Below are 230,686 nucleotides of genomic sequence, written 5' to 3'. Positions count from 1 at the left end.
CCGCACCTCAGGCGCCGCCCAGACACCGGTCGGCGTCGGGGCGGCGCCTCGCTCGGCAGCGCGGTGTGGTCCAGCCGGCCCCGCCGAGCGGCGGCCGGACCGCCGGGCTGTCTGGTGCTGCGGAGGCGAGGACCGCGTCGGTACGGCGGTCCGTGGTCAGGTCGAGACGATCGTCAGACGCCCGTGCGCGACCACTGCTGGTTGGTGCCGGTGTTGCAGGTGTACTGCTTGAGGACCACGCCGTCGGCGGTCGACGCGGCCGGCACGTCCACGCACTTGCTGCTGTGTCGTGCCCGGAGCTGGAAGTAGCTGCCGTTGGCGACCATCTGGAACTGCTGGTTGGTGCCGGTGCCACAGGTGTACTGGACGAGCTCGGCGCCGTCGGCGGTGGAGGCGCTCACCACGTCGAGGCACTTACCGCTGTGCCGGCTGACGAGGCGCCAGTAACCGCTGCCGGCGTCCTGGAACTGCCACTGCTGCCAGGCGTTGCCGTTGTAGGTGTACTGGCCCACACGCGCGCCGTTGTCGGTGTTCGGCGACTGGACGTCCATGGCCTTGCCGCTGTGCCGCACGGTGACCCGGTAGTACGACGCCGGCGGCGTGGGACCGCCGACGGTGTCGCCCCAGGCGTACCGGATGCGCTCGGCGCCGGAGGCGTTACGAATGGTGAGGTTGAGGTCGGTGCCGCTGCCGCTGAGCGAGAACATCGAGTAGCCGTCGTACCCGAGGTTTCCGGTCGGCTTGCCGCCGAGCGCGGGCCAGTAGGTGCCGCCCATCTGGTTGTCGCGCATGACCTGGGCCATGGCGCGGATGTGGCGTACGAAGTTGTCGGTGCTGTTCGCGTCGCCGTAGTTGAGGCCGGTGTGCATGGCCGCGCCGAACTCGGTGGCGACCGCGCGGGACGCGCAGTTGCCGAGGCGGGTCTGGATGTGGCTGCGGAAGGCGTCGTAGGTCATCGGGCTGTAGAAGAAGGCGTAGTGGTGGAAGGAGAGCAGCGTCGAGTTGAAGCGGGTGTCGTTGCAGACGTCGCGCAGGTCCTGGCTGTAGCCGGTGCCGCCGATGAGCACCCGGCCGGGCACCGCCGAGTAGTGGTGGCTGAGCCAGTCGGCCGCGACGTTGCGCCACTCCGCCGAGCTGTAGCCGTGTGGCTCGTTCATCGGCTCGAAGTAGACGTTGGTGTTCGAGCCGTACGTGTTGGTCACCGTGGACCACATCGTGTTCCACGCCGACAGGTTCGTGATCCTGCCGCCGGAGGCGGCGCCGTCCTCCCAGTAGGCGAGGATGACCTTGAAGCCGCGTTCGGCGGCGGCGTCGATGGCGCCCCGGTAGGCGTTCCACCACGCCGTCCCCACCGTGTGGGTGTTGATGGGCAGCCGGACGGTGTTCACCCCCATGGTGGACGCCATGTCGTCGTAGAGCGCGTTGGCCTTGGCGCGCACTGTCGCGTTGCTGTCGGACGAGCTCAGGCCCTGCACGACAAGTGGACCGGTGCTGAAGTTGTCACCCAGCACGGCCCAGTTCATGCCGCGGAACTGGCGGGTGGCGGCGGTGGCCGGCGACGACGTGACGACGACGCCGCCGACCATCGCTGTCACCGCGGCCACCAGGGCGATCAGCAGCCGACGAACCGGCCGGGTGCGCCACGACGGCCCTGATCCGTAACCGTCAGACGGCGTGGTCCGTGCCGTGAAGTGTCCCATCACTGGATCTGACCTCTCTGGGTTCGGACATCGGACTGATGTCGTCTCGGCTACATCGGTAACGGAACCGCCAACGGGACACCAGCATTCGAACCCACACGTTCAGGAACATTCGGATTCGAACACGGGGTCGGGATGTCAGGACGTCCGGCGGAACGTGGCGTCGGCGCGGTCGGTGTCGGTGCTGATCACGTCGATCCGTAGCGTGTAGTTGCTGTGCCTGACGTACCGGTCGGGGAAGTTGTACGACTGGAACGACGACCACGACGAGTTCGCCAGCCCGGCCACCTGACGAAAGGTGGCGTCCTGCCTGAACGTCGTCGAGCCGTTGTTCGGATCGAGTACCAGCACATAGTTGTTGTGCCGCAGGTAGTGGCCGGGGAAGTTCACCGACTCGAACGACACGTACCCGGATCCGCTGTTCGCCAGCCCGGCAACCACCCGGAACTGCCCGTCCAGCGCGGGGGCGACGTTCGGGTCGATCCGGACCGCGTGGTTCTGGTGCCGCACGTAACGGTCCTGGAAGTTGAACGACTGCAAGCGTTGGACGGGCACCGCGCCCGGGTTGTTGAGTTCGCCGGACGGACCGGCCAGGACCGTTGAGGTGGAGACGGGGACGCCGAGGTGGGGCGTGCCGTCCGGGTTCCAGGAGATTCGCTGCGCGCGGCTGGTGCGGGTGGTCCCGCAGCCTTGGGAGGACGAGGAGTTGGCGTGGTAGACGATCCAGTCCTCCGTGCCGTCGGGCGAGGTGAAGAAGGAGTGGTGGGCGGGACCGTACACGCCGTTGGTGTCGTTGCGTTGGAAGAGCGGGTTGGTGAGTTTGGTCCACGAGGTGCGGCTCAGCGGGTTGGAGCCGGTCAGTTCGAGTGCTCCGATCTTGTAGTCGGGTGTGCCGCAGTAGCTGGCCGAGTAGGTGAGGAATGTGCGGCCGGCGCGTTGCAACGGGTAGGGGCCTTCGTTGACGGGGTTGCCCTGGCGCTCCCATGAAAAAGTGGGCTCAGAGATCAGCGTCCCCAACGACGCGGGCGTCCACGGGTTGGTCAGCCGCGTGATGTACAGGCTCTGCAGGCCGCCGTTTTCGAACCCGGAGTTGTTGTTGAACGCGGAGAACACGAAGTAGTTCACTCCGCTGACCGTCATGACGCTGCCGTCGATCGACCAGCCGTTGTTCGGCATCAGAGTGAGCGGGCCCCGATAGGTGTAGGGACCCATCGGATCGGTTCCCGCGCTCTCCAGCACATGCTGACGCTGCCCGCCGCAGCACGCGCTCGGGCCGGCCGAGTAGTAGAGGTACCAACGCTGCCCGTTCGGGCCGTTGAGCAGGTGCATGCTCGGCGCCCACATGTTCGACGTCGCGTTCGGCTGCGACATCGTGAACACCCGGGTCTCCGGCGCGGTGCGCAGGCCACCAAGGGTCGGCGCCTTACGGATGTAGATGTTCCCTGTCCAGGTGGTGGCCGTGTAGTAGTAGTTGCCGTTGTAGTAGCCGAGCCACGGGTCGGCACTGTTGGGCGTACCGACGACGGGATTCTGGAAGGACGCGCCAGGGGCGGCGCTGCTCGGGGTGGATACGGCGCCCATGCCGACGCTGAGCAGGACGGCTGCGACCAATGCGATGACGGTGGATCGTGTACGTGCGAGCATGAGGCGAGTCCTTTCGACGGCCGTGTTTCCGACGTGACGAGGTGACGTCGCATCGAGCCATCTGGTGTATCGGCGCTTGCGAGCCGACGGATGACTCCGGACGAGTCAGTTCACATGGGGATCGCCGTGCCGTGGCGGCAGCCGGAGCAGCCCACCAGGCTCAAGCCGGTCCACGAGGTGAGGTTCGCGCTCGTCGCCGTCCAGATACCACCGTTTGTGTACCTGTCGACGTAGATCCGGTACTGCCCGTTGTCCAGCCGCACCAGTGACGGCCCCTCGTAGCCGGCGCTCCACAGGGTGCCTTGACGGGTCCAGCCGCTGGTCAGGCTGCTACTCGTCCATCGCTCGATGTACTTCGTGCTCTCGTTCTTCGTGAAGGCGTGGTAGGTGCTGCCGGACTTCACGACGTACGTGTCGATGTAGTTGTAGCCCAGGCCGCTCATCTGCTGCGGGCCACTCCACGACGTGAGGCCAGAGTTCTGCGCGGTGTAGACGTATGGCCGAAAGCCGCTCGGGTTCGTGGTCTGGCGGACACTCACGATGACCCGGACGGTGCCACCCTCGACGTAGAACTCCGGTGCCCACACGTTCTGAGTGCTGGAGATGCCCGACGGCACGGTGGCGATGTTCGTCCAGGTCCGCAGGTCTGTGCTGCGCGCGACGGCGAAGTAGGTCGAGTTCGTCGTCCAGGACTGCCACGTGTACGCGACGTAGTAGGTGCCATCGCGCTTGATGATGCTCGGGTCCCGGAGCACGCCGGTCGGGCCTCGGAAGTTCGTGTCGTGGAGGACGCTGTAACTCGTTCCCCCGTTGGTGGACTGATAGACCCACAACTCCTGGTCCGCCGCCCCGTCACCCTTGAAAGTCGTGTAGATCAGTGTGGTGGCCGCCGAGGCGGGCTGCGGGGCCGCCAGGCCACCGAGAATGAACGCGAGGACGCCGACCATCGCAACGAGCGGGCGGCATGCACCCTTCCGTTCCTTCCGAAATCTCATGTTGTCTCCTCACTCTCGGGCGAACGGGCGGGCCTTGATGTCGCCCTGCCGGAACTTCGTCCGGCGGAAGCTGCCCAGGGGCCGGGTTCAGCTGGTGACGCGGAAGGTGGCGTCGGTACGGCCCTGCGCGTCGGTGATCGGATCGAGTCGGAGCAGGTAGTTGGAGTGCCGGATGTAGCGGTCCGGGTGGCTGTGGGACCGGAACGACGTCCAGGAGGAGTTGGCGAGGCCGGCGACCTGCTGGAAGGTGGCGTCGGCGGCGAAGACGGCGGTGCCGTCGTTGGCTTCCAGGCGGAAGTCGAACCCGTAGTGGCGCAGGTAGTAGCCGGGGAAGTTGACCGACTGGATGGACACCGTGCCGGAGCCGGCCAGGCCGGGTACCAGCCGCCACTGGCCGTCCTGGGCGGGGCTGACGTTCGGGTCGATGCGGGCGTCGTAGTCGGCGTGCCGCACGTACCGGTCCGGGAAGTTGTACGACTGGATCCGGCTGGCCGCGGTGGTGCCCCAGCGGGCGAGCACGCGGCTCTGCTCAGCGGCGGTCAGGTTGAGGATCGAACCGTGCCGCTTCCTGGTGCCGCCCATGGCGTACGAGCCGGACGCCGGCAGCCGGAAGCCGCCGGGGTTCGACGGGTTGGTGGTCAGAACGGGCAGGTAGCCGCGCCCGGACGCGTACTGGTCAAGGTAGAGCACCCACTCGTCGCGGTTGTTGAACTTCAGCCACATCGGACCCTCGACCTGGGAGCCGGTCAGCCCGAGGCCGGACAAGTTCCCGAGGTTTGTCCAGGTGCCGAGGATGGAGTTGCTGCCTTCGACGGTGATCTGGCCGTCCCGGGAGGCCCGGACGTAGCGGTAGGCGCCGACGCCGGCCGGCACCTCGACGATCTGGGTGTCGATGATCTCCTGGCTGCCGGGCCGGTCGATGTAGATCTGCGGGGCCGTGATGCTGCGGAAGTTCGCCGTGCGCGCGGAGTAGACGCGATGCTTGGTCGTCCCGTTGAGCGGGACGTTCGTCGACCAGTAGAGGACGTAGTCGCCGGTGGTCGGGTTCCAGATCGCCTCCGGAGCCCAGGCGTTTCGTCCGTCCGGGATCGCTCCGGCGACGTTCAGCAGCCACGGCGCCGACCAGTTGACCAGGTCGGTGGACTCCCACACGACGAGGCTACGGCTGCCGTTGTTGATCGCGGTCGACCAGTCCTGGCCGCAACCGATGCACAGGTCCGTGGCGACGATCCAGTACCGGTCGCCGGCGGGCGAGCGGACCAGAGCGGGGTCGCGGACGCCACGGGTGCCGACGGTGGAACGCAGCACGAGCCCACCGTTGTTGAGGTCCGTCCAGCGCAGGCCGTCGGTGCTGTGGGCGAGATAGATCTGCTGTTCGGTCGACGACTCGCCGGTGAAGTGTGCCATCAGGTAGCCGACGGTCGGGTCGAGCGCGGCCGCCTCCTTCGGCGTCGCCACCGACCAGGTGGTGAACAGCAGGCACGCGGCGACCGACACCGCGCCCAGCCGGGCAAGGACTCTCGACATGGGTATCTCTCCTTCGCGGAGGGGCGTTCAAGTCAGCTAGAGGGTCGGTACGACGGGGCGGATGGTGCCGTCGGCGTCGAACTCCATCCGGTCGACGGCGGTCTCGCGGTTGGTGCCGTTGCCGGCCGGCACGGCGAACCGGTGGTAGGCGATGTACCAGGTGTCGCTGTCGGGTGCGCGGACCACGGAGTGGTGACCGGTGCCCTTGATGCCGACCTCGAGCCGTTTCTGTAGCACCACGCCGCGCCTGGTCCACGGCCCGAGGGGCGAGGAGCCGGTGGCGTACGCGACCCGGTAGTCCTCGCTGCGCGTGTCGTTCTCCGACCACATGAAGTAATATCGGCCGTTGCGCTTGAACACGAACGGCGCCTCGTTGTAGCCGGACGGCGTGATGACCCGCGCCTGCGCCGCGTCGAAGGAGACCATGTCGGTGTTCAGCGGCACCGCCCGCGCGACGCCCTGTCCCCAGTACAGGTAGGACCGGCCGTCGTCGTCGGTGAACACCATCGGGTCGATCGCCTGTCCACCGGAGAACTGGTCGCTACGGATGAGCGGTCGGCCCAGCGCGTCGCGGAACGGCCCGGCGGGGCTGTCGGCCACGGCCACGCCGAGCTGTTTGGCGGTGTTGCCGCTGGCCGCGCCGCCGCTGAAGTAGAGGTAGTAGCGGCCGTTGGCGCTGGCCACCGCCGGCGCCCAGGCCGAGTTGTCCGCCCAGGACACGTCCGGGCCGTGGTCGAGGGTGACGCCGTGGTCGGTCCAGTTGACCAGGTCGGTGGAGGAGAACGCCTTGTAGTAGGTGCCGGCCCAACTCGCGTAGCCGTCGGTGGTCGGGTACAGGTAATAGCGCCCGTCGAATGCGGTGATGTGCGGGTCGGCGAAGAGGCCCGGGATCACCGGACCCCTGGTCGTCCTGGGCGCCCACGGTGCGACGAGACGGAAGGAGCTGTCCGCCCGGAACGCGGCCGTGTCCTGGTAGGTGTCGAGCCAGAGCGCGAAGTCGCGGTGCCGGATCCGCCGGCTCGGGTAGTTGTACGAGGTGAGCGCCACTGATCCGGCGACCGAGCCGTCCACCGCGCAGAAGGTGGCGTCGGCCCGGAAGGTGGCGTCGCCGGTGTTGGAATCGACCCGGAGCCGGTAGTCGCGGTGCCGCAGGAACGAGCCGGTCTTGGTCTGGAACGAGTGGCAGGTCGGGGACGCCAGACCGTTGACCACGGTGAAGGTGGCATCCAGCTTGGTCTGGTTGGCGCTGCTGGAGGTGACCGGACCGAGCTGACCGAGATGGTCGACGTGCCGCATGTACCGTCCGGCCTGGTTGACCGATTCCAGCGAACGGGTGCCGGCCGGCAGCGTGGCGGCATGTGCCGGCCCGTCGACGACCACCACGAGAGCGGCGGTGGCCACGGCGGAGAGCACGAGGAGTGAACGTAAACGCATCATCGATGCTCCCGACAGTCGGCTGGAAGCGGTGCGGTCTAGTCGAAGCGCCACAGGTGGTCGTTGGTGTCGATGTCGCCCCGGCTGACGATCTGGGCGCGCCGTCCGCCGTGGACGCGCCGGTGACACCGAGGACCCGGCCACCGTCGCCCCGCCGGATGCGGTGGTGGCCGTTGGTCCCGTGGCCCGGCCACCACCGGTGGTCGGGCCTGCCGGTGTCCCCGAACTGCCGGGCCGCTGGATCGTTCGGCGGTGCGGCGGGTCCGGTGGGCATACCGGCGGCCGAAGCCGCTGCTATTCGCCGTGCGACCACGGTCACGATCTCCCCTCCGGCATGTCCCTGTCTATGAGAGCGTTAACAATCTTGAATCACGCGTAGCCCGACGGGATCACAGTTCTGTGGTGGGCGACGTGCCGCACCGGCAGCTCCGGCACGTCACGCTGGGGCAGGAACAGGTGTTCCGTTCGTTGTGATCGCGTTGCGGGCAAGTGTTAGCGATTCGCATCTTGAGTGTCAAGGAATCGAACATGCTCGTTCACTTGGGTCCCGCCCGCCACGGCCGGCAGGCCTGACCACCGTCGTCCCGCAGTAGCCGCACCAGACGTCCGCCGAGATGGGGGGTACCTGCAAGCGGCGGACCCGGCCGGCGCGAGCCCCCCACCCGCCAGGGGACTCGCGCCGGCCGGCCCGCTGTCTCCGACCTGTGCGCACGGGTGGCAGGGGAGAGCCGGTCTGGCGTTCGCCGCGGCAGCCGACGACGTGCGGCGATTGCCGATCGCGCGGTGGCTGCGGGCGGCAGGCGCTGTCGTTCGTGGAGCGTCAACGGTGCTCGAGGTGGCTGAGCGGGCTGGTCAGCGATCCCGAGCGGCCGGCGCGGACGGCGATCGGGTCCCGACGGCCCGGTTGCGATTCAGGCGGTTGATGCCGCACCCACCGCCTGACGTTGCTTGCCCGCCACGGGTCGAAGGCCGGGGGACCGGCCGCCCTTCGACCCCAGTTTGCGCCGGTTGGCGTCCTGGTCGGCCCTGGACGGGATGGCCGCGGCGATCCCGCGTCGACGCAGGTAGCGGCGGTTGGCCCGAGACGTGCACGCCTTGTCCGCCAAACCGGGTCCGGGCGGGTGCGGGGCCGATCGAGCCCGCTCACTCCTCACCGCGGACTCCGGCCACGCCCTACGCCGCGCCGGTCGGTCGCCGGTGGTCATCCGCCGCAACTCGGCCCACGGTGCTCTCCCGTGCCACGAGTCGGTGCGGCGCGCGCAGCTCCATGCCGGGCAGTGGCGTGCGGCTGGCGATACGTAGCAGCAGCCGCTCGACCGCGGTCGTCGCGATCACCTGCTTGTCGGGGGAGATCGTGCTCACCGGCGGGTTCGAGTAGGCGCCGTCCTCGATGTCGTCGTAGCCGATCACGGCGACGTCCTCGGGCACCCGCAAGCCGCGCGAGGCGAGTACGTGCATCGCGCCCAGCGCCACGAGGTCGCTGTAACAGAACACGGCGTCCGGCGGCTCCGGCAGGTCGAGCAGGTGCCGCATCGCTCCCGCGCCGTCGAACCGGTTGAACCTCGGGGTCGCGATGATGAGCTCCTCGTGCACGGCCAGGCCGCGGCGCTCGTGCGCCTCGCAGAACCCGCGCGTCCGCAGCTGCGCGGCCTCACCCGTGGGATAGGGCTGGTCCCCGATTGCGGCGAGGCGCATGCGGCCGAGGTCCAGCAGGTGCTCGGTGGCCTCCCGGGACGCCGCGACATCGTCGATGCCGACGTGGTCGAACGTCCCCTGGCTGACCCGCTCGCCGAGGATCACCAGCGGAAGGCTGGGATCGTGGTCGGCCAGCGCCTGCTGGTCGAGGCCGAGGGGACTGAAGATGACGCCGTCGAAGAGCAGCCGGCTGCGGCCGTGACGGATGAACATCCGCTCGTGGTCGGGGTCGCCGTCGGTCTGGTCGATGAGCACGTTGTACCCCTGCACCCGGGCGGCGCGGATGATTACCTGCAGCAGCTCCGAGAAGTATGGCGTGTCGAGGTACGGCACGACGACGGCGATCTGCCCGGAGCGGCCCTGCGCGAGGTTGCGGGCCAGGACGTTGGGCCGGTAACCGAGCTGCTCGACGGCCTGCATCACCCGTGCCCGCGTGCGCTCGGTGACGTTGGCGTAACCATTGACCACGTTGGACACCGTCCGGCTGGAGACCCCAGCCAGCTCAGCGACCTCCCGTAGGGTGACAACCCGCCGCATTCCGGCCTACCTTTCCGATGCCGAAGGCCGACGCGAGTTTCCGGCAGGTTACCTCTTGCCGTCCATCGATGGTCCGGGCATGCTGTCTTTGCAGCGCTGCAAAGACGATATCAGGACGTGCTGCGAGCGCGCGGGGGTGCGGGGGCGCGGGGCGTGCGGGTGTCAGTAGGACATGCGAAGCCGCGCCCCTCGCGGCCGGCCACGGTGTGCCAGCACCGCGACCGGCCTCTGTGACACACGCATCGGCTGCCGCAGCAGTCGATCTCCGATGGAGGAGTCCAGTGAGTGCCAGGAGTTTCAGTCTAGGACGCAGGCCGTTGGCCATGGCGGCGGCGGTCATCACCGCCCTGCTGCTGGCGGGGTGCAGTTCGGGCAGTGGTGACAAGCAGGAGGGCCCGGTCACGATCAAGGTGTGGGCGTGGTATCCGGCCTTCCAGGGCGTCGTCGACCTGTTCAACCGCACACACACCGACATCAAGATCGAGTGGACCAACGCGGGGACCGGTCAGGACCAGTACACGAAGCTGCAGACCGCGCTGAAGGCCGGCAAGGGCGCGCCCGACGTGGTGATGCTCGAGTTCCAGGAGCTGCCGACCTTCCAGCTCACCAAGCATCTCGTCGACATGAGCAAGTACGGGGCGAACGACCTCAAGGGCAACTACGTCGACTGGGCCTGGAAGCAGGTCAGCAACGGCGACGCCGTCCATGCGATCCCGGTCGACGCCGGACCGATGGCGATGCTGTACCGGCAGGACATCTTCGAGCAGTACGGGCTGACCGTGCCGAAGACCTGGGCGGACTTCAAGGAGCAGGCACAGAAACTGAAGACGGCGGCGCCGGACAAGTTCATGACCGACTTCGGGGCGAACGACGGCGGCTTCATGACTGGACTCATGTGGCAGGCCGGCGCGCGGCCGTTCAACTACGACATCGCGAATCCGCAGAATATTGGTGTTAGCGCTAACAGTGAGCCCGCGAAGAAGGTGATGGCCTATTGGGAGGGCATGGTCGACGCCGGCCTCGCCGACACCACCGCCTACGGAACGACGGACTTCTACAACGGGCTGGGCAGCGGGAAGTATGCCACCTACCTGGCCGCGGGATGGGGGCCTGGCTATCTGGCGAGTGTGGCCAAGACGACGGCCGGCAAATGGCGGGCGGCGCCGCTGCCCCAGTGGACCGCGGGAGAGGACGCCCAGGGCGACTGGGGCGGCTCATCGTTCGCGGTGACCGACCAGACGAAGCACCCCGAGCAGGCCACCAAGGTCGCCATGGAGATCTTCGGAGCGAACAAGGACGCCTGGAAGATCGGCATCGACGAAGCGTTCCTGTTCCCGACCGCCACGCCGATCCTGGACTGGGACTACTTCCGCAACAAGGAGTACGAGTTCTTTGGCGGCCAGAAGGTCAACGAGGTCTTCGTGCCGGCCTACAACGGCATTGAGGAGTTCGCGTGGAGCCCCTTCAACAGCTACAGCTTCAACCAACTGACCACTGCGGTGGGCCAGGCGGTGGAGAAGAAGACATCCTGGCCGGACGCGCTTGACACCGTCCAGCAGAACGTCGCCACGTACGCGTCGAACCAGGGCTTCAAGGTCTCGCCATGACCTGGACCCGACCTGTCCCCGCAGCCGCCACTCCGGCGGCCGCGGGGCCCGGCGCGCGCGACGGCGGTCGGCGGTCCGTGCCCGACCGCCGACGGTTCGACCGCCAGGCCGCTGTCGGATGGTTCTTCGTCGCGCCGTTCGCGGTCCTGCTCGTCGCGTTCCTGCTGCTGCCGATGGGGTACGCCCTCAAGCTCAGCCTGTACCGCTCCACCCTGGTGGAGGGCGAGGTGTTCGCGGCGTTCGACAACTACCGCCAGGCCTTCGGCGATCCCGAATTCCGCTCGGGTGCGGTGCGGGTGCTCGTCTTCGGACTCGTGCAGACGCCCTTGATGATCGGCATCGCCCTCGTGCTGGCCCTGCTGGTCGACGGTGTCGGCTCGCGTTTCGCGCGGACGCTGCGGCTGGCGGCCTTCGTCCCGTACGCGGTGCCGGTGGTCATCGGTACGCTGATGTGGGGTTTCCTGTACAGCGAGAACACCGGCCCGTTCCGATTCACCGGAATCGACTTCCTGGGCGGTGACACCGTCCTGGCCTCGTTGGGCAACCTCGTCACCTGGCAGTGGGCCGGCTACAACATGATCGTGCTGTACGCCGCGCTCCAGGGCGTACCGCGTGAGGTCTACGAGTCCGCCAAGATCGACGGCGCGGGGGCGGTGCAGATCGCGTTGCGGATCAAGACGCCGATGATCTCCGCGGCCCTGGTGTTGTGCACCGTCTTCACGATCGTCGGCACCCTCCAGTTCTTCACCGAGCCGCTCATCCTGCAGCCGCTCAACCCGGGAGCGATCACCAACAGCTACACACCCAACGTCTACGCCTACCAACAGGCGTTCTCCTACCAGCAGTACAACTACTCGGCGGCGATCTCCTTCCTGCTCGGCGCAGCGGTCTTCGTCGGTTCGTACGCCTTCCTGGTGGCCACGCGAAAGAGGAGCTCGCTGCGATGAGTACTCCGACTGCCGAGGCCACCCGGCCGGCGCGGCGCAGCGGCGGGGGCGGCATCGTCGCACACGCGGTGATGGCGCTGTTCGTCATCTACTTCCTGCTGCCGTTCTGGTGGCTGCTGGTGGCAGCGACCAAGGACAACGACGGGCTGTTCGGCTCGGACCCGCTCTGGTTCGCCGACCTGCACCTGTTCGGCAACCTCCGACTGCTGTTCACCCAGGACGACGGCCTCTACCTGCGGTGGCTGGGCAACTCGACCCTGTACGCCGTCACCAGCGGCATCGGAGCCACCGTGATCGCCGCCCTGGCCGGCTACGCCTTCGCCAAACTGCGCTTTCCCGGCCGCAACGCGCTGTTCGCGCTGCTGCTCGGCCTCATCATGGTGCCGGCGACGGCCCTGGTCCTGCCGACGTACCTGTTGATGGCCGAGGCCGGGCTCATCGACTCGGTGTGGGCGGTGATCCTGCCCTCGTTGCTCAATCCGTTCGGGGTGTACCTGCTGCGGGTCTACGTCTACGACTCGGTACCCGACGAGATGCTCGAGGCCGCCCGGATCGACGGCGCGGGGGAGTTCCGGGTCTTTCTCAGCGTCGCGCTGCCCGCCATGCGGCCGGCGCTGGTCACCGTTCTGCTGTTCAGCATGGTGGCCAGCTGGAACAACTTCTTCCTGCCGTTGGTGATGCTCAGCGACCAGAACCTCTATCCGCTCACCGTCGGCCTGCGGTCCTGGTACCAGTCGGCGACCATCGGCAACGGTGGCCCCGCCCTGTTCAACGTCATCGTCATCGGCTCGCTGGTGGCCATCGTCCCGCTGATCGTCGCGTTCCTGCTGCTGCAACGGTACTGGCGTGGCGGCCTGACCATCGGCGCCCTGAAGTGATCCCGTCGACTGCGGGCGCCGGCGGCACGACCACCAATCCGAGAGGGACAGCCATGCACATCGCTCACGTCACGCTTGACCCCGCCGCAGTGGTGGCCCCGGTCAACCGCCGCACCTTCGGCACCTTCGTCGAGCACATGGGGCGGTGCGTCTACACCGGCCTCTACGAACCCGGCCACCCGTCCGCCGACGAGGACGGGTTCCGCACCGACGTGCTGGCCCTGACCCGCGAACTCGGTGTCACGATGGTCCGCTACCCGGGCGGGAACTTCGTCTCCGGATACCGGTGGGAGGACGGCATCGGCCCGAGGGACCGGCGTCCGCGCCGTCGGGACCTCGCCTGGCGCAGCATAGAGACCAACGAGGTGGGCATCGACGAGTTCGCGCGATGGGCCGCCAAGGCCGACGTCGAGATCATGTACGCGGTGAACCTGGGCACCAGGGGCGTGCAGGAGGCCCTTGACGTCCACGAGTACGTCAACCAGAGCGCCGGCACCCACCTGGCGGATCTGCGCCGGGCAAACGGCGCGGAGAAACCCTACGGCATCCGGATGTGGTGCCTGGGCAACGAGCTCGACGGTCCATGGCAGCTCGGGCACAAGACCGCCGATGCGTACGGGCAACTCGCCTCGGCCACCGCCCGGGCTCTGCGCGCGGCCGAACCGGGCCTGGAACTGATCGCCTGTGGCAGTTCCAGCTCCAGCATGCCGACGTTCGGCGCCTGGGAAGCCACCGTCCTGGAACACACCTACGACCTGGTGGACTACGTCTCCTGCCACGCCTACTACGAGGAACACGACGGCGACATCGGGTCCTTTCTCGCCTGCGCCACCGACATGGACCACTTCGTCGACAGCATCGTCGCCACCGCCGACAGCATCGGTGCCCGGCTGCGTAGCAAGAAGAAGATCCAGCTCTCCTTCGACGAGTGGAACGTCTGGTACCTCTCCCGCTACCAGAACCAGCCGCACACCTACGACTGGCAGGTCGCCCCACCGGTGATCGAGGATGAGTACAACGTCGTCGATGCCGTCGTCGTCGGCAACCTGCTCATCTCCCTGCTGCGCCACAGCGACCGGGTCACCGCGGCATGCCAGGCTCAGTTGGTCAACGTGATCGCCCCGATCCGCACCGAACCGGATGGGCCCGCCTGGCGGCAGACCATCTTCCATCCGTTCGCCCGCACGGCGGCGCTGGCCCGGGGCGACGTGCTGCGGACGGTGGTCGACGGCCCGACATACCAGACGACCCGCTACGGAGAAGCGCCGGTGGTCGACGCGGTCGCGACCCACGACGCGGCGACAGGCGAGGTGGCGGTCTTCGTCGTCAACCGCGACCAGACCGTACCGGTCGAGCTGACCATCGATCTGAGTCGCTTCGGCCTCGTGGTGCGGACCGTGGAGGCGTCGACTCTGTCCGACGACGACGTTCGTGCGACCAACACTGTGGATCACCAGGAGCGGGTCGTCCTGCGACCCAATCGGCAGCTCTCGGCCGACGCCAGCGGCGTTCAGGTCGTGTTGCCGCCGGTGTCGTGGACGGCCGTGCGGCTGTCCGTGGAACCGACCCACTGACCGCTCCCCGGCACGGCTGAGACTTCGCTTCGGTCGGCGTGGCCGCCGAGGCGAAGTCCAGTCGGGTGTGCACCGATGGTGCCGAAGAGTGTCCCGCCCTCTCGACGAGCCGTGCACAACCCTCCAGGAAACGCTTTAACGGTGGCCGGGCGGTGCCGCGCTACGCAATTCCACGCTCGCTCAAAGTAGTCGATGTGGATCAACTTTGCTTACTTGACAGCCATCGATGTTAACGCGAACATTGAGTTTGTAACGCGGATGTAATGCCGCTGTCACGTCCCTCGGCAAGTGCCTGCTTCGCGTACGAGACGGTCGCTGTGGTGGGCGCCGTCGTCGAAATGTCGACGACCGCCCGCGCGTCGTCATGGCGACGTCCTTCGCCGGGAGCGAGGGCTCGGCGTCCGGGCGGTCCAGACAATCGAAGGAGTTTTCGATGGTGAGTGTGGATCTAGTGCCGCGGGTGGGTGCGCGGCGGCGTGGGTGGCGGGTGGGGTTGGCCGCGGGTGCGGCGGTGTTGGTGGCGGGTGCGGGGGTGGTGTTCGGGGTGCCGTCGGCGTCGGCGGCGACGGTGGATACGTCGGCGTCGTACGTGTTCGTGAACCGGCACAGTGGTAAGGCGATGGATGTCTATGACTGGTCGACGGCGGAGAACGCGCCGGTGAACCAGTGGACACGTAACGATCTTGCGGTGCAGCAGTGGCAGTTCGTCGATGCCGGTGGTGGGTACTACAAGGTGCGGTCGCGGCACAGCGGGAAGGTGCTGGAGTTGCCGAGTGCCACGGATGGCACTCAGTTGGTGCAGACCAGCGACCGGGGGTCGGCCACGCAGCAGTTCCGGTTGCTGGACTCCGCGGGTGGGTTCGTGCGGTTCGTCAACCGGCAGTCGAGCAAGGCCATCGATGTGTGGGAGTGGTCGACGGCTGACGGTGGCCGGTTGGCCGGTTATTCCGACGTGGACGGGGCCAACCAGCAGTGGCAGTTGGTGCGACTGGGCGGCGGAACACCCACCACCCCACCGGGCGGCAGCCGGACGTTCACGAACCCGATCAAGCGCAACGGCCCCGACCCGTGGCTCCAGGTGCACAACGGGGTTTACTACCTGGCCACGACGACGTGGAACTCGACGATCACCATGCGTCGGTCCACCACGCTCGCCGGACTGGCCACCGCCCAGGATCAGGTGATCTTCAACCTGGCCGGACGGCCCAACGGCTGCTGCAACATGTGGGCGCCGGAGTTCCACCTGATCAATGGTCCGAACGGACCGCGGTGGTACTTCTACTACACCGCCGGGCAGAACGTGCCCGACTTCAACCCCACCCAACGACTGCACGTGCTGGAAAGCGCCGGCACCGACCCGATGGGCCCGTACACGTTCAAGGCCGATCTGGGCAGCGACTGGCAGCTCGACGCGAGCATCATGACGGTCAACAACCGGCTCTACCTGATGGGTACGTACAACCCCGGTGGCAGCTACGGGCAGAGCCTGTTCATCACGCCGATGAGCAACCCATGGACGCTCAGCGGCAGCCGAGTTCGGTTGAGCTCCCCGACGTTGGCCTGGGAGCGGCAGACCCATCCGGTCAACGAGGGTCCGGAACCGCTGTACCGCAACGGGCGCACGATGATCGTCTACTCGGCGAGCGCCTGCTGGGGACCGGACTACAAGCTCGGTCTGCTCACCTTCACCGGCAGCGACCCCCTCAACCCGGCGCACTGGACCAAGGCGCCGAACCCGGTCTTCCAGCGCAGTGACGCCAACGGTGTCTACGCCCCGGGGCACAACGGGTTCTTCACGTCACCCGACGGCACCGAGAGCTGGATCGTCTACCACGCCAACGACTCGGCCGGCGGCGGCTGCGACATGAACCGGTCCACCCGAGCCCAGAAGTTCACCTGGAACGCCGACGGCACCCCCAACTTCGGCACCCCTGCCCGGCTCGGGGTCACCCTGACCGCTCCCTCCGGGGAGTGAACCCGCCCCGTCCGTGCGGCGCGGCCGTTCGCACCTCGCGCCTTGCCCCCATTCGGGGCCGGAAAGGAGTACCCGATGGTTTCCCGACGCACCCTGCTGGCCGCCGGAGCGTCCGCGGCGATGGCCGCCGGCGCCGGCGCCCTGTCTCACGGCGCCGCACCGGCCCGGGCCGCCCTGGCCTTCGGCGGCTACGTCATGGGCTACTTCACCGAGTCGCCGTCGTCGGTGGCCAACAACTACGGCCTGCACCTGGCTATCGGCACCGACGGGCTCACCTGGACGCCGCTGAACCAGAACAACCCGGTCGTCACCCCCACCGCCGGCACCGGCGGCCTGCGCGACCCGTTCATCATGCGCAAGCAGGACAACACCTTCGTCGTGCTCGCCACCGACCTCAAGGGCACGGACTTCACGCAGCAGAACCAGTACATCCACATCTGGGACTCTCCCGACCTGCGCAGCTTCACCGGCTACCGCCGGGTGCGCATGCACACGATGCCCACCCACACCTGGGCGCCGGAGGCGTTCTGGGACGCCTCGCGGGGGCAGTACGGCATCCTGTACTCCGCCAGGAACAACAACCGGGACTCCTTCTACGTCAACTACACCACCGACTTCCGTACGGTCAGCGCCCACCAGCTGTACTTCGACCCGGGATTCGACGTGCTGGACGCCACCATGCACGTCGGGAGCGGGGCGAACTACCTGTACTACAAGAGCTTCGCCGACGGCCGGCTCTACGGCGCCCGGTCCAGCAGCCTCGCCCCGCGCAGCTTCGACCGTGGTAAAGGCCAACGACCGAAACGAATGGTTCCTCTGGGGCGACTCGTTCTCCCCGAACAACGGCGAACTCTACGTCTGGCGCAGCGGAGACATCAACAGCAACAGTTGGAACCCGCTCGGCAAGGAACGCTACACCCAGCCGCTGAACGCCAAGCACCCCACCATCGCACCCATCACCGCCGCCGAGCACGCGGCGATGCTGTCCCATTGGGGCGCACCGAACTGGAACCGGATCAAGTCGTACAATTTCCCCGACCATCTGATCCGCCACGCCAGCAACGCGGCGCGGATCGACCCCTACCCGTTCGACCCCTACGCCGACGCCCAATGGCGCCTGCGACCCGGACTGGCGAATTCCTCGGGTGTGTCGTTCGAATCGGTCAACTACCCCGGCCAGTACCTGCGGCACAGCAACTACGTCCTGATCCTGGCCAGCAACGACGGATCGTCCGGCTTCGCCGCCGACGCCACCTTCCATCGGACCGCCGGCCTCGCCGACGGCGGATGGTCCTCGTTCCGCTCGCACAACTTCAGCAACTACTACCTGCGCCATGCCAACTACGTCCTGCGCATCGACCCGCTCAGCGCGTCCTCGAGCGCGATGGATCGGGCCGACGCCACGTTCCAGATCGGGCACTGAACGGCTGAGCCGGATCCAGCGAAGACCGCGACCAATTTCCCGAGCCGGCAGGCTGTCCAGCCGCACGTCGCATACGGGCTCGCGCCCTATCAGATCGGCCAGGCGATTCTTTGCGACGCCTCTTGTCAGAAGGAGTTTTCGATGGTGAGTGTGGATCTAGTGCCGCGGGTGGGTGCGCGGCGGCGTGGGTGGCGGGTGGGGTTGGCCGCGGGTGCGGCGGTGTTGGTGGCGGGTGCGGGGGTGGTGTTCGGGGTGCCGTCGGCGTCGGCGGCGACGGTGGATACGTCGGCGTCGTACGTGTTCGTGAACCGGCACAGTGGTAAGGCGATGGATGTCTATGACTGGTCGACGGCGGAGAACGCGCCGGTGAACCAGTGGACACGTAACGATCTTGCGGTGCAGCAGTGGCAGTTCGTCGATGCCGGTGGTGGGTACTACAAGGTGCGGTCGCGGCACAGCGGGAAGGTGCTGGAGTTGCCGAGTGCCACTGATGGCACTCAGTTGGTGCAGACCAGCGACCGGGGGTCGGCGACGCAGCAGTTCCGGTTGCTGGATTCCGCGGGTGGGTTCGTGCGGTTCGTGAACCGGCAGTCGAGCAAGGTCATCGATGTGTGGGAGTGGTCGACGGCTGACGGTGGCCGGTTGGCCGGTTATTCCGACGTGGACGGGGCCAACCAGCAGTGGCAGTTGGTGCGACTGGGCGGCGGAACACCCACCACACCGCCTCCACCGACGGGTAACCCGCCAGCGTCCTACCCGCAGCCCATCAGGGTTTCGGGAGACATCGGTGTCCACGACCCGACCGTGGTCAAGCGGCCCGACGGCACCTACCTGCTCGCGCACACCGGCAACGACATCGCGCTGAAGACCTCGACCGACCGGGTCACCTACCGCAACGCCGGCGCCGTCTTTCCCGGTGGCGCGCCGTGGACCACCACGTACACCGGTGGCGCCCGCAACCTGTGGGCGCCGGACCTGTCGTACCACAATGGCCGCTACCACCTGTACTACTCGGCATCGACCTTCGGCTCCAACCGCTCGGCGATCTTCCTGGCCACCAGCACCACCGGCGCTTCCGGAAGCTGGACCAACGAGGGCCTCGTCATCGAGTCGCGGACGTCGGACAACTTCAACGCGATCGACCCGAACCTCACGGTCGACGACCAGGGCCGCTGGTGGCTGAGCTTCGGCTCGTTCTGGTCCGGAATCAAGACGATCCAGCTCGACCCGGCCACCGGACGTCGGCTCGGCACCTCGATGCAGGGCCTCGCCGCCTATGGTCCCGGCATCGAGGCACCAGTCGTGGTCAAGCGCGGTGCGTGGTACTACCTGTACGTCTCGTTCGATCGCTGCTGCCAGGGTGCCAGCAGCACGTACCGCGTCATGGTGGGCCGGTCGGCAAGCCCGACCGGACCGTTCGTCGACCGCGCCGGTCGGGACATGCTCTCCGGCGGGGGCACTCAGATCCTCGCCTCGCACGGCAGTGTCCACGGCCCCGGCCACCAGGCGTTCCTCGCAGACTCTGACGGCGACTACCTGTTCTACCACTACTACGCCGACAACGGCGCGTCGCTGCTCGGCATCAACCGCATCGGCTACGACGCCGCTGCCTGGCCCTACGTGTACTGATCCGGCTGATTCCGGTGGGCGGGCCCGCGCCTGCCCACCGGGATGCTCCGCACCCTCGAACCCGCACTCGGGTCACGCGGAGCTGGATGGCCCTCACGCTCACCTCCGCTGACCGCCGATCTCGCCAACCGGGAGGGCACATGCTGCATCAGCACCCGATCCGTCCAGTCAACCCCCGGGCAGTCAGCCCGGGGTCCACCGCCCGCCACACCCGCTGGCGCCTGCGGTCGGTCCTGGCCGCGGTGCTCGCGATTCTCGCCGTGTCGGCCGGCCTTCCGGCGGCTGGGCCGGCGCACGCCGCGCCGTCGGTGAACTACACCAACCCGCTGGCAGCCCAGCGGGCCGACCCGCACATCGTCAAGCACACCGACGGCTACTACTACATGACCGCGACCGTGCCGCAGTACGACCGGATCGTGCTGCGCCGGGCCACCACGTTGCAGGGGCTGGCCACCGCCACGGAGACGACGATCTGGCGCCGGCACGCCAGCGGGGAGATGGGGGCTCACATCTGGGCGCCGGAGATCCACTTCATCAACAACAGGTGGTACGTCTACTTCGCCGCGGGCCGGACCGACGACGTGTGGCGGATCCGGATGTACGTGCTGGAGAACGCGAACGCGAACCCGCTGGCCGGCACGTGGACCGAGCGCGGCCGGATCACGACCCCGTGGGACACGTTCAGCCTGGACGCCTCGACCTTCGTGGCGAACGGGGTGCGTTACCTGACCTGGGCGCAGCAGGAGCCCGGCATCTCCACCAACTCCAACGTCTACCTCGCCCGGATGGGCGCCAACCCGTGGCAGATCACGGGCACGGTGACCCGGCTCGTGGTGCCGACGTACGACTGGGAGACCCGCGGGTTCCGGGTGGCCGAGGGACCGGCGGTGATCCAGCGCAACGGTCGGATCTTCCTGACCTACTCGGCCAGCGCCACGGACGCGAACTACTGCCTCGGCATGTTGAGCGCCTCCGCCTCCGCCAACCTGCTCGACGCCGCCTCCTGGAGCAAGAGCCCGACCCCGGTGTTCGCCAGCAACGCGGCCACCGGCCAGTACGGTCCCGGCCACAACTCGTTCACCGTCTCGGAGGACGGGCAGAGCGACATCCTGGTCTACCACGACCGCAACTACCGGGACATCGTGGGCGATCCGCTCAACGATCCGAACCGGCGGACCAGGATCCAGAAGCTGTACTGGAACGCCGACGGCACCCCGAACCTCGGCATCCCGGTGCCCGACGGGGCCACGCCGGTCCGGCTGCGCTCGCACGACCTGACCGCCAGCTACGTCCGGCACTACGACTACCGGGCCCGCGTCGAGCCGAACGTGACCAGCCTGGCCGACTCGCAGTTCCGCATCGTCGCCGGCCTCGCCGGCGCCGGATCCGTGTCGCTGGAATCGACCAACTTCCCGGGCTACTACCTACGCCACCGCGACTTCGCCCTGTACGTCGAACGGGACGACGGCTCGACGCTGTTCGACGGCGACGCAAGCTTCCAACGACGGGCCGGCCTGGCCGACGGCGCGGGACTCTCGCTGGAGTCGCAGAACTTCCCGGGCCGGTACGTACGCCACCGCGGCGGACTGCTCCACGTGGAAGCGGTGAGTTCGAGCGCCGAGCGCGCCTCCGCCACCTTCCACCTGGAATAGCCAGCCGCCCACCCGGATCAGCGACCCACCGGCTCAGGTGACCCGATTCTCGGCCACCTCGGTGTTCCTGCCCCGAGCCCTTCCGACCAGTCCAGGAGGAACGATGCCCCTGAAAGCCATGAGAAGACCGTTCAGCGGCGGATCGATCCGCCGCGGCCGGCGTAGCGGCCTGGCGCTGGCCATGATCACCGCGCTGGCCGGCGCGGCCGGTGTCGCCGTGGTCAGCGCACCGCCGGCACAGGCGGCGACAATCGACACCAGCGCCTACTACGTGCTGGTCAACCGACACAGCGGCAAGGTTCTCGATGTCGCCGACACGTCGACCGCCGACGCCGCACCCATCCAGCAGTGGTCCCGCAACGACGGCGCCTGGCAGCAGTTCCGGTTCGTCAGTTCCGGCAGCGGCTACTACCGGTTGCAGGCCCGGCACAGCGGCAAGGTTGTCGATCTGTGGGAGTGGAACACCGCTGACGGCGCGGAGTACCGGCAGTGGCCCGATCTCAACGCGACCAACCAGCAGTTCCAGGTGCTCGACTCGGACAGCGGGTACGTCCGTCTGGTCAACCGGCACTCCAACAAGGCCATGGAGGTGTGGGAATGGTCCACCGCCGACGGCGGACGGATCTCCCAGTACGCCGACCTCAACGGATGGAACCAGCAGTGGCAGATGGTTCCCATCGGTGGCAATCCTGGAACGCCACAGACCGGCCTGGTCGGTTGGGCCACCCAGAACGGTGGCACCACCGGCGGCGGTAGCGCCGCGACCACCACGGTGACCACGGCGGCCGCTCTCTCCAGCGCGCTCGGCTCGTCCAGCGCCGCGGTCATCCGCGTGTCCGGCACGATCTCCTGCTTCGGCATGCTGCGGGTCAGGTCCAACAAGACGATTCTCGGCAACGCCGGAGCGACCATCTCCGGCTGCGGTCTCACCGTCAACGGCGACCGCAACGTCATCATCCGCAACCTGAACTTCCGCAACTGGAGCGACGACGCGATCAACGTCGAGCAGTCGGCCACCAACATCTGGGTCGACCACAACAGCTTCACCGGCGGCTACGACGGCGCAGTCGACGTCAAGCGCGGCTCCGACTTCGTCACCGTCTCCTGGAACCGGGTCTACGGTCATGACAAGTCGATGCTGCTGGGCCACAGTGACAGCAACGCCAGCCAGGATGTCGGACGCCTCCGGGTCACCTACCACCACAACTGGTTCGACGGCTCCAACCAGCGCCACCCACGGGTCCGCTTCGGCAACCCGGTCCACGTCTACAACAACCTGTACAGCAACGTCGGCGGTTATGGCGTCGCATCGACGATGAATGCCGGGGTGCTCGTCGAGGGCAACTACTTCGAGAACACGGCCGATCCCTACCATCTGGGCGAGGGCTCGTCCGGTCCCGGTTCCCTGGTCGCCCGCAACAACTGCTTCGTCAACTCGGGTGGCGGGCAGACCGGCGGCAGCGTTGCCACCATCCCGTACCCGTACCAGCTCGACACCGCCTGCAACGTGAAGTCCATCGTCACGGCGGGCGCCGGGGCCGGTCGGATCAGCGTCTGATCTGGCGCCGCTTCGAACGATCACGGCACCGCAGGGGCCGGGCCGTTCCGGTATCTCCGGAGGGTCCGGCCCTGCCGTTGGTCACGGGGAAGGGGCGCACGCCCGGGACCGGGTCCTGGCGCTGCTGGTGGTGGCAGGCTCGATGGGCTCGTCCACACAGGCCCGGTCGGCGCCAACGCCAGAGGGAGCGGTCGGCAGGACGCCGCCGAACGCCCTGGTGGACGGCCACCGCGATGACCCGGAGTTCGGCTACCGGTTCCTGGTCGATGAGGCCCGCGCCGCCGGATAGGAGATGGTCGAGCGCACCGCGTGGCGGATCTGCTCGGGTAACGGCTGGTGGCGTGCGTTCGGCAAGCGCAAGCGTCGCGGCAGGGCGGCAAGGTCGGTCCGCCTGGTGCATGACGACCTTTGTGCAACGCGGCTTCACCGCCGACGGCCCGAACCGGTTGTGGCTGGCCGACATCACCGAGCACCACACCGCCGAGGGCAGGGTCTACCTCTGCGCGATCAAGGACGTCTGGTCCCACCGGATCGTCGGTTTTCCATCGACTCGCGGATGAAGTCCCGTCTGGCCGTCACCACCCTGGACAACGCCGCAGCCAGACGCGGTGACCTGGCTGAGTGCGTCCTGCACACGGACCCGTGGGTCTCAATTTCGGTCCAGGAAGTTTGTCCGAGCCCTACACCGCCACCACATAGCCGGATCGATGGGTGCGTCGGTGCCGCCGGCGGGAAAGCCACCGGTCAACTGGCGGAAACTGCTGACCGCCGGCCCGGCATCCCACCGCCGTACGCGCTCCGGTCGACTGACCGTCGGCCACCGGCGCCCGTCTGGGACCGTGCGGACAGCCGGAAACGCGTTCCTCCGACTGGCGTTCGCTGCGTAGGATCTCCGGCGATCAAGGGGGATGAAACGGTGGGCGATTTCCAGCAGTTCGTGGCGGATGTGGCTTCGCGTCTGTCCACGATGTCCAGGGGTGAGTTGTACGCCGTCGGCGACGGTCTCGACCGGGACTCACTCTGGCTCACCTTTCTCGATTCCTTCCCGGCCGGCACCAACCTGCGGTTCCGCGAGCGATCCGAGTACGACTGCTCGACCTGCCGCGGTTTCATCAAGCACTTCGGCAACGTCGTCGAGATCCACGACGGGCGGGTCCGTACCGTCTGGTCCGGGGTGTCGGCATCCGATCCGGTCTTCTCCGTCGTCGCCGCCGCTCTGGACGAGTTCGTTCTTTCGCTGCCGTTGTCCACCATCTTCCGGTCCACTCAGGCGCAGTACGGGACGAAGACCACCCGAACGCTGCGCGACGGCCAGGTCGAGGTGTGGCACCACCTGCACGGCCGGGTGGAGAAGCGGCATCGCATCGAGGACGTCGGCGCGGCACAGGGCAACTTTGACGCCGCGGTGCAGGTCTTCCAGCGTGGCCTGGCCGAGCTGACCCGGCACGCTCTGGACACCGTCGTCGACCTCGTCGACGACAACGCCCTCTACCGCGGCGCGGAGCATCGCCGGGCGGTGACCGAGTTCCGCTCGCTGCAGAACCGGTGGACCCAGGCGACCGACCGACGTGCCTTCGTCTTCGCCAACGCCATGAACCCGGCGGCCCGGTTCCGCAACACCGTGATCGGCACCCTCGTCCAGGATCTCTCCACGGGCGTCGACCTGGAGCAGGCGGTCCGGTCGTTCGAGGCGAAGGTGGCGCCGCAGAACTACCAGCGCCCCACGGCGTTGATCACCCCGGGCATGGTCAAGGCCGCCATGAGGACCATTGCCGAGCTGGGTATCGAGGAGTCGTTGCAGCGACGGTTCGCCCGGCTGTCCGACGTGTCGGTCACCAACGTGCTGTGGGTCGACAACGACACCCAGGCACGGATGAAGGACGGCATCGAAGGGCTGCTCATGCAGGCAGCCACCACCCGGTCGTCAGGTGCGCTCCTACGCGACGCCAAGCCGGAGGAGATTTCCGTGGTCTCCTTCATGAAGGACATCCTGCCCGGCGCCGCCACCATCGACCTGTGGGTCGCCAACACCCACGAGCCGCACCTCGTCAGCCTCACCACCGGCCGGCACCCGACTGCTCCGCGGTTGTTCAAGTGGGACAACGATTTCGGCTGGTCGTACGGCGGCAACGTCACCGACTCGATCAGGGAGAAGGTCAAGCGGGCCGGCGGCAACGTCACCGGCAAGCTGCGGGTGAGCCTGTCCTGGTTCAACCACGACGACCTGGACCTGCACGTGTACGAACCCAACGGCGACCACATCTGGTACCGGGAGAAGCGCAACAAGCTGGACGTCGACATGAACGCCAGCGGGACGCTCTCCCGCGAGCCGGTGGAGAACGTCACCTGGGCCGACCGTGTCCCCGACGGTGAGTACCGGATCGAGGTGAACCAGTACCGCAAGCGGGACAGCACCCAGGTCGGCTTCGTGATCGAGACCGAGAGCAACGGGAAGATCGAGCACTACAGCCACGAGCGCGCGGTCGGCCACAAGGAGACCGTCGAGGTGGGCCGGATGACGGTTACCGGCGGGGTGATCACCGTTTTCCGGCCGGGTAAGGACGTGCAGCCGGGCAGCGCGGGCAAGGAGTTGTGGGGCATCACCACCGAACAGTTCGTACCGGTGTCCACCATCATGTACTCGCCGAACTACTTCGACGACAACGAGGTCGGCAACCGGCACTACTTCTTCATCCTGAAGGGGTGCGTGAACGACCAGCCGACGCGGGGGATCTACAACGAGTTCCTCCGCAGCGACCTGCAACCGCACCGCAAGGTGTTCGAGGTTCTCGGCGATCGCACCAAGTGCGAGCCGTCTCCGGATCAGCTGTCCGGCCTCGGCTTCAGCTCCACGGTCCGCAGCTCTGTGGTCGCCAAGGTGACCATGACCGGCGGCCGGCGCCGCCTCATCAGCATCCAGTTCTGATTCCCTACCCAGAAATTTCAGAGAGGCTGCCGTGACCATTTTCGAGAAGGCCACCAGGGAGAAGTTCCGCTATCCGTCGGCCAAGGGACTGCTGACCACGGAACAGCTGTGGGAGCTTCCGCTGACCGCCAGGTCCGGCTTCAGCCTCGATGATGTGGCCAAGGCGGTCCACGCCGAGCTCAAGGCCGTCGACACCGAGTCGTTCGTGGCCACCGAGGCCAATCCGGCCAAGGCAACCTTGGAGACCAAGCTGGAGGTCGTCAAGCACATCATCGCCGTCCGCCTCACGGAGGACGAGGCGGCGAAGGCGGCGGCGGCCAAGAAGCTGGAGAAGGAGAAGCTGCTGGCGGTCCTGGGCCGCAAGCAGGACGCGGTCCTGGAAGACCTGACCGAGGCAGAGCTACTGGCCCGAATCAACAACCTGTAGCCCCGCCGACAATCAGCGTCTGCCAGCGGGCCGGAACCCGCGACTGTCACGCATGCCCTACCGGCCCCCGGGCGGGGCGGTGCTGCCGCGGACGGTGAGTGTCGTGGCCAGCTCCATGCCGACCTGGGTCGTCCGCTCTCCCCGGCCCAGGGCGAGCGCGAGTTCGGTGGCCGCCACCGCCATCTCGACGATCGGCTGACGCACGGTGGTCAGCGGCGGGTCGATCAGGGCGGCGATGGGCAGGTCGTCGAAGCCGACGACGCTGAGGTCGGACGGGATGCGCAGGCCGAGGTCGCGGGCGCCGCGGTAGACGCCGACCGCCTGCAGGTCGTTGCCGGCGACGACGGCCGTCGGCCGTGGTTCGCGGCTCAGCAGCGCCAGGGCGGCCTCGTGGCCGGCCTCGGTGGTCAGCGGAGCGTTGCTGATCAGTCCCGGATCGGCCGTGAGGCCGGCGGCGTCCATGGCGGCGCGGTGGCCGTCGAGCCGGGCGCGGCTGCACAGGACGTGCTCTGGCCCGGCGATGACGGCGATGCGGCGGTGGCCGAGCCGGATGAGGTGGCGGGTGGCTGATCGGCCGCCGGCCCAGTTGGTGGCGCCGACGAAGGGGACGTCGTCGGGCAGTTCGCTCGTGGGGTCGAGCACGACGAAGGGGATGCCCCTGGCACGTAGCTGGTCGCGCTGCTCGTCGGTCAACTGCGCCACCGTGATGACGCAGTCGGGGCGGCGGGCGAGGGTGTCGTCGATCCAGTAGTGGATGGCGCTGCGTTCCGGCCCGAACTCGGTCAGCACGACGCCGACGCGCTGTTCACGGGCGACCCGCTCGACCCCGCGGATGATCTCGATGCCCCACATGTGCTGCAACTCGTCGAAGACGAGCTCCATCATGTTGCTGCGGGTGGCCGGCGACGACCGGCGGTATCCGTACCGGCTGATCAGGGCCTCGACCCGCGCCCGGGTGTCGGCGGACACGCCGGACCGACCGTTGATGACCTTGGACACCGTCGGGACGGACACGCCGGCGCTCCGGGCGATGTAGGAGATCGTCACGGGCCGGGACGGATCGTCCGGCCGGTGGTCCTGGCCGGCGACCACCTCCCCTGACCTGGCGTGCGACACCCCAGCCTCCTCTCCTCGCCGGCCGGTCCGGGTCACGGCGCCAGGCTAGTGCCGGCCACGTCGAGCGGTTCGTAGTCGAACCAGTCGACATGGACGGTGCCGGAGGCGACGTACACGCCGATCACCCGGCCGGTGAATCCGCCGGCCACCTCGGTGGACAGGTATCGGCCGTCGAGTTCGGCGAGCGGGTCGAAGGTGCCGTCGGGGTGCTCGATGCCGAGTCGCAGCACGTCGGGCTCCTCGCACGGGTGCCAACTGCCGGGCGCGGAGGCGACCACGTCGACGCGGAGCTGGACCGGGCCCGGTGCCACCGGGCGGGTGGCGACGGTCGGGCGCACCGACCCCAGCCGGGCCACGACCCGCACCCGGCCGTCGCCGACCTCGATGTCGTAGTGGTGCCGCTCGTCCAGGCGTACGGCGAGCCCACCCACGCCCTCGGCCGGGTCGACCAGTGCCCGGACCCGGCAGGACAGGTGCTGCTGGCGACGGCCGACGAAGGTCACGTCCGGCTCGTCGAGCGACGCTCCGCGGGCGTGGAGGGTGAGCCAGCCCGGGCGGGTCGCCATCGACCAGCACCCGGCGGGTCGGGACCGCACCGACACCCAGCGCGGATCCAGCCGGGCGTCGTCGAAGTCGTCGCGGACGGGCGGCGCGGGCACCGGCCGGGGCGGCCACGGTGGCGCGGGCATGACCGGGCTGACGTCGCCGACCACCGGCCACCCGTCGACCCAGGTGACCGGCGCGAGGTACGTCTCCCGGCCCAGGACGTGCCATCCCGGGGTGCCACCGCCCGGCCGTACGCCCAGCAGCACCATCCACCAGGAGCCGTCGGGCGCCTGGACGAGGTCGGCGTGGCCGGTGTTCTGGATCGGCCGGTGCGTGCCGCGGTGGGTGAGGATCGGGTTGGCCGGGCAGGGCTCGAACGGCCCGTCGGGCGCGGGACCACGGGCGATGGAGACGGCGTGCCCCCGCTCGGTGCCGCCCTCGGCGATCAGCAGGTACCAGAGGCCGCCGATCCGGTACAGGTGCGGGGCCTCCGGGGCCTGCGCGCCGGGTGCGCCGGACCACGTCCGGCGCGGCGGGCCGAGCGTCCTGCCGGTGTGCGGGTCGACGCGCACCTGGTGGATGCCGGCCGTCGTGCACCAGCAGTCGCCGTTCTCGTCCCAGGCCAGGTCCGGGTCGATGCCGGCGACGTCGGACAGCCGCACCGGCTCCGACCACGGCCCGGCGGCGTCCGTGGCGGTGAAGACCATGGTGCCGGCGTCGGGCGCGACGTTGGTGACGATGAGCCAGAACCGGCCGTCGTGGTGGCGCAGCGTGGGTGCGTAGACGCCGCCGGACGAGGGCATCTGCGGTGGCAGGGGGAGCTGGCTCGGCCGGTCCAGCGCGTTGCCGATCTGCTCCCAGTGCACAAGGTCGCGGCTGCGGAAGATCGGCACGCCCGGGAAGTACTCGAAGCTGGAGCAGGCGAGGAAGTAGTCCTCGCCGACGCGGCAGATGCTCGGGTCCGGGTGCATGCCGGGGATAACCGGGTTGCGGAACGTACCGTCGGCCCAGCGCGGCGGACCGGCCGCACGCTCGCGGGTGGCCGTCTCCTGCTGCGCGATACTCATGCGGCTCCCACGGGGCTTAAAGAAATTTCCTCTATCGACAGCGATAGTTGCCTGGAGAGGCTAGGAAAGCGAGCCGGTGAAGTCAACGTCGCGGGCGGTTGCGCGGACAGCATTGACGTGCGTCAAGGAGAAAGCGTGCCGTCCGGCGCGAAACTTTCGCTGCCTCGGGCGGCGGAAGGCGGGAGCAGCGCAGCGTGTGGGGGAAGGGCACCTCCGCGCCAGATCCGTCCTGCGTGCGGCCGGTGCGGCCGGCCGGCGCGCAGACCATTCCTCCTTCGAGCGCTGGAGAACCCATGCCCTCAACCGCGTGCTGGTCGCCACGGCGACCGGCGGCCGTCCCCACCACCACGACCTCACCGACCGGCTCATGAGGCTGCGAAGAACACGCCTAGGAACTGCCCCGCGTCCCACAGCATCGTGGTCAGCTTCCGGACGCGGGCGTGGTAGCCGACGGCTTCCAGGAACTTGAGAGACCGGGCCGGACTCGGTCGTGCTCATGTCGGCGGCGAGCTGACGGGTGGCAACCCCGGTGCCGGACCCCAGGGACCGACAACTCTCTCGTTGCCAAACAGGCAATTATGGCTGATCATCGCCTTGATCACTCGTCGAACGCTGGTAGCGGCTCCTTCCAGCCCTCGGGTTCGAGCTCTTCACGATGTCGGAGCCAAGGAGGAACCGGTGACCTTCACGCGCGACTTCGCACGTGCTCGTGCTGGACGATTCACTGCGGGTCCGTCGGGTCTGGTGCCTTGAAACTCAGCCGAACCGTGGCGATGAAGTGATGTTGTCGCGGCACTCGGGCGCTTCCGCCGGCTACGACTCCCGTCGACTCCATCGGCTCGAGTCCTTCCACTCCGTCGACAGCCACCTTCGACCAGGCGACCCGTTCCCGGTCGCTGTCAACTCCTGCACGCCGATTACCGCTTGCTGCGCCAGTTGGAGGCAGACCATGCCCTGCTCCTGTCAGCCTGGACGGCCGACGCCGACCCGCTCCTGCCACGGCACGCCGCACCACCTGCGCGTCGCGACCAGGGCAGGGGGCGCCTGATGGGCTCCACCGGCCCGGTGTTCCTTCCCGACCCCGCCGCGGACTATCTGAGGGCGGTCGGAGCCGGCAAGCTGCCGGCCGACCTGCCAGCCGATCACGCGGTCGCGGTGCTGGGGCCGGAACTCGCGGCGCGGACCTTCCCGCGCCCGATGTTCGTCGCGGAGCGTGAGATCGCTTCGTTCTACGCCGACTTCGAGGTATTGCTCGATGTCGTCGGCAGACTGCCCGATCTTCTCGCGGGCGGCAGCCTGGCCGCGTTCGGCGCGCTGACCGACGCGCCGGCGGTGATCCGCCCGATGCTCGTCGACACCGACCTGCCACGCCTCGTCCGGTACGGCCGTGCCGACCTGATCCACGACGGCACCGGCTTCAAGGTGATCGAGCTGGGCCTGAGCACCGCGGTCGGCGGGGTGCGGCGGGCACCTCTGGCTGCCGCGATCCTGGCCGACCCACGATTCGGTCCCTTCGCCGAGCGACACGGACTACGTCACCTCGATTCCGTCACCGGCCTGGTCGACGTGTTGGACGCGGCGGCGCCGGAGCAGGAAGCCGGCAGGCCCGGCGAGCTCAGGGAGGTGCTGATGGTCGAGGCGACCGGGGCACTCGCGGAGTGGGCCGCCGCATGGCAGCCGATGGCGGAGCGGATCGAGACGCGGCCCTTCCGGACCCGGCTGGCAGAAATCGCCGATCTGTCGAAACCCGACGGGACCATCGCCGACGGTGTCGCCGGAGTCAGCGCGATCCTGCGGCTGTTCAACCTGGAGGAACTCGCCGCCGAGCCGGAACCGGCGATCGCCTGGCGGCGGCTGCACCCCTCAGCGGACGGCACCATGCCGCCGGTGGTCACCGTACCGGCGCATGACGTGTTCAACAGCAAGTCCTGCCTTGCCCTGGTGCAGCTGCCCGCGGTGCAAAGCGCGCTGACCGAGGCCGAACGCGCTTCGTTGCGCCGGATCCTGCCCCAGGCGACCCGCATCGACGCGTCGTACGACCTGACCGGTCTGATCCGCGACCGGTCCGACAACATCCTCAAACCGACCACGCTGGCCCGGGGGGAGGGCACGGTGGCCGGCTGGACGGTCGACGACACGACTTGGCGCGCCGCGCTCACCACGGCGGCCAGGGACGGCCGGTACATCGTGCAGCGGCGGGTGGTGCCCCGGACCGAGCCGGGCTACGACGAGCAGGGCGGCACGGTGCGAGACTGGCACGCGGTGTGGGGGCTGCACTACGGACCGGCCGGGCTCACCGGTCTCACCTCCCGACTGGTCAGGGAATCGAGCACCGTCATCCGCGGCACCACCGAACGAGGCACCCTGCTCGCGCCGGTGCTCCTCAACTCCGGCTCTCAATCGCCGAGCGGTGACCGCCATGGGACAGCCACCCCTGGGAGCTGACTTCCGCCAGTGTCGGGCCGCTGGCCGAGGCGCTGTCCGACGAGGACAGGGCGGATCGACGGCGCTGCCCGGACCGGCGACCGGTTCGGCTACGACGTCACACCCGTCGGTTGCGGTAGGCACCTCCGGCGAGGTGCCAGGCGAGGGCAGTCGTGACGTCCGCCTGCGCAGCCACCGGTGGACTCAGCCGGACGTTTGTGCAGGTGGTGAGCAATTGTCGGCGTAGGACGGGTAGCCGGCCGGGCCCATGTGGTGAGCCTTTTCGCCCTGACCTTGCAGGTCGGGGCGATACGCCCCCGGTCACCTGCGCACGGTGACACCTACGCCCGCCTCGCCGCCGGATCCGCCGTCGGGGTCACCACCGCGTGGCACTACGCACAGGAAGCGGTCGTCAACAAGAAGTGATCCTTGCCACTTCATTGGTCAGCCTCTATCGTTGCCGGAAAGCGCTTTCCCATACCCGGTGCCCATGCCTGAAAGGTGAACTCAGATGAGACGCAAAGTCGCCGCGCGGTGGCTGGCCGGTGGTGCCACCGCGGTCGCAGGTGCCGTCGTCGCCCTGGCGCTGCAGATTCCCAACGCCTCTGCCGCCACGAACCTGAGCCTCGGCGCCGGCGCTGACGGCTCCAGCAAGGCCAGTGGTACCAGCTATGGCAACGTCATCGACGGCAACCCCAGCACCTACTGGTCGCCGAGCGGCTCGACCGGCACGGTTTCGGTCAAGTGGGGCGGCGCCACGACGGTGTCCTCGGCCGCCATCGTGCAGGCCTCGGGCGGCGGCGCGATCAGCGGCTGGCAGCTCAAGAACCACGACACGGGCTCCGTCCTGGCCAGCGGCAGCAGCGCCCCAGGCACCATCAACTTCTCCTCGACGTCGCTGAAGAAGATCTCCTTCGTCATCACCAGCGCGTCCGGCACCCCACGGATCGCCGAGTTCGAGACGTACTCCAGCGGCGGGTCGATCCCGACCACCAGTCCGACCAGTGGCCCCACCAGCGGTCCGACGGCCATCCCGACCAGCAACCCGGGCGCGCCGACTGGTGCGTGGCCGTCGTCGGCCGGTTCGGTGAGCATCTCGGGCACGGTCAGCGTCTCCGGCACCTTCGACGGCGGGATGAAGACGTACTGCTGCATCGGTGACGGTGGACAGGGGGAGTCGCAGGACCCGATGTTCAAGATCGCCAATGGTGGCACGCTGCAGAACGTCATCCTCGGTTCGCCCGCCGGTGACGGCGTGCACTGCGAGGGCACCTGCACACTGCGCAACGTGTGGTGGAACGACATCGGTGAGGACGCCGCCACCTTCAAGCAGACCAACGGCGGTACCTCCTACATCATCGGTGGCGGCGCGCGCAACGGCAGCGACAAGACCTTCCAGCACAACGGCAACGGCACGGTCAACATCTCCGGCTTCTACCTGAAGGGGTCCGGCAAGCTGTACCGCGCCTGTGGCAACTGCTCCACCTCGCACACCCGTCACGTGCGTATCGACAACGTCCTCGTCGACGACATCGACATGCTCGCCGGCATCAACAGCAACTGGAACGACACCGCGACGATCACTCGCGTGGTCGTGATCGGCTCGGCCACCATCTGCGGCAAGTACAAGGGTGTGCCCAAGGGCAGCGAACCCAGCTACCTCGGCGAGGGCTGGAACGACGCCAACTGCAAGGTCAACAGAAGTGACGTCACCTTCCGGTAGTCACTAGACACGTCTGTTCGCGAAGGGGCACCCGCCGCCAGGCGGGCGCCCCTTCTGTGTCCGTCGTAAGGGGTACGGGGTGCGTACGCTGCCGCGGGCTGTCCTCACGAGCGCTCGCTCCGGGCGACGCCCTCCTGTTCGGCGATGAGCTCACAGACCTCCGCGACAGTCGGCTTGCGGAAGAAGTCACGGAGCCTCAGGTCGACCTCCAGTTCGACGTTGATCCTCGTCACGACCTCAGCCGCGAGCAACGAGTGGCCACCGACGTCGAAGAAGTCGTCCGTCACCGAAACGGTCTCGATGTCGAGACACTCGGCGAACAGGGCGCACATCGACTCCTCCAGCGACTTCCGCGCAAGTTGATCCATGGGCATCAGATTCTCCAAGAGAAGTAGAAGGGACAAACTCGGACTCTGCCCCGCTGCTCGCCGCCAAGGCCACCACTCGGGCGGGCGGTCGCCGAAGAGAAACGCACTCCACCCTGTCGGCTGGTGTCATCGCCTTTCCATGCTCCGGACGGCCGGACTCAGCGCGCGAACCTCTTCTGCAGCAGTCCCGCGCAGGCCGTTCGATCGGTCTTGCCGCGATCGTTCACCGGAAGGCCGTCCAGGGTCTCGATGCGCGTAGGGATCATGTAGTCGGGCAGGTGGGGACGAAGTCGTTTGCGTAGTTCTGGCGCTGACGGAACGTCACCGGTGCAGACGGCGGCGAGCTCGAGTTGCCCGTCGTGATGCGCGACGGCGTGGACGATCGCGTCATCGACCCCTGTCCACATCCGCATGGCGCTTTCTATCTCGTGTATCTCGATCCGGTATCCGCGGATCTTGACCTGGTGGTCCAGGCGGCCCAGGTGAACGAGGATTCCATTTTCCAGGGCGATTCGGTCGCCGGTGCGGTACCACGCCTCAGGCCCGGGGCGGTCGGACCCGGGTTGAGCAAGGGCGGGTTCGGTGAACCGTCCCACGTTGTCCTTGGCGTCGTGATAGCCGTGGAACCGCTGGGAGCCCCGTACCAGCAGCTCGCCGGATTCTGGGTCGATCTGAGATTCCAGATGCGGATACACCGCGCCGATCGGCACTGTTCCGTTGGATGTCGCCGGCCAGGCGCCGCGTTCCTTCGGTAGGCGGTATGACGTCATCGCCACCGTGAGTTCGGTCGGCCCGTAGAGGTTCTCCAACGTGCTGTTCGGCGCCGCCTCGGCCCACGCCTGCGCCTGGTTGAGCGTGAGCTGCTCCCCGCAGAACAGGCTCCAGCGCAGCGACGGCATGCATCCCGGAGACAACAGCCGCGCCCGGGTGGCCATGGAGACCAGAGAGGGTACGCAGAACCAGTGCGTCAACCGGTGCTTGTTGACGAACTCGACCGGATCGTAGAGGTCGTCGGCCGACGGTACGACCAGGGCGGCGCCGGAGCCCCAGGTGACGAACATGTCGAAGACCGACAGGTCGAACGTCAGGCTGAACATCTGCGAGTGTCGGCAGCCTGGTTCCATCCCGTAGCGGGCGACGTTGAGATCGATGAACGGGTCCACGTTGCCGTGCGTGATCGGCACGCCCTTGGGTTGGCCCGTCGAGCCTGAGGTGAACAGCAGATAGGCGAGGTCGTCGGGATCGCCCGTCCGGTCAGGCAAGCTGCCTCGCGACGGCGATCCGGCAGCGATGTCCGATGTCGATGGCGAGCCGATGCGTACGACACGGGCCGGGAGGGAGTCCAGAAGTGTGGCGTCCGCCGTGTCGTCGGCGACGATGAAGTCCAGGCCGGCCGAGCGGGCGACCAAGGCCAGGCGATCCGCAGGATGGGCAGGGTCGAGCGGCACGACGACGCCGCCGATCCGCAGCCCCGCGAGGTAGGCCGCGTGGGTCTCGACGGTACGCGTGGACAGCAGGCCGATTCGCGGCCGGCCGACGCCCTCGGCGAGCAGGCGGTGGCCGATGGTGCGGGAGATCCCGTCGAGCTCGGCATAGCTGAACTGTCGTCCGTCGGCGATCAGCGCGGGCTCGTCTGGATACTTCTCGACGCTCCGGATGAACCAGTCATGCAGCATACGTTTCCTCCGGATCAGCTCCCTGGGTTGCCGAATCAACCACAGTCGGCGCAAAGTCGAAATCCTGCTCCCCTGGCGGCTCAAGGAAGTAGTTGATGTCTGCCATCAGTAGTCGCATCCGGTCGTGATCGGTGGCCGTGAGCCACCGGTCATCGAGCAGGCTGCGGTTTCGACGCATGACGTCCCCGGAGAAGGGAAGCCCGCCCGCGTCCAGATAGCGGACCGCGCCGGCACGATCCCGACACGGCATGACGTTCGACCTCGCGTGCCTGCTCGCGCTGAAGGGAACGTCCAGGGAGCCGCGTTCGAATGCCGAGGAGACCGCCAGTGGAAGACTGGCGGCGGCGAGCAGTGGACCCACGATCTCATCCACCTCGCGCTCGATCCAGTGCTGCTCTTCCTCCAGGGCGTCCTCGTCGAGCCGGATGGCATGGACGAAGGGGGCGTTCGCGATCCGTGCGAGGCGCATCCCATGGATGTTCGCCGAGGCGTCCGGGATGCCGTAGCCCTCCTGGATCGTCTTCGTGACCACCTTCGCCGCGCCGCCGAGCCTCGCGGTCAGGGCTCCCGCGAATATGAGTTGCTCGGCGCGGGCGCGGCTTTTCGGAAAGACACCCATGAACTCGTGGAGCACCGGGTGCACGTCGACTGACGAGGGTAGGTAGCGGCTCGCGAGGGACCGGATCGCGCGCAGCGCGGCGACATCCTGCACCAGGTTGCCGGCCTGGGGATACGCGACCGAGATGCAGGTCACTCCGGCGCGGGTGGCCATGACCGCTTCCAACACGCTGATCGCGAGACTGACCGACGGCGGCACGAGCACGCCGGTGAGGCTGCCGAACAGTTCACGGTCGACGACCACGCCCGCCTGAGCCAGCTCGCCGCACCTCGCGTCGATCTCCGCGTACGCGTCCAACGAGGCCGCGAGCGGCACGTCCTTGCAGTACGGCAGGTTGTACGATATCCCGCCGCCCTCGAAGGACGTTATTCCGGACGCGATCGTGGTTTCGAACAACCGGCGCGGCAACGGAGAGCCGTGGCGCACCTCCAGCGGGGCCGAGACCGCCTGGTTCAGGTCGCGTCCGCGCCGCCAGCCGTGCGTCACCAGCGGGTAGCCGTTCATTTCCTCAGGGGCGTTGGACAACGACGACAGCGCCCTGTCGAACTGGTTGAGCCGCGTGTAGGAGTCGATCGTCAGACTCAGGATGTCGGGGTGGGCGCCTTCTTCGAGGGCGAGCAACAGGGCGCGCATCTGCTCATGACCGCCGACACCGCAGCGCGGCTGAACCGCCACCAGGCCCTGGGCCTGCGCCGCCCTCAGGACATCGGAGACAGTGGGCTTGTTCAGTCCCTTGATGAAACCGATCGAATCGGCAGCCGATGGAAGCTCATCGGTGTCCATCGACTGTCTCCTCGATGCGTGGCGCACCCGAGAGGGCGGTCACCTCGCCGTCGGGTCGCCCCCGGAGCTGATCGAGCACCGTGGGGATCGTGGACGGGTCGCGGAGGATGTGATCCACCCCCAGGGCGTAGAGGGCCGCCTCTTGGCTGATGTCGTCGGTCACGGCCACCGACAGGTTGCCCCCGACGATCACCGGGCAGGTGATCGCACCGCGTTCCTTCGCCGCCGGCAGGTCGGCGAGATCCTGTCGTGCGTGTCCGTTGAGGCTGCCGACGAGTACCGCCTCCGCTTCAGGCCACCGGAGAAGGGCATCGCACATATCGGACACCGTCGTGCAGGCGCCGAGGTTCACCACGTTGAAGCCGCGGGACCTGAGCAAATAGGCTATGAGGTGGTTCGCGACGACGTGGGAATCGCTGGCCGCGACGCACAGGATGACTGTTCGCCTGCCGGGGCGGTAATCGCTTCTCATTCCTGACCGATTTCTATGCATCGAGGGGTCGACCGGTGAATCCGGCTGATTCGACCTCGCCCACTGGGTTTTCCAGGCAGTGCGCAGAGGCGGCTTGGCTCGGGATCGAGGGGCAGCGGAAGTGGAACTCGCCATGCAACGTCCCGCTGTCGAACATCGGCGCTGGACGGGAGCACCAAGCTCGATGGCCGTCTACGAGGGGTGGCGCTCCTCAACCAGCTGCACCCCCGAGAGCTGTGCTTTCGGGTCCCGCGCTCCGGCGGTGAGTAGCTGACGGAAGTGTAGGACCAACTCCTGTATCGCAACGCGGTCGAATATCTCGGTAGCGTACTCGGCGCGCAACGACCATCGTGTCGGCGAAACGGGGATCACCTCGACCATCAGGTCGAGCTTGGCAGTTCCGTTGTGGATAGACAGTTGTCGGACCTCCGTGCCGGCGAAGGTTACGGGGGCAGGCGTGACCGATTGAAGTGCGAAGGCGACCTGCGTGAAGGGCTGGCGGCTCCGGTCGCGGGGAGGGCTGAGCTCCTGCACGAGCCGAACGAAAGGCACGTCCGAGTTGCTGAATGCGCCGAGCGCCGATTGCCTCACACGCTCCATCATCTCCACGAACGTCGGCGCGCCGCCGGTATGGACGCGCAGGACGACCGTGTTCATCAGGAGCCCCACGAGAGACTCCGTACCGGGATGATGGCGGCCCGCGACTGGCACGATCATCGCCACGTCGTCCCGGTCGGCGTATCGTGCCAGCAGTTCCTGGAACGCCGCGGCGACCGCCATGAAGAGAGTGCAGCCGTGATCCTCAGCCGTCGCACGGAGTTGGCCCATGAGGGGACCGGGCAGGTCGACCTCGACCCGATCGCCGCTCACCGGTCGCTGTTTCGGGCGCGGCCTGTCGGTGGGCAGGTCGAAGGGGACGTAGCCGGCGAGGGCTGAACGCCAGTAGTCCAGTTGGCGCGCCAGCCGTTCGCCGCTGAGCCACCGCTGGTACCACGCCGCGAACTCGGAGTACGTGACGTCGAGCGTCGGCAGTCGTGCCGGCCGCGATTCCACGATGCTGTCGTAGAGCTCGCTCAGTTCCTTGGTGAGGACACCGATCGACCAGTCGTCGCAGATGATGTGGTGCAGACAGAGCAGCAGAACATGCCTGTCGGGGCGAAGCCGCACCAGGCTGCCGCGCAGCAGGGGCGCGCGTTCGAGGTCGAAGGGTGTCCGCGCCACGAGACGCATCTGCGCCTTCAACACCGCGGGGTCGTTCCCCGTCGCATCGACCTCGTCGAGGCTGACGCTCGCGTCGGGATGCACCCGCAGGGTGGAGAGGCCACGGCTCTCCGGAAAGGACGTGCGCAACACCTCGTGCCGGCTCACCAGGAGGTGCAGCGCCTGGTTCAGGGCGGCCACGTCGATCTGCCCCGTGAGTTCGTAGGCCAGGGGGACGTTGTATATCGGTAGCTCGGGATACACCTGGTGCAGGAGCCACTGACCGCTTTGAGTCGGGGACAGGCCACCGGCCGGCTGGCCTGTCGGATCTTCGGCGGCGACGGCCGGCTGGGCGAGGCTTTCCACCCTCGTCGCCCGCGCCGCCAGTGCTGACAGGACCGGATGGGCAAAGATGTCATCCAACCCGATCCGGACATGCTCCGCCGCTTCCAGAAGGTGAACCACGCGCATCGCCGCGAGGGAATCGCCACCAAGCGCGAAGAAGTCGTCTGCGGACTCCACCACGTCCACCCCGAGGACCGTCTGCCACGCCCGCGCGATCCGCTGCTCGTCAGGGCTGAGGGGAGCGGGTTCGTCGCCGACGCGGTCGGCGTGATCGGAAACAGCCCGTACGTCGATCTTGCCGTTCGGCGTGAGCCGCAGCGTCTCCACGATGACGATGTTGGTCGGCACCATGTACGCCGGCAGTACGGCGGCACACATCTCCTGGAGTTGTCGAGCGGTGACCGGTTCCACCAGTGGGCGAGGCTGCACGTGGGCCACCAGGCGACGCCGTCCGTCCGGACGACCGACCACGCCTACGACGGCCCGCTCCACTCCCGGGTGGGTGTGCAGTACGTTCTCCACGTCACCGAGTTCGATCCGATGCCCGTTGACCTTCACCTGACGGTCCCGGCGCCCGACGATCTCCAGCGTCCCGTCCGCGCGGTATCGTCCGAGGTCCCCCGTCCGGTAGAGGCGGGCACCAGGGCGGCCGCCGAGGTGGTCGGGCACGAAACGCTCAGCGGTGAGACCCGGTGACCTCACGTAGCCGCGGCCGACCCCGGCACCACCGAACACCACTTCGCCGACGACCCCGTACGGGACCGGTTGAAGATTCTCGTCGAGCACGTAGACCTGGATGTTGGGGTTGGGGCGCCCCAGAGGAGTGGTGCCTCGACCGCCTGCGGCGGCAACGGCGGTCGCGTCCACGCAGCAACCGCCGACGGTGACCTCCGTGGCGCCGTACTGGCTCAGCACCGTCAGCCCCGCTGCCCGGGCCGCGAGGGACCTGACGACCTCCAGTCGCAGCGGTTCACCGCCGACGAACAGAGTCCTGGTGGCCAGTTCTCCGCCCCGCAGTCGAAGCTGCCCTTCGAGGACTTCGAGGTGCGACGGGGTGAGCCGGACGAAGTCGAAGTCGGCGTCGCCGGTGAGCGCGTCGACCACCTTGTCGATCCTCGCGCCGTCGGACAGCAACACCACCTCCGCGCCCCTCATGAGGGGTACGAAGATGCACGGCACGGTGAAGTCGAAGCTCAGCCGGGTGTGCACCAGGGTGCCCTGCCGATGGCCCGTGGGCAGCACGGAATCAGCCCACAGCAGGTAGTTCACGGCACTTCGGTGCTCGATCATCGAGCCCTTCGGCGTGCCGGTGGAGCCGGAGGTGAAGATGACGTACGCCAGATTGTGTGGGGCGGCGAGGGGCTCCGGCCGGTCGCTCGGTTGTGCCCGCAGCTCGGTGGCATGCCGATCGACGTCCAGCACGGGAAGGCCGGTCGGCACCAGAAGGTCAGCGGTGTCGGCATCCGTGATCGTCAGGCTGACACCGGCGGCCGCGAGAGTGGTCGCCGTCCGCTCCAGAGGCTGATCGCGGTCCTGCGGTACGTATGCTGCGCCGGCCTTGAGCGTCGCCAGGATCGCGACGATCACCCTCGGCTCCCGCCTCAGGAGGACGCCTACCCGGCATTCCGGCCCGATCCCGCGCTGACGGAGCAGCCGAGCGAGTTGGTTGGCCTGGCGCTCCAGCTCCCCGTAGGTGAGCGTGGACTCACCACACGAGACCGCGACGGCGTCCGGCACCCGGTCCGCCTGCCTCTCGAACAGCTCGTGCAGGCACAGGTCGGGCGTGCTGGCTGCCCTGCCCCGGCCCCACTGCCGGGTGATCGTGGCGGTCTCGTCGGGCGTCAGCAGGGTGAGGAGACGAGCGGGGGTGTGCGGATCAGCGTATGCGCTGCCCAGGAGGGTCATCAGGTGAGTGACCATGCGGCGGGTGGTGTCGCGGTCGAACAATTCGGGGTCGTAGCTGAGCCGACCGTCGAGACCGGCGGAGGTCGCGGTCATCGTCAGTCTGACGTCCGCCCGGAAGGTGCTCCCATCGGCCACGGGAGACTCCGACGGCTCGCCGTGGACCGTCGTCTCCTCGCCGTACCAGGCAAACACCGCGCGTGCCGTCCGGGCCCGAGATCCGACTCGGTGTCCGCCGTCGCCCGGTTGTTCTGCCGGGTTGCCAGACAGGCACCTGAGCTCGGAGGCGTGTGCTCTGGCCAACGCGTCGAATCCCAGTGGCCCGGGATCGCCACACTCGACGACGGTGCCTGGCTCCGTGGTGTGCTCGTGCACCCCGGCTGATCCGACGGGGACACCCATGACACCCATGACGAATCGTCTCTGCCCGCTGTAGCGGTGCAGCAGCAGGCGCCACGCGGTCTGGAGGACCACCCACCTGTCGGTCCCGACCCGACCAGCCAATGCGTCGACCTGTTCGGCCACGACTCCGGTGATGGCGAATGGCTCGTCCGCCCTACGGCTACCGGCAGCACGGGTACGCGGCCGGTCGGTTGGCAGTTCGAGGAGTGATTCGTCTCCTGGAATCCGGTCGGCTAACTCGGGCGATTGCTCAGTCACGGCCGCTCCTGTGGCAGGGATGGGTTGCGTTCTCTCCTCTGGCGTGGAAGGAGAGGGATCGACCAGCAGGAGGAGGGATAACGGAGAGCGTGCAAGGGCGGGGGACGGGATCCGCGCGGGGGAGTGGATGCCGGGCCGGCAGCCCGCTCTGGAGGCCGGCCAGGTCTGTAGGCATCAGCTGAGAACACCCATGCTGACCGTCTGGTCGAGGCCGCCGTCAGGATGGTCTAGAGGGCCACCCCACCCGGGACTCCACGGACGGCCGAAGGTAAGACGTCGTGCATGCTTCGGCTCCTTGGTGGCAGCGCATAGACAGAGATTTAGTGATACTGTTGCGGAGCGGAATCGAGCGGCCACACGTCTGGCGATGTGCCTTCCGGCCCCTTCCGCCTAAAGACGGACAGATGCATGAATGGCTCCAGCCCTCGTGTGGAAAGGACGTTCGGGGAAAGATAGGCTGACCCGACGGCTTTCGCCGCGGGCAGGTGAGCGTTCATGTGATCGCAGCAAACAACCTCAAAAAAAATCAACTCACCATAAGGTGAGCGCCACATCTGACCGCGTGTACTAGCAGTCGGATGCCGCTTTACCATGTAAAGCCCTCCTGGTGGGGGGATCGTACGCACAGCCAGTGGATCAAAGCAACACCTTCGATTCTCACTTAGGGGTCGGTGGGCGGTGGGCACGCCGCAGGTCGGCGCCGGCCTCACCGGGGCCGTCGCCGCAGCCCCCTCACCCTGCCCGCCGCCGCGACGACGACGGCGTCCTGCGCTGCGTCCTCGGCGACGGCACCTATCCGCCGCACACCCTCACCGACGCGGCCGTCGACTGGATTCTCGTCCCCGGACAGCCCAGCTCTCCGGCTCATCGGCTGCGGCTGAGGGCCGCGTCGAGGTGGTCGAGATGGCGTGAGACGGGGCCGACGGTGAGCATGCCGCTGCCGGCTCCGGCCAGCTCGTTGGCCGCCGGCGTGAGTTCGGTCCGGGCGCGTTTCATCGCCGTCCGGTCGTCCAGGGCGATTGCAGCTTGGGCGGTGAGGCACCACAGGGCCTCGAACAGCAGGTCGCGCGGCGGATCGGGAGTCTGACGCAGCGCCGCGGTGGCATCGGCTGGGCGGTTCCGTCCCAGTAGGACGAGTGGACGCGCCCAGGGCAGGTAGGGGCCCCAGTCGGTTCCATCGTCGAAGCGGAGCGGTTCGCCGTGCGACACGTGCAGGCATAGCAGGGCCAGTGGTAGGAGGCCACGCTCGACGCCGGGCATGCCGGCGTTGGCGAGCTGTGCCGCCCCCTTGCGGTAGGCCGCTTCCGCGGCCTGCGGCGACGGCTCGGTCGCGGTCAGTCGCAGTGCGCGGTACCACTGGGTGAACACGCCGACCAGCGGGCGGTCGTGCCGGTCGGCGAGCCGGTCCGCTGCGGTGGCGTGCTGGTCGGCGGTGACGAAGTCCGCGAGCGCGCTGCGGGCCTGCAATCGGACGAGATGACCGAGGATCTCGAACGTCCCCAGGCCGTGCTGGGCGGAGAGCGCGACGAGCTCGGCACCGATCTGGTCCCGCTCAGGAGCCAGGCCCGCGCGATGGAAGGTCTGCATGAACACGCCGTTCAGAGCGAAGGCCAGCAGGGCCGGGTCGCCCAGCCGGCGCGCGATCCGCTCCGCTTCCTGGGCCGCCTCGGGTCCGCGCGCCGCACGGGTACCGCGTGACTCCACCGCGATCGTGGCCAGCAGTCGGGCGCGGGTGGCCTCGGACGAGCCAGGACGAAGGGCAGCCAGGGCCCGCTCGGCCGCCGTCACGATCCGCGTCGCCTGCGCCGGATCATCCGAGCGCGTCCAGATCGCGGGTACGTCGTAGCCGCCGATCACCCGGGCAGTGAGCTCAGGATCACCCAACTGCTCGGCGGCGGCGATGGCCGCGATCCGCTGTTCGCGCGCCGCCTCAAGTCCGCTCGCCCCCGTCATGGCGAGACTTCGCAGCAGGCCGACCGTCGACTCCAGCCGGGACGCGGAGCCGGACGCCACCGTACGGTCGTATGCCGCTGCGGTCTCCGCCCAGACCCGTTGCGGTCCCGGTGAACCCAGCCCGTCGCTGACAAGATCGGCTTGGCGGAGGATGTCGGTCTCCAGGCGACGCAGCCGCGGGCTCGGATCGACGCCGAGCTGTTCCAGGAGCAGGCTGCGGGCGCGGCGCAGTACCGCGAGCGCATCACCCTGGCGTCCCGCGCGGTACAGGGCAAGCGCCAGTAGCCGCCACGCCTCCTCCCGCCACGGATGCTCGGCTACGTGGGCGTCGAGATCGGGTACGACGTCCGAGGCGCGCCCGACAGTCAGTCGCGCCTCGGCCCGCTGCTCGATCGCGTTCAGCCGTAGTTGTTCGAGGCGGGAACGCTCGACGCGCGCCCACGGCTCGTCGTCGATGCCGGCGAACGCGGGCCCCCGCCACCAGGTCAGGGCACGATCGAGCCGCTCGAGTGCCTCTTGCGGCGGCGCTGTGGGCGCGGCGGCGACCTCGTCCTCGAACCGCCAGGCGTCGACCGCGTCCGGCGCCAACCTGAGCGCGTAGCCCGGGCCCTCGGTGACCAGCAACCGGGCCGGCTCGCGCGGTGCACGCTGCGGCTCCAGCGCGCGCCGCAACGCCGCCACGAACGTGCGGACGCTGCTTACCGCACCTGGTGAGGGCTCCTGCCACAGGTCATCGACGAGGCGGTCGACCGGTACGACCCGACCGCGCCCGACGAGGAGTCGCGCCAGCACCGCGCGGTGTTTCGGCCCTTTCAGGTCTATCGGCGCGCCGTCGCCGTCCCAGGCGACAACCGGCCCGAGAACACCGAACCTGACCTGCACTGATCGGACCGCCCTTCCGCGCCTGCGTTGAACGTATCGCGCTCATCGTTTGCTCATCCGCGACCGGCACGCTGGAATCGCCCACCCGATGAGAAAAGGACAACCATGACTATCACCATTCCCGGTTTCGACTACCAGCGCGTCGCGGTCGACGGGGACGTGACGATGAACGTGGCGGTGGGGGGTACGGGCAGCCCGATCGTGCTGTTGCACGGCTTTCCGCAGACCCACGTCATGTGGCGGCACGTCGCCGTCGACCTGGCCACCGACCACACCGTGATCTGTCCCGACCTGCGCGGCTACGGCGCAAGCGGCAAGCCCGACGCGCGCGGCACCGACACGTACTCCAAGCGGACCATGGCCGCGGACATCGTCACCCTCGCCAGCAGGCTCGGCCACGAGCGCTTCGCCCTGGCCGGGCACGACCGTGGTGCCCTCGTCGCCATCCGCGCCGGCCTCGACCATCCCGCCACGATCACCCACCTCGCCATCCTGGACGTCCTGCCAACGTTGGACATGTGGGACATCCTGCACGGGTCCTCCGCCGCCGTCGCCTTCCACCTGTACCTGATGGCCCAGCCACCCGGCCTGCCCGAGCAGTTGATCAGCGCCAGCGCGGACGCCTTCTTCGGCTACTTCCTCGACGTATGGGCCAAGAATCCCCAGGCAATTCCTGCAGACCTGCGGGCGGAGTACCTGAGTGCCTCCCGCGAGGCGGTCCCCTCCATTGTCGCCGACTACCGCGCTTCGGCCGGCATCGACATCGAACACGACCAGGCCGACCGAGCCGCCGGGAATCGGCTGCCCATGCCGGCCACCGTCGTACAGCAGGACTGGGGAGCCGCACTCGGCTACGACGCCGCCGCGCTGTGGCACACCTGGGCTGCTGATCTGGACCACCGCACCACGTCGGCCGGGCACTTCATGGCCGAGGAAGCGCCTGACGAGATCATCAAGGTCCTGCGCTCCCTGCTTGCGCGGTAGCAGATCGGCTGCCCGCCGACGACGCGGTAACGCGCTCAATTTGGCATGAGCGCGCACCGCGGCCGGTGGATCGTCATGATCGAGCGCCGCGACGGCGGCGGGTGGGCGCTGTCCGGCGGCAACGTCGAGCCGGGCGAAGACCGCGTCTGACGCGGCGGCCCGGGAGCTGACCGAGGAAACGGGCTGGGCTGGTCGTCACCCTCACCGACCCGCGGGTCGAGACGATCGATCGTCGAAAGTTCCGGAGTCACGGCAACGTTTGCTGGGGTCGAGAGCGTAAGTAGTGGCCGTGAGACTGAAACTGAGGGTGCGGGTGGCTGATGCATGATCGCGAGGATAGAGAGGTGACAGCCTTTGTACGGGCGCGTTACGGATCGCTGCTCCGGACTGCCTTCCTGCTGTGCGGAGACCGAGGGAAAGCCGAGGACCTGGTACAGACGACGCTTGTCAAGACGGTTGTGGCGTGGTCTCGACTGCAGCACTCAGAAGGCGTCGATCACTACGTTCGGCGCATTCTAGTCAACACCTTCGTGACCTGGAAGCGGCGCCGATCCTGGTGGGAACAGCCCTTGGGTCGGCTAGTGGAGAGTCAGGCACGCGACGAGTACGTGGGGGTGGAACAGCGGGACCTGCTCCGCCAGGCGTTGGACGGGCTGCCAGCACGACAGCGCGCCGCCGTCGTACTGCGCTTCTACGAGGACCTGTCCGAGCAGGAAACGGCACACGTACTGGGTTGTTCGGTCGGTACGGTCAAGAGTCTTTCATCAAGGGGTCTGCAGACTCTGCGTAAGCAGTGGGTTGAGGTCGACGCTGCTGCTGATCAAGAGGTGCGCTATGCATGACACGACCAAGTTGCGTGACGGCCTGGCGGATCTGGCCGAGTCGGTGGCACCGACCGAGGGCTATGAAGGCAAGATCATGCGGCGGGCAGACCGGCGTCGCGGGCGAGGGCGTATCGCCGCCGCAGCCGCGGCCGCAGTATGCCTGGCGGTGCTGGTCACGACGTTTCGGGTTGTCGGATTCGGGCCCACACCCCAACTCGCTGCACCGCCGCCGGATGGCCCGTTTCTGGGCTGGTCCCCGGTGGGAGATGTGGACGCTGGCCTGGTACGTGAGGCCACCAGCGTCTGGGATCGCACCAACTCGGCAGGCCCGCACACTGATGTTCGGGCCCTTGTCGCGACGCGCCATCCACGCCTGCGCTCGACGGTGGTCGTCCTGCAGGGATACGACAAGCAGGGCGACGCGCGGTTGGCGTTCTTCACCGGTGATCTTGGTGCGGCGGACGCCTTGCGGATGCGGACGGATCGGCCGGCGCCCGACCCGGTGAAGACTCAGGTGATAAGCCTGGTCAGTCCACGGCTGTCCGGAGCCGCCGGCGAGGTTAGTAATGACCCCTGGGGCACCTATGCCATCGCCATCGCCATGCCAGGCGTGACAGCGGTGCGGGTGTCGAGTACCGCAGTCGATGATGAAATGATACAAGAACCGGACGGACCCACCAGTCGCCTTATTGTAAAAGAATTCCCGATCGCTGCGACCGCGCAAACGACGACGATCGCGGGGTTCACCAAGCCGAAGCGACCGTTCGCCAGCCTCACGAAGGTGTTCGAGGTGCCTGGTGAGGACGGCGTGGACGGCGACGCGCGGGCCGTACCCGCTGAGGTACTCCGCAGGAACGGCCAACAGATAATCGTGGCGTTCCCGAAAGACCAGGGAGTCCGGCAGGGGCAACTGGCCGTCGTCGCCGAAGGCTTGGTGGGACGCGTAACGGCAGTCGATACCGTCCGCGGCGAAGCCACTGTCGACCTCATCACCAGCACCGGATTCGCCGGCCAGGTGTACACGAATATCAGTAATGTTCCGGGTTCCGTACGTGGCACCGGCGGAAAGCTGGTCATGGAAGGCGTTCCCGCAGACGGTGAGGTTTACCAGACCAACCGTGTCTTGATGCCGGATCCGTCCCAGCAGAGCAATCAGGTTGGCGCTGTCACGATCGGGCGAGCGTCTGCGGACAAGGCGGCAGGCGCGAGCACGGTGGAGCTTACGCCGACAGCCGACCTTGCCAACCTGACGAGATTGTCGATCATGACGCCATCCGCCCCCTGACGGCGACCCGCCCACGCAAGGATGCGCGGAGGCGACTCGCCTCCGCGCATCTTGAACAGACTGCAGGTCAGTAGTGGACCGAGCCGCTGCCGGGAGCCGTTGCGATGTCACCGGCGGAGTTACCCGTAGAGGGTGACGCCGCTGATCCACACCGCCAGGCTGACCCCGCCGGTCATGACCGCGTCGAGACGGATGTCCTGTCGGTCGGTCAGCTCGGTGGCGGACGGCGGCTGCCGCCCCTGTTCCTCGGCTGTCTCCACCATCTACGGCCCCGATGGCTGCCTGGCCACCTGCACAAGCGCAGAAAACCTCGTGGGGGTCTGGACCCGGCTCAAGGTCTGCGACCGGGACACCTGCCGATGGGCCTACTACGACGCCTCGCGGAACCAGGCGCGTCGCTGGTGTTCCATGGCTGGCTGTGGCAACTACGTCAAGATGCGTCGTGCCTACGCGGTGCGCCGCAACCGCCGCTCAGCGACGGACGGGACCGGTCGGGACGGCTGACCGGCGTTGGCGCTCGACAACAGACCGGAGGCGCCGGAGCGACGCGTCGAGGTTGCCACCCATCGGGAACCGGACCCGGTAGTGCCCCATGTTACGCGGGAACGCCCCTGCAAGCCGGGTCGGACGGGTCGGTGCCGTCGCGCCGGCGACGTCAGGGGATGAGCCGGTCGAGCAGCTCGAACCGCTCGTACGGCTGGTCGTGGTCGCCGAAGTGCCCGTCGTCGCGCACGATCTGGGTGCCGCCGAGCCGCTCGAACATGGCGCGTCCCTGTCGGTCGTCGCAGCCGTACGGATCCTCGCGGGAGTTGATGAAGTAGATGTCCCGTACGCGCGACCGGATGGCGGCCCAGTCGTAGCCCTGCTGGAGGATCGGTTCCTCCTCCGTGTTGGGCCGGGTGCAGTACCCGGCGACGAGGATCGCCTGGGCGACGGCCACGTCCACGTGTTCCAGGAGCGCGAGCAGGAGGGCCGCACCGCCGGAATGGCCCACGAGGACCGTGTCCTCGTCGAAGCTGTGCCCGTTCAGCACCTTCGGCAGGAACGTGGCGATCGGCTCGACGTTGATGCCCGGGTGGTGCGGCACCTCGACGGCGTACCCCCGGGCCGCGAGCCGCCCTGCCAGCCAGGGATACCAGCAGGCGTCCGGGTAGCCGCCGGTCCCGTGGAAGATGATCGCGTTGCGCCCCACCGTGCCCCCCTCGATCGACGTCCTGATCACACCACCTCTACCGCTGCGCTTCGAAGTGCTCCTTCATCGCGGGGTAGTAGTCGTCGAAGTCCGGCGCCGGCTGGCCGTCGCGCGAGGCCGCCAACGCGTCCAGGTAGTACTCCCAGCCCGGTCCGACCTCGCCGACGCCCTCCGTGCCGGTCAGGTGCTGCGTGAACCGGAGCTCGGTCACGCCCGCACGTTCGACCAGCTCCAGGTCCAGATGCCAGCCGCCGTGCTCGTCCACCGCGGAAACCGCCAGCCGGCGCGGCGGTTCGCACGCGTCGATGGTCATGTCCATCCAGGGCTCGCCCTCCTCGTACGCCATCTGGACCTTGATCGTGCGTCCCGGCGCGGCGTCGCCCTGCCACGGGCCGAACCAGCGTGCCGTGCGCGCCGGATCGGTGAGGCTGGCCCAGACGTCAGCCACGGGAGCGCGGAAGGTGCGGGTCAGCACGAGGTCGTCGCCGATCAGTCGGCCGGTGGGTGTGGGGCTCATGCGGTCTCCTTCTTCGATGGGTGCCGCCCGGCGGCCGTCTGCCGCTCGCGGCGGGTGCGGTAGACCTCGGTCTCCAGCGCGTCGAGGCGGTGCTGCCAGCCGGCCGGGCGCATCAGCCGTCCCAGCCACCCGGTCAGCTCGTCGAGCGGCGCGGTGACCAGCGTGTAGACACGCCTGCGTCCGTCGGCCGTGTCGCGCACCAGGCCGGCCTCGCGTAACACGCGCAGGTGACGGCTGACGGCCGGCCGGCTGATCACGAACCGGTCGGCGATCTGGCCGGCCGAGAGCGGTGCGTCGCGCAGCATCAGCAGGATCTCCCGCCGAACCGGGTCGGCGATCGCGGCAGCCACCTCATCCACGCTGAAAGGGTAACCAGGTTGTTACGCTTTTGGCAACGTCGCGTCCACGGGGTGGACCCGGCTCACGCGTTGTCGCGCACGAACGCCCGCATGAGCTCGGCGCACTCCGCCGCGTGCGTCTCCAACAGGAGGTGGCCGCCGTCGTAGATGTGCGCGTCCAGGCGCTCGAGGACGCGGTGGTAGGCGAGGACCTCGTCGACGTCGAAGTACGCGTCGTGCCGTCCCCACAGCACGAGCGCCGGCGGCTGGTGAGCGCGGTGGTACGCGGCGAGCTCATCGAAGCGGGCGACGTGGTTGGCGTAGTCGGTGAACAGCGCGAACTGCGCGTCGACGTTGCCGGGCCGGCTCATACGCTCCCAGTCGAGGTGCCACGACTCGGGGGCGTGCAGGGCGTGCAGCCGTTCGGGCAGCCCGGCCAGGTACTGGTCGCGGGTGCCGGCGAAGTTCAACCAGTCCGGCAGTTCGGCGCGCGTGGCGTCGGTCGGGTCGGCCCAGTAGGCCCGGGCGCTGTCCCACTGCGCGCCGAGGCCGTCCTGGTGCGCGTTGCCGCTCTGGATGATCAGGCCGCGGATGCGGGTCGGGGCGCGGGTGGCCAGGTGGTATCCCACTGGCGCGCCGAAGTCGTGCAGGTAGACGAAGAGGCGCTCGATCCCGAGCTGGTCGAGAAAATTCTCGATCGTCCAGGAGAGGTTCCCGAACGTGTAGTCGTACTCGTCGACGGTGGGCGACGCGGACATCCCGAAGCCGGGCAGATCCGGCGCGATCACGTGCGCGACGTCGGCGAGGGTGGGCATGACCTCGCGGAACGTGTGCGACGAGGAAGGGAATCCGTGCAGCAGCAGTACCGCCGGCTGACCGGGGTGCCCGGCCTCGCGGAAGAATACCTCCAGTCCGTCGACGTCGACCTGTCGATGGCGGACCTTCTGGACGGCCCGCATCGCATCCTCCTCCCGGCTGCCCCGTCGAGGGGGAGCAGCCGCCGTCGGCTCCGAGTCTGGTGAATGTGGTGCCGGTGGTCACCGTCGCGTCCGGCTACAGCCGCGAGGACCCGGATGTACGCCGAACAGCAGCGGGACACCGACACCGCCCACCCCATCGTGCCGGACCCGAACCGACGTCGCCCGACCATCTCGACATTCGCGTCCGGATCCGCCGCACGACATCGCGCCTGACGGACGGAATGCCGCGATGAGGAATCGCTATCGTGCTCGGTTCCAGAGCGGTGACGCGGCCGACGCGTCCAGAACTGCTCGCTCGAGTGTCACTGCGGCTTGCCGGTCCTCCGTCACAGCCCAACTGACATGCAGGTCGGCCCAGTGCAAGGCGTCTTGCGCCCAGGCCGCCGCGCGCTTGGGCCGGCCGCCGATGAGTTGCTCCAGGTGCTCCTGCACGAAGGCGGCATCGGCAAAGGCCCGATCCAGGACGGCTTCTCCCAGCCCACTGACCGCTGCCTTCCCACGGCGGTACACCGTGAGCCGTCCTCGAAGTCCTTGGCCACGACGCTCGCCGGCCATGCCCACGTAGACGAGACCGCCTGCTGCCCCTTGCCGAGCGAGGTACACGCCTGGGAGACGCGGTGCCGAGACAGCCGCATCGTGGAAGGGTAGCCACGGCGACCACTTTGCGAGGGCTGCGACCACGTCGTTGGCAGACACCGGACCAGCATGCCGCAGGTGCAAACGAGGTGAACCGCTGCGGGTGGCGCGCTCATGCCGCAGATCGTCCGATACGCCGTTGACGGCGGCGATCCGTCCATCTCGGGCCGGCTGGCCGACGTGGTCGGACAGCCGCGGCCGGGACTTCCCGTCGGTCCCTCGCGGCATTGGTCAGATGACGACGGCCGTAGGATCTGGGAGTGAATGATGCCGCCGGCGCGGATCGACCATCGGCGCTCATGACCGACTGGGCGCGGCTGCCGGTCAGCCATTGCCAGTACGAGGTGTTCACAGCGCCGGGTGTGTCGGGCATGGGGATCTACATCCTCGGCGACGACCTGCTGCACGTCCGCGGGCCGACTCAGTTCACCGGTTTCTGCGGTATCCACACCGGGTGGATCGAGGCACGCGTTCGCGTACTGTCCGGGCCGGCGGCAGAGGCCGACGTCGGCTGGGACGCGATCAGTGAGGTGACCCTTTGGAGTCCCAGCGGTCGGTTGTCGGTCATCGGCTTGATGGGTGGCACCACGGACGTCCTGACCGATGTCGCCGTCCCTCGTGGGCTTGTCAGGGTGCGGGTGCACGCACGCGACCGACTGCACGAGACGGTACGCACCGGCGGGGACCCGCCCGAGCGGCACGAGTTGCACATCTGGGGAGTTTCCGAGGAGGCGCCATGGCGCACCGTGCTGGCCGACCCCGCAGGTCGCGACTGGGAGCAGAAGCCGGCGAAGGCCGCGGAATGGGCGATGCTGTCACTGGTACCTCGCCCGTCGGCCCGTCCGGGGATCCTGCCGCTGTTGCCGGCAGGTCACCCCTACGAGGACGACGCCGACCTGTCCCGGGTGGCGGTGGTCCGTCATCGGCCCGCGCCGGTCGAGGTCCCGGCCGAGGTGCTGCCCGTCGGCGACCTGGAGGTCCGGCTGGAGCGGGTCGACGACGGGACCTTCACCTGGTCGTGGGCCACCGCCGATGATCCGATCTTCCCTGATCCGCTGGCGACGCTGCCGGATGACGAGCCAAGTGCCGTACGGGTGATGTCCGGCTCTGACGGCTTCACGCTGCGGCACGAGGGAGTGTTGGGCCGGCACGCCTTCGCCCTCAGCCTGATCTGGGACCATCTGCTCGACGCCGCCGGGCCGTATCCGTGGATCCAGACGTTGCGTGGACAGGCTGCCGAGGCAACCGTGCTGGCCGAGAAGTACCGCCATCTGCAGGCCGAGCGCGACGCCGAGCGGTGGGGAGGCGCTCCGCCGTCGGATCGTGTCCGCGGACTCCTCGGCCAGGCACAGTCGCTGGCCCGGATCGACCGCCGGCTGCTCGACCGCATCGATGCGCTGCCCGCCGCCCGCCAGCGGGAGGCAGCATGCTGGGCGGCCCGCCATGCGATGCGAGTGGCCGCGCTGGAGCAGATCGGGTGGATCGCCGACGCGCTCGCCGCGGCCGAGGCCGACCGCCCACTGCCCCGATCCTTCACCGAGCAGAGCGGAAGTGCCGCGTTCAGCCGGCTCATGTCGGATCCCGAGGTTCCGCACACCACCGTCACCCTGCGCCTGGACACGCCAGGGAACGGCGCCCGCACCGTCGCAGGGGCACTCCAGCAGGCCGCCGCGCTCCCCGCCCTGATCGCCCTGGCGAACGACGATCCGCTGGCTGCTGCAGTCGACGCCATCTACAACGCGGCGATCGCCCATGGCGACGACCGCGACCGCTTTCTCACCGACACCCACGCCGCCCTGGCCTGAGCCTCCGATTCGGCAGACCAGGTAGGAGGCACCCGAACAGGTCTCCCACCAGGTGGGGCTTCGAATCGGCGATCGCCGTCGAATGCATGACAGAGCTACGGGTGATGCTCTCGAGCCGAGCACGAACAGACAGGGGAGTGCGTTGCCAGGGTCGTAAGGCGGCTCGCATGTTCCTCGGCGGCCTCGGCAAGGTCGACGGCGTCCTCACGACGCATCCGTCCGTCATCGACGGCAACCCCGCACTTCGACGCACGTCCTGGCCTGGCCACGTCACGGAGAGGACTCGCGTGACGTCCCAAAGCGATCGTAGGGAAACCCTTGCCCTTCAACCGAAGTAGCCTTAGGTTGCATCGATGATCCTCAGCGGGGAGCCTCGCTCTGACCCTCCTCAGAATGTCAGCCACGGCGATCTGCCATCCGAGGATCTCGGTGGCATCGCCTATCTGCGGGGACTTTCGAGACGCGGGTTCATCACAGGCGCCGCGTTGGCGGCATCCGGGGTGTCGGCCGCCTTTGCTCTGCTGCCCGGCGCCGCTCAGGCTGCCGGCAGCTATCTAAGGCCGTGCGGGAACGTCCGGATCTCGAGCTCGTGGCAGGACCACCGGAACCGGACGCCGCCCTCGGGCGAGCCGGGCACCGACTATGCGGTCGGAATCGGTACTCCCGTCAAGGCCGCGGCGAACGGCACGATCCGTTACGTGAAGACCGACACCTCCACCGCGACCGGGCGCGTCGTGGGGATGGCTCACGATGATGGCAACTACACCCGGCACCTGCACCTGTCGACGATCGCCGTCTCGACCGGTCAACGTGTGTCGCGAGGCCAGACGATCGCGTACTCCGGCGCCTCGGCGAACGGCAGTGACCGCGGTGTCGGGCCGCATGTGCATACGAGTCTCTGGCTGAACACCGGCAGTCCGACGAATTTCCGCGCGACGGTGGATTTCGAGAACTACGTCGGAGACGTCACCAACCCGAACCCGACCGACCAGGAGGTAGACGAAGTGTTCATCGCGAATGTCAAGGGCAACTGGTACCTCGTAGTTCCCCAGGGCACCGGTAAGCCGCGGGCGGTGGTGCTTGGTGGTGACAGCAATGCCGGCGCTTCCGGCCTCCCCGTCCTGAACTTCAGCTGGGACCCGTCGATCAACGCACTCAGGGCCGCGGTCGACGGCATCGGTTGATCCGATCTGACGCGTCACGACGGCCCGGGATCCACGCGGCGCAGGAAATCGGCAGCGTTGTCGTGTGTCGCCACCCAGGTCCGTTCGGCGTCGGCGATCCCGTCGTCGACCCGGACGGTACGGACGGGTGCGATCGCGGCTCTTGCCGCGCCGCGTACCACCACGATCGTCCGGCCGTGGGCCGGTCCGCTCACGGCTGCCGCGTTCGCGCTGCGCGCCGTACGATGTCGCCGAGCTGCTCCCACGCCTGCTCCGTTGGTTCGGTGAGCGCGTACGAGGTCGGCCAGAACCCGCCCTCTTCGTCGAGGGCCGCCTGCGTGCTCACCCCGAACGTCGAGTAGCGCTCCTTGTCCATCTGCCCGCTGCGGAAGAAGACCACGACCTTCCCGTCCCTGGCGTACCCGGGCTGGCCGTAGTACAGCTTGGGGGCGAGGTCCGGCGCGACGGCCGTGACGATCGCGTGCACACGCTCCGCCATTTCCCGGTCTCCGTCGGGCATCCGCGCGATCTTCGCGAGCAGCTCCGCCTCTTCGGCGGCGGCCTTCTCCGCGCCCTTCGTGCGTCTGGCCCCGGCTCTCAGCTCCGCCGCACGCTCCTTCATCGCGGCCCGCTCCTGCGTGGAGAAACCTCCTGCGTCAGCGTCCTTCTTCGTCATCGTGGTTTCTCCTCGACGTCGTATGGCCCGTGTGTCGTCCACGCTATCGGCGGTGCATCCGACGTGACTTCTCGAATCCTGATCAGTCACGCCAGCTCTTCTCCCGCAGGCTCTCCGGCAGACTGAGGACGGGTTGTGCCCGACCTGTGGCGTCCACGGCAGCCCGACGAGCAGGGCCGTCCCACAGGATGAGGCTGCGGCCACGGCGCAGCGATAGCCTGCCGTCATGGTGAGCGCCGAATTGGATGAGTTGATCGTCGTGGACGCCGAGGCGCTGCGCGCATGGCTGTCGACCAACCATGCCACGTCGCCCGGTGTCTGGCTCGCCCTGACCAAGAAGGGCGGCACGGTCACGACCCTGACCTGGCAGCAGGCCGTCGACGAGGCCCTGTGTTTCGGCTGGATCGACGGGCAGGCCCGTAAGCGGGACCAGGAGAGCTCCTGGATCAGGTTCACCCCGCGCAGGCCCCGCAGTTCCTGGTCGCAGCGCAACGTCGCCCACGTGGCGCGGCTGGAGGCGCAGGGGCGGATGCTGCCCTCCGGCCGTGCCGCGGTGGACGCCGCGAAGGCGGACGGGCGGTGGGCGGCCGCCTACGCCCCGCCGTCGGAAGCCGAGGTGCCCGACGACCTCCTCGCCGCCATCGCTGCCGACCCCGCCGCCCAGGCCATGTTCGACGTGCTCACCAAAACCAACCGGTTCGCACTGATCCACCGCGTCAATGGGGTCAAACGGGCGCAGACCCGCGAGCGGAAGATCAGCGAGTTCGTTGCCATGCTGGCCCGTCACGAGACGATCTACCCGCAGAAGGCCAAGCCGCCGCACTCGCCGTGATCGGCGTTGTCATGATCATGGGCACTGGTCTCGCCGCGAATGGTGCTGGGGCGGGCGGGCTCCACGCGGCGCCTTCGCGGAGGTCGCCCACGTGCTCACGTCCGAGGACCGATGAGCGGGCGCGTTCACCGGCGGTGGCCGGATCGTTCCGGCAGGCCGAGGCTGCCTCGGCGGCCGGATCGACCACCACCAGCCCGCCGGCGGCCGGACAGCGGTCGCTGACGGTGATGGCGAAGTCGTTCGGCGCGGCTCCAGCGTCGCCGTCCGGGAGGTCGGAATGCATGACCACCCGCACGTTCGGTAGTCGCGGGGCTGCTTGCGGTCAGCGTCATCGACGCAGCCTGGAGTCCCGCTTGAAGGGACCACGTGCAGGCAGGCGCTGTCCCCGTGTCGGCTGGCGAGGGGGTGGGGTCGACCAGATCCCATGACCCGCTCCGGGTTTCCACGCGCCGATGGCACTCGTTCGTCCTGGCCGTGAGCCTGCCAGCAGTATCAATGGTCGCGGATGGCCCCGGCCGGGGGAAAAGCTCCCACCATCGTCAGGGTGCCCAGGCGGGTACTTCGGAGCCGGGTGCCGGGAAGAACAAATACGACCGGTACCAGACATAGCGCGCGGAATGCAGTTCCTTGCGGGGCATGAGGCGCGCGGCTAGTCTCGCCCCATCGAAGACCGCGTATTGGCACGAACTGCCGATTCACGCTCCGTCGCCTGCACGATTTTCGTAGTCGCTCCACGGGGGAGTTGGTTCCATGTCTGCTGACGGCAAGCGTCGAATTCGTCCAGCACCGCCGATCGCGCCTTCCTTGTGAATCGTCGCACCCACCTCAGGTGACTGTCCTTCATTCGAGGCGGTCCGATCCGCAGGCGATGTCACGCGCCCCAGGGCGTGGATTCGGGTTGCAGTCCGGCCGTGCAACTCCGTAACGGGGGTCTTCAGTTGCAACTCGTTCCCGAGGGCTCCGCCCTGATGTCAGGACGGTTGTCCAGCGGCCCGTCCCGTCAGGTGCATGACGAAATCCTCCGACCGCAGTTCGACTTCGACATGACTCACCTGCTTCCTCACTATCTCGCCGTGGAAGTGGTTCTCCTGCTCGAGTACGAGCGGATGGGGGTCATCACCGGCGACCAACGGCGCGACATCTCGGACAAGCTCGGCAGGATCGACGAGTCCACGCTCAGCGCCGACCCCTCCACCAACATGTCCGACACGTCGATGGCCATCGAGCAGTGGGTGCATGGTCGGTTGACCGAGCCGGTCCCGGCCTGGCACGTCGACCGCAGTCGTAACGATTCTCAGGCGACCGCACACGCTCTCGCGGCGCGCGAGTGGTTCGGTGGGGCGGCGGAGGACCTGCTGGGCCTCGGTGCGGCTGTCCATCGACTCGCCAACGGCACGACCGACCTGCTGATGCCGGGATACACCCACCTCCAGGCGGCCCAGGTGATCACTCCCGGCTTCTACCTGGCCGCCCTCTCCCAGCAGATCCTGCACAACCTGCGCCGCTGGCTCGCCACCTACGACGGCAACGACCTCTCGCCGCTCGGCGCGGGTTCGATGGCCGGCCAGCAGTTGCCCTGGGACCGGGACCGCATGGCGCACCTGCTCGGCTTCGCGGGACCGGTTCCGCACGCCCTGACCGCCGTGGCGTCCCGGTCGCTGGCCTTGGAGATGATGGCGGAATTCTCCATTCTGGGTGCCGAACTGAGCCGCTTCGTCACCGATCTCATGACCTGGGGCAGCAACGAGTACGCCTTCATCGACCTGCCTGACGAGCTTTCCGGCATCTCGGCGGCGATGCCGCAGAAGAAGAACTTCCCGATCCTGGAGCGGATCCGCGGAAAGCTGGCGCATCTCGGCGCCTTCGGTGTGGACATCGTCCTCGCCCAACGCTCGACGCCCTATTCCAACATGGTGGAGGTGTCCAAGGAGGCGACCGCGAACCTCCATGTCTCCGTCTCCACCACGCGGACGGCCCTGCGGCTCTTCTCGACCGTCGTCGACAACCTGCGTTTCCGGTCCGACCGGATGCGGGAGGCCTGCCGGCGGGAGTATCTGGGCGCGTTCGCACTGGCGAACGACCTGACCCTCAACGACGGGATCCCCTGGCGCGACGCCCAGATCGTCGTCGGGCAGTACATCGCCGCCGCCATCTCCTCCGACATCCCGCCCCATCCCGGAGACGCCGGGCTGTTGGTCGAGGTCGCCGGCCGGCACGGATACCAGGTCTCCGACGCCGCACGCGTGCTCGCCGACGCCTTCGACATCGAGAACGCAATTCGTGGGAAGCGGTCGACGGGCTCGGTCAATCCCCAGGCGTTGGCCGACCTGCTCGCCAGCCAGGCGGACGAGTTCCGGCTCCTCCGGCAGCAGTGGGACGACCGTCGTGAACGGCGAGGTTCCGCTCGGGCACTGCTCGGGCGCCGATGAGCGTCGAATCGGGGAAGAATGACGATCTTTAGCGGAGCAGCCCGGGCGGGCGCGACCGACGTCGGCATCCACGGACGATCGGGGGCCAGCGCGTGATCTTCCAGAACGTCGTCGACGCCATCGGGCACACGCCGTTGATCAGACTGACGATGGACGTCGACCCGCGCGTCGAGGTGTACGCCAAACTCGAACTCCAGAACCTCTTCGCGATGAAGGACCGGGTCGCCCGCTACGTGATCCTCGAGGCCAGACGGCTGGGCGTACTCCGACCGGGCGCGCCGATCGTCGAGAGTTCCTCCGGCACGATGGCGCTGGGAGTCGCCCTCGTCGGCACCGCCCTGGGCCATCCGGTGCACGTCGTCACCGACCCCCGGATCGACCCCGTGACCCTCGCCAAGCTGCGCGCCCTGGGCTGCCAGGTGCACGTCGTCGACCGGATGTCCAGCCAGGGCTGGCAAGGTGCCCGCCTCGAACGGCTGCACGAGCTCCTCGAAGCTCTGCCGGGCGCGTTCTTTCCCGAGCAGTACCGCAATCCGGACAACCCGGGTGCGTACCGGTCCCTGGCCCGGGAGCTGCTGGGGGACCTCGCCTCCTTCGACGTCCTGGTCGGGGCGGTCGGCACCGGTGGATCGCTGTGCGGCTCGGCCCGTGCGCTGCGACGCGCGCTGCCCGAGCTGCGAGTGGTGGGGGTGGACTGCGTGGGCAGCGTGCTGTTCGGTCAGCCGGACGTGCCCACCAGGTTGCAGGGCGGTCTCGGCAACAGCCTCGAGCCCGCCAACCTGGACCGTCGCCAGATCGACGAGGTGCACTGGCTCAACGACCGGGAGGCGTTCGGCGCCACCCGTGACCTGGCCCGCGAGCAGCAGATCTTCGGCGGCAACACGTCGGGCTCGGTCTACCAGGTGCTGAAGGACATCGCTCGCCGGGCGGAGCCGGGGACCAGGATCGTCGGCATCTTCCCCGATCGCGGCGACCGGTACGCGCAGACCGTCTACGACGACGGCTGGGCCGCCGACCGCCTGCACGAGATGGACGCGGCGGACCGGCCGCGCCCGATCAGCCCCGGCGAGGTCGCCGTGAGCTGGTCGCGGACGGACGACGTCCCACGCACGAACGGCGAGCGGTACCTGTTGTTCCTGGAGGCGAACACGAGCGGGACCGGCGTGCTCGCCCTGAGCGTCGCGCGACGGATGGGGCTGCGCCCGGTGCTGCTCACCGACCGTCCCGACCGCTACCCGGGGCTCGCCGACACCGACTGCGAGGTCCTCGTCTGCGAGACGCACGACCTGCCGGCCCTGCGCTCGCTCATCCAGGGCAGGTTCCGTCGTGAACAGCTCGCCGGGGTGACGACGACGAGCGACTTCTACACCGTGCTCGCCGCCGAGCTGGCCGACTGGCTGGGACTGCCGGGCAACCCGCCGGCAGCCGTTGCCGCCTGCCGGAACAAGGCCCTGCTGCGGGAGGCGCTGCGGGAGACCGGGATCCGGCAACCCCACTTCGTCGCGGTGACGGACCCGGCACGGGCCGCTGCCGCGGTGCGCGAGGTCGGACTGCCGTGCGTGGTGAAGCCCGCGGACGACTCCGGATCCAACGCCGTGCTGCTCTGCGCCACCGTCGAGGAGGCGACCGCGCACGTGGAGGCGGTCCTGGGGATGCGCGTCAACGTCCGGGGCATGCCGACCGCCCGCTGCGCGCTGGTCGAGGAGTACGTGCGGGGTGCCGAGTTCAGCGTCGAGGTGTTCGGCGAGAGCACCGGGAACCGCTGTCTCGGGATCACCGAGAAGCGGGTGACCGGTGGGCCGTACTTCGCAGAGCTCGGGCACGTCTTTCCCTCGGACCTGCCGACGGACCAGGCGACCGAGATGGTGGATGCCGTCCTGCGGGCGCTCGCCACGGTCGGGATGTCACACGGGGCGACCCACACCGAGGTACGCCTCACGCCGTCCGGCCCGGCCATCATCGAGATCAATCCCCGCCCGGCCGGCGGGATGATCCCCGAGCTCTACCGCCTCGCCACCGGCTCCGACCTGCTCGCCGCACAGCTGGCCGCGGCCGTCGGGGGACCGACCCGGCTCTCCTCGACCACCCACGGGTACGCCGCGATCGAGTTCCTGGTGGCTTCCCGACCCGGGACGCTCCGGGGTATTGCGGGCGGGGCGGAGATCGAGCGCCTCGACGGCGTCGAACAGGTGGCCGTGACGGCGTCCCCCGGCACGTCCGTGCGGCCACCGCGAAACGGCTACGACCGCCTGGGGCACGTCATCGCCACGGGCTCCAGCAGAGCGGAGGTCGTCCGCCGGGTCCGTACCGCTGTGGACCAGGTCCAACTGCTGGTCGACGAGGACAGCCCGGACGCCGTCAGCGACGAAGCGTCCCTGGCCCCGGCCCACTGAGGGACGACCATGACCCACACCTCGCTCATCGCGGCCCTGTCGACCTGGGCGGACACCCGAGCGGACGACCCCGCGCTGACCTTCGTCGACAGCGCCGGGGCGACGACCACCACCACGTACGGGCAGCTCGACGAGGGCGCTCGTACCGTCGCCGGCCACCTGCGGTCGGTCGCCGAACCGGGCGACCGGGCGCTGCTGCTCTTCCCACCCGGCCTCGACTACGTCACGGCCTTCCTCGGCTGCCTCTACGCCAACGTGGTCGCGGTGCCGCTCTACCCGCCGGGCCCCCACGCGCGCCTCGACCGCGTCACCACCGTCGTACGCGACTGCGGAGCCACCCACGCGCTGACCACCGCCAAGCTGGTCGAAGCGCTGTCGGGGCTCGCGGCCGAGCCGGGCGGACCGGCGGTGCACCCGATCGAGGCGGTGCGGGCGCAGGCCGCTCCGGTGGGCCCCCACCGGCCGGCGCCGGACGACCTCGCCTTCCTCCAGTACACCTCCGGATCGACGGGCGATCCCAAGGGGGTCATGGTCGGCCACGGCAACCTCACCGACAACCACCGGGCCATCGCGGCCGGCTTCGGGATCGGCACCGACGACGTGGTGCTCAGCTGGCTGCCGATGTACCACGACATGGGTCTCATCGGCACCACGTTGCTGCCGCTGTTCGTGGGCGTGCCGGCGATCCTGCTCGACACGTTCGCGTTCGTCCGGAATCCGCTGCGGTGGCCGGCGGAGGTGTCCCGGTTCAGGGCGACCCTCTCCGGTGGACCCAACTTCGCCTATCAGCTCCTGGCGGACCGCTTCGACGCCGGGCTGCTCGACGGGATCGACCTCAGCTCGTGGCGGGTCGCCTTCAACGGCGCGGAGCCGGTGGACAGGCGGACGATGGACGCGTTCTCCGCCGCGTACGCGCCGCTCGGGTTCGACCGCCGCGCGTTCTATCCGTGCTACGGACTGGCGGAGGCGACGCTCTTCGTCAGCGGCCCCGAGGCGTCGACCGGCTATCGCGCCGGCACCTTCGACCGGCACGCCCTCGAGACGGGCCGGCTGACCGGGGCGACCGGGGCAGCGGGGACGGACCAGGTCACGCTGGTCTCCTGCGGCACCCCGCCACCGGGTACGACGGTCGCCGTGCGCCGCGCGGACGGCGAACCCTGCGCTGCGGGCGAGGTCGGCGAGATCTGCGTGAGCTCCGGCGGGGTGGCCGCCGGGTACTGGGGCAGGTCCGACTCCGCCGCGACGTTCGCCGCCACCGTCGGCGGCCGGCAGGGGACGTTCCTGCGTACCGGGGACCTCGGCGCGATGTACGACGGCGAACTCTACGTCGCGGGGCGCCAGAAGGATCTGATCATCCGCGCGGGCCGCAACTACCACCCGCACGACATCGAGGCCGTCGCCACCGCGGGCAACGCGCACCTGCGCCAGGGCGGCGCCGCGGCGTTCCAGTCGGAGACCGGTGACCAGCGGGTGGCGCTGGTGGTCGAGGCCTCCCGCAGCGGGCTGGCGCGGCTGCTCGCGGACCCCGCGCTGCTCACGTCGCTGACCGGCGGGCTGCGGCGTCGGGTGGCCACCGAGTGCGGGTTGGACCTCGACGACGTGGTCGTCGTCATGCCCGGCGCGATACCGAAGACCTCCAGCGGGAAGGTCCGCCGGCGGGCCACCAGGGAGCAGTTCGTCGGCGGGCGGCTCAAGCGCGTCGTGCCGGCGGTCGCGTCCGGGGCGCCCGGGCGGGCCGCCGCCGACCCCCACCCCGGCGACCGGTCCCTCGCGGTGGAACAGCTCGTCCGGCGGTACGCGAACCTCGAAGGGTCCGAGTGGGACGCTTCGCTGCCGCTGGCGGCGCTGGGACTCGGTTCGCTGCGTCTGATCGAACTCAAGGCAGCGGTCGAGCGGTTGGTGAACGGCACCCTGGACGCCGAGCTGTTCTTCGGCGACCGGTCGGTGGCCGAGCTGGTCGCCGCCGCCGCGAGCCCCGGCCCGGCCGCCGTGCCGCTGCCGGCGCAGACCGGCGCGGTGAGCCCCGCCTCGGCCGGCCAGGTCGAGCTGCACTTCTACGACGAGGTGTCGCGCGGCAACCGGGCGAACAACCTGGCGATCGCCCTGCGCCTCTCCGGCCGTGTCGAGGAGGAACTGCTGCGGGCCGCGATCGACGAGGCCGTCGCTCGGCACCCCGCGCTGCGCACGACGCTCGGACCGCTCGGGTCCGGCGTCCAGACCGTGCACGAGCAGGGCACGGTCGACTGGGAGTGCCGGGCCTTCCCGGACGGCCCCGACGAGGCGGTACGCGCCTACCTGCACGAGCGGGCCTACCGTCCCTTCGACCTGGTGAAGGGCCCGTTGGCGCGGGTGGGGGTGGCGTACCCGCCGGACGGCACGGTGCTTCTCGTGGCGTGTCATCACGCGGTCGTCGACCACTGGTCGCTCCAGCTCCTGCTCGCCGAGCTCCTGCCCCGGATCACGGGCGGCGACGCCCCGCCGGCCACGGCGGGACCGGGCGCGGCGGACCCCACCGACTGGGCCCGGCTACAGCAGCAGGCGCGCCTCACTCCCGACCGGCGCGACCGGGTCACGGCCCTGGCGGAGAAGTGGCGGCCACTGCGTGACCTCGTACTCTTTCCGCAACGGCCCGCTGGCGGCGGGTCTGCACGACGACGGCCGGACCCGGACCGGCACCGGGCCGGCTGGCTCGACTTCGAGGCCGACCCGGACGTCGTACGGGCCCTCCACCGGCACGCGGCGCGGCGCGGCTTCACCCCGTTCGTCTCCCTGCTGGCCGCCTACGTCCAAGCCCTGCACGAGGTGACCGGGGAGCCGCGGATCGTGGTGGGTGCGCCGCACCACGGGCGCACCGACCAGCGCTTCGCCGGCACCGTCGGCTACCTGGTCAACATGGTGCCCGTCCTCGGTGACCTGACCGACCGGCCCGATCCGTCGGCACTCGAGGAACGCCTGTGGCGGGAACTGCGGGCGGCACTGTCGACGGCGGACGTTCCCTTCAGCGACCTGGTCCGGGCACTCGCCGCGGACCGGCACGGCCAGAATCCGCTCTTCCAGGCGACGTTGACGCTTCAGCAACCGGTGGACGGCGGCGACGTCGGACTGTCCGTGCCCTGGAGCCGCCGGCGGCGACGGATCGGGTCCCACGACGTCGAGACGGTCGACGTGCCGCCCGTGGACGTCGCCTTCGCGACGAGCCTCTACGGCGCCCTCGACGCGGGCGGACTCACGTTCCGCCTCGTCCACCAACGCACCCTCGTGTCCGCGGAGACGGCAGCCGAGGTGTGCCGGCGGTTCTCCGAGAACCTCGCCCGGCTGGTCCGGCAGCCGTCCACAGTACTCGCCCACGACCCGGTTCGACTCAGCTAAGGCGGAGATGATGACTGCTTCCGATGGTGCCGTCGGTAATCTGGTGGAGTCGTTCGACGAGGTCGTCCGCGCTCACCCGGACAGCGTCGCGGTGTGCTGCGGAGACCGGCGGATGTCGTACGCCGAGGTGGCCGCCCGCTCGACGGCGCTCGCCGCGGCGATCAGGGCGCGGGTCGACGACCCGGCCCGTCCGGTGCTGCTGCTCCTGCCACGTTCGGTGGACATGGTGGTCGCGAGCCTGGCCGTGCTGCGGGTGGGCGCGGCGTACGTGCCGGTCGATCCGTCCACCCCCGCCGCCCGGCTGAGAATGATCGTGGCGGACGCGACGCCCTCGGTGGTGTTGACGACTCCCGAGCTGGCGCAGCTGCTGCCGCCGGACACCCCGGTGCTGGGGCCGCAGGACGTCGCGGAGGACCACAGCGACGACACCGGCGGGCGGTGCCCCGCGGCGTGGGACACCCGCGCCTACGTGATCTACACGTCGGGCACCACCGGGCGGCCGAAGGGCGTGGAGGTCAGCCACGGCAACGTGCTGCGCCTGATCCGGGCCACCCGGCCGCAGTTCGGCTTCGGCGCCGGGGACGTCTGGACGATGTTCCACTCGTTCGCCTTCGACTTCTCCGTCTGGGAGATGTGGGGCGCGCTGCTGTCCGGTGGCCGGCTGGTCGTCGTGGGGCAGGACGTCGCACGGGACCCGGTGGCCTTCCGGGCGTTGCTCGCCGAGGAACAGGTGACGATGCTCAGCCAGACGCCCACCGCCTTTCACAGCCTGGTCGCGCACGAGGTCTCCCAGCCCGACAGGCTGCCGCTGAAGTGGGTGGTCTTCGGCGGCGAGGCGCTGCGCTTCGGTGACCTCCGGCCCTGGGTGGACAGGTACGGCGACCAGCAGCCGCAACTGGTCAACATGTACGGCATCACGGAGACGACGGTCCACTCCTCGTACCGCAGGGTCCTGGCGGCCGACCTGACGAGCACGGCCAGCCTCATCGGTCGTCCGCTGGCGGACCTCGACTTCCTGCTCTCAGACGAGCAGGGCCAGCCGGTGGCCCCGGGCCAGACCGGCGAGATCGTCGTGACCGGGCCGGGGGTGGCGATCGGATACCTGGGCCAGCCCGGAGCGACCGCTGAGCGGTTCCTCGACCTGACCGTCGACGGCAGGCCCGTGCGGGGATACCGGTCCGGTGACCTCGCGCGGCTCACTCCCGCCGGGGAGTACGAGTACCTGGGGCGGGCCGACGACCAGGTCAAGATCCGTGGGCACCGGGTCGAGCTCGGGGAGATCCACGCGGTGCTGACCGCGGTGCCCGGCGTCGGGCAGGTCGCGGTGACCGTCCGTCGGGCGCGGCCGCAGCGCAATCCGGTGGTGAAGCAGGAGGCGGTGTCCGGGGGGATCTCCTCGGTCCGCAGTCTCGTCCGGGCCGGGCAGGCGGCGTCGGGCGGCGGCGGCAACCGGATGCAGATCGTCGCGTACGTGACCCACGACCCCGGCTGCGAGCTGGGCGAGATTCCGGAACTGCTGCGGGCGAGCCTGCCGTCGTACATGCTCCCGGCGTTCGTCGTCCCGGTGCCGGAGATCCCCGTGAACGCCAACGGGAAGGCCGACTTCACGCTCCTGCCCGCACCGACCCCGGCCAACCAGCTCCGGGCGCCGATGGCCACGGAGGCGGTCGCCGACGCGTCGACGGCGACGGTGGAGCGGGCGATCCGCGCGCTGTTCGAGGAGGTGCTCGGCGTCGAGGGGGTAGGACCCGACGACTCCTTCTTCGGCATCGGCGGGGACTCCATCATCGCGGTGCAGCTGCGCGCGGCGGCGGCCAACCGCGGGATGACGCTGGACCTGGCCGACATCTACGAGCTGAAGACGCCCCGTGCGCTGGCCGCGTACGCGGTCTCCACGGACGAGTCGGCCGACCCGCCGGTCGAGCCGTTCAGCCTCATCGAACCGGCGGACCGGGCGCACCTGCCGGCCGACGCGGTGGACGCCTACCCGTTGGCCACCCTCCAGGCCGGCGTGCTGTTCCACAGCGCGTACGCCGAGGGCGTCAACATGTACTGCGACATCTTCATGTTCCGGTTGCGCGCCAGGTTCGACCACGACGCCATGAGCCGCGCGCTCGCGCGGGTGACCGAGCGCCACGAGATCCTGCGGACGTCGTTCCACCTGTCCGGCTTCTCGCAACCGCTCCAGGTCGTCCACGCGCGGGCCCGGACCCCACTGAACGTGACGGATCTGAGCCGGTTCGACGAGGATCGGCAGCTGGCCGAGTTCGAGGCATGGCGACGCCGGGAGATGAGCAACCCGTACGACTGGGCGCAGCCGCCACTGGTCCGGTTCACGGCGCACCTGCTCGGCCCGGACGAGTTCATGTTCTCCATGAGCTTCCACGACACGATGTTCGACGGGTGGAGCGAGACGTCGCTGCTCGCGGAGATCCTCGTCGACTACTGGCAGGACCTGCGGGGCATCGCGTCGCCCGACCGTGCCCTGCCCGTCCGCCGGTACGCCGACTTCATCGCGAAGGAACAGGCCGTGCTCCGCGACGAGGCGGTCCGGGAGCTCTGGCGGCAGGAGCTGGCCGAGGTCGAGCCGAGCCTGCTGCCCCGCCTCGCCCGGGGCTCCGGCGCCGTGCACGAGGGGCGGATGGGCTTCCTCAGCGTGGACCTCCCGGCGGAACTCTCCGACCGCCTGCACCAGCTCGCCGCGGACTGCGGGGTGTCGGTCAAACACGTGGTGATGGCCGTCCACTCGCGGGTGGTGATGGCGCTCACGGGACGCGACGACGTCGTGCTGGGCGTCGCCGCCAACGGGCGGGTCGAGGAGGAGGGCGGCACCGAGGTCATCGGCCTGCACCTCAACCTCGTACCCTTCCGGCTCCGGCCGCGGGGTCGCACCTGGCGCGACCTGATCGCGGCGACCAGCGACAAGGAGCGGGAGTTGCTGCCGGTGCGGCGCTTCCCGCACGCCGAGATGCTCCGTCTCGCCGGGGTGCCCGAGCTGACCGACATCATGTTCAACTACACCCACTTCCACGGCTACGAGCGGCTCGCCCATGCCACCGGCATCGAGGTGGTCGACGGCTTCGGCTACATCCAGACGAACTTCACCCTGCGGGCCGAGTTCAACAAGGACCCGTTCAGTCGACTGCTCACGCTCGACCTCGAAGCGAACATGGAGCGGATCTCGGAGGACCAGCTCCACGAGGTGGCGGACGTCTTCCTGCGGGCGCTGACCAGCGTCGTCGACCAGCCGGACGACGAGCCGACGCAGGTCGCGCTGCTCGGTGAGCAGCGGTACCGGGCGTTGGTGGAGATATCCCGCGGGCCGGTCGAGTCGGCGACGGCGACGGGCTTCCTTGAACGGATGGCCCGTTCGGTGGAGACGTTCCCCGACGCGGTGGCCGCCGTCTGCCGCGGCCGCGAGGTCACCTACCGGGAGCTCGCCGCGCACGTCGAGCGGGTGGCCGGATGGTTGCGTGACCGGCGGGTGGGCCATGGCACCGTGGTCGGCCTGGCCAGCGGCCGGAACATCGACTACCTCGTCGTCACCCTCGCCATCCTCCGCCTCGGCGCGGTGTACCTGCCGCTGCCGCAGGGCCCGGCCGCACGCGTCGCCCGTATGGTCGGGCGGGCGGAGGCAGGGCTGGTGGTGTGCGACGAGACGCACCGCGCCGCGTTGGCCGCGACCGGCGAGGTTGAGCTGGTCGATCTGGCGGAGGTCGTCGCCGCCGCCGGCACGCCGGCCGCGCTCGACCCCGCACCGGGCGGTCGGGACAGCGCGTACGTCCTCTTCACCTCGGGATCCACGGGCGACCCCAAGGGTGCCCTGATCCGGCACGACGGCATGCTCAACCACATCGACGCCAAGATCCAGCAACTGGACCTGCGGCCTGGCGACCGGCTGGCCCAGGACGCCGCCGCCACCTTCGACATCTCCGTCTGGCAGCTCCTCGCGCCACTCGCCGTCGGCGCCACGACCGTGATCTACCCGGACGAGATCGGTCAGGACGCGGCGTCGCTGCTGCGGGCCGTGGCCGAGGACGGGGTCACCGTGCTGGAGGTGACGCCCTCCGTGCTCAACATCATGTGCGCCGAACTCGCGTTCTACGGCGTCGACGCGTTCCCCCCGTTCCGCCTGCGCTGGGTCGCCTCGCAGGCGGAGACGCTGACCCCGCAGTCCGCCAACACGTTCCGCCGGCTGCTGCCCGGGGTGGGGCTGCTGAACATGTGGGGGGCGACCGAGACGTCCGACGACGTCCTGCACCATCTCGTCGCGGCGGACGTCGACGAGCGGGACGCCTCCGTCCCCCTCGGACGGCCCGCGCGCAACACCGCCCTGTACGTGCTCGACGGCGCCCGGGAGCCGGTGCCCACCGGCACGCCGGGCGAGCTGTACGCCGGCGGCGTCTGCGTCGGCGGCGGCTACGTCAACGACCCCGACCGGACCGCCGCGGTCTTCGTCAGCGACCCCTTCGCCGGCGACGGGGACGGCGTCATGTACCGCACCGGCGACCGTGGCCGCCGGCTGGCGGACGGCTCGGTGGAGTTCCTCGGCCGGATCGACAACCAGCTCAAGATCAGAGGGAACCGGGTCGAACTGGACGAGGTCAGCCGCGCCCTCGCCGGCGTCGAGGGCGTCCAGGAGAGCGTGGTGATCGTCCGGCAGTCCGCCGACGGCGGCAAGCAACTCGCCGGGTTCTTCGTACCGGAGGTGGTCTCCGGCGGCGTCGGCGGTGCGACCGAGGGCTCCCTGGTCCGCCGGGACCTGCGGCCCGAGGAGGTGCGCTCCGGGCTCAGCCAGGTCCTGCCACGCAACGCCATCCCGGACTTCCTCGTCCGCATCGACCAGTTGCCGCGGACGAGCCACGGCAAGGTCGACACCCGCGCGCTGGCGGCGACGGCCCTGTCCCCAATCGACGCACCGACCGGGGAGAGCTCCGCCCCGATGACCCCGACGGAGGAGGCCGTCGCCGAGATCTGGGCCTCCGTGCTCTCCGGTCGCCGGCCCGGGCCCCAGGTCAGCTTCTTCGACCTGGGCGGGCACTCCCTGCACGCGACGCAGGTCCTCGCCCGGCTGGGGGACCGCCTCGGGGTCCGCCTGCCGATCCGGGAGCTGTTCGAGAACCCGACGCTGCGGGGCTTCGCCGCCCGGGTCGAGGCGGCGCTGACCGACGACCGGGAGGCGGAGGTGCCGGTCCCGGCGAGACCCGCCGGCCTGCGGGAGTTCCCGCTGTCCATGGCGCAGTCGAGCCTCTGGTACCTCGACCAGATCGACTCCGACGGCGCCTACACCGACGGGTACCTCCTGCATCTGCGTGGTGACCTCGACGTGCCGGCGCTGCGGGCGGCCGTCGACCGGCTCGTCGCGCGGCACGAGGTGTTGTCCAGCCGGATCGTCGGACGCGACGGCGTGCCGTTGCTGGTCGTGGACCCCGACGCGAAGCCGCGCCTGCGGGTCCGGGAGGCCACCGACGCGGCGGTCGCGGAGGGGGACAGCGAGGCGATGCTGGAGTACGTCCGGCAGCGGGCGACGCGGCGCATCGACCTCGGTGGCGTGCTGACCCGGGCCACCCTGTACCGCTTCGCCGACCGGGAGCACGTGCTCGAATGGACGAGCCACCACGTGGTCACCGACGGCTGGTCCAACGAGCTGATCCTGCGGGAGATCGCGGAGTCGTACGCGGCCCACCGGGCGGGACGGGAGGCGGACCTGCCCCCGCTGCCGATCCAGTACGGCGACTACTCCCGCTGGCAGCAGGACCACCTCGAATCGGCGCCGGCCCGACGCGACGGCGACTTCTGGCGGTCCTACCTGAAGGGCTACGACGGGGAACTCACCCTCGCGACCGACCTGGAGCGGACCGAGGACCGTACGCGGACCGCGGGCCGGCGCCGCCGGGAGTGGGACGAGACCTTCTCCGCCCAGGTGCGGGCGTTCGCGCAGCAGCACAACGTGACCCTCTTCATGGTCGTGCACGCCGTCAGCGCGGTGCTGATGGCCAAGCTCGCCCAGCAGTCGGACGTGGTGATCGGCGCGGCCGTCGCCGGTCGGCACCCGGCCGAGACGAGGGACCTCGTCGGCTTCTTCGCCAACACCGTGCCGTTCCGCTACCAGGTCGACCCGGAGCACAACGCGCGGGCCGTCGTCGCATTGGTCCGGGACAGCGCCCTGAACGCCCTGGACCACCAGAGCCTGCCGTTGCAGAAGATCGTGGACCTCGTGGGAGCACCCCGCCGACCCGGGGTGAACCCCCTGGTGCAGGTCGTGGTCTCCGTCGCCCGGTCGATGCACGGTGTCGCCGCGCTGCCGGGCCTGGACACGAGCGTGACCCCGCTGGGCGCGCAGACGAGCCGCTTCGACCTGTTGCTGCACTTCACCGACGAGGACCGGATCGGGCTGACCATCGAGTACGACCGGTCGCTGTTCACCCCGGCGGCCGTCGACCGGCTGGCCGGGGCGGCCGACCGGCTGCTGAGGTTCTTCCTGGACAGCCCGGACCGGGCGGTGGAGGAGGCGACGCTCGTCGACGACGAGGACCGCGGGGCGCTCGGGGAGATCTGGCGGGAGGTGAGCGGCCAGTCCCTGGAGATCGACCATCGCGCGACGGCGACGCTCATCGACTCCCCGCACTGGGGCGCGTACGTGTCGCGGGTCGAAGCGGCAGGGCTGATCGTCCCGCTGGTGCTCGCCCTGTGAGGACCGGGACGAAACCTGGGGAGAGATGCTCATGACGTCGACCGATCGCGCGCTACGGCTGCGTCGGCGGCTCGCCGGACGCCGCGAGGTGTCCACACCGGAGGTCGGCCCGGCCGCCGGCGCACCGGTCACCGCCGACAACCTCGTCGCCGCCTTCGACGAGGTCGCCGGACGGCACCCCGACCGGGTCGCCGTCCGCTGCGACCGGCAGGCCCTGACGTACCGGGAGCTGGCCACCGCCTCGCGAGCCCTGGCCGGCCGGATCGCGACCGTCGCGCCGCCCGGTCGGCCGGTCGGCGTGCTGCTGCCGCGTTCGGCGCGGATGATCGTGGCGGCGCTGGCGGTGCTCCGCACGGGTGCCGCGTACCTGCCGCTCGACCCGGAGGCACCCGCCGCCCGTACCGGCACGATCGTCGGTGACGCCGCGCCGTCCCTCGTGATCACCACGGGCACGCTGGCCGGCTCCCTGCCCGCGACGGCCGCGGCCGTCCTGCTCGACGCGCCGGACGGCGGCGGGGAGCAGCCGGACCCGCCCGCCGCACCGGCCCGCCCGATCGCGCCCACCGACCGGGCGTACGTCATCCACACCTCGGGCACGACCGGCCGTCCCAAGGGCATCGAGGTCTCCCACGCCAACGTCCTGCGCCTGATCGGCACCACGCAGCCACTGTTCGGGTACGGGCCGGGCGACGTGTGGACCATGGCGCACTCGTTCACCTTCGACTTCTCGGTGTGGGAGATGTGGGGGGCGCTGCTCACCGGCGGCTGTGTGGTCGTCGTCGCGGGCGAGGTCATGCGGGACCCGGTCGCCCTGCGGCGCCTGCTGCGGGCGGAGCGGGTCACGATGCTCAGCCAGACGCCCACCGCCTTCAGTGCGCTGGCGGCCCAGGAGGACGAGTACGACGACCGGCTGCCGCTGCGGTGGGTGGTCTTCGGCGGTGAGGCGCTCCGGTTCGCGGACCTGCGGCCGTGGGTCGCCAGGTACGGCGACGCCGCGCCCGAACTGGTCAACATGTACGGGATCACCGAGACCACCGTCCACGCGTCGTACCGCCGGATCCTCGCCTCCGACCTCGCCGGCACGACAAGCCTGATCGGCGCGCCACTTCCCGACCTCGACTTCCTGCTGTGGGACACCGACGACCAGCCGGTCGCCGACGGTCGGATCGGGCAGATCATCGTCACGGGCGCGGGCGTGGCCCTCGGCTACCTGGGGCAGCCGGAGCTCACGGCGCAGCGGTTCGTCACCGTCACCGACGCGCAGGGCCGGCCCGTGCGCGGCTACCGCTCCGGGGACCTCGCCCGGCGGACGCCCTCCGGCGAGTACGAGTACCACGGGCGCAACGACGACCAGGTCAAGATCCGCGGCTACCGCCTGGAGTTGGGGGAGGTGCACGCCGCCCTGCTCGCCCTGCCCGGGGTGCGGCAGGCGGCGGTGGTGCCGCACCCCGCAGCCGGCACGGGAACGCGGCTGGTGGCGTACGTCGTCGGTGACGGCGACGTCGGCCCGGCGCAGCTGCGCTCCCGGCTGGAGGAACGGCTTCCGGGGTACGCCGTTCCGTCCGCGTTCGTCGCCGTCGACGCGTTGCCGCGAACCGCCAACGGCAAACTCGACCGGGCGGCCCTGCCCGATCCCGGCCCCGTCCTGACGCCACACGTGCCTTCGGGCGTCGACGACGTCACGCGGTCCCTGCTGACGGTCCTGGCCGAGCTGCTGCCCGGCACCGAGGTCGAACCGGACACCGACTTCTTCCGGCAGGGCGGGAACTCCCTGCTGGCGACCCGCCTGCTGGCCGCCGTACGCCGGGAGTTCGGTGTCGTCGTCCCGCTGCGCGACTTCCTGAGGGCGCCGACGGTACGGGCGGTGGCGGGCGCGGTCCGCCGGGCCCGGCAGGCCGGACCGGTTGCGGCGTCCCGCCGCCCGGTCGACCTGTTGCCGCTGGGGGACTCCGCGGCGGGCCGGGCGCCCGTGGTGGCGCTGCCCGGCGTCTTCGGGATCGCAGCCTCGATGGCGCGGCTGTCGACGCACGTCCGGGGCCGCCCGTTCCACGCCCTGCACACCCGCGACCTCCTCCGGGCGCAGGACGGGACGCCGTCCGCCGCCGCCGCCGCGCAGGCGTGCCTGACCGAGCTGCTGCCCGTCGTCGATCCCGGGGTCCATCTCGTCGGACACTCCCTGGGTGGGGCGATGGCGCTGCACCTCGCCCACGCGGTACGGGTGGCCGGCCGCCAGGTGCGGAGCATCACCCTGCTCGACGCACCGAGCCCGCAACACCTGCGCCAGCGCCTCTCCGACGACCAGCGGACCCGGCTGGTCGATTTTCTCACCGACGTGGCCCTGGCCTTTCCCGAGCACACCCGCCGGTGGCGCGAGCTCTCCCCGCAGTCCGCCGTCGGGATGGCCGACACGGAACTGCTGCGGTGGGCCGCCTCCACCGCGGCACCCGCGCTGGCTGCCACGATCGGCGGGCTCGCCCACGCCTTCGAGGACTACCGGACGATGGGACGGATCATGGCGGAGCCCGCGCCTGCCCTGGCCGTGCCCGCACTGCTGCTGGTGGCGGGCCTGGAGAGGTCCACCGACGACGACGGGCACACCGGGGGCTGGCACCTGGTGCTGCCGAACCTGACCGAGACGGTGGTGGCCACCAGCCACGAGGGCATGCTGCGGGACCCCGACGCGGCGACCGTCGCCGAGACAATGATCGAATTTCAGCACCAGCAGGACAAGACGGAAGGACACCCGAGTTGACCCGGGAACCGGCTGCGAGCGCAGCGTTCCGCCCACCGCGACTGGCCAGGATCCTCGTCGGCGGCTCCGGCGTGATGAGCCTGGCCAACGGCGTGACGATTCCCTTCCTCGCCATCTACCTCCGCAACGAACTCGGCCTGTCCGTCTCGACGGTCGGCCTGGTCATCGGCTCCTCCGTCCTGTTCGGCATCTCCGGTGGGTTCCTCGGCGGCGCGCTCTCCGACATCGTGGGACGCCGCCGGGTCCTGCTCTCCTGCCTGCTGGTGGTGATCGGCAGCTTCGTGGGGTTCTACTTCGCGCGAGACGCCGTGACGGTGTTCGTCTTCAACGCGTCCATGGCGTTCGCCACCAGTGCCTTCAGCCCGGTCGCGAAGGTGCTCATCAGCGACCTGCTCCCCGTCGCGCTGCGGGTGAAGTGGTTCTCCTACCAGTACCTCGCGATCAACGCCGGCTACGCCGTCGGTCCGCTGATCGGCGTGGCCCTCGGGTTCACCGGCGCCCGGCTCTCGTTCCCCGCCGCCGCCTGCGTGTACCTGGTCTACCTCGCCGTCCTCTGGGCGGCCACGCGGCAACTGCCACGCTCGCCCGTCGGGGACAGCGGGCTGACGACGCTCGGCCGCAGCACGGGCGCCATCGTCCGGGGACTGGGCGAGTCGGCCCGGGCGGTGATGTCGGACCGCCGCCTGCTCCTCCTGCTCATCGGCGCCATCCTGTTGGAGACGGTGCACAGCAGGATCTCGGTGCTGCTCGCCCAGAACTTCGTCATCGACTTCGCCGAAAGCGCCCGGGTGCTCGCCGCGGTCATGACCACCAACGCGGTGGCGGTGATCGTTCTCCAGCTCTTCGCCGCCGGCTACGTGCAGCGCTACAACCCGCTGAACGCCATCACCCTCGGTGGGATCCTCACCTTCGTCGGGATGGCCGGCTTCGCGATCTCCGAGCAGATGTGGCACTACATCGTGGCGATGGTGGTGTTCACCGTCGCCGAGACCCTGATCGTGCCGTCGGAGTTCGCGCTCGTCGACCGCATCGCGCCCGAGGAACGGCGCGGAGCCTACTTCGGCGCACAGACCTTCGCGCAGGTCGGCGGGTTCACCGGACCGTTCCTCGGCAGTCTCGTCCTCGCGTCCTTCGGCGGGCCGGTCATGTTTCTCGCCATCGGCTCCCTGGCGTTGGTGAGCGTCGCGCTCTACCTGCTGGTCGGCCGGCGCATCCCCGACCTGAGCCGCCATGACACCCTCCCGGAGGCGGAGACCGAGAAGGCGTCGTGAGAGCCGCGGCGGGCATCCTGCGCCTGGCCGCCTGGCCGAGCAGTCGTGCGCTCCGGCGCACCCGGGTGCTCTCCGTGGCGGCCCTGCACGGGACCGTCGACATCGACCGCGACGAACGCGGCATCCCGTGGATCCGCGCGGGCGACGAACGTGATCTCTACGTGGGCGTCGGGGTCGCGATGGCGTACGACCGGCTGTGGCAGATGGACGTCCTGCGCCGGCGGGCGACCGGACGACTGGCGGAGGTGTTCGGCGCTCGTGCCGCCGGTTCGGACGTCCTCGCCCGTACCCTCGCCTTCGAGCGGGCCGCCCACCGGAGCGAGGCCCTGCTCTCGCCGCCTGCCCGCGCCAACCTCGCGGCCTTCGCCCACGGGGTCGACACCGCGGTACGCCGGATGCGGCGCCGCGGGCAGCTCCCGCCCGAATTCCACCTCCTGAGGTACCGGCCGGGCCCGTGGTCCGTCGGCGACTCGCTGGCCGTCGTCAAGCAACTCGGCTTCCACCTGGGCCGCAACCTGCAACAGGAGGTCTTCCGTGGCCGGCTGCTGGCGGAGCGACCGGAGTTCGTCCGCAGCTTCCTGGCGCCGAAGTACCCGCCCGGCGGCAGCGTCACCATCAGAGCCGACACCCCGGCGGGGCCGGCGGGACGGCGCGGCGACACCGCACTGCTCTCCGCGGCCGGCGCCGCCCACCTCGACGACCTCTTCGGGGGCCGGCAGGGGAGCGGCTCGAACGCGTGGGCGGTGTCCCCGGTCAGGTCCGCCACGGGCTTCGCCGCGCTGGCCAACGACCCGCACATCCTGTTCACCCAGCCGAGCCTCTGGTACCAGCTGGGACTGGACCTCGACGGCGAACGCGCGTACGGGGTGACGGTGCCGGGCGTGCCCGGGCTGGTGATCGGCGCCAACCCGGATCTCGCGTGGGGGGTGACCAACTCCACCATCGACACCCAGGACCTGGCCGTGGGGGAGCGGCCGGGCCCGGCGGGAGAGCCCCGGTGGTCGCAGACCAGCGTGGTCCGGGTGCGCGGCGGGACCGGGATCTCCGTGCGCGCCGCAGGCGGGACGGGATACGTCGACCTGCCGGACCCTGGCGGCGCGGACGTGGAGCCGGTGGCCCTCTACTGGAGTGGTCTGCACCCGTCCACCGAGGCCGAGAGCTGCCAGCGGATGTGGCGGGCGCGCGACTACCCTGCGTTCCGCGAAACCCTGCGGGGCTTCGGTGTGCCCGTGCTCAACCTCGTCGTCGCGACCCGGGACGGTACGGTCGCGCTGCGGACGGCCGGAATCGTGCCCCGCCGGGACCGTCGGGAGGGCCTTGCCCCGGCGGGCGCGGCCGAGGTGGCCGCTCGCTGGAGCACCACCCTCGGGTTCGACGAGCTACCGGAGGTCGTCGATCCGCCGGCGGGCTTCGTGGTCAGCGCCAACCACCAGATCCTGCCCGACGGGGTCGCCCCGCACCTGGGCAGCGACTGGGGCGGACCGTACCGGGCCGACCGGATCGAGGAGCTGCTGACGGCGACCCCGACGGCATGCCCGGACGACTTCGGCGCGTGGCAGATGGACCTGCGCAACGGCCGGGCCCAGCGCATCCTGCCCACCCTGCTGAAGGCGCTCGACGAGAATCCCCCGGAGTTGCCGCTGGCCGTGTTCGGCCATCAGTCGCTGGCGGCCTGGGACGGCAGGGACGACGCCGGTCAGGCCGCACCTCTGGTCTTCGGGGCGCTGACCCGGGTGTTGACCGAGCGCTGGATCACCGGCCGGCTCGGCGCGGCCGTCGCCGACGCCATGACCGACGTGACCCTCCAGGTGGATCACCTGGTGATGGACGCGGACGCCCGCCGGCGGCTCGGCGAGACGGAGGACCTGCCGGTCGTCGTGGCCGACGCCCTCACCGAGGCGGCGCGTCGACTCGCCGACAGATTCGGCGACGCCCCCGCCGGCTGGCGCTACGACAGGTCGAACCGGATCGCGGACCAGCATCCACTGGCCGCGGTGTCGGACGCGCTGCGTTCGCTGTACGGATCGCCCCCGACCCCGGTCGGCGGCGGCGGGCAGAGCGTCTGCCTGATGTATCCCGACCGCGACGGCCAGGTGGTCGAGGGCGCGCCGTGGCGCTTCGTCGTCGAGTTCGGCCCCTCCGGCAGCACCCGCATCCGCGACGTGCTCCGCCACGGCAGCTCGGGCCACCCCCTCTCGCCGCACTACGGGGACCAGACGTCGGCGCACGCCGAGGGGAGGCTGTACGAGGTACGCCTCGACAGCCCGCCGGAGGCGCGGAGCCGCCTGACCCTGGCACCCCGGGCCCCGGGTAGGCGTCCTGGCACGTCCCGGCTTCGAGGGGTGCCGACGCCGCTGAGGCGGCCGACGCGGTTCCGGGCCGTACCGACCGGGGCGGAAACCGAGTCTTGACACCAATGGAGTTGGATACCCTAATATCCAAGATCCCAGATGCATGCGGGCTCGCTGGTTCGCCGCCGAAGGGGTTGGTCGGCCCGTTCCGAACCAGCGGCCACCTGAACGTGGGCAGAAGTCGCAGCCGGTGGTCTCCTCGGTGCGGATTGTTTCCGGTCGTCATTCATCGCGAGCAAGGGGCCGAATGCGGACACTCGACGAAACACTGCCGGGGGACGGGGCGGAGTCGCGCGGCATCGGCCGCCGCCATCTGCTTGGCCTGGTCACCGCCACGCTGGCAGCCGGCATCATTCCGGAGGCGTGGCTCGCGGAAGCCGCGTACGGCGCGACGCCGAGATGGAACCGGCCGTTCGACAAGTGGGTGCCGATCACATCTTCGTACGGGATGCGGACGGACCCGATCACCGGCGTGTCCAGGATGCACAACGGCACGGACTACAGCTACTCGGGAATCCTCGGCTATCCGATCCGTGCGATCGCGGCGGGCACCGTGACCAGCGTGTCGTACAGCGCCAGCGGCCTCGGCCACAACGTCACCATCACGCACGCCGACGGTTGGCGGAGTGTCTACGGGCACATGCGGGAGGCTCCCAGAGTCGGGACGGGCGTGCAGGTGGCCGCCGGCCAGCACATCGGCAACGTCGGATCCACCGGCCGCTCCACCGGCCCGCACCTGCATCTCGAGATCTTCCAGCCGAACGGTCAGCGAATTAATCCCGAGTCGGTTCTGACGGGTGCCCCGTATGCCGGGGCGCCCGGAACTCCCCCTGAGATCGTCACTAAGGATGGACTGATGTACCTCATCTGGAGCACCGGCGGCACCGGTTACCTGGTCACCCCCAACCGCGTCATCGGGCTACGGTCGATGGCGCACTACAACCTGTTCAAGCGGATCATCAACTCGAACCAGGCCGCCGCCCAGCCCGAGGTCTTCAACGCGCTGGAGATCGACCAGATCAACGCGTACCTCAACGGGACGGTGCCTGCCTGATCCATCCCGGGGGTGACCTCGGAGACGCCCGGCCGGCTCGCTGTTTCAGAAGCGGGCCGGCTTCCGGCATCTCATGGTTGACCGCTCGGCCGGCCGGCAGCACGACCTGTGGCGCCCGGATCGGCGCCACAGGTGCCGATCCGCCTCGGCGTTCGTCACTGCCGCCGAGGGCCGGTCAGCCGCTCTCCGTCGCCGGCGAACGCGCACGGCCAGGGGCGGGACCGGTCGTCGGGCGGCCCTGGGATACTCGCCCCATGCGGCCCCGACTCCCCAAGCTGACCCGAAGGCCGCGCCCGGCCGCTCGTCGGCGCACGCGCTGGCTGCGCCGCGCCGTCGTCGCGGCCGTCGTCGGCGCGGTGCTCCTGGCTGGCGGCACCCTGGCCAGCGTGCACTGGATCCGCGGCGGGGCGGACGGGCACATCTTCACTGAGCGGGACGTCCCGGAGGCGCCGGTCGCCCTGGTGCTGGGCACCAAGGTCCACCCCGACGGGACCCCCTCGCCGTTCCTCACCGGCCGCCTGGAGATCGCCCGGCGGCTGCTCGCCACCGGCAAGGTGCGCGCCATCCTGCTCTCCGGCGACAACATGAACCCCGACTACGACGAGCCGGGCGCGATGCGGCGCTGGCTGATCGACAACGGCGTGGCAGCGGCCAGGGTGGCGGTGGACCCTGCCGGCTTCGACACGTACGACTCGTGCGCCCGCGCGAAGCGGGTCTACGGGGTGGAGCGGGCGACGGTGGTGACCCAGTCCTTCCACCTGCCCCGCGCCGTGACGGTGTGCCGGCGGCTCGGCGTCGACGCCAACGGGGTCGGCGACGAGACCGCCCGCCGGTACGACAGGACGTGGCGGATCAGCTCCACCCGTGAGTACGGCGCCTGCGTGAAGGCCACCCTGGATCTCCTCTCCGGCCGCGATCCGGCGCACCTCGGCCGCCGTGAGACCGGGGTGCAGGACGCGCTGCGCGACGCGTGAGACCCGCGGCCGGGGGCGCACGCGCCGCCACGGCACGGGTCCGGCGTCGACTGCTCAGGCACTCGCCCTCGCGCCGACAGCCGTCGCACCGGCCACCACGAGCCCGACGGCACGCCGATCGCCCACCTGCACATCACCCGGTCGCCGAAGCGCGCCGAGAGCACCGCGCCCTCCGGGCCTACGCCGTGCCCCTGGTCATCGATTGGAAGATCAAGACCGCGGCGACGCACCAACAGGACGGAGGGGCGGGGTGTATTCCGGACCGGGCTCCGAGCCGTCGATCGTCCGGTCCCAGACGGCCAGGTATCTGCTCTTCCAGCCGGCGATCGTCGTCCGGTCGGGCAGGCTGACCCCGACGTAGTTCTGTCGTGTGATGAGGTGCAGCAGCTCAAGGTTGCAGGGCACCGCGACGCCCCAGTACTCGTCGGGCTCGATGCCGACCGGGTCGCCGGAGATCGCCTCCGTGACCTCGGCGACCAGCCGGTCGGTCAGCCCGACAGGTGGTCGGCGGCCGTGTCGTCGTCGAAGTTTCCGCTGCCCCAGGTGCCCACTGATCCGCGCCCTCCCGGCTCCGAACGTCCGCCGCATTGAAGCAGGCACCACCGACACCGCCTGGCAGGATGTCGGCCACCCGCCGCGCATCGTCTCCGGCGTCGAAAGCCGGCTGCAGCAATGGCCATCGATATTGACGTTCCGCGACGGCGCGGACAGAACGGCACCCACCGTGATCCCCTCTGGGAGATCATGATCCGTCCCCGCCTGTCGTTCCTCCGGGCCGCCAGCCGGCTGGCCGCGTTCGCCGCGGCCACCGCCGGTGTGCTGCTCACCCTCGCCGCACCGGCCAACGCCGCCGTACCTATTGGGCGCTACGTCGCGCTGGGCGACTCGTACACCTGCGGCCCGCTGATCCCCACCCAGGTCAACCTGAACTGTCTGCGCTCCAACCGCAACTACCCGTCGCTGGTCGCCGCCTCCGTCGGCTCGTCGGCGCTCGCCGACGTGAGCTGCTCCGGCGCCACCACCGAGGACATCCTCGTCGGCGGCAGCGGCGCACTGGGCATCTCGTTGCCCCCGCAGCTCAGCGCGATCACCCCGGACACGACGCTGGTCACCGTGCAGATCGGCGGCAACGACATCGGCTTCTCCGGCATCATCAGCGACTGCGCGGAGGCGAGCGCTACACCATCCGCCATAAAGATTCCTCAGGGCGCTGCCTGGGGGAGCACGACACATCGCTCCCAACGGTGCCACCACTGTTCCTCCGTGGGCTCGTCGGCCGCGATCACCAGTGAGTCGATCAGCTCGGCGGTCGTCCGCGGGCTGGTGGCGACGGCCTGTACGAGGCGTCGGATCTCCTCGGTCCGGTGCCGCATGACGTTGCCGACCAGTGTCTTGCCGGCCTCGGTGAGCGAGAGCAGGGCGACCCGCCGGTCCGTGGGCCGGTGGTGCCGGGCCACGAGATCTCGGCGTACCAGACGATCGCAGGTCCTCGTCGCCGTGGACGGGTGCACGTGCAGCGCAGTCGCCAGGTCCACGGTGCGCAGCGGGCCCCGCGAGGCGAGGACGACCAGGGTCCGGTACTGCGACAGGGTGACCTCGACATCCAGGGTCGCCAGGGTCCGAGCGGTGATTCCCACCATGGTGCGGCTGAGAGCCGAGAGTCCGTCGACCAGATCCTTGCCGCCGGGAGTCGACCGGGTACCGCTTTCCGCGTAAAGTCCCACCAGCCAATGATTGCATGCATACACGAAAAATTTCGGGGTGGAACCGGTCATGCAGGCGAGAAACCGCACGCGGCCCGCTGATAGGGCGGCGAACTGGGAACGCCGGACGGCACTCCCGTTGACAGTCCTGTCGGTCGTCTTCCTCGTCGTCTACGCGGCGCCGATCCTCCGGCCCGACATGGGCAGGCACTGGCAGCGGACATGCGAGTTCGCCACCGTGATCATCTGGCTGGCGTTCTGGGTCGACCTCCTGGTGCGTCTGGCGCTGACCGAGCACCGGCGGCGGTTCCTGCGCGACCACCTGTTCGATCTGGCCGTATTGGCGCTGCCCGTCCTCCGGCCGCTGCGGGCACTGCGGCTGGTCACCGTGGTGCTGGCTCTCAGCCGGAGGACGGAGACGTGGGCCCGGGGCCGGCTCGCCATCTATGTCGGCGTGACCACCATGCTGCTCGTGCTGGTGTCCGCGTTGGCCGTGCTCGACACCGAGCAGTCCGCCACGGACGCCAACATCGTCTCGTTCGACGACGCCCTCTGGTGGGCGGCGGTGACCATCACCACCGTCGGCTACGGGGACCACTACCCGGTTACCGCCGCCGGGCGCTTCGTCGCACTGGGGCTCATGGTCGGGGGGATCGGCCTGATCGGTTTCGTCACCGGCTCGCTGGCCACCTGGATCGTGGAGCGGGTCTCCGACAAGGGGCAGCCGGCCGCCGCGACGAGCGAGGACATCGCTGTCCTCCGCGCCGAGATCGCGGCCCTGCGCCAGCAGCTCCACCCGCCGGCGGCGCGGCCCGGCGACGAATGGCAGCGGCGGGACGACGCACCCGAACCCTCCCGCTGACCGCATTCGCGCCGCACCCGTCGACGGGTGCGGACCGCCGTCCGCTGGCGCCGCCAGGGCCAGGTGGTCAGTGACTGACGACGGCCGCCGACGGCGGGCACGACCGGAAGGTCCCGGGCACGCCAACCGGCCCGTGTTCTCCGCGCCGCGGACGGGGGTGCGGAACAGTCCGCCGGTGGGTGAGGCGGTAGCCGCGGAAGGCGTACTGATAGATGCCATTGGCGTCGGGGCCCGGCCGGCCGATGGAAGGATCGTCGCGCAGCACGTACACCACCAAGCGGGCGATGCGTCGGTCCTCGTCGTGTGCCGTCGGTGCCTCCAGCGGTTCGACGTACACCGGTGGCGGGTCGTGATGCAGCCGACGGGTTCCGTCGAGCGCGCCCGCCGTGAAACTCGGCGACGTTCTGTCCGAGCCCGGGTGGTCACCGGTTTCCGCTGCTCGATGATCTGCTGTCAGGGGCGTTCCCAGAAGTCTCCGCGCCCTTCGATGCCTCCGGCGCTGCGTCCGTGGCAGGTGATGCAGCCGACCTCGAACAACGCCTCGCCCTCGGCGGCGGCAGCACTCAACCGCGGCTCCTCCTGAGCCTGGGCAGTCGGCGTGAACAGCGTGTAGGCGCCACCGGCCAGGATCAAAGCAATGATCATCCGTACGACGCCGGCGGCCCGTCGTCGGGTTCGGCGGGGGAACGCTCCCTCCGATCGGGTGAAGTCGCGGCGTGACTTGCGCATGGCGTCTTCTGGTTGGCAGGCGGGCTGCTGGGCGACTACTGCAGATTCTTGTGCCAATATGCAGCATTCGCGTTGGTTGTGCGGTCGTTCTGTCGCTACCCGTCCTCGGGCCCCAACACACACGGCCACCTTGTGCGGTGCGCCGACGGGAGCGCTCGATCGGCCTGCCTGCGCGTGCCAGGCGGACATCGCGGGTACGGCACTGCGATGGTGCTGAAGAACCCCGCCGACCTGCTCCGGTTGCTGGTCGTCGCCGTCATCGTCTACCCGGCGCTGGTCCTGATCCTTCGGCTGTCCGGCAAACGAACCCTGTCCAAGCTCAATGCGTTCGATCTGGTGGTCACTGTCGCGTTGGGTTCCACCCTGGCCACGATCCTGCTGTCGCGTGACGTCTCCCTGGCGGAGGGAATCCTCGCGTTGGCGCTGCTGGTGGCATTGCAGTACGTGGTCGCGCTGCTCGGTGTGCGCTGGCCGCCGGCACAGCGGCTGATCAAGGCACGTCCGACCATCCTGCTAAGCGACGGGCAGCTGCGGCACGCCGCCGCGCGAGGCTGCCGGGTCACGGAGAGCGAGATCCGGCAGGCCGCACGTAGCCAGGGGGTGGGCGACCTCCACGACCTCGCGGCGGTGGTGTTGGAGACCGACGGAAGCCTGAGCGTGCTCACCCGGTCACGGCTCGGTGACGGCAGCAGCCTCGCCGACGTCGTCGACCACGGCCGGTAGCGGGACATCAGCCAAGGGCGCTGGGCTCGGTCTGGCAGGAGCAGGGCTGCTCTCTGCACCGGCTGGCAACTCACACCCTTCGTCCGACGTAGCTGTTCGGCCGCCGGCCTGCCGGCCTGCGTGGCGGTGGAGAACGGCTCGGTCGACGGGTCCCGACCGCCTACCAGGGCGGCCGTCAACCGATCGGGGCGGACGAGCACGGAGCACGCCGTCTGCCCGGCGCCACCCGGCCCGGTCGTCAGTGGCTGTCGACGGCCGGCGGCGGTCGCCGACGCCCGATGGCGGACTGATGAACGGGAAGCGCGACGGTCGCGAGGTCGCGCAGGAGGGCGTCCAACAGTCGCGCGACGCGCGGCTGCTGGCTGGCGACGAGTCGAATGTCGTCGACGATCATGGCCAGGAGGGTGTCGTACGGGACTCCGTCGACGCGGACGCGCACCGTACCGTCGTCGTCACGGACCACGTGGGTCGGATCGGGGCGGGTCGCCAGCCGGCGCAGGAGGTCGTGCGTCTCCTGCACGGCCCGTACGGCGGTGGTGACGTCGTTGACCGCCGGGGACAGCGCGCGTTCGGCGATGTCGGCCAACTGCCGGAAGCCGAAAGCGACGTCCTGCCCCGGGGTGCGTTCTACGCCGATGGTCACGCCCTGGTCGACCCGGTCGGTCGGCACCGGACGAGCCGTACCCCTGGCTGTCCGGTGCACGCGCACCAGGGGTGCTCCCGCGGCGACGAAGTCACCCGGCGCGGGAACGACGGCGAAGGCGCAGTCGTACTCGCGTGCCAGGCGGGCGAGCAGGGCGAGATCGACATTGCTGATCATCCCGGGTTCCGGGGCGAGCACGGTCTGCGTGACCGCGCCGGGGACCACCGCCTCCGGCTCGTCCGTCGCGGGAAGCCGGGCGATCGATCGTCGTGTCTGCGTGCCGATCGAGGCGATGATGTGCGACACCCGCATCACGGTGGTGATGTGGTGCAGGTAGTAGATGAAAGTGCCGCTGCTGGCCAGGACGAGCGACATGGACACCGCGAGCGACAGTTCCGGGAACCGCTCTCCGTCCCGGGCTGGCAGCGCGGCGAGCACCACCATCGCGAACAGGAAGGTGGCCACGAACGTACCGAGCGTCGCCTGGATGATCCGGTCCTGCAAGAAGGTCCGCAGGACCCGAGGGGAGTACTGGCTGCTGGCCAGTTGCAGGGCCACCACCGTGATGGAGAAGACCAGCGCGGTGAAGGAGATCATCGCGGTGATGATCGACGACAGCAGCGATCGGGCACCGGCGGGGCCGCTGGGCAGGATCCCCTCGAAGGGAAGGGCCACCTGCAGCTCCAGGACCGACAGGCCGACCGCCGCCGCCACCGCGCCCACCGCGAAGGCCGCCGGCACGAGCCAGAAGCTCTCCCGCATCTCGGCGAGCCGCGCGGACACGGTGCGGGGCCGGCTCACGGTGCCCGGTTCGTCGACGTCACCCGCTCATCGTGGCGCAACCCGGGATTCCCCGCGCGGTGTCCGTCGGGGCTGGCACCGGCAGTTCTGCCGCGCCCGCGAGGCGACGCGGCAGCGTGCGTGCGCGGTGGTGGGAGTCGCCGGAGCCCTCGTCACCTTCGTCGCAGCGATGGTGGCACTGGTGCGGTTCGTCGTCGCTGCGGGGAACGGCGCCGCCGGCGGGTGTGAGGGGCGGGGAACGGGGTAGCGGCCGAGGGTGGACCCGTTGCATCTCGCGTACGCCCTGGTCGGGCTCCTGGGGGTGCTGCTGGCCTTCTGGTCCAGCGCCATCCGTCGGGCACCGGTCAGTGAGCCGCTGCTCGCGCTGCTGGTGGGCGTACTGGTCGGTCCGGTTCTCGGACTGATCGACCTGCCCCACCACGAGGCGTCGGTCCTGACGCTGGAGGCGAGCCGGGTCCTGTTGGCCATCTCCCTGATGGCCGTCGCGCTGCGCTTCCCGCTGCCGGACTACCGGTCGGTGATCCGTCCGGTTGGCGTGCTCCTCGCCGCCGCGATGGCCGCGATGGCGGTGGTCAGCGCCGGCCTGGCCTGGCTGGTCCTCGGTCTTCCCGTCGCCCTGGCACTGCTGCTGGGCGCCTGCGTGACACCGACGGACCCGGTCCTGGCCGCCAGCGTCGTCTCGGGGGGACCAGCCGAGCGGCAACTGCCGGCTCGGCTGCGGCAGGTGATCAGCGGCGAATCCGGCGCCAATGACGGGCTCGCCTTCCTCTTCGTCGTGCTCGCGCTCTCCGCCGTCACGTCCGAATCCTTCGGCAGCCACCTGGGGGAGGCGGTGTGGGCAGTGCTGGGGGCGCTGGTGGTCGGTGCGACGGTCGGCTACGCAGCCGGCCGGGCCGTCATGACGGCCGAGGCGCGGGAGGACGTGGATGAGGGCTCCCTGCTGATCTTCACGCTCGTGCTCAGCGTCGCGGCACTGGGAGTCGCCCGCGTGGCCCGCACGGACGGGATTCTCGCGGTGTTCGTCGCCGGTCTCGCCTACAACGCGGTCATCGGGAACCGGTCGCGGGCGTCGGAGCAGCAGCTCGACGACGCGCTGACCCGTTACCTGGTGTTGCCGTTGTTCTTCCTGCTCGGCACCGAGGTGCCGTGGCGTGGCTGGCGCGACCTGGGCTGGCCCCTGGCCGTCTTCGCGGTCGCGGTGCTGGTGCTGCGCCGCCTGCCGGTGGTGCTCGCCCTGAAGCCCGTGCTGAGGATGCCCTGGCGGGATGTGGCGTTCCTGGGCTGGTTCGGGCCGATCGGTGTGTCGGCACTGTTCTATCTCACCCACAGCGAGCAGGAGGGAGCCCGGGATCCCCGGCTGTGGGCCGCCGGCAGCCTGGTGGTGGTCGCGAGCACCGTGCTGCACGGCGTCACCGCCACGCCGGGCCGTCGCTGGTACGCCCGGCGGTCGGCGTCCCTCACCGGCGACCATCCGGGGCGGCGCCGGTAGCCGACGCCTGGGGCGGGTGGACGGTGATGTCCTGCGTCACCGACGCCACACGTATGCCGTTCTCGGCAAAGCGGTCCAGCACCCGCCGGGTGACCTGGTCCTTGACCTGTCGGGCGGCGCGTACCGGCACCACGAACCGTGCCGACAGCTCGACCCAGTTGGGGGTGGCGCGGACGAACACGCGCGGATCGACCTCCGCCTCGGCGACCGGGTAGCGGCGGCGCATTTGGTCGATGGCCCGCCGCGCCTCGACCGTCGAGGAGGTGTTCTCCGCCTCCTCGCACAGGATGCGCTCCGCCAGGTGCCAGTCCGCCTCGTAGGGGACGGGAAGGGTCAGTTCCTCCCACAGATGGTCCAGCACCGTGCTGCTGTTGTAGACCGGCGCGCTGAACACGAAGCGGTTCGACAGGGAGACCACCCGCCCGGTGTACTGGCGGCCGCGGATCCAGGACTCCGGGTCGGAGGAGGAGCCGCTCTCCAGGATGCGGGTGCGCAGCGGGGTGATGTCCAGGACGTCACCGCGTACCCCGCACATCTGTATCCGGTCACCGACGCGGAACTGCCGTCCGGTGAGGATGCTGACCCACCCGGCGAACGCGCCGATGACCTCCTGCATGGCCAGCGCGAGACCGGCGGCGAGCAGGCCGAAGACCACACCGACCCGGCCGGCGAATGGCCGCCACAGCAGCGCCAGCGCGAACAGCAACGCCACGACGGTGAGGTAGTGCACCGCCTTGCGCAGGTAGTAGCGGTTGGCGGTGTCGTCCACCCGCAGGGTGGCCAGGCGGCCGACCAGAGCGGCGAGCACGACGGCCAGCAGGATCAGGACGACGCTGGTCACGAGGCGACCGCTCACGCTGCTCGTGTCCCAGACAGCCTCCAGGAACCGATCCATGCTGCTCGCCCATCGTCCCCGGCGGTGTCCAACCGGTCCGTCGCGTCGCTCCCACCATAGGCGGCCGCCGGCGGCGGAATCCCGGAAACGCCTGGTGCGGGGGAAGGCTAGCGGGAAGGCTGACGGCGGCCGGCGCCGATCGTGACGAGGATGACGGTGAGGCCGGCGCAACCCGCCTGGCCGACGACCCCGAGCAGGCCGATGCCGCGGGCGTCGACACCGACCAGCACGGCGAGAATGGTCGCGAGCAGGGCAGCGGTGACGCCCAGGACCAGCGCCAACCAGAGCGGTATGGCGTCGCGTGCCGGCACCACGAGGCGACCCAGCGTGCCGGCGACGAGACCGACGACGATGGCGCTGACAAGGGCACTGACTGTCATGCTGCTCCTCCGTTGGATGAGCGACCGGAAAGCCGCTCGGGTCGGCACGGCGCGCGGGAACCCCCGCCGCGTCGAGGCGGCTCACTCCCGGACCGTCAACTCCTGCGCGACGAGCGCCCGCCCACCCTCGAAGGCTCGGTACGGTCCCGGGGATCCGAGGCGGTAGCGGTCGCTGAGGTCGCGGTGGGCGAACCGGATAACGGTGCCCCGCACGGTCACGAGCTGCGGCGGAGCCGGCGCCGACGGGCCCGCCGTCAGCACGAGCAGGGTCCCGTCGGTCAGGTCGGCGTCGCGTACGACGAACGCGGTGTCGGTGATGACCCGGTCGACGGCGGCGGTCACGGTGAGCCGGTCGCCCACCTCCGCCCGGGCGACCGTGCCGGGTCGGGTGGTGGGCAGCGGCGCGGGGCTGGGCCGCGGAGCCGCGGGTGGACTCGTGCAGCCCGTGACGAGCAGGACCACCGCCGGGAGAACCGCCAGCGCCGGACGCATCCGGTCGTGCCGTCCGCCCATCGCCGACCCTCCTCTCCGTCGTGCCGCCTGTTCAAGAACTTCCCCGGCATGTGGCGGCGCCACCGCGAACCCATGACGGTTGTGTGACGATCCCCGCTGCTGGCGAGAGGGCTGCTGAGCAGGAGTTTTGGATCACGGGTGCCGGGTACCGCCCTGCGTCGACGGAGACATCGGCGCGACCGCAGCGTAAGCCCGCGACGACCGCGCCGACGCCGGACGACGACCGGGGAGACGATCACGATGCGACTCCTGCACCAGCGCTACCGGCTCGACGAACCGGTCGGGCAGGGCGGCATGGCGGTGGTCTGGCGCGGTTTCGACCTGCGGTTGCAGCGTACGGTCGCCGTGAAGATGCTCTCCGCGGAGTTGCTGGACGACCCGGCTGCGCGGGGGCGGCTGCGCGGTGAGGCGCTCGCCGCGGCGGGGCTCGACCACCCGCACGTCGCCGGCGTCTACGACTACGGCGAGCAGCGGCGCCTGGGTAGGCGACCGGCGCCCTTCCTGGTCATGGAGTTCGTCGACGGCGAGACCCTGGCCGCCCGCCTACGCCGGTCCGGACGGATGCCCTGGTCCGAGGTCGCCCGGATCGGCGCCGCCGTGGCGCACGCTCTCTCCGCCGCACACGCACACGGACTCGTCCACCGTGACGTCAAGCCCGGCAACGTGATGCTCGGCTCCCGTGGCATCAGGGTCGTCGACTTCGGCATCGCCGCGGGCGTCGGCCAGGACCCGGCCGACGACGGGGGCCTGATCTGGGGCACACCGGCATACCTGGCTCCGGAGCAGGCGGCCGGTGCCACGGCGGCACCGGCCGGTGACGTCTTCGCCCTGGGGCTGGTGCTGGTCGAGTGCCTCACCGGGCAGGATCCCGCCGGTCTGCGGAACGGCCGCGGCGGCGCCCGCATCCCGTCCGCTGCCGGACTGCCGGACCAGGTGGCCGACCTGCTGCGGCGTTGCCTGTCACCGGAGGCGGGTCGCCGGCCGCCGGCCGCCGAGGTGGCGGCCGCCCTCCAGGGCGCCGCCGACGCGGAGACGGCGGTGCGGCCTGCGCGCCCGGTGCCCGACCTGCCGGCTGCCACCGGAGCGACCCGGCGGCTCACCGGCGGCCCGAGGACCCCCGCCCACACCGGAAACACGTCCCTCGGGACCGCCCAGGCATCGGGCCCCGCACGCCTGCGCGGGATCCGCTCCCGGTTCGCCGTCGGAGTACCGGCGGTCCTGCTCGCCGCAGTACTCGTCGGACAGCTGCCGGGCCTGACCGCCCTCGACGATGCCGCGGACAGCGACGCCGGCGGCACCGGGGCGCAGTCCGGCGGCTGCGCCGCCCGGTACACCGCCCACCCGATGCCGGACGGCAGCTTCCGCGCCGACCTGGCCGTCACCAACGTCGGGGGGCAGTGGCTGCGTGACTGGTCACTGGCGTTCGCACTGCCTCCCGGTCACCGGGTCCTCACCGCCGGCCCGTCCTGGGACCAGGACCGCCGCCGTGTGACCCTCGCCCCGGCCAGGCCGCTGGCGCCCGGTGCGACCCTGTCGGCGGCGCTGCGCGGGACGGTCGAGGCCGAGCGCCTGAAGGCTCCGGTCGCGTTCTCCGTCAACGGTCTTCCGTGTGACCGGGTGGTCAGCCAGATCGCGTCGCCCGTCGTCGAACCCGCTCCGCCGTCCGCCTCCGCCCCCGCGACCCGGGGTGGCAGGCCGGCCGGCGGAGCTGCCTCCACGCCGGCCTCCGATGCCGTGCCGGAGCCGCGCACGAACCCGGAGGACAGCGACCCGCCCTCGCCGGGGCACGACCCCGCAGGTGGCCCGCAGCCGCCCGCCAGCCCGCCGGCGACCGGGGACCCCCAGGTCACCACCCCTCCGCCCGTCGACCCCTCGCCTAGCACGGACCCCTCGCCGAGCAGCGCCACGCCAACACCGCCGCCCGGCGACGGGACCACCCCCGGCCCTCGCCCGAGCGCCTCGCCCGGCACGCCGACCACCGTCGGTCCGTCCGTCAGCGGTTCGCCGGCGGAGCTGGACGAATCCGCGACCGGCGCACCACGGATCGCCGCGTGAAGGTCCCGCAGGGGCCTCGGCCGTAACGGACCGTCGGAGTACGCCGCTCGCCCGTCCGAGCCGGAGAGGGGGCAATCGGATCCCCGCGCCGGAGGGCCGGGGCCGTGAGTGGATCTGGCCGGTCCGCGTTCCTACGGGTAGCGTGACAGCCGCAGGGATTGTTGCATGCATGCAGGTTCCGGGTAGGCCCGGACAGCCGGAAGGCGTATGTCCGGTCGGGACCGGAGTCATGGTGCTGCGCTTCCGGCCGCCCCTCCCGAGCAACAGATCGGACTCCGACCGTGACCCCACACCCCGGTGCCCGTCGATCGCGCCACCGCGACGTGATGTCGAGCCTGGGAGGCATCGGGACCGGCGCGTCTCGACTCGTCCGCTCCCGATGGGCCAGGCGGCTCATGGCCGGGGCCGCGCTCGTGGCCGTCACCGCCATCGGCGTCACGGTCGGTGTCCTGCTGGGTGCCAGGGGCGAGAGCGACGTGGGCCCGTTCCGGGTCGCGTTCCACGTGACCCTCGCCACCGACGGAGGCACCGAGGTGGCAGTGCCACCCCTGGGATCACTCTTCCTCGACAGCCACGAGGGTCCGGCCCGGCTGACCGTCCGCCTCGATTCGCTGGACCAACGACGCACCGAGGCGCTCATCAACGATCCCGCGGCTCTCGCCCGCGCCGGGGAGAGCGCACCGCAGGACCTCCGGGACGCGCTGGTGCGCCTCGGGCTGCGTACGCTCGGGGTGGCTGTCCTGGCGTCGATGCTGCTCGCGGCCGTGACCTTCCGGTCCGTCCGCCGGGTCGCCTGGTCCGGCGGCCTGGCACTGCTGATCACCGGCGGTACCCTCGGCACCGCCGCCGCGACACTGCGACCGCAGGCGCTGGCGGAGCCGCGCTACGAGGGGCTGCTGGCCAACGCACCCGCGTTGATCGGCGACGCGCAGCGGATCGCCGACGACTACGGCCGGTACGCCGAGCAGCTGCAACGGCTGGTGGGTAACGTCGGCAAGCTGTACGCCAGCGTGTCCAGCCTGCCGATCTACCAGGCGTCCCCGGACACCACTCGACTGTTGCACGTCTCGGACCTGCACCTCAACCCGGCCGCCTGGCCGGTGATCAGGACCGTCGTCGAGCAGTACGACATCGACGCGGTGATCGACACCGGCGACATCACCGACTGGGGCAGCGAACCCGAGACGAACTACGTCTCCATGATCGGTCAGCTCGACGTGCCCTACGTCTACATCCGCGGCAACCACGACTCGCCCCGCACCGCTGCCGCCGTGGCCAGCCAGCCCAACGCGGTCGTGCTCGACAACTCCGTCACGCTGGTCGCGGGGCTCAGGATCGCGGGTATCGCCGACCCCCGCTTCACCCCCGACAAACGGGACGAGGCCGCCGGTCCCTGGGACGAGCCGCCGACGACGGTCGAGGGCGCCGGGGAACGCCTCGCCGCCACGATCCGGGCCCTGGACGCGCCCGTGGACATCGCGCTGGTGCACGATCCGGCGTCCGCCGCCGCGCTCAACGGTGTCACGCCGGTCGTGCTCGCGGGGCACACGCACCGCCGCGAGGTGACGGTGCTGCCACCCACCGGTCAGGTGACCACGCGACTGGCCGTGCAGGGGTCCACCGGTGGGGCGGGGCTGCGGGGGCTCGAAGGCGAGGAGCCGACGCCGCTGGCCATGTCGGTGCTCTACCTCGGCCCGGACCGCCAGCTCAAGGCGTACGACGACATCCGGGTCGGCGGCACCGGCACCGCACAGGTCAGCCTCGACCGGAAGGTGATCGAAGCCCCCGGGGCCAGTGCGCCCTCGCCGGCTGCCACGCCCAGCCCCACGGTCCGCCCCGGCGACCGGTAGGCGCCCCGCCCGCCGAACCCTTCTGGCACCCGCAGCGCTGCGGCCGGCACACCCGGCCCCGAGCGCGCTGTCGCTGCGGCCGGACGGATCCGGCCGCGGCGACTCCGGGCGTCAGTCGCGTCCGCGCTGCCGGCGGTAGCGGCGGATCAGGGCGGCCGTGGACGGGTCGGTGCCGCCGAGATCCGGGTCCGTCCCGTGCAGCAGCGGCGCGAGCTGGTTGGCCATCACCTTGCCCAACTCGACGCCCCACTGGTCGAACGGATTGATGCTCCAGATCGCGCCCTGCACGAGCACGATGTGCTCGTAGAGGGCCACCAGCTGCCCGAACGTGGCCGGGGTCAGCTTGGGGGCGATTATCGAGGTGGTGGGGTGGTTGCCGGCCATCACGCGGTGCGGCACCAGCTCCGCCGCAGTGCCCTCCGCCGCGACCTGCTCGGCGGTACGACCGAAGGCCAACGCGGCGGTCTGGGCGAAGAAGTTCGACATGAACAGGTCGTGCATGTCGCCGATGTCGTGGTTCGGCTCGCTGAAGGCGATGAAGTCCGCGGGCACCAGCCGGGTGCCCTGGTGGATCAGCTGGTAGAAGGCGTGCTGGCCGTTGGTGCCGGGCTCGCCCCAGAAGATCTCCCCGGTGTCGTGCGACACCGGGGCGCCGTCGACCGTGACCGACTTGCCGTTGCTCTCCATGGTGAGCTGCTGCAGGTACGCGGGGAGCCGGTGCAGGTACTGCGAGTACGGCAGCACGGCGTGGGTCTGCGCGCCGAGGAAGTTCGTGTACCAGACATTGAGCAGTCCCAGCAGCACCGGCACGTTGCGCTCGAGCGGCGCCGTGCGGAAATGCCCGTCCACGGCGTGATAGCCGTCCAGCATCTCCCGGAAGCGCTCCGGCCCGATGGACAACATCACCGACAGGCCCACCGCCGAGGGCAGGGAGTACCGGCCGCCCACCCAGTCCCAGAAGCCGAACATGTTCTCCGGGTCGATGCCGAAGTCGCGGACCCGCTGCGCGTTGGTGCTGACCGCGACGAAGTGCCGGGCGACCGCGGCCTCGTCGTCACCGAGCCCGCTCAGCAGCCACCGCCGCGCCTGGTGGGCGTTCGCCAGGGTCTCCTGCGTGGAGAAGGTCTTGGACACCACCACGAACAGCGTCGTCGCCGGGTCCAGGTCCGCGGTGCTGTCGTGGATGTCGGTGGGGTCGATGTTCGATACGAACCGGCAGGTCAGCCCGCCGTCGCGGTAGGCCTTTAGCGCCTCGTACGCCATGACCGGGCCGAGGTCGGAACCGCCGATGCCGATGTTGACCACGGTGCGGATCCGCTCACCGGTGTGCCCGCGCCACTGCCCCGAGCGTACGGTCCGCGCGAACGCCGCCATCCGGTCCAGCACCTCGTGCACGTCGGCGACCACGTCCTGCCCGTCCACGATCAGCGAGGCGCCGCGGGGCAGTCGCAGCGCGGTGTGCAGCACGGCCCGGTCCTCCGTGGCGTTCAGGTGGGCCCCGGAGAACATCGCGGCGATCCGGTCGGTCAGCCCGACGCGGCAGGCCAGCGCGGTGAGCAAGCCGAGCGTGGCGTCGGTGACGAGGTTCTTGCTGTAGTCCACGTAGAAGTCGGCCATCTCGACGGCCAGCCGTTGGCCGCGGCGGGGGTCGGCGGCGAACAGGTCGCGCAGGTGGACCCCGCGGATCTCCTCGGCGTGCCTGTGCAGGGCCTGCCATTCGGCGGTGCTGGTGACGTCCGCAGCCATCGGGTCGATCGTCTCCCTCTGAACATCGGCAACCCGTCGGCGGCCGGCCCGCCGACGGCGCAGGTGAGCTCAGCCTGCCATCACGAAGATCGACGTGCGAGCCGGACGCGGACGCTCCCGGATGCTGATCCGTCCCGACGGCAGCCCGTCCCGTCGCGGGGCGACGGGACAGGATTCGCCTGCCGACCCCTGCGGCCTTCTTCCTGGCGTGAGGTGTCCCCGGCCGAAGCCGGGGACACCTCACGCCGCGATTGTCGGGCGGGGTCAACCGCCGGTGATGGAGAAGGTGGAACCGGGTTCCTTCACGATGTTGCCGTCGGCCGAATTGGTGATGGTGACGTTGGTCAGGACGGCGTTGCCGCGAGCGCCGCTCATGGCCAGGATGCCGGCGCCGTTGTTCGACTTGTCGATCTTCACGTTGGTGATCGCGACGTTCGGCATGTTGCCTCCGCCGTTCCTGAACTGGATGCCGTCGTAGGTCGAGTCGTGGATCTCGGTGTCACGGATGGTGACGCCGGTGAGGTCCGTGGTCGCCGGGAACAGCGTGATCGCCCCGAACTCCTGGTCCTCGTTCCAGAAGACGCCACCGCCCCGGAAGAGGGCGTTGTTGGCGATCAGCGTGGTGCCGGAGAAGGGCAGCGGACTGTGGTCGGTCGCCAGCATGATGCCGGGGTAGTTCATCGTGTCGTAGATCAGGTTGTTCTCGATCGTGTTGCCGTGGCCGCCGTAGATCGCGATGCCGTTCGCCCGCCAGGGCAGCTGGATGGTGTTGTTCAGGAAGCGGTTGCCATGCGCGACGTCCACGCTGGCGTCCTTCACCCGCGGATTGGCCCAGACGGCCAGGGAGTCGTCGCCGGTGGTGCGGAACGACGAGTTGAACACCCGGGAGTTACGCGTGCCGTTGGAGAAGTTGATGCCGTCGGCGTACGTGTCGCGGATCCGCATGCCGGTGAACTCCAGCCCGTCGCCGGGGTTCCAGTAGGCGGGCTTCGGGTCGACGAGGGGCGCCATGTCGTCTGATGGCGCTGGCTGTGCCGGCGGTCCGGTCGCCGGGGCCCGCCATCACGCGGGCGGGGTGACGAATGCGCCGTGTTCGGTGCCGGCGGGCACGAGCTCGCGGGCGGCGAGCCAGGCCGCTGCGGAGGCGGGGTCTCCGGCGACCGTCACCGGGCGGCGTCGGAGGCGGGCCAACAGCGCGGCGCGAAGCTCCGGCGGGCCGGTGAGCAGGCCGCCGGCCAGGACGAGCGGCCCGCGACCGGGCGGGACGGCGCGCACGGTGGCGGCGAGCCGGTCGGCGGCTGCCTCGATCAGGCGGTGTGCGTCCCGGTCGCCGACGCGGGCGGCGTCGAGCACGAGCGGGGCCAGCCCCGCCACCCGATCGCGGGGCAAGGCGTAGAACGCGGTGACGAAGCCGTCGGCCGCCGCGGGGGGCGCCGCACCCGTCGATCCGGCGGGCGGCCCGACGAGCTGCCCGGGGGAGGCAGGTGCGGGACCGGTGCGGCCGGGCGGGGCGGCGGCGCGGACCACGGCGTGGGACACGGCGTCGACCAGTGGCCCGCCCGCGCGGCGGCCGACGGCCAGCGCCCGGGCGGTCAGCCGCGCCGCTTCGAGGCCGAGCCAGAAGCCGCCGCCCTCGTCGCCCAGCAGCCAGCCGAGCCCGTCGGCGGTACGGCCCACCGACCGCTCGACGATCTGCACCGCGACGGCCCCGGTCCCGGCGATCAACACCGTGCCCGACGGCGCCGGCGTTCCGGCCGCGAACGCCACCACCGCGTCGCCCACCGTCCGTAGCGGGCACGTCAGCCCGGTGGCCCGCCAGGCGTCCAGATAGATCGACGCCACCGTCGGCCGGTCCAGGGCCGACCGTCCGGCCAGTCCCACCACGGCCCCCGCCACCCGCGCCGGGTCGTGCCCGGCCAGGGCCTCCCGCGCCGCCGCGACCAGGGCGGAAGCTGCTTCGGCCGGCGGCTGGGCGACCGGGTTGCCGGCGCCGGCCCGGCCGCGGCCGACGATCCGCCCGTCAGACGTCGTCACGACCGCCCGGGTCGACGAGCCGCCACAGTCGGCACCGAGAACGAGGATTGTCGATGCACAAAGTATTGACATACATCAACGTTCAATCATAATTTTGCTCACCACAAGGGTGAAGTGAAAGGAATGCCGATGGCTGGGACCGGGTTGCTGGGCCGCGTCCGCACCGAGCTGCCGACCCTGCCCGAGGCTCTCCAGCGGGTCGGCGCGCGGCTGCTCGGTGACCCCGAGGAGACCGCCCGTTCCACGATCGTCGACCTCGCCGAGCGGGCCGGCACCTCGACGGCCACGGTCACCCGCTTCTGCCGCACCTTCGGCTACCGGGGCTACGCCGAGCTGCGGGTCGCCGTCGCCACCGAGACCGGCCGGGCGGCGCAGGCCCGCTGGGACACCGACATCGACCGCGAGATCGGCCCCGACGACCCGCTCAGCCATCTGCTGGACGTCGTCGCGTCGGCCGACGGCCGGGCGATCCAGGACACGGCCGGACAGGTCGACCTCGCCGCCGTGGACCGGGTGGCGGCAGCCGTCGCGCAGGCGCGGCGGGTCGAACTGTTCGGGTTGGGCAGCTCCGGCAATGCGGCCCGTGAGATGGCGTTCCGCCTCGAACGGATCCGGGTGCCGTGCTGGCACCGCCCCGACCCGCACACGGCGCTCACCAACGCCGCGCTGCTCGAGGCGGGCGACGTGGCGATCGGTCTGTCGCACAGCGGGCGCACCCGCGAGGTCGTCGAGGTGCTGTCCGAGGCGGCCGACCACGGCGCGCTGACCGTCGCCGTCACCTCGTTCCCGCGCTCGCCGCTGGCCGAGGTGGCCGACGTCGTGATGACGACCGCGGTCCAGGAGACGACGTTCCGGCTCGCCGCGCTGTCGGCGTTGCACTCCCAGTTGCTCGTGCTCGACCTGATCTACGTCGCGGTCGCGCAGCGCACGTACCGCCGTACCACCGCGGCCTTCGAGGTGACCGCCCGTGCGGTCGCCGCCCACCGCCTGCCCGACGAAGGCCGCCGGCCCCGGCGGCGTCACCGACCGGAGGAACGATGATCGGCGCCCAGGAGTACCTCACCGCGGTCAACGCCGCGATCGCGCACGTGGCCGCCACCCAGCAGGACGCCGTGCGCCGCGCCGCCGACCTGCTGACGGCCGGGCTGCGTGCCGGCGGCGTGGTGCAGGCGTTCGGCAGCGGCCACTCCGAGGCCCTGGCCATGGAGATCGCCGGACGGGCCGGCGGCCTCGTGCCGACCAACCGCATCGCGCTGCGCGACATCGTCCTGTACGGCGGGGCCGAGCGGGCGTCGCTCGACGACCCGTTCCTCGAACGCGACCCGGCGGTCGCCCACCGCCTCTACGAGCTGGCCCCCGTCAAGCCGGACGACGTGTTCGTGATCGCGTCGAGCTCGGGCGTCAACGGCGTGGTGGTGGAGTTGGCGCGACTGGTCCGCGAACACGGCCACGGGCTGGTCGCGGTCACCTCGCTCGCCCACACCAGGGCCGTCCCGCCGCGGCACCCGAGCGGTCTGCGGCTGGTCGACCTCGCCGACGTCGTGCTCGACAACGGTGCCCCGCTCGGCGACGCCGCCCTGCCGATCGACGGCGGAGGCGCGGTCGGCGCGATCTCGTCCATCACCGGCGCCCTGCTGGCCCAGCAGGTCGTGTGCGAGGTGGTGGCCCGGCTCGTCGCCGCCGGCGAGACGCCCCCGGTCTACCTGTCCGCCAACGTCCCCGGCGGAGACCGGCACAACCAGGAGTTGGAGGCGCGGTACGCCGGGCGCATCCGGCGTACCGCCTAGAGAAGGCGAGCCCAGTCATGAACCCCTCTTCTCCGGACGGACGCCACCCCGCCACCCGGCGCGCTCTCCTGCGCGCGACCGCAGCCGTCGCGGCCGTGCCCCTGGCCGGCTGCGTGACCGCCGGCGGCGGTGACGACGGCGCCCCGGCCGCCGAGGGCGCGAAGAGCGCCGACAACCCGCTCGGTGTGCCCGACGCGACACCGCTGGAGGTCGTCATCTTCAAGGGCGGCTACGGCGACGACTACGCCGTCCACGCCGAGAAGCTCTACCAGGAGCGGCACCCGGGTGCCACGGTCGACCACAAGGGCATCCAGAAGGTGGGTGAGGCGCTCCAGCCGCGGTTCGTCGCCGACACCCCGCCGGACGTCGTCGACAACACCGGCGCCGGGCGGCTCGACCTGGCCACGCTCGTCGCCGCCGGCAAGCTCGCCGACCTGGGCGAGCTGCTCGACGCCCCGGCGTTCGACGGCGGCGGCGCGAAGGTGCGCGACACCCTGCTGCCGGGCGTCGTCGACGAGGGCACGTTCGGCGGCGTGCCGCGCGCGCTCAACTTCACCTACACCGTCTGGGGGTTGTGGTACTCCCGGTCGCTCTTCGCGCGTAACGGCTGGACGTTCCCGACGACCTGGGACGCGATGCTGACGCTCTGCGCCGAGATCAAGAAGACCGGCGCCGCGCCGTGGACGTACCAGGGCAAGTACCCGGAGTACATCAGCGATCCCCTGTTGGCCATGGCGGCCAAGGCCGGCGGGACCGATCTCGTCAAGGCGGTCGACAACCTGGAACCCAATGCCTGGAAGCAGCCGGCGCTGCTCGACGCGGCCACCGCCGTCGCCGACCTGGCCGGGCGCGGCTACCTCCTGCCCGGCTCGGAGGCGTTGTCGCACACGGAGGCGCAGGCCGCCTGGTGCCAGGGCCGGGCCGCGATCATCCCCTGCGGATCGTGGCTGGAGGCCGAGCAGAAGGGCGTCGCCCCCGACGGCTTCGACATGGTGATGGCCCCGGTGCCGTCCCTCGGTGGCGGTGACCGGATGCCGGTGAGCGGGTTGCAGGCGGCCGGCAGCGAGTCCTTCATCGTGCCGGCGAAGGCGAAGAATCCGCGCGGCGGCCTGGAGTTCCTGCGCGTGCTGTTCTCGAAGCCGGCCGCGCGACGGTTCGCCGAGTTGAACTCCGCCCTGCCCACGGTGTCCGGCGCGACCGACGGCCTCACCCTCTCCAGCGGGCTCGGCTCGGTGCGGGCCGCCGTCGACGCGGCCGCCTCGCACACGTTCGCGTACCGCTTCCGCACCTGGTACGCGCCCCTGGCCAAGGCGGTCGACGACGCCACCGGCGAGTTGGCCACCCGGCGCGTCACGCCGGCCCAGTGGGCCGACCGGATCCAGCGGGCGGCGGACCGCGTCGCCGCCGACAGCGCCGTCAAGAAGTACGAGCGGTAGCCATGACGAGCGTCCGATCCGGCCGCGCCCGGTTCCTCGCCGGCGCGATCCTGCCCGCTCTCGCCCTGTACGCCGTGTTCGTGCTCTCGCCGTACGCGCAGGCGTTCTACCTGGCGCTCACCGACTGGACCGGCGTCTCCGGCGAGGTGGGCTTCGTCGGGCTGGACAACTTCCGCCGGCTGGCCGACGACCCGTCGTTCCGCGCCGCCCTGCGCAACAACGGGCTGATGCTGCTCGTCGTGCCGGCGGCCACCATCGCCCTCGGGTTGCTGCTGGCCGCCCTCGTCTCGTTCGGCGGGCGTGGCGGGGCCGCCGGGCCGGCCGCCGTGCGGGGCGGGGAGCTGTACAAGGTGGCGTACTTCCTGCCGCAGGTGCTCTCGCTGCCGATCGTCGCGGTGCTCTGGCAGTTCGTCTACGGCCCCACCGACGGGCTGCTCAACGGCGCTCTGCGCGGGGTCGGGCTCGACGCGCTGGCCCGCAGCTGGCTCGGCGACCCGGCCGTCGCCCTGTGGGCGGTCATGGCGGTGCTGGTCTGGTCGTCGGTCGGCTTCTACATGGTGCTCTTCGGCGCCGCGATGGAGTCGATCCCGCGCGAGGTGCTCGAGGCGGCGGTGCTGGACGGCGCCGGGCGCCTCGCCGTCCTGCGGCGCGTCGTCGTGCCGCTGCTCTGGGACAACGTCCAGGTCGCGTTCGTCTACCTCGGCGTGCTCGCCCTGGACGGCTTCGCGGTCGTACAGATCATGACCGTGGGCCCGGGCGGGCCGGACGGAGCGACCGAGGTGATGGGTCTCGGGCTCTACCGCAACGCCTTCACGTACGGGCGGTTCGGCTACGCCGCGGCGATGGGCGTCGCGCTGTTCTTCCTCACGCTCGCCGTCGCCGTCCTGGCGTTGCGGGCCGGACGCCGGGAGCGGGTGGAATACACGTGACGACCCTCATCGAACGGCCCGTCGACGCGCGACCCGCGTCGCCGACCCGGCGCCGACGCCGCAGCGACACCTGGGGCCCGCACGTCTTCCTCGTGGCGTGGGCGGCGATCGTCACGGTGCCCCTGCTCTGGGCGGTGGCGAGCTCACTCAAGACCGACCGCGAGATCCTCACCAGCCCGTGGACGCCGCCGGCGCAGCCCCGGTTCGACAACTGGTCGCGGGCCTGGGACCAGGCCTCCATCGGCCGGTACGTCGGCAACAGCGCGATCGTCGTCGGGGCGGCGCTCCTGCTCACCATGGTGCTGGGCTCGACCGTCGCCTACGCCCTGGCCCGCTATCCGTTCCGGGGCAACCGGATCGTCTACTACACGTTCGTCTCGGGGCTACTCTTCCCGGTGTTCCTGGCCCTGGTGCCGCTGTTCTTCGTGGTCGAGCAGCTCGGCCTGCTCGGCACCTACCCGGGCCTGATCCTCGTCTACACCGCGTACGCGCTGCCGTTCACGGTCTTCTTCCTGCACGCGTTCTTCCGCTCGCTGCCGACCGCGCTCGCCGAGGCGGCGTTCCTCGACGGCTGCTCGCACTGGGGCGTCCTCGTCCGCGTGATGCTGCCGCTGGCCCGACCCGGCCTGGTGAGCGTCGCCATCTTCAACTTCCTCGGGCTGTGGAACCAGTACCTGCTCCCGCTGGTGCTCAACCCCGATCCCGACCGGTACGTGCTCGCGCAGGGCCTGGCCGCGCTGTCGGTCAGCCAGGGCTACCGCAGCGACTGGAGCGGCCTGTTCGCCGGCCTCACCATCGCGATGCTGCCGGTGCTCGCCGCGTACGTGCTCTTCCAACGGCAGATCCGCACGGGCCTCACCGCGGGGGCGATCAGGTAGGCCCTTCCGTCCGGCTCCACCGCGCGGGCGGTCGTCGTCGCCCGCCCGCGCGTATCCCTTTCCCTCCCACCGTGAGGAGACCCCCCATGTCACGGAGATCCCGCGCGGCCTTCGCCGCCGCGTCGGCGGCACTCACCGCCGTCGCCGCGCTCGCCGCATTCGGCCCGGGCGGCAGTGCCGCCGCCGCGGCCGACACCTGCGGCGTGCTCTTCGACGACTTCGCGTACGCGTCGTCGGCCGACCCCGCGCTGCCGGCCCGCAACTGGACGGTGCGCACCAACGCCGGCGGCCCCGGCGTGCCGGGCGCCTCGTGGCCGGCGGCCAACATCTCGTTCCCGACCTCCGGCGGGCAGAAGGTGCTCCAGCTCACCGCCTCGACGGACGGGACCGCCGCCGGCACCAGCCACGCCGAACTGTTCCAGCGCCGGGCGTTCTTCGAGGGCACGTACGCGGCCCGGGTGCGCTTCGCCGACGCGCCGGTCACTGGCAACGACGGCGACCGTCTCGTCGAGACGTTCTTCACGATCACCCCGCTCGACCGTCCGATGGACCCGAACTACGGCGAGATCGACTTCGAGTACCTGCCCAACGGCGGGTGGGGCGAACAGGGCCCGATCTTCTACCAGACCACCTGGGAGACGTACCAGAACGAGCCCTGGGTCGCCGACAACACCCACACCGCGCAGCGCCGCAGCTTCGACGGCTGGCACGACCTCCTGTTCACCGTCTCCCAGGGGCGGGTCAAGTACTACGTCGACGGTCAGCAGGTGGCCGACCACGGTGACCGGTACTACCCGGAGACGCCGATGTCGATCAACTTCAACCTGTGGTTCATCGACCTCGTCGCCCACACCGGCGGGCGCAGCACCTACCACCAGCAGGTCGACTGGCTCTACTTCGCCGACCGGCAGGTGCTGACGCCGGCCCAGGTGGCCGCGCGGGTGACCGGTCACCGGTCAGCCGGCACCACGCACACCGACACGGTCGGCGCGGGCGGCGCCTGCCCCACGCCGCCGCCCAGCTCACCGCCGCCGTCGACCCCGCCGCCCTCCACGCCGCCGCCCTCGTCCCCGCCGCCCTCGACGCCGCCGCCCGCGACCTGTGCCGGCGTGCCGAACTGGGACCGGAACACGGTGTACCTCGGCGGTCAGCGGGTGCGGCACAACGGCCGGCTCTGGCAGGCGAACTGGTGGACGCTCGGTTCCGAGCCGGGGCTCACCGCGCAGTGGCGCGACCTCGGCCCCTGCTGAGCCCGTGCCGGGCCGCCGTCGTCACCGGGGGCGGCGGCCCCGCACGTCCGGGAGTGCCGGGCGGCCATTGTTATCTAACCAAGCGCTTGTTAGGTTATCGGCATGGAGTTCGCTTTCCCGGCCGGGGCCACCGTCGTCGTCACCGGGGCCGGCAGCGGGATCGGCCGGGCGACCGCGCTGCTGGCCGCCCGGGTCGGCCTGCGGGTGGCGGCCTGGGACCTGGCCGGCGACGCGGTCACCGGCACCGCCGAGGAGATCACCGCCGCCGGCGGCAGCGCCGTCGCGCGGGTGGTCGACGTGGCCGATCCGGTGGCGGTGCGAGGCGCGTTCGCCGACAGCGGCCGGGCCACGTACCTGGTCAACAACGCCGGCCCGGCCAGCAGCCTCGACATCGACTTCGACCAGGCGCTCGCGCTCACCGTGGGCAGCGTGCGGACGGTCACCGACGCCTGGCTGGCCAGCCGACCGGGTGACGGCGCGGCGGTGGTCAACGTCTCGTCGGTCGCCGGCAACCTGGTCGGCACCGACTCCGCCTGGTACTGCGCGGGAAAGGCGGCCATCGCCGGCTACACCCGGCACCTGGCCACCCGGCTCGCCCCGGCGGTGCGGGCCAACACCGTCGCGCCCGGGCTGATCGACACCCCGCGTACGGCCGGGTTCGCCGCCTCCGGACTGGGCCGCGACCTCGTGGCCCGCAACCCGATGGGGCGGGCGGGCCGGCCGGAGGAGGTCGCCGGCGCGGTGCTCTTCCTGCTCTCCCCGCTCGCCGGCTACCTCAACGGCGTGCTGCTGCCGGTCGACGGCGGCTGGATGGTCACTCAGTAAGGGGGCAACCGATGCCAGAAGCCGTCATCGTCGCCGCGGCCCGCTCACCGATCGGGCGCGCCGGCAAGGGCTCGCTGGTCGGCGTGCGCGCCGACGACCTGATCGCCGACATCGCCCGTGCGGCCCTGGCGCAGGTCCCCGCGCTGGACCCGCGGACGCTGGACGACGTGCTGCTCGGGTGCGCGCAGCCGGCCGGCGAGCAGGGCTACAACCTGGCCCGGACGCTCGCCGTGCGACTCGGCCTGGACGGGGTGCCCGGCGCCGTGGTGCAGCGTTACTGCGCCTCGTCGGTGCAGACCACCCGGATGGCTCTGCACGCGATCAGGGCGGGGGAGGGGCACGCCTTCCTCTCGGCGGGGGTGGAGATGGTCTCCCGCTACGACCGCGGCAAGGCCGACGGCATGCCCGGCACCCACCACCCCCGCTACGCCGTCGCCGAGGAGCGCACCGCCGCCCGTGCCCGGGGCGGCGGCGCGGACTGGTCAGACCCGAGGTCCGCCGGTGCGGAGCCGGACGTCTACATCGCCATGGGACACACCGCGGAGAACGTGGCCCAGCACTGCCGGGTCAGCCGCCGCGAGCAGGACGAGTTCGCCGTCCGCAGCCAGAACCTGGCCGAGAAGGCGATCGCGGACGGCTTCTGGGCCACCGACATCACGCCGGTCACCCTGCCCGACGGCACGGTCGTCGACCGTGACGACGGCCCGCGTGCGGGCGTCACCCTGGAGAAGATCGGCGCCCTGAAGCCGGTCTTCCGGCCGGACGGCACGGTCACCGCGGCGAACTGTTGCCCGCTCAACGACGGCGCCGCCGCGCTGGTGGTGCTCAGCGACATCCGCGCCCGCGAGCTCGGCCAGACCCCCCTGGCCCGGGTGGTCGCCACCGGAGTCTCCGCGCTCAGCCCGGAGATCATGGGCCTCGGCCCGGTGCAGGCCACCCAGCGGGCGCTGGCCAACGCCGGGCTCACCATCAGCGACATCGACCTGGTCGAGATGAACGAGGCGTTCGCGGCCCAGGTGATCCCGAGCTACCGGATGCTCGGCATCGACCTGGACCGGCTCAACGTCCATGGCGGAGCGATCGCGGTCGGGCACCCGTTCGGCATGACCGGGGCCCGGATGACGACCACCCTGATCAACGCGCTGCGCTTCCGCGACCGGCAGTTCGGACTGGTCACCATGTGCACCGCCGGCGGACAGGGAATGGCGCTGATCATCGAGCGGCTCTCGTGACGCCGGGCGTGCTGGCCGGCAAGGCCGTCGTGATCACCGGCGCCGGGCGTGGCCTCGGCGAGGCCTACGCCCGACTCGCCGCCGCCGAGGGCGCCTCGGTGGTGGTCAACGATGTCGACGCGGCGGCCGCCGCGTCGGTGGCCGGGGCGATCGGGGCGCTGGCCGACGACTCGGACATCGCCACCTGGGCCGGCGCCGGCCGGTTGATCGACAACTGTCGTCGCGCGTACGGGCGGGTGGACGGACTGGTCAACAACGCCGGGCTGTTCCGGCTGGCCGATCCCCGGGAGCAGGATCCCGAGGAGTTCCGCCGGGTGCTGGAGGTGAACCTGCTCGGCACCGCCTACTGCGGACTGCACGCGATCCGCGCGATGCTCAAGCAGGGCGGCGCCGGCTCGGTGGTGAACGTGACCTCCGGCTCCCAGTCCGGCACGGCCGCCCTCGCCGCGTACGGTGCCAGCAAGGGTGGCGTCGCCTCGCTGACCTGGTGCTGGGCGGCGGACCTGGCCGACACGCAGGTACGCGTCAACGCGGTCTCGCCCAACGCGCACACGCGGATGGCGGACGCCTTCGAGCGGCATCTGGGCGCCCGGGCCCGTGGGCAGAACGTGGGCAAGACGCCGGCGAGCAACGCGCCGGCCGTGGTGCACCTGCTCTCCGACGCGGCGGCGGGGATCTCGGGCCGGATCGTCCGGGTCGACGGCGACGAACTGTCGCTGGTGCAGCCGCCGCGCACGGCCGTCGCCGTGCGCCTGCCGGAGTGGACGGTCGCGGCGGTGGCCGAGGCGTTCGCCGGTGACCTGCGCCAGCAGCCGTGACCGGGCCCGGCCGCAATCTCGTGGCCGTCAGTCCTTGGGGCGGCTGGTCAGGCCGTCCAGGAAGAGTGACGTGCAGTCCTCGGCCAGGCTGGAGATCGGGTGGTCCGCGCTGGGCTTGAACCAGCGGACGGACAACCACACCGCGTCTCGCATCAGGCGGTAGAGAATCTTCGGATCGACGTCGGCCCGGAAGGTGCCCTCCGCGATGCCCGCCTCGATCACCGTGAGCCAGACGTTCTGCACCTGGCGACCGGCGTTGCGCAGGTAGTCGAACCGGTCGAACTGGAGCAGGAAGTTGACGTCGTTCTGGTAGATCTCGGTGGCGTGCGGGTGCGCCTCCACCACCTCGAGGGACGCGACGATCAGGTCGTGCAGGCGCTGGCGGGCGCCGATCTCCTCGGCCAGGACCTGCTCGTACCGGTGCTGGAGGTCCTTGAGGAAGGAGGAGACGATCTCGTCGACCATCGTCTCCTTGGAGTCGAAGTGGTGGTAGAGGCTGCCGGAGAGGATGCCGACGTCGTCGGCGATCTGCCGGACCGTGGTCGCCGCCACGCCCTTCCTGGCGAACAGTGCGGCGGCACTGGCGAGGATCGCCTCGCGCCGGACTCCAGGCTCTCGCGCCATGTTTTCTCACAGACGGACTCGACGGAACAGGGGCCTTGGTCGTTGGACGTCCGACGGGTCCTCCCGCCGGACGGCCTCCGGAGTGTACCGGCGGCATCGACAGGTCGTGCCGCTCGTCGTACAGGGTAGCGTAACCAACCAAGCGCTTGGTAAGTTATTTCGCGTGCCTCCACGGATCGAGTCGCGCTGACGTGCGCCGGGTCGCGGGGCGACCGCAGATGGCCGGGCGGACCGGCGGCGAGAAGGCGGCGATGGCTGACAAGCGGATGACCGAGGGCGACGTCGTGGCGGAGCTGCGCTCCGGAACGACCATCGAGACTGGTGCCCGGGGTTCCCGGCGCAGGTCGGTGTCCCTGGTCCGGGCGGTCCCGCGCTCGGAGGTGCCCGACCTGAGCGTGGTCACCCACGGGTCGGGCCCGGACGTCCCGTCCGGTGGCGGTGCGGTGGACCGATGAACGGCCGGTACGAGGGCAGGGTCGCGCTGGTCACCGGCGCCGCCAGCGGGTTGGGCCGGGCCACGGCCCGCCGCCTCGCGGCCGAGGGTGCCCGCGTCGCCTGCCTCGACCTGCTCGCCGACGACGCCGACCTCGGCCCGGTCGGCCTGGCGATCGCGGTGGACGTCCGGGACGAGGCGGGCGTCGCCGAGGCGGTCGACCGGGCGGTCGACTGGGGTGGCGGCATCGACCTGGTGGTGACCGCCGCCGGGGTCGCCTCCTTCGGCCACACCACCGACGTAGCGCTCGCCGAGTGGGACCGCTTGCTCGCGGTCAACCTGACCGGCACCTTCCTGACCGCGCGGGCGGCGCTGCCGCACCTGAGCGCGCGGCGGGGCGCGCTGGTCACGGTCGCGTCCCTGGCCGGAGTGCGTGGCTACCGGTACAGCGCCGCCTACTCGGCGGCCAAGGGCGGGGTGGTCGCGTTGACCCGGGCGCTCGCGGTGGAGTACGCGCTCACCGGGGTCCGGGTCACCTGTGTCTGCCCCGGATCGATCGACACGGCGTTGACCCGGAACCTGACACCCGTGCCGGGGGCCGACCCTCGACTGCTGGCACACGGCCGGGCACTGGTCGACCCGCCGGTGTCCCAGCCGGAGGAGATCGCCGCCGCGATCGCCTACCTCGGTTCACCGGAGGCGAGGTTCGCCACCGGAGCGGTGCTGCGAATGGACGGTGGAGCAGGTGCCTGAGTTCTCCTCGGCGACGATCGAGCGGTACTACGCCGACGGTTCGTGGGACGCCGACACGATCGCCGATCTGGTGGCGCGCAACGCCGTCGCCGCGCCGGACGGGATCGCCTTCCACGCCCCGGAGGGGGCGCTGACCTGGCGCGAGTACGACGCGGCGGCGACCCGGCTGGCCGGGGCGTACGTGCTCGCCGGCTGGACGCCGGGGCAACCGCTGGCCGTGCTGCTCACCGGTGGCGCGCTCACCCACGTCGCGTACCTGGCCGCGCAGAGGGCCGGGCTGGTGACAGTGGGGCTGAGCCCCCGCGCCGGGGACGCCGAGATCAGCCATCTGCTGCGGCACACCGCCGCGGTCGCGCTGGTCAGCCGGTCCAGCCACCGGGGACGACCCGCCGGGGAGATCGCCCGGCTCACCGGGGCTCCCGAGCACCTGGAACTGGACCTGGTCGACGCGGTGCCGGTGCTGCGCCGGGCCGGCGTACCGCTCGCGGTGCCGACGGTGGCGCAGGCGGTCGGGCTGCTCGCCGGCCGGGGTCTCGGCCCGGACGACCTGTTCTTCCTCAACTCCACCTCGGGCACCACCGGGCGGCCCAAGTGCGTGCGGCAGAGCATGAACGTGCGCAAGTACTTCGCCGGACTGGCCGCCGAGGCCGGTGCGTTCGGCCCGGACGAGGTGGTGCTGAGCGCGCTGCCCGCGCCGTACGGCTTCGGTCTCTGGAGCGCCCACGTCATGCCCGCCCGGTACCGGTTCGCCACGGTGCTGACCGCCGAGTTCGACCCGGCCGGGACGCTGGACCTGATCGAACGACACCGGGTGACCGTTCTCGCCGCCGTGACCAGCCAGTTCATCATGATGTTGAACCACGAGGCGTTCGCCCGGCGCGACCTCGGCTCGCTGCGGGTGCTCTTCACCGGCGGAGAGCGGGTGCCGCGGCACCGGGCGGAGGAGTTCGAGGAGCGGACCGGCTGCGCGGTCCTGCAGTTCTACGGCTCCAACGAGGCCGGGCCGATCTCGGTGACCCGGGTGGCCGACCCTCGTCCGGCGCGGCTGGGGACGGCCGGTCGGCCGGTCCCGGCGATGCGGCTGCGCCTGCTCGACCCGGACGGTGACCCGGTGACCGAGGGGCCGGGCCAGGTGGCGGTGAACGGTCCCGGCTGCACCTCCGGATACTTCCGGGACGAGCCGGCCAACCGCCTGCTGTTCCGCCCGGACGGCTGGCTGCGCACCGGAGACCTGGGGCGGCTGGACGCCGACGGGTACCTCTCGATCACCGGGCGGACGGCGGACTTCATCATCCGGGGCGGGCACAACGTGAGCGCCCCGGTGGTCGAGGAGGCCGTGGGCGGACATCCGAGCGTGGCCCAGGTCGCGGTGGTCGGCATGCCCGACGAGGTGCTGGGGGAGCGGGTCTGCGCCTTCGTGGTCACCCGCGACGGCACCGGGCTGACCCTGGACGAGTTGCGGGTCCACCTGGAGGCGGCGGGCGTTTCCAAGGTCAACTGGCCGGAGCGGCTGGTCGGGCTGCCCGTGCTGCCACTGGGTGCCGGTGGCAAGGTCGACAAGTCGGCCCTGCGGGCGCTGCTCTGAGCGGTCGACGGCGGGCCGGCCCGTCGGGCGGCGAGGTCGGCGACGGCGCGGTCGCGACGGACGGCGGACGTGGGCCGGCTCAGTGCCCGGCGGCCCGGATCAGGGTCTGCGTGACCTGGCCGTCGCCGACGGTTCGTCCGCCGACCGACGCGGTCACGTCGAAGGTGACCCGTCGGCCGGCCACGACGGCGACCGTCGCCACCACGTCCACCCGCTCCCCGGCCAGTGCCGGGGAGCGGTGATGCACTCCGATCCAGGTGCCGACCGAGGCGGCGCCGGGGGTGAAGCGGGGGCGCAGGATGTCGGCGGCGGTGTCCTCCAGCAGCCCGATCAGAGCCGGGGTGGAGAGCACCGACGGGGAACCGGGCACGTGGTCGGTGAGCATTCCCGCACCGACCTCGAAGGACCGGTGGGTCCGTTCGCCGAGTTCGACCGCCACGGTCAACAGGTCGGCCGCCGCCGAGGTCCGCCAGATCCGCATCCCGCCTCCTTGACACGTCTCGCTGTCCGGCCACAGAATGCCATAAACAAGCGCTTGTTTGGTAGGGGGCGGTGCAGGTGAACCAGGTCTCGGCTCTCTATCCGCCCGGCACGGCCCCGGCCCCCGGCAGCGCCCACGAGCGCTACGTCGCGGACCGGCTGGCCGAGGTGGGTCGCTGGGGCGCGGACACCCTGGTCGACCGGGTACGCCGGCACGCCGGCGCCATCGGCGGACGGCCCGCCTTCGTCGCCGGCACCGAGCGGGTCAGTTGGCGGCAGCTCGACGATCTCTCCGACCGGCTCGCCGCGGTACTGCTCCGCCAGGGCCTCGCCCGCGGCGAGCGGGTCGGGGTGCTGCTCCCCGACGGGGTGCTGGTGCACGTCGCGTACCTGGCGGCGCTGAAGGCCGGCGTCGTGGTGGTGGCGGTCGGGCCGCGCGCCGGTCGGCTGGAGGTTCGGCACCTGCTCACCGTCAGCGGCGCCACCGCGCTGGTCAGTCTCGCTGAGCACCGGGGGAGTCCGGCCGCCGAGCTGGTGGACGGGCTGCCGCTGACCGTACGGTTGGAGTTGCCGGCCACGCTGGCCGACGTGGGTTGGCCGGCGCCGACGGACGTCGAACGTCGACTGCTCGCCGGGCGGACCCTGGGCCTGGGCGAGATCCACCTGCTCAACGGCACTTCCGGGACCACCGGCATGCCCAAGTGCGTGGTGCACAACCAGAACCGGTGGATGTACTACCACCAGCTCGCCGTCGAGGCGGGCGCGCTCACCGGCGACGACGTCTTCCTCACCCTGATCCCCGCCCCGTACGGCTTCGCCCAGTGGACGGCCAACTTCACGCCCACCCTGCTCGGCGCGCCGACCGTGGTGATGCCCCGGTTCAGCGCCGCCGGCGCGCTGGAGTTGATCGAGCGGGAACGGGTCACCGTGCTCTGCTGCGTCAGCACGCAGTTCATCATGATGCTCAACGCCGACCCGGGCCGGTACGACCTCAGCTCGCTGCGGTGCATGTTCACCGGTGGCGAGGCGGTGCCGTTCGCGCGGGCGGCCGACTTCGAGCGCCGTACCGGTGCCCAGGTGTTGCAGTTCTTCGGCTCGAACGAGACCGGAGCGCTCTCGCGTACCACCGTGGACGACGGGATCGACGCCCGGCTGCGCACGGCGGGTCGGGCGATCGAGGAGATGCGGGTGCGGCTCCTCGCCGAGGACGGCACCGACGTCACCGCCACGGGTGGCCCCGGGCAGGCGGCCTGCGCCGGCCCGGCCACCTGTCTGGGCTACTTCGCCGACCCGGAGGCCAACGAGCGCCTCTTCACCCCGGACGGCTGGATGCTGACGGGGGACATCTGCACCGCCGACGAGCGGGGCTACCTGCGGGTGGTCGACCGCAAGCAGGACTTCATCATCCGGGGCGGCAAGAACGTCAGCGCGGCGGCCGTCGAGGACCAGGTCGGCACCCACCCGGCCGTCGCCCTGGTGGCGGCGGTGGCGGTGCCCGATCCGACGTACGGCGAGCGGGTCTGCGCGGTGGTGGTGCCGCGTCCCGGCGCCACGCTGGACCTGGACGGGCTGCGGACGCACCTCGCCGACCGGGGGGTGTCCCCGGAGAACTGGCCGGAGCGGCTGGAACTCGTCGACGAACTGCCACGCGGCTCCGGCGGCAAGATCGCCAAGGCCGAGCTGCGCGCCCGGCTGCGCACCGGCTGACCGGCGCGCCGCGGCCCCCGTCGTCACTCACCGGATCAGCGGCGGCCACCGGCCGGTCCACGCGAGCGCCGGGCCCACGAGGGACGGCTCAGGACTGCAACGACTCGCGGATCCGGGAGCGCTGCACCTGACCGGTGGCGGCGGTGCGGGGGATGGCGGGCAGCACGACCACCCGGCGGGGCTGCTTGAAGCCGGCCAGGCGACCGGAGACGTGGCGACGGACCGTCTCGACGTCCGGCCGGGTCGCGCCGGGCGCCAGCACCAGCACCGCGCAGACCACCTCGCCCCAGCGCGGGTCGGGCAGACCGACCACGGCCACGTCGGCGACGCCGGCCAGGTCGCGCAGGGCCCCCTCGACCTCCACCGGGGAGACGGACTCGCCCCCGGTGCGGATCACCTCCCGGACCCGGCCGGTCAGGTGCAGGTACCCCTCCTCGTCGAGGTGGCCGAGGTCGCCCGAGCGGTAGACGCCGTCCGGCAGGGCCGCCGCCGTCTCCGCCGGCAGCCGGTGGTAGCCCGACATCAGCGCCGGCCCGGTCACCCGCACCTCGCCGACCTGCCCGGCCCCCGGCGCCGCGACCCAGAGTGCGCTGGGGAAGGCCGGGCGGCCGACGCTGCCGGGCTTGCGGGCCAGGTCCGCGTCGGGCAGCGCGGCCATCCGACCGGCCTCGGTGGAGCCGTACAGGATGGTCGTGGTGGTGCCGGGCAGCCGGCGCTTGATCCGCTCGACCAGCTCGACCGGCACGGCCGAGGTGCCGGTGTCGGCGTGCCGCAGCGAGGAGAGGTCGGCCCGGCGGTGCTCGGGGTCGAGCAGCCGCTCCCAGACCGCCGGGATGCAGTACAGGGCCGCCGGTCGTTCGGCGCGCACCACGTCGATGAGCCGGGTCGCGTCGGCTCGGGGCACCAGATGCACGGCCGTGCGGTTCTGCCATGCCTCCAGCACGTAGTGCCAGCCGCCGTAGTGGTAGAGCGGAAAGCTGCACAGCACCCCGCCCGGGCCCCGGATCGCGGCGGTGAAGGTGCCGCCGCCGGGCGCGGCGCGCAGCCAGCTCGCCCGGTGGCTGACCAGCGCGCCCTTGGGCTGGCCGGTGCTGCCACTGGTCAGGTAGATGATGTGCGGATCGGTGTCGGCCAGCCGTTCGGCGCCGGCCGGCGCGTCGGCCGCGGCGCCGGCGGCGAGCGCGTCCAGGTCGGCGCCCGCCCCCGGCCCGCCGCCGACGTGTGCGAGCGGCACGCCCGCCGGCCCGTCGGGGCGGTCGGTGACCAGCAGCCGGGGCTCCAGGTAGGCGAGCACGGCCTCGGCCTCGGTGGCGGACAGGGCCGGGTTGACCGGCACGAAGACGGCGCCGAGGCGGGCACAGCCCAGAAAACCGTCGAGGGTACGCAGGGTCGGTGCGGTCGACCAGGCCACCCGGTCGCCGGCCCGCACCCCCAGGCCGGCGAGCGCGTGCGCGGTCCGGTTCGCCTGTCGGTCCAGCTCGCCGAAGGTGATCCGCCGCCCGCCCAGGGTGGCCGCCACGGCGGTCGGTGTCATCCGGGCGGCCAGCCGGACGATCTCCCCGATCAGCAGGCTCACGGCCGCCCCCAATCGACATCGAGGCGGACCTGGACCGGATTGATCGCCCCGTGCGCGGCCTTGTCCCGGGTGACCCGCACCGCCTCGGGTATCGCCTCGATCCCGGTCGACCGGTGGGTGATCAGCGGCTCCACCTCGACGTCGCCCCGGGCGACCAGGCGCAGGGCGTGTGCGAAGACGCTACCGGACGGGGAGTAGCCGCCGGCTCCGGAGCGGGGGTGCAGCAGGGAGACCGACCGTTCGCGCAGCAGGCCGAGGGACGCCGGCACGTCGTCCGGCAGTACCGAGACGCCGACGACCCGACCGCCCCGGCGGGCGCAGCGGGCGGCCAGCTCCAGGGTGTCCGGACCGGACAACCCGAGCCTCGGCGACCCGCCGGCCGTCTCGATCACCACGTCCGCGCCGATCCCCCCGGTCGCGTCGTGGACCGCCGCCAGCACCGGGTCCGCCGCGTCGGCGCCGGCCGCCGCGGCGTCGATGACCAGATCGGCCCCGAACCGCCGGGCCAGGGCGAGTTTGGCGGGGCTCCGGCCGCTGACCGCGACCAGGCCGGCGTTGCCCCGGCGGGCGACCTGGATCGCCAGCAGGCCCATCACCCCGGCGCCGAGGACCAGCACCGTCTCGCCCGGCGCGACGGCCGCCAGTGCGTGCGCGTGCAGCGCCCCGGCCAGCGGTTGGATCGCCGCCGCGGCGGCCGCACTCACCCCGGGTGGGACGGGCACCACGGCCGTCTCGGGTACGACCAGTCGTTCGGCCAGGGCCCCCGGCCGGGTGAAGCCGATGAACTCGGGCCGGACGCAGGCGTCCGTGCGGCCGTTCCGGCAGGCGGCGCAGTCTCCGCAGACCAGGGTCTCGACGGCGGTGACGCGGTCACCCGGCCGGTACCGGCGCACCCCGGGGCCGACCGCCCGCACCACGCCGCAGAACTCGTGGCCGCCGAAGCGGACCGGCCCGGTGGCCAGCGCGTCGGCCAGCCGGCGGTGCAGGGCGACCGGTTCGCCGGCGATCAGCATGCACTCGGTCACGCTCGGCTGTACGCAGCAGACGTCTATCAGCACCTCGCCCGGGCCGGCCTGCGGATCGGGCACCTCCTCGACCCGGAGGTCTCCGAAGCCGTGCAGAACAGCGGCGCGCATCGGGTTCCTCTCGACGGCTCGTACCCTGCCCTTGTCTCGCGATTAGATTTTGTATTCAATATCCGAAGCAGGTCAAGTGCCGAACTCAGGAGGACGCATGGAGCGGGAACTCGTGGTCACCGGGGTCGGTGGTCAGGGCATCCAGTTGCTCGCCAAGACCCTCGCCCTCGCCGCGACCCGTGCGGGGCGCTACGCCATGCTCACCGCCGACTACGGCGGCGAGATGCGCGGCGGCCCGTCCCGGGCCGGTGTGGTGATCGGTGACGCGCCGCTGCGGAGCCTGCCGGTGCTCGCCGCCGCCTGGTCGGCGATCGTCGTGCACCACCGGTTCAGCGGGCCGGCCCTGGCCCGGCTGCGCCCCGGCGGTCCGGCCGTCGTCAACGTCCCGCTGGTCGACCCGGGCAGCCTGCCGGCCATGACGGTGCATCCGGTGGACGCCACCGCCGTGGCGAAGTCGGTCGACGCGCCGCAGGCGATCGGGTTCGTCCTGCTCGGGGCGTACAACGCGGTGACCGGGGTGGTCGACCCGGCCGCCCTGGTCGAGGCGATGACCGAGCTGCTGCCGCCGTACCGCCGCCAGCACGCCCCGGCCAACGCCCGGGCGCTCGCGGCCGGTGCCGCCGTGCCGGTCGTGCCGGTCGCCGCCACGGTGGGGGTGCCGTCGTGACCCGGGAGCTGCTGGAGGGCAGCGCCGCCATCGCCGCCGCCGCGATCACCGCCGGCTGCCGCTTCTTCGCCGGCTACCCCATGTCACCGTTCACGGGGCTGCTGGAGAGCATGTCGCGCGAACTGCCCGCAGCCGGTGGGGTCTGTGTCAACGCCGAGAGCGAGATCGAGGGCGCGAACATGGTGCTCGGCGCCGCGGCAGCCGGCACCCGGTCGGCCACCGGCTCCTGCGGGCAGGGGATCGCCCTCATGCAGGAGACCATCGCCGAGGCGGCGCTCAACGAGACGCCGTTCGTCGTGTTCAACATGGCCCGCAACCAGCAGGACTACTTCCAGTGCACCCGGGGTGGGGGCTGGGGCGACTACCGGACCATCACCCTCGCGCCGAAGGACGTGGCCGAGGCGGTCGAGCACACCCAGTTGCTGTTCCATCTCGCCGAGCTGCACCGCGCGCCGGTGATCCTCTACGGCGACCCGTTGATCGCCCAGACCCGGGTCTCCGTCACCGTGGCACCTCGCGACCACGGACCGTTGCCGGCGCGGGACTGGGTGCTCGACGGCACCGGCGGCGGCACCGGCCGCTCCCGGCAGGTCTGGACCTGGGCCATGGGCAAGGCCACCGATCCCGGGCCCGGCCCGGACCGGCACTGGCGGGCCGTCGCCGACAAGTTCGACGCCATCGCCGGCGTCGAGGCCCGATTCGAGCAGGCGTACGTGGACGACGCCGAGACGGTCGTGGTGGCCTTCGGCACGGCGGCACTCTTCGTCGAGTACGTGGTCGAGGAACTGCGGGCCGAGGGGCACCGGATCGGCTGGTTCCGCCCGGTGTCGCTCTGGCCGTTCCCCGGGGACGCGCTGGCCGCCGCCACCACCGGCGCCCGCCGGGTGCTGGTGTTCGAGCTCAACGCCGGCCAGATGCTCGACGACGTACGCATCCACGCCGCCGACCGGTCGGTCGTCCGGTTCATCGGCGGGGTCAGCATCGCCGAGTCCGGCCTCGCCTACGGCGACCTGATGGACGCCCCGGTCATCCGCGACCGGATCCTCGCCGCACTCACCGGAGGTGTCCCCGCATGACCCGGGAACAGATCATCATCGACACGACCGGCCCGCCCTCCGTGCCCGCCCGCAAGGTGGCCGACCCGAAACCGTCGCTGCTGCTCGGCGAGCACTCGCTCTGTCCCGGGTGCGGCGAGCCGGTCGCCCTGCGGCTGCTGCTGGAGGTGTTGCAGGAACTCGACATCGTGCAGCGGACGATCGGCGTGGTCGGGCACGGCTGCTACGGCAGCTTCGTACGGATCATGGACGTCGACGTGCTCCAGTGCCTGCACGGGCGGGCGCCCTCCTGCGCCACCGGCATCAAGCGGGTCCGCCCCGAATGCGCCGTCTTCACGATGCAGGGCGACGGCGACATGGCCAACGAGGGGTTGCAGGAGGTGCTGCACGCCGCCGCCCGGGGGGAACGGATCACCTGCGTCCTGCTCAACAACGGCGTCTTCGGCGACACCGGTGGCCAGCTCACCGCGACCACCGTGCTCGGCCAACGGACCAAGACCAGCCTCGCCGGTCGGAAGGCGGAGACGCACGGGTACCCGATCCCGGTCGCCGACCTGGTCGCCAGCCTTCAGGGGACGGCGTACGTCGCCCGGGGCACGGTCTCCACCGCCGGCGGGGTGGCGCAGACCAGGCGGATGCTGCGCAAGGCCTTCGAGGCGCAGCTCGCCGGCGCCGGGTTCAGCCTGGTGGAGATCCTCACCATGTGCCCCACGGGGTGGTTCGTCCCCACCGCCGAGGGTCCCGGCTACCTTGGCGGGTCACTGGAACAGACCTATCCACTGGGGGAGTTGGTCACATGACGCCGCTGGTGCGGGCGAAGGCGGGCGAGGCCGTCGCCGGCTACATCCTGGGGCTGCTGTTCGACGGCACGCTGCGCAGCGGGGACCGGATCGACCTCGACGGCATCGCCACGACGCTGGGTGTCAGCCGGGTGCCGGTCCGGGAAGGGCTGATGCAGCTGGAACGGGACGGCCTGGTCAGCATGCCGCACTACCGGGGCGCGTTCGTGGCCGAATTCGATGCCGGCACGGTACGTGAGGCGTTCGAGCTGTACGGCATGCTCAGCGCACTGACCAGCAGTCGGGCCGCCGCCTCGGGGGACGCCGGGCTGCGCGAGACGCTCGACAAACTGATCGAGGCGCTGGTCGACTGCGGCCAGGTGGACGAGTTCGAGCGGCTGGCCCGGGAGTTCCGCAAGGTGGTCAATCTCGCCGCCGCCGGCCCGCACCTGCGCGCGCTGCTGCGTACCTTCAGCGGGCTGGTGCCGGTCGCGGCGAGGTTCTCGATCGAGGACGCGATGGACGACGAGCGGGCGGCGCTGTGTCGCGAACATGCCGCGCTGGTCGGCGGGGATCCCGAGGCCGCTGCCGCGGCGAGTCTCGACCACGTGCTCATGACCGCCGAGAACGCCGTGCGGGCGTTGCGCCGGCGCGGGGTGTTCGTGGCAGAGAGCCCACCACCCGCGACCGGAGAGGGCGACCGGTTGCTCGGCATCGTGCAGGCCACGAGGGAAGGAGCCCGCCCGTGACGGCGCGGAAGGGCCCCGCCGGGGCCAGCCGGGGCACCCTGGTCATCGACACCGAGAAGTGCAAGGGCTGTGACCTCTGCGTCCTGGCCTGCCCGCCCCAGGTGCTGGTGATGTCCGCCGAGGTCAACGAGAAGGGCTACCGGTTTCCCGAGCTGACCCCGGGCTGCACCGGCTGCACCGCCTGCCAGATGGTCTGCCCCGACTTCGTCTTCTCCGTCTACCGACTGACCCCGGCCCCCCGCTGACCGGCGAACTCCGCCGACTGACCCCGGCCCCCCGCTGACCGGCGAACTTCGCCGGCGCGACAGCCCACCGGCCCGGGTGCCCGCCCTGGCGGGTGCCCGGGCCGGGGCGTGGCTGGCGTGCGCGACGCCCCTCGGCGCACGGGCGACCGATCGGCGCTGCCGGGACGACGGCCGCCTGGATGCCGAAGCCGCCCCGCCCCGGCCGCCGGGCCGAAGGGGAAGTTGGCGCCCATACCGCCCGATCGGGCTCCGACCTGCGGCGGAACCCCGACGCCGGCGAGCGCCCTTCTTGATTTCTTCGTAACTTGCGCGTCGCATTGTGGTGCTTGACACATGGTCATGCCGGCACCATCATGGGGAGCAACCAAGCGCTTGCTAGGTTTTTCGCGAAGAGAGAGTGGCGTCTCGCCGGAACATCGGTGCCATCGCGGGCGCGACAGCGGTAACCGGGCGGCGCACCGGGGCGGTCTTCCGGCTCCGGCGCGTGCAGTCCACAACTACCTATCACTGACAACCGGCAAGGCAGGGATAGCAGTGGCCGTATCGAGAATTGGTTCCACCGGTCTGGCGGCGGGTCTGGCGGCCCTGCTGGCCCTCACCGCCTGTGGTGCAGGTGGCGGCGACAGTGACAAGCCCACCGACGGCTCCGCATCAGGGGCGCCGATCATCATCGGGATGGACGAGGACAGCACCGGCCCGGGCGCGTCCTACAGCACCATCGCCGGCAAGACGATCAGGCTGGCGGTGCAGGACATCAACGACAAGGGCGGGGTGCTCGGCCGGCCGCTACGCCTCGTCGTCGAGAACGACGAGAGTGACCCGACCAAGGTGCCCGCGGTGTTGCAGAAGCTCTCCGGCCAGGGTGCCAAGGCGCTGCTCCTGCAGAGCGGCAGCGCGGCGATCATGCAGGCCAAGTCGACGCTGACCCAGCTCAAGTTGCCGGCGATCGCGCCGACCGGCGTCACCGCCACGCTGGTCGAGCCACCCAACAACGAACTCATCTACATGCTCGCCAACACCACGGCGGACTGGGCCGAGGTCTACTGCGGCGCGTTCAAGGCGGCGAACATCAGCAGGCTGGGGGTGCTGACCGACGACACCACCACCATCGCCGCGCTCAACAAGTCGCTGCTCGGCGGGCTCTCCTGTGTCACGGTGGTGGCCACCGAGAAGGGGGCGGCCAACGCCTCCGACCTCTCCGCGCAGGTGGCCCGACTCAAGAACGCCAACCCGGACGCCGTCCTGGTGACCAGCGTAGGCGGCTCCTTCGAGGTGCTCGCCCAGAACACCCTGGCCAGGCAGTTCTCCGGCAAGCCGCGCTTCTCGCTGGCCTCGATCGGCAACCAGCCGTCCTCCTGGAAACTGGCCAACGCCGGTGCGCTGAAGGGCCTGATCTTCATGGGTTCGATCAACTCGGAGAATCCCCGCACCCAGGCTCTGACCAAGCTGCTGAAGGAGAAGAACGGCGACGACTACGAGGTGACCGCGTACGACGCGCAGGCGTGGGACTCGGTCCAACTGCTCAAGCTGGCCATCGAGAAGGCCGGCGGCCCGGACGACCCGGCCAAGCTCAACGCGGCGATCCAGGGGATCACCGGCTACCAGGCCGCCTTCGGGCAGGGCAACTTCACCCTGTCGTTCTCGGCGACCAAGCACCTCGGCGCCGACGGGCTCTGCGGGCTGTCCCTGATCGAGTTCGGCGACGACAACAAGCCGAAGGGACCCTGGTCCACCTTCCAGCCGCCCTGTTCCGGTTGATCGGCGTGGGGGCCGGTCTGCCGACCGGCCCCCACGGCAGTTCCCGAGGAGTTTCCGCATGACAGACCTCCAGCTCTGGCTCTCCGCGATGGAGATGGGCTGCTTCTTCGGCATGCTGGCCCTGGCCTACTACCTGGTCCAGGTCGGCGCAGGTTTCTTCAACTTCGCCATCGGCCCCTACGCGATGATGGGCGGGCTCTGCACGAGCTGGTTGGTCATCGAGTACGACCTCGGCGTCTGGCCCGCGGCCGGGATCGCGGTGGCGGTCACGTTGCTGCTGGCCGCCGGCACCGAGCTGGGCGTGGTCCGGCCGGTGCAGCGGCGCAGCGGCGGCGGCGAGCTGCCCGCCCTGGTGGCCGTGGCCGCTGTCCTCTTCACCATCCAACAGATCGCGGGGTACCTCTTCGGTCACCCGACGCTGCCGGGCCAGAACCTGGCCACCTTCGATCCCCTGCCGATCGGCGACATCGTCGTCCAACCCGGCTCGCTACTGCTGATCGGGGTGACCGTGCTCACCTTCGGGGTGACCGCCGTCTGGATCAGAGCCACCCGGACCGGCCGGCTGCTGCGCGCGGTGGGTGACAGCAAACAGGCGGCCTCGCTGCTCGGTCTGCCGGTCAGCCGGATCAGACTGGTCGCCTTCCTGGCCGCCGGCTTCCTCGCCGCGGTGGCGGGTCTGCTCTTCGCGCCGAAGGCCGGGGTGCACTCGCTCTCCGGCCTGCACTGGTCACTGTCCGGTTTCCTCGCGGTGGTGATCGGCGGCACCGGCTCGGTCTGGGCGCCGCTCTTCGGAGGCATGCTGCTCGGCCTGGTCGAGGTGTTCCTGCCCTACTACTTCGGTGGTCAGTCGCACGTCTACGGGATGCTCCTGATCGCGCTGCTGTTCTTCGCCTTCCGTCCGCAGGGCCTCTTCGTCAGGACGGTGCGGGCATGACCGACGTGAGCGCTCCCCACGCCGCAGCCGCGCGCCCGAGGTGGGACATCCGGCAGGTGCCCGGCATCGGTGGGCTGGGCCTCGGGGTTGCCGCCGCCGTGCTGATCCTGACCTGGGTCGGCTCCGACGGTTACCGGCAGACGCTGGTCACCGCCAGCGTCACCTACGCGCTGATCGCCCTCGGGATGTACGTGCCGTACCTGATGGCGGGCTCGCTGTCGATGGCCTACAGCGCCTACGCGGGCATCGGCGGGTACGCGGTCGGGCTGATCTCGACCCGCACCGACCTGCCGCTGCTGCTCGCCTGGATCGCCGGCCCGATCGTCGCGGCGATCATCGCGGTCCTGCTGGGCCTGGCCACCCGGCGGCTGTCCGGGTTCTTCCTGGCCGCGGTGACCCTGCTCTTCGGGATGGCCTTCACCGCGTTCCTCATCGACGGCGAGCGGCTCACCGGCGGCTCCGGCGGCCTGGGCAACCTGCGTCCGCTGCGCCTGTTCGGGTGGATGCCGAGCCACTACCAGGTGGTGGTCGGCTCGGTGATCGTGGTGTGTGTGGTCGCCTTCCTGCTGGACCGGTTGCGGCTGTCGCCGTGGGGCGTGATCGTACGGACCATGCGGGACGCCCCCCGCGCGGTGGAGGCGGCCGGCGTCCGCGTACCGATGATGAACCTGGTCGCGTTGGCGCTCGGCGCGGCCATCGCCGCGGTCGGCGGTGGCCTCTTCGCCTACTCGGCCGGCAGCATCACACCGGACACCTTCACGCTCAACATCGTCTTCCTGGCCATCTTCATGCCGTTGATCGGTGGCTCGGGCACGCCCTGGGGCGCGGTCGCGGGTGCGGTGCTCGCCGTCGAGCTGACCCTGAACTTCCCGGCGATCCAGGCCAGCGGCACGCTGCTGCTCGCGTTGGGGGTCCTGGTGATCATGCTGGTCGCGCCGAAGGGCGTGATCGGATACGCCGACAAGTTGAGACGGCGCGCGATGGCGCTGCCACGAAGGAGGCGTACCGGTGGATGACACGAAGCTTCTGGTCGGTCGCGGCCTGACCAAGCGGTACGGCGGGGTGACCGCGTTGGCGGACGTCTCGTTCGAGCTGCGGGCGGGGGAGATCCTCGGGCTGGTCGGCCCGAACGGCGCCGGCAAGACGACGCTGGTGGACCTGATCTCCGGTGCGCAGGCGGCCACCGCCGGTGAGCTGCTGCTGCGTGGGCAGCGGCTCACCGGGCCGGCCTCCCGCCGGGCCCGCGCCGGGCTCGGCCGCACCTTCCAGTACCCGCAGCTCGCGCTGCACCTCAGCGTCCGGGACAACCTGCTGCTCGGCCGGCACGCGCAACGGCACAACACGCCGTGGCGGATGATCGCGGGTGCGTTCACCGGCGTGGTGCGGCCGCAGCGGGCGGCCGACCGCGAAGGCGTCCGCCAGTTGGCGCACGAGCTGGGCATCGAGGGTCTCGACCGCGAGGCGGGCGACCTGACCCTCGGCGAGCAACGACTCGTCGAGGTCGGTCGGGCGCTGGGCCAGAACCCGGTGGTGCTGCTGCTCGACGAGCCCTTCGCCGGCTCCGACGCGCAGGGCGTGGCCGGTATCGCCGACGTGATCCGGACGGTCCAGCGGCGGGGCCACGCGGTGATCCTGGTCGACCACAACGTGGATCTGGTCGCCCGGCTGGTCGACCGGGTGCTGCTGCTCGACCGGGGCAGGGTCGCCTTCGACGGCGATCCCGCGGAGTGCCTGGCGAGCCCGCAGATGCAGCAGGTCTACTTCGGCTCGACCGACGCCGACGAGGACGAGGACGCCGAGGCAGCGACCCCTGCGGTGGCCGACGACGCGTCCGCCGGAGCCGACGCCACCGCACCGACCGACGACAGCGTGCCGCGCCAGGGGAGGGTGGAGGATGTCCGCTCATGAGTTGAGGGTGGAAGGGCTGACTGTCCGGTACGGGCACGCCAGCGCCCTCGTCGACGCCGCGGTGACCGTGCCGGGCGGCTCGGTCACCGCGCTGGTCGGGCCGAACGGCGCGGGTAAGAGCAGCCTGCTGCTCGCCGCCTACGGCTCGGTGCCGGCCACCGGGCGGGTGTTCCTGGACGGCGACGATGTCAGCCGGCTACGGCCGGCGGCCCGGGCGCGGGCCGGGATCGCGATCGTTCCGCAGGGGCGGCAGCTGTTTCCGCATCTCGACGTCGTCGACAATCTCCAGGTGATGGCGGAACTGCTGCACCTGCCCCGGAGCGCGGTGCAGGGTGCGCTGGACCGGTTTCCGATCCTGCGGACCCGCCGGCGCAGCCTGGTCGGCGTGCTGTCGGGCGGTGAGCAGCAGATGCTGGTGGTGGCGCGGGCGCTGATGGGCTCGCCCCGGGTGCTGCTGCTGGACGAGATGACCACCGGGCTGGCCCCGCTGATCGTGCAGGAACTCGGTCGGACGGTGACCGCGCTGGCCGCCGAGGGGGTGGCGGTGCTGCTCGCCGAGCCGGCGCTGGGCGTGCTGCGTCGGATGGTCTCCCGGGGCTACGTCCTCGTCCGGGGCGAGGTGTTGACCTGCGAGGAGGGCGGCGGGCGTGCCCTGGACGACGCGTACCGCGCCGCGATGGGTGTGCAGCGTCCTCGGGAACTGCGCCCGGCGAGCTGACCTGCGCCGGTCCGGGCCCCCGCCCGGCGGCAGCGGGCGGGGGAGCCGGTGAGGCGTGCCGCAGTCGGCCAAGCGAGCGCGTGGCAAGGAGTGTGCATGGGGTGGAAACTCGGCGTACTGCCGATGCTCGGCGGGCCGGGCGCCGCCGATCCCGGAGTCACCGCCGCCTTCGTCCGACAGCTGGAGAGCCTGGGCTGCGAGTCGGTGTGGGCGGTCGAGCACCTGCTGATGCCCGACGCCTACCACTCCAGCTATCCCTACGACGCGAGCGGCCGGATGAGCCTGCTGCCCGGCGACGACATCCCCGACCCCCTGCACTGGTTGACCTTCGCGGCGGCGCACACCAGTCGGCTGGTGCTCGGCACCGCGATGTTGATCCTTCCGCTGCACCATCCCGTCGCCCTGGCCAAACGCCTGGCCACCCTCGACGTGCTCAGCGGCGGCCGGCTGATCGCCGGAGTCGGAGTCGGCTGGCTGCGCGAGGAGTACGACGCCGTCGGGGTGCCCTTCTCCGACCGGGGCCGGCGCGCCGACGAGTACCTCGACGCGCTGCGTACGCTCTGGTCCGACGCACCCGCCACCCACCACGGCGCGACCGTGCACTTCGACGCGGTGCACAGCGCGCCACGCCCCACCCGGCCGGGTGGAGTGCCGATCATGATCGGCGGGCACAGCCGGGCGGCCGTCCGCAGGGCCGCCCGCTACGGCACCGACTTCTATCCGCTCGGCGTCGACGCCGCCGGCCTGGCGGAGCTGTTGACCCTGCTCCGAGCCGAGTGCGCGGCGCTCGGCCGGGATCCGACCGAGGTGGCGGTGACCTCGCGGGCGCCGGCCACCCGGGCCGAGGCTGACGCCCTGCGCGAGTTGGGCGTGGCGCGGGTGGTCATCCGGGCCGACCCGCGCGACCCCGAGCGGGTCGCGGCAACGGTGGAGCGGTACCGACACGAGATCCTGGGCGAGTGACCGTGACCGGCAGCGCACCGGCACGGACGGTGGTGGGGACCGGAGGCCCGTGACGGCGTACGACGCGCGCCGGATCCGCGCTCGCCTCGTCCAGGCGCGTACCTGCCGTCCAACCTGGAGCCTTACGCCTGTCGATCATTGCCTGGCCGTCACGTGTCCTGAAGCTGCTCAGGCTGACCGACTTGCCATGTCGGGGGTGTTGGGCATAATCGGCTGGCTCGCAAGGCACCTGATCGAGAGGAAACGTATGAAGCGCAACGTTGTACGCGTGCTGACGGTCATGGCCGTCGTCGCGGCCGGATCGGCGGTGGCGGCCGCGCCGGCCGCCGCCAGCGACAGCCCCGGTGACATCTGCGTGACCAACCAGGCCACCTGGCTGCGCGACCAGCCCTGGGGCAACGTCCTGCGCACCCTGAGCCCGGGGCGGGGCTTCCGCGTTCACTCGATGTACGGCGGCAGTGATATCCAGACCTGGTACTACGGCCACGGGGCCGAGGCGCCGGGGCAGGACGGCTGGATCCCGGCCGCCAACTGCAACTGGTAGCAGGGCCTCCCACCTTCCACCGTTGTCGAGCTGCGCTCCGCTGATGGCGCCGGCCCCGGCCGGCGCCATCAGCGACTCGGGTGCCGTCACCTCGGTGTGGCGGCCCGGCACTGCCGGACAGGAAGCGTTCGCCGCTCCTGGGGGAATTCGTGCCGGTCGGCCCAGGCGTCGGGCTCGACGCCTGCCGGCACCGCGCCCGACGCCGCCTGATCTCAGCCGGTCGGATGCGAGAACGTCACGGCGATCACCGGTCCGAACGCGACACTGAGCAGGTAGGCGAGGTTGAACAGGCCCAGGGCTTCGGCCTTGTGAGAGGCGGGCACGACGCCGGTCGCCCGCAGGGCGAGCACGCCCTGGCCGGTCGCGGCGGCCAGCGAGCCGAGCGTCATCGCCGCGAGCAGCAGCGGTACGGCGGAGGTGACCGCCGCCAGCAGCGGCGTGGCGGCGCCGGTGCCGAGCAAGGCGGCGGCCGCGACGCGGTGGGGCACCCGCACGGACGCCGCGACGAGGAACCCCGAGCAGAAGCCGCCGACCAGGTAGGGCGCCAGCAGCACGATCCCGCTGCGGGCGCCGTCCCATCCCGCGTGCTCCCGCAGCAGGTCCGGCGCGGCGTAGAGCAGGGCGAAGTTCACCACCCCCAGCGCGAAGGCCGACGCGCACGCCGCGAGGAACCGGCCGTTGCGTGCCACCGCGGCGGGCAGGAAGCCGTCCGGACGGAACCTGATCCAGGTCACCAGCGCGAGCAGCAGCGCGACGGTGGCCGGGCCGGTCACCAGCGGTCGGTGCGGAACGAGGACGGCCGCGGTGACCAGCATGGACAACAGAACCATGCCGAGGGGATCGAACGACGCCGGCGCCGCTTCGGGCGAGGTGGTGCCGCGGCGAGCCGCGGGCACGGCGAGCAACGCCAGCAGCGGCAACGCCAGCGCCGCCTGCCACGAGGAGATGTCGGCGACCAACGCGCCGGTCAGCGGACCGGTGGCCCCGACGACCGCCAGCGACGCGGTGACCACCCCCATCTGCCGGGCCGAGTCGGCCAGCTTCATCGCCGTCACGGAGAGGCCGGCGGACCCCAGTGCCTGCACCGCCGCACCGGCCACCAACGCCGGCACGCTCGGCACCAGCACGAGCAGGAGCGTCCCCGCGCCCAGCAGCGCGGCCGAGACGGTCAGGACCGCCCGTACGCCGCGCCGGGACAGCAGCACCGCCAACAGCGGCGTCCCCAACGCGATCCCCCAGCCGAAGGCCGTCACACCGGCGGCTGCGGCCTGTTCATCGGCACCCGTCGCGCGCGCCACGTCGTTGAGGATCAGGGCCGGCGCGGCGATTCCGTACGACAGCGGGCCGGCCAGCAGGGCGAGCCAGGGTGTGGCCACCCGCCCTGGTACGGACGGCCGGTGACCGTGAGCGGCCCGGGGCTCTTGCAGACGATCCATCTCATTCCTCCGGTGTCGGCTCGGATCAGCCTGCCCGGGGCCGCTCACCACCGGCTGACGGCCGGCTGACGTACGCGTACGCGCCGCGCCCCGGTGCGCGGGCCGACGGCCGACGGAGGTTCGCGGGGCGGGACAGTCGACTGGCTAGTGTGAAAGCCGTGATGTTCGGGGTGCTGGGCGAGATCGCGGTCTGGGCGTCGGACGGCAGACCCCTCACCGTGCCCGGCCTGAAGGTTCGTGCCCTCCTGGCCGACCTGCTGGTGCACGAGGGACGCCCGGTCTCCGCCGACCGGCTGATCGAGGACCTCTGGGGTGACGAGGCGCCGGGCAAGGCGCTCGGGGCACTCCAGACCAAGGTGTCCCAGTTGCGCCGGGCGCTGGGGACGGGTGAGACGGGTGGCCGTGCCCTGGTCGAGTCCGGCGATGCCGGTTACCGGCTGCGGGCGTCGCCGGAGTCGGTCGACGCCGGTCGCTTCGCCGCGCTGGTGGCGCGTTCGCGCGCGCAGCGGGAGCCGGCGGAGCGGGCGGCGACGCTGACGGAAGCCCTGTCGCTGTGGCGCGGTTCCCCGTACGCCGACTTCCGGGACGAGCGGTTCGTGCGCCAGGCGGCCGAGCGGCTCGACGAACAGCGCCTGGCCGCGCTGGAGGACCTGGCCGAGGCCCGGCTCGATCTCGGTGAGCACCATCTGCTCGCCGGTGAGCTGGCCGACCTGGTCGCACGCCACCCGTGGCGTGAGCGGCTACGGGCCGCGCACCTGCGCGCCCTGTACGGCTCGGGACGGCAGCGTGAAGCCCTGTCCGCGTACGAGCAGTTCCGTCGGCAGGCGCGCGACGAACTCGGCATCGATCCCGGCCAGGAGTTGGCCGAGCTGCATCGGGCGATCCTGCGGCAGGACCCCGCCCTGCGGCCGCCGGAACCGCCGTCGACTCCGGCGCGGACCAACCTGCCGGCACCTGTGTCACCCGGTCCGTACGGCGGACTGATCGGGCGCGAGACGGCCGTCGAGGCGGTACGGGAGCGGCTCACGAACGGGCGGCTGGTGACCCTGACCGGGATGGGCGGGGTGGGGAAGAGCCGGTTGGCGCTCGAGGCCGCCCGGGTGCTGGCCGACACGTTCACCGCCGGGGTGTGGCTCGTCGAGCTGGCGAGCCAGCCGCGCTGCGGCGGCCAGGCGACCTGCACCGAGCTGGTCGAGACGGTGGCGGCGACTCTGGAGATCCGGGACGACAGCCCGCCCGGCCTGCCCGGTGAGCGACCACGTGAGCCGATGGACCGGCTGGTCGCCGCGCTGCGGGACCGGCGGATGCTGCTGCTGCTCGACAACTGCGAACACGTGGTGGCGCCGATCGCCGAACTCACCGAGAGCCTGCTCGGCGCCGCGGCCGACCTGCGCATCCTGGCGACGAGCCGCGAACCGCTCGGGATCCCCGGCGAGGTCGTCCTGCCGGTGCCGCCGCTGGCCCTGCCGGAGGCGGGCGCCACCGTGGAGCAGATCGCCGACGCCCCGGCGGTCCGGCTCTTCGCAGCCCGCGCCCGTGCCACCGAGCCGGGGTTCACCGTCGACGCGCGGAACATGGACACCATCGCCACCATCTGCCGGCGCCTCGACGGCGTACCGCTGGCGCTGGAGCTGGCCGCGTCCCGGCTGCCCGTGCTCGACCCGGGCGAGCTGGCGGCGCGGCTCGACGACCGCTTCCGGCTGCTGTCCTCCGGCCGGCGCACCGCGCCCGCGCGCCAACAGGGGCTGCGCGCCATGATCGACTGGAGCTGGGAGTTGCTGTCGCCTCCCGAACGCGCGGTGCTGCGCCGGCTGGCGGTCTTCGCCGACGGCGCCACCCTGGCTGCCGCCGAGCAGGTGTGCCCGGGCGGGCAGGTGGCGTCGGACGAGGTCCTCGACGTGCTGGCACGCCTGATCGACCGCTCGCTGATCGTGGTGCGGCACGGCGAGAGCCCGCGCCGCTACCGGCTGCCGGAGACGGTGGCCGCGTACGGTCTCGAACAGCTCGACAGCGCCGGCGAACTGCCCGCCACCCGTCGCCGCCACGCCGCGTGTTTCGCCCGCCTCGCCGAGCAGGCCGCCGGGCGGCTACGTGGTCGCGAGCAGAGTCGCGCGCTGCGCGAACTCGACGCCGAGAACGCGAACCTCCGAACGGCACTCGACGTCGCCGCCGCCGACGGTCAGGCCCGCGTGGGCTTGGCGCTCGCCACCTCCTTGTGCTGGTACCGGCTGCTGCGGGGCCGGTTCGGGGACATGAGCCGGTCCCTGCGGACGGCGCTGGACATCGTCGGAGGCAGCGCGGACGACGTCGCGCCGGACGCCCTGCGGCGACGTGCGGACATGTGGCTGACCGCCCTCGCCACCCGCGACGGCGACCCGACCGCTCCCCGGCAGCGGATCCTGGAGAGCTACCGGGACGCCGACGGGCCGGAGAAGGCGTTCGCGCAGTGGCTGTTCGCCTCCATGATGCTCGGCTCCGGAGACCCGGGGGAGGCCGCCGACCTGGTCGACGCGGCGCTGACGGCGTTCCGCGCCGACGGCGACCAGTGGGGCATCGCCGCCGCCTGCGCTACCCGGGCGGACCTCGCGCTCGTACACCGCAGCGACCTGACCGCCGCGCAGCGTGACTGCGAGACCAGCCGGTCGCTGTTCGGGCAGTTGGGCGACCGCTGGGGACAGGTGCACCCGACGAGCCTGCTGGGGACCCTGGCCGAGATCCACGGCGACTACGACCGCGCCGCCGCGCACTACCGGGAGGCGCTGCGTACCGCCGAACACCTGCGGCTGTGGACGTCGGTGTCGCGGCAGCTGGCCTGCATCGGTCGGCTCGCCCTGTTGCGCGGCGACCTCGACGAGGCCGCCGTCAATCATGACCGCGCGCTACAGGTCGCGCGGGAACAGTCGAGCCGCTCCGCCGCCGCCTTCGCCGGCACGGGCCTGGCGATGATCGCGCGACGGCGGGGCGACCTCGACGCCGCCGAGGCCCAGCAGCACGACCTGCTCGACTGGAACCGGCACGCCGGCTACCTGCCAGGCTGCGCGCTCGCGCTGGCCGAGCTGGGGTTCGTTGCGGAGCACCGCGGCGACGCCGTCCTCGCCGAGCGCCGCCACCGTGAGTCGCTCGACGCGGCGCGCGCCGCCGGAGACCACCGGGCGGTCGCCCTGGCCCTCGAAGGGCTGGCCGGGGCCACCAGCCTCGGCGGTGACCAGCGCCGTGCCGCGCGGCTGCTCGGCGCGGCCCGCGCGCTGCGCGCGGCCGCCGGAGCGCCGCTGCCCCCCGGCGAACGGCACGACGTCCAGCGCGTGACCGGCCGCCTCCGGGAGGCGCTCGGCAGCGAGGAACTCGCCGCCGAGATGAGCCGCGGCGCGCAGCTCGACCCCGACGACGCGGCGCTCAGCGGCATCGGTCAGGAGACGGTCAGCAGACGGTAAGCCTCCTCGGCACGGTTGACCGGGAACCGAGCCGAACCAGGAGGCAACCGTGCAGACTGATGCCAGGATCGCCGTCATCTACTACTCCGCCACCGGCACCGTGCACCGGATCGCGCAGGCGTTCGTCGACGGCGCCGCCGACGCCGGCGCGGAGGTCCGCCTGCGTCGGGTGGCCGAGTTGGCACCGGAGCAGGTCGTCGATGCCAGACCGCAGTGGCGGGCCCACCTCGACGCCACCGCCGATGTCCCGCTCGCCACCCTGGACGACCTCCGGTGGGCCGACGGGTACGCCTTCGGCACGCCGACCCGGTTCGGGAACGTCTGCTCCCAGCTGCGCCAGTTCCTCGACACCACGAGCGCCCCCTGGCAGGCGGAGGAACTGGCCGACAAGCCGGCGACCGGCTTCACCGCCACCTACGAGGAGCACGGTGGGCAGGAGGCGACCCTGCTCAGCCTCTACCAGACCTTCCACCACTGGGGGTCGGTCATCCTGCCCACGGGCTACCTGAACTACGACACCGCGCACGCCGCCGGCGGAAACCCGTACGGCGTCAGCCTCGTGGAGAGCCGCGCCGGCCGGGATCCCGGGTACGCCCGGGCCGTCCTCGACACGGCCCGCTTCCAGGGGGCACGCCTCACCCGCACGGCAGCCGCCGTCGCCGCCGTCCGCGCGGAGCGCCAGCCCGGCTAGCAGCCCGCCGACGGGAGCAGTACGGCGTGCGGGACGACATCGTGCGTGGCCGCGTCCCCCGCGGCGACCGAGGGCTCGCACTCCGCCACCTGACGCACCAGGACCATCTGGGCGAAGAACGAGAGGAAATCATGCTGACAACGACCACAGGCGATCCGACCAGCCGGGCCAGCCAGGTCACCGTGCTCGGCCTCGGTGCCATGGGATCGGCGATCGCCAGGACGTTCCTCGACCGCGGATACCGCACGACGGTCTGGAACCGGACCGCGAGCAGGGCCCTGCCGCTGGTCGACGCCGGCGCCACGGCCGCCCCGACCGCCGCGGAGGCGGCGGCCGCGAGCCCGCTCGTCGTGGTGTGTCTGCTCGACGGCGCAGCGGTCGACGAGGTGCTCGGTGCCGTGGACGCCGCAGTCGCGGGCAAGGTTCTGGTGAACCTGACGAGCGGCTCTCCTCAGCAGGCACGGGCCAACGACCGCTGGGCGGGAGCGCGCGGCGCCGAGTACCTCGACGGCAAGATCATGGGAGATCCGCCATACGTCGGTACGCCGCACGTCATGTTCCCGTTCAGCGGTTCCCGCACCGCCTTCGAGGCGCACGGGCCGACGCTGCGGGAGTTGGGCTCGGTCGTCTACCACGGGGAGGAGGCCGGCTCGGCCGCCGTGGAGTTCTTGGCGCAGGTCGCGATGGGCTACGAGATCCTCATCGGGTTCCTGCACACGCTCAGGCTGGTGCAGGCGGAAGGAGTCGACCTGGCGGAGTTCGCGGAGCGTGTCGCCAACAACGTGGCCGCGCTGGCACCGCTGTTGACCTCGATCGGCAAGGCGGCCAGGGCCGGCGACCACCCACCGGATCTCGGCCCGCTCGACGTCCAGGCCGCGCTGATGGACGACCTGATCAGCCACCGGAAATCCATCGGCGTGGAGGCCGTGCGGATGCGGGAGGTCAAGGGTCTGATGGACCGCCGGATCGCTGACGGCTTCGGCGCTCAGGGATTCTCGAGCCTGTTCGAGCTGTTGGCGAAGCCCTGACGGCGGCTTCCCGGCGCGCGGGGGAGACGCCACGGCCCGCCGTGTCGTTCCACGTGGGGCGCGCGTCCACGGCCTGGGCGGGGGCATCCTGACGCCGGGATGGGGCGAGGTCTCCGGTAAGGGGCGCTTCGGCGGGAACAGGCCCGAACCGGAGACCTCACGGCTACGCCTTGGCGCCGGCCTTCTTGGCGGTGGCGGACTGGCCGACCGCCTGGGTGAACACCGGGAGGTAACCGAGGGACTGCCCGGTCGCCATCGGGTGGTACGAGTTCGACAGGTTCAGGATGTCGACGGAGTGGATCCACTTGTTGCCGCTGCAGATCTGGTGGCCGACGAAGATGCCGCGTACGTCGGCGAAGGTGAACCCGGCGCGGGCCGCGGCGGCGGCGATCAGGCTGTCGGCCAGGTTGATGCCCTCGTTGACCTTCGCGCGGGCCGCCTCGCCGATGCCGAGGCAGACCGTGCCGAGCTGGTAGAAGACCGGGTAGCTCAGCACCACGACCTTCGCGTTCGGGGCCTTGCTGCGGATCGCGGCGTAGGCCCGGTCGAGCAGGCCGGGGAGGTTCGCCCGGGCCTGCACCTGGGCCGCGTCCACCGCGGCGATGCAGGCGCTGGAGCCCTGGAGGGCGCAGGTGCTCATGATGGTGCCGAACCCGGCGTCGTTGCCACCGATGGTGATGCTGACCAGGGTGGTCTGTGCGCTGAGTGCGGCGACCTGCGAGTTGATCACGTCGGTCGTCTTGGCGCCCCCGCAGGCCACCGACTTGTAGGAGGCCGGCGCGTTGGCCGCCGCCCAGAGGGCGGAGAACGCCTTGGTGCTCCGCTTGCAGGCGCCGCTCTCCGTGGTGTAGCTGCCGGCGCCGACACCTGAGGCGTACGAGTCGCCGAGCGCCACGTAGTGGTGGCCGGCGGCCTGCGCCGGGCTGGCCAGCCCAAGCACCGCGAGTGTCGCGGAGAGGACGCCTGCGAGCAGGCTCAGCGTTCGGGTTCTGGTCATGTACCCCTCCAAGGTCCACCGGTTGGTGAACGATTAATAGCACTCCATCGATGTTTAGGGATAGGTGCAGATCGACACGATGTGGCGATCGGGTGGAACTGAGGGGTGGGCGCGGGGTCGGGCCCGCCCGGCCCAGGACGCCGGATCCGGTGGCCTGGCCGTCGATGGTGCGGGGGCGTCGACACGTGCGGTGCCGGCCGGGCCGTCGGCCGCCACCGGGCTTTTTCGATGTTGCGGCGGTGTCCCGCCATCCGGTCGCGGTGGGTGGCGGGACACGGCAGGTGGGTCGCGGGCCGGGCTTGCTGACCTGCCAAGTCGCCGCGAATAGCGACTAAACGCCGCAGGCGCCACTCGTCGGGCTCTCCGGACCCAAGGTATGAGAAGCGGCCGAGTCAGGCCAACCGTCACTCTTGCAATCAATGTGAGATCTATGAATAGATCGAACGCCTCCGGTCGGGTGAGCCTCGCCAACCGATCGGGTGCCCGGGGCTACCTGACAGGCAGCCCGTGCTCAGCTCCATGGAGGTACCACATGCGACACTCCGGGTCTTCGCTGCGCCGCGTCACCGCACTGTCGGTGGCCGGCGCGCTGGTCGTCGGCACCTTGACCAGCAGTCCCGCTCAGGCAGCACCCGCGACGCCCGCTTCCCCCGGCCAGGCCACCGCGCTCGCCGCCGCACTCGGCGACCGCTCCGGCGGGGCGTACGCCGGGGCCGACGGCGCCATGGTCGTCACCGTGACCGACGACGCCGCTGCCCGCAAGGTCCGCGCGGCCGGCGCGACCCCGAAGCTCGTCGCCCGAGGTGCGAAGGACCTCGCCCGGGCCACCGCCGCGCTGGACAGCGCCGCGCGGGTGCCCGGCACCGCCTGGTGGACCGACCCGGCGACCAACCAGGTCGTGGTCTCCGTCGACAGCACGGTGACCGGCGCGAAGCTGGACCGCGTCGAGGCCGTCGCGGAGCGGCTCGGCGGTACCGTCCGCATCCAGCGGGAGGCCGGCACGCTCAGCACCCGGGCCGCCGGTGGCGAGGCCATCTACGCCGAGGGCGGCGGCCGCTGCTCGCTCGGCTTCAACGTCCGCAGCGGCGACACCCACTACTTCCTCACCGCCGGGCACTGCACCGACATCACCGCCAACTGGTACGCCGACTCCGGGCAGGGCAACCTGCTCGGCACCGGCGGCACCGGCAGCTTCCCCGGTAACGACTACGGCATCGTGCAGCACACCAACCCGGCCGCCGCCGACGGCAGCGTCTACCTCTACGACGGCACCACCCGCGACATCACCGGCGCGGGCGACGCCTTCGTGGGGCAGTCGGTGCAGCGCTCCGGCAGCACCACCGGCCTGCACGGCGGCGCGGTCGAGGCGACCAACGCCACGGTGAACTACGCCGAGGGCAGCGTCAGCGGGCTGATCCGGACCACCGTCTGCGCGGAGCCGGGCGACAGCGGTGGCGCGCTCTTCAGCGGAAGTACCGCCCTGGGCCTGACCTCGGGTGGCAGCGGCAACTGCTCCTCCGGCGGTACCACCTACTTCCAGCCGGTCACCGAGGCGCTGAGCGTCTACGGGGTGGAGATCGTCTGACAGGCGCCGCAGCAGCGGGGCCGCCGGTGTCCGGCGGCCCCGCTGCTGTGCGGGTGGCCGAGCGGCCGACAGTCGCGGCTAGAACGGGAAGCGGCCGCGGCGCCACCGCCAGTGGCGGCCGGCCTTGAGATGGTCGACGACCGCGCGCTGGAGCACGGTGCGGCGCGGCAGTTCGTCGAGTGGCGTGGTCAGGGTGCGGAACACGAACCGCAGCACCTCGACGTCGGCGTCCAGCCCCTCCGGATCCGGGTCCTCGTGGGGCTCCAGCGCGAACCTCCGCTGAAACCGGGCGATGTGGGAGTCCTCGGGCAGGTACTCCAGCAGTTGCGGATCCAGCAGCCACGAGCCGCAGGAGAACGCCGTGTGGCGCTCGTCGGGGAAGTGGCGCGGGAAGAACGCCCGGGCCTCGTCGAGCGACGCCGTGACCGACTCCGGGGTCAGCGGCCCCGCCTCGGGGATGTGCAGGGCGATGGTGGTGTCGCCGCGCTGGTGTTGCAGCCGGCCCAGCTCGTAGAGGCCGCCGCGGGCGTGCAGCGTCAGCCAGCTCTGCATGACCGGCCAGCCCTCGCGGCGCATCCGCCGGTCGATCGCGAGGTTGCGGCCCAGGTCGGCGAGGGTCGTCCACGAGACGGCGTCGGCGATGCCGTGCTCGCGGTGGTACCCCCTGGCGACGTCGACCAGGGCCAGGTACGCGTACACGTAGAGATGCCGCCAGGCGGGGCCCCGCTCGCGCGGCAGCACGGGACCGGGCGGCAGCCAGCCGTGGCCCCCGAGATCGGCGCGGACCAGGGCGATCGACCGGTCGAGCAGCCAGCGCAGCTCCGGAGTCCACAGCGGAGAGTCGGGATCGGGCCAGCCCGCCATGATCTCGGCGGCGTCGTCCGGCCGCACCGCGAGCCGGTCGAGGAGCGCGGGCGCGTCGGCCCTGGCGGGCAGCGGAGCCGACGGTCGGTCGCCGGCGAGCCGGTGCAGGCGGTCGATGTCCTCGACGCGTACGCCGAGCCGGGCGGCGGTGTCGTCCAGATCCACGCGGACGACCCTACCGGCCGGTCGGCGTCCTCCCCGGCCCGTGCCGCTCGGGCCGGGCGGCGCGCGTCCGCAGCGTCGGCGCGTCGGGCCGGGACTGTCACCGTCCAGTGACCACAATCGACCTTGTCATATATTTACAGATCCGTATACCGTGCCGTTGGTAAGTTCCGGACCCGGACGAAGGGCGGGCGCATGGCAGCCAGTGGGGCGCCGGTGACGCATCGGGCGATCGACCAGGGTCGGTTCATGCTCGACGGCTCACTCGATCTCAGCGCACCGTTCACCTCGGTGGCCGACGTGACGATCGGCGGCCGACTGCACGAGTTCACGGCCGGCGCGGTCGGGCTCGCGGACGACGTGGCCCGGACGCTCGGCGTCGAGACGTTCGACGAGGAACTCACCTACCAGGGCGGCACCCTGGCGACCGCGCGCATCCGGTCCTACGACCCGCAGATCCAGTTGGCCGAGGAGCGGCTCGTGGCGGTCTGGCGGGGACGACGACACTGCTTCTTCACCGAGATGTACGGCGCGTCGACCACCGATCTGCTCGGGGCGTTGCGGACCCTGCGCGTCGAGGAGCACGACGACGGGCTGGCCCTGCGCCCGGCCTCGAAGACCGGGGCCGAGTTCGCCGAACCCGCCACCGTCCTCAAGGAGATCCCCGGGCTCGGCCTGCTGGAGATGGCACCGCTCACCAAGCAGCGTGCCGGACAGCTGCCCTCCTGGCGCGGCCTGCAGACGCGGGCGGGCGAGCTCTTCCGGGACGTCCTGCCCGACGGGCAGCCCTACTTCGTACTGGCGGCGGCGGACGCCTGGCTCAGCCTGGTGCCGTTCGGCGACACGGCCGTGGAGCAGGTGCCCACCCTGGTCGACCGGCTCCGCGTCCAGACGGTCCGGTAGGTCGGGATGTCCGGGCTGCTGGCCGGCGTGGCCACGTACACCGTCCTGTTCACCCTGCTCGTCAGCACCGCCGAGCACCTGTCGCGGCCGGCGGCGCTCGCCCGGGCCCTGGCCGCGCACCGGGTGCTTCCGGCTCCGGTCGTGGTCGCCGTCGTCGCCATCGCCGGCGAGGGACTGCTCGCCGGCGCGGGGATCGTGGCGCTGCTCCACCCCGCCGGCGGGCGCCTGCTCGTCGCCGTCCTCGTCGGCAGCGGCGCGCTACTCGCCCTCTACGCCGGCTACGGCCTGTACGTGCGCTCGACCGGGCGCGCCGGGTCGTGCGGATGCTCCCGGGTGGAACTGCCGATGACCGGTTGGGTGGTGGCACGGGCGGCGATCCTCGCCGGGCTGGCACTGCTGGCGCTGTCGCTGTCCGGCGCGATCGTCGCGCCGGACCGGGCCGACGCCGCCCTCGCCGTCGTGCTGCTGGCCTCCGCCACGTTCACCACGCTGCTGTGGCACCTGCCCGCCGCGATGTACGAGCCGGCGACGGCGACAGCCGGGCGGCCCACGACCCGCCGGTCCATCGGCACGACAGAGGGAGGCATTGCCGGATGAGCTTCCAGACCAGCGCACTGATCCTGAGCTGGATCGCGATCCTCCTGCTGGCCTTCACGGTCTCGGGCCTGGTACGCCAGGTGCACGCGCTGTCGAGCGGGGCGGTCCAGCGCCGTCCCGAGTCGGTCGGTCTGCGGCCCGGCGCACCGGCCCCCGGGTTCGCCCGGCTGGCGCCGGCGGCCCCGACGGTTCCGCTGGTGCTGCTCTTCCTGGAGCCCGACTGCGGCACGTGCACCGAGGTGCTGGCCGAGGCGGGCGAGCACGCCCGCCCCGGCCTGGAGTTCCGGGTCCTCTACCGGGAGGACCCCCCGGCGCGGGCGGCGGAGCTGCCGATCACCGTGCTCGGCGGGCAGGCGGAACTGTTCGAGCGGTACGACGCCCTCGCCACGCCGTTCGCCACCGTCGTCGACGCGGCCGGGCGGGTGCTCCGCGCCGAGCCGATCGGCTCCCGGGCGGCACTGCACCGCCTGCTCGACGAAGTCGACAGCCCACCCGGCGGCCCCGCACGGGTGGTCGCCACGAATCAGGGAGATCGGGCATGACCGGTATCGACACGGTGCCCTGGTTGCGCGGGGACGACCCGGGGACCGGGGCCGCCGTCCGGCGGGTGCCGGTGCAGCCGGGCGGCCGCAGGCGCGCGGGATGGGCGCTGTCGCGACGCACCCTGCTCCGGGCGGGCACCGCGGTGGGGATGGCCGCGCTCAGCGTGTTCCCGGCGGCCCGCCGCGCGTACGCGGACGGCTACACGATCTATGCCGGGTGCCCGACGTACGCCAGCGACCACAACTGCTCACCGGGGTGCGGCCCGAGCACGATCTTCGCCGACTCCTGCAACACCAGCGGGACGTACACCGGATTCCACAAGAACGACGGCGTCACCTGGATCCTGCGGCCGAACCAGTGCTACGGCGGCACCTACGACGGCTGGCTGTGGGCCTACAACGGGGCGTGCGGCGCCTGCGCCTGCTCGGTCGAACGCCGGTGCCACGACGGGTACAAGAAGACCAGCTCGGGCTGGGTGAAGTCGATCTGCCGCTGGAACACCAGGTGCGGATGCCTGGGCACGGCCAGCTGGCCCACCACCCAGCGGAGCAACACGGGGGTGAACGTCTACACCGTGCAGCACCTGCTGACCGCCCGCGGGCACGCGACCGACATCGACGGGATCTTCGGTGGCGACACGGAGGCGAAGGTGAAGAGCTTCCAGGCGGCGGCCGGCCTCGGTGCCACCGGTGTCGTCGACGCGACCACCTGGCCGAAGCTCGTGAGCGCGGTCCGCTCCGGCAACAGCGGCCACGCCGTCAGCGCCGCGCAGCGCCAGCTGAACAGGCGCGGTTACGCGCTGGTGGTCGACGGGGCCTTCGGTGCGGCCACGGACAGCGCGGTGCGCGACTTCCAGCGGCAGAACGGGCTCACGGTCGACGGGGTCGTCGGGGTGAACTCCTGGCGGACGCTGACCGGCGCCGCCGTATGACCCGGACACTGCCCGGGCACGCCCGGGCGGCACTACGCCGGGCCGGCGACCCTCTCGTACCCCTGCTGCTGCTCGCCGTCGGTGCGTTCGCCGCCGCCGCGTACGGGCACGTGCTCACCTGGGCGATGATCGGAGGGCTCGCGGGTTACACGCTCTCCGGCTCCGTTTGAACGCACAACAGCGCGCACGCGCTGGCCTCGCCCGGGTGGCGGGATCGAGATCGGCAGGGCGTCGTCCTCACCCTGTTCGTCGTGGGGTTGATCGTCGGTGGCCTGCTCAGCGGAACGGTGTTGGGGCTGCTCTCCGGCCTGTCCGCTCCCGTGCCCGTCCGGTGGCGGTACGCGGGCATCGTGGCGGTGGCGGTGCTGGGGCTGCTCCGCGAGGTGGGCCTGGTGCCGATCCGGCTGCCGCAGAACGCCCGGCAGGTGCCGCAGGACGTGCTCCAGCGCAGCCTGCGGCGCGGGGCGCTGCAGTTCGGCTTCGAGATGGGCACCGGAGTCCGCACCTACGTCTCGGCGAGCGCTCCGTACGTGCTGGCGGTCGCTCTGCTCCTCGGCGGCCAGCGCCTGCACGTCGCGATGCTCGCCGGGATCGGATTCGGTGTCGGACGCGCGATGACCCCGCTGGCCCGCCGCGCCGCCGGCACCGGCGACAGGTGGGACGCCGACCTGCGGGTGCGGATCCGGACGATCACCGTCACGGCGGGCGTCGTGCTCGTGGCCGCCCTCGGCCTGCTGGCCGTGCGGCAGTTCTGAACGCGGCGCGACGCCCCGACGCCGTCCATCGCGATGGTCAGCCGCCACCGGGCGTGCACGTGTCGTGCCGGCCGGGCACGCGCGGCCGTCGCCCCGACCCTGCCGGGATGGCGCACCCGGCGGTGGATCACCGTCCCGCCGCGCCCTCGTCCGGCCACGTCCCGGACAGATGCCTGCCGGCCGGCGCCGGCGGCTGCGGGAACCCGGGGACCGAGCGGAGTCGGGCGCGGACGAGGTCGATGTCGGGGTGACCGAGGTCGGACAGGACGCACAGGGCGTCGGCCCAGGCGGCGTTGGCCCGTCCCGGCTCCTTGGCGGCCAGCAGGGCGTCGCCGAGTCGGACGAGGGTCTCGGCCCGCAGGTACCGCTCGCCCGTGTGCTGGAAGAGTCGGAGAGCCTGCCGGTAGCACTCGATGGCCCTGCCGTGGTGCCCGAGGTGGTGGTGGGCGTAGCCGAGGCTGTCCCAGACGTTGGCCTGGCCGTGGCAGTCGCCGAGCCGGCCCATCAGCGTCAGGGCCTGGTGGCAGTAGACGAGGGTCTGGTGGTGGTTGCCGAGCAGCGCGTGGCTCCAGCCGAGCGCGTTGAGCGATTCCGCGTACCCGTCCGGGTGCCCGGCCCTGGCGTACAGCCCGAGCGCCCGCCGGAGGTGCGGTAGTGACTCGTGGTGCCGGCCGCGCTGGTTGAGGATGAAGCCGAGGCCGCCGTGGACGCGCGCCTCCGCGACCGGGTCGCCGAGTTCCTCGCACAGGGTGAGGGCCACCCGCAGGTGGGTGTGCGCCTCGTCGTGGCGACCCAGCCGGAAGTAGGCCCGGGCGAGGCCCCGGTGCAGGTGTGCCTGTCCGTCCTTGTCGCCGGCGTCGCGCGCCGCGCTCAGCGCGGTGTGCTGGACGGCCGCCTGGTCGTGCCAGTAGCCCCGCCGGCTGAAGAAGGTGTTGAGGATCCAGGCCAGCCGCCAGGCGTGGGCGGTGTGCCGGGTGGCGGCGGCCAGCTGGACGCTGGCGACCAGGGCGGAGCGCTCGGCCACGAACCACGCCAGCGCGTCGGCGGCGGTGGCGAAGGCCGTGGGCGTGACGCCGGAACGAGGCGCGGCGAGCGTGAGCGGCTCCCGGTGGGGCTCCAGCATCCGGGCGGCGGCGTGTGCGGTGTGCAGGTAGTGGTCGAGGACCCGCTGCGTCGCGCCGTCCCGCTCCGACCGGCCGTCGAGGCCGTCCGCCAGCTCGGCGGCGTAGGCGCGGAGCAGGTCGTGGGCGGCGTACCGGCCGGCGGTGTGCTCGGTGAGCAGGTGGTTGTCGGTCAGTTCGGTGAGCAGGGCCCGCGCCTGCCGCACCGGCACGCCGCTCATGCTTGCCGCGGTCGGCACGGTGATGTCGGCGCCGGGGTGCGACCCGATCAGCCGGAAGGTCCGCGCGGCCTCGCCGCCGAGCGCCCGGTAGGAGCAGGAGAAGATGCTCCGCAGGTTGGTGGTCGGGTCGTTCGCGGCGAAGGCGTCGAGGCCGCCGCGCGCCTCACGCAGCTCGTCGGTCAGCACCGACAGGGCGACGTCGGGCCGCATCACGGCGTGGGCGGCCACGACGGACAGCGCCAGGGGGAGCCGGGCGCACAGGTCGACGATCTCGTCGGCGGCCCCGGGCTCGGCCGACAGCCGGTGCCGTCCGAGCCGGCCGGCCAGCAGGCTCCGCGCCTCACCACGGTCCAACAGGTCCAGCCGCACCGGCGTGGCACCCTCGGCGGCGACCAGGCCGACCAGCGCGTCGCGGCTGGTCACCACCACCAGGCACGAGGCCGCCCCGGGCAGCAGCGGGCGGACCTGTTCGGCATTGCGGGCGTTGTCCAGCAGGACGAGCATCCGTCTTCCGGCCAGCAGCGTGCGGTACAACGCCGCCTGCGCCTCCGGCTGCGGTGGCATCCGGTCGGCGGTCACGCCCAGAGCGTCGAGGAGACCGCGGACGGCCTCCGCGGGAGCCGTCGCCTCGCCGGTGGGCTCGAAGCCGCGCAGGTTGACGTACAGGTTCCCGTCGGGGAACCGCCCGGCGACGCGGTGCGCCCAGTGCACGACCAGTGCGGTCTTGCCGACCCCCGCGGTACCCGAGACGGTGACGATCGTGGACGCCGCGGCGGGCTGCTGCCCCGGCAGGTGCGCGTCGAGGCGGGCGAGGTGCTCCGCCCGGCCCACGAATCCCGGGGTGTCGGGGGGTAGCTGGGCCGGCGTCGGGTGCGCAACGGCCACCGTCGCCGGGTTCCGGTCGTGCGGCGCGTCCAGGTCGTCGCGCAGGATCGCCTGGTGCAGCGTCCGCAGTTCGGGTCCCGGATCGACACCGAGCTCCTCGGCGAGCCGCCGACGGACGACCGCGTACTGCACGAGGGCGTCGGCTCCCCGGCCCACCGCGTAGAGGGCGCGCATCAGCGCCGCGGTCACCGACTCCACGAGCGGATACTCACCCACCAGTTCGGTGAGCCGGCTGATCACCGGTTCCGGGTTCGCCACCCGCAACTCGGCGTACGCCCAGGTGACGACGGCTTCCGGGTAGTGCTGCCGCCAGCTCTCCCTGGTCCGCGCGGCCCAGGACCCCGACAGTCCCGCCAGCGGTTCGCCCCGCCACAGCGCGAGCGCCTCCCGCAGCAACGACGCCCGCCGGGCGTCCGGGCACTCCGGCTCCTTGGCCTGGGCGAGCAGGCGGCGGAACCGGTGTACGTCCACCCGGTCGGCGGCGACCTCGAGCACGTATCCGCCCGGCCGCCACACCAGCGCGGGCGGCTCGCCGACGTCCACGAGGTGCAGGGCCTGCCGGATCCGGGTGACGTGTGCGTGCAGCGACTGACGTGCGCCCCGTGGCGGGCTGTCCCCCCACACCCGGTCCAGCAGGGTCTGCGGCGTCACCGACCGTCCCGCGTCCACGAGCAACGCCGCCAGCACGGCGCGCTGCCTCGGCTGCCCGGCCGGCAGTCGCCGGTCGTCCGCCCAGATCTCCACCGGCCCCAGTACGCGAAAGTCGGCCACAAATCCCCCAAAGCGGCATCGCGATCGTCGCCCACCCGTCGCATATATCGATGCACAAGAATTTCACAAGCCGTCGACCCCACACCGCCGCCGACGCTGATGCGACAGATGTCGACCGCATCCGGTCGACCGGTCCGGGCAGAGAAGAGGAAGATCATGAAAAACGTGCTGCGGCGGTGCGCGGCGGCGGCGGCGGCGGGATCCGTGCTGGCGCTGGTGTGCCTGGTGGAGCCCGCGTCCGCGGGGGACAGGTACGCCGGCTGCCCGTCGGGTTCCTTCTGCGTGTGGGCCGCCGCCGACTTCAACGACGGCCCGGGGAAGTGGCAGAACAACGAGGCCAACTACGGCAACTGGGGTCACGGCACCTGCCCGACGGGCACCTGGAGCAACTGCGTGTCGTCGGTGTTCAACAACGGGCAGAACTGCGCCGTCACCTTCCACGACGGCACCAACTACACCGGTGCCTTCTTCTACCGGCTGCCGCGCGGCAGTTACCTCGCCAACCTGGCGTACGACAGGTGGAGCGACGGGACCAGCCCCAACGACAAGATCAGCTCGCACAAGTGGTGCTGACGACTCGACGCTCGACGTCCCGGACGCTCTCCGTGGCCGTCGGTCTCCTGGTGCTCGTCTGCGGGAGTGCCTGCACCCCGCAGGCGGGCACCACCGCCCGCCAGGAGTCCGCGCTCGGCGTCGACGCGCTGGACCTGCTGACCGGCTCCGGCGGGCATCCCGCCCGCAGGCGGGTGCTGGAGCTGGCCGAGGAGAAGCTGGTCGAGCGGTGCATGGCCGCGCGTGGGCAGGTCTACTGGCCGGTCACCCCGCCGCCGGTCACCGGGTCCGACGAGGAGCGTGCGGTCGACCTGCCCCGGCGCCGCGCGAAGGGTTTCGGGCTGGCGGAGGCGTCGAGGCCCCCGAGGGCGGGTCCGAACGACCGGCAGCCGGCGTTCCAGCTCGCCCTGTACGGCGACACCCGGCGGTACGAGAAGCTGGAGCTGCCCAACGGCAGCGTCCTGTCCTACCCGACGCTCGGGTGCGTGGCCGAGAGCCGGGCCGCCCTGTACGGCGACGCCCGGCGGTGGGCCCGCGTCGACGCCGTTCCCCAGGTCCTGGACAACGCCCTCAGGGAGCAGGTCGGGAAGGCGCCGGAACTGGCACGGGCCCGCGCCCGGTGGCTCTCGTGCATGGCCGAGGCGGGCCACCCGTACCCCGACCCGGAGGCCGCGGCCGAGGACCTGTCGCGTGCCTACCGGCGGGAGGGCGACTCCGTCTCCCTGCGCCGCCGGGAGATTGCCGTGGCCACCGCCGACGGCGAGTGCGCGCTGCGGGCCGGCGTGCCGTCGACGGAGCTCGCGCTACGTCGGGACGGGGCCCAGTCCCTGCCCGCCGCCCGGCGGCGCGAGCTGAACGACCTGGGCGCGGTGCACTGCGCCGCCTACCGGAGGGCGCAGCCGGTGGTCGGGGACCTGGCGCACGCCCAGCCGTGCCTGTCGAGCCCGGAGGGCGACCGGTAGCGCCGGAACGGCGGGCGGCCGGTGGCGCCCGCAACCGGCGGGCGGGCGAACGTCGCGTGCTGCCGGGCCGGCGCCGTGGTGCCGGCCCGGTGCGTCGTGTCCCGCCGCGGCGCAGCGAGGGGGAGCTGTCGTTCGCTGTCGGCCGCGTCCGCCGGTCGCCGGTGCCGGCCGAGCCGGTGATCCGCTTCGAGTCGCCGAGGACGCTGCCCCGGGCGAGGGTCACGCGCGGGTGTGGTGACCCGCCTTGACGACCTGGTCGTACTCACTGCGCCGGGCGTCGTAGGCGGCCTCCAGGAACGTCTCCGAGTCCGGACCCACCGGCAGCCGGAGCGGCGGCGACTCCAGCTGGCTGAGCCGCCAGACCACGTCGGCGAAGAGCTCGGGGGAGTTCACCTCGATCTTGGTGTTCATGCTGCGCAGCGCGCCGAGCAGGCCGTCGCTGACCGCCGTGTACTCCGGGATCCGTTGCTCCGGCATCACCAGGTTGCCGCTGTACGCGGTGGCGAAGCCGCCCGGCTGGAGGATGGTGACCTTCACCCCGAGGTGCCCGGCCTCGGCGGCCAGCGACTCGGCCGCTCCCTCCACCGCGAACTTGCTCGCCGTGTAGGCGGCCAGCCCGGGGAAGGGAACCATGCCGGCGACCGAGCTGACGAAGACCGCGTGCCCGTGGCGCTGCGCCCGCCACAGCGGCAGCACGGCCCGGGTGAGCCGCCACGGCCCGAACACGTTGGTGTCGAACTGTGCGGCGAGTTCCGCGTCGGAGACCTCCTCGAAGGTCCCGAACTGACCGTAGGCGGCGTTGTTGACCAGGACGTCGACACCGCCGAAGGCGTCCACCGCCCGCTCGACCGCCGCCACGCACTGCGCCGGATCCCGTACGTCCAGCGCGGCGGCCACCACGGTGCCCGGATGCCGGGCCACCAACGCGTCGAGGGTCTCCGGTCGCCGGGCCGTCGCCAGCACCTGCTCCCCCTCGGCGGCGAGCCGGGCCGCGAGGGCCTGACCGAGTCCGCTCGAACACCCCGTGACCAACCAACGCTTCGCCATCGCTCTCGACCCGCCCACTCCGAAGGGTTACCTGTCGGGTGCAGAGTGTCAGAGCCGTTGGCGAGGGTGAAGGGACCTCGGCTGTCGCCAACCGGATTCGTCGGGTACCCGGCGTGCCGCCGGCCGGGGGGCGACGGCCGGGTCGGCCCCGGCTCCCCGGGACGGCCGCGGCGACCTGTCCCTGCCGGATCTTGATGATGGGGGTGGCCGGTATCCTGGATCGGGTACGTAGTGTGCACATATATCCGCTATTTCGAGGGGTGACCATGTCCGATCACGCGTCCGGCCGCATCAAGGTCACCCGCCTGCGGGAACTGCTCGACGGGCCGTGGGCCGAGGTCCGCAACGCGCACCGGGACCAGCTCGACGCGCGCTTCCTCCCGGTGTACGGCGAGACCGGTGACCAGGCGCGTGAGCGGATCACCCGGTTGATCGCCGAGCTGCCCGTCAAGCTGGGTATCGCGTCGGCCTTCCCCACCGAGTACGGGGGCAGATCCGATGTCGGCGGTTCGATCGTGGCCTGCGAGATGCTGGCGCAGGTCGACCTGTCGCTGATGGTCAAGGCGGGCGTGCAGTGGGGCCTGTTCGGCGGCGCGGTCGACGCCCTCGGCACCCGGCGGCACCACGACGCCTACCTGCGGGACATCATCTCGGGCAAGATCCTCGGCTGTTTCGCCATGACCGAGACCGGCCACGGCTCGGACGTCCAGCAGCTGCGCACCATCTGCACCTACGACCCGCGGACGCAGACCTTCGATCTGCACACCCCGCACGAGGCGGCCCGCAAGGACTACATCGGCAACGCGGCCCGGGACGGGCGGATGGCCGTGGTCTTCGCGCAGCTGATCACCGAGGGACGGCGGCACGGTGTGCACGCGTGGCTGGTGCCGATCCGCGACGCGCAGGGCAAGCCGCTGCCGGGCGTGACCATCGGCGACGCCGGGCCCAAGGCAGGCCTGCTCGGTGTCGACAACGGGCGGCTCAGCTTCGACCACGTGCGGGTGCCGCGGGACATGCTGCTGGACCGCTACGGTCAGGTCGCCGAGGACGGGACGTACTCCAGCCCGATCGAGGACGACTCCCGGCGTTTCTTCACCATGCTCGGCACCCTGGTCCGCGGCCGGGTGAGTGTGGGCGGCGCCGCGTCGGCGGCGACCAAGTCGGCGCTGGCCATCGCGGTGCGCTACGGCGACATCCGTCGCCAGTTCGACACGCCCGACGCGGACCGGGAGGTGCTGCTCAACGACTACCTGGCCCACCAGCGCAAGCTGCTGCCCGCCCTGGCCACCACGTACGCGCTGCACTTCGCCCAGGCCGAGCTGGTCGCCGCGCTGAACGAGGTGCAGGGCGGCGACGGGCCGGTCGACGCGCACCGGCAGCGGGAGCTGGAGTCCCGGGCGGCCGGTCTCAAGGCCGCGCAGACCTGGCACGCCACCCGCACCATCCAGATGTGCCGCGAGGCGTGCGGCGGCGCCGGCTACCTGGCCGAGAACCGGCTGCCCAGCCTCAAGGCCGACACCGACGTCTTCACCACCTTCGAGGGCGACAACACGGTGCTGCTTCAGCTGGTGGCCAAGGGGCTGCTCACCGGTTACCGGGACGAGTTCGGCTCCTTGGACGGCTGGGGGCGCGCCTCCTTCGTCGCCGAACAGGTCCGCGAGATGGTGCTGGAGCGCACGGCCGCGCGGTCGGTCATCGAGCGGCTGATCAGCGCCGTGCCCGGCCGCGACGAGGAGGTCGCCGTCACCGATCGCGGCTGGCAGCTCAAGGTCTTCGAGGACCGCGAGAGGCACCTCCTCGACGGCGTGGTCCGCCGCCTGCGCAACGGCGCGGCGACGAAGAAGGACCGCCCCTTCGACATCTTCAACGACGTCCAGGACCATGTCCTCGCCGTCGCCGCCGCGCACGTCGACCGGGTCACCCTGGAGGCGTTCGTCGCCGGCATCGAGGACGCGACGGACCCAGAGGTCCAGGCGCTGCTCTCCCGGGTCTGCGACCTGTACGCGCTCAGCGTCATCGAGGCCCACAAGGGATGGTTCCTGGAGCACGGCCGCCTCACGCCGGCCCGCGCGAAGGCGATCACCGGCGTGGTGAACGGCCTGCTCAAGGAGCTGCGCCCGCACATGCGGACGCTCGTGGACGGGTTCGCCATCCCGGACGCCTGGCTGCACTGCGCGATCCTGCGCGAGGAGCCCCGCAGGCAGGAGGACATGGCCGCCCACGACGCCGCCGATGCTGCGGGGACGGTCCCCGCGTAGGCGGAAAGGCCCCCGGACAGCAGGTGGGCGTGTCGGGCGCGGGCGTGTCGGGCGCAGGCTCTGTGTCAGGCGATCACCTGGTGGAGCGTGGCCAGAAGGTCTGGCGCGTCGAGCGGAGCGACCCGAGGGTCGGCCGCCAGGTGGCCCGGTGCCTGCTGGTGGCTCGGAACGTCACGTCTTGACGAACGGCATGTTATCGCTCACAGTCGATGGCTGAGGCCGACGTCGCGTGGCTTTCCGGGCGAGCTTGCTTGTCGACCTTGAATCAGGCGTGCGCCTGGGCGCAAGCAGGTCGTGTTAGCGCTAATCTCTTGCGGCTCGTGCCCGGCTACGCGTCGCGGTGCGCCCATCTCCGGGCATCCCGCTGGCATCTCTCAGCCGAGGAGAATCATGTCTGTCTTCGAAAGGTCTCCATCTCTCGCGCCGCCGACGTCGCGGCGGCGCGGGTGGTTGCCGCGGGTCGTCGCCGCTGGGGTGGTCCTGCTGGTCGGTGGCGTCGCCGCGGCGGTGGTGTCGTCGGCGCCCGCCGCCGCGGCGACGGTCGACACGAGCGCGTGGTACGTGTTGGTCAACCGCAACAGCGGCAAGGCCCTGGACGTGTACAACCTGGCCACGAACGACGGCGCGCGGATCGTGCAGTGGGCGCGCAACGACGGCAACCAGCAGCAGTGGCAGTTCGTGGACTCCGGTGGTGGCTACTACCGGTTGAAGTCGCGGCTGTCCGGCAAGGTGCTCGACGTCTACAACTTCTCGACCGCCAACGGTGCCAGCATCGTGCAGTGGGCCGACGGCAACGGGTCCAACCAGCAGTTCCGGTTGGCCGACTCCGCCGGTGGCTACGTCCGCCTGATCAACCGGAACAGCAACAAGGCGGTGGAGGTGCAGGGCGCCTCGACCGCCGACGGCGGGAACGTCGTGCAGTACGACGACTGGAACGGCAACAACCAGCAGTGGCAGCTCGTCCGCGTCGACGGCGGGGGCAACCCCACCACGCCGCCGCCCGGCACGTGTGCGCTGCCGTCGACGTACCGCTGGTCGTCGACGGGCGCGCTGGCGCAACCGAGGGCGGGGTGGGTGTCGCTGAAGGACTTCACCCATGCCCCCTACAACGGCCGGCAGCTCGTCTACGCGACCACGCACGACACGGGAACGACGTGGGGCTCGATGAACTTCGGCCTCTTCACGAACTGGTCCGACATGGCCTCGGCCAGCCAGAACCAGATGCCCTTCTCCGCCGTCGCGCCCTCACTGTTCTACTTCGCCCCCAGGAACATCTGGGTGCTCGCCTACCAGTGGGGCGGACCCGCCTTCTCCTACCGGACGTCGAGCGACCCCACCAACGTGAACAGCTGGTCGTCGCCGCAGACGCTCTTCACCGGCAGCATCTCCGGCTCCGGCACCGGACCGATCGATCAGGCGATCATCGGTGACGACACCAACATGTACCTGTTCTTCGCCGGGGACAACGGGAAGATCTACCGGGCCAGCATGCCCATCGGGAACTTCCCGGGCAGCTTCGGCTCGACCTACACGACCATCATGAGCGACACGACGAACAACCTGTTCGAGGCGGTCCAGGTCTACAAGCTCCAGGGCCAGAACCGGTACCTCATGCTCGTCGAGGCGATCGGCGCGCAGGGCCGCTACTTCCGCTCGTTCACCGCCACCAGCCTGGGCGGTACGTGGACGCCGCAGGCCGCCACCGAGGGCAACCCGTTCGCCGGCAAGGCCAACAGCGGCGCCACCTGGACCAACGACATCAGCCACGGCGAGTTGATCCGCGCCAACGCCGATCAGACCATGACCGTCGATCCCTGCAACCTGCGGCTGCTCTACCAGGGCCGTTCCCCCAGTTCCGGCGGCGACTACGGCCTCCTGCCGTACCGGCCGGGTCTGCTGACCCTGCAACGCTGACGGCATGCCGCAGGTCCGGCTCGCGCGTTCCTGACGTGCGCGGGCGACGGCGCATGCCGAACGGGGCCTGAGATCAGGAGCGGTCGGGACTGGGGCGGGTTCGGCGCAAGGCCGAGCCCGCCCCGGTCCCGCAGAGGGTGTACGGCGCCACAACCCGATCAACCTGCGCGACCTGGTATCTGTCGCTCTCGCCGGACTGGGACCTCAACGGCGATCGCGGCGGCCAGGAAGACTAGCCCACCTCGCATCCAGGCCCTGATCCCTGCGGGCTCCGTCCGGTCGGTGGGAGGGCTCCCGCCGGTACGCGACCGGCGCCCGAGGATTTCGGGACGCCGGGCGCCGGGCCGGCCCTCTCCCGAGGTCGGCTCAGGCGCGGGACCACTGCATGCTGGGGGCGGAGCCGCACGTCCGCTGTTCCAACGCGGCACCGGGAGCGGTGGAGCCGCCGACCACGTTCAGGCACTTGCCGCTGTGGACGCTCTGCAGGCACACGTTGCCCCCGCCGGCGTCGAGGAACCGCCACTGTTGCCAGCCCTGTCCGTTGCCCGTCCACTGGCCGATCACGGCGAGGTCGTCGAGGTTCGGCTGTTGGACGTCGACGACCTGGCCACTGTTGCGGTTGGTGACGCGGTACGACGGGGTGGCCGTCCCGCCGCCGAACTGCCACCAGTTGACGTTGAACAGGTTTCCGGTGCCCCCGGCGAACCGCAGATACAGCTCACGCGTCCCGGTGGCCCCGCTGACCGCGCAGGTGGAGGTGGTCCACGTCTGCCAGCCGCCGGTGCCGCCGACGGCGCAGGTGCCGGCGAGCGGACCGGTGGCGCTGTCCAGCCGTACCTCGATCCGGCCGCCGACCGTCCCGGACGCCACCCTGGCGCTGAAGGAGGTCGCGCCGGTGCCCAAGGCGACGCCCCTGACCTTGATGTAGTCACCGTTGGCGAGGTAGCAGACGTTCATGCCGCCCTCGCTGGACGGCTCGGTCTCGATGCCGGAACCCCAGGCGATCGTCTCGGCCTCCTGCCGGGTGTACGGGTTCAGCGTGCCGACCTGCGGGGCGCCGGCGGTGGTCATGTTCATCGTGGGAATGGTGCCGTTGGAGGTGTAGGCGAACTTCTCCACCGCCACGGACCGGGTGAATCCGCCCCCGCCGGGCAGCGCCCCGTTGGGATAGAAGAAGTACGACCCGCCGTTGAAGTCGACGATGCCGGGATGGTTGGTGAAGCTGGCACCCTGCCGGGGCATGACCGTGCCCCGGTACGTCCAGGGTCCGGTCGGACCGGGCGCCGTCGAGTAGCCGATGAACTCGGCGCAGCACTCCGCCGCGAACACGTTGTAGTAGAGCCCGTTGCGCTTGAAGACCCAGGGGCCTTCCTCGTAGAGGGTCGGGCGGCTCGGGTTGCCGGTTCGGGTGCCGAACCCGGCGGTGGTGAGCGGGATCCGGGTCGGGCTGCCGGAGAACGAGATCATGTAGGCCTCTGCGTGAACACGCGGCAGCGCTTCGCGACCGGCTTCAGCTTCGGCGGGGCGATGAGCTACGCCGTGGCCTGCGCGCGGCCGACCGTGTTCCGCGCGGTCGCGGTCCTGTCCGGTGCGCAGCTCAGTGGGTGCAACGGCGGCACCGGCCGCGTCGCGTACCTCGGGGTGCACGGCACCCGGGACGGGGTGCTCCCCATCGCGAGCGGCCGGTCGCCGCGCGACCGGTTCGTGCAGAACAACGCCTGCGCCGCGCAGAGCCCGCGCGAGCCCGCGACGGGCAGCCTGACCCACGTCCGGACCGCGTACTCGGGCTGCGCCGCCGCGCTACCCCGTGGAGTGGATCGCGTTCGACGAGGGACACATCGCGGCGCCCCAGGACGGGGCGCCGGGCGACAGCGGCACCCGGACCTGGGTGCCGGGGGAGACCTGGCGGTTCTTCACGCAGTTCCAGTAGGGAGCGACGGGGGCCGGTCCGATCCCGAGGAGGATCGGACCGGCCCCCCGGCCCTGGATCGACGCGAGCCCGGCCAGTCGTGTCCCGGGCGCGAAACGTTGGTGACGCTGGGTAGCGATCTCATCTCTGTTACGAGACCGAGACGTACGTATTTCCCCGCATAGGTTGACGTCGATCTTGTGAGCGCTAACACTCGCCGTGAGTGCGCCAGCGCTTTCGCGGCGTACGGAAGGGAGAGAAAGCTGTGCGCAGACGACTTCTGGCAGCTCTCGCGGGATCGGCGCTCGCCTTCAGCCTGGCGGCTTGCAGCGGCGAGGGAGCCGGTGGCGGTGGTGACACCAGTGGGGACCGGCCCGCTGACCTGACGATCGGCGTCTCGATGCCGACGCAGACGTCGGAGAGGTGGATCGCCGACGGCAACTCGGTCAAGGAGAAGCTGGCGGCGAAGGGGTACAAGGTCGACCTCCAGTACGCCGGCGACGACATCCCGACCCAGTCCCAGCAGGTCGACCAGATGATCACCCAGGGCGCCGATGTCCTGATCATCGCGGCGATCGACGGCACCGCGCTGAGCGGCCAACTCCAGGCGGCGGCGGACGCGAAGATCCCGGTCATCGCATACGACCGGCTGATCCGGGACAGCCCGAACGTCAACTTCTACGTCAGCTTCGACAACTACAAGGTCGGCGTGGCCCAGGCCAACGCACTGCTCGTCGGCCTCGGTCTGCAGAGCAAGGACGGCGCGAAGGGCAACGCGACCGGGCCGTTCAACGTGGAGCTGTTCGCCGGCTCCCTGGACGACAACAACGCCCACTTCTTCTTCAGCGGCGCGATGGACACCCTCAAGCCGTTCGTCGACGCCGGCACCCTGAAGGTGAAGTCCGGGCAGACGAAGATCGAGCAGGCGGCCATCCTGCGCTGGCAGCAGGAGACCGCGCAGAAGCGGATGGAGGACCTGCTCACCTCCAGCTACAACGACGGCAGCAAGGTCGACGGCGTGCTGTCGCCGTACGACGGGTTGTCGCGTGGCATCATCACCGCGCTGCAGAACGCCGGCTACGGCGCGGCGGCCAAGAAGATGCCGGTGGTGACCGGCCAGGATGCCGAGATCGCGTCGGTCAAGCTCATCGACGACGGCGTACAGGGTTCCACGGTGTTCAAGGACACCCGGCTGCTGGCCGAGCAGGCCGTGGTGGCGGGCGAGGCGTTCCTGCAGGACAAGGAGCCGCAGGCCAACGACACCAAGACGTACGACAACGGGGTCAAGGTCGTCCCGTCGTTCCTGCTGCCGGTGCAGACCGTGTACAAGGACGACATCAAGCCGGTGCTCGTCGACTCCGGCTACTGGACGGCCGAGGAGGTCGCCGCCGGGCAGGCGAAGGGCTGACCCGCCGCGGGCCCGGTGGTGGACGACCACCGCCGGGCCCATCGGCACTGCACCTGACGGCCACGAGCAGGACGGTTCCCATGGGCGAGAACATCCTCGAAATGCGTGACATCACGAAGACCTTTCCCGGAGTGGCGGCACTCCAGGACGTCTCGCTCGCCGTGCGACGTGGGGAGATCCACGCGATCTGCGGCGAGAACGGCGCGGGCAAGTCCACCCTGATGAAGGTGCTGTCGGGGGTGTACCCGACCGGCAGCTATGACGGCGAGATCGTCTTCGACGGCGAGCCGGTCCACTTCCGGGGCATCCGGGACAGCGAGTCCCGCGGCATCGTCATCATCCACCAGGAGTTGGCGCTGGTGCCGTACCTGTCGATCGCCGAGAACATCTTTCTCGGCAACGAGCGGCGCGGGCGAAGTGGGCTGATCGACTGGAACCGCACCAATGCCGAGGCCGCCCGCCTGCTGAGGTCGGTGGGGCTGCCCGAGAACCCGGTCACCCCGGTCGCCCAGCTCGGCGTCGGCAAGCAGCAACTGGTGGAGATCGCCAAGGCGTTGTCGAAGAAGGTACGTCTGTTGATCCTGGACGAGCCGACCGCCGCGCTCAACGACGTCGACTCGGCGCACCTGCTGGACCTGATGCGCCGGCTGCGCGGCCAGGGCATCACCTGCATCATGATCTCGCACAAGCTCGGCGAGATCACGTCGATCGCCGACTCGACCACCGTCATCCGCGATGGCCGGACGGTCGAGACCCTCGACATGGCGGACAGCGCGGCCACCCAGGAGCGGATCATCCGCGGCATGGTCGGCCGGGACCTCGCCGCCTTCTACCCGGAGCGTGAGTCGACGCCGGGGGAGGAGGTGCTCCGGATCGAGGACTGGACCGTCCGGCACCCGACCCAGGACCGGCTGGTCGTCGACCGGGCCTGTCTCACCGTCCGTGCCGGCGAGGTCGTCGGCATCGCCGGGCTGATGGGCGCCGGGCGTACGGAGCTGGCGATGAGCGTCTTCGGCCGCTCGTACGGCCGGGACGTCACCGGCCGGCTGTTCGTGCGCGGGCGCGAGGTGCGGGCCCGGACCGTGGCGGAGGCCATCGAGAACGGCATCGCGTACGCGACCGAGGACCGCAAGCGCTACGGCCTCAACCTGATCGACGACGTCCGGGGCAACATCTCGGCCGCCGCGCTGGGCCGGCTCGCCCGCCTCGGCTGGGTGAACGGCAACGAGGAGATCAAGGTCGCCGAGCAGGGCCGGCGCGAGATGAACATCAAGACCCCGAGCGTCATGTCGGTGGTCGGCAAGCTCTCCGGCGGCAACCAGCAGAAGGTCGTCCTGTCGAAGTGGCTCTTCACGGATCCGGACGTGCTGATCCTGGACGAGCCGACCCGGGGGATCGACGTCGGCGCGAAGTTCGAGATCTACACGATCATGAACCGCCTGGTGGCCGACGGGAAGGCCGTCGTCATCATCTCCTCCGAGCTGCCCGAACTGCTCGGCATGTGCGACCGCGTCTACACCCTCGCGGCCGGCCGGATCACCGGCGAACTGCCGGCGGGTGAGGCCACCCAGGAGAACCTCATGGAACTCATGACGAAGGACAAGGATCTCGTCGGATGACCAGCACGAAGCCCCCCACCTCCCCGAAGAGTGGCGCGTCCGACGTGGCCCCCGCCGCGGCCCTGCACGCCGGCACCAGCAGTCCCCGCACGCTGATCCTCGGCAACCTGCGGCAGAGCGGCATCTACATCGCCCTGGTCATGATCGTGGCGTTGTTCGCGGTCCTCACCGACGGCGTCTCCCTCAGCCCGGGCAACATCACCAACATCGTCCTGCAGTACTCGTACATCCTGGTGCTCGCGATCGGCATGGTCATCGTGATCATCGGCGGGCACATCGACCTCTCCGTGGGATCCGTGGTCGCGCTCACCGGCGCGGTCTCGGCCGTACTCGTCATCCGTGAGGGTCTGCCCTGGTGGGTCGGTATCCTTGTCGCGCTCGCGGTGGGCCTCGCGGTGGGCGCGTGGCACGGCCTCTGGGTCGCGTACGCCGGTATCCCCGCCTTCATCGTCACCCTGGCCGGCATGCTCCTGTTCCGCGGGCTCACCCTCCGGGTGCTGGACAACGTCTCACTGTCGCCGTTCCCGGCCGAGTACCAGCAGGTCGCGGCCGGATTCCTCAACGGGCTCCTCGGCGGGCAGGGATTCGACGCGTTCACGCTCCTCATCGGTGTGTTCGCGGTGGCCGGTTACGCGGTGAGCGTCTTCCGGACCCGGCTGGGCCGCATCCGCTACGCGCAGCCCGTGGAGTCGTTCCCCCTGTTCGTCGCGCGGGTGGCGCTGGTCGGCGCGGTGGTCATGTACTTCGCCTGGCAACTGGCCCACGCGCGGGGTCTGCCGATCGTGCTGATCGTCCTGGCCGTGCTGGTGCTCGTCTACGGCCTGCTCACCCGGCGTTCGGTCTTCGGTCGCCAGGTCTACGCGATCGGCGGCAACCTCCCGGCGGCCATGCTGTCCGGTGTCAAGGTGAGGACCGTCAACTTCTGGATCTTCGTCAACATGGGCTTCCTGTCCGCCGTCGCGGGGGTCATCTACTCGTCGCGGTCCAACGGCGCCCAGCCCGCCGCCGGCAACATGTTCGAGTTGGACGCGATCGCCGCGGCCTTCATCGGCGGCGCGGCGGTCACCGGCGGGGTCGGCACCGTCGTCGGCGCCATGGTCGGTGGCCTGATCATGGCGGTGATGAGCAACGGCATGCAGCTCATGGGCGTCGACCAGTCGATCCAGTCGGTGGTGAAGGGCCTGGTGCTCCTCGTCGCCGTGGCGTTCGACGTCTACAACAAGCGCCGCGCCGCGGGCAGCCGCTGAACGGTACGGCCCCCCGGGGCGGCCGGCCGGGTGGGAGCAGGCGCGTCCACCCGGCCGGCCGGACTACGGTCGGTGGCCGTCGGTCACGCCCGGCTCCACCGCTGGTTGGTGTTGCCATGGCAGGACCAGAGGATGACCCTGGTCCCGTTGGCGGTGCCACCGTTGTCGACGTCCAGGCACAGGGACGGGAAACGGACGTTGCTCACCGTGCCGTTGCCGTTGAACGTCCACTGCTGGTTCGTGCCGCCGTTACAGTCCCAGAGCTGCACCCGGGTGCCGTTGGCGGCAGTCGTCGGGACGTCCAGGCACTTGCCGAGAATCCGCAGCGTCTGGCCGCTCTGGGTGATCTGCTGGTTGGGATTGGCGTGGCAGTCCCAGATCAGCGTCCCGGTGCCGTTGGCGGTGTTGGAATTGTCGACGTCGAGGCATCGCCCGGCCGATTCGCTGCGTAGCCGGAACGTGGTGGGGGGCGGCGGGTTGGTGGTGCCGCCGCCGCTGACCCGGTACACCACCGTGCCGTGCGCCGGGACGCTCGCGGAGATCGTTCCGGTGCTGGTGGAGGTGCCGTTGGTCCACGCGTCGCGCAGGGTGAACGAGGTGCCGCTCTTGCCGATCGCCGCCGCCGTCGTGGAGACCGTCGTGGTGGAGCTGCCCTGGTTGAACAGCGCGACCGCGACGTCACCGTTGGCCAGCCGCTTCGCCAGCACGCGCCGGGTGCCGTCGTTCGACACCTGGACCGCCTGGAGCCCGAGCGGGTCCTGGTTGATCGCGACCAGGTTCTGGTTGCGCAGGATGCTCAGCGTCGCCGCGCTGGCCGAGCGCAGGTCGTTGCCCATCATGAGCGGCGCCGCCATGATCGACCAGAGCGCGAAGTGGCTGCGCATCTCGGTGTCGTTCATCCCGCCGTTGCCGACCTCCAGCATGTCCGGGTCGGTGAACCCGCCCGGTGCGGCGTACCCGGCCAGGGGCACGTTGACGTCGACGATGTTCCGGATGCCCATCGGGTAGCCGTTGGTCTGGCCGGTGTCCCACGCGTTGGTGATGTCCTCGGTGGTCCGCCAGAGGTTCGCCACGTCGCTCCAGTTGCGCTGCGGCCCGGTCTTCTCGTGGATGCTGTTCGGGTTGATGCTGTAGACGATCGGCCGGCCGGCGGCGGCCAGCGCGTCCCGCATGATGCCGAACCTGGCGACCTGGTCGTTGATGGTCCCGGTGGGGGAGCACCAGTCGTACTTGAGGTAGTCCACGCCCCAGGCGGCGAACTGCCGGGCGTCCTGGTACTCGTGCCCGAGACTGCCGGTGGAGCCGGGGAAGGCGTCGAAGTACTGCGCACAGGTCTGGTCCAGCGGCGCCTGGTAGAGGCCGAACAGCAGGCCGCGCGAGTGCAGGTAGTCGCCCAGCGCCTTCATCCCGCTCGGGAAGCGCTGCGGATGCGCCTGGAGGTTGCCCTGTGCGTCCCGGTCCGGGTTGAACCAGCAGTCGTCGACGACGACGTACCGGTACCCGAGGTCGCGCAGCCCGTTGGCGACGATCGCGTCGGCCGTCTGGCGGATGAGCGTCTCGTTGATGTTGCAGCCGAACGTGTTCCAGGTGTTCCAACCCATCGGCGGCGTCCGGGCGACGCCGTTGTCCAGCGCCTGTGCCGGACGGGGCGCGACGGCCCCGTCCGCGACGGTCGCCGCGAGGGCCACCGCCAGGATGCCCAGGGCGGCGGCCAGCCATTGTCTCGGTGTGCGCACGTGTTCCTCCTCGGTCGGAGCGGTGAGTGGCGTCGGGTCGGGCGCCGGCGCCGGGATACGGCGAACGAGGGCGCCACGGGCGTGGCCGTGCGATTGGTCGCCCGGCCCTGCCCGCGGGCATCGATGGCATACCTCGGGGCGGGCTCGGCCGGCCCTCGGCCGGCCTCGTGCCGGAATCACGTCGCTCGCCGTCCGTCGTCGCGTTCCCGGTCGGCTCCGGCCCGGTGGCCGCACGGGGACACGCCACGATGAGACGGATGTTATCGCTGACATCCATTGATGTAAATGACTCGTGGCGATGCCGAGTCACCCGCACGACGGTCGGTGGCGGCCCGGGTCGGCTTCGGTCGGGGAGTCTCGCAGCTCAGTGCGCGCACCGAAGTCGGCGTCCCCGGAGGAGCCGACCGTGCTCGCCTGGTGTCGTGCGACCGTGGGAGCGTGGATGAGGGCTCGATGTTCTCGCTAACAATCGTCTGTCCGTCGCCGGGGTCGTGGCGACGGGCGTTACGGTCCCCGGGCACCCGCCGAGCGAGCGCCGGCACCCCGTCCGGGCAGCCGGGAGCGCGGGGATCGTGACCGGGTGTGACACCTCTGGTCCGGGCCACACGCTCCGCCCATCCTTCCGTTACTGAGCTGTTGTCGGCCAACGTCTTGACGGCACTGTATGTGAGCGTTAACACTATGCCGGTCATTGATCGGAGGTGGACATGAGCAGTGTGGACGGTGCGGACGAGCGGTACGTGGTCGGAGTCGACTACGGCACCCTCTCCGGGCGGGCCCTGGTGGTCCGGGTTCGCGATGGTGCCGAGGTCGGGACCGCGGTGCACGAGTACCGCCGCGGCGTGATCGAGACCGTGCTCCCCGACGGCGGCCCGGCACTGCCCCCCGACTGGGCCCTGCAGGACCCGGAGGACTACCGCGACGTCCTACGGCACGCCGTCCCCGCCGCCCTGGCCGACGCCGGTGTGGACCCGTCGCAGGTCATCGGCATCGGCACCGACTTCACCGCCTGCACCGTCCTGCCGACGCTCGCCGACGGCACCCCGCTGTGCGAGGTCCCGGAGCTGCGCCACCGGCCGCACGCCTGGGTGAAGCTGTGGAAGCACCACGCCGCCCAGTCGCACGCCGACCGCATCAACGCGTTGGCCCACGAGCGGCACGAGCCGTGGATCGGCCGCTACGGCGGCAAGATCTCCGCCGAGTGGCAGTTCGCCAAGGGCCTCCAGATCCTCGAGGAGGATCCGGAGGTCTACCGCCGCGCCGAGCGCTTCGTCGAAGCCGCCGACTGGATCGTGTGGCAGTTGTGCGGCGAGGAGACCCGCAACGTCTGCACCGCCGGATACAAGGGCATCCGGCAGGACGGCCGGTACCCGTCGACCGACTACCTGAGCGCCCTCAACCCGGGCTTCGTCGACTTCGTCACCAAGTTGGACGGTCGGCTCCTGCCCCTGGGCGAGCGGGCCGGCGCCCTCAGCGCCCGCGCCGCCGCCTGGACCGGGCTCCCGGCGGGCATCGCGGTCGCGGTCGGCAACGTCGACGCCCACGTCACCGCCGCCGCCGCCCAGGCGCTGGGCCCCGGTCGACTGGTGGCCATCATGGGCACCTCCACCTGCCACGTCCTCAACGGCACCCACCCCGCCGAGGTGCCCGGCATGTGCGGTGTCGTCGACGGCGGCATCAGCGCGGGCGCGTGGGGCTACGAGGCCGGGCAGAGCGGGGTCGGTGACATCTTCGGGTGGTTCGTCAGGCACGCCGCGCCGGCCGGAGTCGCGTCGCACGAGCGGTTGACCGAACTGGCCGCCGGCCAACCGGTCGGGGCCCACGGCCTCATCGCGCTGGACTGGTGGAACGGCAACCGCTCACCGCTGGTCAACCACGACCTCAGCGGCCTGGTCGTCGGGCTGACCCTGGCCACCCGGCCGCAGGACGTCTACCGGGCGCTGCTGGAGTCCACGGCGTTCGGCACCCGGATGATCATCGAGGCCTTCGTCGAGGCCGGGATGCCGGTCACCGACCTGGTCGTCGCCGGTGGTCTCGCCTCGAACCGGCTGCTCATGCAGATCTACGCCGACGTCACCAACCGCCCGCTGGGCATCATCGGCTCCGCCCAGGGACCGGCGCTCGGCTCGGCGATCCACGCGGCCGTCGCCGCCGGGGCTTACCCGGACGTCCACCGGGCCTCGGCGGCGATGGGGCGGGTGGACGAGGGCGTGTACCGGCCGGACCCGGACAACGCGCGGGCGTACGACGCCCTCTACGCCGAGTACCGCGCGCTGCACGACCACTTCGGCCGCGGCGGCAACGACGTCATGCTCCGCCTGCGGGCGATCAGGAACGCGGCCCTGGAAGTGGCCGCGGCGCGGACCGACACGGTACTGGAGGCGATCGGATGAGCACCGACGTGGCGCAGCAGGTGAGCGTCCTGCGGGAGACGGTGGCCCGCCTGCACGGCGAGTTGACCCGGTACGCGCTGGTGGCCTGGACTTCCGGCAACGTCTCGGCGCGGGTACCGGGCCAGGACCTCATGGTGATCAAGCCCAGCGGTGTCGACTACGACGCCCTGACGGCGGACACCATGGTCGTGTGCGACCTGAACGGGACGGTGGTCGACGGGGGCGGCACGCCGTCCAGCGACACCGCCGCGCACGCCTACGTCTACCGGGCCATGCCGGAGGTCGGTGGCGTCGTGCACACGCACAGCAGCTACGCCACCGCCTGGGCGGCGCGGGGCGAGTCCATCCCGTGCTGGTTGACCGCCCAGGCCGACGAGTTCGGCGGGGAGATCCCGGTGGGGCCGTTCGCGCTGATCGGTGGTGACGACATCGGCAAGGGGATCGTCAGCACCCTGTCCGGGCACCGCTCGCCCGCGGTGCTCATGCGCAACCACGGGGTCTTCACCATCGGCAGGGACGCCCGCGCGGCGGTCAAGGCCGCGGTGATGTGCGAGGACGTCGCCCGCACCGCGCACCTGGCACGGGCGCTCGGGCAGCCGCTGCCGATGACGCAGGCCGACATCAGCTCACTGCACGACCGGTACCAGAACGTCTACGGCCAACGCCCGGCATCCGGCTGACCGGGAACGGCCCTTCCCGTACCAACCTCACCACCACACCGGGACACGCGCGCGCCACGTGTCCGGACCACCCCACCGAGGAGAACCGATGAGAACCAGGAGAACGGCACGCACCCTGCTCGCAGTCGTCGCCACCGTGCTGCTCACGGGCAGCGTGGCGGCCTGCGGCAACAGCGACACCGGCGGCGGCTCCGCCGACGACGGCAAGATCACGCTGGGCTTCTCGCAGGTCGGCGCGGAGAGCGGCTGGCGGACGGCGAACACCACCTCGATCAAGGAGGCCGCCGCCGCGGCGGGGATCGAGCTGAAGTTCGACGACGCGCAGCAGAAGCAGGAGAACCAGATCAAGGCGATCCGGAACTTCATCCAGCAGAAGGTCGACGTCATCGCCTTCTCGCCGGTGGTGGAGTCCGGCTGGGACACCGTGCTCAAGGAGGCCAAGGACGCCGGCATCCCGGTGATCCTGACCGACCGCTCCGTCGACTCGGCCGACAAGTCGCTCTACAAGACCTTCCTCGGCTCGGACTTCGTCAAGGAGGGCCGGCTGGCCGGCGAGTGGCTGGTGGAGCAGACCAAGAGCGCCAGCGGGCCGGTGAACGTCGTCGAGTTGCAGGGCACCACCGGCTCGGCGCCGGCCAACGACCGCAAGGAGGGCTTCGCCAAGGCGATCGCCGCCAACCCGAACCTGAAGGTCGTCGCCTCCCAGTCGGGCGACTTCAAGCGGGCCGACGGCAAGCAGGTCATGGAGCAGTTCCTCAAGGCCAACCCGAAGATCGACGTGCTCTTCGCGCACAACGACGACATGGGTCTGGGCGCGCTGGAGGCGATCACCGCGGCCGGCAAGGTGCCCGGCAAGGACATCACCATCATCACCATCGACGCGGTGAAGGACGGCATGCAGGCCCTCGCGGACGGCAAGTTCAACTTCATCGCCGAGTGCAGCCCGCTGCTCGGCCCGCAGCTGATGGACCTGGCGAAAAAGGTCCACGCCGGCGAGGAGGTCCCGGCCCGGATCGAGACCGAGGAGACCACCTTCACCCAGGAGCAGGCCAAGGAGGCACTGCCCAACCGCAAGTACTGACCGACGCCGGGGTCGCCGTCCGCGGACGGCGACCCCGGTCCGTCGCTCGCGCCTGTCCTACCGACACCATGCAGAAGAGGTCCGATGGGATGACGGATAGCCGTCCGGTCCTGACCATGACCGGGATCAGCAAGACCTTCCCCGGGGTACGCGCGCTCCACGACGTCGACTTCCGCCTGTTCCCGGGCGAGGTCCACGCCCTGATGGGCGAGAACGGAGCCGGCAAGTCGACCCTGATCAAGGTGTTGACCGGCGTCCACGCCCTCGACGAGGGCACCGTCGTCCTCGACGGCGAGCAGGTCGCCTTCAGCGGCCCGATGCAGGCGTCTGCCTCCGGGGTGAGCACCGTCTACCAGGAGGTCAACCTCTGCACCAACCTGTCCGTGGCGGAGAACATCTTCATCGGCCGGGAGCCCCGTCGTCTCGGCGCGATCCGCTGGGGCGAGATGCGCCGGCGGGCGCGGGCACTCCTGGCCCGGCTGGACCTCGACATCGACGTCTCCGCGCAGCTCGGCACGTACTCCCTGGCGGTGCAGCAGATGGTCGCCATCGCCCGGGCGATCGACGTACGGGCCCGGGTGCTGATCCTCGACGAGCCGACCTCCAGCCTGGACGCCGGTGAGGTCGCGCAGCTGTTCCGGATCATGCGGCAGCTGCGCGACGAGGGCATCGGCATCCTGTTCGTGACGCACTTCCTCGATCAGGTCTACGGCATCGCCGACCGCATCACGGTGCTGCGCAACGGCACCCTGGTGGGGGAGTACCGGACGGAGGAGCTGCCCCAGCTCAGCCTCGTCGAGAAGATGATCGGCAAGGAGCTCGACGTCCTGGAGCGCCTCGACGAGCAGCAGAAGCGGACCGCCGCCGTGCGGTCCGACGAGGCCCCGCTGGTGGACGCGTCGGAGCTGGGCCGCAAGGGCGCGGTCGCCCCCTTCAGCCTGCGGATCCACGCCGGCGAGGTGGTCGGGCTCGCCGGCCTGCTCGGCTCCGGCCGCACCGAGGTGGCGCGGCTGCTGTTCGGCGCCGACCGCGCCGATCACGGCACGGTCGTCGTCGACGGCGGCGGGACGCAGGTGCGTAACCCGGTCCAGGCCATCGACCGCGGCGTCGGGTTCTGCTCCGAGAACCGCCGCGCGGAGGGCGTCGTCCCCGAGCTGTCGGTGCGGGAGAACATGATCCTCGCGATGCAGGCGGCACGCGGTTGGCTGCGGCCGATCCCCCGCCGCCGGCAGGACGAGCTGGTCGAGAAGTACATCAAGGCGCTCAGCATCCGGCCGGCGAACCCGGATCTGCCGGTGCGCAACCTCTCCGGCGGCAACCAGCAGAAGGTGCTCCTGGCCCGCTGGCTCATCACCGAGCCGCGCCTGCTGATCCTCGACGAGCCCACCCGGGGGATCGACGTCGGCGCGAAGGCCGAGATCCAGAAGCTGGTGGTCCAACTCTCCGACGACGGCATGGCGGTGCTGTTCATCTCCGCCGAGCTGGAGGAGGTGCTGCGGCTGAGCCACCGCGTCGCCGTGATGCGTGACCGGACGATGGTCGCCCAACTCGACAACGACGACACCCTCGACGCCGACCGCGTCATGCGGACCATCGCCAGCGGCACCACCGGCGCGGAGGTGGTCCGGTGAACGCCGTCGCCGACCGCCTCCGCCCGCTGACCGGCCACCGCCTGTTCTGGCCGGCGCTCGTGCTGGTGGTCATGATTCTGGCCAACACGATCTACCGGCCCGGCTTCCTCTCCATCGAGGTCAAGAACGGGCACCTCTACGGCACCCCGGTCGACATCCTCCGGCTGAGCGCACCGCTGATGCTGGTGGCGCTGGGCATGACCCTCGTCATCGCCACCGGCGGCATCGACCTCTCCGTCGGATCGCTCTGTGCCATCAGCGGCGCCATCGCCTGCCTCCACATCAGCGGGGCGCCCGACCAGAACAGCCCGGCGACCGTGCTCACGGCGCTCGCGCTGGCCTTCGGCGCCGCGCTCGCGCTCGGCGCCTGGAACGGGGTGCTGGTCGCCGTCATCGGCATCCAGCCCATCATCGCCACGCTGATCCTCATGGTGGCCGGCCGGGGGCTCGCGCAACTGGTCACCGAGGGCCAGATCATCACGATCAACTCCGGGCCGTACCGGGCGATCGGGCTCGGGCACTTCCTGACCCTGCCGCTGGCCGTCTTCATCGCCCTCGCGGCGGCCCTGCTCATCGCCGCGTTCACCCGGCGTACCGCGCTCGGCCTGATCGTCGAGTCGGTCGGCGGCAACGCCGAGGCGAGCCGGCTGGCCGGCATCCGGTCCAGCCGCGTCGTCTTCCTCGTGTACGTGGTCAGCGCCGCCTGCGCCGCGATCGCCGGGTTCATGATGACGGCGAACGTGTCCAGCGCCGACGGCAACGCCGCCGGCCTCTGGGTGGAACTCGACGCGATCCTCGCGGTGGTCATCGGCGGCACCGCACTCGCCGGTGGCCGGTTCTCCCTCGGCGGCACCATCCTCGGCGCACTGATCATCCAGACCCTCACCACCTCGGTGTACGCCATGAACATCTCGCCGCAGACGGCCCTGCTGTTCAAGGCGGTCGTCGTCATCGCCGTCTGCCTCATCCAGGCGCCGGCGTTCCGCGCCAGGTTCAGCCGCCGCCGCAGCGGAACCACCCCCGGGCCCACGGCGCTGCGGCGGGAGAAGGAGCAGGTGCCGGCATGAGCAGCACGTCACTGACCACCGGCCGCGCCTGGCGACCCGGGGTGCCCCGGCGGCACGTCCCGGTCCTGGCCACCCTCGCCCTGCTGCTGGTCATGTACGGCGTCGGCGTGTCCCAGTACCGGGCGTTCTCCAACGTCCAGGTCGTCTTCAACGTCTTCATCGACAACGGCTTCCTGCTGGTCGTCGCGGTCGGCATGACCTTCGTGATCCTCACCGGCGGCATCGACCTGTCGGTCGGCTCCGTCGTCGCGATGACCGCCATGGTGTCGGCGTCGCTGCTCCAGGACGGGTTGCCCGCAGCCCTGGTGCTGGTCGTCGCGCTGCTGATCGGCCCGACGCTCGGGTTCCTGATGGGCTGTGCGATCCACTTCTTCGAGATCCAGCCGTTCATCGTCACCCTCGCCGGCATGTTCTTCGCCCGGGGCATGTGCACGTTCATCAGCGACGCGTCCATCCCCATCACCGACGGCTTCTGGACGGCCGTCTCCCAGGAGCGCATCGGCGACCCGCGCGGCAACTTCGTGTCGATCATCGTGCTGATCGCGTTCGTGGTGGTGCTGGTCGCCGCGTACGTGCTGGCGTACACCCGTTTCGGCCGCACCGTGTACGCGATCGGCGGCAACCCCCAGTCGGCGCTGCTGATGGGCCTGCCGGTGGGGCGTACCCGGATCGCCGTCTACACGGTCAGCGGGTTGTGCTCGGCCATCGGCGGCATCCTGCTGTCGTTCTACACGCTCTCCGGCGCGCCGCTGATCGCCATCGGCATGGAGCTGGACGTGATCGCGGCCGTCGTCATCGGCGGCACCGTGCTCACCGGCGGGTCCGGCTACGTCTTCGGCACCGTGCTGGGCGTGCTGGTGCTGGGCGTGATCCAGACCCTGATCACCTTCGACGGGAGCCTCAACTCCTGGTGGACGAGGATCGTGATCGGTGGCCTGCTCTTCGCCTTCATCCTCCTCCAGCGCCTCATCGGCATCCGCTTCAAGTGACCGCCCATCTCGCGGAAGGCAACTGCATGGCAACGCACCCCCAACCCGAGGTCTGGTTCCTCACCGGAAGCCAGGGCCTGTACGGCGAGGACACCCTCCGGCAGGTCGCCGAGCAGTCCCGGCAGATCGCCGCGCAGCTCGACGACTCGCCGGGGATCCCGGTCCGGGTGGTCTGGAAGCCGGTCCTGACCTCCAGCGCCGACATCCTCAAGGCATGTCGGGACGCCGCCGCGCAGGGTGTGGTCGGGGTGATCGCCTGGATGCACACCTTCTCGCCGGCCAAGATGTGGATCGCCGGCCTGGACGCGCTGCGGACGCCGCTGCTGCACCTGCACACCCAGGCCAACGTCCTGCTGCCCTGGGACGAGATCGACATGGACTTCATGAACCTGAACCAGGCCGCGCACGGCGACCGCGAGTTCGGCTTCATCCAGACCCGGCTCGGCGTCGCCCGCAAGACCGTCGCCGGGCACGTCAGCGACGCCCGGGTGACCGCCCGGATCGGCGCCTGGGCCCGGGCCGCGCTCGGTTACTCGGCGATGCGGTCGCTGCGGCTGGCGCGCTTCGGCGACAACATGCGCGACGTCGCCGTGACCGAGGGCGACAAGGTCGAGGCGGAGCTGCGCTTCGGCGTCTCGGTCAACACCTACGGCGTCAACGACCTCGTCGCGGTCGTCGACCAGGTGGCCGACGCGCAGATCGACGACCTGGTCAAGGAGTACGACGACACCTTCCGGGTCGACCCGCAGCTGCGGCCGGGCGGGGCGCGCCACGACTCGCTGCGCTACGCCGCGCGCCTCGAACTGGGCCTGCGCGCGTTCCTCGACGAGGGCGGCTTCCGGGCCTTCACCACCAACTTCGAGGACCTCGGCGGTCTGCGCCAACTGCCCGGCATCGCCGTGCAGCGACTCATGGCCGACGGCTACGGCTTCGGCGGCGAGGGCGACTGGAAGACCTCGGTGCTGGTGCACACGCTCAAGTCGATGGCGGTCGGCGTCGAGGGTGGGACGTCCTTCATGGAGGACTACACCTACGACCTCACGCCGGGCGACGAGCTGGTGCTCGGTGCCCACATGCTCGAGGTCTGCCCGACGATCGCCGGTGACACCCCGAAGGTCGAGGTCCACCCGTTGAGCATCGGCGGCCGCGAGGACCCCGTCAGGCTGGTGTTCGACGCCGCGCCCGGCCCGGCGGTGGTGCTCGGCCTCGCGGACATGGGGGAGCGCTTCCGCCTGGTGGCCAACGAGGTCGACGTGGTGGCGCCGCCGCACCCGCTGCGCCGGCTGCCGGTCGCCCGGGCCGTGTGGCGGCCCCGCCCGCACCTGGCCGGCTCGGCGGAGGCCTGGATCACCGCCGGCGCCCCGCACCACACCGTGCTGTCCCAGGCGGTGGGCGTGGAGGAGCTGCACGACCTGGCCGAGATGGTACGCACCGAGCTGGTCGTCATCGACGAGCACACCGAGCCACGCCGCTTCGCCAACGAGATCCGGTGGAACCAGGCCTACTACCGCCTCGCCCGGGGGTTCTGACCCGCGCAGGAGGACAGCCACCGGCGCGCCCCCGACCCTGGCCCGCCGGTCGATTCCGTCGGTGGTCCCGGGGGCCCTCCCGTGCCGGGAGGGCCCCGTCGGCGTTCCGGTCGCTGTCCCGCCTCATGCGTGACGTCTTGACGAACGTCATGTTATCGCTCACAGTCGATGGATGGGGCGATCGGCCTCCAAGGGCACGCCGGCCGAAGAACTCCTTGCCGGGATCGTGCGAGGCTGCGCGTCATGACGGCAGTGCGTGTCTGTGAGCGATCACATCCAGGATGGATGCCCGCCGCGGTGGCCGCAGGTGCCCGGGTCGCGCTCTCCGACGGATGACGATCCTGTCAACGATCTCGAAGGAGGATCATGGTTGCCATTGGTGGGCCCTCGCGGGCTGTGCCCCGACGGCGTGGTTGGTTGTCGAGGGTCTCGGCCGCGGTGGTCGCGGTGCTCGCGGCGAGCGGGCTCGTCGCGGTGTCTCCGGGGCCGGCTTCGGCGGCGACGGTGGACACCAGCGCGTGGTACGTGTTGGTGAACCGCAACAGCGGCAAGGTGCTGGACCTGTACAACGGGGCCACGAACGACGGGGCGCGGATCACGCAGTGGTCGCGCAACAACGGCAACGGGCAGCAGTGGCAGTTCGTCGACTCCGGCGGCGGGTACTACCGGTTGAAGTCCCGCCACTCGGGCAAGGTGCTCGACGTCTACAACTTCTCCACGGCCAACGGCGCCAGCATCGTGCAGTGGAGCGACGGCAACGGGACGAACCAGCAGTTCCGGCTGGCGGACTCAGCCGACGGGTACGTGCGGTTGATCAACCGGAACTCGAACAAGGTGGTCGAGGTGCAGAACGCCTCCACCGCTGACGGCGGCAACATCGTGCAGTACGACGACTTCAACGGCAGCCATCAGCAGTGGCAGTTGGTCCGCGTCGGCGACAGCGGCAACCCCGGCGGCACCTTCACCAACCCGGTCGTCTGGCAGGACTTCGCCGACGTCGACATCATCCGGGTCGGCGACGTCTACTACATGTCGGCCTCCACCATGCACTACTCGCCCGGTGCCCCCGTGCTGCGGTCGTGGGACCTGGTGAACTGGGAGTTCGCCGGGCACTCGGTGCCCCGGCTGGACTTCGGCACGAAGTACGACCTGGCCAACGGCGGCCACGGGTACGTCGACGGCATCTGGGCCTCCACGCTGAACTACCGGCCGAGCAACCGCACCTTCTACTGGGCCGGCTGCATCGACTTCGCCCAGACGCACATCTACACCGCGTCCGCCGTCGACGGCACGTGGAGCCGCCACACCACCATCCCCAACTGCTACTACGACGCCGGGATGCTGGTCGACGACAACGACACCATGTACGTCGCGTACGGCAACGGCACGATCAGCGTGGCCCAGTTGTCGCCGGACGGACGCACCCAGGTGCGGGCCCAGCAGGTGTACCAGACACCGTCGAGCATCGGCACGCTGGAGGGAGCGCGCTTCTACAAGCGCAACGGTGCCTACTACATCTGGCTCACCCGCCCGGCCAACGGCCAGTACGTGCTGAAGTCGACAAACGGCCCGTTCGGCCCGTACGAGCAGCGACAGGTGCTGCTCAACATGCCGGGCCCGATCTCCGGCGGTGGGGTGCCGCACCAGGGCGGACTGGTGCAGACCCAGAACGGCGGCTGGTACTACATGGCGTTCACCGACGCGTACCCCGGTGGCCGGATGCCGACGCTGGCCCCCATCACCTGGACCAGCGACGGTTGGCCCCAGGTGCAGACGGTCAACGGCTCCTGGGGCGTCAACTACCCCAACCCGCTGCCGTCGCGTCCGGTCAAGCCGCTCACCGGGACCGACACCTTCCCCGGCACCACCCTCGGCGTCCAGTACGAGTGGAACCACAACCCGGACAACAGCCGGTGGTCGGTGAACAACGGGCTGCGCCTGCAGACCGCGACGGTGACCAACGACCTCTACCGGGCGCGCAACACGGTGACCCACCGGATCCAGGGTCCGACCTCGACGGGCACCATCGAACTGGACTACTCCACGATGCGCGACGGCGACCGGACCGGGCTGGCGATGCTGCGCGACACCTCGGCGTGGATCGGCGTCAAGCGCGACAACGGGGCCACGCGGGTGGTCATGACCAACGGCCTGACCATGGGTACCGACAACTGGAACACCACCGGCACCGGCACCGAGATCGCCAGCGCACCGGTGGCCGGCGGGCGGATCTGGTTGCGCGCCAACGCCGACATCCGGCCCGGCTCGGGTCGCCAGGCGAGGTTCTCGTACAGCACCGACGGGGTCACGTTCGTCCCGCTGGGCAACACCCTGACCCTCAACAACGCCTGGCAGTTCTTCATGGGATACCGGTTCGGCATCTTCAACTACGCCACCCAGTCGTTGGGCGGTCAGGTGACGGTGCGCCGGTTCACCCTGACCACACCATGACACCGGCCACCGTTCCCCGGCGTACGAGAGCCTGAGGATCGTACGGCGAATGCTCCGGGGCGGGGTGCGGGGAACCATCGGAAACCGTCCCCGCCCCGGGGCGCGCGCCGCTGGTAGTCCCGTCCGGTGCGCCGGCTCAGCCGCACCCTGGCCGACAGGACAACTGGCGTAGACTGTCGGCGTTTCCACCGGTCACCCGGCACACGTCGCCGTGGCGGAGGCAGCAACACGATGGCCGCTCCCGTCGACGTCGACGTGTGCGGTCGTCGACGGGCAGGCGGGGGAAGTGAGGTGGCCGTGCGCAGTCCCGCGATGACGGACGTGGCTCGCCTCGCCGGCGTCTCGCACCAGACGGTGTCCCGGGTCCTCAACGGGCACCCCAACGTGCGCGAGCAGACCCGGCTGCGCGTCCAGGCGGCCATCGCCGAACTCGGCTACCGGCCCAACCGGGCCGCGCGGGCGCTGGTCACCGGCCGGTCCCAGGTGATCGGCGTGGTCGCGCAGAACACCACCCTCTTCGGCCCGGCGTCGCTGCTGACCGCGCTGGAACAGGCGGCCGCCGAGGCGGGCTTCGCGGTCAGCGTCGGCAGCGTCAGCGACCTCGACGACCAGTCGATCTCGGCGGCGGTGGAGCGGCACCTCGCGCACCGGGTCGCCGGCATCGTGGTGATCGCGCCGGTCGAGTCGGCCGGCGAAGCGCTCGAACGGCTCCCGAAGGACGTGCCGCTGGTCACCGTCGACGGCGACCCGCGCCGCCCGGTGCCCCTGGTCACGGTCGACCAGGTCGCCGGTGCCCGCGCCGCCACGCAGCACCTCCTCGACGCCGGGCACCGGACGGTCTGGCACGTCTCCGGGCCGCCGGACTGGTTCGACAGCGCCGGCCGGATCGAGGGGTGGCGGGAGGCCCTGCGGTCGGCGGGCGTCGAGGCGCCGCCGTTGATCCCGGCGGACTGGTCCGCGGCGGCCGGCTACCGGTGCGGGCAGATGCTCGCCCGGATACCGGAGGTCACCGCGGTGTTCACCGCCAACGACCACCTGGCGCTGGGCGTGCTGCGGGCGTTGCACGAGCACGGCCGGCGGGTGCCGGACGACATCAGCGTGGTCGGCTTCGACGACGTGCCCGAGGCGGCGTACTTCATCCCGCCGCTGACCACCGTGCGGCCCGACTTCGCCGCGGTCGCCCGGGCGAGCCTGGACCTGCTGCTCGCCCAGATCGAGTCGTCGCAGGTCGTCGGCCCGCTGCGACAGACGGTCGCGCCCTCCCTGGTCTCCCGTCGCAGCGTCGGAGCGCCGCCGCGCCGTTAGGGCCGGGTGGAGGGGCTCGCGACGCGGCTCAGACGAACCGCCAACGCTGGTCGGCGGCCCCGCTGTCGGTGCCGAGGACGATCTGCGCGCCCTGGCTGCCGGAGCCGCCGCTCACCCCGAGGACCCGGCCGCCGTTGGCGCACTGGACGCGGAAGTAGCCGTTGCCGCCGTACCGCAACCGCCACCGGTGGTCGTTCGCGCCGTTGTCGGCCCACTGCACGATCCGGGCGCCGGCGGCGCTGGCGCCGCCCTCGACCCCGAGCACCTTGCCGCTGTGCGAGTTGCGCAGCCGCAGATAGCCGCCGGTGTCCACGATCGCGGTCCACAGGTGGTCGGCGGTGCCGGTGTCGCCCCACTGGAGGACGAGGCCGCCGTCGGCGGTGGACATGTCCCGCACCCCGAGCACGAGCCCGCTGGCGAGGTTCTGGATCCGGCGGGCGCCGTTGGGCACGAACCGCCACTGGTTGTCCAGGCTGCCGTTGTCCTGGTCCTGCACCGCCTGGGCGCCCTGGACGGTGGCGGCGCCGGAGATGGCGAGCAGCTTGCCGGTGTGCGCGTTGCGCAGCTTGTGCGTGCCGTCGCCCACGTCGACGGGCGTCCAGTCGTGGTCGGCGGTGCCGTTGTCGGCCCACTGGAGGACGCGCGCGTTGTCGGCGGTGGACATGTTCTCCACGCCGAGCACCTTGCCGCTGTGGACGTTGCGCAGCCGGACCGTCGACCCGCCGGGCAGGAGCTGCCAGTCGTGGTCGGCGGTGCCGGTGTCGCCCCACTGGAGGGCGAGGCCGCCGTCGGCGGTGGACATGTCCCGGATGCCGAGCACCAGGCCGCTGGCCGCGTTGACCAGGCGGAAGCTCGCGGCGCCGCCGTTGTTGCCGGCGACGCTCCAGTAGACGGTGTAGTTGTGCCCGTGCGCGTCGTGGAACGGCCCGAGGGCGACCGTGGCGCCGTTGGCGACGGCGGTGAACGCGAGGGCGCTGGTGCTGGTCCGCGTGATGGAACCGGTGTTCAGCGCGGGCAGCCCGCTCAGGGCGGTGTTGCCGTAGTTGCCGGACAGCACCACCGGGCCGTACGTGACGGCCTGCACCGCGGCGTTGTCGTTGGCGGCGGACATGACGACCCGCATCGGCAGCCGGACCGTGACCACGTCGCCGGAGGCCCAGGAGCGGGTGAGACTGGCGTAACTGCCGGGGGTCGCGGCGATGGTCTGCGGCGTGCCGTTGACGCTGACGCTGGCGCCGCTGGTCCATCCGGGGATCCGGATCCGCATCGTCCACGCTCCGCCGGCCGGGCCGGTCACGGTCAGGGTGGTGGTGTCGCTGACCGGGTACGAGGTGCTCTGGGTGACCGTGATCCCGCGCTGGGTCCAGGTGAGTACCGATGGCATGAACAGGTTCACCGTCAACGTGGTGCCGTCGTGGAAGTAGATGGAGTCCGCCAGCGTGGTGTTGGTTTCCAGACCGGTGCCCTGGCAGCACCAGAACGAGTCGTAGTCGGTGCTCCAGGTGCCCCCGCCCCACGCCGGACCGACCCCCCGCCGGCCGCCCGGGTTCAGCGGCGTGAAGTAGGTGACGTGGCCGTGGTCGTCGGCCGGGTTCTGCTGGCCGATCATGTGGTTGAGCAGCGCCCGCTCGTAGAAGTCGAAGTAGGCGGCCCGGTTCGGGTCCAGCAGCCACAGCTCCCGGGTCAGCTTCAGCATGTTGTAGGTGTTGCAGGCCTCGCAGGTGTCGGTGCGCAGGTACCCGGCGATGGCGTCGGGGGAGCGGAAGTGCTCGGCCTGGCTGTTGCCGCCGATCACGTAGCTGTGCGCGTCGACGGTGATGTTCCACGCGTTGCTGGCGATGTCCCGGTACCGGGTGGTGCCGGTGGCCTTGAACTCCCGGGCCGCGCCGATCCACTTCGGCACCTGCGTGTTGGCGTGCAGCCCGTTGAGCTGGTCGGAGTTGGCGGCGAGGGGGTTGAACACGGCGTCGTGGTCGAACCGCTGGGCGGTGGTGAGCCACCGGGCGGTGCCGGTCTGCTGGTACAGGTCGGTCAGGACCGCGTTCATGCCGCCGAACTCGGTGCCCAGCATGGCCTGCGTCTGGGCGGTGGTGAGCCGGGCGGTGCGCCAGTCGACCCAGCCGGCAAGTGCCAGCAGCACGTCGCGGGCCTGGGTGTTGCCGATGAGGCGCCAGACGTCGAGCAGCCCGGCGAGTGTCTTGTGGACGCAGTAGTACGGGACGTTGCCGTTGCTCAGCGTGCGCGCCTCCAGCGCGGTGAAGTCGGACTCCGGGAAGCCGGACAGGTATCCGGCGTTGAATCCGGCGGCGGCGTTGTTGGCCTGGCACTTGGCCAGCTCCGCCACCATGCGGTTGGCCTTGTCCCGGCAGGTGGCGTCCCCGAGCACCGCCCAGGCGTGGGCCCAGGCGGTCAGGAAGTGCCCCTGCATGTGGGTGCGGAACGGAAACGTCGGGGCGTCCCAGCCGCCGGTCGGCGCGGCGCCGGCAGTGGAGAGGCGATGGTTGGCGCGGAAGTTGTAGAGCAGCCGGTCGACGTCGACGAACCGCAGGTAGGTCAGCGTGCGGCTCTGGTTCTCCTGCCAGCGGCTCGCCGACAGCCGGACCTGGCCGGGCTCGAAGGCGTAGGCGGAGACGCCGATGTCGGACCGGGCCGGGGGTAGGGCGGCGCTCGCCGCGCCGCCGCCGGCGACGGCGCCGAGGACGGGCCCGCCGGTGGTGGCGACGGCGACCACGCCGGCGGACCTGAGCAGGAGTCGACGGTTGAGGAAGGGAGTGGGCATCGGGGCCTCCGGGTGGGGTGGTCGGGGTGCTAGGACGTGAGCCGGAAGGTGGCGTCCTGCCGGTCGGTGAGGCTGGAGGAGGCGGTCAGCGGGTCGATGCGCAGCAGGTAGCCGGAGTGCCGGAGGTAGCGGTCCGGGAAGTTGTGGGAGCGCAACGACGTCCACGAGGAGTCGGCCAGGCCCGGCGTGCGGGGGGCGATCGTCAGGCCGGCGACGGTGGCCGCGCCGGTGGCGACCGCACCGAGGGTGAAGCCTCGTCGGGTCAGGGCCATGGGGGTGACCTTTCTCGATGGTGGCGGGGGAGCGGCGGTTGGTGGGCCGGCGCCGCGGAAGCCCTTACGTCCCGGTTCTTTCGGGTGCTGGTCGTGGGCCGGCCGAGTCAGGGCGGGCCAGCCGTCGGCGGGTGGTCCGGCCGGCCGAAGGGCCCGGCGGCACGCGGTCGCCGGGGCGGGCGTGACGTGGGGGAAGAGGTGCGGGACGGGTGGTGCGTGCCACGGGCGCGGCGGTCGGAACGGCCGCGCGACCGTCCAGACAAGCCATGGGGCAACGTCGATGTTATCGATAACATAGTTTCCGCGGGGCGCCCGCGCAAGACTCCTCCCGACCCGGGAAGCCGAGCCCTGCCCGCCGGTCGCCCGCCCGCCCGCGGTGTGGATCCGGGTCGCCCGCGGGCAACGGGCCGGCACCGGAGCGCGCGGGGCAGGAGCCGACGCACACCGGATCTCGCGAGCGCTCCGGACCCGGGTACGAGATCGACCCGGAAATGTCCGGACGGCGATGTCGAGAACCCGGGACCGGCTCCGTCCCCGTGGTGGACGCGATCAGAATGGGTTCGCACCCGCACCGAGAGGGGAAACACGATGGCCAAGTACCTGCTGCTTAAGCACTACCGGGGCGCACCGGCCGGGGTCAACGACGTACCCATGGACCAGTGGACGCCGGAGGAGATCTCGGCGCACATGCAGTACATGCAGGACTTCGCGACCCGGCTCGAGGGAACCGGCGAGTTCGTCGACGGTCAGGCGCTCGCCCCCGAGGGGACGTTCGTCCGGTACGACGGTGAGGGGCGCCCGCCGGTCACCGACGGCCCGTTCGCCGAGACCAAGGACCTGATCGCTGGCTGGATGGTGATCGACGTCGACAGCTACGAGCGCGCCGTCGAACTGGCCGGGGAGCTGTCGGCCGCCCCCGGGGCGGGCGGGAAGCCGATCCACGAGTGGCTCGAGCTGCGCCCGTTCCTGACCGCGCCGCCCACCATCACGGAGTGACCTGATGCAGGAGGCCCTGCTCCGGAGCCTCACCCCCGGCGTGCTCGGGATCCTCGTCCGCCGCGGAGCCGACTTCGCGGCGGCCGAGGACGCCGTACAGGATGCGCTGGTCGAGGCGGTCCGCACCTGGCCGGCCGACCCGCCGCGCGACCCGAAGGCCTGGCTGGTCACGGTGGCCTGGCGGCGGTTCCTCGACGCGACCCGGGCGGACGCCGCCCGCCGCCGGCGCGAGGACCTCGTCGACGAGGAGCCCGCGCCCGGGCCCACGCCCACGGTGGACGACACGCTCCAGCTCTACTTCCTGTGCGCCCACCCGTCGCTGACGCCGGCGTCGGCGGTCGCGCTCACGCTGCGTGCCGTCGGCGGGCTGACCACCCGCCAGATCGCCCAGGCGTACCTGGTGCCCGAGGCGACCATGGCGCAACGCATCAGCCGGGCCAAGCGCACCGTCTCCGGCGTGCGGTTCAATCAGCCCGGCGACGTCGCGACCGTCCTGCGCGTCCTGTACCTGGTCTTCAACGAGGGCTACTCCGGCGATGTCGACCTCGCCGCCGAGGCCATCCGGCTCACCCGGCAGCTCGCGGCCGCGATCGACCACCCCGAGGTGGCGGGGCTGCTCGCCCTCATGCTGTTGCACCACGCCCGGCGCGCCGCCCGGACCGCGCCCGACGGCAGCCTGGTGCCGCTCGCCGAGCAGGACCGCGGCCGGTGGGACACCACCTCGATCGCCGAGGGCGTCGAGATCCTGCAGGCCGCCCTCGCCCGCGACCGGCTGGGCGAGTTCCAGGCCCAGGCAGCCGTCGCGGCGCTGCACGCCGACGCGCCCACCGCCGGGGAGACCGACTGGGTGCAAATCGTCGAGTGGTACGACGAACTCGTGCGCCTGACCGACAGTCCGGTCGTCCGGCTCAACCGCGCGGTGGCCGTCGGCGAGGCCGACGGGCCGCGCGCCGGCCTGGCGGCGCTCGTGGCGCTGGACGACTCGCTGCCCCGCCACGCGGCGGTGGCGGCGTACCTCCACGAGCGCGACGGTGACCTGGCGACGGCGGCACGGCTGTACGCCGAAGCGGCCCGGAGGGCGCCCAACCTCGCCGAACGAGACCACCTGACGCGCCAGGCCGCCCGGCTCAACGCCCGCAGGCGCCCCTGATCGGCCCAGGCCTTCACGGAACCATTGTCCTAGGACGCTCTAGGGGGTGTGCGCCAGCCGGCACCGGAATGCCGCACCGGACGGTCGCCCAGTGGGACGCCACCGTCGGCTCGGCGGCCCTGGCATTGCCGGCGTGGCGACGCGGCTGGTGCAGATCAACATGAAGGCCCGGGACGACTCCGCGCTTGGCGGTTTCTGGGCGGAGGCGCTCGGCTGGGAAGTCTCCAGCGAGGGCCCCGGCGTGACCAACCTCGAACCCGAGGGCTTCGTCTACCCCGACCCCGTCGCGGTCTGCATCGACCTCATCGTCTCCCCGGAACCCAAGACGGTGAAGAACCGCGTGCACGTCGACCTCGCCACCACCTCGGCAGCCCACCAGGCGGCGGTGGTGGTTTACGCGCCTGAAGGATCTCGGTGCGACACCCGCCGACGTGGGCCAGGGCGACGTCCCGTGGACGGTCATGTCCGACCCGGAGGGCAACGAGTTCTGCGTCCTCACCCCAGGCTGACCTGGCCAGCCGTGCGGGTGCTGGGCGCGGAGCTCGGCGGTGGTCAGGTGGCGGCGGTCGCGGCCGGCTGCGGGTACTGGTGGAAACCGCTGCCGCTCTTACGCCCGTACCGGCCCGCGTCCACGAGTTCCCGCAGTGTGCGTCCGGGCCGGAAGCGGGGGTCGCCGGTGCACTCGAGCAGCACCAGGAGCGTGTCGACGACGGTGTCCAGGCCGATCAGGTCGGCGGTACGCAGCGGACCCGTAGCGTGGCCGAGGCACTCCTGGAAGACCCGGTCGACGGTCGCGGCGTCGGCGGTGCCCTGGCCGACGACCTCGGCGGCCTCGTTCACGGTGAGCATCAACACGCGGTTGATCACGAAGCCCGGCCCGTCGGCGACCACGATGCCGGTCTTGCCGATCGCGGCGAGCAGGTCGAGGGTGCGCTGGAGGGTGTCCGCGCTGGTCCGCGGCGCCCGCACCACCTCGACGGTGTCCCTGAGGGGCGCGGGGTTCATGAAGTGCGTCCCGACCACCCGGTCCGGCCGGCGGGTGCTGGCGGCGAGCCGGTCGATGGGGATGGCGGAGGTGACCGACGCGAGCACCGTCGACGGTGGACAGACGGCGTCCAGCTCGCCGAAGATCCGTTCCTTGAGCGGGATGCGTTCCGGCGCGCACTCGATCACGTACCCGGCCCGGTCGAGCCCGGCGGTCCGGTCGGCCCAGCTGATCCGCTCGATCACCCGGGCCACCGGCTCGGCCGCGCGGTGCGGGGCCAGCAGCCGGGTCTGCCGCAGCCCGGTACGCAGCCGGTCCACCGCCGCCGCCACCCCGGTCGTCGACCCGACCGCCGGGTCGACCACGACCACGTCGTACCCGCCCTCGGCCAGGCACTGGGCGATGCCGAGCCCCATCGTGCCGGCGCCGACCACCCCGACGGTTCCGCTCATGCAAGCCCCTCGTTCCGTCTGATGATCCGTCCGCTGTGCCCACTCACGCCGTCACCACCCGCACCGGGTGTGCCCGCGGGGCCGGCGGCCGGGCCGGGTCGATCGCGAGCGTCCACCGGTCGCCCGTGTCGTCCTCGACGGCGAAGCCGGCGAACCGCAGCGTGACCAGCATCTGCCGGTTGACCGCGGTGGGCACGAACTCCGCCACCGGCCGCCGGCCCGCGGCGAGCGCGGTGTGCACGAGGTGGTCGAGCAGGGCCGCGCCGGCACCGCGGGACAGCACCCGGCACGACATCAGCAGCAGCCGCAGTACGCTCGCGGCCGGCCGCGACTCGCTGACGGCCAGCCCGACCGTTCCGTAGGAGCCGAACCTGTCCCGCAGCCGCGCCACCAGCACCTCGTGCCGCGGCGACGCGCAGAGCGCGTGCAGCTCCGCCAGGCTGAACGTGACGCCCGTGGTGTTCAGCTGGTGGGTGCGTACGGTCAGCTCGTGCGCCCGGGCGAGGTCGGCCGGGCCGGCCCGGCGCACCTCCAGCACCAGGCCGAGCGAGGCGAGGAAGTCTGCGGGCGGCCCGGCATGCGTGGCCTCGGCGGCCCGGCGTCGCTCGTCGGTCCGGTAGAGCTGGCGGCGCTGCCGGGACTCCTCGGTGACGAACTCGCGGGCGAACTCGGGCAGCGCCGGCAGTCCGGCGACGGCGTCGGCCGGGTGGCAGCGCACGACCGGCAGCGCGGCGGCCACCTCGGCGCGCTCCACCGGGTCGTTGTCGACGAACGCGACAGTGTCCAGGCCGATGCCCAGGTCGGCGGCGATCCGGGCGACCGCGAGGGACTTGGCGCCCCAGCCCACCTCGACCCGGGTGAACAGGTCGAGCAGGCCGTGCGCGGCCAGGTGGGCGGTGGCGGCGGCACGCTCGCCCCGGCTGGCCACGGCGTGCAGGACGCCGCGCCGGTCCAGGGCGTGCAGCGTGCGTACGGCGGCGGGGAACGGCACCGGCTCGTCGCCCTCCAGCACGACGCCGTCCCACAGCGTGTCGTCGAGGTCCCAGACCAGGCACTTCACCATGCCGGTCACGGCCGCCCTCCCGGTCCCGTCGCGCGGGCGCGCCGCAGCAGGTGGTCGGCGACGTGCAGCTCGGCCACCTGGGCGGAGCCCTCGATGATCTCCATGACCTTGGCGTCCCGGTAGAACCGGCCGGCCCGGCTGTCCGGTGCGCAGCCGGCCGCACCGAGGACCTGCACGGCCGTGCCGGCGACCAGGGCGGCGGTGCGCGCCGCCGCGTACTTGGCCGCGACCGTGCCGGCGATCGCGTCGGGCGCACCGGCGGCCCGCCACCTGGCGGCCCGGGCGGCGAGTTCCCGCGCGGCGGCGGTGTCCACCGCGGCCCGGCCCAGCAGCCCCCGTACGGTCTGGTGGTCGGCGAGCAGGGTGTCGCCCTGCCGGCGGGTGAGCACGTGGTCGGTCATGTCCCGCAGGCACGCCTCGGCCATGCCCACGCAGCCCCAGCCGACGGTGAACCGGCCGTGGTCCAGCGCGGTGGCCGCGACGTGCGACAGGCCGAACCCGGGCGGTGCGACGCGGTTCGCCGCCGGGACCCGTACGCCGTCGAGCTGGATGTGGGCCAGCTGGGCGGCCCGCAGGCCGAGCTGGCCCTCGACCGGCTGCCGCGTCACGCCGGCCCGGTCGGTCTCGACGAGCACGGCGGTGTGCCGGCCGTCCAGCACCCCGAGCACCAGCAGCATGTCGGCGACCTGGCCGAACGTCACCCAGCGCTTGGTACCGGTCAGCTCCAGGGTCGGCTGCCGGCCCCCGCCGACGGCACGGATGCGGGTGTCGACGGCGGTCAGGTCGCTGCCCGCGCCGGCCTCGGTGGCGGCGAAGCCGGCGAGCAACTCACCACGGGCGAACGCGGGCAGCCAGCGCGCCCGCTGCCCGGCGGTGCCCCAGCGCAGGACGGCCGCGGCGACCATGGCCTGCACGGTGACCAGCGCGCGCAGCGCGCCGCACACGCCGCCGAGCCGGGCGCACAGCTCACCGACCTGCGCCGGTGTGGCGCCGAGGCCGCCGTGCCCGACCGGCAGGTCGGCGGTGAGCAGCCCGGCGGCCGCCGCGGCGCGGCGTACCCCGGCGGGCAGCGCGCCGTCCCGGTCCCAGCGGGCCGCCTCGTCGCGCGCCGCCGCCGCGAGGTCGTCGCCGAGACCGTCGAGCGTCGACCGCGCGACCGCGGCGGTCACGCCGGGATCCCGGCGCGGCCGGCGGTCTTGGCCAGCACGAAGTCGGTCAGCCGGGAGATCGTGCGGAAGTGGTCGAGGTCGAGGTCGGCCACCTCGACCTCGATGTCGAAGCGCCGCTCCACGAACACCACCAGCTCGATCGCGAACAGCGAGTTGAGCAGGCCGAGCGCGAAGTAGTCCTCGTCCGGGCCGATCGGTACGGACACCGCCGGGGCGATGAAGTCGTGCAGCTCCCGCGCCACCGCGGGCCGGTCCGGTGCTCCCATCCCCACTCCCATCTCAGTCTCCCGCGACGGCCGCAGCGGGATCGCCGTCGAACTCGACCAGCACCATGCTCCAGGCGGCCACGGGGCTGGAGCTGATCAGTACGGCCCGCTCGCCGCCCCGCAGCCGCCCGGTGCCGATCTCGGTCGCCAGGTTGAGCAGGACGTCGTTCGCGCCGAGGTGGCCCAGGTCGCGCAGGTTGTCGCGGCAGGTCGGGGCGACCGCCACCCCGAGCGTCTCCTCGACGAACCGGAACGCGCCCGCCGACAGGTTGTGGCTCACGTGCCGGGCGACATCCGCCGGGGTCAGCCCGTTGCGCTCCAGCAGGCGCCGGTACATCGCGCGCAGCCGGTTGCGGCTCTCCAGCGCCAGCTGGAAGGAGTACTCCCGGGGGTCGCGGCACTGCTCGGTCCAGCGGGCCGACGGGCGGTCCCGGTAGTCCACCCGGAACAGGTCCCAGTAGCGGCCGTCGGTCTCCTGGAGCACGTCGCGTACCCGCAGCGGCCCGTCCCGCGAGACGACCACGGCCATGCCCCCGTCGCCGCTGACGGTGACGGGGTGCCGGTAGCGCCGGGGCGTGGCCGGCGTACTGCCGTGCACGACGAGGACGTCGGTCAGGCCCGGGTCGGCGGCCAGCAGGCCGCGCGCCACCAGCAGCGCCGGCGTGGTCGACACGCAGCCCAGCCCGCCGACGGCGAAGGTCAGGGCCCGGTCGGCGCCGAGGTACGCCTGTAGCCGGGTCTCGGCGGAGCTCATCAGGGTGGCCGGCGCGCGGGACTCCACCACGACCAGCGCCCCGATCCGTGCCGGGTCCAGCCCGGCGGCGCCCAGCGCCCGGGTGGCGGCTCCCGCGGCCAGGTCGAACGCGTCCAGCTCCGGGTCGGTACGCACCCGGTCGATGCCGAGGCCGGCGCAGAGTTCCCGCTCGGCCGGCCCCAGGTACGCCAGCTCCGGCAGCTCCGCCACCGCGACCGACCGTTGCGGCAGGAACGACGCCATCGTCCGTACCGCGATCGTTCCGGGCATGTCGCCGCGCCTTTCGGTAGCAGGGGCCGTCGTCGGTGTCCCGTCCCGGGCGTCCGGACCCGCTCCTGCGTCCGGTGTGCCGTGCGCCGACTCGATGCCACTCTGCCGATCGCGGCTCGTGGCGGGACAGAGAAGGACCGGCAACGCCTGTGCCGGTCCTTCTCTGGTTCCGGCCCGCTCGCGTCCACCAGTCTCGATCCGATGCCGACCGCCGGTGAAGGGGAGACCGCCGATGCCGAGCCGGATGCCCGACCAGACGAACGCCCCGCCGCCGGGCGGCACCCGGATCCGGCCGGTGCCGCGCACCGGCGCGCTGCGGCTGTCGCCGGGACAGGAGCGGCTGTGGTTCCTCGACGGGCTGCACGGCGACGGCACCGAATACCTCGTCTGGCTGCGGATGCGCCTGCACGGACCGTGGGATCCCGCGGTGTTCGCCCGCGCCGTGACCGCGGTCGTCGGCCGGCACGAGGTGCTGCGCACCCGGTACCGGGACAGCGACGGCGAGCCGGTGCAGGTCGTCGACCCGCCCGGCCCGGCCGACGTGACGGTCGTGGACCTGACCGGGGGAGCGGACGCCGCGACCCGGGCGGCGGCGCTGCTCGACACGGCGGCGGGCCGGCCGTTCGACCTGCGCCGGGAGCACCCGCTGCGGGTCATCGTGGTACGGCTCGCGCCGACGGAGCACCTGGTGGGCCTCACCCTGCACCACATCGCCGCCGACGCCTGGTCGTGCGACGTGCTGCTGCGCGACCTGGACCACGCGTACCGCGCGTTGGCGGCCGGCCGGCCCGTGCCGGCGCCGCCGTCGGTGCAGTACGCCGACGTCGCGGCCTGGCAGCGGGCCCGGCGCGAGGCGGCCGGCGCGGCCGGCATCGGCTACTGGCGCGACCAGCTCGCCGGGCTCGAACCGGTCCTGCTGCCCACCGACCGCCCGCGCGGCACCCGCCGCGACCCCAGGGGCGACATGCTCGCCGTGGACGTGCCGCGGCACGTCGCCCGGCTGGTCGCCGCCGCCGGCGAGCGGCACGGCACGACCGCGTTCATGACGCTGCTGGCGGCCTTCCAGGTGTTGCTGGCGCACCGGACCGGGCGCACCGACATCGCCGTCGGGATGCCCGCCGCCGGGCGGGACGTGCCGGAGACCGAGGACCTGATTGGCTTCTTCGTCAACACCCTGGTGCTGCGGACCGACCTGGCGGGCGAACCGTCGTTCACCGAGGTGCTGGACCGGGTGCGCACGACGGTGCTGGCCGCGCTCGTGCACAACGACGTGCCGTTCGAGGACGTCGTGGCGGCGGTCCGGCCCCGCCGCGACCCCGCCCGCAACCCGCTGTTCGAGATCATGTTCCAGGTCCTGCACACGGCGGAGACGCCCGGCACGCTCGGCGGCGCCACGGTGTGGCCGCTGCCCATGAACGCCACCGACGCCAAGTTCGACCTGGTGTTCACGGTCTGCCGCACCGCGGCCGGCGACCTGCGGTGCGTTCTCGAGTACGCCGGCGGCCTGTTCGACCGGACGACGATGCTCCGGCTCGCCGAGGACTACGTGGCGCTGCTGGAGCGGTCGACCCGCGAACCGGAGGCCCCGGCGGTCCGGCTGGTCCCGGCGGCCGGCGCGCCGGCCGTGCCGGCGTCTGCGGCCGTGCCGGCGGGTGCCCCTGTTCCGCCGGCACCCGCCCCGGCGGCGCCGGCCGGACCGGTCGAGCGGGTCGTCGCCGGGATCTGGTCGCGGCTGCTCGGCGTCGACGATATCGCCGCCGACGACGACTTCTTCGACCTCGGCGGCCACTCGCTGCTGGTCGCCCGGGTGCGTACCGCGCTGCGGCAGACGTTCGCCGTCGATCTCCCTTTGCAGGTCCTGTTCGAGGCCACCTCCGTGGCCGGACTCGCGGCCGTGGTCACCGCCGCGGTCCGCGCCGACGTCAGCCGACTCTCCGACAGCCAGGTGCAGGACCTGCTGTCCCGAGCCGCCCGGGAAGGAACCCGATGACCGAGATGCTGGAGTCGCCCACCCCGCACGAGAAGCTGCTGGAGCGCCGGCTGCTCGGCCTCGAGCCGCTCCCCGAGCCGGGCATCCCCCCGGCGTCGCGGGCGGACCCGCCCCCGCTGTCGTACGCCCAGCGTCGGCTGTGGATCCTCGACCGGCTGCGCCCCGGCGGCGTCGAGTACCTGGTGCAGATCGCGCTGCACATGACCGACCGGCCGGGCCGCCGGCTGGACCTCGACGCGCTGCGGGCCGCGCTGGACGGGCTGGTGGCCCGGCACGAGGTGCTGCGCACCCGCTACCCGGTCGGCCCCGACGGCGAGCCGGTGCAGCTGATCGACCCCCCCGCCCCGGTCCCGCTGCCGGTCCGCGACCTCACCCACCTGGACGGCGACACCCAGTGTGGGTTGCTGAACCGGCTCGTCTCGGTCGACCGCGAGCCGATCGACCTGGCCGGCGGGCCGGTCTTCCGTGCGCTGCTCGTGCGGCGGGAACCCGACCAGCACCTGCTGCTGCTCACGACCCACCACATCGCCATGGACCTCTGGTCGGAGGGCCTGCTGCTCGACGAGCTGCGCCACCGCTACACCGCCGCGCTCGACGGTCGCCTGGCCGACCTCCCCCCGCTGCCCGCGCAGTACGCCGACGTGGCCGCCTGGCAGCGGCAGCGGACCGCCGAGCTGCGCGAGACCCAGCTGCCGTACTGGCGCCGCCAGCTCGCCGGCGCCACGCCGGTGGACCTGCCGGCCGACCGGCCACGGCCGGCGGTACGGGACTCCGCCGGCGACGTCGTGCCGTTCACCGTGCCCGCCGAGGTGGCGGCGGCCCTCGGCGAGCTGGCCCGCCGCCACCGGGCCACGCCGTTCATGGTCCTGCTGGCGGCGTACGCGGTCGTGCTCGGGCGGTGGAGCGGCCGGACCGACGTCACGGTCGGCACCCCGGTCGCCGGCCGTGGGCACGACGACGTGCAGGGCCTCATCGGGCTCTTCGTGGACACCGTCGTGGTGCGGGCCGACCTGGCCGGCGATCCCACGTTCGGCGAGCTGGTCGAGCGGGTCCGCCGTACGTCGCTGGACGCCTTCGCCCACCAGGAGCTGCCGTTCGAGCAGCTCGTCGAGGAGCTGGCGCCGGTCCGCGACCCCGCGCGGACGGCGCTCTTCTCGACCATGTTCGTCTGGCAGGAGGCCGGGCCGGACGGCTTCCAGGCGCCCGGCCTGGACGTCCTGTCGGTGCCGATCCCGTTCGCCGACGCCAAGTTCGACCTGACCCTGTCGGTGAGCCCTGGCCCGGACGGCTCGCTCGCCGGCGCCGCGGTCTACGCCACCAGCCTGTTCGACCGCGCCACGATCGAGCGGTTCGTCGCACACGTCGGTCGGCTGCTGGCCGGCGTGGCGGCGGCCCCGGACATCCCGCTGGCCGACATCGACATCCTCCCGCCGGCCGAGCGCGAGCAGCTGCTCGACGGCTGGAACGACACCGCGACCGACGTGCCGGCCACCACGCTGCCCGCGCTGTTCCGCGCCCAGGTGGCGGCCAAGCCGGACGCGGTGGCCGTGCGGACGGCGCAGCGGAGCCTGTCGTACGCCGAACTCGACGCCCGCGTCACCGCGCTGGCGTCGCGGCTGCGCGCGGCCGGCGTCGGCCCCGAGTCGGTGGTCGGGGTGTGCCTGGAGCGCGGCCCGGACCTGGTGGCCGCGCTGCTGGCCGTGCTCACCGCCGGCGGCGCCTACCTGCCGCTGGACACCGAGAGCCCGCCGCAGCGGCTGGAGCAGCTGCTCACCGATGCCGCGGTACGGGTCGTGGTGACCGACCGGGACACCGTCGGCACCGCCGCGCGCACGCTGCTCCGGCCCGACGCGGACGCCACCGCCCCGCACGGGCCGCCGCCCGGCGACCCCGACCCGGACCACCCGGCGTACGTGCTGCACACCTCCGGCTCGACCGGCCACCCCAAGGGCGTCGTGATCACCCACCGCGCGCTCGTGAACCGGCTGGCCTGGATGCAGCGCGAGTACCCGCTCGACGCCACCGACCGGGTGCTGCACAAGACCCCGTACGGCTTCGACGTCTCGGTCTGGGAGCTGTTCTGGCCGCTGGTCACCGGCGCGACGCTCGTCGTCGCCCGCCCCGGCGGGCACCGGGACCCGGCGTACCTGGCCGCGGCGATCGCCGAGCACGGCGTCACCACGCTGCACTTCGTACCGTCGATGCTGCGCGCCTTCCTCGACACGCCGGCCGGCGGGCTGCCCTCGGTACGCCGGATCTTCGCCAGCGGCGAGCCGCTCCCGGACGGGCTGGCGGCGGCCGTGTCCGAGCGGATCGGCTGCGAGCTGCACAACCTCTACGGCCCGACCGAGACGACGATCGACGTGACCGCGGCGCGGTGCCGGCCCGGGGAGCCGGTCACGATCGGCCGCCCGGTCGCCAACACCCGCGCCCACGTCGTCGATGCGGACCTGCGGCTGCTGCCGGTCGGCGTGCCCGGCGAGCTGGTGGTGGCCGGCGTCCAACTCGCCCGCGGCTACCTGGGCCGCCCCGCGCACACGGCCGACCGGTTCGTGCCGGACCCCTTCGGCACGCGGCCGGGGGACCGGCTCTACCGCACCGGCGACCTGGCCCGGCACCGCGCCGACGGGACGATCGAGTACCTGGGCCGGCTGGACCGGCAGGTGAAGCTGCACGGCCACCGGATCGAGCCGGGCGAGGTCGAGGCGGTGCTCACCGCGCACCCGGACGTCGCCGCCGCCGTGGTCACCGTGCACGACGACCGGCTCGTCGCGTACCTCGTCGGCCCGGCCGCCGGGGCGGGCTCGGGGCAGGTCGACCGGGACGCCGTCGCGGCGTACGCCCGGGCCCGGCTGCCCCGCCAGCTGGTGCCCGCGCGGTGGGTGGTGCTCGACGCGCTGCCGCTGACCGCCGCCGGCAAGGTCGATCATCGCGCGCTGCCCGCGCCGTCCGGCGACATCGCGCCGACGGCGGAGGCGCCTCGCAACCCGGTGGAGCGGACGATCGCGCGCGCCGTGGCCGACGCGCTCGGCGTCGACGCGGTGGGCCGGCACGACGCGTTCTTCGCGCACGGCGGCGACTCGATCCGGGCGATCCGCGCCGTCGGGGCGCTGCGGGCGGCCGGCCTGCCGGTGTCGGTGCACGACCTGTTCGGTCACGCCACGGTGGCCGAGTTGGCGGAACTGGTCGGCGCGCGGACGCCGGAGAAGCCGGCCGAGGTGACCGAGCAGCCGGTCGTGGCGCCGTTCGCGCTGCTGTCCGAGGCCGACCGCGCGCTGCTGCCGCCGGGCCTGGTCGACGCGTACCCGATGGGCGAGATCCAGGCCGGAATGGTGTACGAGATGCTGGCCGCGCAGCGGCCGGTCTACGTGAACGTCAGCTGCTACCGGATCGAGGACGAGACGCCCTTCGACCTGGCCGACCTGCGCGCTGCCGCGGCACTGCTGGTGCGGCGGCACGAGATCCTGCGTACCTCGTTCGCGCTCGCCGGCTACACGCGGCCGCTGCAACTGGTGCACCGCACCGCCGAGCTGCCGGTGGACCTGGACGACCTGCGGGACCTGCCGCCGGCCGCGCGGCGCCAGGTCCTCGACGACTTCCTGCTCGCCCAGCGTGCCGCGCCGTTCGACCTGGCCGTGCCGCCGCTGCTGCGCTACACGGTGCACCAGACCGGCGAGCGCGAGTGGTGGCTCACCCACGTCGAGTGCCACGCGATCCTCGACGGCTGGAGCCACACGTCGGTGATCGCCGAGCTGCTCGCGCACTACCGGACGCTGCGCCGTGGCGGCGTACCCCGGCCGGCGCCGCTGCCCGCCGTCCGGTTCGCCGACTTCGTCGCCGCCGAGCAGGAGTCGCTGCGCTCGGCGGCCGACCGGGACTTCTGGACCGCCACCATCACGGCCACCGACAAGCTGGAGATCCCGGCCGAGTGGGGCGGCCAGGCGGACGGGGCCGAGGGGCCGGACGGGGCCGACGACGCGCCGGAGCAGGTCGTCGTCGAGTACGCCGACCTGGAACCGGCGCTGCGCCGGCTCGCGGCCGACGCGGGGGCGGCGCTGAAGAGCGTGCTGCACGCCGCCCACCTCGCCGCCTGGGGCGTGGTCACCGGGCGGCAGCGCTTCTTCACCGGGCTGGTCGGCAACGGCCGGCCGGAGCGGCTGCGCGGCGACGAGGTGATCGGCATGTACCTGAACACGGTGCCGTTCCCCGCCGACCTGACCGCCGTGAGCTGGCCGGAGCTGGTGCGGACGGTCTTCGCGCGGGAGGCGCGGATGTGGCCGCACCGGCGCTACCCGATGGCCGCGATGCGGCGCGACGGCCGGCACGCCTCGGCGCTGGTCGACGTCAGCTTCACGTACCTGGACTTCCACATGCTCGACTGGAGCTCCGGCATCGACCTGGAGGCCGACTTCAGCCCGAGCGAGCAGCCGTTCTCCGCGGTGTCGTTTCCCGGCCACCTGCGCCTGCTCGGTCGGCCGAGCAGGATCGGTCGGCCGTACCTGGAGCTGGTCGGCCGGACCTACCGGCAGGTGCTGGCGTCGATGGCCGCCAGCGCGGCCGGGCCCGGTGCCGCCCGCGACCCCGACGCCGGTCCCGACGCCACCCCGGCTGTGTTGCCGTCGCCGTCGACCGTGACGCTGGCGCCGGCCGACCGCGAGCGGGTGCTCGTCGGCCCGAACCGCACCGACCGCGCGTTCCCCACCGATCAGCCGGTGCACCGGCTGGTCGAGCGGCAGGCCCGGTCCGCGCCCACCGCCGTCGCGCTGCGGCAGGGCGTCGTCAAGGTCTACTACGCCGAGCTGGAGCTACGCGCGAACCGGCTGGCGCACCGGCTGCGCACGCTCGGCGTCGGCCCGGGCACGGTCGTCGGCATCTGCCTGCCGCGGACGCCCGACCTCGCCGTCTGCGTACTGGCGGTGCTGAAGGCGGGCGGCGCGTTCCTGCCGCTGGATCCGGCGTACCCGGTCGAACGGCTGCGGTTCATGCTCGACGACACGGCGGCGGCGGTGCTGCTCGCCGCCGGGCGGCTGCCGGCCGGGCTCGTCCAGACCGGTCCGGCGGGCGTGCCGACGGTCGACGTGAGCGACGAGTCCGCCCAGCTCGACATGCCGGTCACCCCGCCGGAGGTGACGGTGGCGCCGGACGACCTGGCGTACGTCACCTACACGTCCGGCTCGACGGGCCGGCCCAAGGGGGTCGCCGTGCCGCACCGGGCGCTGCTCAACCTCCGGCACGCCCAGCAGGAGGTCTTCGACGTCCGGCCGGGCGACCGGATGCTCCAGTTCTTCGCGGTGGGCTTCGACGCGTCGGTGTCCGAGCTGGTCGCCGCGCTCACCGCCGGCGCCGAGCTGGTGCTGCCCGCGCCCGACCGCGACCCGGGCGACCTGCGCGCCGAGGCGGCCACGCTGACCCACCTCTTCCTGCCGCCGTCGATGCTGAGCCGACTGGACCCGGCGGACTTCCCGCGCCTGCGGGTCACCCTGGTCGGCGGCGAGGCGTGCCCCGCCGGGCAGGCCGACCGGTGGGCGCGGCACGCCGCGTTCGTCAACCTCTACGGCCCCACCGAGGCGTGCGTCGCCGCCACGTACGCGCCGGTCGCCCCCGGCTCGCCGGAGCGGATGCCGTCGATCGGCACCCCGCTGGCGAACGTGCGGTGCCACGTCCTGGACGCCGACGGCCGGCCGCTGCCCGCCGGGGCGCGCGGCGAGCTGCACGTCGCCGGCGCGGGCCTGGCCCGCGGCTACCTCGGCCGTCCGGCGCTGACCGCCGACCGGTTCGTCCCGGACCCGTTCGGGCCGCCCGGCAGCCGGATGTACCGCACCGGCGACGTGGTCTCCCGCGCCGCCGACGGCTCGCTGCGCTTCCACGGGCGCGGCGACCAACAGGTCAGCGTCCGCGGCTTCCGCATCGAGCTGGGCGAGGTCGAGCACGCGCTGGAGGCGCACCCGAGCGTCGCGGCCGCGGCCGTCGCCGTCGCCGCGGCGGGCACCGAGGAGGCGACGCTCGTGGCGTTCGTCCGGCTCACCGCCCGCACCTGCGGCGCCGCCCCGTCCCCGGCCGAGCTGCGCGAGCACGTACGCCGCCGACTGCCGGCGCACATGGTGCCGACCCGTTGCCACGTCGTCGGGCAGTTCCCGGTCACCGCCTCGGGCAAGGTCGACCGCGCCGCGCTGGTCGCGGCCGAGCCGAGGCCCGCCACCGCGCGGATCGCGCCGGTGGCGCCCCGGACACCGCTGGAGCGGACCATCGTCGACGCCTGGGCGCAGGTGCTGCGACTGGACCGGGTCGGCATCGACGACGACTTCTTCGATCTCGGCGGGCACTCGATGGCGATGATGCGGGTCATCTCGCTGTTGCGGGAGTCGCACGGCGTGGAGCTGACGTTCCGGGCCTTCCTGGAGCACCAGACCGTCGCGCGGCTGGCCGCCGCGATCACCGACGGCGCGGTCGGCGGCCCCGAGGCGCCAGCCGCGCCCGGCAGCCGCAACCGGGCGCTGCTGTGGCTGCGGCGCGGCAGCGCCACACCGCTGTTCTGCATCCACCCCGGCGGCGGCAGCGCCCACTGGTTCCAGCGCTTCCTGCCGTACCTGGACCCGCAGCTGCCGCTGGCCGCGTTCGAGTGGCCGAAGCCGCACGGCGACCACGCCACGATCCCCACCGCCGCCGAGATGGCCCGCCGGCACCTCGACGAGCTGCGGGCCGCCCAGCCGCACGGGCCGTACCGGCTGTTCAGCTGGTGCGGCGGCAGCACGATCGCGGCGGAACTCGCCACCCTGCTGCTGGACGCGGGTGAGGAGGTGACCTTCATGCTCCTCGACCCGGTGCTGGACGCGCAGACCCGGCCGAAGTTCTACGAGCAGATGGGATTCGTGCGCCGGCTGGAGAAGCTGGTGCTGGAGGTCGACCGGGGCGGGCCGGAGGCGGACACGCCCGAGCGGCGCGCCGAGATCATGGACCTCTACGAGCGGGTGGCCAACGACATCGACGAGAAGGAGGGCATGGCGCTGCCCGAGCGCGGCGTCGGCGCCGCCTGGCCGCGGATGGTCCGGGTCTGGCGGGAGTCGTTGCAGGCGCTCATCGAGTACCCGAACCCGCGCTACGCCGGCAGGCTGCACCTCATCGCCAGCGACGCGCTCGCCAACGGCCAGCACGTGGTGTCGTCCGGCCAGACGTTCGCCGACTACCTCCAACGGTGGGAGGAGCTGATCGACGGCGGGATCGAGCTGCACCGGGTGCCGGGGGACCACATCGGAATCATGAAGCCGCCGCTCCTGGTGCACCTGACCGACGTGATCAGCGCCGTGCTGGCCGGCAGCCGATGACCACCACGCCGGGCCGCCCGTCGACCGATCCTGCCGTGCCCGGGTTGGCCGTGCCCCGACCTGCCGCGCCCGACCCGGCCGCGCAGCAGCGGGCGTGGAACGCCACCGCCCGCGCGTACGTCGCGGACGGCCCGGTGCACCGGCTGTTCGAGGCGCAGGCCCGGCTCCGCCCGCACGCCGTGGCGGTGCGCTGGGCCGGCGGCGCGCTCAGTTTCGCCGAGCTGGACCGGCTCGCCAACCGGCTGGCCTGGGCGCTACGTGACCAGGGGGTCGGACCCGAGACGCCGGTGGGCATCCGGGTGCCGCGCGGGCCGCTGCTGGCGGTCGCCGTGTACGGGGTGCTGAAGGCGGGCGGCTGCTACGTGCCGGTCGAGCCGGCGCTCCCGGCCGAACGCGCGCACACCCTGCTGGCCGAGGCCGGTGTGCGGCTGCTGGTCGGCGCGGCGGGCGAGGACGGCTGGCCGCTCCCGCCGGGGGTGCGTACGGTGCCCGCCGACGCCCCGGTCCCGGACCACCGCGAGCTGCGGAGCCCGGAGCCCGGCACCGGCGCGGACTCCACCGCCTACGTGGTCTTCACCTCCGGCAGCACCGGCCGGCCCAACGGCGTCGCCGTGGCGCACCGGTCGCTGCACAACCTCTTCGCCTGGTGCCGGCGCACGCACGGCTTCGGCCCGCACGACCTGGGCCTGTCGGTCACCTCGCTCGGCTTCGACCTGTCCGTCTTCGACCTGCTCGGCCTGCCCGCGTACGGGGCGGGCGTCTACGTCGCCGACGACGCGCAGCGGTGCGACCCGGAGCTGCTGCTCGACGTGCTGCTGCGGGAGCCGGTGACGTACTGGAACTCGGCGCCGACCACGCTGGCCCACCTCGCGCCGCTGCTCGGCGGGCACCGGGGCGCCGCCGGGACCGGCGACCTGCGGCTGGTCTACCTCAGCGGCGACTACACGCCGCTGACGTTGCCGGACGAGGTGCGGTCGGTCTTCCCTGGGGCGACGGTCGTCAGCCTCGGCGGCGCGACCGAGGCGACCGTCTGGTCGAACTGGTTCGAGGTCGGCGCGGTCGACCCGGCCTGGCGGAGCATCCCGTACGGGCGGCCGATCGACAACGCGCAGTACTGGGTGGTCGACGAGAACCTGCGACCCTGCCCGGTTGGGGTGCCGGGTGACCTGCTCATCGGCGGCGACGTCCTCGCCCTCGGCTACCACCGCCAGCCGGAGCTGACCCGGCAGCGGTTCGTCCCGGACACGCTCGGGCCCGACCCGCGCGGCCGGCTCTACCGCACCGGCGACCGGGCGAGCTTCGGCCCCGACGGGGTGCTGACCTTCCTCGGCCGGGTCGACGGTCAGGTCAAGATCCGTGGCGCCCGGGTGGAGCTGGCGGAGGTCGAGCACCGCCTGCGCGGGCACGCCGGCGTGAAGGACGTGGTGGCGCTGGCCCGGCCGGACCGCGACGGCGAGCGCGCACTGGTGGTCTACGTCGTGCCGGCCTCCGGCAGCCGTCCGACCGTGCGGGAGTTGCGCCGGCACGTGGCCGCCGCGCTGCCGGACTACATGGTGCCGGCCGCGGTGGTGTTCGTGGACGGCTTCCCCGCCACCGCCAACGGCAAGCTCGACCGTGCGGCGCTGCCGTGGCCGGCGCGCACCGGCAGCACGCACGTGCTCGGGGTGCCGGGGTGAGTCGCCGGCCGGCCGCCGGTGGGCGCACCGGGGGGAGAGGTGCGCGCACGACCGCGGGCCCGCGCCGTCGCCCCGGATCACGACGGCGCGGGCCCGCTCACCGGGTCAGCATGGATGGATGTACCAGATCGGGTCCCAGTCGACGGAGACCGGGATGTTGTCCGGGTTGATCGCCTGTTTCGTCACGCTTTCTCTGTCGCTGAGGTGCGCGACCGCGTCGTCCGTCTGGTGGTTGACGGCGGCGCCACGGCCCAGGAAGTTCGTGAGGTTCCGATCGTCGCAGTAGTAGAGCTCGAAGAAGGTGTGCTGACCGTCGCCCTCTCCCACGGCATAGCAGGAGTAGCCCGACCGGCAGCTGCGCAGGTACTGGTTTCGGGCCTCCGTGCTCAGGTTGCGGGTCACGTACTCCCGGGGTCCGCTGCCGTTCCTGCCGTCGGAAAAGAACGGGCTGAGACCCGGTCTCACCTCCAGCGTGGTGTCCGCCCGCGCCGGGGACGCGGCGGCGGTGAGCAGCGCGACGGCCGCGGTGGCGATCGCCAGTACCCGGGTTTTCCGTAGATCTGCCATGGGTTCCTCCCGTCTGTCACGGACGTTGTGGAACGAGCATGCTGCCGCGGCACACGGCTGTCCTTACTGGCGCGTGCACACCTGTTGCGTCAGCGCGCACTCCTCGGTACCGCCGGGGTGTGTGCGTGCACCCGGTTGACGCCGTAGCCCCACTCTCACACTTACCAACCTATCGCTTGGTTGGTAGGCTCGGCATCAGGCGGGCTCCCAGATTCGCGCCGGGGAGTCGCCTCACTACGCAAGGAGACCTCACGATGAAGGTGCTCGTCGTCGGTGGAACCGGCATGATCGGGGCCCACGCCGCCCTCCACCTGCGGGACCGGGGAGACGACGTCACCGTCGCCGCCCGGGGGACCGTCGACGCGGGCTCGCCCGTCGCCGACCTGCCCGCCCTGGTCGGGGACTACACCCGCCAGACCTTCACCCGCAAGGACCTGGCCCCCTTCGACGCGGTCGTCTTCGCCGCCGGGCAGGACGTGCGCCACCTGCCCCGCGACGTGGACGAGACCCAGTTCTGGAAGGAGACCCAGAGCGGGGGAGTGCCGGCCTTCGCCGCGCTCGCCAAGAGCGCGGGTGTCTCCCGCTTCGTCCAGGTCGGCAGCTACTACCACCACCTGCGACCCGACCTGGCCGACTCCCACGCCTACGTCGCCGCCCGCCGCGACGCCGACGAGGGAGCACGGGCGCTGGCTGACACCTCCTTCACGGTCTGCACCCTCAACCCACCCTCGATCATCGGTGCCATCCCCGGCGTCACGGCCAAGCGCTACCGCCGCATGGTGTCCTGGGCGGCCGGCAACGAGCCGCAGATCCCCGACCACGCACCGGCCGGCGGCACGAACTACCTGTCGGCCCGGTCCCTGGCCGAGGCGATCGGCGGCGCGCTCGACCGCGGCACGGCGGGCGCGGCGTACCTCGTCGGCGACGCCAACCTCACGTTCGCGCAGTTCTTCCAGTTGCTCGTCGACGCGGCCGGGGGCAACCGCACCATCGCCGAGCGCGACGAGCCGCACCCCTTCATGCCCGACTCGATGATCGTCCAGGGCCGGGGCAACGTCCTCGCCTACGAACCGGATCCGGCCGAGACCGCCCTTCTTGGCTACACCCGCGGTGACTGCGAGCGTGCCGCCGCCGAGCTCGTCGAGGTCGTGCGCGCGGCGACCGCTCCCAGGTCGTGACCGGCCTCGCCGCGGCCGACCTCGCCGCGCTGCGCGTACTCTCCGAGACGTATGCGGCGGCCGCCGACGACCGTGACGCCGCCGCGGTCGGCGCGCTCTTCGTCCCCGACGGCGTCCTCGTCGTCCCCGATCCGCCCGCGCACCTCGACCCCCACGTGTCCCACGTCGGCCGCCCCGCCGTCGTGGCCGCGCTCGGGGCACTCGCCGGCACCCTGGCGACGACCCATGTCGTGGCCGGGGCCCGCTACCTGCCGACGCCGACCGGGGCCCGTGGCCGGGTCCGCGGCACGGCCCACCACCTGCTGCCCGGTCGCGAAGGGCCCGGGGACCTCGTCTGGTTCCTGCACTACGACGACGAGTACGCGCGCACCGACGACGGATGGGCCTTCACGCGACGCGCCGTGACCATCAACTGGATCGAACGCCACCGCGTCTCCGCGACCAGGACCGACGAGGAAGGAACCGGCGGATGAGCGCCACCCGCAGGCTCGCGGACCGGATCGCGGTCGTCACCGGCGGCGCCCTCGGGATCGGCGGCGGCATCTCCCGCCGGCTCGCCGCCGCGGGTGCCCACGTCGTCCTCGTCGACATCGACGGGGAGGCCGCCGTCGACACCGCCGCCGACATCCGTGGCGCCGGCGGCGAGGTCGAGGTCGTCCTCGCCGACGTACGCACCACCGACGGTGTCGCCACCGCGGTCGCCGCCGCGTCGGCCCTCGACTCGGGTCGGGTCGACGTGCTCGTCAACAACGTCGGCGACTTCCGCCCGGCCGCCAGGACCTTCCTGCACTCGACCCCGCAGCAGTGGCAGGCGCTCTACGAGGTCAACCTGTGGCACGTGCTCGCGATGACCCACGCGCTGCTGCCCGGCATGGTCGAGCGGGGCCGTGGCGCCATCGTCAACAACTCGACCGTCGAGGCCTTCCGGGGCATCCCGGCGTGCGCCCCGTACTCCGCCTACAACGCCGGGGTCAGCGCCTTCACCAGGAGCCTCTCCGTCGAGGTCGCCGGCTACGGGGTGCGGGTCAACGCGATCGCGCCCGACCTCGCCGACACACCCCAGACGCCGGCCGCGGCGATGCTGCGCGGCCGCGACCCGGCGCTCATCCGCACGTGGATCCCCGTCGGGCGCTTCGGCGAGCCCGACGACTACGCCGCCGTCGTCGAGTTCCTCGCCAGCGACGACGCCCGCTTCGTCACCGGGCACACCATCCCCGTCGACGGAGGGACCCTGGCCGCCTCGGGCTGGTACGCGCGGGTCGACCGCAAGGGCTGGTCGAACATGCCCAACGAGGCCTGACCGGGTCCGCCGGACCCCACGCGGGGGTCCTGGGCCGGGGCGCTGCGGTTGGTGCGTACGGGCTCAGGCGCCGGAGTCGACGGCGCGGGCGAGGATGTCGCGGCCCTCGTCGGTGCCGTCGAGCTGGCGGTTCCAGCGGTGGGTCACCTGCCAGCCCTCGTCGGTTCGGGTGAACTCCCACCGGTTGGCGCCGGTACGCCAGATCCGGTAGCCGTTCTCGTCGGGAGCGTGGAGCACGAGCTGCGAGTAGTTCGTCACGACGGCCCGGTCGCCGTCGACGACGATGTGCGGCAGGCCCATGAGGTGGGCGGCGCCGGAGTGGATCAGGGCCTGGTGCCGCTCACCGGTCACCATGGCGCGCAGCGCGTCCCGGCCGTCGAGCACGACGGGGTAGGTGTCGTACACGCCCTCCTCGGTCCACATCCGGGCGGTGACCTCGGCTGAGCCGCTGTCGACGGCGGGACCGTAGCCGGCGACGATCCGCCACAGGGCGAGCTGGTCCTCGGCGGCGGCGAGGCGCCGTTCGGCCTGTTCGAGGCGCGCCTCGAGCCGGGCGAGCCGGTCGGGCTGTGGGTCGGGCATGGCGGGTTCCTTCCGAGCGGGCTTCTCGCGGGCCGATCCGGCCGGTGGCCGGTCAGGTCGTGGACGCGGTCGTCTCGAAGCGTTCCGGGGTGAGTTCGCGCAGCGCGGCCATCTGCGCGAGGTGGTGGGCCGCCGAGGTGGCCACGAGGCTCGCGTTGACCGCGGTCGCCCCGACGGCATCGGCCGTGCGCAGGTGCTCGCGGGAGCCGTCCGGGTCCCCGAGCGGGTCCAGCGGCGGGATCTGGAGCACGAGGTCGAAGTCGTCCGGGCGCTCCACGGAGGTCCACAGGCGGGTCAGTTCCTGCGGCCCGAGGCCGAACGGCGCCCACCCGGTGCCGTACGCCACGGCGCGGCGCAGCGAACGGCGGGTGCGCCCGCCGAACCACAGCGGCACCGTGGTGCGTGGCGCGTGCGGTTCGACGACGAAGTCGGTGAACGCGAACCGGGGTCCCTCGTGGTGCGGCACGGCCCTGCCCCACGCGGCGCGCAGGGCCGCGATCGCCTCGTCCGCGACCGCGCCGCGCCCGGCGAACTCGGCGCCGAGCAGGTCGAACTCCTCCTCGAGGCTGCCGACCCCGACCCCGAGGACGACGCGCCCGCCGCTGAGCAGGTCGAGGGTGCCGTAGGTCTTGGCGAGGGCCAGCGGGTGGTGGTAGCCGATGACGACGACGTTCGTCGCGAGCCGGACGCGTCGCGTCGCCGAGGCGAGGAACGACAGCGTGGCCACGGGGTCGAAATACGTCCCGCCCCGCTCGGCGGCGATCGGGGCGGGCACCGCGACGTGCTCGCTGCACGTCAGGTGGTGGTAGCCCAGCTCGTCGGCGGCGCGGGCGATGGCCAGCAGTGCGCCGCCGACGTCGTGGCCGGCCAGGACGTCCCGTTCCCAGGCGGCGGCGGTGCGCGGGTGCTGGACGACGACGGGGGTGAGCAGCCCGACGCGTGCGGTCATGGCAGGGTCTCCGATCCGGCCTCGCCGCGCGTCGCGCCGGTGGCCTCGTCGCTGGGGCCGCCGGTCGCGGGCGGGTCGCCGGCCGTGGTACTCGTCGGGATGTGCCGGAGGCGCTCGAGCAGCGCGCCGAAGTCCTCGTCGTCGGCCGGGTCGAGCGGCAGCCCGAGCCCGAGCCCGTCGGCGAGCCCGCCGTAGGCCCGCTCGAGCACGCCCGGCAGTTCGGCGTAGGTGCCGTGCGGGATGAGCGTGGCCAGGGTCTCGTCGTCGAGGGTGTCGGCGAGCCCCGCCCAGCGCCCGGAGGCGGCCATCCCGGCGAGCCGTTCGCCGACCCGGCCCAGGCCGAGCCGGTCCAGGGTCGTGCGGTAGGCCGGGGTGGAGAAGAGGAACGCCAGCTCCTGGCGGGCGGAGTCGCGAGTCGCGGCGAGTGCGGCCGGCGTCGGTCCGGTGATCGACTTGGACACGACGACGACCCGCGGGATCCGGGCGCGTCCGGCGCGCGCGGCCCCGACGCGGAGCGCGGGGAGCACGACCGTGCGCAGGTGGCTCGGGTGCGAGTTCGTCGCGTGGGTGACGAAGCCGTCGGCGAGCTCGCCGGCCACCTCGCAGACGCGCCGGTTGACCCCGCCGGTGTAGAGCGCCGGGGCCGCGGTCGACAGCGGGCCGGGGTTGAAGTAGGGCTGGAGCCGGGTGAAGCGGTAGTGACTGCCCTCGTGCTCCAGGGGCCCGCCCGTGGCGAACGCGGCGAAGATCGCCCGGATCGAGGCGAGGTAGTCGCGCAGGTTCTCGGCCGGCCGGTCCCACGGCACCGAGAAACGGCCGACGATGTTGCCGCGTACCTGGGTGGCCAGCCCGAGCTGGAAGCGACCCGCGGAGAACCGCGCGAGGTCCCACGCGGCGTACGCGGTCACCATCGGGCTGCGGGGGAAGGCCAGCGTCATGCTGGTGCGTACGGTGATCCGGCTGCTGTGCTCGGCCGCGAGCAGGGCGACCGCCAGGGAGTCGTGCGTCGTCTCGGGGACGTGCACGGTGTCGAAGCCGAGCCGTTCGATGCGCGCCACGACCGCGGGCACCTCGCGCAGCGCTGTCGTCGCCGGCAGCGTCGTGGCCAGCTCCATCCGGCCGGCGGACACCTGTGCCGCCGTCATGGGATGCGGCCCGACAGGGCGGCGTCGACGACCTCGTCGCCGCTGACGATCCGGGCGAGCTTCTCCAGCCGGGGCGCGCGGCGCAGGTGCGCCCCGCCCTCGACCGGCAGGCACGCGCCGGTGATCCACGACGACTCGGGACCACACAGGAAGCGGACCGCGGCGGCGATGTCCTCGGCGCGTCCGACCCGCGACAGGGGCTTCTCGGCGACGGTCGCGGCGGCCAGCTCGGGGTCGGCCAGCAACAGGCCCGGGTTCTCCCCGTCGGTGGCCACGATGCCGGGGCGTACGACGTTGACCCGTACCGCGAGGTGGCCGAGCTCGTCGGCGGCGACCCGGACGAGCGCCTCGAGCGCGGCCTTGCTCACCGAGTACGACGGCATGAACGGGAAGGAGTGCCCGCCCGCGCTCGACGAGGTGCACACGATCGAGCCCCCACCGCGCGCGGCCAGGGCCTGTCCGCCGTGCCGGATCGCGTGCAGCGCCGTCGTGACGTTGCGCCGGAAGTCGTGCTCGAGGGTCTCGGCGTCGAGGGCGAGCACGGGACGGAAGGTGCCGCCGCCGACGGTCGTGACGACGGCCGCCAACGGGGTCTCGTCGGCGACGCGCACCGCGGCGGCCACGTCCCGGTCGAGGGCGGAGTCGCCGACGCTGACCCGCACCGGCGGCGCCCCGGGAGCGGCTGCGGCGATCGTCGTGGCCGCCGCCCGCAGCGTCGCCTCGGTGCGGCCCATGATCGTCACGGCGGCCCCGTCGGCGGCCAGCGCGGCGGCGATGGCGCGACCGAAGCCGCCGCCCCCGCCGATGACGAGCGCGCCGCGGCCGGCGAGCGGACCGGGTGCGGCGCTGGTCGGGTCGGGACTCGTGCTCATGCGTGTTCCCTCGGGAGTCGTCGGAACCTGTCCCGCGTCGACGGGTCGTCCATGAGCACGAAGGTGCCCGTGGCCGTGACGCACGTGAGGTCCCCGACGCGCAGCTCGCCGGAGCTGCGTACCTTGCGTCCGTCGCGCCCGTCGTGCCGGGCCAGGATCGTGATCGTCGAGCCGATCGGGATGGCCGCGCGGAAGGAGACGGCGAGCCCGACGGTCACCGCGGCGTATCCGGCGCGGGCGTTGGCGATGCCGAGGGCGTGGTCCATGAGCATGGCGGAGGTGCCGCCGTGCACGTGCCCCGGCGGGCCCTGGAAGGCCAGCCGCAGGGTGACCTCGCCGCGCAGCGAGCCGTCCGGCTCGACCCAGAGACTCACCGGCGGCGACAGCGGGTTCTCGGTGCCGCCAGCGGGGTCGAAGCGGCCCGGGCCGGGCTGACGCCACATCGTCGCGATCCGCTCGGAGAGGTCCGGGGCGTGGGCGTCGATCCGGGCGGTGAGCCCGTCGAGATCGGCCACGATCCGGTCGGCGTCGGCGTCGATGGCCCCGCCCGCGCGGGTGATCGCGTCGACGAGCCGGCGGGTGGCCGAGGCGACGGCGTCGACGCCGGTGTCGCGGGGCTGTGCCGTGGCGAGGGTGGCTTCCACCGGGCGGACTCCTTCGGCCGATCAGGGCAACCAAGCGCTTGCTTGATCGCACTGTAGCGACCCGGTGGCGCGCTGGCAACGCTTGCGCCCGCCGTCGTCCCGGCGTCGCTCTGGTGGGCGGCGGTGCCGTCCGTCCACTGGTGGCGGTGGCGCCCGTCCGTGTAGGCGGCGGCGTCCCTCCGTGGGCCGCGGTGGTGGCCGTCCGCCGGGTCGTGGTGGTGTCCTTTTGTGGGTCGCGGCGGGCGTCCGCCCATTGACGCGCCCGCAGCCTGCCCCTACCGTCCCAATCGAGCGCTTGGTTGGCTCGCGGGGATGCCGCACGCCGGCAGTCTCGGGGACGCCGCGCGCCGAGCAGCTCCAGGCGGGCATCACGCCGCCGACGCCATCCACCACCCACCGTGACCACCGCGCCTCCACGGCCACTGCCGAGCGACCCGCCGGCACCCCCGTCGCGCCCCAGGCGCCCCGGGCCCCGCCGCCGGCCGCGGAGCCGCTCCCGGCGCGGAGCGGCAGGTCAGGAAAGGAGCACCTTGTCCCGCCTCCCGTACCACCGACGCCTCGCCGTCGCCGTCAGCCTGGTCGCCACCCTCGCCCTCGGAGCCTGTTCCGGCACCCCGACGAGCGACCCCGGCGCCACCGGTGCCGGCACGGGGGAGATCGACCCGGACGCCGTCCTGCGGGTCACGGCCTCGTCCCCGTTCCAGAACCTCGACCCGGCCCAGCCGGCCCCCGGCGGTTACCCCTACCTCACGCTGATCTACGACCGGCTCACCATGGTCGACTCCAGGGACGGGATCGTCCCCGGCCTGGCGACCTCGTGGACCTACGCCAAGGACGGCTCCTACCTCGAACTCGCCCTGCGCGACGACGTCACCTTCCACGACGGGACGCCCTTCGACGCGACCGCCGTCAAGGTCAACATCGAGCGCGGCCAGACGCTGCCGACGAGCACCATCAAGCAGGACCTCGCCGCCATCACCGGCGTCACCGTCGTCGCCGCGCACACCGTGCGCCTCAACCTCACGCCGGGCACCGGCGCGGTGCTCCCCTCGGCCCTGGCCACCGCCGCCGGCATGATGGTCTCGCCCAAGGCGATCGCCGACGGCGTCGACCTCAAGCGCGCCCCCGGCAACGCCGGCTCGGGCCCGTACGTCGCCACGGAGTTCGTGCCCAACGAGAAGTACGTCGTCAAGCGCGCCGAGGGCACCTACTGGGACCCGAACGCCGGGCGCCTCGCCGGGATGGAGATCACCCGCGTCCCCGAGGGCGCCACCAGACTCAACGGCGTCATCAGCGGTCAGACCGACCTCAGCTTCGTCTCCTCGGCCAACGAGGTCGTCCAGGCCCGCCAGCTCGGCGAGGCCGGCCAGCTCAAGGTCACCACCCGCCCGTTCCGCAACGTCCTCGGCATCCTGCTGCGCGCCGACATGGGCGACCTCAAGGACAAGCGGGTCCGGGAGGCCATTGCCCGCTCGGTCGACCCGGCCGCCATCCGCGCCCTCTTCGCCGACACCTGCACGCCCACCCGCAGCATCTACCCGGACAGCCCGTGGGCGGACCCGGCGGCGACCTACCCGTACGAGTTCGACCTGGCCAGGGCCAAGGCGCTGATCGCCGAGGCCGGCGGGGCCAAGGTGTCGATCAGCTTCTCCGCCGGCACCAACACCGAGCAGCCCGCCACCGCGATCCAGGCCGCGATGGCCCAGGCCGGCATCGACGCGAAGCTCAACCCGACGCCGAACTCCGAGACCGAGGCCCGCTTCATCGCCGGCGACTTCGAGCTCGAGGTGTCCAACACCTTCAACCCGCGCCTCGACCCGGCGGGCACGGTGGACAACTACCTCACCGGCAACTACAAGCTCGCCACCGACCCCGGAGCCATCGCCCCGATCGCGGCCAGGGCCGCCGACCCCCGCTCCAGCGTCGGGGAGCGCGCCACGCAGTACCACCAGCTGTGGGAGCGGCTGTTCACCGAGGCGTGGTTCATCCCGCTCTGCAACCTCACCAGCGCCACCATCGCCTCCCCGAAGGTCGTCGGGGCCGAACAGCTGCCGTGGACCAACCTCGGCCTGTTCGACCTGCGCACCGTCGCGATGACGAAGGGCTGAGCGTCAGGTACCCACCCGTCGGCCGGCCGGCCGGACACCCGACCGGTCGGCCCGAAGAAAGGCAGCCAGAGCCAGTGACCCGTCCCACCGCCGCCACCCCCCTCCTGCCCGCCCTGTCCCGACTGCTCGACGAACAGCCGGACCTCGCCCTCACCCTCGCCGGCACCCCGTTCACCGTGGCTGAGCTCGATGCCGCGTCGCGTCGCCTCGCCGGGTTCCTCGCCGACCGTGTCGCTCCCGGCGACCGCGTCGTCGTCCTCGCCCGCAACGGCCGCCTGGCCCTGCTCGCCTGGTGGGCGACGACGCTCTGCGGCGGTTTCGTCGTCCCGCTCAACACGAGCAACCGCGGCCCCGTACTGGCCCACCAGGTGTGCGACGCCGACCCGGTGGCGATGATCGTCGAGGACGAGTTCGTGCCCGTCCTCGACGACGCCCTCGCCGGCACGGGGCTACGGGCGCCGGTCCTCGTCGGCGCTGCCATGGCCGGCGGGCCCTTCTCGGGCCCGGTGCCCGCCTGGGCCACCGAGGTCGTCGACTTCGACGCCGCCGTCGCCGAGGGCTCGGCGGTGACGACCACCCCGGTCCTCGACGCGTACGCCACCAGCCACCTCATCTACACGGCCGGCACGACCGGACCGTCCAAGGCGTGCCTGGTCAGCCACGGCTACGTGGCGAACATGGCCCGCCAGATGCGCGAGAACCTCGAGCGCCACTCCGGTGACGTCCTCTGGTCGGCGATGCCGCTGTTCCACATGGCCGCCGTCGGGCACGTCATGGGCTCGCTCCAGCTCGGCTCGGCCATGGACGTCGCGCGGCGCTTCTCGGTCAGTGGCTTCTGGGACGAGATCCTGCGCTCCCGCGCGACGATGGCCGCGCTCATGGGCTCGATGCTGCCGATGATCGCCGGCGCCCCCGAGTCCGAGGCCGCCCGCAGGGCCTTCGGCCAGCTGCGCGTCGTGTCCGGCTCGCCGGTCACCGCCGACCTCGCCGCCCGCTGGACCGAGCGGTTCGGCGTCGAGCGGGTCGGCTCGGGCGCGTACGGCCTGACCGAGGCCAGCCTGATCACGCTCACCCCGCCCGGGGGTTACCGCGCCGGGGCGGCCGGCAAGGTCAACGACTCCTTCGAGGTGCGCATCGTCGACGAGCACGACAACCCGCTGCCCGTCGGCGCGGTCGGCGAGATCGTCGCCCGCCCCACCCGCCCGGCGATCATGTTCAACGGCTACTGGCGCCAGCCGGAGAAGACCCTGGAGGTCTTCCGGGGCCTGTGGTTCCACTGCGGTGACTTCGGCCGTCTCGACGAGGACGGCTACCTCTACTTCGTCGACCGGGGCAAGGACTACCTGCGACGCGGCGGCGAGAACATCTCCAGCTTCGAGATCGAGGGCATCGTCGCGGCCCACCCGGCCGTCGGCGAGGTCGCCGTCCACGCGGTCCCCTCCCCGCTGGCCGAGGACGACCTCAAGGTGACGGTCGTGCCCGCGCCCGGCGCGCGGATCGACCCCGCGGAGCTCTTCGGGTGGCTGCACCCGCGGCTCCCGCGCTATGCCGTCCCCTCCCACATCGAGGTCCGCGCCGAGCTGCCCAAGAACGCCGTCGGGCGGGTCCTCAAGCGGGTCCTGCGCGAGGAGGGCGTGACCCCGCGGACGTGGAGCACGGACCCCCGCGCCGTGACCGGCACTCCGGTCCCGGCGAGCGCCGGGGAGCAGGCGTGAGTGCCGCCCCCGGCCAGCGGTCGGCGGGGCCGCTGGCCGGCCTGCGTCTGGTCGAACTCGGTGGGCAGGGGCCGGTGCCGTTCGCCACGATGATGCTCGCCGACCTCGGTGCCCAGGTCGTGCGGGTGGACCCGCCCGGCGGGCCCGACCGGCGGGAGCGCGCGCAGGTCAACGCGATCGACCGCGGCCGTACGGCCGTCACGCTCGACCTGAAGTCGGAGGCCGACCGGTCGCTCGTGCACCGGCTGCTCGCCGACGCGGACGTGCTGCTCGACCCGTTCCGTCCCGGGGTGCTCGAACGTCTCGGCCTGGATCCGGCCGAACTCACCGGGCGGTACCCGCGCCTCGTCGTGGCGCGGATGACCGGCTGGGGCCAGGACGGTCCGCTCGCCTCGGCCGCCGGGCACGACCTCAACTACATCGCCGTCTCCGGGGTGCTCGACACGATCGGCCTGCCCGGGCACGGCCCCGTCGTGCCGCCGATGTACCTGGCCGACTTCGCCGGCGGCGGCATGGTGCTGGCCTTCGGCGTCCTGGCCGCCCTGCACGAGCGCGTCTCCTCCGGGCGCGGGCAGGTCGTGGACTCGTCGATGCTCGAGGGCAGCGGGCTGCTCACCGTCGTCATCCGCTCGATGCTCGCGCGAGGCGCCTGGAACCTCACCCCCGGGACGAACTACCTCGACGGCGGGGCGCACTTCTACCGGGTGTACCGCACCGCCGACGACAGGTTCATGTCCGTCGCGGCCATCGAGGCGAAGTTCTACCGCGCGTTCCTGCGCACCCTCGGTCTCGATCCGGAGGACGGGCCGGGGCAGTTCGACGAGTCGGGGTGGGCCGGCTGGGCCGAGCGGATCGCGCCAATCTTCGCCGGACGCACCCGGCAGGAGTGGACCGGCGTCTTCGAGGGCGTCGACGCGTGCGTACACCCGGTGCTGGACGTCGCCGAGTCGGCCGGGCACCCGCAGGTGCGGGCCCGGCGCGCCGTCGTCGAGGTCGAGGGGATCGCCCAGCCGGCCCCGGTGCCCCGCTTCTCGCGGACGCCCGCCGGGATCCCGCGGGCCCCCCGGCGCCGGGGTGAGGACACCGACCGGGTGCGCTCGGCGCTCGCCGGGGCCAGCCCGTGGGAAGCCCTGTCCAGGCCTTGACCTGCGTCACACCCCACCTTACGATCTCGACCAAGCGCTTGCTTGTTGCCGCTGATCCGCATTCGACGACGAACGAGACGGAGCGACGTCAATGACGACTCAGACTTCGGTGGCCCGAACCTCGGGGCCCGCCGTCTTCGGCGACATCGTGCGCGGGCGTACGGCTGACGACCACCCGGGCCTCCTCTTCGAGGGCCGCACCATCACGTGGGGCGAGGTCGTGCAGGAGGCCGCCGACCGGGCCGCCGCCCTGGCCGAGGTGCCCCGGCCCGAGGGCAGGCCGCTGCACCTGGGGGTGCTCCTGGAGAACACCCCCGACCACGTGTACTGGATCTGCGCGGCCGCGCTGGCCGGCGCCACCGTCGTCGGGATCAACCCGACCCGACGCGGCGCCGAGCTGGCCCACGACGTGCGGCACACCGACTGCGACCTGCTCATCACCGAGGACCGCCTCGCCGGCCTCGTCGACGGGCTCGACCTGGGCATCCCCGCCGAGCGGGTGCACAACACCGACTCCCCGGAGTACGCCGCCTGGCTGGCCCGGCACGCCGGCGCGCCGGTGCCCGTCGACGCGGTCGACCCCGGCGCCAACCTGCTGCTCATGTTCTCCTCGGGCTCGACCGGGGCCCCGAAGGCGGTCATCTGCTCGCACGGGCGCCTCGCCGCAATCTCCGAGGCGCTGCTGGCCCGCACCGAGCTGACCCGCGACTCGGTCAGCTACCTGTCGATGCCGCTGTTCCACGGCAACGCCGTCATGCTCAACCTCGGGCCCGCCATGGTCTGCGGCGCGACGATCTGCATGGTGCGCAGGTTCTCCGCGTCCGGCTTCGTACGCGACGTGCACGAGCACGGCGTCACCTACTTCAACTACGTCGGCCGGGCCCTCGCCTACGTCCTGGCCCAGCCGGTCGACCCGCGCGACGCGACGAGCACACTGCGCCGCGCCGTCGGCACCGAGGCCTCGGCCACCGACATCGCCCGCTTCACCCGGCGCTTCGGCGCCGTCATCTCCGAGGGCTACGGCTCCAGCGAGGGCGTCATGCGGATCAACCGCACCCCCGGCACGCCCGACGAGGCGCTCGGCGTGGCAGTCGCCGGGGCCGAGATCAAGGTCATGAACGAGGCCACCGGGCTGGAGTGCCCGCCGGCCAGGCTCGACGGGACCGGACGGCTCGTCAACGCCGAGGAGGCCATCGGCCAACTCGTCGGAGTCGGCATGGCTGCCCGGTTCGAGGGCTACTACAAGAACCCCGAGGCCGCCGCCGAGCGGATCCGCGGCGAGGACTTCTGGTCCGGGGACCTGGCCTACCGCGACGCCGACGGCTACTTCTACTTCGCCGGCCGCTCCTCGGACTGGATCCGCGTCGACAGCGAGAACTTCGCCGCCGGACCGGCCGAGCGGATCATCGAGCGCTGGGACCGGGTGGCGGTCGCCCCCGTCTTCGCCGTGCCCGACCCGCGCACCGGCGACCAGGTCATGTGCGCGCTCCAACTGCGCAACGGCGCCAGCTTCGACCCCGAGGCCTTCACCGCCTTCCTCGACGCGCAGGCCGACCTCGGCACCAAGTGGCGGCCCCGCTTCGTGCGGATCGTCACCGAGATCCCCACCACGGGCAACAGCAAGGTCGCCAAGCAGGTCCTGCGCCGTGCCGCCTGGGTCACGACCGACCCCGTCTACGTCCGCGACGGCGCTTCCACCGCGTACCGCCTGCTCACGGCGGCGGACGTCCAGGACCTCGAGAAACAGTTCGCCGACAACGGGCGCACCGCGCTCCTGCCGGCCACCTGACCCGCCGGCCCGCCCGGCCCGCCGACGGGCGCCCCACGCCCCGAGAAGAGGACATCCATGTACCTGGAGTACACCCCGGAGCATCGAGAGCTGAGCCGGGAGCTGCGCGCCTACTTCGCGCGCCTGCTCACGCCCGAGGTCCGTGAGGCGCTGGGCGGCACCAACGAGGACCGTCCGGCGTACCGCGAGATCATCCGTCAGATCGGCAGGGACGGCCTGCTCGGGCTCGGCTGGCCCAAGGAGTACGGCGGCCAGGGCCGCCCGGCGCTCGACCAGTACATCCTCTTCGACGAGATCAACCGCGCCCAGGCGCCGTTCCCCTTCGTCACCATCAACAACATCGGTCCGATGCTCATGCGCTACGGCACCGAGGAGCAGAAGCGCACCTACCTGCCGGGCATGCTCACCGGCGACGTCATCTTCGCCATCGGCTACAGCGAGCCGGGCTCCGGCACCGACCTCGCCTCGCTGAAGGCCAGGGCCGAGGCCACGCCCGAGGGGGGCTGGGTCGTCAACGGCCAGAAGGTCTTCACCAGCGGCGCCAGCCAGGCCGACTTCGTCTGGATGGCCGTGCGCACCGACCCCGCCGCCCCGAAGCACAAGGGCATCACCATCCTCATCGTGCCGACGTCGGACCCCGGCTTCAGCTGCACGCCGATCGCCACCAGCGGCATCACCCACACCAACGCCTCCTACTACGAGGACGTACGCCTCGGCCCCGAGGCCCTCGTCGGCGAGGTCAACGGCGGCTGGCGCCTCATCACCGGCCAGCTCGGCCACGAGCGGGTGGGCCTGGCCGCCATGGGCGGGCGTACCGAGCAGTTGTGGACCGACGTCGCCGCGTGGGCCGCCGAGCCCGACGCCCACGGCGTCCGCGTACTCGACAAGCCGTGGGTGCGCACGGAGCTGGCCCGCGACTACGCCGAGCTGACCGCGATGCGCCTGCTGAACTGGAAGATCGCCGTCGTCGGAGAGGGCCAGAACCCGGCCCCCGCCGCCGCGTCCGTCGCCAAGGTCTACGGCACGGAGACCCACGACCGGGTCTGCCGCAACCTCGTCTCCGTCGTCGGGCCCCGCGCGACCCGGCGCCCCGGCGCCCCGGACGCCGTCCTCGGCGGACAGCTCGAGGCATACACCCGCGGCTCCTACATCAACACCTTCGGCGGCGGCACCAACGAGGTGCTGCGCGACATGATCGCGGTCGCCGGCCTCGGCATGCCGAGGAAGGGACGCTCCGCATGAGCGCCACGACGCGGACCCCGGCCACCGACGCCACCGACGAGGAGGCCTTCCTCGCCCGCCTGCGGGAGTTCGTCGGGCTCGAGGCCACGCCCACCCGCCACGCCCAGGACGCCGTCAACCAGGCGATGATCCGTCACTTCGTCGAGGCGATGGGCGACGAGAACCCCGTGTACGTCGACGAGCGGGCCGCCCGGGCCACCGGCCGCGAGGGTGTCGTCGCCCCGCCGCCGATGCTGTCCACCTGGCTCATGGTCGGCTACAAGGCCCACACGGCCGGCGCCGTGGCGGACACCCCCATGGCCCGGCTGCTCGCGATCCTCGCCGGGGCCGGTTTCGTCGGGGTCGTCGCGACCAACGACGAGCACGAGTACGTGCGCGAGCTGCGCCTGGGCGACGAGATCAAGATGACGACGGTCATCGAGGACGTCTCCCCGCGCAAGACCACGGGCCTGGGCACCGGCCACTTCATCACGACGCTGCGCACCTACACCGACCAGGACGACGAGGTCGTGGCCCGCCAGCGCTTCCGCATCCTGCGCTTCGACCCGTCCCGCGCCAGGCCCCCGGCACCGGCCGCCGCCGACCCGGCGCAGCGGCACAGGCCGTTCGTCCTGCGCGACAACGCCTTCTGGTTCGAGGCCGCCGCACAGCGTCGCCTCGTCATCCAGGCCTGCACCGACTGCGGCACGCTGCGTCACCCGCCCGGCCCGATCTGCCCCTCCTGCCAGTCGTACGCGTGGCACGAGGTCGAGGCGAGCGGACGGGGCACGGTGCACAGCTACGTCGTCAGCCACCACCCGAAGGCGCCCGGGTACGACTACCCGCTCACCGTCGTGCTCGTCGACCTCGAGGAGGGCACGCGCCTCGTCGCCGACTTCGTCGGGAACGCCGACGAGGTCGAGATCGGCATGCCCGTGCGGGTCGACTGGCTCGACTACGACGAGAACCTCACCCTGCCGCGCTTCCGGGCCGCGACCTCCGCATCGGAGCCCGCCGGAGAGGAGAACTGATGGACTTCCAGCTCGCCGAGGACCAGGTCACGGTCAACGATCTGGCGCGCGACGTCTTCTCGCGCCACGGCGACCCGCAGCGCCTCTTCGACATCGAGGCCGGGCCGGACCGCTTCGACCGCGTCCTGTACCGCGACCTGGCCGGCTCCGGCGTCCTCGGGCTGCTCGTGCCCGAGGAACACGGCGGCGCCGGGCTGGGCCTGTGGGAGGTGGCCGGGGTCTTCGTCGAGCAGGGCCGCACGCTGGGCACCGTCCCGCTGTGGGAGACCCTCGTCGGCGGCGTCCTGCCGCTGGTGCGCTACGGCGACGCCAAGCAGCAGGCCGAGTGGCTGCCCCGCGTGGCCGCCGGGGACGTGGTCCTCACCGTGGCCGTCGACGACCTGGCCGACGCCCGGCCGTACGGCGCCCGCGTCCGCGCCCGGTCCGGCGCCGGGCCCGACGGTGCGGGGGTCACCCTGAGCGGCGCCGCCGTCGGCGTCCGCTCGGCGCACCTCGCCGACGCGATCGTCGTCCCGGCCACCGACGAGGAGGGCACGGTCGGGCTCTACCTCGTGCCGACCGCCGGCGCGGGGGTGCGCCGCGACACCTTCGAGCGCACCGACCGGGGGCTCGCCTCGGACGTGCACCTCGACGGCGTCGCCGCGGAGCTGCTCGCCGAGGGCCCGGGGGAGGACCGGCTCGACTGGCTGCTGCGCCAGGTCTGGATCGCCGTGGCCGCCCTGCAGAGCGGCGTCAGCCAGGCCGCCGTGCGCCAGGCCGCCGACTACACCTCCGGGCGCGAGCAGTTCGGTGTGCCGATCGCGACCTTCCAGGCCGTCGCCCACCAGATCGCCGACTGCCACATCGACACCGAGGCGATGGAGGTCACCTACCTCAACGCGCTCTGGCGCGAGACGGCCGACCGGCCGCCCCGCGCGGCCGTACACGTCGCGAAGTACTGGGCCGCCGAGGCGGGCGACCGCGTCGCGCGCACCGTGCAGCACGTGCACGGCGGCATCGGCGCCGACGTCACCTACCCGATCCACCGCTACATGCTCTGGACCACCCAGTTGGCCAACACCGCCGGCTCGGGGGCCTGGCACCTGCAGCAGCTCGCGGACCTCGTCGACGCGGGGGAGCAGCTGTGAGCGGCACGCAGATCACCATCGCGCAGGTGAGCGTCGGCGACACGCTGCCGGAGCTCGAGATCCCGCTGACCCGGACCCTCATCGTCGCCGGTGCCCTCGCGACCCGCGACTACGAGGACGTGCACCACGACCCGGCCCAGGCCGAGCGGCGCGGCACCCCCGACACCTACATGAGCATCAACAACACCAACGGGCTCGTCGGCCGCTACGTCACCGACTGGGCCGGCCCCGCCGCGCGCATGGTGCGCCTGAGCACCCGCCTCGGGGTGCCGAACTTCCCGGGCGACGTGATGCGGCTGACCGGAGAGGTCGTCGGCGTCGAGGAGGACACCGTGCGCGTCGCGGTGCGCGGCACTAACAGCAAGGGCGCGCACGCCGTCTCCGAGGTGACCGTGCGCCTGCCCCGCGGAACGGAGCAGTGACGTGACGTCCAACTTCCTGTCGGGGCGTACCGCGATCGTCGGCATCGGCGCGACGGAGTTCTCCAAGGACTCCGGCCGCAGCGAGCTGCGGTTGGCCGTCGAGGCGGTCTCGGCCGCCCTGGCCGACGCGGGCCTGAGCCCCGCCGACGTCGACGGCATGACGACCTTCACCATGGAGACCAACCCGGAGAACATGGTCGCCCGCAGCCTGGGCATCCCCGAGCTGAAGTTCTTCTCCCGCATCCCGTACGGCGGTGGCGGCGCCTGCGCCCCCGTCCAGCAGGCCGCCATGGCCGTCGCGAGCGGCGTCGCCGACGTCGTCGTGGCCTACCGCGCCTTCAACGAGCGCTCCGGCGTCCGCTTCGGGCAGGGGCCGCCTCCGGCGAAGACCCAGGCCACCTCGGACAACGAGTACCGCTCCTGGGTCAACCCGTACGGCCTGCTCACCCCGGCCCAGCACACCGCGATGTTCGCCCGTCGTTACATGCACGAGTACGGCGCGACCAGCGAGGACTACGGCCGGGTCGCCGTGCTCGCCCGCAAGCACGCCGCGAACAACCCCAGGGCGTGGTTCCACGGCAAGCCGCTCACCCTCGAGGAGCACCAGGCCTCCCGCTGGATCGCCGAGCCGCTGCACCTGTTCGACTGCTGCCAGGAGACCGACGGCGGTCAGGCGATGGTCGTCGTCAGCGCCGAGCGCGCCAGGGACCTGCCCGCCACCCCGGCCTACATCGTCGGGGCGGCCCAGGGTCTGGGACCGGACCAGTACCAGATGGTCAGCTACTACCGCGAGGACCTGACCCGGATCCCCGAGGTCGAGCTCTGCGCCCGGCAGTTGTGGGCCCAGTCGGGCCTCGGGCCCGCCGACATGGACGCGGCGATCCTCTACGACCACTTCACCCCGTACGTGCTCCACCAGCTCGAGGAGTACGGCTTCTGCGGTCGCGGTGAGGCCAGGCACTTCATCGCCGACGGCAACCTCGAGGTCACCGGGTCGCTGCCGACCAACACCCACGGTGGCCAGATCGGCGAGGCCTACCTGCACGGCACGAACGGCGTCGCGGAGGGCGTCCGCCTCGTCCGGGGGACCTCGACCAACCAGCCCGACGGCGTACGCACCGTCCTCGTGACGGCCGGCGTCGGGGTCCCGACCAGCGCACTGATCCTCTCCGCGGAGGGCTGACCCGCCGGGTGGCCGGCACCCGCACACCTGAAGGCCATCGCATCGACCCACCGATCCCACCGATCCCACCGATCCCGCCGGGCAGCCGCCGGACGGGGCAGCACCACCACCGATCAGCCGGAACCACTCGGCTCGTTTTTTGGAAGGATGAGAATGGGCGTCAGGAACAGGACCAAGAAACGTGTGTTCGCGCTGATCGCCATCGGGGCCCTCGCCGTGGCCGGCTGCAGCTCACCGGAGAGCTCCGGCACCACCGGCGCTTCCGGGGGCGAGATCGACACCTCGGCCGTGCTCAAGTTCGCGTCGGCGGGTCCGCTGCGCGACCTCGACCCGGCCGCCCAGACGAGCTACGGCGCCTGGGGCTACCTGTTCCTCGTCTGGGACCGGCTGACCATGCTCGACAAGGACGACAATATCGTCCCGGGCCTGGCCAAGGAGTGGAACTTCGTCGAGGACGGCAGCGTCCTCGAGCTGAAGCTGCGTGACGACGTGAAGTTCCACGACGGCACGGCGTTCGACGCCGAGGCCGTCAAGGTCAACATCGAGCGCGGCAAGACCCTCGCGGCCTCGACCCTCAAGGGCGACCTCGCCGACATCGAGTCGGTCGAGGTCGTCGACAAGACGACCGTGCGCCTCAAGCTGGTCAAGGGCAAGGGCGTCCAGCTCCCCGCGTCCTTCACCGGCACGGCCGGCATGATGGTCAGCCCGAAGGCCATAGCCGACGGCGTCGACATCAAGAACAAGCCCGGCAACGCCGGCTCCGGCCCGTACGTCGCCACCGAGCTCGTGCCCCAGGAGAAGCTCGTCCTCAAGCGGGCCGACAGCTACTGGGACCCGAACGTCGGCCGCCTCGGCGGCATCGAGCTGCAACGCGTGCCCGACGCCGCGGCCCGCCTCAACGGTCTGCAGAGCGGCCAGGTCGACCTGGCCCCGCTCAGCTCGGCCGGTGAGATCGCCACGGTCGAGAAGATCGTCACCACGGGCAGCGGCCTGCAGCAGCACCAGGTCAAGTTCAAGAACCTCGTGGGCGTCTACATGCGCGCCAACAAGGGCGCCGTCGCCAAGCCCGAGGTCCGCCAGGCGATCGCCCACGCGGTCGACCCGGCGGCGATCAGCGCGCTCTTCAGCGGCTACTGCACGCCGACGCGCCAGCTCGTCGGCGAGACGGACCCGAGCCGCATCCCGAACTACACCTACCCGTACGAGTTCAGCGTCGACAAGGCCAAGGCCCTGGTGCAGCAGGCCGGCGGCGCCAAGGTGTCCATCACCTTCGCCGCGGGCACGAACGCCGAGCAGCCGGCGAACGTGGTGCAGGCGTCGCTGAAGGCCGTCGGCATCGACGCGACGCTCAACCCCGTGCCCAACACCGAGAACGAGCCGCGCTTCATCGCCGGTGACTTCGAGATGATGGTCGCCACGTCGTGGAGCCCGAAGGCCGACCCGGCGGCGACGGTGAACACCTACCTGCTGAACACCTACAAGCTCGCCGCGGACCCCTCGCTCGTCGCGGCCAAGGCAGCCGAGGCCGGCAATCCCGCGTTGTCGATGGACAAGCGCGCCCCGCTCTACCAGGACATCTGGAAGACGACTCTCGAGCAGGCCTGGTACGTGCCGCTGTGCAACCAGACCAACGCGACCGTCGCTAAGGCGAACGTCGTCGGCTTCGACAACATCCCGATGTCGAACATCGGCATCTGGGACCTGCGCAACATCGCGGTCAAGAAGTGACCGTCCGCTCCTGACCACCCGGTGGTGTCGCCGCCGGACCCACCCGCCGTGGCGGGGCCGGCGGCGACACCTCACCGGCCCCGCCCGGCACCAGGCCGCGCGACCGGCCAGTCCCAGGCACCACGCCCAGAGTCGAGGTAGGACATGCTCCGCTACGCCGGCAGGCGACTACTCGCGGCAATACCCCTGCTGTTCGTCGTCCCGCTGCTCGTGTTCGTCCTGATCGAGTTCGCCCCGGGGGACCCGGCCGCCGTCCTCGCCGGTGACGAACCGACCCCGGAACGCGTCGAGGCGATCCGCGAGGAACTCAACCTCAACGATCCGGTCCTTCTGCGATACCTCACGTGGATCGGCGACGTCGTCCGCGGCGACCTCGGCACGTCCTTCCTCTCGGACCAGACCGTGACCGAGCTGCTGACCCGGCGGATGGCCACGACGATGTCGCTGGTGCTCGTCGCGATGATCTTCGCCGTCGTGCTCGGGACCACCCTGGCGCTCGTGGCCACGCTGCGCTCCGGCGGCATCGTCGACCGGGTCGTCAACTGGTTCGCCTCGATCTCGATCGCCATCCCGGGCTTCTGGTTCGGCCTGGTGCTCGCCTCGGTCTTCGCGGTGGGGCTGCAGATGTTCCCGGCCTTCGGCTACCAACCGCTCTCCGACGGGTTCTGGCCGTGGCTGTCGCACCTCATCCTGCCGGGCATCGCCCTCGGTCTGCTCCCCGCCGCCGAGGTGACCCTGCAACTGCGCTCGGCGCTCGGGCAGGTCATGAAGACCGACTACATCCTCAACGCCGAGGCCAAGGGTCTGTCGCGCGCCAGCGTCGTGTTCAAGCACTCCCTGAAGAACGCGTGCATCCCCGTCATCACCGTCCTCGGCTTCCGCGTTGCGGAGGTCCTCGCCGGGTCGGTGACCATCGAGATGATCTACAACATGCCGGGCCTCGGGCGCACCGCCGTCGAGGCCGTGCAGGGGCGTGACGTGCCGGTGCTGCTCGGTTTCGTCCTGTTCAGCACCACGATCGTCGTGCTCGTCAACCTCATCGTCGACATCTCCTACGGCTACTTCAACCCGAAGGTGCGGTCATGAGCACGAATCGGCCCCCCGCGTCCCCGGTGCCGGGCAGCGAATCATCCGACGTCGGCGTGCCCGGCGACGGCCTCACCGGGACCGTCCTCACCGAGGTGCCCACGGCGGCCGTCGGTACGGGTGCGCCGGAGCCGGTCGCCGCCCCCGGCATCCTCAGGAGCATCGTGCGTCGCCCCACGACGATCGTGGCCGGCGTCTTCCTGCTCGTGCTGACCCTCATCGCGATCTTCGCCCCGGCCCTGGCGCCGTACGACCCCGACGTGCAGGACCTGTTGCAGCGGCTCAAGCCGCCGAGTGCCGAACACTGGCTGGGCACCGACGACTACGGCCGGGACGTGCTGAGCCGGCTCATCTTCGGGGCGCGGGTCTCGCTCTGGGCGGCGCTGCAGGCCTCGGCCGTCGCGCTCGTGCTCGGGCTGCCCTTCGGGATGATCGCGGGCTACCGCGGCGGTTGGGTCGACACGATCCTCACCCGCGTCATGGACGCGCTCATGAGCGCTCCGTCGCTCGTGCTGGCCATCACCATCGTCGCGGTCCTCGGCTCCGGCATCACCAACGCGATGCTCGCCATCGGCCTGGTCATGGCACCGCGCTTCTTCCGGGTGGCCCGCGCCGGCACGATGGACGTGCGGCACGAGACCTACATCGAGGCCTCGATCGCCCTGGGCTGCAGCACCCTGCGCACCGCGGTGCGACACGTGCTGCCCAACGTGCTGCCGCCGATCATCCTCGTCATCTCGGTGTCGCTGGGCAGCGCCGTCGCGGCCGAGGCGAGCCTGAGCTTCCTCGGGCTGGGCGTCACGGCCCCCACGGCCAGTTGGGGCTCGATGCTCTCGACGGCCTCGTCGAACATGCGCCTCGCGCCGTACCTCGTCTGGCCGCCCGGCGTGATGATCTTCCTCGCCGTCCTCGCCTTCACCTACGTCGGTGACGGTGTCCGTCGCGCCCTCGTGCGCACCCGGTCGGGCAACTGACCGGCCCGGCCTCCACCAGGAGCTGACATGGCACGTGAAACGGCATCCGGCGGGACCGCCGGCACCAGGACCGACGCCGCCACCGGCCCGGCGGCGGACCTGCTGCGCGTGGAGAACCTGAGCGTCGAGTTCCCCGCACCCTCCGGCGGGTGGCAGACGACCGTCCAGGACGTCTCGTTCTCCCTCAAGCCGGGAGCGTCGTTGGCTCTCGTCGGCGAGTCCGGGTCGGGTAAGACGGTGACCTCGGTCGCGGTGATGGGTCTGACCGAGGCGACCGGCGGGCGGATCGCCTCGGGCCGGATCGTCTTCGACGGCACGGACCTCACCGCGGGCACCCGGAAGCAGTGGCGGAACCTGCGTGGCCCCGGCATGGGCATGATCTTCCAGCAGCCCATCCGCAGCCTGAACCCGGCCTACACCGTCGGGGACCAGATCGCGGAGTCGGTGCGCAGGCACCTGGGCATGAACCGCCGGCAGGCCCGGGCCCGTGCCGTCGAGATGCTGGAGCTGGTGCAGATCCCGCGGGCGGCGCAGCGGGTCGACGAGTACCCGCACGCGTTCTCCGGCGGCATGTGCCAGCGCGTCATGATCGCGATGGTCATGGCGTGCAACCCGCGCCTGCTCATCGCCGACGAGCCGACGACGGCGCTCGACGTGACGGTGCAGGAGCGGATCCTCGAACTGCTGCGGGACCTGCAGGAACAGACCGGCGTGGCGCTGCTGTTCGTCAGCCACGACCTCGCGGTGGTGGCCGAGCTGTGCCAGCAGGTCGTGGTCATGTACGCCGGCGAGGTGGCCGAGAACGCGCCCTCGGAGCAGATCTTCTTCCATCCGCGGCACCCCTATACCTCCGGCCTGATCGGGTCGATCCCGAGGCCGGGCGTGAGCACCGGCCGGCGGCTGCACTCGATCCCCGGTGGTATCCCGGCCCCGGGTGCCTGGCCGCACGGGTGCCGGTTCAGCAGCCGGTGCGAGTTCGCCCAGCCGGGCCGGTGCGACGTGGCCCACCCGGGCCTGGTCCGGGTCGACGGCGCCGCCGGGCACGACGCGCGGTGCGTACGCGTCGCGGAACTCTCTCTGGACGGAGTGACGGTCTGATGAGCCTGCTCGAGGTCGACGGCCTCACGAAGTCGTTCAGCTCCGGCCGGGACTGGCTCGGCCGGCGTACGAAGTGGTCGCACGCGGTCAAGGGGGTGAGCTTCACCCTGGAGCGCGGTGAGTGCCTCGCGGTCGTCGGCGAGTCCGGCGCGGGCAAGTCGACGGTCGGGCGCATGGTGCTGCGCCTCATCGAGCCGGACGCCGGGTCGGTGACCTTCGACGGGATCGACGTGCTGGCCACGAAGCGGATGCGCGAGCTGCGCCAGCGGATGCAGATGATCTTCCAGGACCCGTACAGCTCGCTCGACCCGCGGATGACGATCAAGGACGCGGTCGCCGAGCCGATCCTCGTGCACACCGACAAGGACAGGGTCACGCGTGAGCGGGAGGCCGTCGAGCTGCTCGACAGGGTCGGTATCGGCTCGCGCTACCTGGAGCGCTACCCGGCGGAGCTGTCCGGCGGGCAGTTGCAGCGGGTCGCGATCGCCCGGGCGCTGACGATGAAGCCGAGCCTCATCGTGTGCGACGAGCCGGTCGCGGCGCTGGACGTGTCGGTGCGGGCGCAGGTGCTCAACCTGCTCCGGGAGCTGCAGGAGGAGCTGGGCCTGGCGTACCTGTTCGTCTGCCACGACCTGGCTCTCGTCGAGGTCATCGCCGACCGGGTCATGGTGATGGCCTCCGGCGAGGTAGTGGAGACCGGCACCACGGAGCAGATCTTCGCCAGCCCGCGGCACGAGTACACACAGAAGCTGCTCGCGGCGATCCCCGTGCCGCTGCCGCGCGACGCGCAGGGCAACCGGCTCGTCGCGCCGGGAAAGGTGGGCTGAACGGTGACCGGCGCGACGGGACCCACCCGGACGCAACAACTCGCGCGGTTCGCGACGACGACGCGCGACGAGGACGTCCCCGAGTCGGTGCGCGACTACGGCAAGCTCGTCCTTCTCGACTCGCTCGTCTGCGGGCTGGCGGCGGTGCGGTTGCGACGCAGCCGCATGGTCCAGCGGGTCGCCGCCCGCTTCGGCGGCCCGGCCGAGGCGACGGTGTTCGGGCTGGGGCAGCGGGTCGCGGCGATCAACGCCGCGCACGCCAACGCGGACATGATGAACGCCTTGGACGCGGACGACACCTTCTTCAACTCGGCGCACTTCGCGGTGTTCGGGGTCGCGGCCGGACTGGCCGAGGCCGAGCGGCTGCACGCCGACGGGGCGAGCCTGCTGCGCGCGAGCATCATCGCCTTCGAGATCAACGCGCGGCTGAACCTGTCGACCTCGCTGATGGCCTTCTCCGACGGGCAGTTCCGCTGGTCGCCGCTGTCGTCGCACGGGTACGCCTCGATGGGCACGGCCGCGGCGTGCGCCGTCGTCGGCGACTGGGAGCCGGAGCGCCTGACCCACGCGCTCGGCCTGGTCGCCTGGCTGGCCCCGCCGGCGAAGAACTCCTACATGGCCGAGCGGCGTTCGTTCAACGCGTTCAAGTACGGCCCGTACGGCGCGATCGCGCACGCCGGGATGCTCGGCGCGGCGCTCGCCGAGGAGGGCTACACCGGCGACCTGGACGTGCTGGACCGCACCCCGGGCTTCATCGAGGCGATGGGCTTCCTCGGCGGCGAGCGGCACGAGATGGTCGCCGGCCTGGGGTCGACGTGGTGGATCAGCGAGACGTCGCTCAAGCCGTACCCGACGTGCCGCTTCACCCACGCCGCACTCGACGCGATCCGCGCGTTCCCGAGCACCCACGGGGTGCCGGTGTCGCAGATCGAGTCCATGGAGATCCGGCTGAGCCCGGCGGCCTACCGGACGTTGCAGTTCAGGGAGCCGGCCCCGCGGATCCCCGACACGCTCGTCGCGCCGCTGGACGGCGCCTTCAACATGCCGTACGCCGCGGCGCTGGCGTTGCTCGGGCACCCCCCGGGGCCGCAGTGGTACGACCCGCAGCGGCTGGCCGATCCCGAGGTGTGGGACCTGGCGCGCCGCATCACGACGGCGCCCGACCCGGTGCTCGACGCCGAGTGGGAGGCCGACCTCAGGGAGCATCCGGGTGGTCAGATCCGCCGGACGCGCGGCGCGCTGACGATCCGGGCCGGCGGCCGGGAGTACGTCGTCGAGTCGGACTTCGCCCAGGGCGACCCGTGGGACGTCGCGACGCGGGCCGACTGGGACTTCGTGGCCGGCAAGCTGGCCACGTTCTGCGACGGGATCCTCGACGCGGGCACGCAGGAGCAGCTCGTCGAGGTGGTCCGGGGCATCGAGGACGTCGCCGACGTCGCCGGGACGCTGTCACCGTTGCTGGCTCGGGCGCGATGAGCCGGGGGAAGCGGATCGGTGCGGAGACGAGGTCGTTCGCCTCGTACGGCCGGTCGTGGCTGATCGTTATCCGTGGGCCGCGCGGGATGGCGTTCGACCGGTTCCTGGTGCGACGGACCGGGTTCTCGCTCGTGTCGTTGCAGTACGCGCTGGCGGGCCGGTTCCCGTACCACCCCACGCTGCTGCTGACGACGGTGGGCCGCCGGTCCGGGCAGCTGCGCGACGCGGCGTTGCCGTACGTGCCGCACGGGCCGGACCTGGTGGTCGTCGGCTCCAAGGGTGGCGGTCCCACGGACCCGGCCTGGGTGGTGAACGCGCGTCACCACGACCTCTGCTGGATCGTCCTGCGGCGCCGGACGATCGCGGTGCGGGCGCGGGTGACCGACGGGGAGCGCGACCCGGAGCTGCTCGCGCACGTCGTGGCGCAGAAACCGAACGTGGGGCGCTACGCCGAACGGGCCGCGGGCTTCGGGCGGCAGATCCCGCTCGTCGTCCTGTCCGCCGTGTCGGGGGAGCCGCTCACGTAGTGCCTCCGTCTCTGCGCGTTGATCGGTAACACTGGCGTGGTGTCTGTCGGCGGAGGACCCACATGCGGGGCGCTTTCGAGCTGATGTCGTAGACGATTCACGGCCCTCTGGTGCCACAGCGGCCCGGACGACGCCTTGATGTCACAGACGACTCAGCTCGACAGCGTCACGCGACCCCTCCCCGCCCGCAGACCGGCTCGGCGGCCGCCACCGCCCCACCGCGGCCCCGCTCAGCCGGTCGTGAGGACGATCCGCCCGACGAAATCGGATGCCTCCAGCCGGTCGTGCGCGGCCGCGGCATGCGCGAGCGGGTACGTGGCGGCGACTGCCGGGGTGGCGGCGACGGCCGAGAGGGTGAGGGCCTCGCGTAGCTGGCGGGCCACCGCCTCGGGCCCGGGCCGGCCGATGCCGCGCAGCGTCCAGCCCCTGACCATGAGTCGACCCAGGTGCAGGTGGGCGTGGCTGTCGGCGGTGACGCCGCAGGTGACCAGCCGCCCGCCGGGGGCGAGGACCTTGAGCACGTCGGACCACAGGGTGCCGCCGACCGACTCAACGACGACGTCGGCCTCGCCGCCGGGCAGGGCGGCACGCAGGGACTCGACGACGTCGGGGCGGTAGTGGTCCACGACGTCGAGGGCGCCGAGGGTGCGTACGGCGTCGGCCTTCGCCGGGGCGCTGGTGCCGACGACGCGCGCGCCCAGGTGGTGGGCGTACTGGACGGCGAAGGTGCCGACCGCGCCCGCGGCGGCGACGACGAGGACCCGGTCGCCGGGGCGCACCCCGGCGAGGTTGACGACCGCGTCGTAGGCGGTGCGTCCGGCGGTGGGCACCGCCGCGGCGTGGACGGCGTCGAGCGCGGCCGGCCGCGGGAGGCAGTGCGTGGCCGGGACGACGGCGAGCTCGGCGTGGGTGCCGGTGGCCAGCCCGACGACCGCGTCGCCGGGAGTGAGGCCGGTGACGCCGGGGCCGGTCCGCACGACGGTGCCGGCGACGTCCCGGCCGAGGACCGTCGGCCCGGTGACCGCCATTCCGTGGGTGCCGCGACGGATGTACGTGTCGACGCGGTCCAGGCTCGCCGCCTCGACCCGTACGAGCACCTGACCGGGGCCGGGCGTCGGGGCCGCGAGCCGACCGAGACGCAGGCTGTCGGGGGAGCCGGAGTCGACGACGTAGCTGGCGAGCACGGGGTTCCTCTCAGGGCAGGGCGAGGGTGGCGGAGGCGATGACGTGGTCGCCGAGGCTGTTGGTGCCGCGGACGTCGACGGTGACGTGCGTTCCCCCGGTGGCCCCGGGCGCCGGCTCCAGGCCGGTGACGACACCGTCGAGGGTGCAGGTGTCGCCGGGGTGGTTCTGCGCGGCGAGGCGGGTGCGGAAGTCGACGACGCGGGCCTCCGGCCCGGCCCAGTCGGTGAGGTAGCAGTTGACCAGCGCGCTCGAGCCGAGGATGTTCATGTAGACGTCGCGGGCGCCCCGCTCGAGGGCCGCGTCGCGGTCGAGGTGCACGTCGTTGAAGTCGAAGGTCGCGGTCGCCAGCGCCGCGATGGACAGCTGGGTGACGGGGACCGGCCAGGGGGCGAGGCGTTGACCGGTGCTCACCTCGGCCCCGGTGCGGGTGCTCGTGCGGCGTTCGGGTCGCGGGGCGGTGAGGACCGGCAGGGTCTGGCCGTCGCGGGTGCGTCGATGGGCCACGACGACCGGCATGCCGTCGTACACGAGGTCGGGGCGCAGGTCCACGACGTCCGCGCTGAGGCGGGTCCCGTCGGCGAGCGCGGCGGTGCCGACGAGGTAGGGGCGCTCGTCGAGGGGGGCGGCGGCGTAGCCGGGTTGCAGGTGCGCGGTCAGGGTGCCGGTGGTGCCGGCGGGCGGCGGGTCGGTCGGGGCGGCGCCGACCGGGCGTACCGGCCGGGCGAGGCGGTCCCCGGGCGCCGCCGGGGCCTCGGCCCGGGTCGCCGGGTTCCAGCGGAGCATCCGCAGGACGACGCGTCCGACCGGCTCGCCGTCGAGGGTGCGGTATTCGCTCACGAGGTCGACGAAGTGTCCCCGGCCCAGGCGGGTGGACTTCTCCGGGGAGACCGCGCCGATGGAGGGGAACTGCTGGAGGTGGTCGCCGGGGCGCAGCGGGCGTACGTAGGTGTGCTCCGTCTGCACCGCTGCCACCGAGGTGAAGCCGCGTTCGGCGAGGACCTCGTTGACCCGGTCGAGGCTCTCGGCGTGGCGGTGGCTGCGCCGGTTGCCCGGCAGGGTCCACATGTTCAGCGAGGTCGCCGGGGCCACGATGCCGCCCCAGGCGGAGCGGGCGGCCCACCGCGGGTCCTGGTAGGCGGGGTTCTCGTCGCCGACGGCGTCGCACCAGATGCGGATGGCCGCCTCGGTGACCGCGTCCTTGGCCCGGCGCGGCGGGTCGGTGAGGCCGATCAGGGCGTCGAGTCGGGCGCGGAAGTCCGCGTCGCTGGCGGTCATGGGACTCCTTCGCGGACAGCGATGTCTACCAAGCGCTTGCTTGACCGTAGTGCCGGTGCGGCCCTAGGGTCAAGCGTCAGCGGTCGAGCGCGGCGGCGACGCCGGTCCGATCGCGCTCCACCAGCGCCCCACCGCGGAGAGGGCCGAGATGATCCCGAGCACCCCGGAGACCGCCACCCGCGCCTTCTTCTCGTTCCCGAAGGTGACCGACCCCGCCCGCCATCGCGACTACAACGCGTGGCACCAGCTCGACCACCGCCCCGAGAACCTGGCCCTGCCCGGCGTCGTCCACGGCGACCGCTGGGTGCGTACCCCCGCGTGCGAGCGGCTCGGCAGCTACCCCGACCCCACCCTCGCCGGCAGCCAGTACCTGGCGATGTACTGGTTCGCCGAGCCGGCCGCGGACTCGATCGGCGAGTGGAAGGACCTCGGCGACCGGGCGATCCACCAGGGCCGGCGTCCGGAGCTGGCCTGGACCGAACGGCCGATGACCCGGATGTTCCGCCCCGTCCGGGGCTACGTGGCCCCCCGGGCCCTCGTCACCCTCGCCGCCCTGCCCTTCCGGCCCCACCGCGGGGTGCACGTCGAGGTGAGTCGGGTCGAGACCTCCCCACACCCCAATGTGGCCGACCTGTCCCAGTTCGAGCACGGGACCCAGGTCCCCGACCTGCTCGCGCGCGACGGCGTCGCGGGCGTGTGGACCTTCCGCAGCGCCCCGAGCCGCAGCGACCCCGACGGACCGGTCACGCGCATCCGCCTCACCTACCTCGAGGCCGACCCGGTCGAGTTCGCGCGGGCCCTGGCCGCGGATCCGCTGCCGGCCCCGCCCGCGGCGCTCGCCAGCACGGCCACCCCGCTGCTCACCGGGCCCCTGGCCACCATCACCCCCTGGGAGTGGGACTGGTTCGACGAGCGCAGCGCCGCCGCGACGGACAGCGGGACGGGGTCATGAGCGGGGCCGCCGGCCTGATCGGCCTGCGCGAGCGCTACGGGCCCTGGGCCCTGGTCGTCGGCGGCTCCGAGGGCGTCGGCGCCGCGTTCGCCGAGCAGCTGGCCCGGGCCGGCCTCGGCATCGTGCTCGTCGCCCGCAAGCCCGAGGCCCTCGATGAGGTCGCCGGCCGGGTCCGGGCCCACGGGGCCCCGTGCCGCGTGCTCGCACTGGACCTGCTCGACGCGGACGCGACCGCCCGGATCGTCGGGGCCGTCGCCGACCTCGACCTCGGCCTGCTCGTCCTCAACGCCGGCGCGAACACCTACCGCAGCCGCTTCGTCGAGGCGGATCTCGCCCGGGTCCAGGCCGTCATCGATCTCAACGTCACCCGCCCGCTCGAACTCTGCCGGGAGTTCGGCGCCCGGCTCGCCGCACGCGGGCGCGGCGGCATTCTCGTCGTCGGCTCCTCGGCCGGCTACCTCGGCCACGCCGACATCGGCGTCTACGCGGCGGCCAAGGCCTTCGCCCGGATCTTCACCGAGGGCCTGTGGCTCGAACTCGGGCAGGTCGGCGTCGACGTGTTGCACCTCGTGCTCGGGCTCACGGCCACTCCCGCCATGCAGCGGGCGGGCCTCGATCTCACCGGAGCGGCCGACCCGGCCGACGTCGCCGCCCAGGGGCTGGCAGCCCTGGGCGCCGGCCCGGTACACGTCGTGCGCCAGCAGGCCGAGGTCGCCGCGCGGCGTTCCGGCCCGGACCGGGCCGCCCTCGTCGCCGGCAACCACGGCGGAATGCGCGCGATGCTCGGCGGGTCGCGGCCCGACCCGAGCTGACGGCCCGATCCGAGCTGACGGCCCGATCCGACGGCTAAGCACCGATCCGACGGTTAGGCAGCCGATCCGGCGGCTAGGCAGCCGACCCGGCGGCTGAGCAACCGATCCGGCGGCTAGGCACCCAGGCCTGCGGGCGGCCACGGGCGGCTGACCGGGTCGGACCCGTCGCGGGTTCCCCGCAGCGAGGCCTCGGGGATCGGCCACTGCCCGGCGAGGTCGTCGACCCGCTGCCACTCCGAGACGGTCAGACGTTCCCGCACCCGCCACTCGCCCGCGCGCCGGGTGACGAGGTCGACGTGGCGGAACCCGCTGACGAGGTTGCCGTGCGGCGGCTCCGACGCGCTGCGCTGGAACGCGATGCCGTACGTCTCGGCCCGGGCGCGGTCCGGGTCGGTCGGGTCGAGCTCGACCAGGACGTTCGTCAGGTAGTGCATCGTCATGGTGCGCCGCGCCACGAGCGCGAAGACCGCGTCCAGCGTCGTGTCCCGGTCGGCCACGGTCCCGCCGAGGGTGATCCGGGCGTCCGGGTGGAAGGCGCTCGCGGCGAGCTCCCGGTCCATCCGGTCGACCCCGCGCGCGTAACGCAGCAGGGCCCGCTCGATGGCCCGCTCGGCGAGCAGCACATCCAGCCCGACCGAGCCGGCGACCCTGGTCGCCGTGTCCCCTTCGTCACAGGGGCCCGACATCGACGGGAAGGACCGGGGCTGCTCAGACACCGAAGCCCCCGTCGACGTCGAGCTTCTGCCCGGTGACGAAGCTGGCCCGGTCGCTGGCCAGGAAGCAGGCGGCCTCGGCGACATCGAGGGCGGCACCGAAACGCCGCAGCGGGGTCGAGGAACGGGCGACGGCCAGGGCGCGTTCGTCGAGGTCCCCCGAGGCGATGAGCCGCTCGGCCATTCCGTCGGTGAGCATGCCCGGCCCGACGCAGTTGAACCGGATGCCGAAGCGGCCCTCCTCGTTGGCGAAGGCCCGCACGAGCGCCTCGACCGCCGCCTTCGGCGCGGCGGAGAGGCCGTCCCGGGTGGGGTAGCGCGCCGTCGCCGCGGTCGTGATCGCCACGACGTTGCCGCGGCTTTCCCGCAGGGCCGGCAGACAGGCCGAGACCAGCGTGAAGAAGGCTGTCGTGTCGTTGGCCACCTGCGTGGCGAACTGCCCGGGGCTCACCGTCGACAGGTGCCGCATGGGAACGTGCGGCCCGGCCGCGTGCACGATCGTGTGCAGCGGACCGTGGTTTCCGGTGAGCTCGGTCACGAGCGCGGCGGTGGCCTCGGCGTCGGTGAGGTCGAGGTGGTGCGCCGAGTGCGTGCCGGACGCGACGGGCGGCAGTTCGTCGCACACCTGCCGGGCCGCCTCGGCGTTGCCGCGGTAGGTGATCGCCACCGCCGAGCCCCGGCGGGCCAGCTCGAGGGCGACGACGCGGCCGATGCCGCCGCTGCCGCCGGTGACGAGCGCGAACCCGGTGCGGTGGGCGAAGTCGGCGGGCACGGGCAGCGCCGCCGCGGGTGTGGTCGGGGGGGACTGGTCGGTCACGACGAACTCCTGGAAGGGGGCGGTGGGTCGGCAGGGAGCAGGAGGGGCCGGGGCGGTCACGTCGCGGGCAGGGGAGCGGTGCCCCCGCGCCGCAACCACACGATCACCGTGATCGCCGTCGCGAGGCACGCGGCGGCGTACAGCAGGAAGGCGGTCGCGGAGCCGAACCACGTGCTCAGCCCGCCGAGCAGGAGGGCACCGAACGGCATGCCGCCCCAGCCGAGGAAGTAGAGGCTCATCGCCCGGCCGCGCTGCGCGTCGTCGACGACCCGCTGGACGACCGTCTGCAGGATCACCATGGCGCCGATGCTGAACGAGCCGCACAGCAGCGCGGCCCCCGCGAGCACGGGAACCGTCGTCGCCGCCCCGAGCAGCGCGGTGCTCACGGCGAGCAGGCCGAGGGTGGCCGCGGCGTGCCACACGGTGGCGACGCGCCCGGAGAGACGGGCCACGACGAGGACCCCGAGGAACGAGCCCAGCCCGGTCAGGGCCACGAGAATGGGGAAGACCGTCTCCGGATGGTCCGAGACCGAGGTCGCCCGGATGGCGAGCTGGGTCGTGAAGGTGCACCCGAAGAAGGCGTTGACCCCCACGATGACCAGGCAGAGCGCGGCCGGGGGCCGCTCCCGGGCGTGCCGGATGCCGGCGCGGACCTGCGCGGCCAGGCTCTCGCGGACGACGGGGGTGGCCGGCGGGACGCGACGGGTGCGCACCGCGACGGCGGCGGCCACCGCGGCGAGGCTGAGCGTCGCGTACATCACGAACGTGCCCAGCGGTCCCCAGGCCACGAGGATCAGCCCGGCGACCGCGGGGCCGATCGAGCGGGCGAGGTTGAGCCCGGCGGCCTGGATCGGGACGGCGGTGCCGAGCGCCTCGGCCGGGACGGTGTTGGCCACGAGGGCCTGGGTCACCGGGGACAGGAAGCTGATCCCGGTGCCGGCGAGGAAGGCGAGCCCGAGCAGCACGGGCAGGTCGACGACCCTGGCGGCGACCGTCGCCGCGCAGACCCCGGCCAGGGCGCTCGTCGCCAGGAGCACGCCGATCTGCAGCCGCCGCCGGTCGAAGGCGTCGGCCAGCACCCCGGCGGGGATGGAGAAGAGCGTGAACGGCACGAGCAGGCAGAAGAAGAGCGCGCCCATCGTCGCCGGGGTGCCGTCGACCTCGGTGAGCACCGACTGGAAGGCGATGTTGCAGCCCCAGTAGCCCGCCTGGGACAGCACCAGGGTCAGGAGTACGAAGCGGAAGTCTCGGAATCGCAGGGCCGAGAACATCGTCACGTGGTCCGCCGTCCTTCTGTCGTTTCGCGGACCCTACCAAGCGCTTGCTTGCATAGCTAGTGTCGGATGTGGTTTTCTGGCGGCACCACGAGTGAAGGGGCGTGTCGTGAGCGGCTTCTGCGTAGGACGAACGGTGATCGTGACCGGTGCGGGACAGGGGCTGGGCCGGGCGCACGCCCTCGAGTACGCCCGGCAGGGCGCCGACGTGGTCGTCAACGACGTCGAGAGCAGCCGGGAGGCGGCCCGGGCCGTCGTCGACGAGATCCGCGCAGCGGGCGGTCGCGCGGTCGTCAGCACCGGCGACGTCAGCGACTGGGCCTACGGCGAGCGCCTCGTGCGCGAGACCGTCGAGACCTTCGGCGGGCTGCACACCCTCGTCAACAACGCCGGCATCAACCGCGACCGGATGCTCGTCAACATGAGCGAGCAGGAGTGGGACCTCGTCCTGCGGGTCGACCTCAAGGGCCACTTCGTCCCGATGCGCCATGCCGCCGCCTACTGGCGGGACGAGGCCAAGGCCGGCCGACGGGTCGCCGCGCGCGTCGTCAACACGTCCTCCGGCGCGGGGCTCATGGGCAGCGTCGGGCAGGGCAACTACGGCGCCGCCAAGGCCGGGATCGCCGCCCTGACCCGGATCGCGGCCGTCGAGTGGGCCCACTACGGCATCGTCGTCAACGCGATCGCCCCCTCGGCCCGTACGCCGATGACCGAGGCCGTCTTCGCCGAGGCGATGGCCGCCCCCGCGACGGGCTTCGACGCGATGGACCCGGCCAACGTCTCCCCCCTCGTGGTCTGGCTCGGGTCCGACGCCGCGCAGGCCGTCACCGGAGTCGTCTTCGAGGTCGCCGGCGGCGAGGTCTCGCTCGCCGACGGCTGGCGCCACGGGCCGGCCGTCACCAGGGACGAGCGGTGGAAGCCGGAGGAACTCACCGACGCGATCGCCGACCTCGTCGCCCGCTCCGCGCCGCCGACCCCCGTCTACGGTGCCTGACATGGGTACGGACGCGGCGCGGGCCACCGGCGCACCGGTGAGCGACGAGCAGTTCCGGGCCGAGATCCGCGGCTGGCTCCACGAGGCCCTCACCGGGCCGTTCGCCGAGGCCGTCGGCACCGGCGGCGAGGGACGCGAGCACGAGGCGCACGAGCTGCGCCGCGAGTGGGAGCGCCACCTGGGCCGGGCCGGCTGGATCGGCCTCGGCTGGCCCAGCGAGTACGGCGGTCGCCCCGCCACCCTGGCCCAGCAGGTCATCTACCACGAGGAGTACGCCCGCGCCGGCGCCCCCGGCCGGCTCGGGCACATGTCCGAGCAACTGCTCGGCCCGACCCTGCTGGCGTTCGGCACGCCGGAGCAGAAGGCGCGGTTCCTGCCCGGCATCACCAGCGGCGAGGACATCTGGTGCCAGGGCTACTCCGAGCCCGACGCCGGCTCGGACCTCGCCGGGGTGCGCACCCGCGCCGAGCGCCGGGGCGACAGCTACGTCATCACCGGGCAGAAGGTGTGGACCTCGCTCGCGCACCTGGCCGACTGGTGCTTCGTGCTGTGCCGCACCGACCCGAACTCGACCCGGCACGCGGGCCTGTCCTACCTGCTCGTGCCGATGGACCAGCCCGGCGTCACGGTGCGCCCGATCACCCAGCTGACCGGCACGAGCGAGTTCAACGAGGTCTTCTTCGACGGGGCCGTCGCCGCCGTCGAGCACCGCGTCGGCGCCGAGGGCGAGGGCTGGAAGGTCGCCATGGGCACCCTGGGCTTCGAGCGCGGCGTGTCCACCCTCGGCCAGCAGATCGGCTTCCGCCGGCGCCTCGACGCCGTCATCGCCCGGGCCCACGAGAACGGCGCCTGGCAGGAGCCGGCGCTGCGCGACCGCCTCGTCGAGGCGTACATCGGGCTCGAGGTGATGCGGCACACGGCGGTGCGGCTGCTCGCGTCCGCCGGTGCGGGGCTCTCCGGCCTGGAGGCGTCGATCTCCAAGCTCCAGTGGGCCACGTGGAACCGCTCGCTCGGCGAACTGGCGGTCGACATCGAGGGGGCCGGGGCGCTGCTCACCGGGCCCGGGTACGAGCTGGACGACGCCCAGACCCACTTCCTCTTCAGCCGCGCCAACACGATCTACGGCGGCTCCAACGAGATCCAGCGCAACATCATCGCCGAGCGCCTGCTCGGTCTGCCCCGATGAGGTGAGGACGATGACCGAAGCGAGCGCCGGACCCCACCCCGTGGCCGAGGCGTGGCGTCCCGAGGCGGCCGAGGAGGTGGCCCAGGTCCGCGCCTCCGTCGTCGAGGTGCTCGACGAGCGGGCCGACCTGCGCCGCACCCACGAACTCATGGTCGGGGCGCTGGGCCACGACCCGCGACTGCACGAGCTGCTCACGGCCGAGCTGGGCCTGCTCGGCCTCGTCGTGCCGGAGCACCTCGGCGGGCTCGGCCTCGACGTGTCCGCCGCGACCGCCGCCATCGAGGAGCTCGGGGCCCGGCTCGTGCCCGGCGCGCTCGCGACGAGCCTCACCGCGGTCCTCGCCGCCCGCGCCCTCGGCCCGAGCGCCGAGCCTCTGCTGGCGCGCGTCGTGGCCGGGCAGTTGACCCTGGCCAGCGCCCTCGCCGAGGACGGCGCGGGCTGGGACCTCGAGCGGACCGCCACCCGGGCCACCGGCACCGGGGACGGGTGGGCGCTGACCGGCACCAAGACCCTCGTCGCCGGGGTCGAGGCCGCCCGGGTCGTCCTCGTCACCGCCCGGGACACCGGCGGTGGGCTCGGCGTCTACGCCGTCGACCTGGCCACCGACGGGGTGGACGCGCGGACGCACATGACGCTCGACCAGACCCGGCGGCTGAGCACGGTTCGCCTCCGCGAGGCCGCCGCCACCCGGGTCGACGCCCCCGGCGGCGAGGGGCCCCGGGTGCTGCTCGACCACGTGCGCGCCATGCTCGCGCTGGAGTCGGCCGCCGCCGCCCGCGCCTGCCTCGACCGCACCGTCGAGTACCTCAAGGTCCGCGAGCAGTTCGGCCGCCCGATCGGGTCGTTCCAGGCCCTCAAGCACCGCTGCGCCGACCTCGCCGTCGCGGTCGCCGGGGCGCGGGCCACGGCCGAACACCTCGTCACGACGCTGCGCACCGGGGCCGCCACCCGCTCGCACGACGCGGCACTGGCCAAGCTCGTGTGCACCGACACGCTGATGACCGTCGCCGCCGAGGCGATCCAGCTGCACGGCGGCATCGGGTTCACCTTCGAGCACGACGCGCACCTGTTCTTCAAGCGCGGCAAGTCGGCCCAGCTGCTGGCCGGCTCCCCGGCGGCGGTCCGGGCCGAGGTGGCGGCGCTCGCCGGTCTCTGAGCCGGCCGCCGACAGCGCATGACGGAGGGGTCCGCACCGGCCGGTGCGGACCCCCCTGTCGTACGTTGCCCGGCGGGCTCAGCCGAGCGGGCCGGTGCCGGGCGGCTGGGCGGCCAGGTGCCGCGACGGGATCTCACCGCCCCCGGCGACGACGATCTCCGTGCCGGTGACGTAGCCGGCCAGCGGCGAGGCGAGCAACAGGCAGGCCGCGGCGACGTCGGCCGGGGTGGCCATCCGCCGCATGGGGATCGTCCGGGCCACCCGGTCCTGTCCCGCCTCGTCGCCGTAGTAGAGGTGCGACAGCTCGGTCCGCACGAGACCCACCGTCACCTGGTTGACCCGTACGGCCGGCGCGAAGTCGAGCCCGAGGCACCGGGTCAGCATCGTCAGGCCCGCCTTGGCGGCGGCGTACGCGGCGGTGTCCGGGGCCGGGTTGGCCCCGGCGACCGAGCCGATGTTGATGATCGTCCCGCTGCCCTGGCGCTGCATGACCTCGTTGGCCTGCTGGGCGACGTAGAACGGGGCGAGCAGGTTGAGCGTGACGATCGCCGAGACGAAGCGGGGGGAGACCGTCGCGGTGTCGGCGTTCGGCGCGCCACCGGCGTTGTTGACCAGGATGTCGAGCCGGCCGAACCGGTCCACCGCCGCCGCGACGAGGGCCCTGGCCTGCTCGGGATCGCGCACGTCCGCCTGGACGAAGACGGGCGTGCGTCCGTCGACCTCGGGCAGCTGCTCGGGCTCGCCGCGGCCGCACACGAGCACCCGCGCCCCGGCCCTGAGGAAGGTACGGGTGATCTCGGCCCCGATGCCCCGGGTGCCGCCGGTGACGATGGCGACCTGGCCGGTCAGGTCGACGCCCTCGGGCGCGGTGGGAGACTGGGTCATCAGAGCCTCTCGATGATCGTCACGTTGGCCTGGCCGCCGCCCTCGCACATCGTCTGCAGGCCGTAGCGTCCGCCGGTGCGCTCGAGCTCGTGCAGCAGGGTGGTCATGAGCCGGGCGCCGGTGGCGCCGAGGGGGTGGCCCAGGGCGATCGCGCCGCCGTTGACGTTGACCCGCTCCGGGTCGGCCCCCGTCTCCCTGATCCAGGCGAGCACGACCGAGGCGAACGCCTCGTTGACCTCGAACAGGTCGATGTCCTCGATCGACAGCCCGGTACGCCCGAGCGCGTGGGCGGTGGCCGGGATCGGGGCGGTGAGCATCCACACCGGGTCGTCGGCGCGTACCGACAGGTGGTGGATCCGGGCGCGCGGGGTGACCCCGTGCGCGGCCACGGCCCGCTCGCTCATGACGAGCAGGGCGGCGGCGCCGTCGCAGATCTGGCTCGCCGCGGCGGCGGTGACCCGGCCGCCCGGGGTGAGCGGATTGAGGCCGGCCATCTTCTCCAGGCTCGTGTCGACGCGCGGGCAGGTGTCGGTGTCGACGTCGCCGACGGCGCGGATCTCGGGGGTGAAGCGGCCCTCGGCGATGGCCCGCAGGGCCCGCTCGTGGCTGCGCAGGGCGAAGCGCTCCATCTCCTCCCGGCTGATGTCCCACTTCTCGGCGATCATCTCGGCGGAGCGGAACTGCGAGATCTCCTTGTCGCCGTAGCGCTCGCGCCAGCCTGAGGAGCCGGAGAAGGGGTCGGCGAAGCCGTACTGCTGGCCGGTGAGCATCGCGGCCGAGATGGGGATGGCGCTCATGTTCTGCACGCCCCCGGCCACGACGACGTCGTTGACCCCGGCCATGACGGCCTGGGCCGCGAAGTGCACCGCCTGCTGGCTCGAGCCGCACTGCCGGTCGACGGTGACCCCCGGCACGTGCTGCGGTAGGCCGCCGGCGAGCCAGGCGGTGCGGGCGATGTCACCGGCCTGTGAACCGATGGTGTCGACGCAGCCGAACACGACGTCCTCGACGGCGTCGGGGTCGATCCCCGAGGAGTTCATGAGGCTGGTGAGCGCGGCGGCGCCCAGGTCGGCGGAGTGGATGCCCGCGAGCGCGCCGCCGCGTCGCGTGACGGGGGTGCGGACGGCGTCCACGATGTATGCCTCTGCCACCGGGTTCCCTTCCTGCGGATGTCTCGCCGGTCGGTGCCGGACGTCGGATCGGTTGAGTCTGCGCGGCTCGCTGACGGCGTGGCCGGCGTCGCCGAGGCTAGTCTAGCAAGCGCTTGGTTGGTAGTCTGTGGCCCGCGCCAGACAAGTGACCGGCTCCGCGTGAGGAGATGTGCGTGAGTGACGTGCCGACCACGATCCCCGCCCTGCTGCGGCAGGCCGCGCAGGACGCCGCCGAGATCGAGGCCCTGGTCGACGGTGACGTACGGATGACCTTCGCCGAACTCGACGCGGCCGTCACCCGGTTCGCCCGGGCAGCGGTCGCGCACGGCCTCGAGCCGGGGGCGCGCGTCGTCGTCTGGGCCCCGAACAGCGCCGACTGGGTCGTCAGCGCCCTCGGCGTGCTGGCCGCCGGCGGCGTGCTCTGCCCCGTCAACACCCGCTTCCGCGGGGAGGAGGCGCGGTACGCCATCGCCAAGGTCCGGGCCACGATGGTCATCCTCGACGATACCTTCCTGGGTGCCGACTACCTGGCCGCGCTGCGTGGCGACGGGCCACCGCCGGCCGTCGGGCGCCCCGTGCCGCTGCTGCCCTCGTTGCGTACCGTCGTCGACCTGTCCGCCGCCGGCCGCGAGCAGGCGTGTGACGGCGTGTGGTCCCTGGCCGGCTTCACCGCGTCGGCCGACCAGGTCGACCCCGCCGTCGTCGACGGACGGATCGCCGCCCTCGACCCCGCAGGCATGGCCGACATCCTGTTCACCTCGGGCACCACCGGCTACCCCAAGGGCGCGATGGTCTCGCACGCCTCGAACCTGCGCGTCGACCGGGAGTGGGCCCGGCTCGTCGGGCTGCGGCGCGGCGACCGCTACCTCATGGTCAACCCGTTCTTCCACAGCTTCGGCTACCGGGCCGGCATCCTGGCCTGCCTGCTCATGCGCGCCACGATCATCCCGGTCGCCGTGTTCGATGTCGCGACCGTGCTGCGTCTCGTCGAGCGGGAACGCGTCACCGTCTTCCCCGGCGCGCCCACCGTGTACACCTCCCTGCTCGAACACCCCGACTTCGGCGCCTACGACGTCAGCTCGGTACGCCTGGCCGTCACCGGGGCCACGATCGTGCCGGTGCCGCTGCTGCGCCGGATGCGCGAGGAACTCGGCTTCCGCGACGTCATCACCGCCTACGGCCTGACCGAGACGTGCGGCACCGCGACCGTGTGTCCGCCCGACGCTGACCTCGAGCGGATCTCGACCAGCTGCGGACGGGCGATCCCGGGCACCGAGCTGCGGATCGCCGGTCTCGACGGACAGGCGCTGCCGGCGGGTGAGTCCGGCGAGGTCCTCGTGCGTGGCTACAACGTGATGCTGGGCTACTTCGAGGACCCGGCCGCCACCGCACAGGCCATCGACGAGGACGGCTGGCTGCACACCGGTGACGTCGGCTGGGTCGACGAGGACGGCTACCTGCGCATCACCGACCGGATCAAGGACGTTTACATGGTCGGGGGCTTCAACGTCTATCCGGCCGAGGTCGAGCGCGTGCTGTGCGAGCACCCCGCGGTCTCCGACGCCGCCGTGGTCGGGGTCCCCGACGCGCGGATGGGCGAGGTCGGCAGCGCCTTCGTGCAGACCGTTCCCGACTGGGGTGGCGACGAGTCGGCGCTCGTCGACGAACTCGAGGCGTGGTGCCGGGACCGGCTGGCCAACTTCAAGCGCCCCCGCAGCTTCAGCGTCGTTCCGGCCCTGCCACGGACCCCGAGCGGAAAGATCCAGAAGTTCAAGCTCACCGGGTGAGCGCCGCGACACCCCGACCAGACCTGACACCGACGGCACCGCCGTCACGGGCGCCAGCCCGAAATCGGAGGACACCATGCAGGACGTAGTCATCGTCGCCGCGGCGCGCTCGCCGATCGGCCGGGCCTTCAAGGGGTCGTTGGCCTCGATGCGGGCCGACGACCTGGCCACCCAGATGGTCCGGGCGGCCCTGGCCCAGGTGCCGTCGCTCGACCCGACCCGGATCGACGACCTCATGCTCGGCTGCGCGCAGCCGGCCGGCGAGCAGGGCTGGGGCCTCGGGCGCGTCGTCGCCGTCGAGCTCGGGCTCGACCGGGTCCCGGGGACGACGGTGCAGCGCTACTGCGCCTCCAGCCTGCAGACGACCCGGATGGCGCTGCACGCCATCCGCGCCGGTGAGGCGGACGTGCTCGTCTCCGCCGGGGTCGAGGTCGTCTCGCACTTCGCCGCCGGCAAGTCCGACGGCATGCCGGACACGAAGAACCCGATCTTCGCGGCGGCGGGGGAGCGCACCGCCGCCCGCGCCCAGGGTGGCGCCGGCCCGTGGACCGACCCGCGCGACGCGGGCGAGCTGCCCGACGTCTACATCGCGATGGGCGAGACCGCCGAGAACGTCGCGAGCCACCGCGGGGTGAGCCGCGCCGAGCAGGACGAGTGGGCCGCCACGAGCCAGCAGCGGGCCCGGGCCGCGATCGAGTCGGGCTTCTTCGCCACCGACATCACGCCGGTGACCCTCCCCGACGGCACCGTCGTGGCCACCGACGACGGCCCCCGCGCCGGGGTGACCGTCGAGTCGCTCTCCGGACTCAAGCCGGTCTTCCGGCCCGACGGTACGGTGACCGCCGGCAACTGCTGCGCGCTCAACGACGGTGCGGCGGCCCTCGTCGTCATGTCCGCCCGCAGGGCCGCCGAGCTCGGCATCACGCCGCTGGCCCGGATCCTGTCCACGGGCGTCTCGGCGATCTCGCCGGAGATCATGGGTCTCGGCCCGGTCGAGGCCTCGAAGCGTGCCCTCGCGCTGGCCGGGCTCTCGATGGCCGACATCGATCTCGTCGAGCTCAACGAGGCGTTCGCCGCGCAGGTCGTCCCCTCGATCTGGGATCTCAAGGCCGCTCCCGAGCGGGTCAACGTCCACGGCGGCGCGATCGCCCTGGGCCACCCGTTCGGCCAGACCGGAGCGCGGATGACGACGACCCTCATCAACGGGCTGCGGGCCCGCGACGGCCAGTTCGGTCTCGAAACGATGTGCACGGCCGGCGGCCAGGGCATGGCGATGGTCGTCGAACGGCTCTCCTAGTACTGCAACGGCAGTAGGCGAATCGAGTTCGACTTGTGTTCGTTGGTCTGCCTGTGACGGATGTTGATGTTGCTCGGTGGCATGGGGAGT

179 protein-coding genes and 6 pseudogenes are annotated in these 230,686 nt (G+C 71.7%); 120 read left to right on the top strand and 65 right to left on the bottom strand.

Annotation, left to right across the window (positions count from 1 at the left end; genetic code table 11):
* Positions 1-173 precede the first annotated feature (173 nt).
* From EV374_RS18030 to EV374_RS18000, 6 genes are all read right to left on the bottom strand, one after another.
* A complete protein-coding gene (locus EV374_RS18030) occupies positions 174-1,586 on the bottom strand; it encodes an RICIN domain-containing protein (protein WP_486485829.1) in 1,413 nt (470 codons plus the stop codon).
* Between the two features lie 252 nt (positions 1,587-1,838).
* Entirely contained in the window at positions 1,839-3,311 is a 1,473-nt protein-coding gene (locus tag EV374_RS33500; protein ID WP_486485819.1) for a family 43 glycosylhydrolase, read from the bottom strand.
* A 143-nt stretch (positions 3,312-3,454) separates the two neighbouring features.
* Complete coding sequence (locus tag EV374_RS18020) at positions 3,455-4,339, bottom strand: glycoside hydrolase family 43 protein (RefSeq protein ID WP_486485818.1); 885 nt, start codon at positions 4,337-4,339, stop codon at positions 3,455-3,457.
* 87 nt (positions 4,340-4,426) lie between these two features.
* Positions 4,427-5,866: a glycoside hydrolase family 43 protein gene (locus EV374_RS18015; RefSeq protein WP_132236823.1), complete on the bottom strand. Its 1,440-nt coding sequence runs from the start codon at positions 5,864-5,866 to the stop codon at positions 4,427-4,429.
* 36 nt (positions 5,867-5,902) lie between these two features.
* A complete protein-coding gene (locus EV374_RS18010) occupies positions 5,903-7,303 on the bottom strand; it encodes a family 43 glycosylhydrolase (RefSeq protein WP_132236821.1) in 1,401 nt (466 codons plus the stop codon).
* 1,170 nt (positions 7,304-8,473) lie between these two features.
* Positions 8,474-9,532, bottom strand: coding sequence for a LacI family DNA-binding transcriptional regulator (locus EV374_RS18000; RefSeq protein WP_132236819.1), 1,059 nt, complete (start codon positions 9,530-9,532; stop codon positions 8,474-8,476).
* Between the two features lie 323 nt (positions 9,533-9,855).
* Here EV374_RS18000 and EV374_RS17995 point away from each other — a divergent pair, with 323 nt between their 5' ends.
* The 12 genes from EV374_RS17995 (at position 9,856) to EV374_RS17940 (ending at position 26,128) form a co-directional block, all read left to right on the top strand.
* Complete coding sequence (locus EV374_RS17995) at positions 9,856-11,139, top strand: extracellular solute-binding protein (protein WP_165947825.1); 1,284 nt, start codon at positions 9,856-9,858, stop codon at positions 11,137-11,139.
* Entirely contained in the window at positions 11,136-12,086 is a 951-nt protein-coding gene (locus tag EV374_RS17990) for a carbohydrate ABC transporter permease (RefSeq protein ID WP_132236815.1), read from the top strand. Before EV374_RS17995 ends, EV374_RS17990 begins: the two co-directional genes overlap by 4 nt.
* Positions 12,083-12,964, top strand: a complete 882-nt coding sequence (locus EV374_RS17985; protein WP_132236813.1) for a carbohydrate ABC transporter permease — start codon at positions 12,083-12,085, stop codon at positions 12,962-12,964. Before EV374_RS17990 ends, EV374_RS17985 begins: the two co-directional genes overlap by 4 nt.
* Before the next feature lie 53 nt (positions 12,965-13,017).
* Positions 13,018-14,538: an arabinosylfuranosidase ArfA gene (arfA, locus tag EV374_RS17980; RefSeq protein ID WP_132236811.1), complete on the top strand. Its 1,521-nt coding sequence runs from the start codon at positions 13,018-13,020 to the stop codon at positions 14,536-14,538.
* 433 nt (positions 14,539-14,971) lie between these two features.
* A complete protein-coding gene (locus EV374_RS17975) occupies positions 14,972-16,513 on the top strand; it encodes a family 43 glycosylhydrolase (RefSeq protein WP_132236809.1) in 1,542 nt (513 codons plus the stop codon).
* Positions 16,514-17,294: 781 nt separating this feature from the next.
* Positions 17,295-17,936 (top strand): AbfB domain-containing protein, encoded by a 642-nt coding sequence (locus EV374_RS33495; protein WP_486485817.1) that lies wholly within the window; start codon positions 17,295-17,297, stop codon positions 17,934-17,936.
* Between the two features lie 141 nt (positions 17,937-18,077).
* The gene (locus EV374_RS17965; RefSeq protein ID WP_132236807.1) at positions 18,078-19,565 is read left to right on the top strand and encodes a family 43 glycosylhydrolase; all 1,488 of its coding nucleotides are present in this window, start codon (positions 18,078-18,080) and stop codon (positions 19,563-19,565) included.
* A 140-nt stretch (positions 19,566-19,705) separates the two neighbouring features.
* Positions 19,706-21,217, top strand: coding sequence for a family 43 glycosylhydrolase (locus tag EV374_RS17960; RefSeq protein ID WP_132236805.1), 1,512 nt, complete (start codon positions 19,706-19,708; stop codon positions 21,215-21,217).
* Between the two features lie 181 nt (positions 21,218-21,398).
* Complete coding sequence (locus EV374_RS17955) at positions 21,399-22,775, top strand: pectate lyase family protein (RefSeq protein ID WP_486485828.1); 1,377 nt, start codon at positions 21,399-21,401, stop codon at positions 22,773-22,775.
* A gap of 398 nt (positions 22,776-23,173) precedes the next feature.
* Positions 23,174-23,335 (top strand): hypothetical protein, encoded by a 162-nt coding sequence (locus EV374_RS32615; RefSeq protein WP_165947824.1) that lies wholly within the window; start codon positions 23,174-23,176, stop codon positions 23,333-23,335.
* Between the two features lie 356 nt (positions 23,336-23,691).
* Positions 23,692-25,701 (top strand): hypothetical protein, encoded by a 2,010-nt coding sequence (locus tag EV374_RS17945; RefSeq protein WP_132236913.1) that lies wholly within the window; start codon positions 23,692-23,694, stop codon positions 25,699-25,701.
* A gap of 31 nt (positions 25,702-25,732) precedes the next feature.
* The gene (locus EV374_RS17940) at positions 25,733-26,128 is read left to right on the top strand and encodes a hypothetical protein (RefSeq protein ID WP_132236801.1); all 396 of its coding nucleotides are present in this window, start codon (positions 25,733-25,735) and stop codon (positions 26,126-26,128) included.
* Between the two features lie 57 nt (positions 26,129-26,185).
* Here EV374_RS17940 and EV374_RS17935 read toward each other — a convergent pair whose 3' ends face one another.
* Together EV374_RS17935 and EV374_RS17930 are read right to left on the bottom strand one after the other, a co-directional pair.
* Complete coding sequence (locus EV374_RS17935) at positions 26,186-27,244, bottom strand: LacI family DNA-binding transcriptional regulator (RefSeq protein WP_486485816.1); 1,059 nt, start codon at positions 27,242-27,244, stop codon at positions 26,186-26,188.
* 32 nt (positions 27,245-27,276) lie between these two features.
* Positions 27,277-28,857, bottom strand: coding sequence for a glycoside hydrolase family 43 protein (locus tag EV374_RS17930; RefSeq protein ID WP_132236799.1), 1,581 nt, complete (start codon positions 28,855-28,857; stop codon positions 27,277-27,279).
* Between the two features lie 1,047 nt (positions 28,858-29,904).
* Here EV374_RS17930 and EV374_RS17925 point away from each other — a divergent pair.
* A complete protein-coding gene (locus EV374_RS17925) occupies positions 29,905-31,302 on the top strand; it encodes a hypothetical protein (RefSeq protein WP_132236797.1) in 1,398 nt (465 codons plus the stop codon).
* Positions 31,303-31,792: 490 nt separating this feature from the next.
* The gene (locus EV374_RS17915) at positions 31,793-33,004 is read left to right on the top strand and encodes a pectate lyase (RefSeq protein WP_132236795.1); all 1,212 of its coding nucleotides are present in this window, start codon (positions 31,793-31,795) and stop codon (positions 33,002-33,004) included.
* A 104-nt stretch (positions 33,005-33,108) separates the two neighbouring features.
* Here EV374_RS17915 and EV374_RS17910 read toward each other — a convergent pair whose 3' ends face one another.
* From EV374_RS17910 to EV374_RS17885, 6 genes are all read right to left on the bottom strand, one after another.
* Positions 33,109-33,372, bottom strand: coding sequence for a phosphopantetheine-binding protein (locus EV374_RS17910; protein ID WP_165947823.1), 264 nt, complete (start codon positions 33,370-33,372; stop codon positions 33,109-33,111).
* A 158-nt stretch (positions 33,373-33,530) separates the two neighbouring features.
* Positions 33,531-35,048, bottom strand: a complete 1,518-nt coding sequence (locus tag EV374_RS17905) for an AMP-binding protein (protein ID WP_132236791.1) — start codon at positions 35,046-35,048, stop codon at positions 33,531-33,533.
* A complete protein-coding gene (locus tag EV374_RS17900) occupies positions 35,038-36,450 on the bottom strand; it encodes a methylaspartate mutase (RefSeq protein ID WP_132236789.1) in 1,413 nt (470 codons plus the stop codon). Before EV374_RS17900 ends, EV374_RS17905 begins: the two co-directional genes overlap by 11 nt.
* Complete coding sequence (locus EV374_RS17895) at positions 36,437-36,922, bottom strand: cobalamin-dependent protein (RefSeq protein ID WP_132236787.1); 486 nt, start codon at positions 36,920-36,922, stop codon at positions 36,437-36,439. The genes EV374_RS17900 and EV374_RS17895 overlap by 14 nt, the downstream gene beginning before the upstream one ends.
* Positions 36,923-37,114: 192 nt before the next feature.
* Entirely contained in the window at positions 37,115-41,029 is a 3,915-nt protein-coding gene (locus EV374_RS17890) for a non-ribosomal peptide synthetase (protein ID WP_132236785.1), read from the bottom strand.
* Positions 41,030-41,893: 864 nt separating this feature from the next.
* Complete coding sequence (locus tag EV374_RS17885; protein ID WP_132236783.1) at positions 41,894-43,864, bottom strand: BTAD domain-containing putative transcriptional regulator; 1,971 nt, start codon at positions 43,862-43,864, stop codon at positions 41,894-41,896.
* A 105-nt stretch (positions 43,865-43,969) separates the two neighbouring features.
* Here EV374_RS17885 and EV374_RS17880 point away from each other — a divergent pair, with 105 nt between their 5' ends.
* The 3 genes from EV374_RS17880 (at position 43,970) to EV374_RS17865 (ending at position 46,957) form a co-directional block, all read left to right on the top strand.
* Positions 43,970-44,848 carry an alpha/beta fold hydrolase gene (locus EV374_RS17880; protein WP_132236781.1) on the top strand — a complete coding sequence of 293 codons (879 nt, stop codon included), beginning with the start codon at positions 43,970-43,972 and terminating at the stop codon, positions 44,846-44,848.
* A 320-nt stretch (positions 44,849-45,168) separates the two neighbouring features.
* Positions 45,169-45,690 (top strand): SigE family RNA polymerase sigma factor, encoded by a 522-nt coding sequence (locus EV374_RS17870; protein ID WP_132236779.1) that lies wholly within the window; start codon positions 45,169-45,171, stop codon positions 45,688-45,690.
* Complete coding sequence (locus EV374_RS17865) at positions 45,683-46,957, top strand: rod shape-determining protein MreC (RefSeq protein ID WP_132236777.1); 1,275 nt, start codon at positions 45,683-45,685, stop codon at positions 46,955-46,957. Before EV374_RS17870 ends, EV374_RS17865 begins: the two co-directional genes overlap by 8 nt.
* A 119-nt stretch (positions 46,958-47,076) precedes the next feature.
* Here the strand turns inward: EV374_RS17865 and EV374_RS32610 are convergent, their stop codons facing one another.
* Complete coding sequence (locus EV374_RS32610; RefSeq protein ID WP_165947822.1) at positions 47,077-47,220, bottom strand: hypothetical protein; 144 nt, start codon at positions 47,218-47,220, stop codon at positions 47,077-47,079.
* Here EV374_RS32610 and EV374_RS17860 point away from each other — a divergent pair.
* Positions 47,174-47,461, top strand: a complete 288-nt coding sequence (locus tag EV374_RS17860) for a CGNR zinc finger domain-containing protein (protein WP_486485827.1) — start codon at positions 47,174-47,176, stop codon at positions 47,459-47,461. The two genes, EV374_RS32610 and EV374_RS17860, sit on opposite strands and share 47 nt — an antisense overlap.
* Before the next feature lie 151 nt (positions 47,462-47,612).
* On the opposite strand, the gene EV374_RS17855 is transcribed toward EV374_RS17860, so the two are convergent.
* The 5 genes from EV374_RS17855 to EV374_RS17835 all read right to left on the bottom strand — a co-directional run bounded on the left by EV374_RS17855 (position 47,613) and on the right by EV374_RS17835 (position 50,680).
* The gene (locus EV374_RS17855; protein ID WP_486485815.1) at positions 47,613-48,179 is read right to left on the bottom strand and encodes an RBBP9/YdeN family alpha/beta hydrolase; all 567 of its coding nucleotides are present in this window, start codon (positions 48,177-48,179) and stop codon (positions 47,613-47,615) included.
* Between the two features lie 7 nt (positions 48,180-48,186).
* The gene (locus EV374_RS17850; RefSeq protein WP_132236775.1) at positions 48,187-48,666 is read right to left on the bottom strand and encodes an SRPBCC family protein; all 480 of its coding nucleotides are present in this window, start codon (positions 48,664-48,666) and stop codon (positions 48,187-48,189) included.
* The gene (locus EV374_RS17845; RefSeq protein WP_132236773.1) at positions 48,663-49,025 is read right to left on the bottom strand and encodes a metalloregulator ArsR/SmtB family transcription factor; all 363 of its coding nucleotides are present in this window, start codon (positions 49,023-49,025) and stop codon (positions 48,663-48,665) included. The genes EV374_RS17850 and EV374_RS17845 overlap by 4 nt, the downstream gene beginning before the upstream one ends.
* Before the next feature lie 62 nt (positions 49,026-49,087).
* Entirely contained in the window at positions 49,088-49,963 is an 876-nt protein-coding gene (locus EV374_RS17840) for an alpha/beta hydrolase (RefSeq protein WP_132236771.1), read from the bottom strand.
* Between the two features lie 261 nt (positions 49,964-50,224).
* On the bottom strand, positions 50,225-50,680 hold the full coding sequence (locus EV374_RS17835; protein WP_207914303.1) for a hypothetical protein: 456 nt from the start codon (positions 50,678-50,680) through the stop codon (positions 50,225-50,227).
* Between the two features lie 239 nt (positions 50,681-50,919).
* On the opposite strand from EV374_RS17835, the gene EV374_RS17830 reads away from it, so the two are divergent.
* Both EV374_RS17830 and EV374_RS17825 read left to right on the top strand, forming a co-directional pair.
* The gene (locus tag EV374_RS17830; RefSeq protein WP_132236769.1) at positions 50,920-52,425 is read left to right on the top strand and encodes a hypothetical protein; all 1,506 of its coding nucleotides are present in this window, start codon (positions 50,920-50,922) and stop codon (positions 52,423-52,425) included.
* 353 nt (positions 52,426-52,778) lie between these two features.
* Entirely contained in the window at positions 52,779-53,609 is an 831-nt protein-coding gene (locus EV374_RS17825) for a peptidoglycan DD-metalloendopeptidase family protein (protein WP_132236767.1), read from the top strand.
* A gap of 14 nt (positions 53,610-53,623) precedes the next feature.
* On the opposite strand, the gene EV374_RS17820 is transcribed toward EV374_RS17825, so the two are convergent.
* Together EV374_RS17820 and EV374_RS17815 are read right to left on the bottom strand one after the other, a co-directional pair.
* Positions 53,624-53,803 carry a hypothetical protein gene (locus EV374_RS17820; protein WP_132236765.1) on the bottom strand — a complete coding sequence of 60 codons (180 nt, stop codon included), beginning with the start codon at positions 53,801-53,803 and terminating at the stop codon, positions 53,624-53,626.
* Positions 53,800-54,264, bottom strand: coding sequence for a DUF1801 domain-containing protein (locus EV374_RS17815; protein ID WP_132236763.1), 465 nt, complete (start codon positions 54,262-54,264; stop codon positions 53,800-53,802). Before EV374_RS17815 ends, EV374_RS17820 begins: the two co-directional genes overlap by 4 nt.
* 226 nt (positions 54,265-54,490) lie before the next feature.
* On the opposite strand from EV374_RS17815, the gene EV374_RS17810 reads away from it, so the two are divergent.
* From EV374_RS17810 to EV374_RS17765, 10 genes are all read left to right on the top strand, one after another.
* Positions 54,491-55,096 (top strand): YdeI/OmpD-associated family protein, encoded by a 606-nt coding sequence (locus EV374_RS17810; protein WP_132236761.1) that lies wholly within the window; start codon positions 54,491-54,493, stop codon positions 55,094-55,096.
* A 1,073-nt stretch (positions 55,097-56,169) separates the two neighbouring features.
* Entirely contained in the window at positions 56,170-57,525 is a 1,356-nt protein-coding gene (locus EV374_RS17805) for a lyase family protein (protein WP_165947821.1), read from the top strand.
* 92 nt (positions 57,526-57,617) lie between these two features.
* Complete coding sequence (locus EV374_RS17800) at positions 57,618-59,918, top strand: pyridoxal-phosphate dependent enzyme (RefSeq protein WP_132236757.1); 2,301 nt, start codon at positions 57,618-57,620, stop codon at positions 59,916-59,918.
* Positions 59,919-59,927: 9 nt separating this feature from the next.
* The gene (locus EV374_RS17795) at positions 59,928-63,287 is read left to right on the top strand and encodes an AMP-binding protein (protein WP_132236755.1); all 3,360 of its coding nucleotides are present in this window, start codon (positions 59,928-59,930) and stop codon (positions 63,285-63,287) included.
* A 10-nt stretch (positions 63,288-63,297) separates the two neighbouring features.
* Complete coding sequence (locus EV374_RS17790) at positions 63,298-69,981, top strand: non-ribosomal peptide synthetase (RefSeq protein WP_165947820.1); 6,684 nt, start codon at positions 63,298-63,300, stop codon at positions 69,979-69,981.
* 31 nt (positions 69,982-70,012) lie between these two features.
* Positions 70,013-72,733 carry an amino acid adenylation domain-containing protein gene (locus EV374_RS17785; protein ID WP_165947819.1) on the top strand — a complete coding sequence of 907 codons (2,721 nt, stop codon included), beginning with the start codon at positions 70,013-70,015 and terminating at the stop codon, positions 72,731-72,733.
* Positions 72,730-74,004, top strand: a complete 1,275-nt coding sequence (locus EV374_RS17780) for an MFS transporter (protein ID WP_207914301.1) — start codon at positions 72,730-72,732, stop codon at positions 74,002-74,004. Before EV374_RS17785 ends, EV374_RS17780 begins: the two co-directional genes overlap by 4 nt.
* Positions 74,001-76,415 (top strand): penicillin acylase family protein, encoded by a 2,415-nt coding sequence (locus tag EV374_RS17775; RefSeq protein WP_132236749.1) that lies wholly within the window; start codon positions 74,001-74,003, stop codon positions 76,413-76,415. The genes EV374_RS17780 and EV374_RS17775 overlap by 4 nt, the downstream gene beginning before the upstream one ends.
* A gap of 187 nt (positions 76,416-76,602) precedes the next feature.
* Positions 76,603-77,409: a peptidoglycan DD-metalloendopeptidase family protein gene (locus EV374_RS17770; protein ID WP_165947818.1), complete on the top strand. Its 807-nt coding sequence runs from the start codon at positions 76,603-76,605 to the stop codon at positions 77,407-77,409.
* Positions 77,410-77,663: 254 nt separating this feature from the next.
* Complete coding sequence (locus EV374_RS17765; protein WP_132236745.1) at positions 77,664-78,383, top strand: ElyC/SanA/YdcF family protein; 720 nt, start codon at positions 77,664-77,666, stop codon at positions 78,381-78,383.
* A gap of 210 nt (positions 78,384-78,593) precedes the next feature.
* Here the strand turns inward: EV374_RS17765 and EV374_RS17760 are convergent, their stop codons facing one another.
* On the bottom strand, positions 78,594-79,106 hold the full coding sequence (locus tag EV374_RS17760; RefSeq protein ID WP_207914299.1) for a hypothetical protein: 513 nt from the start codon (positions 79,104-79,106) through the stop codon (positions 78,594-78,596).
* On the opposite strand from EV374_RS17760, the pseudogene EV374_RS33490 reads away from it, so the two are divergent.
* A pseudogene (locus tag EV374_RS33490) lies at positions 79,056-79,778 on the top strand (SGNH/GDSL hydrolase family protein); the annotation flags it as partial. The gene EV374_RS17760 and the pseudogene EV374_RS33490 overlap by 51 nt on opposite strands.
* An 86-nt stretch (positions 79,779-79,864) precedes the next feature.
* Here the strand turns inward: EV374_RS33490 and EV374_RS33485 are convergent.
* Positions 79,865-80,023: pseudogene (locus tag EV374_RS33485) on the bottom strand (MarR family transcriptional regulator); the annotation flags it as partial.
* A gap of 133 nt (positions 80,024-80,156) precedes the next feature.
* On the opposite strand from EV374_RS33485, the gene EV374_RS17745 reads away from it, so the two are divergent.
* Positions 80,157-80,948, top strand: a complete 792-nt coding sequence (locus EV374_RS17745) for a potassium channel family protein (RefSeq protein WP_132236903.1) — start codon at positions 80,157-80,159, stop codon at positions 80,946-80,948.
* A 67-nt stretch (positions 80,949-81,015) separates the two neighbouring features.
* On the opposite strand, the gene EV374_RS17740 is transcribed toward EV374_RS17745, so the two are convergent.
* Both EV374_RS17740 and EV374_RS17735 read right to left on the bottom strand, forming a co-directional pair.
* The gene (locus EV374_RS17740; RefSeq protein WP_132236741.1) at positions 81,016-81,285 is read right to left on the bottom strand and encodes a hypothetical protein; all 270 of its coding nucleotides are present in this window, start codon (positions 81,283-81,285) and stop codon (positions 81,016-81,018) included.
* A gap of 116 nt (positions 81,286-81,401) precedes the next feature.
* Entirely contained in the window at positions 81,402-81,593 is a 192-nt protein-coding gene (locus tag EV374_RS17735) for a c-type cytochrome (RefSeq protein ID WP_132236739.1), read from the bottom strand.
* A gap of 291 nt (positions 81,594-81,884) precedes the next feature.
* Here EV374_RS17735 and EV374_RS17730 point away from each other — a divergent pair, with 291 nt between their 5' ends.
* Positions 81,885-82,400: a YetF domain-containing protein gene (locus EV374_RS17730; RefSeq protein WP_132236737.1), complete on the top strand. Its 516-nt coding sequence runs from the start codon at positions 81,885-81,887 to the stop codon at positions 82,398-82,400.
* A 238-nt stretch (positions 82,401-82,638) separates the two neighbouring features.
* On the opposite strand, the gene EV374_RS17725 is transcribed toward EV374_RS17730, so the two are convergent.
* A complete protein-coding gene (locus tag EV374_RS17725) occupies positions 82,639-83,844 on the bottom strand; it encodes a DUF2254 domain-containing protein (protein WP_132236735.1) in 1,206 nt (401 codons plus the stop codon).
* 256 nt (positions 83,845-84,100) lie between these two features.
* On the opposite strand from EV374_RS17725, the gene EV374_RS17720 reads away from it, so the two are divergent.
* Positions 84,101-85,333, top strand: coding sequence for a cation:proton antiporter domain-containing protein (locus tag EV374_RS17720; protein WP_132236733.1), 1,233 nt, complete (start codon positions 84,101-84,103; stop codon positions 85,331-85,333).
* Here EV374_RS17720 and EV374_RS17715 read toward each other — a convergent pair.
* The 3 genes from EV374_RS17715 to EV374_RS17705 all read right to left on the bottom strand — a co-directional run bounded on the left by EV374_RS17715 (position 85,302) and on the right by EV374_RS17705 (position 87,121).
* Positions 85,302-86,228, bottom strand: coding sequence for a mechanosensitive ion channel family protein (locus EV374_RS17715; protein WP_132236731.1), 927 nt, complete (start codon positions 86,226-86,228; stop codon positions 85,302-85,304). The two genes, EV374_RS17720 and EV374_RS17715, sit on opposite strands and share 32 nt — an antisense overlap.
* A 107-nt stretch (positions 86,229-86,335) precedes the next feature.
* Positions 86,336-86,608 (bottom strand): GlsB/YeaQ/YmgE family stress response membrane protein, encoded by a 273-nt coding sequence (locus EV374_RS17710; RefSeq protein ID WP_132236729.1) that lies wholly within the window; start codon positions 86,606-86,608, stop codon positions 86,336-86,338.
* 81 nt (positions 86,609-86,689) lie between these two features.
* A complete protein-coding gene (locus EV374_RS17705) occupies positions 86,690-87,121 on the bottom strand; it encodes a hypothetical protein (protein ID WP_132236727.1) in 432 nt (143 codons plus the stop codon).
* 240 nt (positions 87,122-87,361) lie between these two features.
* On the opposite strand from EV374_RS17705, the gene EV374_RS17700 reads away from it, so the two are divergent.
* Positions 87,362-89,176, top strand: a complete 1,815-nt coding sequence (locus tag EV374_RS17700; RefSeq protein ID WP_132236725.1) for a protein kinase domain-containing protein — start codon at positions 87,362-87,364, stop codon at positions 89,174-89,176.
* Positions 89,177-89,502: 326 nt separating this feature from the next.
* Positions 89,503-91,026, top strand: a complete 1,524-nt coding sequence (locus tag EV374_RS17695; RefSeq protein WP_132236723.1) for a metallophosphoesterase — start codon at positions 89,503-89,505, stop codon at positions 91,024-91,026.
* Between the two features lie 111 nt (positions 91,027-91,137).
* Here the strand turns inward: EV374_RS17695 and pgi are convergent, their stop codons facing one another.
* From pgi to EV374_RS17680, 3 genes are all read right to left on the bottom strand, one after another.
* A complete protein-coding gene (pgi, locus tag EV374_RS17690; protein WP_132236721.1) occupies positions 91,138-92,772 on the bottom strand; it encodes a glucose-6-phosphate isomerase in 1,635 nt (544 codons plus the stop codon).
* Between the two features lie 264 nt (positions 92,773-93,036).
* Positions 93,037-93,783 carry a right-handed parallel beta-helix repeat-containing protein gene (locus EV374_RS17685; RefSeq protein ID WP_486485814.1) on the bottom strand — a complete coding sequence of 249 codons (747 nt, stop codon included), beginning with the start codon at positions 93,781-93,783 and terminating at the stop codon, positions 93,037-93,039.
* A 51-nt stretch (positions 93,784-93,834) separates the two neighbouring features.
* Positions 93,835-94,878 carry a BadF/BadG/BcrA/BcrD ATPase family protein gene (locus EV374_RS17680; RefSeq protein WP_132236719.1) on the bottom strand — a complete coding sequence of 348 codons (1,044 nt, stop codon included), beginning with the start codon at positions 94,876-94,878 and terminating at the stop codon, positions 93,835-93,837.
* Between the two features lie 57 nt (positions 94,879-94,935).
* Here EV374_RS17680 and EV374_RS17675 point away from each other — a divergent pair, with 57 nt between their 5' ends.
* From EV374_RS17675 to EV374_RS17635, 9 genes are all read left to right on the top strand, one after another.
* Positions 94,936-95,847 (top strand): MurR/RpiR family transcriptional regulator, encoded by a 912-nt coding sequence (locus EV374_RS17675; RefSeq protein ID WP_486485813.1) that lies wholly within the window; start codon positions 94,936-94,938, stop codon positions 95,845-95,847.
* Positions 95,844-96,593 carry an SIS domain-containing protein gene (locus tag EV374_RS17670; protein WP_132236715.1) on the top strand — a complete coding sequence of 250 codons (750 nt, stop codon included), beginning with the start codon at positions 95,844-95,846 and terminating at the stop codon, positions 96,591-96,593. Before EV374_RS17675 ends, EV374_RS17670 begins: the two co-directional genes overlap by 4 nt.
* Before the next feature lie 17 nt (positions 96,594-96,610).
* Positions 96,611-98,029, top strand: a complete 1,419-nt coding sequence (ngcE, locus tag EV374_RS17665; RefSeq protein WP_132236713.1) for an N-acetylglucosamine/diacetylchitobiose ABC transporter substrate-binding protein — start codon at positions 96,611-96,613, stop codon at positions 98,027-98,029.
* A gap of 2 nt (positions 98,030-98,031) precedes the next feature.
* Positions 98,032-98,958, top strand: a complete 927-nt coding sequence (locus EV374_RS17660) for a carbohydrate ABC transporter permease (RefSeq protein WP_132236711.1) — start codon at positions 98,032-98,034, stop codon at positions 98,956-98,958.
* Positions 98,955-99,836, top strand: a complete 882-nt coding sequence (locus tag EV374_RS17655) for a carbohydrate ABC transporter permease (protein WP_132236709.1) — start codon at positions 98,955-98,957, stop codon at positions 99,834-99,836. Before EV374_RS17660 ends, EV374_RS17655 begins: the two co-directional genes overlap by 4 nt.
* Positions 99,837-99,922: 86 nt before the next feature.
* A complete protein-coding gene (locus EV374_RS17650; RefSeq protein ID WP_132236707.1) occupies positions 99,923-101,086 on the top strand; it encodes a carbohydrate-binding protein in 1,164 nt (387 codons plus the stop codon).
* A 102-nt stretch (positions 101,087-101,188) separates the two neighbouring features.
* Positions 101,189-101,911, top strand: a complete 723-nt coding sequence (locus EV374_RS17645) for an SDR family oxidoreductase (RefSeq protein ID WP_132236705.1) — start codon at positions 101,189-101,191, stop codon at positions 101,909-101,911.
* An 11-nt stretch (positions 101,912-101,922) separates the two neighbouring features.
* The gene (locus tag EV374_RS17640) at positions 101,923-103,143 is read left to right on the top strand and encodes an acetyl-CoA C-acetyltransferase (RefSeq protein WP_132236703.1); all 1,221 of its coding nucleotides are present in this window, start codon (positions 101,923-101,925) and stop codon (positions 103,141-103,143) included.
* Positions 103,140-103,961: an SDR family oxidoreductase gene (locus EV374_RS17635; protein WP_207914297.1), complete on the top strand. Its 822-nt coding sequence runs from the start codon at positions 103,140-103,142 to the stop codon at positions 103,959-103,961. Before EV374_RS17640 ends, EV374_RS17635 begins: the two co-directional genes overlap by 4 nt.
* A 27-nt stretch (positions 103,962-103,988) precedes the next feature.
* Here the strand turns inward: EV374_RS17635 and EV374_RS17630 are convergent, their stop codons facing one another.
* The gene (locus EV374_RS17630; protein WP_132236701.1) at positions 103,989-104,585 is read right to left on the bottom strand and encodes a TetR/AcrR family transcriptional regulator; all 597 of its coding nucleotides are present in this window, start codon (positions 104,583-104,585) and stop codon (positions 103,989-103,991) included.
* 251 nt (positions 104,586-104,836) lie between these two features.
* Here EV374_RS17630 and EV374_RS17625 point away from each other — a divergent pair, with 251 nt between their 5' ends.
* The 3 genes from EV374_RS17625 to EV374_RS17615 are packed head-to-tail and all read left to right on the top strand — an operon-like array spanning position 104,837 to position 107,356.
* The gene (locus EV374_RS17625; RefSeq protein WP_132236699.1) at positions 104,837-105,040 is read left to right on the top strand and encodes a hypothetical protein; all 204 of its coding nucleotides are present in this window, start codon (positions 104,837-104,839) and stop codon (positions 105,038-105,040) included.
* Positions 105,037-105,771, top strand: coding sequence for an SDR family oxidoreductase (locus tag EV374_RS17620; RefSeq protein ID WP_132236697.1), 735 nt, complete (start codon positions 105,037-105,039; stop codon positions 105,769-105,771). Before EV374_RS17625 ends, EV374_RS17620 begins: the two co-directional genes overlap by 4 nt.
* On the top strand, positions 105,764-107,356 hold the full coding sequence (locus EV374_RS17615; RefSeq protein ID WP_165947817.1) for a class I adenylate-forming enzyme family protein: 1,593 nt from the start codon (positions 105,764-105,766) through the stop codon (positions 107,354-107,356). The genes EV374_RS17620 and EV374_RS17615 overlap by 8 nt, the downstream gene beginning before the upstream one ends.
* Positions 107,357-107,435: 79 nt before the next feature.
* Here EV374_RS17615 and EV374_RS17610 read toward each other — a convergent pair whose 3' ends face one another.
* Positions 107,436-107,837 (bottom strand): thioesterase, FlK family, encoded by a 402-nt coding sequence (locus EV374_RS17610; RefSeq protein ID WP_132236693.1) that lies wholly within the window; start codon positions 107,835-107,837, stop codon positions 107,436-107,438.
* A 77-nt stretch (positions 107,838-107,914) separates the two neighbouring features.
* On the opposite strand from EV374_RS17610, the gene EV374_RS17605 reads away from it, so the two are divergent.
* Positions 107,915-109,543, top strand: coding sequence for a class I adenylate-forming enzyme family protein (locus tag EV374_RS17605; RefSeq protein WP_207914295.1), 1,629 nt, complete (start codon positions 107,915-107,917; stop codon positions 109,541-109,543).
* A gap of 88 nt (positions 109,544-109,631) precedes the next feature.
* On the opposite strand, the gene EV374_RS17600 is transcribed toward EV374_RS17605, so the two are convergent.
* Together EV374_RS17600 and EV374_RS17595 are read right to left on the bottom strand one after the other, a co-directional pair.
* Positions 109,632-111,119, bottom strand: coding sequence for an AMP-binding protein (locus EV374_RS17600; RefSeq protein ID WP_132236691.1), 1,488 nt, complete (start codon positions 111,117-111,119; stop codon positions 109,632-109,634).
* Positions 111,116-112,255, bottom strand: coding sequence for an alcohol dehydrogenase catalytic domain-containing protein (locus EV374_RS17595; RefSeq protein ID WP_132236689.1), 1,140 nt, complete (start codon positions 112,253-112,255; stop codon positions 111,116-111,118). Before EV374_RS17595 ends, EV374_RS17600 begins: the two co-directional genes overlap by 4 nt.
* A gap of 97 nt (positions 112,256-112,352) precedes the next feature.
* Here EV374_RS17595 and EV374_RS17590 point away from each other — a divergent pair, with 97 nt between their 5' ends.
* The 12 genes from EV374_RS17590 to EV374_RS17535 all read left to right on the top strand — a co-directional run bounded on the left by EV374_RS17590 (position 112,353) and on the right by EV374_RS17535 (position 122,575).
* On the top strand, positions 112,353-112,922 hold the full coding sequence (locus tag EV374_RS17590) for a 2-oxoacid:ferredoxin oxidoreductase family protein (protein WP_132236687.1): 570 nt from the start codon (positions 112,353-112,355) through the stop codon (positions 112,920-112,922).
* Positions 112,919-113,998, top strand: coding sequence for a hypothetical protein (locus EV374_RS17585; RefSeq protein WP_132236685.1), 1,080 nt, complete (start codon positions 112,919-112,921; stop codon positions 113,996-113,998). Before EV374_RS17590 ends, EV374_RS17585 begins: the two co-directional genes overlap by 4 nt.
* Positions 113,995-114,777, top strand: coding sequence for a thiamine pyrophosphate-dependent enzyme (locus EV374_RS17580; RefSeq protein WP_132236683.1), 783 nt, complete (start codon positions 113,995-113,997; stop codon positions 114,775-114,777). The genes EV374_RS17585 and EV374_RS17580 overlap by 4 nt, the downstream gene beginning before the upstream one ends.
* A complete protein-coding gene (locus EV374_RS17575; RefSeq protein WP_132236681.1) occupies positions 114,774-115,505 on the top strand; it encodes a GntR family transcriptional regulator in 732 nt (243 codons plus the stop codon). The genes EV374_RS17580 and EV374_RS17575 overlap by 4 nt, the downstream gene beginning before the upstream one ends.
* On the top strand, positions 115,502-115,750 hold the full coding sequence (locus tag EV374_RS17570) for a 4Fe-4S dicluster domain-containing protein (protein WP_132236679.1): 249 nt from the start codon (positions 115,502-115,504) through the stop codon (positions 115,748-115,750). The genes EV374_RS17575 and EV374_RS17570 overlap by 4 nt, the downstream gene beginning before the upstream one ends.
* A gap of 333 nt (positions 115,751-116,083) precedes the next feature.
* Positions 116,084-117,508 carry an ABC transporter substrate-binding protein gene (locus EV374_RS17565; protein WP_486485812.1) on the top strand — a complete coding sequence of 475 codons (1,425 nt, stop codon included), beginning with the start codon at positions 116,084-116,086 and terminating at the stop codon, positions 117,506-117,508.
* Positions 117,509-117,566: 58 nt separating this feature from the next.
* Positions 117,567-118,442: a branched-chain amino acid ABC transporter permease gene (locus EV374_RS17560; RefSeq protein WP_132236675.1), complete on the top strand. Its 876-nt coding sequence runs from the start codon at positions 117,567-117,569 to the stop codon at positions 118,440-118,442.
* The gene (locus EV374_RS17555) at positions 118,439-119,458 is read left to right on the top strand and encodes a branched-chain amino acid ABC transporter permease (protein WP_132236673.1); all 1,020 of its coding nucleotides are present in this window, start codon (positions 118,439-118,441) and stop codon (positions 119,456-119,458) included. Before EV374_RS17560 ends, EV374_RS17555 begins: the two co-directional genes overlap by 4 nt.
* Complete coding sequence (locus EV374_RS17550; RefSeq protein WP_132236671.1) at positions 119,451-120,350, top strand: ATP-binding cassette domain-containing protein; 900 nt, start codon at positions 119,451-119,453, stop codon at positions 120,348-120,350. Before EV374_RS17555 ends, EV374_RS17550 begins: the two co-directional genes overlap by 8 nt.
* On the top strand, positions 120,337-121,068 hold the full coding sequence (locus EV374_RS17545; protein WP_132236669.1) for an ATP-binding cassette domain-containing protein: 732 nt from the start codon (positions 120,337-120,339) through the stop codon (positions 121,066-121,068). Before EV374_RS17550 ends, EV374_RS17545 begins: the two co-directional genes overlap by 14 nt.
* Before the next feature lie 96 nt (positions 121,069-121,164).
* Positions 121,165-122,031, top strand: coding sequence for an LLM class F420-dependent oxidoreductase (locus EV374_RS17540; RefSeq protein WP_132236667.1), 867 nt, complete (start codon positions 121,165-121,167; stop codon positions 122,029-122,031).
* A gap of 247 nt (positions 122,032-122,278) precedes the next feature.
* Positions 122,279-122,575: a hypothetical protein gene (locus EV374_RS17535; RefSeq protein WP_132236665.1), complete on the top strand. Its 297-nt coding sequence runs from the start codon at positions 122,279-122,281 to the stop codon at positions 122,573-122,575.
* 212 nt (positions 122,576-122,787) lie between these two features.
* Here the strand turns inward: EV374_RS17535 and EV374_RS17530 are convergent, their stop codons facing one another.
* Positions 122,788-123,951: an MFS transporter gene (locus EV374_RS17530; protein WP_486485811.1), complete on the bottom strand. Its 1,164-nt coding sequence runs from the start codon at positions 123,949-123,951 to the stop codon at positions 122,788-122,790.
* 221 nt (positions 123,952-124,172) lie between these two features.
* Between EV374_RS17530 and EV374_RS17525 the strand changes: the two genes are divergently transcribed.
* From EV374_RS17525 to EV374_RS17515, 3 genes are read left to right on the top strand one after another with little or no spacing between them, the layout of a single operon-like run.
* On the top strand, positions 124,173-127,442 hold the full coding sequence (locus EV374_RS17525) for an AfsR/SARP family transcriptional regulator (RefSeq protein WP_486485826.1): 3,270 nt from the start codon (positions 124,173-124,175) through the stop codon (positions 127,440-127,442).
* Positions 127,443-127,491: 49 nt separating this feature from the next.
* A complete protein-coding gene (gene wrbA / locus EV374_RS17520) occupies positions 127,492-128,133 on the top strand; it encodes an NAD(P)H:quinone oxidoreductase (protein ID WP_132236661.1) in 642 nt (213 codons plus the stop codon).
* Between the two features lie 26 nt (positions 128,134-128,159).
* Positions 128,160-129,161 carry an imine reductase family protein gene (locus EV374_RS17515; protein WP_207914293.1) on the top strand — a complete coding sequence of 334 codons (1,002 nt, stop codon included), beginning with the start codon at positions 128,160-128,162 and terminating at the stop codon, positions 129,159-129,161.
* 163 nt (positions 129,162-129,324) lie between these two features.
* Here the strand turns inward: EV374_RS17515 and EV374_RS17510 are convergent, their stop codons facing one another.
* Positions 129,325-130,158, bottom strand: coding sequence for an SGNH/GDSL hydrolase family protein (locus EV374_RS17510; protein ID WP_132236659.1), 834 nt, complete (start codon positions 130,156-130,158; stop codon positions 129,325-129,327).
* Between the two features lie 532 nt (positions 130,159-130,690).
* Here EV374_RS17510 and EV374_RS17505 point away from each other — a divergent pair.
* Positions 130,691-131,743, top strand: a complete 1,053-nt coding sequence (locus EV374_RS17505; protein WP_132236657.1) for an alpha-lytic protease prodomain-containing protein — start codon at positions 130,691-130,693, stop codon at positions 131,741-131,743.
* A gap of 78 nt (positions 131,744-131,821) precedes the next feature.
* Here EV374_RS17505 and EV374_RS17500 read toward each other — a convergent pair whose 3' ends face one another.
* Positions 131,822-132,772 (bottom strand): acyltransferase domain-containing protein, encoded by a 951-nt coding sequence (locus tag EV374_RS17500; RefSeq protein WP_132236655.1) that lies wholly within the window; start codon positions 132,770-132,772, stop codon positions 131,822-131,824.
* 192 nt (positions 132,773-132,964) lie between these two features.
* Between EV374_RS17500 and EV374_RS17495 the strand changes: the two genes are divergently transcribed.
* The 6 genes from EV374_RS17495 (at position 132,965) to EV374_RS17475 (ending at position 136,498) form a co-directional block, all read left to right on the top strand.
* Positions 132,965-133,672 carry a hypothetical protein gene (locus tag EV374_RS17495; RefSeq protein ID WP_132236653.1) on the top strand — a complete coding sequence of 236 codons (708 nt, stop codon included), beginning with the start codon at positions 132,965-132,967 and terminating at the stop codon, positions 133,670-133,672.
* Positions 133,673-133,678: 6 nt separating this feature from the next.
* Entirely contained in the window at positions 133,679-134,269 is a 591-nt protein-coding gene (locus EV374_RS17490; protein WP_132236651.1) for a MauE/DoxX family redox-associated membrane protein, read from the top strand.
* The gene (locus EV374_RS17485) at positions 134,266-134,811 is read left to right on the top strand and encodes a hypothetical protein (protein WP_207914291.1); all 546 of its coding nucleotides are present in this window, start codon (positions 134,266-134,268) and stop codon (positions 134,809-134,811) included. The genes EV374_RS17490 and EV374_RS17485 overlap by 4 nt, the downstream gene beginning before the upstream one ends.
* The gene (locus EV374_RS17480; RefSeq protein ID WP_132236649.1) at positions 134,808-135,743 is read left to right on the top strand and encodes a peptidoglycan-binding domain-containing protein; all 936 of its coding nucleotides are present in this window, start codon (positions 134,808-134,810) and stop codon (positions 135,741-135,743) included. Before EV374_RS17485 ends, EV374_RS17480 begins: the two co-directional genes overlap by 4 nt.
* The gene (locus EV374_RS32605) at positions 135,740-135,913 is read left to right on the top strand and encodes a hypothetical protein (RefSeq protein ID WP_165947816.1); all 174 of its coding nucleotides are present in this window, start codon (positions 135,740-135,742) and stop codon (positions 135,911-135,913) included. Before EV374_RS17480 ends, EV374_RS32605 begins: the two co-directional genes overlap by 4 nt.
* An 81-nt stretch (positions 135,914-135,994) precedes the next feature.
* A complete protein-coding gene (locus EV374_RS17475; RefSeq protein WP_207914289.1) occupies positions 135,995-136,498 on the top strand; it encodes a hypothetical protein in 504 nt (167 codons plus the stop codon).
* Positions 136,499-136,625: 127 nt separating this feature from the next.
* Here EV374_RS17475 and EV374_RS17470 read toward each other — a convergent pair whose 3' ends face one another.
* Entirely contained in the window at positions 136,626-139,496 is a 2,871-nt protein-coding gene (locus EV374_RS17470; RefSeq protein WP_207914287.1) for a BTAD domain-containing putative transcriptional regulator, read from the bottom strand.
* A gap of 156 nt (positions 139,497-139,652) precedes the next feature.
* On the opposite strand from EV374_RS17470, the gene EV374_RS17465 reads away from it, so the two are divergent.
* Both EV374_RS17465 and EV374_RS17460 read left to right on the top strand, forming a co-directional pair.
* Positions 139,653-140,069, top strand: a complete 417-nt coding sequence (locus EV374_RS17465) for a peptidase inhibitor family I36 protein (protein ID WP_165947815.1) — start codon at positions 139,653-139,655, stop codon at positions 140,067-140,069.
* Positions 140,060-141,010 carry a hypothetical protein gene (locus EV374_RS17460; RefSeq protein WP_132236645.1) on the top strand — a complete coding sequence of 317 codons (951 nt, stop codon included), beginning with the start codon at positions 140,060-140,062 and terminating at the stop codon, positions 141,008-141,010. The genes EV374_RS17465 and EV374_RS17460 overlap by 10 nt, the downstream gene beginning before the upstream one ends.
* A gap of 219 nt (positions 141,011-141,229) precedes the next feature.
* Here EV374_RS17460 and EV374_RS17455 read toward each other — a convergent pair whose 3' ends face one another.
* Positions 141,230-142,057 carry an SDR family oxidoreductase gene (locus EV374_RS17455; RefSeq protein ID WP_132236643.1) on the bottom strand — a complete coding sequence of 276 codons (828 nt, stop codon included), beginning with the start codon at positions 142,055-142,057 and terminating at the stop codon, positions 141,230-141,232.
* Between the two features lie 266 nt (positions 142,058-142,323).
* On the opposite strand from EV374_RS17455, the gene EV374_RS17450 reads away from it, so the two are divergent.
* Together EV374_RS17450 and EV374_RS17445 are read left to right on the top strand one after the other, a co-directional pair.
* Positions 142,324-144,315, top strand: coding sequence for an acyl-CoA dehydrogenase family protein (locus EV374_RS17450; protein ID WP_132236641.1), 1,992 nt, complete (start codon positions 142,324-142,326; stop codon positions 144,313-144,315).
* 390 nt (positions 144,316-144,705) lie between these two features.
* Positions 144,706-146,229, top strand: a complete 1,524-nt coding sequence (locus EV374_RS17445; RefSeq protein WP_132236639.1) for a non-reducing end alpha-L-arabinofuranosidase family hydrolase — start codon at positions 144,706-144,708, stop codon at positions 146,227-146,229.
* 366 nt (positions 146,230-146,595) lie between these two features.
* Here the strand turns inward: EV374_RS17445 and EV374_RS33480 are convergent.
* Positions 146,596-146,835: pseudogene (locus EV374_RS33480) on the bottom strand (RICIN domain-containing protein); the annotation flags it as partial.
* A 45-nt stretch (positions 146,836-146,880) separates the two neighbouring features.
* Positions 146,881-147,702, bottom strand: a pseudogene (locus tag EV374_RS17440) (carbohydrate-binding protein); the annotation flags it as partial.
* Between EV374_RS17440 and EV374_RS17435 the strand changes: the two are divergent.
* The 4 genes and pseudogenes from EV374_RS17435 to mmsB all read left to right on the top strand — a co-directional run.
* Positions 147,703-148,153, top strand: a pseudogene (locus tag EV374_RS17435) (CE1 family esterase); the annotation flags it as partial.
* 250 nt (positions 148,154-148,403) lie between these two features.
* A complete protein-coding gene (gene chvE, locus EV374_RS17430) occupies positions 148,404-149,546 on the top strand; it encodes a multiple monosaccharide ABC transporter substrate-binding protein (protein ID WP_132236637.1) in 1,143 nt (380 codons plus the stop codon).
* 80 nt (positions 149,547-149,626) lie between these two features.
* Positions 149,627-151,165, top strand: a complete 1,539-nt coding sequence (gene mmsA / locus EV374_RS17425; RefSeq protein ID WP_132236635.1) for a multiple monosaccharide ABC transporter ATP-binding protein — start codon at positions 149,627-149,629, stop codon at positions 151,163-151,165.
* The gene (gene mmsB / locus EV374_RS17420) at positions 151,162-152,412 is read left to right on the top strand and encodes a multiple monosaccharide ABC transporter permease (RefSeq protein ID WP_132236633.1); all 1,251 of its coding nucleotides are present in this window, start codon (positions 151,162-151,164) and stop codon (positions 152,410-152,412) included. The genes mmsA and mmsB overlap by 4 nt, the downstream gene beginning before the upstream one ends.
* An 83-nt stretch (positions 152,413-152,495) precedes the next feature.
* Here the strand turns inward: mmsB and EV374_RS17415 are convergent, their stop codons facing one another.
* A complete protein-coding gene (locus EV374_RS17415; RefSeq protein WP_486485825.1) occupies positions 152,496-154,013 on the bottom strand; it encodes a glycoside hydrolase family 27 protein in 1,518 nt (505 codons plus the stop codon).
* Positions 154,014-154,855: 842 nt separating this feature from the next.
* On the opposite strand from EV374_RS17415, the gene araB reads away from it, so the two are divergent.
* From araB to EV374_RS17370, 9 genes are all read left to right on the top strand, one after another.
* Complete coding sequence (araB, locus tag EV374_RS17410) at positions 154,856-156,541, top strand: ribulokinase (RefSeq protein WP_132236629.1); 1,686 nt, start codon at positions 154,856-154,858, stop codon at positions 156,539-156,541.
* On the top strand, positions 156,538-157,221 hold the full coding sequence (locus EV374_RS17405) for an L-ribulose-5-phosphate 4-epimerase (RefSeq protein WP_132236627.1): 684 nt from the start codon (positions 156,538-156,540) through the stop codon (positions 157,219-157,221). The genes araB and EV374_RS17405 overlap by 4 nt, the downstream gene beginning before the upstream one ends.
* An 88-nt stretch (positions 157,222-157,309) precedes the next feature.
* A complete protein-coding gene (locus tag EV374_RS17400) occupies positions 157,310-158,302 on the top strand; it encodes an ABC transporter substrate-binding protein (protein WP_132236625.1) in 993 nt (330 codons plus the stop codon).
* An 89-nt stretch (positions 158,303-158,391) separates the two neighbouring features.
* A complete protein-coding gene (locus EV374_RS17395) occupies positions 158,392-159,933 on the top strand; it encodes a sugar ABC transporter ATP-binding protein (protein WP_132236623.1) in 1,542 nt (513 codons plus the stop codon).
* Complete coding sequence (locus EV374_RS17390) at positions 159,930-161,000, top strand: ABC transporter permease (RefSeq protein WP_132236621.1); 1,071 nt, start codon at positions 159,930-159,932, stop codon at positions 160,998-161,000. Before EV374_RS17395 ends, EV374_RS17390 begins: the two co-directional genes overlap by 4 nt.
* Entirely contained in the window at positions 160,997-161,989 is a 993-nt protein-coding gene (gene yjfF / locus EV374_RS17385; protein ID WP_132236619.1) for a galactofuranose ABC transporter, permease protein YjfF, read from the top strand. The genes EV374_RS17390 and yjfF overlap by 4 nt, the downstream gene beginning before the upstream one ends.
* A gap of 26 nt (positions 161,990-162,015) precedes the next feature.
* Positions 162,016-163,518 carry an L-arabinose isomerase gene (gene araA / locus EV374_RS17380; protein ID WP_132236617.1) on the top strand — a complete coding sequence of 501 codons (1,503 nt, stop codon included), beginning with the start codon at positions 162,016-162,018 and terminating at the stop codon, positions 163,516-163,518.
* Between the two features lie 366 nt (positions 163,519-163,884).
* A complete protein-coding gene (locus tag EV374_RS17375; RefSeq protein ID WP_132236615.1) occupies positions 163,885-165,969 on the top strand; it encodes an RICIN domain-containing protein in 2,085 nt (694 codons plus the stop codon).
* Between the two features lie 312 nt (positions 165,970-166,281).
* Positions 166,282-167,274, top strand: coding sequence for a LacI family DNA-binding transcriptional regulator (locus tag EV374_RS17370; protein WP_207914281.1), 993 nt, complete (start codon positions 166,282-166,284; stop codon positions 167,272-167,274).
* Positions 167,275-167,302: 28 nt separating this feature from the next.
* Here EV374_RS17370 and EV374_RS17365 read toward each other — a convergent pair whose 3' ends face one another.
* Both EV374_RS17365 and EV374_RS17360 read right to left on the bottom strand, forming a co-directional pair.
* On the bottom strand, positions 167,303-170,053 hold the full coding sequence (locus tag EV374_RS17365; protein WP_132236611.1) for a beta-L-arabinofuranosidase domain-containing protein: 2,751 nt from the start codon (positions 170,051-170,053) through the stop codon (positions 167,303-167,305).
* Between the two features lie 29 nt (positions 170,054-170,082).
* Positions 170,083-170,325, bottom strand: a complete 243-nt coding sequence (locus tag EV374_RS17360) for an AbfB domain-containing protein (protein WP_132236609.1) — start codon at positions 170,323-170,325, stop codon at positions 170,083-170,085.
* Between the two features lie 588 nt (positions 170,326-170,913).
* Here EV374_RS17360 and EV374_RS17355 point away from each other — a divergent pair.
* From EV374_RS17355 to EV374_RS17345, 3 genes and pseudogenes are all read left to right on the top strand, one after another.
* Positions 170,914-171,321 (top strand): YciI family protein, encoded by a 408-nt coding sequence (locus EV374_RS17355; RefSeq protein WP_132236607.1) that lies wholly within the window; start codon positions 170,914-170,916, stop codon positions 171,319-171,321.
* 4 nt (positions 171,322-171,325) lie between these two features.
* Positions 171,326-172,471 carry a DUF6596 domain-containing protein gene (locus EV374_RS17350; RefSeq protein ID WP_132236605.1) on the top strand — a complete coding sequence of 382 codons (1,146 nt, stop codon included), beginning with the start codon at positions 171,326-171,328 and terminating at the stop codon, positions 172,469-172,471.
* A 133-nt stretch (positions 172,472-172,604) separates the two neighbouring features.
* Positions 172,605-172,968, top strand: a pseudogene (locus EV374_RS17345) (VOC family protein); the annotation flags it as partial.
* Positions 172,969-173,023: 55 nt separating this feature from the next.
* Here the strand turns inward: EV374_RS17345 and EV374_RS17340 are convergent.
* Genes EV374_RS17340 through EV374_RS17320 form a run of 5 tightly spaced genes read right to left on the bottom strand, consistent with a single transcriptional unit; the run spans position 173,024 to position 177,430 of the window.
* Positions 173,024-173,908 (bottom strand): 3-hydroxyacyl-CoA dehydrogenase family protein, encoded by an 885-nt coding sequence (locus EV374_RS17340; protein ID WP_132236603.1) that lies wholly within the window; start codon positions 173,906-173,908, stop codon positions 173,024-173,026.
* Positions 173,909-173,951: 43 nt separating this feature from the next.
* A complete protein-coding gene (locus EV374_RS17335; RefSeq protein ID WP_132236889.1) occupies positions 173,952-174,971 on the bottom strand; it encodes an HAD-IIIC family phosphatase in 1,020 nt (339 codons plus the stop codon).
* Positions 174,972-174,976: 5 nt separating this feature from the next.
* Positions 174,977-176,140, bottom strand: coding sequence for an acyl-CoA dehydrogenase family protein (locus EV374_RS17330; RefSeq protein WP_132236601.1), 1,164 nt, complete (start codon positions 176,138-176,140; stop codon positions 174,977-174,979).
* The gene (locus EV374_RS17325) at positions 176,137-176,406 is read right to left on the bottom strand and encodes a phosphopantetheine-binding protein (protein ID WP_132236599.1); all 270 of its coding nucleotides are present in this window, start codon (positions 176,404-176,406) and stop codon (positions 176,137-176,139) included. The genes EV374_RS17330 and EV374_RS17325 overlap by 4 nt, the downstream gene beginning before the upstream one ends.
* 13 nt (positions 176,407-176,419) lie before the next feature.
* Positions 176,420-177,430, bottom strand: a complete 1,011-nt coding sequence (locus EV374_RS17320) for a ketoacyl-ACP synthase III family protein (RefSeq protein ID WP_207914277.1) — start codon at positions 177,428-177,430, stop codon at positions 176,420-176,422.
* A 232-nt stretch (positions 177,431-177,662) separates the two neighbouring features.
* Here EV374_RS17320 and EV374_RS17315 point away from each other — a divergent pair, with 232 nt between their 5' ends.
* Genes EV374_RS17315 through EV374_RS17305 form a run of 3 tightly spaced genes read left to right on the top strand, consistent with a single transcriptional unit; the run spans position 177,663 to position 188,418 of the window.
* Positions 177,663-179,420 (top strand): condensation domain-containing protein, encoded by a 1,758-nt coding sequence (locus EV374_RS17315; protein WP_165947814.1) that lies wholly within the window; start codon positions 177,663-177,665, stop codon positions 179,418-179,420.
* The gene (locus tag EV374_RS17310; protein ID WP_132236595.1) at positions 179,417-186,742 is read left to right on the top strand and encodes a non-ribosomal peptide synthetase; all 7,326 of its coding nucleotides are present in this window, start codon (positions 179,417-179,419) and stop codon (positions 186,740-186,742) included. The genes EV374_RS17315 and EV374_RS17310 overlap by 4 nt, the downstream gene beginning before the upstream one ends.
* Positions 186,739-188,418, top strand: a complete 1,680-nt coding sequence (locus tag EV374_RS17305; protein WP_132236593.1) for an amino acid adenylation domain-containing protein — start codon at positions 186,739-186,741, stop codon at positions 188,416-188,418. Before EV374_RS17310 ends, EV374_RS17305 begins: the two co-directional genes overlap by 4 nt.
* Positions 188,419-188,523: 105 nt before the next feature.
* On the opposite strand, the gene EV374_RS17300 is transcribed toward EV374_RS17305, so the two are convergent.
* Complete coding sequence (locus tag EV374_RS17300; protein WP_132236591.1) at positions 188,524-188,985, bottom strand: hypothetical protein; 462 nt, start codon at positions 188,983-188,985, stop codon at positions 188,524-188,526.
* Between the two features lie 254 nt (positions 188,986-189,239).
* On the opposite strand from EV374_RS17300, the gene EV374_RS17295 reads away from it, so the two are divergent.
* From EV374_RS17295 to EV374_RS17285, 3 genes are read left to right on the top strand one after another with little or no spacing between them, the layout of a single operon-like run.
* Complete coding sequence (locus EV374_RS17295; RefSeq protein WP_132236589.1) at positions 189,240-190,163, top strand: NAD-dependent epimerase/dehydratase family protein; 924 nt, start codon at positions 189,240-189,242, stop codon at positions 190,161-190,163.
* The gene (locus EV374_RS17290; protein ID WP_132236587.1) at positions 190,160-190,636 is read left to right on the top strand and encodes a nuclear transport factor 2 family protein; all 477 of its coding nucleotides are present in this window, start codon (positions 190,160-190,162) and stop codon (positions 190,634-190,636) included. Before EV374_RS17295 ends, EV374_RS17290 begins: the two co-directional genes overlap by 4 nt.
* Entirely contained in the window at positions 190,633-191,463 is an 831-nt protein-coding gene (locus EV374_RS17285) for an SDR family oxidoreductase (RefSeq protein WP_132236585.1), read from the top strand. Before EV374_RS17290 ends, EV374_RS17285 begins: the two co-directional genes overlap by 4 nt.
* A 63-nt stretch (positions 191,464-191,526) precedes the next feature.
* Here the strand turns inward: EV374_RS17285 and EV374_RS17280 are convergent, their stop codons facing one another.
* The 5 genes from EV374_RS17280 to EV374_RS17260 are packed head-to-tail and all read right to left on the bottom strand — an operon-like array spanning position 191,527 to position 195,655.
* Positions 191,527-192,045: a nuclear transport factor 2 family protein gene (locus tag EV374_RS17280; protein WP_132236583.1), complete on the bottom strand. Its 519-nt coding sequence runs from the start codon at positions 192,043-192,045 to the stop codon at positions 191,527-191,529.
* A 52-nt stretch (positions 192,046-192,097) separates the two neighbouring features.
* Positions 192,098-192,994: a TIGR03619 family F420-dependent LLM class oxidoreductase gene (locus tag EV374_RS17275; RefSeq protein ID WP_132236581.1), complete on the bottom strand. Its 897-nt coding sequence runs from the start codon at positions 192,992-192,994 to the stop codon at positions 192,098-192,100.
* Positions 192,991-194,139 carry a TIGR03617 family F420-dependent LLM class oxidoreductase gene (locus EV374_RS17270; RefSeq protein ID WP_207914275.1) on the bottom strand — a complete coding sequence of 383 codons (1,149 nt, stop codon included), beginning with the start codon at positions 194,137-194,139 and terminating at the stop codon, positions 192,991-192,993. Before EV374_RS17270 ends, EV374_RS17275 begins: the two co-directional genes overlap by 4 nt.
* Positions 194,136-195,011, bottom strand: coding sequence for an SDR family oxidoreductase (locus tag EV374_RS17265; RefSeq protein WP_132236579.1), 876 nt, complete (start codon positions 195,009-195,011; stop codon positions 194,136-194,138). Before EV374_RS17265 ends, EV374_RS17270 begins: the two co-directional genes overlap by 4 nt.
* Positions 195,008-195,655, bottom strand: a complete 648-nt coding sequence (locus EV374_RS17260; protein WP_132236577.1) for a PaaI family thioesterase — start codon at positions 195,653-195,655, stop codon at positions 195,008-195,010. Before EV374_RS17260 ends, EV374_RS17265 begins: the two co-directional genes overlap by 4 nt.
* 530 nt (positions 195,656-196,185) lie before the next feature.
* Here EV374_RS17260 and EV374_RS17255 point away from each other — a divergent pair.
* The 16 genes from EV374_RS17255 to EV374_RS17180 all read left to right on the top strand — a co-directional run bounded on the left by EV374_RS17255 (position 196,186) and on the right by EV374_RS17180 (position 215,112).
* Positions 196,186-197,763, top strand: coding sequence for an ABC transporter substrate-binding protein (locus tag EV374_RS17255; RefSeq protein ID WP_132236575.1), 1,578 nt, complete (start codon positions 196,186-196,188; stop codon positions 197,761-197,763).
* A gap of 74 nt (positions 197,764-197,837) precedes the next feature.
* Positions 197,838-199,478, top strand: coding sequence for an AMP-binding protein (locus EV374_RS17250; RefSeq protein WP_132236573.1), 1,641 nt, complete (start codon positions 197,838-197,840; stop codon positions 199,476-199,478).
* Complete coding sequence (locus EV374_RS17245) at positions 199,475-200,623, top strand: CaiB/BaiF CoA transferase family protein (RefSeq protein WP_132236571.1); 1,149 nt, start codon at positions 199,475-199,477, stop codon at positions 200,621-200,623. Before EV374_RS17250 ends, EV374_RS17245 begins: the two co-directional genes overlap by 4 nt.
* A 91-nt stretch (positions 200,624-200,714) precedes the next feature.
* On the top strand, positions 200,715-202,412 hold the full coding sequence (locus EV374_RS17240) for an AMP-binding protein (RefSeq protein ID WP_132236569.1): 1,698 nt from the start codon (positions 200,715-200,717) through the stop codon (positions 202,410-202,412).
* 57 nt (positions 202,413-202,469) lie between these two features.
* Positions 202,470-203,654: an acyl-CoA dehydrogenase family protein gene (locus tag EV374_RS17235; protein WP_132236567.1), complete on the top strand. Its 1,185-nt coding sequence runs from the start codon at positions 202,470-202,472 to the stop codon at positions 203,652-203,654.
* On the top strand, positions 203,651-204,664 hold the full coding sequence (locus EV374_RS17230; RefSeq protein ID WP_132236565.1) for an FAS1-like dehydratase domain-containing protein: 1,014 nt from the start codon (positions 203,651-203,653) through the stop codon (positions 204,662-204,664). Before EV374_RS17235 ends, EV374_RS17230 begins: the two co-directional genes overlap by 4 nt.
* Positions 204,664-205,791 (top strand): acyl-CoA dehydrogenase family protein, encoded by a 1,128-nt coding sequence (locus EV374_RS17225; protein WP_132236563.1) that lies wholly within the window; start codon positions 204,664-204,666, stop codon positions 205,789-205,791. Before EV374_RS17230 ends, EV374_RS17225 begins: the two co-directional genes overlap by 1 nt.
* On the top strand, positions 205,788-206,213 hold the full coding sequence (locus EV374_RS17220; RefSeq protein WP_207914272.1) for a MaoC/PaaZ C-terminal domain-containing protein: 426 nt from the start codon (positions 205,788-205,790) through the stop codon (positions 206,211-206,213). Before EV374_RS17225 ends, EV374_RS17220 begins: the two co-directional genes overlap by 4 nt.
* A gap of 1 nt (position 206,214) precedes the next feature.
* Positions 206,215-207,396, top strand: a complete 1,182-nt coding sequence (locus EV374_RS17215) for a lipid-transfer protein (RefSeq protein WP_132236561.1) — start codon at positions 206,215-206,217, stop codon at positions 207,394-207,396.
* A 153-nt stretch (positions 207,397-207,549) separates the two neighbouring features.
* Positions 207,550-209,124 carry an ABC transporter substrate-binding protein gene (locus EV374_RS17210; RefSeq protein ID WP_132236559.1) on the top strand — a complete coding sequence of 525 codons (1,575 nt, stop codon included), beginning with the start codon at positions 207,550-207,552 and terminating at the stop codon, positions 209,122-209,124.
* A 144-nt stretch (positions 209,125-209,268) separates the two neighbouring features.
* Positions 209,269-210,210, top strand: coding sequence for an ABC transporter permease (locus EV374_RS17205; RefSeq protein WP_132236557.1), 942 nt, complete (start codon positions 209,269-209,271; stop codon positions 210,208-210,210).
* Positions 210,207-211,184: an ABC transporter permease gene (locus EV374_RS17200; RefSeq protein WP_132236555.1), complete on the top strand. Its 978-nt coding sequence runs from the start codon at positions 210,207-210,209 to the stop codon at positions 211,182-211,184. Before EV374_RS17205 ends, EV374_RS17200 begins: the two co-directional genes overlap by 4 nt.
* 27 nt (positions 211,185-211,211) lie before the next feature.
* Positions 211,212-212,282, top strand: coding sequence for an ABC transporter ATP-binding protein (locus EV374_RS17195; protein WP_132236553.1), 1,071 nt, complete (start codon positions 211,212-211,214; stop codon positions 212,280-212,282).
* On the top strand, positions 212,282-213,109 hold the full coding sequence (locus EV374_RS17190; protein WP_132236551.1) for an ATP-binding cassette domain-containing protein: 828 nt from the start codon (positions 212,282-212,284) through the stop codon (positions 213,107-213,109). The genes EV374_RS17195 and EV374_RS17190 overlap by 1 nt, the downstream gene beginning before the upstream one ends.
* A gap of 3 nt (positions 213,110-213,112) precedes the next feature.
* Positions 213,113-214,585, top strand: coding sequence for an MmgE/PrpD family protein (locus EV374_RS17185; RefSeq protein ID WP_132236549.1), 1,473 nt, complete (start codon positions 213,113-213,115; stop codon positions 214,583-214,585).
* The gene (locus EV374_RS17180) at positions 214,582-215,112 is read left to right on the top strand and encodes a nitroreductase/quinone reductase family protein (RefSeq protein ID WP_132236547.1); all 531 of its coding nucleotides are present in this window, start codon (positions 214,582-214,584) and stop codon (positions 215,110-215,112) included. The genes EV374_RS17185 and EV374_RS17180 overlap by 4 nt, the downstream gene beginning before the upstream one ends.
* Before the next feature lie 230 nt (positions 215,113-215,342).
* Here EV374_RS17180 and EV374_RS17175 read toward each other — a convergent pair whose 3' ends face one another.
* Both EV374_RS17175 and EV374_RS17170 read right to left on the bottom strand, forming a co-directional pair.
* Positions 215,343-216,296, bottom strand: coding sequence for a zinc-binding dehydrogenase (locus EV374_RS17175; RefSeq protein WP_132236545.1), 954 nt, complete (start codon positions 216,294-216,296; stop codon positions 215,343-215,345).
* Positions 216,297-216,306: 10 nt separating this feature from the next.
* A complete protein-coding gene (locus EV374_RS17170; protein ID WP_132236543.1) occupies positions 216,307-217,572 on the bottom strand; it encodes an FAS1-like dehydratase domain-containing protein in 1,266 nt (421 codons plus the stop codon).
* 148 nt (positions 217,573-217,720) lie between these two features.
* On the opposite strand from EV374_RS17170, the gene EV374_RS32600 reads away from it, so the two are divergent.
* Both EV374_RS32600 and EV374_RS17160 read left to right on the top strand, forming a co-directional pair.
* Positions 217,721-218,524, top strand: a complete 804-nt coding sequence (locus EV374_RS32600; RefSeq protein WP_165947813.1) for a hypothetical protein — start codon at positions 217,721-217,723, stop codon at positions 218,522-218,524.
* Positions 218,521-219,336 carry an SDR family NAD(P)-dependent oxidoreductase gene (locus tag EV374_RS17160; RefSeq protein ID WP_132236541.1) on the top strand — a complete coding sequence of 272 codons (816 nt, stop codon included), beginning with the start codon at positions 218,521-218,523 and terminating at the stop codon, positions 219,334-219,336. The genes EV374_RS32600 and EV374_RS17160 overlap by 4 nt, the downstream gene beginning before the upstream one ends.
* A 113-nt stretch (positions 219,337-219,449) precedes the next feature.
* On the opposite strand, the gene EV374_RS17155 is transcribed toward EV374_RS17160, so the two are convergent.
* The 3 genes from EV374_RS17155 to EV374_RS17145 are packed head-to-tail and all read right to left on the bottom strand — an operon-like array spanning position 219,450 to position 222,137.
* Complete coding sequence (locus tag EV374_RS17155; RefSeq protein ID WP_165947812.1) at positions 219,450-220,052, bottom strand: nuclear transport factor 2 family protein; 603 nt, start codon at positions 220,050-220,052, stop codon at positions 219,450-219,452.
* The gene (locus tag EV374_RS17150; RefSeq protein ID WP_207914270.1) at positions 220,045-220,866 is read right to left on the bottom strand and encodes an SDR family oxidoreductase; all 822 of its coding nucleotides are present in this window, start codon (positions 220,864-220,866) and stop codon (positions 220,045-220,047) included. Before EV374_RS17150 ends, EV374_RS17155 begins: the two co-directional genes overlap by 8 nt.
* A 56-nt stretch (positions 220,867-220,922) precedes the next feature.
* The gene (locus tag EV374_RS17145) at positions 220,923-222,137 is read right to left on the bottom strand and encodes an MFS transporter (RefSeq protein WP_486485824.1); all 1,215 of its coding nucleotides are present in this window, start codon (positions 222,135-222,137) and stop codon (positions 220,923-220,925) included.
* Positions 222,138-222,234: 97 nt separating this feature from the next.
* Here EV374_RS17145 and EV374_RS17140 point away from each other — a divergent pair, with 97 nt between their 5' ends.
* From EV374_RS17140 to EV374_RS17130, 3 genes are read left to right on the top strand one after another with little or no spacing between them, the layout of a single operon-like run.
* Complete coding sequence (locus EV374_RS17140) at positions 222,235-223,134, top strand: SDR family oxidoreductase (protein WP_486485810.1); 900 nt, start codon at positions 222,235-222,237, stop codon at positions 223,132-223,134.
* Positions 223,135-223,171: 37 nt separating this feature from the next.
* Positions 223,172-224,320: an acyl-CoA dehydrogenase family protein gene (locus EV374_RS17135; protein WP_207914329.1), complete on the top strand. Its 1,149-nt coding sequence runs from the start codon at positions 223,172-223,174 to the stop codon at positions 224,318-224,320.
* A gap of 10 nt (positions 224,321-224,330) precedes the next feature.
* Positions 224,331-225,476, top strand: a complete 1,146-nt coding sequence (locus EV374_RS17130; protein WP_132236531.1) for an acyl-CoA dehydrogenase family protein — start codon at positions 224,331-224,333, stop codon at positions 225,474-225,476.
* Positions 225,477-225,554: 78 nt separating this feature from the next.
* On the opposite strand, the gene EV374_RS17125 is transcribed toward EV374_RS17130, so the two are convergent.
* Both EV374_RS17125 and EV374_RS17120 read right to left on the bottom strand, forming a co-directional pair.
* The gene (locus tag EV374_RS17125) at positions 225,555-226,361 is read right to left on the bottom strand and encodes an SDR family oxidoreductase (protein WP_132236529.1); all 807 of its coding nucleotides are present in this window, start codon (positions 226,359-226,361) and stop codon (positions 225,555-225,557) included.
* A complete protein-coding gene (locus EV374_RS17120; RefSeq protein WP_132236527.1) occupies positions 226,361-227,512 on the bottom strand; it encodes an acetyl-CoA C-acetyltransferase in 1,152 nt (383 codons plus the stop codon). Before EV374_RS17120 ends, EV374_RS17125 begins: the two co-directional genes overlap by 1 nt.
* Before the next feature lie 173 nt (positions 227,513-227,685).
* Here EV374_RS17120 and EV374_RS17115 point away from each other — a divergent pair, with 173 nt between their 5' ends.
* Positions 227,686-229,299, top strand: coding sequence for an acyl-CoA synthetase family protein (locus tag EV374_RS17115; protein WP_486485809.1), 1,614 nt, complete (start codon positions 227,686-227,688; stop codon positions 229,297-229,299).
* Between the two features lie 76 nt (positions 229,300-229,375).
* Positions 229,376-230,596 carry an acetyl-CoA C-acetyltransferase gene (locus tag EV374_RS17110; RefSeq protein WP_132236523.1) on the top strand — a complete coding sequence of 407 codons (1,221 nt, stop codon included), beginning with the start codon at positions 229,376-229,378 and terminating at the stop codon, positions 230,594-230,596.
* The last annotated feature ends 90 nt before the right edge of the window (positions 230,597-230,686 follow it).

The sequence above is a fragment of the Micromonospora sp. CNZ303 genome (assembly GCF_004345505.1).
This window is presented reverse-complemented; position numbering and strand designations above follow the sequence as displayed.

What these genes read in the sequence shown, in the direction of transcription:
- EV374_RS17645 (WP_132236705.1), top strand. Translation starts at nt 101,189, where the DNA reads ATGGAGTTCGCTTTCCCGGCCGGGGCCACCGTCGTCGTCACCGGGGCC.
- EV374_RS17925 (WP_132236797.1), top strand. Translation starts at nt 29,905, where the DNA reads ATGGGCTCCACCGGCCCGGTGTTCCTTCCCGACCCCGCCGCGGACTAT.
- EV374_RS17325 (WP_132236599.1), bottom strand. Translation starts at nt 176,406, where the DNA reads ATGGGAGCACCGGACCGGCCCGCGGTGGCGCGGGAGCTGCACGACTTC.
- EV374_RS17990 (WP_132236815.1), top strand. Translation starts at nt 11,136, where the DNA reads ATGACCTGGACCCGACCTGTCCCCGCAGCCGCCACTCCGGCGGCCGCG.
- EV374_RS17830 (WP_132236769.1), top strand. Translation starts at nt 50,920, where the DNA reads ATGACCGACTGGGCGCGGCTGCCGGTCAGCCATTGCCAGTACGAGGTG.
- EV374_RS17350 (WP_132236605.1), top strand. Translation starts at nt 171,326, where the DNA reads ATGCAGGAGGCCCTGCTCCGGAGCCTCACCCCCGGCGTGCTCGGGATC.
- EV374_RS17405 (WP_132236627.1), top strand. Translation starts at nt 156,538, where the DNA reads ATGAGCACCGACGTGGCGCAGCAGGTGAGCGTCCTGCGGGAGACGGTG.
- EV374_RS17535 (WP_132236665.1), top strand. Translation starts at nt 122,279, where the DNA reads ATGAAGCGCAACGTTGTACGCGTGCTGACGGTCATGGCCGTCGTCGCG.
- EV374_RS17700 (WP_132236725.1), top strand. Translation starts at nt 87,362, where the DNA reads ATGCGACTCCTGCACCAGCGCTACCGGCTCGACGAACCGGTCGGGCAG.
- EV374_RS17495 (WP_132236653.1), top strand. Translation starts at nt 132,965, where the DNA reads ATGGCAGCCAGTGGGGCGCCGGTGACGCATCGGGCGATCGACCAGGGT.
- EV374_RS17270 (WP_207914275.1), bottom strand. Translation starts at nt 194,139, where the DNA reads ATGACGGCGGCACAGGTGTCCGCCGGCCGGATGGAGCTGGCCACGACG.
- EV374_RS17710 (WP_132236729.1), bottom strand. Translation starts at nt 86,608, where the DNA reads ATGACAGTCAGTGCCCTTGTCAGCGCCATCGTCGTCGGTCTCGTCGCC.
- EV374_RS17930 (WP_132236799.1), bottom strand. Translation starts at nt 28,857, where the DNA reads ATGAGTATCGCGCAGCAGGAGACGGCCACCCGCGAGCGTGCGGCCGGT.
- EV374_RS17905 (WP_132236791.1), bottom strand. Translation starts at nt 35,048, where the DNA reads ATGCTGCATGACTGGTTCATCCGGAGCGTCGAGAAGTATCCAGACGAG.
- EV374_RS17480 (WP_132236649.1), top strand. Translation starts at nt 134,808, where the DNA reads ATGACCGGTATCGACACGGTGCCCTGGTTGCGCGGGGACGACCCGGGG.
- EV374_RS17335 (WP_132236889.1), bottom strand. Translation starts at nt 174,971, where the DNA reads ATGGTGAAGTGCCTGGTCTGGGACCTCGACGACACGCTGTGGGACGGC.
- EV374_RS17965 (WP_132236807.1), top strand. Translation starts at nt 18,078, where the DNA reads ATGGTGAGTGTGGATCTAGTGCCGCGGGTGGGTGCGCGGCGGCGTGGG.
- EV374_RS18030 (WP_486485829.1), bottom strand. Translation starts at nt 1,586, where the DNA reads ATGGTCGGCGGCGTCGTCGTCACGTCGTCGCCGGCCACCGCCGCCACC.
- EV374_RS17565 (WP_486485812.1), top strand. Translation starts at nt 116,084, where the DNA reads ATGGTCATGCCGGCACCATCATGGGGAGCAACCAAGCGCTTGCTAGGT.
- EV374_RS17540 (WP_132236667.1), top strand. Translation starts at nt 121,165, where the DNA reads ATGGGGTGGAAACTCGGCGTACTGCCGATGCTCGGCGGGCCGGGCGCC.
- EV374_RS17145 (WP_486485824.1), bottom strand. Translation starts at nt 222,137, where the DNA reads ATGTTCTCGGCCCTGCGATTCCGAGACTTCCGCTTCGTACTCCTGACC.
- EV374_RS17375 (WP_132236615.1), top strand. Translation starts at nt 163,885, where the DNA reads ATGGTTGCCATTGGTGGGCCCTCGCGGGCTGTGCCCCGACGGCGTGGT.
- EV374_RS17225 (WP_132236563.1), top strand. Translation starts at nt 204,664, where the DNA reads ATGGACTTCCAGCTCGCCGAGGACCAGGTCACGGTCAACGATCTGGCG.
- EV374_RS17840 (WP_132236771.1), bottom strand. Translation starts at nt 49,963, where the DNA reads ATGCGGGCCGTCCAGAAGGTCCGCCATCGACAGGTCGACGTCGACGGA.
- EV374_RS17205 (WP_132236557.1), top strand. Translation starts at nt 209,269, where the DNA reads ATGCTCCGCTACGCCGGCAGGCGACTACTCGCGGCAATACCCCTGCTG.
- EV374_RS17450 (WP_132236641.1), top strand. Translation starts at nt 142,324, where the DNA reads ATGTCCGATCACGCGTCCGGCCGCATCAAGGTCACCCGCCTGCGGGAA.
- EV374_RS18020 (WP_486485818.1), bottom strand. Translation starts at nt 4,339, where the DNA reads ATGAGATTTCGGAAGGAACGGAAGGGTGCATGCCGCCCGCTCGTTGCG.
- EV374_RS17730 (WP_132236737.1), top strand. Translation starts at nt 81,885, where the DNA reads ATGGTGCTGAAGAACCCCGCCGACCTGCTCCGGTTGCTGGTCGTCGCC.
- EV374_RS17210 (WP_132236559.1), top strand. Translation starts at nt 207,550, where the DNA reads ATGGGCGTCAGGAACAGGACCAAGAAACGTGTGTTCGCGCTGATCGCC.
- EV374_RS32605 (WP_165947816.1), top strand. Translation starts at nt 135,740, where the DNA reads ATGACCCGGACACTGCCCGGGCACGCCCGGGCGGCACTACGCCGGGCC.
- EV374_RS17195 (WP_132236553.1), top strand. Translation starts at nt 211,212, where the DNA reads ATGGCACGTGAAACGGCATCCGGCGGGACCGCCGGCACCAGGACCGAC.
- EV374_RS17960 (WP_132236805.1), top strand. Translation starts at nt 19,706, where the DNA reads ATGCTGCATCAGCACCCGATCCGTCCAGTCAACCCCCGGGCAGTCAGC.
- EV374_RS17125 (WP_132236529.1), bottom strand. Translation starts at nt 226,361, where the DNA reads ATGACCCAGTCTCCCACCGCGCCCGAGGGCGTCGACCTGACCGGCCAG.
- EV374_RS17850 (WP_132236775.1), bottom strand. Translation starts at nt 48,666, where the DNA reads ATGAGCCCCACACCCACCGGCCGACTGATCGGCGACGACCTCGTGCTG.
- EV374_RS17865 (WP_132236777.1), top strand. Translation starts at nt 45,683, where the DNA reads ATGCATGACACGACCAAGTTGCGTGACGGCCTGGCGGATCTGGCCGAG.
- EV374_RS17355 (WP_132236607.1), top strand. Translation starts at nt 170,914, where the DNA reads ATGGCCAAGTACCTGCTGCTTAAGCACTACCGGGGCGCACCGGCCGGG.
- EV374_RS17770 (WP_165947818.1), top strand. Translation starts at nt 76,603, where the DNA reads ATGCGGACACTCGACGAAACACTGCCGGGGGACGGGGCGGAGTCGCGC.
- EV374_RS17915 (WP_132236795.1), top strand. Translation starts at nt 31,793, where the DNA reads ATGAGACGCAAAGTCGCCGCGCGGTGGCTGGCCGGTGGTGCCACCGCG.
- EV374_RS17745 (WP_132236903.1), top strand. Translation starts at nt 80,157, where the DNA reads ATGCAGGCGAGAAACCGCACGCGGCCCGCTGATAGGGCGGCGAACTGG.
- yjfF (WP_132236619.1), top strand. Translation starts at nt 160,997, where the DNA reads ATGAGCAGCACGTCACTGACCACCGGCCGCGCCTGGCGACCCGGGGTG.
- EV374_RS17870 (WP_132236779.1), top strand. Translation starts at nt 45,169, where the DNA reads ATGCATGATCGCGAGGATAGAGAGGTGACAGCCTTTGTACGGGCGCGT.
- arfA (WP_132236811.1), top strand. Translation starts at nt 13,018, where the DNA reads ATGCACATCGCTCACGTCACGCTTGACCCCGCCGCAGTGGTGGCCCCG.
- mmsB (WP_132236633.1), top strand. Translation starts at nt 151,162, where the DNA reads ATGACCAGCACGAAGCCCCCCACCTCCCCGAAGAGTGGCGCGTCCGAC.
- EV374_RS17675 (WP_486485813.1), top strand. Translation starts at nt 94,936, where the DNA reads ATGGCTGGGACCGGGTTGCTGGGCCGCGTCCGCACCGAGCTGCCGACC.
- EV374_RS17575 (WP_132236681.1), top strand. Translation starts at nt 114,774, where the DNA reads ATGACGCCGCTGGTGCGGGCGAAGGCGGGCGAGGCCGTCGCCGGCTAC.
- EV374_RS17880 (WP_132236781.1), top strand. Translation starts at nt 43,970, where the DNA reads ATGACTATCACCATTCCCGGTTTCGACTACCAGCGCGTCGCGGTCGAC.
- EV374_RS17200 (WP_132236555.1), top strand. Translation starts at nt 210,207, where the DNA reads ATGAGCACGAATCGGCCCCCCGCGTCCCCGGTGCCGGGCAGCGAATCA.
- EV374_RS17230 (WP_132236565.1), top strand. Translation starts at nt 203,651, where the DNA reads ATGAGCGCCACGACGCGGACCCCGGCCACCGACGCCACCGACGAGGAG.
- EV374_RS17630 (WP_132236701.1), bottom strand. Translation starts at nt 104,585, where the DNA reads ATGGCGCGAGAGCCTGGAGTCCGGCGCGAGGCGATCCTCGCCAGTGCC.
- EV374_RS17455 (WP_132236643.1), bottom strand. Translation starts at nt 142,057, where the DNA reads ATGGCGAAGCGTTGGTTGGTCACGGGGTGTTCGAGCGGACTCGGTCAG.
- EV374_RS17295 (WP_132236589.1), top strand. Translation starts at nt 189,240, where the DNA reads ATGAAGGTGCTCGTCGTCGGTGGAACCGGCATGATCGGGGCCCACGCC.
- EV374_RS17625 (WP_132236699.1), top strand. Translation starts at nt 104,837, where the DNA reads ATGGCTGACAAGCGGATGACCGAGGGCGACGTCGTGGCGGAGCTGCGC.
- EV374_RS17620 (WP_132236697.1), top strand. Translation starts at nt 105,037, where the DNA reads ATGAACGGCCGGTACGAGGGCAGGGTCGCGCTGGTCACCGGCGCCGCC.
- pgi (WP_132236721.1), bottom strand. Translation starts at nt 92,772, where the DNA reads ATGGCTGCGGACGTCACCAGCACCGCCGAATGGCAGGCCCTGCACAGG.
- EV374_RS17895 (WP_132236787.1), bottom strand. Translation starts at nt 36,922, where the DNA reads ATGAGAAGCGATTACCGCCCCGGCAGGCGAACAGTCATCCTGTGCGTC.
- EV374_RS17505 (WP_132236657.1), top strand. Translation starts at nt 130,691, where the DNA reads ATGCGACACTCCGGGTCTTCGCTGCGCCGCGTCACCGCACTGTCGGTG.
- EV374_RS17670 (WP_132236715.1), top strand. Translation starts at nt 95,844, where the DNA reads ATGATCGGCGCCCAGGAGTACCTCACCGCGGTCAACGCCGCGATCGCG.
- EV374_RS17985 (WP_132236813.1), top strand. Translation starts at nt 12,083, where the DNA reads ATGAGTACTCCGACTGCCGAGGCCACCCGGCCGGCGCGGCGCAGCGGC.
- EV374_RS17525 (WP_486485826.1), top strand. Translation starts at nt 124,173, where the DNA reads ATGTTCGGGGTGCTGGGCGAGATCGCGGTCTGGGCGTCGGACGGCAGA.
- EV374_RS17465 (WP_165947815.1), top strand. Translation starts at nt 139,653, where the DNA reads ATGAAAAACGTGCTGCGGCGGTGCGCGGCGGCGGCGGCGGCGGGATCC.
- EV374_RS17590 (WP_132236687.1), top strand. Translation starts at nt 112,353, where the DNA reads ATGGAGCGGGAACTCGTGGTCACCGGGGTCGGTGGTCAGGGCATCCAG.
- EV374_RS17240 (WP_132236569.1), top strand. Translation starts at nt 200,715, where the DNA reads ATGACGACTCAGACTTCGGTGGCCCGAACCTCGGGGCCCGCCGTCTTC.
- EV374_RS17300 (WP_132236591.1), bottom strand. Translation starts at nt 188,985, where the DNA reads ATGGCAGATCTACGGAAAACCCGGGTACTGGCGATCGCCACCGCGGCC.
- EV374_RS17825 (WP_132236767.1), top strand. Translation starts at nt 52,779, where the DNA reads ATGATCCTCAGCGGGGAGCCTCGCTCTGACCCTCCTCAGAATGTCAGC.
- EV374_RS17650 (WP_132236707.1), top strand. Translation starts at nt 99,923, where the DNA reads ATGTCACGGAGATCCCGCGCGGCCTTCGCCGCCGCGTCGGCGGCACTC.
- EV374_RS17790 (WP_165947820.1), top strand. Translation starts at nt 63,298, where the DNA reads ATGACTGCTTCCGATGGTGCCGTCGGTAATCTGGTGGAGTCGTTCGAC.
- EV374_RS32615 (WP_165947824.1), top strand. Translation starts at nt 23,174, where the DNA reads ATGACGACCTTTGTGCAACGCGGCTTCACCGCCGACGGCCCGAACCGG.
- EV374_RS17365 (WP_132236611.1), bottom strand. Translation starts at nt 170,053, where the DNA reads ATGCCCACTCCCTTCCTCAACCGTCGACTCCTGCTCAGGTCCGCCGGC.
- EV374_RS17395 (WP_132236623.1), top strand. Translation starts at nt 158,392, where the DNA reads ATGACGGATAGCCGTCCGGTCCTGACCATGACCGGGATCAGCAAGACC.
- mmsA (WP_132236635.1), top strand. Translation starts at nt 149,627, where the DNA reads ATGGGCGAGAACATCCTCGAAATGCGTGACATCACGAAGACCTTTCCC.
- EV374_RS17695 (WP_132236723.1), top strand. Translation starts at nt 89,503, where the DNA reads ATGTCGAGCCTGGGAGGCATCGGGACCGGCGCGTCTCGACTCGTCCGC.
- EV374_RS17900 (WP_132236789.1), bottom strand. Translation starts at nt 36,450, where the DNA reads ATGGACACCGATGAGCTTCCATCGGCTGCCGATTCGATCGGTTTCATC.
- EV374_RS17235 (WP_132236567.1), top strand. Translation starts at nt 202,470, where the DNA reads ATGTACCTGGAGTACACCCCGGAGCATCGAGAGCTGAGCCGGGAGCTG.
- EV374_RS17190 (WP_132236551.1), top strand. Translation starts at nt 212,282, where the DNA reads ATGAGCCTGCTCGAGGTCGACGGCCTCACGAAGTCGTTCAGCTCCGGC.
- EV374_RS17320 (WP_207914277.1), bottom strand. Translation starts at nt 177,430, where the DNA reads ATGCCCGGAACGATCGCGGTACGGACGATGGCGTCGTTCCTGCCGCAA.
- EV374_RS17765 (WP_132236745.1), top strand. Translation starts at nt 77,664, where the DNA reads ATGCGGCCCCGACTCCCCAAGCTGACCCGAAGGCCGCGCCCGGCCGCT.
- EV374_RS17735 (WP_132236739.1), bottom strand. Translation starts at nt 81,593, where the DNA reads ATGATCATTGCTTTGATCCTGGCCGGTGGCGCCTACACGCTGTTCACG.
- EV374_RS17400 (WP_132236625.1), top strand. Translation starts at nt 157,310, where the DNA reads ATGAGAACCAGGAGAACGGCACGCACCCTGCTCGCAGTCGTCGCCACC.
- EV374_RS17490 (WP_132236651.1), top strand. Translation starts at nt 133,679, where the DNA reads ATGTCCGGGCTGCTGGCCGGCGTGGCCACGTACACCGTCCTGTTCACC.
- EV374_RS32610 (WP_165947822.1), bottom strand. Translation starts at nt 47,220, where the DNA reads ATGGTGGAGACAGCCGAGGAACAGGGGCGGCAGCCGCCGTCCGCCACC.
- EV374_RS17545 (WP_132236669.1), top strand. Translation starts at nt 120,337, where the DNA reads ATGTCCGCTCATGAGTTGAGGGTGGAAGGGCTGACTGTCCGGTACGGG.
- EV374_RS17275 (WP_132236581.1), bottom strand. Translation starts at nt 192,994, where the DNA reads ATGACCGCACGCGTCGGGCTGCTCACCCCCGTCGTCGTCCAGCACCCG.
- EV374_RS17110 (WP_132236523.1), top strand. Translation starts at nt 229,376, where the DNA reads ATGCAGGACGTAGTCATCGTCGCCGCGGCGCGCTCGCCGATCGGCCGG.
- EV374_RS17555 (WP_132236673.1), top strand. Translation starts at nt 118,439, where the DNA reads ATGACCGACGTGAGCGCTCCCCACGCCGCAGCCGCGCGCCCGAGGTGG.
- EV374_RS17660 (WP_132236711.1), top strand. Translation starts at nt 98,032, where the DNA reads ATGACGAGCGTCCGATCCGGCCGCGCCCGGTTCCTCGCCGGCGCGATC.
- EV374_RS17815 (WP_132236763.1), bottom strand. Translation starts at nt 54,264, where the DNA reads ATGACGAAGAAGGACGCTGACGCAGGAGGTTTCTCCACGCAGGAGCGG.
- EV374_RS17445 (WP_132236639.1), top strand. Translation starts at nt 144,706, where the DNA reads ATGTCTGTCTTCGAAAGGTCTCCATCTCTCGCGCCGCCGACGTCGCGG.
- EV374_RS17810 (WP_132236761.1), top strand. Translation starts at nt 54,491, where the DNA reads ATGGTGAGCGCCGAATTGGATGAGTTGATCGTCGTGGACGCCGAGGCG.
- EV374_RS17370 (WP_207914281.1), top strand. Translation starts at nt 166,282, where the DNA reads ATGACGGACGTGGCTCGCCTCGCCGGCGTCTCGCACCAGACGGTGTCC.
- EV374_RS17560 (WP_132236675.1), top strand. Translation starts at nt 117,567, where the DNA reads ATGACAGACCTCCAGCTCTGGCTCTCCGCGATGGAGATGGGCTGCTTC.
- EV374_RS17975 (WP_132236809.1), top strand. Translation starts at nt 14,972, where the DNA reads ATGGTGAGTGTGGATCTAGTGCCGCGGGTGGGTGCGCGGCGGCGTGGG.
- EV374_RS18000 (WP_132236819.1), bottom strand. Translation starts at nt 9,532, where the DNA reads ATGCGGCGGGTTGTCACCCTACGGGAGGTCGCTGAGCTGGCTGGGGTC.
- ngcE (WP_132236713.1), top strand. Translation starts at nt 96,611, where the DNA reads ATGAACCCCTCTTCTCCGGACGGACGCCACCCCGCCACCCGGCGCGCT.
- EV374_RS17640 (WP_132236703.1), top strand. Translation starts at nt 101,923, where the DNA reads ATGCCAGAAGCCGTCATCGTCGCCGCGGCCCGCTCACCGATCGGGCGC.
- EV374_RS17795 (WP_132236755.1), top strand. Translation starts at nt 59,928, where the DNA reads ATGACCCACACCTCGCTCATCGCGGCCCTGTCGACCTGGGCGGACACC.
- EV374_RS17415 (WP_486485825.1), bottom strand. Translation starts at nt 154,013, where the DNA reads ATGGGTTGGAACACCTGGAACACGTTCGGCTGCAACATCAACGAGACG.
- EV374_RS17995 (WP_165947825.1), top strand. Translation starts at nt 9,856, where the DNA reads ATGGCGGCGGCGGTCATCACCGCCCTGCTGCTGGCGGGGTGCAGTTCG.
- EV374_RS17280 (WP_132236583.1), bottom strand. Translation starts at nt 192,045, where the DNA reads ATGCCCGACCCACAGCCCGACCGGCTCGCCCGGCTCGAGGCGCGCCTC.
- EV374_RS17685 (WP_486485814.1), bottom strand. Translation starts at nt 93,783, where the DNA reads ATGGCGCCCCTCGTCGACCCGAAGCCCGCCTACTGGAACCCCGGCGAC.
- EV374_RS17305 (WP_132236593.1), top strand. Translation starts at nt 186,739, where the DNA reads ATGACCACCACGCCGGGCCGCCCGTCGACCGATCCTGCCGTGCCCGGG.
- EV374_RS17340 (WP_132236603.1), bottom strand. Translation starts at nt 173,908, where the DNA reads ATGAGCGGAACCGTCGGGGTGGTCGGCGCCGGCACGATGGGGCTCGGC.
- EV374_RS17715 (WP_132236731.1), bottom strand. Translation starts at nt 86,228, where the DNA reads ATGGATCGGTTCCTGGAGGCTGTCTGGGACACGAGCAGCGTGAGCGGT.
- EV374_RS17310 (WP_132236595.1), top strand. Translation starts at nt 179,417, where the DNA reads ATGACCGAGATGCTGGAGTCGCCCACCCCGCACGAGAAGCTGCTGGAG.
- EV374_RS18015 (WP_132236823.1), bottom strand. Translation starts at nt 5,866, where the DNA reads ATGTCGAGAGTCCTTGCCCGGCTGGGCGCGGTGTCGGTCGCCGCGTGC.
- EV374_RS17910 (WP_165947823.1), bottom strand. Translation starts at nt 33,372, where the DNA reads ATGGATCAACTTGCGCGGAAGTCGCTGGAGGAGTCGATGTGCGCCCTG.
- EV374_RS17315 (WP_165947814.1), top strand. Translation starts at nt 177,663, where the DNA reads ATGCCGAGCCGGATGCCCGACCAGACGAACGCCCCGCCGCCGGGCGGC.
- EV374_RS17955 (WP_486485828.1), top strand. Translation starts at nt 21,399, where the DNA reads ATGATCACCGCGCTGGCCGGCGCGGCCGGTGTCGCCGTGGTCAGCGCA.
- EV374_RS18010 (WP_132236821.1), bottom strand. Translation starts at nt 7,303, where the DNA reads ATGATGCGTTTACGTTCACTCCTCGTGCTCTCCGCCGTGGCCACCGCC.
- EV374_RS17610 (WP_132236693.1), bottom strand. Translation starts at nt 107,837, where the DNA reads ATGCGGATCTGGCGGACCTCGGCGGCGGCCGACCTGTTGACCGTGGCG.
- EV374_RS17180 (WP_132236547.1), top strand. Translation starts at nt 214,582, where the DNA reads ATGAGCCGGGGGAAGCGGATCGGTGCGGAGACGAGGTCGTTCGCCTCG.
- araA (WP_132236617.1), top strand. Translation starts at nt 162,016, where the DNA reads ATGGCAACGCACCCCCAACCCGAGGTCTGGTTCCTCACCGGAAGCCAG.
- EV374_RS17510 (WP_132236659.1), bottom strand. Translation starts at nt 130,158, where the DNA reads ATGACCAGAACCCGAACGCTGAGCCTGCTCGCAGGCGTCCTCTCCGCG.
- EV374_RS17680 (WP_132236719.1), bottom strand. Translation starts at nt 94,878, where the DNA reads ATGTCAATACTTTGTGCATCGACAATCCTCGTTCTCGGTGCCGACTGT.
- EV374_RS17360 (WP_132236609.1), bottom strand. Translation starts at nt 170,325, where the DNA reads ATGGCCCTGACCCGACGAGGCTTCACCCTCGGTGCGGTCGCCACCGGC.
- EV374_RS17170 (WP_132236543.1), bottom strand. Translation starts at nt 217,572, where the DNA reads ATGACCGCCAGCGACGCGGACTTCCGCGCCCGACTCGACGCCCTGATC.
- EV374_RS17580 (WP_132236683.1), top strand. Translation starts at nt 113,995, where the DNA reads ATGACCCGGGAACAGATCATCATCGACACGACCGGCCCGCCCTCCGTG.
- EV374_RS32600 (WP_165947813.1), top strand. Translation starts at nt 217,721, where the DNA reads ATGATCCCGAGCACCCCGGAGACCGCCACCCGCGCCTTCTTCTCGTTC.
- EV374_RS17130 (WP_132236531.1), top strand. Translation starts at nt 224,331, where the DNA reads ATGACCGAAGCGAGCGCCGGACCCCACCCCGTGGCCGAGGCGTGGCGT.
- EV374_RS17785 (WP_165947819.1), top strand. Translation starts at nt 70,013, where the DNA reads ATGACGTCGACCGATCGCGCGCTACGGCTGCGTCGGCGGCTCGCCGGA.
- EV374_RS17285 (WP_132236585.1), top strand. Translation starts at nt 190,633, where the DNA reads ATGAGCGCCACCCGCAGGCTCGCGGACCGGATCGCGGTCGTCACCGGC.
- araB (WP_132236629.1), top strand. Translation starts at nt 154,856, where the DNA reads ATGAGCAGTGTGGACGGTGCGGACGAGCGGTACGTGGTCGGAGTCGAC.
- EV374_RS17485 (WP_207914291.1), top strand. Translation starts at nt 134,266, where the DNA reads ATGAGCTTCCAGACCAGCGCACTGATCCTGAGCTGGATCGCGATCCTC.
- EV374_RS17595 (WP_132236689.1), bottom strand. Translation starts at nt 112,255, where the DNA reads ATGCGCGCCGCTGTTCTGCACGGCTTCGGAGACCTCCGGGTCGAGGAG.
- EV374_RS17160 (WP_132236541.1), top strand. Translation starts at nt 218,521, where the DNA reads ATGAGCGGGGCCGCCGGCCTGATCGGCCTGCGCGAGCGCTACGGGCCC.
- EV374_RS17705 (WP_132236727.1), bottom strand. Translation starts at nt 87,121, where the DNA reads ATGGGCGGACGGCACGACCGGATGCGTCCGGCGCTGGCGGTTCTCCCG.
- EV374_RS17265 (WP_132236579.1), bottom strand. Translation starts at nt 195,011, where the DNA reads ATGAGCACGAGTCCCGACCCGACCAGCGCCGCACCCGGTCCGCTCGCC.